We start from the raw sequence: 230,686 nt of genomic DNA, 5'->3' as shown, positions 1-230,686 counted from the left end.
AAGGTCGCCATGACCGACATGCCGCAGATGGTCGCACTGTACAACGGCATGGGTGGCGGCGCGGCCGCCGCGATTGCCGCTACGGAGCTGTTTTCCGGTAACGCGCAGGTCCACGGCGTGGTGGTGTCGGTGCTCGCGGTACTCGGGGGCCTGATCGGTGCGGTGGCGCTGTCCGGCTCGCTGGTTGCCTGGGCCAAGCTCGATGGCCGCATGAACGGCGTGATCCGCCTGCCGGCGCAACAGCTGATCAACGCGGTGCTCTTCCTCGGCTCGCTGGCCCTGGGTGCGTACATCGTCGTGACTGGCATCAATGGCGTCATTTCCTTCCCGCTGATCGCCCTGTTCTTCATCCTGGCGCTGGCACTGGGTGTACTCTTGACCACACCGATCGGCGGCGCCGACATGCCGGTGGTGATCTCCCTGTACAACGCCTTTACCGGTCTGGCGGTCGCCTTTGAGGGCTTCGTGCTGCAGAACCCAGCGATGATCATTGCCGGTACCGTGGTCGGCTCGGCGGGTACTCTGCTGACGCTGATGATGGCCAAGGCGATGAACCGTCCGGTCAGCAACGTGATCTTCAGCCAGTTTGGCGGTAGCGATGATGACGGTGGCGAGATCGAAGGTACCATGAAGGCGGCGGACGCCTCCGATGCGGCAATCGCCATGTACTACGCCAGCAAGGTGATCATCGTTCCGGGCTACGGCCTGGCAGTGGCCCAGGCACAGCACAAGCTGTACGAGTTCGTGAAACTGCTGCAGAAGCAGGGCGTGGACGTGGCCTTCGCCATTCACCCGGTTGCCGGTCGTATGCCCGGCCACATGAACGTACTGCTGGCTGAAGCGGGCGTGCCCTACGACATCATCCATGACCTGGAAGATATCAACGAGGACTTCCCTCAGGCCGACGTGGCCATCGTGCTGGGTGCCAACGACGTGGTCAACCCGGCCGCCCGTCATCGCAAATCCAGCCCGATCTACGGCATGCCGATCCTCAACGTCGACATGGCCCGCCAGGCCTACGTGGTCAAGCGTGGCCAGGGCAAGGGTTACTCCGGCGTGGAGAACGAACTGTTCTTCGCCGAGAATACCTCCATGGTCTACGGCGATGCACAGAAAGTAATGGTACAGATGATCGAAGCGGTGAAATCGCTGGGCTGATTCTGTCCTGCGCGGTAACCGGAAGGGGCTTCGTTAACGCGAAGCCCCTTTTTTTTATTCCGCGCGCATCTGCTGCAGAAACGCCCCACACTGGTTGGCCTGTTCGCCGCTGGGGGCGATCAGTGCCAGCAGGGCGGCCGGCGGTGCTAGTGCACCCAGCGCCAGCGCGCCAACGCCACGCAGCGCCAAGGGCCCGGCGTGCACCCCCGGGCTCGGCTCGCTAAAGGTGCCCTGCACGTAGAGCGGAGAGCGCAGGGAGATGATGCGCATGCCCTTGGAGCTGGGGGCGATGTCCAGATCCAGTTCTTCGCTGGCGAAGTTCACCGTACCGTCAATCTCGATCAACGCGTTCTCGGTATCCAGGACAAACAGCGGGGTGCTCATCAGGCCGTCGTCGAGCGCAAGGTCGGCTACTGCGCAATTGATCTGCACGTCCTCATCACCGAATAGCTTACCCATCACATAGTTACCCACGTTGAGCCCGGCAATTTCCATCAGGCCGCGGCTCACCGTACCGTCATTGATCACCATCCGTACCGTCCCGTCGGCGCTGCCCAATAGGGCTGCCACCGAGTTGCCGCTCCCGCGCAGCTCGGCATCGCCATTGAGTTCGCCCAGGCTGGTCTGCATGGGTGCGAAGCTGGGCGCGAGCTCCTTGAGTCTGAAGCCCCGTGCCTTCAGATTTGCCCGGCCTTGCAAGGGAGTATTGGTCCCGTTGAGCTCGATTTCAGCATTGAGTGTGCCACCGGCTATACCAAACTTGAGCGGTGACAGGTGCAAGTGCCCGTCATCCAGCACGACGTGGGCGTCCAGATCCGTGATGGGCAGCTTCTCGCTGTGCACGATGCGCTGGCCGCGCACGCGCACATCGGCGTCCATCGCCCGCCAGCGCTCGGTGCGGAACTCCTCGACCGGCAGCACCTTGTCCGCGGGCTGCCGAGTGTCGCTACCCCGGGCTTCTTTCTCCGCATTGGAGTCGGCCCCGATCAACGGCGCCAGGTCGGTGAACAGCAGCTGCCTGGAGACCACTTCGCCGGACAGTTTGGGCCGCGGCTCCCCGGCCATGTAGGTTAGGTCGCCGTGTATATCGCTGTCGCCGATGCGCCCGTTGAAATCCTGGTAGCGGTAAGTGGCGCCTTCCTCGTTCTGCAGTTGCGCGGTCAGCCGGCCGTCGGTGGAATACGGCGGGCTGTCCGGCAGGGTGACGCCGGTCAGCGGGTACAGGTTGCCCAGGCTGGTGCCAGACAGGCGCAGCTGCAGGTCCAGTGCGCCCAGATTGAGTGGATCGGTCAAGGTGCCCGCCAGGCGAATTCGGGTGGAGCCAGCGCGGACGTCAGCCTCCAGGGGAAACGGCAATGTCGCATCCTGCAGCGCCAATAACCCGCCGATCTTGCCCTGGCCCTCGACCGCCTGCTGCTGGTAGCGGCCCTGGGCGCGCCAAGCGAAGGCATAGTTCTGGGGCGCGGCGGTGGCTGGCTGCTCCGTGTCGCCGACGATGTCGCTGAAGGCAATGGGCTCGCCCAGCGGCTCGACCTCCAGCTCCAGTTGGAGCTTGCTCACCGCATCGTCGATGCTGATCTGCCCCTGATCGAAGCCAATGGTGCCGATATCCAGCACCCAGGGCTCGGATTGCTCCGCTGGGTCTTCTTCCTCGGCGCCCAGGTCAAAGGCCCAGTTATTGCGCCCGTCTTCCAGGCGCTGGATATTAACGACCGGCCCCTGCACATCGATACGGGGAATGGTGACGGTTTTCGCCAGCAGCGGCAGCAGGCCCAGCCGCAGCTCGGCGCGCTGGAGGCTGACAAAGGTGTCGCCTTCGGCCCAGTCCGGATTACCCAACAGCAGCTGCTCGGCCGCAATATGCGGCCAGGGCACCCAGGCGCGCCAACCATTTGACTCGGGCTCCCGGCGCCAGGCCACCGACAGATCGCCCTCGATGGCAAAGGGGCGGTCCAGCGCGGCCGACACCTGTTCGTTGATGGTCGGCTTGAGCACGTTCCAGTTGAACAGCCACAGAAACAGCGCCAGCGCCACCACCAGCAGCACCAGCACGCCCACTAACCAGAGGAAAAAACGTCTAACGCGCGCCATACCCCATTTGCTCCCTAACCTGCACTTGATAGCGTCAGGGTTCAGACTAGCAAACTCGGGAGCGATGCGACGTAGACTTTGGCTGCTACAGATATAACAGCGGGGGACGGGGAAGGGATAAGGGAGAGGCGCGCGGATGCGTGCTGGGGGAAGCCTGCCGGTGCAGCGTACGCCGCACCGGCGAGGTTCATCAGCTAGCTGCGTAGTAGCCGAAGATGGATTTCACTTCCAGGAAGTCCTCAAAGCCGTAGTGACCCCACTCACGACCATTGCCGGACTCCTTGTAGCCGCCGAAGGGCGCGTCGTTGTCCAGCGGGGCGCCGTTCAGGTGCACCATGCCGGTACGGATCTGGCGAGCGACATTGCGGGCGCGATCCAGATCGGCCGAGGACACGTAGCCGGACAGGCCGTAACGGGTGTCGTTGGCGATGCGGATGGCGTCGGCCTCATCCTCGTAGCCGATGATCGACAAGACTGGCCCGAAGATTTCCTCGCGGGCGATGGTCATGTCGGTGGTCACGTGGCTGAAGATGGTCGGCTGAACATAGTAGCCCTTGTCCAGACCCTCTGGACGGCCCGGGCCGCCCACCACCAGATTGGCACCTTCTTCGATACCCTTGGTGATCAGCTCCTGGATCTTGTTCCACTGGGCTTTGGATACGACCGGGCCAATGGTGGTGTCCGGCGCATCCGGCGCGCCGGCCTTGACCTTGGCGGCGACCGCCTTGGCAATCTCCACGACCTCGTCCATGCGGCTGTTGGGGACCAGCAGGCGGGTCGGAGCATTACAGGACTGGCCGCTGTTGTTCATGCAGGACATCACGCCGTGGGCGACCATTTTCTCGAGGTTGACGTCGTCGAGCAGGATATTGGCCGACTTGCCGCCCAGCTCCAATGCCACACGCTTGATGGTCTCGGCACCGTTCTTCATCACCTGGCGGCCAGCGCCGGTGGAGCCGGTGAAGGACATCATATCGATATCCGGGTGTGCGGACATGGCCGAGCCCACGGTCGGGCCATCGCCGTTGACCAGGTTGAATACCCCGGCCGGCACGCCGGCTTCATCCAGCACTTCGGCCAGCAGCAGGGCGGACAGCGGCGCGACTTCGGAGGGCTTCAGGACCATGGTGCAGCCGGTAGCCAGCGCCGGGGCAATCTTGCAGGCCAGCTGGTTGATCGGCCAGTTCCAGGGGGTAATCAGACCGCATACGCCGATCGGCTCCTTGACCACCAGGGTGTTGCCGATGCGCTCTTCGAATTCGAATTCCTTCAACGCCTTCAGCGCGGCGGCGAAATGACCGGTGCCGGAGGGGGCCTGGGCGTATTTGGACAGCTTGGCCGGTGCGCCCATCTCCAGGGTGATCGCCTCGGCGAAGTCGGCGCTGCGGCGCTGGTAGATCTCCAGGATGCGTTCCAGCAGGGCGATGCGGTCTTCGCGGCTGGTCCGGGAGTAGGTCTCGAAGGCGGCGCGGGCCGCAGCCACAGCGGCGTTGACGTCTTCTTCATTACCCAGGGCGATGGTCGCAACCACCTCCTCGGTGGCGGGATTGATCACGTCAACCGTGCGATCACCCTTGGGCTCTACCCACTGGCCGTTGATATAGAATTGTTTTTCGTGGCTCATTGATCAGGACTCCTGATGGGACATAATCGTTAAAGTGGCAAAACAATACACGTAATTGGCATTTGTATCAGCTGTTTGCGTTTAATTTTCCCCAGCAGAACATGTGCCGGCTTTCACTTCAAGGGTTCGGGCAATAACTCTATACTACGTCCCGGGAAATCGCTGCAGTCTCAGTGCTGGCTGAGGGAGACGGCGTTAACAAGCGGTTTCTATTGCCCCTATAGCCAGGCCCAATACTTGACTAAAACAGTGGGATATTGCATAGTTCGGGTCATGAAAAAACCTGACACGGGTGTCATATGCGTCTGACCACCAAGGGCCGCTACGCGGTCACAGCGATGCTGGATCTGGCTCTCCATGAGGACCAGGGACCGATCACGCTGGCGGATATCTCCCTGCGCCAGGGTGTCTCCGTCTCCTACCTTGAGCAGCTGTTTGCCAAGCTGCGGCGCAGCAAGCTGGTAGAGAGTGTAAGGGGGCCCGGAGGTGGGTACCGTTTGGCCGGCGGCGCGGCGGCGATCAACGTCGCGCAGATCGTGGAAGCGGTGAACGACTCCATGGACGCGACGCGGTGCCTGGGTAAGGGCGATTGTCAGCACGGCGACGTGTGCCTGACGCATTATTTATGGACGGATCTGAGCGAGCGTCTGCGCCAGTTTCTCGGTGATATTACGCTTGCTGACCTGGTTTCCCGTGAGGACATTCAGCGTGTGCGTACCCGGCAGGACAGGGGCGCCGCCATCAACCAGGACGCTTTGAACCTGGAACGCATCATCTGACGGCCAACCGCCGTACGAACTAGAGAGTAATACCCGCAGAGGTATTGCAGCCTGACACACAGTGCAACCCCCGCCATGGCGGTGGCTGCAGGATCGAGGTGATACCGTGACTCAAGAAGTCGAGAACCTTATCAAGTCGGATTACGCCGCCGGCTTCCACACCGATATCGAATCTGACACCTTGCCGCCAGGCCTTGATGAAGACGTCATCCGCTTCATCTCGGCGCGCAAGGAAGAGCCCGAGTGGATGCTCGAGTGGCGGTTGAAGGCCTATCGTGCCTGGGTAGAGATGGAAGAGCCGACCTGGGCCCACGTGCATTATCCGGAAATCGATTTCCAGAGCATTTCCTACTTTTCCGCGCCCAAGAGCATGGCTGACCGGCCGAAGAGCTTGGCCGAGGTTGATCCCGAACTGCTGGCGACCTACGAGAAACTCGGCATCCCGCTGCACGAGCAGGAAGCCCTGGCCGGCGTGGCGATGGATGTGGTCTTCGACTCGGTCTCGGTAGTGACCACCTTCCGCGAGAAGCTGCAGGAAGCGGGTGTCATCTTCTGCCCGATCAGCGAAGCCATCCGCCGCTACCCCGATCTGGTCAAACAGTATCTGGGCACCGTTGTCCCGCAGAAGGACAACTACTATGCCGCGCTGAACTCGGCGGTGTTCTCCGATGGCTCCTTTGTCTACATCCCCAAGGGCGTACGCTGTCCGATGGAGCTGTCGACCTACTTCCGCATCAACGAACTGAATACCGGGCAGTTCGAGCGGACCCTGATCATCGCCGACGAAGGCTCCCATGTCAGCTACCTGGAAGGTTGCACCGCGCCCATGCGCGATGAAAATCAGCTGCATGCCGCCGTGGTCGAACTGGTCGCCCTTGATGGCGCGCAGATCAAGTACTCCACGGTTCAGAACTGGTACCCCGGCGATGCGGAAGGCAAGGGCGGTATCTACAACTTCGTGACCAAGCGCGGCGTTGCCCACACCAACGCGAAGATCTCCTGGACCCAGGTGGAGACCGGCTCGGCGGTGACCTGGAAATACCCCAGCTGCATCCTCAAGGGTGATAACAGCGTCGGCGAGTTCTACTCCGTTGCGCTGACCAACAATTTCCAGCAGGCCGATACCGGCACCAAGATGATCCATCTTGGCAAGAACACCCGCTCGACCATTGTTGCCAAAGGGATTTCCGCCGGCCGCAGCAACAGCTCCTACCGCGGACTGGTGCGCATCAACCCCGGTGCCGAGGGTGCCCGCAACTTCACCCAGTGCGACTCGCTGTTGATCGGCGACCGCTGCGGTGCGCACACCTTCCCGTACATCGAGAGCAAGAACCCCAGCGCGGTCATCGAACACGAAGCGACCACCTCCAAGGTCAGCGACGATCAGATGTTCCTCTGCCAACAGCGCGGGCTGGATGCCGAGAAGGCCGTCTCCATGATCGTCAACGGCTTCTGCCGCGACGTGTTCAAGGAGCTGCCGATGGAATTTGCGGTGGAAGCGGGCAAGTTGCTGGAAGTCAGTCTGGAAGGTTCGGTGGGTTGATCCACGGCGAGCCGGCAAGAAGAATCCATATAGATTATCAGGCGTAAAATATGTTATCGATCAAAGGGTTGCACGCGAAAGTTGAAGAAAAGGATATCCTCAAGGGTCTGGATATCGAGATCAATCCGGGTGAGGTCCATGCCATCATGGGGCCCAACGGCTCGGGCAAGAGTACCCTCGGCAACGTACTGTCCGGCCGTCCCGGCTACGAGGCCACCGGCGGCAGCGTACTCTTCAAGGGCCAGGACCTGCTGGAACTGGATACCGAAGAGCGCGCCCGCGAAGGCATCTTCCTGGCATTCCAGTACCCGGTGGAAATCCCCGGCGTCAGCAACATGGAGTTTCTCAAGGTCTCCGTGGATGCCATGCGCAAGCACAAGGGTCTGCCGGAGCTGTCCGCGGTCGAGTTCATGAAACTCGCCCGGGAAACCAGCAAGCGTGTTGACCTGGATGCCAACTTTCTCAAGCGCGGCGTGAACGAAGGTTTCTCCGGCGGCGAGAAGAAGCGTAACGAGATCATGCAGATGATGCTGCTTGAGCCCGACCTGTGCATCCTCGATGAAACCGACTCCGGTCTGGACATCGACGCCCTGCAGGTGGTTGCCGATGGCGTGAACTCCATGCGCGACGGCAAGCGCAGCTTCATCGTCGTCACCCACTACCAGCGTCTGCTGGACTACATCGTGCCTGACTACGTGCATGTGCTGGCCGGCGGCCGCATCGTCAAATCCGGCACCAAGGATCTGGCGCTGGAACTGGAAGCCAAAGGCTACGGCTGGCTGGAAAATGGAGAAGGCTGACTATGTCCGACTTTCAACAACAGGCCCTGACGCTGGCCGCAGAGCAGCATAGCCCTGAGTGGCTGACTGAACTGCGCGCGCGGGGTACTGACGTCTGGTCGACCGCCAAATGGCCGACACGCAAGACCGAGGCATGGAAATATACCTCGCTGAACCCGCTGCAGACTGATACCCCGGCCCAGTGGGCCCGCGTCGACGACTGCGCCTGGCAGCAGGCGATCGATCCGATTGCCCTGGACGCCACCCGCCTGGTCTTCATCAACGGGCATTTTTCCCGCGAGCATTCCAGTGAACTGCCCGCCGGGGTAGTGCGTTTCAGCGAGGCGGACGCTAGCCAGCAGGCGCTGATCCGCCAGCACCTGGGTACGGTTGCCAATACCTCCGAGCACCTGTTCGTCGCCCTGAGCGACGCCTGGGCCGCTGACGGCATCCTGCTGCACGTGCCCCGTGGCGCGCGGCTGGAAAGGCCGGTGTATATACTCAACGTTGCCACTCCGGAAGCGCAGCCGGCGGTCAGCAGCCAGCGGGTACTGGTGGTGCTGGAGGACAACAGCGAGGCCGAGCTGATTGAACATTACGTGTCCGGCAGCGAAAAGCAGAACCTGTTCGTCAACAGCCACACCGAAGTGATCGTGGGCAACAACGCGCAGGTCCAGCACTACCGCATCAACCTCGAGCAGGAAGACCTGTTGCACGTGGGTGGGGTGCACATCGACCTGCATCGGGACGCGCGCTTCCTCGGCTTCACCCTGGCCCAGGGCAGCCGGCTCAAGCGTATCGACTACCACGTGAACCACCGTGGCGAAGGCGCGCACCTGGGGCTCAACGGGGTCTATCTGCCGCGTAACAAGCAGCTGATCGACTACCACACCAACGTGGAGCACCGGGTACCCAACTGCACCACCGACGAGGTGTTCCGCGGCATCATCGGCGATTCGGCCAAGGCTGTGTTCAATGGGCGCATCCACATTCACCAGGATGCCCAGAAGACCCTGGCCGAGCTCAGCAACAAGAATCTGCTGACATCGCCCACTGCCGAGATCAACACCAAGCCGGAACTGGAGATCTACGCCGACGACGTGCGCTGCGCCCACGGCGCGACCATTGCCCAGCTGGATGACACCTCGGTGTTCTATCTGCAGAGCCGTGGCGTGACCCGTGCCGATGCGATCCGCATGCTCAGCTTCGGCTTCATCAACGAGCTGATCGACCAGGTGCCGGAGCAGGCCATCCAGGACTACCTGCGTCCACGCCTGACCGCGCTGTTTGGCGAGAGCCAGCAGGGCGACGAGCTGGGGCAGATGCGTTATGAGTGATCTGGCCACCGAGCGCCGCACCGCTTTCAACGCCGAGCAGGTCCGCCAGGACTTTCCGATCCTGCAGCAGGAAGTGCACGGCAAGCCCTTGGTCTACCTGGATAACGCAGCCACCACCCAGAAGCCCGAGGCGGTGATCCAGGCGATCGTGGATTACTATCGCAAGGACAACAGCAACGTCCACCGCGGCGCCCACGCCCTGGCCGAGCGGGCCACCGACAAGTTCGAGCAGGCGCGGGTCAAGGTGGCGGGGCTGATCAATGCCGCCGAACCGCGGGAGATCATCTGGACCCGGGGCACCTCCGAGAGCATCAACCTGGTTGCGGCCAGCTGGGGGCGCAGCCAGCTGCGCGAAGGCGATCGCATCCTGGTCTCGGCCATGGAGCACCACTCCAATATCGTGCCGTGGCAGATGATTGCCGGGCAGATGGGTGCCAGCGTCGAGCCTATCCCGGTGACCAATGACGGCACGCTAGACCTGGCTGCCTTGCAAAGCATGCTCGATGAGCGGGTACGCATGGTGGCCTGTGGGCACGTATCCAACGCCCTGGGCAGCGTCAATCCGGTGGAGGAAATAGTACGCCTGGCCCATTCGGTGGGCGCCCTCTGCCTGCTCGACGGGGCCCAGGCCATGAGTCATCTCCAGGTCGACGTCCAGGCGCTGGATTGCGACTTCTATGTATTCTCGGCGCACAAGATGTTCGGTCCGACCGGCGTCGGTGTGCTCTATGGCAAGGCTGCCATCCTGGAAGCCATGCCGCCCTACCAGGGCGGCGGCGAGATGATCGAGACGGTCAGTTTCGCCGGCACCACCTACAACCAGCTGCCCTACAAGTTCGAAGCCGGCACGCCGGACATCGCCGGGGTGATTGCCCTCGGGGCGGCGGTGGACTACCTGCAAAGCCTGGATCGGGATGGCGCCGAGCGCCACGAGCAGGATCTGCTGGAGTACGCGGAGGCCAAGGCCCGCGCTATGCCCGGCATCACCCTGGTGGGTACCGCCGCCAAACGTACCGGCGTGCTGAGCTTTCTCATGGACGGCACCCATCCCCACGATGTGGGCATGCTGCTGGACCAGCAGGGCGTCGCCGTGCGTACCGGCAACCATTGCGCGCAGCCGATCATGGATCAGCTGGGCATCCCGGGTACGGTGCGCGCCAGTTTCTGTTTCTACAACACCCGGGCCGATATCGATCGTCTGTTCGAAGCATTGGCCAAGGCGAAACAGTTCCTTGTCGAGGAGTAGAGTATGAGTGTCGAATCATTTGATCCAACCAGCCGGGTGGTCTCCGTTACCCCGGCTGCGCTCGAACACTTCCGGCGCCAGTTGAGCAACCAGCCGGGCAAGGCCGTGCGGGTCAGCGTCAAGAAAAGCGGCTGCACCGGTTTCATGTATGTCATTGACATGGTGGAGCAGGGCGCTGCCGAGGATCTGCATTACCAGCTGGATGACCAGGTCGAGCTGCTGGTGGATCGTGAGAGTCTGGCGATCCTCTCCGGCACTGAAATCGACATGGTGAAAGAGGGTATCAACCGTCAGATCCGCTTCATTAACCCCAACGTCAAAGACCAGTGTGGTTGTGGCGAAAGCTTCAGTGTGAGTTGACATGGAAAGACGTATGGTTGTCGCCCGGGCGGATTGCCCGGCGCGACGGGTTCCCGATGGCACGCCACTGACGATCCCGAAAGACACCTTTGTAACCATTACCCAGGCGCTCGGCGGCAACTACACCGTCACCTACAACGGCCAGATGGTCCGCGTGGATGGTACCGATGCAGAAAGCCTGGGGCTTGAGCCTGAGCTGCTGAGCTTTCCTGCGGCGAGCGATGACCAGATCCGTGAAGAGGATGTCTGGACGGCGCTGGGAACCGTATATGATCCGGAAATTCCGGTGGACCTGGTCAACCTCGGCCTCATCTATTCGGTGGTCATCGACCAGCAGCGCAAGAAGGTGGATATCAGCATGACCCTCACGGCCCCCGGTTGCGGCATGGGTCCGGTGCTGGTCGGTGATGTCGAGTATCGCGTGCGGCTGGTGCCCAACGTGGAGAGTGTGCATGTTGACCTGGTATTCGACCCACCGTGGAGCCGCGACATGATGAGTGAAGAAGCGCAACTCGCAACCGGTATGTTTTTCTAAAGGCGACCTCAAGGACCTTGCATGAGCCAGTTCGGCACAGAAATCAGCAGCGACGACGTCATCGAAACCCTGTCATTCTTTGACAGCTGGGAAGATCGTTACAAGTACATCATCGACCTGGGTCGTGAGCTACCGCCCCTGGATGACAGTGAGCGCACCGACGACAACATTGTGCGCGGTTGCCAGAGCCAGGTCTGGCTGACCAGCCGGGCAGCCGATGGCAAGCTGTATTTCGATGCCGACAGCGACGCCTTTATCGTCAAGGGCTTGCTGGCCGTGGTACTGGCGGCCTACAACGGCAAGACGCCGGAGGCCATTCTGGCGTTCGATATCGAGGACTATTTCACCCGTCTCAACCTTCTCAAGCATTTGAGCGTGACCCGGGGCAACGGCCTGCGCGCCATGGTCAAGCGCATCAGGGACACCGCCGAAGCCCAGTAAGGCCTGACGTGGTCCTTCTGGGGTGAGAGGAAAACTGCCCGCGGGAAAGGCCGGGGGCAGTGCAGGGCAGGAACCCGGAGGTTTGCTGCCGCCGCCGCTGTCAGCGGCGGGCAATGATCCATACGGCGTGGATGATGCCAGGTAGATACCCAAACAGTGTCAGCAGGATATTCAGCCAGAAAGCCCCGGCAAACCCGACCTGGAGAAAGACGCCCAGCGGCGGCAGCAGAATGGCGATGATAATTCTGATGATGTCCATGTATGCACTCCTGTTTTAAAAAGAACCGCTGATCATGCCAAGCGGGTGGTCAGGTTCTGTGACTGCCACCGAAGCCGTAAGGTTCCGGCGCACGACCTCAGTATAGATCCCGTCGATAGCGTTGCTGCTCCTCAAGAGCCCGCCATTGCTCTGCGCTCAACACTTCCTGCAGTACCCGGTGTGTTTCCCTGCCGACGCCGGCAAGCCGGCCACAGACGTGGATACTGGCGCCCTGATCAACCCATAGCCGCAGCTCATCCGCTTTTTCCCGCAAGCGGTGCTGGGCGTACGCCGATTGATCACCGGCCCGGGAAAAACACCTGTCCAGCACCAGCTGCTCCCGGGCGACCCAGGCATCCAGTTCATCGGCCAGCCAGACATCATGCACCTGGCAGCGCTCGCCGAAGATCAGCCAGGTGTCCTGCCGGGCCAGATGCTGACGCCGCCGGAGCAGGCTGCGCAACCCGGCCAGCCCGGTCCCCGCACCGATAAGGATGCTTGGAGCGGCGCTGTCCGGTAAATGAAAGCCGGGATTGGACTGCAACTGAATATTCACCACACTGCCAGGCTCGGCATGCCGGCACAGCCAGCCCGAACCCTGTCCCAGCCTGCCATCCGCATCGGTTACCTGACGCACGATCAGTTCCAGCACCCCGTCTTCCGGCAGACTGGCGATGGAATAGGTGCGTTGGATAGCGCCGATCTGCACGCGGGCAAGATCGCCGGCCTGCCACTCCGGCAATGCCCCGGCCGGCGCCAGGCGGATCAGCCAGGCCGCGTTCCCGGGGCTGCCGGGGTTGAGCTGGAACCGGTCGAGCAGGGTCCACTGGGTCATCGCAGCGCCGGACGGGGTGCTCTCCAGCGGCAAACCCGTCCAGGCGGCGACCCGCCGATGCCAATGCTCCAGGGCGCCGGGCTCCATCCGGTCTACGGTGCCCGACTCCAGCGCAGCTGTGGCACCGGCTTGGTCAAGCCAGCGCTCAACCCGCCGACCGAATCCACAGAAATCGGCATAATTTCGATCCCCCAGCGCCAGCAAGGCATAGTGCAGATGGCTCAGGTCAGGCCGCTGGCTCCCGGCCCGCTGCAGGAAACCAGCGCCGTTGTCCGGGGCTTCGCCTTCGCCGTAGGTACTGACCACGAACAATGCCCGGGAGTGATTGGCGAGCATCGCCGGTGTGACGCCATTGAGCGGCATCAGCATGGACGGGAGCTGTCGTTCGCGGCAAGCCGCATCAAGGCGTTCGGCGATTGCCCGGGCCGCGCCCGACTGGCTGGCATAGCCGATTAACCATTCAGAACCAATGGCCGAGCGACTCGCCGGGCGAAGCGCCTTGCGGCCTAGGCAATACCAGCACAGCAGCAGCCAGGCAGCGACTGCCAGCGCGGCCCATACCAGGCGCAACGGCAGTAACTCCATCAGGGCGCCAGGACTTCAAGGGTGGCGCTGTAAGTAGCGCGCCGCTGGGTCACCGGGGCGGTCACGCCAGCCTGTTGCACCAGCTTGGCCTCCAGCCACCAGAAGCCGGCGCTGGGCCAGGTGATGGCCACCTTGCCATTTTCATCGGTAGTCTGGCGAATATCGTTGAGGTCATCCCGATGGCGGATACCCCCTGGAATGACATTGACCTCGACGCCGGCGGCCGGCTTGCCATCCAGCAGGAAGACAAACTCCGCGGTTTCAGTGGCAAACAGATCGTTAGGGTGGGTAATGGGCTGCAGTTCCAGGCCGCGGCCGGTAGGCTCAAAGACTGTAGTGGTCGGCTCACCGGAGGTCACGAAAACCTCCATCCGCGACTCCATCTGGCTGACTTCCAGGTCCTGGGCCTCAGCCGGCACGGCTTCGGTCAGGTCGGCCAGGTCGCCCATCCAGCGCTGCTCCTCGCCATCGTGCTGGTAGCGGGCGAAATGGCGCGGCCCGCCGGCAATGGCCAGCTTGTAGGTGCCTTTCTGGGCAATCTCCACGTCGAACACGCTGCGGTATTTGCCAACATGGCCGTTCTGCGCGGGCACTTCCTTGCCGTCGGGCGCGGTAATGACCAGGCGGGTGGGCGCCCGGGGCCGGGCGTTGCGGTCGCCGCGCTGCGGCGCCTGGCCGATGCCCTCGAGTACCAACGGATGATGCTCGAAATAGAACAGATCATTGGAGACCGCGGCATCGACGCTGATCCATGCGTTATCGCCGGACAGTACCGTGGTCGACGGCAACATCCAGGCCCGGTGGGCTTGGGCCGAGAGGGGCAGGGTGATGGCGATGGCCAGGGTAGTCCAGCGGGTGAAGTTCGTCAGCATGGCGTGTTTCTATCCTTAATGAGGTGATGTTCGGGTCAGGGCAGCAGGCTGAGGCTAACCTTGCCCAGTTCGCTCTTGCCGCCGCCCTGGTGCTCGGTCGGTTCGGTCACCGGCCAGCTGAAGGGCAGGCGCACCAGTTCGCGGCCGCCCACTTCCCGGGCGGCCTCGACAAGCAGCTGGTAGTCGCCCGGCTCAAGGCTGGCCAACGCCGGGTGATCGGCAGGAATATCGATGCGGTGTGATCCCACTGGGCGGGTGGCGCCGGACAGTCCGTCCACCGGCAAGGTCAGCGAGCGGCCGCTGCGGCGCCACCATTGGCGCATGTCCTTGAGCCATTTTTCACCTTCCCGGTCCGCCAGCTTGAGGTCGTACCAAACCGCCAGGTCAGCCACATGGCCGTCGGCGTTTTCGATCCAGATGGCCACGTAGGGGCGATGATATTCGGCTACCGATAGCCGCGGCACCTCGACTGAAACGGTCAGCTCGGTCGCCGTGGCAGGCGCCGTCAGGGCCATGACCAACGGCAGCAGATACCCTTTACGCATGGACTTTTCTCCTTATTGGATTCAATGGATGAACAGCAGGGCAATGAGCACGGGAATCAGCAGGCCCAGGCCGGTCACCGGCCAGGTGCTGGGGCGATTGCGCGCCTGGCGTTGCAGCAGCAACAGGCCGGTGAGGCTGAAGATCACGCAGACTCCCGCAAAAATGTCGATAAACCAGCTCCAGGCCGCGCCGCTGTGCCGACCCTTGTGCAGGTCGTTGGCATAGGCGATCCAGCCGCGGTCGGTAGCTTCGAAGAACACTTCCCCGGTCTGCAGGTCGAGGGTCATCCAGGCGTCACTGCCCGGTTTGGGCATCCCCAGGTAGACCTCGTCGGCCGACCACTCCGCCGCCTTCTGGTCGAGCCGCAACTCCAGGCTGCGTTCCAGCCAGTCATGCAGGGGCGAGGGCAACCGCTGTTGCTGGGCAGCTTCCGGCAGCAACAGCGTCAACTCTGGCGGCATCTGCAGCTCCAGTGTACGAACCTGCGGCTGCGCCTCGATCCCCGCCGCGTGATTGAGGGTGATGCCGGTCACCGCGAACAACAGCATTCCCGCCAGGCACAGGGCGGAACTGATCCAGTGCCATTGCCGCAGTGTGCCGATAACCCGATGTTTCATTGCCTGATGCCCTAATGCAGGGCCCACGTGTGGTGGGCCAGGTTGGTCAGAAGCGGTAGTTGGCCGACAGCCACAGGCTGCGCGCCTTTTCCGTCACGTTATAGTCATTCGCGCACGACCAGGTGTCGTGATTGCCCAGGTCATCGTAGGTCGGCTCGCAGCTGCGGCCGGCCATATCCTTGTTCAGCAGGTTGTTGATGCGGCCGTGCAGGGTCAGGTCCTGGCTCGCTTGAAAGCGCATCCCCAGGTGATAGATGGCATAGGACTTGTAATACAGCTTGCGGGTGACCGGGCTTGGGCCGGTGCTGGTAGCCGTGCCGCGGTAGCGCTCGTCGCGCGCCTCGGCGATCAGCGCCACGTTCAGACGGGGCAGGGCATCCCAGCTGAGGCTGCCGTTGAGCATGTGCTCGGGCGTATTGACCAGCGGCAGGCCACGTTGCGCGCCGCTTTTCTGCTCGCTGTCGGTATAGGTGTAGTTACCGCTGAGCACGAGCGTGGGCAGGATTTCCCACCGCGCGGCCAGCTCGAGGCCCTTGGTCTGGGCCTTGTCGACGTTGGTGCTCTGGCTGAAGGTGTCGTAGCCCAGCTCCGCCCAACCGGGGCCGACGTCCACGCAGCCCGAACTGAGATAGCGCACGCCATCGGCGTTGTAGCAGTTGGGGATATCGTCCGCCCGGGTAATCTTGTCCTTGAACTCGTTGAAGAACAGCGTGGCGTTGGCATTGAAGTTGGTCAGGTTGTCGTAATAGGCGGCGATCTCGTAATTGGTGCTGGTTTCCGGCTGCAGGTCCGGCGAGCCGGCCATGGGGCTGACGCCTTGCCCACCGAAGCCGACGATACCGGGGAACAGCTGGTTTGGCTTCGGCGTCTTGTAGCCCGTGCTGACGCCGCCCTTCACCGTCCACTGGTCAGTGGTGCGCCAGGTGAGGTAGGCCCGCGGGCTGACCTCGGCGCCGAAGATATTGTGATCGTCGTAACGCGCCCCGTAGGTGAAGGTCAACTGGTCGGTGAGATCCCAGTTGTCCTCGGCAAACAACGCCCATTGCTTGTGATCCTGGGTAGTACCGGACTGGTAATTCGCGCCATCCATCCCGAACACGCCGTCCTCCATCTCCGCCAGGAAGTATTGGCCGCCCAGGGTGAAATGGTGATCGCCGACCGTGCTGCTCAGCTTGGTATCGAAAATGGTGTTGCGGATTTCCAGCTCACGACGGTTGCGCGGCAGGAAGGTGCGCTCGAGCTCCGCGCGCAGTTCGTCGGTCAACTCCGGCGTGCCGACGCCCTGATCCGCCGCGGCCTGGTCCCAGATGTCCTGCAGGGCGCTGCGCTCCTGCACGGTCAGCGGCAGGGACCGCCCCAGGTTGCTGCTGGTACTGCGGGTCAGGCTGGTATCGCTGGTACCGAAGCTCCAGCGCCCGGTATGGGCCAGCACAAACTGCTCCCGCTCGACGCGCTGATGTTCGGCGTAACCAACACGCGGCTGGATGATGCCCGCCCGCGCGCGCCACAGGCTGTCCACCGAGTCGAGGGTGCCGGTCTGGCCTTCGGTGTTGTCGTAGCGCTGTTTGGCGATATCGTATTCGAACTGGAAGTCGTGGTCCTCCAGCGGCGTCAGGTTGAGCGTGAAGCCGGCGTTCCAGTTCTTCGCCGCAACAATCTTCTTGTCACCGAAGCTGCCGCCGTCCTCGAACACGCTGCCGTCGCCGTTGATGAAGGTGCCTACGCTGTAACCCGGGTCGCTTTGCTCACGGTCGTAGAGACTGGCGCGCAGCCCCAGGCCGAGCAGGCCGTCAATCAACGGCCCACTGGCGAACAGGTCGGTCTTGCGGTCATCGCCGAACTGGGAGTCCTCCTGGATGGTAATCCCGTGGCTGATCGAGCCGCCCCAGTTGTCCTGCACCTTGCGGGTGATGATATTGATGACGCCGCCCATGGCGTCGGCGCCATAGAGGGTGGACATCGGCCCGCGGATTACCTCGATCCGCTCGATGGCATCCATTGAAGGCATGTACATGAACTGGCTGTTGCCGAAGTTGTTCGGCCCGATATCGCCGATATCGCTCTGGCGGCGTCCGTCGATCAGCACCAGGGTGTAGTCCTTGGGCAGGCCGCGCATGGTGATGCTGATGTTGCCGTTCTTGTCGAGATCGGCACCTACATCCACGCCCTCAATGTCGCGCAGGGCGTCGGCGAGGCCCGCGTAGGGCTTGCTCTGGAGTTGCTCGCGGCTGATCACGCTGATGCTCGCCGGCGCATCGGTTATCTTCTGTTCGAAACCCGTAGCCGATACCACGGTGACATCCGGCAAATGGATCGAGTCCTGGTTGGCCAGCGCCAGGCCGGCCGCCAACATGGCTGCGCCACCGGTAAGGTGGGCGGGAAGGGAGGTTCTGATCGACATCCGTTAGTGCTCCTTAACATGCCCAATCCGGGCTTCCGATGTGATCATCATGCTAATCAGAATCGTTATCATTATTGATTGTGGGCGAGAGTATAAGGAGCCAGACGCGAAAGGGCTACTGGAATTTGCGGATAAACAGGAATATGTCGCGTTTGCAGCGGCGAAGCGAGAGTGTGCGTAGCGGGGGGAAGCCAGAAATAAAAACGCCCGCAGAAGCGGGCGTCGGCAGAGCGTGGATGTTAGAAGTCGATCGTGGCCGAGAGCCAGAGGCGGCGGCCTTCCTCCAGCGTGCCTTCAGCAGAACGCCCGATCTGCACGTAGTTGGAAGCCCAGCCGGTGACCGGCCCGTTCGCGGTGTTGTAGGTGTAACTGCTGCCGTCAGTGAAGTCCTTGTCGAACACGTTATAGATAGTGGCCGTGAGCGTGACATTTTCCGAAGCGCGGAATGCGCCGCCCAGATGAAAGACTTCATAGGCATCAAGATCTCCAACCTGATCCATGATCGCTCGGTTAGCAGCGCTCAGGTTCGCATAACGGTCGGTAAAGCGAGCGCGTTCGCCGCGATACTCGCCCTTGAACCAGAGCGAGAGGCGATCATTGGCGTCCCAGTTGAGCCGCGCAAAGGCCAGGTGCTTGGCCATGTTGGTCAGCGGAGCGCCTTCATTGGTGCCGCTTTTCTGTTCACTGTCGGTATAGGTGTAGTTACCGCTCAGGGTCCAGCGGGGCGCGAACTCCCAACTGGCAGCCACCTCGACACCCTGGGTTTTCGCTTCACCAATATTGGTCATCTGCGCGAACTCTTCCTGGGTGAAGCCGCTGCCATAGCTTACGCAACCTGGCTGATTCGGACTTTCTGAGGAGAAACAGTTCGGCAGCGCCGTGCCCGAATCGATCTTGTCCTTGAAGTCATTATGGAAGATGGTCACGTTGGCATTAAAGCCCGCCAGGTTATCGAAGTACGCTCCAATCTCGGTATTGGTGGTGATTTCGGGGTCCAGATCGGGACTACCGATGGTAATGGTGCTGCCCTGGCCGGTGACGCCATTGATGCCGTTATGAAGATCGTTGATATCCGGGGTACGGTAGCCCTTGCTCACGCCGCCCTTGAGCGTCCAGTTGTCCGTGGTGTTCCAGACCAGGTAAGCACGCGGACTGAAATGCCCACCATAGGCATCGTGGTCCTCATAACGGCCGCCCAGGGTGAGCGCAAGATCGTCACGCAGCCGCCATTCATCTTCGAGGAACAGCGACCAGGATTTCTGCTTGAACGTCTCCCCAGCAATACCATCGACAACTTCACCATCCCAGTACTGCGCACCGACAACGGCGATATGGGACTCGCCAACGGGGGCGGAGAGCTTGGTATCGAAGATCAGGTCGGTGGATTCCAGCTCGCGGTCATCGCCACCGACGATTGACTGATAGGGGGCAGGGTAGGGCTGGCCGAGCGTACCTGGAATGGTGCGTCCGATGGTCTCGGTCTTGTTATGGGTGATGGCGCTGTCCCACACGCCGATATCCAGCCGGGCAGTATGGCCTAGCGCAAATTGGTCGCGCTCGAAGCGCAGCTCGTCAGCGTAACCATTGATGACGGTAGGATCAGGCTCGCTGCAGGCCACTGTGGCGCTGCCGCCCTCATAACCATCCAGGGTGCCCAGCTGGCATTCGTCGTTCTCATAGACCTGGCGGCCACGTTCGAAATCCAGGTAGAAATCATGTTGTTCAGTGGGCGTCAGCGAGAGCCGAGCCCCCAGCACGTTGTTGCGGCCTTCCACCGGCGAGACACCCCGACGGCTGACGGTGCTGTCATTGTCGAACATCAGGTCCGACTCGTCCCGCAGATGGACGTTGCCCCGTACCGCCAGTCCCAGCAAGTCTTCTACCAGCGGGCCGCTCGCATAGATGCTGGCGTTGCTGGTGTCGCCATAGTCGCTGTCTTCCTGGAAGGTATGGCCCAGGGTGACGGAACCGCTCCATTCCTTCGCCACTTTCTTGGTTATGATATTGATCACGCCACCCATGGCGTCGGAGCCATAGAGCGTCGACATTGGCCCGCGGATCACTTCGATGCGTTCAATGGCGGACATCGGCGGCATGAAGCTGGTAGAGGTCTCGTTGAAGCCGTTGGGCGTCACGTTGCCCGCTGAGTTCTGACGGCGGCCGTCGACCAGGATCAGGGTGTATTCGCTGGGCATACCGCGGATGCTGATATTCAAGCCGCCGGTCTTGCCGGTGCCCTGGCGAATGTCGATGCCGTCAACGTTGTCCAGGGCCTGCGCCAGGTTACTGAACCGATTCTGCTGCAAATCCTCCTGACTGATGACACTGATGCTTGCCGGCGCTTCGGTTATCTTCTGCTCGAAGCCCGAGGCAGTGACGACGGTATCGGCGAGGCGAACCGCTTCGTCGTTCGCCAGGGCCACGCTGCTGGCCAGCAGGCTCAAGCTGCCGATAAGGGCGTAGTGGGCAAGGGCAGGTCGGTTCGGCAACATCGGGCACTCCTTTCAGAGGAACTGAAGACGGAATAGGTTGCGTCTATCAGAAGGATTGATAATGATTATCAGGCGCTGGCAATATTACATCTCAATCTGTAAATTTCAACCGGCAAATGTAAATCGTTACCAGGATCTGGACGGAGCGCGGAATGTTACCGCGTCGCCGCGTATCAGCGGGCTGATACGCGGCAGCTATGCAGGGAAGCAGGGACGGGAAGCGAAAGAGGGCGGATGTTATTTCAGTCGCCGCTCGATGCCCATATGCACGAGAATCTTGGCGGAGATCTCTTCAACCGAAAAATGGGTTGAATTGATGTGCGGGATATTCTCCCGGCGGAACAGGTTTTCCACCTCGCGAATCTCGAATTCGCACTGGGCGAAGCTCGCGTAACGACTGTTGGGACGCCGCTCGTTGCGAATGCTGGCCAGGCGATCGGCATCAATCGTCAGGCCAAACAGCTTCTGTTTATAGGGCTTGAGGGCCGCCGGTAGCTGCAAGCGCTCCATATCGTCATCCGTTAGCGGATAGTTTGCCGCACGAATGCCATACTGCAGGGCCATATAAAGGCAGGAAGGGGTCTTGCCGCAGCGGGAGACGCCGACCAGGATGATATCCGCTTCCTTGTAGTGATGGGTGCGGGCACCATCGTCGTTGTCCATGGCAAAGTGCACCGCATCGATGCGGTCGTGGTAGTTGCTGTTGTGCTGGATCGAATGGGACTTGCCTACCGAGTAGGAGGAACCGGCACCGAGCTCCTGTTCCAGGGGAGCAAGGAAGGTAGAAAAGATGTCAATGATGTAACCCTTGGACTGGGTCAGTTCCTTATGGATGTCGCGGTTGACCACCGTTTCGAAAATGATCGGTCGTTGACCATCTGCCTCGGCAGCGGCATCGATTTGTTGTACCATGTCCCGCGCTTTTTCCACGGTGTCCACATAGGGCCGCAGCAGCTTGCTGAATTGGATGTTCTCGAATTGGGAGAGCAGGCTTTGGCCAAGCGTCTCGGCAGTGATACCGGTACCATCGGAAATGAAAAAAGCAGTGCGTTTCATGCGCGAAGCCTTAGAATAACGAAATTTTGCGAGGGCGTCGGTCCTGAGCCCTCGATCAGCGTCAAAGTGGCATTGTGGCGTATTTGTGACTTGCAGACCAGACGGCAGAGCCGCACTGCGAACCTATTCATTGATTGACGGAGAGATCACCTTGCTAGAGTACGTCGTGTCCTTTGAGCAACTGGGTGTTGGAGATGTTGAGCGCGTTGGTGGCAAGAACGCATCGCTTGGCGAAATGATCAGCAATCTGGCCGGTGCCGGCGTTTCCGTACCGGGTGGTTTTGCCACCACTGCTGACGCCTATCGCGAGTTTCTCGAACAGAGTGGTCTCAACGACCGTATCAATGCCGCGCTGGATGCGCTGGATGTGGATGACGTGAATGCCCTGGCGCGCACCGGCGCCCAGATCCGCCAGTGGGTCATGGATGCCGAGTTCCCCGCCGCCCTTGATCAGGCCATCCGCACTGCCTTCGCCGAGCTGTCCGCCGGCAACGAGAACCTCGCCGTTGCGGTACGTTCCTCCGCTACTGCCGAAGACCTGCCCGACGCCTCCTTTGCCGGTCAGCAGGAAACCTTCCTGAATATCCGTGGCGTGGATAACGTCATCCGCGCTGCCAAGGAGGTATTCGCCTCCCTATTCAATGATCGCGCCATCGCCTACCGCGTACACCAGGGTTTCGACCACAAGCTGGTGGCCCTGTCCGCCGGTGTGCAGCGCATGGTTCGCTCGGAAACCGGCACCGCCGGTGTGATGTTCACCCTGGACACCGAGTCCGGCTTCCGCGATGTAGTCTTCATCACCGGCGCCTACGGCCTGGGTGAGACCGTGGTTCAGGGCGCCGTGAACCCGGACGAGTTCTATGTTCACAAGCCGACCCTGGAAGCGGGTCGTCCTTCGATCCTGCGCCGTAACCTGGGCAGCAAGGCCATCAAGATGATCTACGGCGAAGTGGCCAGCGCTGGCCGCTCGGTGCAGACCGTCGAGGTGGACAAGGCCGAGCGCGCCCGTTTCTGCCTAAGCGATGAAGAAGTCGTCAGCCTGGCCAAGCAGGCCATGACCATCGAAAAACACTACGGCCGCCCGATGGATATCGAGTGGGCCAAGGACGGTGACGACGGCAAGCTGTACATCGTCCAGGCGCGTCCCGAGACCGTGAAGAGCCGCAGCAACGTCAACGTGATGGAGCGTTACCTGCTGAAGGACAAGGGCACCGTACTGGTTGAAGGTCGCGCCATTGGCCAGCGTATCGGCGCCGGTCCGGTCAAGGTGATTCGTGATGTGTCCGAGATGGACAAGGTCCAGCCGGGCGACGTGCTGGTATCCGACATGACCGATCCCGATTGGGAGCCGGTAATGAAGCGCGCCAGCGCCATTGTCACCAACCGCGGCGGCCGTACCTGCCACGCGGCGATCATCGCCCGCGAGCTGGGTATTCCCGCGGTCGTCGGTTGCGGCAACGCCACCAGCGAACTGAGTGATGGCCAGGAAGTTACCGTTTCCTGCGCCGAAGGGGACACCGGCATGATCTACGCCGGCCGCCTGGATTTCGACATCCGTACCAATAGCGTCGATGCCATGCCGCCGCTGCCGTTCAAGATCATGATGAACGTCGGCAACCCCGACCGCGCCTTCGACTTCGCCAACCTGCCCAACGAGGGTGTTGGTCTGGCCCGTCTGGAATTCATCATCAACCGCATGATCGGTGTGCACCCCAAGGCGCTGCTGAATTTCGACGGCCTGCCCACCGAAGTCAAGGACAGCGTCGAGAAGCGCATCGCCGGCTACGCTGATCCGGTCAGCTTCTATGTCGACAAGCTGGTCGAGGGTGTGAGCACACTGGCGGCTGCCTTCTGGCCGAAGAAGGTCATCGTGCGCCTGTCGGACTTCAAGTCCAACGAATATGCCAACCTGATCGGTGGTCGCCTGTACGAGCCCGAGGAAGAAAACCCGATGCTGGGCTTCCGTGGCGCCTCCCGTTATATCAGTGAATCCTTCCGCGATTGCTTCGAGTTGGAATGCCGCGCAATGAAGCGTGTACGCGACGAGATGGGCCTGACCAACGTCGAGATCATGGTGCCCTTCGTGCGTACCGTGGGCGAAGCCAAGCAGGTAGTCGAGCTGTTGGCCGAAAACGGTCTCAAGCGCGGCGAAAACGGCCTGCGTCTGATCATGATGTGCGAGCTGCCGGCCAACGCCTTGCTGGCTGATGAGTTCCTCGAGCACTTCGATGGCTTCTCCATCGGCTCAAACGACCTGACCCAGCTGACCCTGGGCCTGGATCGCGACTCCGGTATCATCGCCCACCTGTTCGACGAGCGTAACGCCGCAGTCAAGAAGTTGCTGGCTAACGCCATCGCCGCCTGCCGCAAGGCCGACAAGTACATCGGTATCTGCGGCCAGGGTCCCTCGGATCATCCGGACCTGGCGCGCTGGTTGATGGAGCAGGGGATCGAAAGCGTATCGCTGAACCCCGACTCGGTAATGGACACCTGGTTCTTCCTCGCGGAAAACAATAGCTGATCAACCCCAGGAGCATGACCATGCACTATATAACTCCGGATCTATGCGACGCTTACCCCGAGGTCGCGGTTGTTGAGCCCATGTTCACCAACTTCGGTGGCCACGATTCGTTCGGTGGCGAAATCGTCACCGTCAAATGCTTCGAGGACAACTCGGTGGTCAAGGAGTTGGTCGAAGAGAGCGGTGCCGGCAAGGTCATGGTGGTGGACGGCGGCGGTTCGCTGCGCTGTGCCATGTTGGGTGACATGCTGGCCGACAAGGCCGCCCGGAACGGCTGGGAAGGCATCATCATCTACGGCTGCGTTCGGGATGTGGATGTCTTGATCCAGACGCCGCTGGGTGTCCAGGCGCTGGCCAGCCACCCGCGCAAGAGCAACAAGCGCGGCGTCGGCGAGCACAACGTGCCGGTTACCTTTGGCGGCGTAACCTTCCGCCCGGGTGAGTATGTGTATGCCGACAACAACGGCATCATCGTCTCGCCCACCGCACTGCAGATGCCCGAGTAAGATCCACGGGCGTTCAGTTGGATACATCGGCCGGGTGACATCACCCGGCCGATGTGCGTCTGTGTTCATGGGTTTGCACCCTATATATCCACTGATTCGGAGATAGCCATGGACGATCCATTTGAACGTCAGCTGCGCGAAATGATGCGGGGCGATACCGCCGAGCAGGCTTCCAGCGCGGACGACAGACGGCTTGAACGCGTCCTGCACCGCGCCCATATCCACAGCGGTCTGTTCGACTTGCTCAAGTTGTTTTCCTGCTGGGGATGGGTCATCGGCGAGGGTGGCGGCCGCGGCTTGCGCCAGGCCGCCGCCGCCCGCCGGGAACGGCGCGATCCTCCTCCCTCTGACCTGAACTCATAGTGAGCCTACCCATGGAACAAGAAACCTGGAGCCAGAGTTTTGTGGCTGCGATGACTGCTTTGTGGACCAAAGTAGCGTCTTTCATTCCTGACCTGATCACAGCGCTGATTATCGTGCTGCTGGGCCTTGTCATCGCCCGCCTCATCGATGCGGTGCTGACCAAGGGGCTGGCCAAGCTGGGCCTCGACCGGTTGATGACCGGGGCAGGGGTGACCAAGATGCTCAGCCGTATCGGCATCGCCTCGCCGGTCTCGGCGGTCATCGGCAAGATCATCTACTGGTTCATCATTCTGACCTTTGTGGTCTCCGCGGCGGAAACCCTCGGCCTGGCCCGGGTCTCCGCTACGCTGGATGCCTTCGCCCTGTATCTGCCAAAGGTCTTCGGCGCCGCGCTCATTCTGCTGGCCGGTCTGTTGTTGTCACACCTGGTGGCGGGGATGGTGCGGGGCACCGTCGAGAGTATTGGCGCCGATTACGCCGGCGGCATCAGCCGGCTGGTCCAAGGGCTGCTGGTGATCATCACGGTATCGCTGGCCATCGGTCAGCTGCAGATCGAGACCCAGCTGCTCAATACCGTGATTGCAATCGTGCTGGTTTCCTTCGGTGCAGCCGCCGCCCTGGCCATGGGCCTGGGCAGCCGGGAAACGGTCAGCCAGATCATCGCCGGTGTCTATCTGCGCGAGCTGTATCAGGTGGGCGACCGGATCAAGGTAGAGGACCGGGAAGGCGTCATCGAGGAAATAGGCACCGTCAAGACGACCCTGGTGGATGACGAAGGCCGCTTCATCTCCATTGCCAACCGCACGTTGCTGGATAAACCCGTGTCGCATTGATCGCGCCACGGCCCTTTAACTTGTCGATGAATCCGTTTTGACCGATAGCCCGGCATCACGTAACCGCAGCCAATTATCCGAAATGACGGATGAAGAACTGGTTGCGCGTGCTAATCGTGAACTTTTTCATACAACTGTTGCCTATGAGGAGCTGATGCAGAGGTATCAACGCACGCTCTTCAATGTGTGTGCGCGCTATCTCGGCAACGAAAGAGATGCTGATGATGTATGTCAGGAAGTAATGCTCAAGGTGCTGCATGGGCTCAAGCACTTTGAAGGCAAGGCCAAGTTCAAGACATGGCTATATAGCATTACTTACAATGAATGCATCACCCAGTATCGAAAAGAAAAGCGGAAGCGGCGGTTATACGACGCGCTCAGTCTGGATACTCAGGAAGAAGCCCAAGAACCTGAGAGCCCGGCTGTAGACAGCAAGGGCCTTGACCATTGGCTTGTGCATGTCAACCAGGTGGATCGGGAAATCCTGGTATTGCGCTTCGTGGCGGAACTCGAGTTTCAAGAGATATCCGACATCATGAATATGGGATTAAGTGCCACCAAGATGCGCTACAAGCGGGCACTGGAGAGGTTGCGCAAGCATATTAATAATCCTTTTTAGATGCCACTGCCTTGAAAATCTGGAGCTTCTGCTATACTGCTTGCGAGTTTTGCGCAAAACCTAACGTCCGAATGGATTTAACGGGGATTCAAAGATGAAATTGAAAAACACAGTAGGTATCGTTGTAAGTGCTGCCATCGCCGGCTCCGCGCTGCCGGTCATGGCCCAGAGTGCCGGTTCGGTTGAAGTCGAAGCCTTTGCCAAGCGCTATTTCACCGATAGCCGCCACAATCTGGACGACGGTACTCTGGTTGGTGGCAGCCTCGGCTACTTCGTCACCGACGATGTACTGTTGAACATCGGCTTGGGTACTTATAAGAGTCTGGAAGTCGACAACGGCCCGAACTCTGGCGAAGATATCGATGGCAAGCTGGCCCACGTTGAAGCCGTTTACCACTTCGGCGAAGGTGCGCTGCGTCCTTACGTTTCCGGTGGTTTCGCTCACCAGGAACTGGAACAGATCGGCACCAACCAGGATGACCGCACCACCATGGCTGTGGCTGGTTTCGGTGTGAAGAACTACCTGAACGAGAACTTCTTCGTGAAGGCTGGTGTTGACGCCCTGTACGGTCTGGACCATGGCAACACCGAATGGCAGGCTGGCGTAGGTGTTGGTCTGAACTTCGGCGGCCGCGCCGCTCCGGTTGTAGCCCAGGCTGAACCTGCTCCCGCTCCGGCACCGGCTCCTGAGCCCGAGCCAGAAATGCAGTCCGTTCGCGTTGAGCTGGACGTCAAGTTCGACTTCGACCGCGACACCATTCGCCCTGAGTTCCGTCAAGACATCCAGAGCCTGGCCGAGTTCATGAAGACCTACCCGTCGGTAACCACTACCGTTGAAGGTCACACTGACTCCGTAGGTAGCGATGCCTATAACCAGAACCTGTCCGAGCGTCGTGCAAACTCCGTTCGTGAAGCTCTGATCGCTGAAGGTGTTGAGTCCTCCCGCGTGAACGCTGTTGGCCACGGCGAAGCTCGTCCGATTGCTGACAACAGCACCGACGACGGCCGCGCCATGAACCGTCGCGTTGAAGCAGAAGTTGAAACCGAGGTTGAAGTTCGTTAATCGATCTTCACCTTAAAGATCCCGCGGCGTCGTAATTGCGGCAACTCGGAATCAGCCTGCCAGGGAAGGCAGGCACAAAAAAGCCGGTTTAGGACCGGCTTTTTTGTGCCCGCGTTTTACTGCGGCTCATTCTTGCGCCTGGTTCACTCCCGGAAAACGCAGCCGGAAGTCCTCTGGCATCGGTGCCACCTTGGCAGAGTGGAAGTGGTAGAAGACGAAGCCGGACTTGGCCAGGGCGACCAGGTCGCCATTGTCGGCCTTGGTAATGCGGAAGATGATATCGCCCCCGTACTTGTTCAGGTCCATCAGGCCCACTTCGAATACCAGTGTCTCGCGCGCGAAAGCTTCCTTGAGATAGGTAGTCGCCAAGTCGGTCACGATGATGCCGACGTCACTGACGCCAGCTTCCTCGATCCCGAACTGATAAAGAAAGCGCGCCCGCGCCTCCGAAATCATCGAGACCATGGAGTCGTTGGCCAGGTGCTTGCCTGAGTTGATATCAGTAATGCGGACGGTCAGCTGAGTGGTGAAGTAAAACTGATCTTCCGGAAACTCCAGATGTAAACGTGCCATTCTTTCCAACCTGTTGCTGCATGATATGCCGGTGAGGGAGTATCGCTGTCGCGGCCGGCAAGGGAGCGCGCATTGTACGCGAGTTGGCGGCCCTCGGCCTACCGATGGTCTGCTGGTGGGGGCCGCGCTGCGCTACTAAAGAAAAGGCCACCCGAAGGTGGCCTTTCGTCAAACACCCGGGCCGGGCCCGGAAGCAGTCCGATCAGAACTGGTTCATGGTGTTGTCTTTACCGCCAGCTTTCAGAGCTGCTTCACCAGCGAAGTACTCTTTATGGTTGTCACCGATGTCGGAACCAGCCATGTTCTGGTGCTTGACGCAGGCGATACCCTGGCGGATTTCCTGACGCTGAACACCTTTCACGTAGGCCAGCATGCCTTCCTTGTCGAAGTAACCTTTTGCCAGGTTGTCGGTGGACAGCGCAGCAGTGTGGTAGGTCGGCAGGGTGATCAGGTGGTGGAAGATACCCGCTTCACGGGAAGCGTCTGCCTGGAAGGTGCGGATCTTCTCATCAGCCAGCTTGGCCAGTTCGGTCTCGTCGTACTCGATGCTCATTAGGCTGGCACGATCGTAGGCGGAAACATCCTTGCCTTCGGCAACCATGGCATCAAAGACCTGCTGACGGAAGTTCAGGGTCCAGTTGAAGGACGGGCTGTTGTTGTACACCAGCTTGGCGTTCGGCACCACTTCGCGGATACGGTTGACCATCTCGGCGATCTGGCCAACGTGCGGCTTCTCGGTTTCGATCCACAGCAGGTCAGCGCCGTGCTGCAGGGAAGTGATGCAGTCCAGGACCACGCGATCAACACCGGTGTCCTTGCGGAACTGGAACAGGCCGGATGCCAGACGCTTGGGCTTGAGCAGCTTGCCGTTGGCCTTGATGACCACGTCGCCGTTCTGGATGTCGTCCGCGGACTCGATGTAATCGCCGTCCAGGAAGCTGTTGTACAGGTCGCCCAGGTCGCCCGGCTCGTTGGTCACGGCGATCTGCTTGGTCAGGCCGGCGCCCAGGGAGTCGGTACGGGCAACGATCACACCGTCGTCAACGCCGAGCTCAAGGAAGGCGTAGCGAACGGCATTGATCTTGGCCAGGAAGTCGGAGTGGGGGACAGTTACCTTGCCGTCCTGGTGACCGCACTGCTTCTCATCGGAAACCTGGTTCTCGATCTGGATGCAGCAGGCACCTGCTTCGATCATCTGCTTGGCCAGCAGGTAGGTTGCTTCAGCGTTACCGAAGCCGGCGTCGATGTCGGCGATGATCGGCACAACGTGGGTTTCGAAGTTGTCGATCTGGTTCTGGATTTCCTGGACCTTGGCGTTGTTGCCGGCGGCACGGGCGTCGTCCAGGGCAGTGAACAGCAGGTCCAGCTCGCGGGCGTCAGCCTGGCGCAGGAAGGTGTACAGCTCTTCGATCAGACCGGAAACAGCAGTCTTCTCGTGCATGGACTGGTCAGGCAGGGGGCCGAACTCGGAACGCAGGGCAGCAACCATCCAGCCGGACAGGTAGAGGTAGCGCTTGTTAGTGGTCTTCAGGTGCTTCTTGATGGAGATCAGCTTCTGCTGACCGATGAAGCCGTGCCAGCAGCCCAGCGACTGGGTGTAGGCGGAGGAGTCAGCGTCATACTCTGCCATGTCCTTGCGCATGATCGCAGCGGTGTACTTGGCGATATCCAGACCGGTTTTGAAACGGTTCTGTGCACGCATGCGTGCGACGGATTCCGGGTTGATGGCGTTCCAGCCGTTACCGGCGGTTTCTTTGAGCGCGGAAACTGCTTTGATATCGTTCTGATATGCTGACATGGTCAATCCTTCAAAGTGTGCAATGGTTCTGACGTTAGTCGACCCCGAACCCATCAGCCAGAGCTAGGCAGGGTTGCGGCACTCCGCAGTGCGTCGAAACAGTGACTGAATGAAGAATGACATGAAGAAAGAGGAGGGTACGTCACAGTGATGAGCTGGATGGCGGGCTTCGGTCAAGCGGATGCTTGAGAGCGCTCCGGCCACTCCGGGTCATGCAGGCTGCTACGTTTAAATCGCTTCCCCGTCCCTCAGGACAACTTCGTTCCAGTCGCAACCTCGTCGAACTGCCTTGTGGGCTGTTGAGACACAGATGCTTCCTTAGGTTCAGGAAGCCATCCGGAGACCCTGCAAGAGGGGCTCTGGCTAGCGGGAGCGGGGCAATAATGCGATGGGAGGAAACAGAAGTCAACGATGTTGTAGTGAAATTATCCAAACACTACAAAAACGATACAAAACTCAGGGCAGCCGTTCGACCATCAATCGCACGCTCTGCTGCTGGGCGCTACGGGTTGTGGTACGCCGCCCAATGCCGCGTTCCTGGCCGCTTCCAGCGTCATCCACACCACCGACAGTGACCCACTCGCCAAGCCGGGCGGTCACTACCGTATCGGTTCGTTGGACGTCGACGATACCGCGGCCAGCGGCGTTCATGCGGTCGTTATTGGCGCTCAGGGTAATGGTCGCAATATCACCATTGAGCCGTACCGTGGCGTAGAAACCCGAAGTGACATCATGATATTCGGTCTGGTTGATGACCTGCCCATAGACATCGGTGGTGGTGCTGGTCAGCGGCACACGCTGTCCAGTCTGGATCAGTACCGGATAGCCTTCGTTGGCGGTGATAACCCGGGTGCCGTCGGCCGCTCCCCGGGTTTCCCGGCGGATGATGCGCGCCTGATTGCTCCCCCGGGGCTGTCCCACGATGATGTCGCCGGATCCGGTCCCCAGGCGTCCATCCACGCGATAACCGGACTGGCTGCCCAGGGTGCTGCCGGAGTTGGCCACCGTGATGCGCAACTTGGCCGGTTGCCGGTCGATCTCATTCAGCAGCGCACGGATTTCCTGCAGCCGCTCCGGTTCGGCGCGAATGATCAGCTGGTTGCCGTAGGCCGACACGCGCTCATCGGCGCGCAGCATCGGCTGGATAGCGGGAATGACATCCTCGGCCATGTTGTAACCCAGGGGGATGACTTCGGTACGGGGCGCGGCGAGGAGTGAAGCAGTACCAAGCCCCAAGGCGAGACTGGTGAAAAAAACCAGCATGATGCGCAGATTCATGGTGCGTTCTCCTCGTTATCGAACCTGAGTCTAGCACTTGAATCGGCGCATCATAGGGGGCGGACACCCTAGGTCCGGGGCCTTGCGGCTGATTCCCCTAGGCTGTAGGAAGGTCCCAGCGCATGCTCTGATGGGGGATGCCGGCATCGAGGTAGACGTTCGAGCAGGGAACGAAGCCCAGCTGTCGGTAGAAGGCCAGGGCATGGGTCTGGGCCGACAGCTCCAGGCGCGTGAGCCCCTGCTGGCGGGCGTGCTCCATGACCGCCAGCATCAACTGACGACCGAGACCCTGGCCGCGCGCCTGCGGCAACAGGGCCACGCGGCCGATATGCCCGTCTGCCAGCAGCCGGGCCGTGCCTGCCGGGTGCTGATCCAGGGTTAGCAGGAAATGGGTTGCCTGCGCATCCTCGGCATCCCACTCCAACTCCGGCGGAACCTGTTGCTCGTCGATGAATACCTGTTGGCGGATAGTACGCAGGGCCTCGGTACCGACCCAATCCACTATCCGCACGTGCGTTTTATTCATCCTCATCCTCTTCCAGCAGCAGATCACCCTTGCCCAGCAACTGCTCCAGTAACAGCACGGCTTCGCCATCCGCGCGCCAGGAACCCAACTGATCCGCGTCCAGGTAGTCCTGGTTGCAGATCAACTGCACCAGGGGCAACAGCCGCGTAGGCAGCAGGCAGTGTTCGCCGCTGGCGAACAACATCAGGTACTCATTCGACTCCTGCCGCCAGGCAAGACGGGCGCTGGGATTGCGTACCAGACCGTAACCCTGGTCCAGCGCGTCATTCAACAGCGACTCGTCCAGCTCCTGGGCGGTGATCATCTCCGGGAAGCGCGGCTCGGTCATGTAGCGGCCGAACCAGGTGCCCAGGGCTTCCTTGTCCTGCACCAGTTCCAGAATCAACCGCTGCAGACGCTCGACGGTCTGGTCATCGATCTGCGCCGGATCCGCAGGCAGGCTCAAGCCCGCATCGCTGTAGCGCTGATGGTCGCCCAGGTACTGGCTGAGGAAGTCGCTGAAATGGGTCAAGATCTCGCCGTGGCTGGGTGCGCGAAAGCCGATCGAGTAGGTCATGCACGCGTCTTCGGCGATGCCATAGTGGGCCAGGCCCGGGGGCAGGTAGAGCATGTCACCCGGCGCCAGAACCCACTCATCCTGCTGTTCGAAGTCGCTCAGGATGCGCAGGTCGGGGTGCGGCAGCAACGGGCTGTCAGGGCCGCAGGGCTGGCCGACCTTCCAGCGACGATGGCCATGCCCCTGCAGCAGGAACACGTCGTAATTGTCGTAGTGCGGGCCGACACTGCCGCCCGGCGCCGCGTAACTGATCATCACATCGTCCAGACGCCAGCTCGGCAGGAAGCGGAATGCCTGCAGCAGCTCGGCTACCTCGGGGACAAACTGGTCCACCGCCTGCACCAGCAAGGTCCAGTCCCGCTCCGGCAGGGTGCGGTAATCGTCCTCGGTGAAGGGGCCATGGCGCAGCTCCCAGGGAGTGGCGCCCTGTTCCAGCACGATGCGCGACTCCACTTCCTCTTCGAGCGAGAGGCCAGCGAGCTCATCGGCGCTCAACGGGCTCTCGAACTCAGGGAAGGCCTGCTGGATCAACAGTGGCTTTTTCTGCCAGTAATCCCGGAGAAACTCTTCGGCGGACATGCCGCCAGGCAGGGTAGTGACGGAAAGGGACATGGGTGGCCTCGGGTTGCAGCAGGGAAAAGGGAATGACTGGAACGAAACAGTGCCCGGCTGGCCGGGCACTGTCGGTAGATCAGATGCGACGGGCCTGGGCCGCGGCATTACCAATGTAGCTGGCGGGCGTCAGTGCCTTGAGGTCGCGCTTGGCGGCATCGGGGATCTCCAACTGGTCTACGAACTCCTGCAACGCCTGGGGCGTGATGCCCTTGCCACGGGTCAGCTCCTTGAGCTTCTCGTAGGCCTCCGGCACGGCGTAGCGCCGCATGACGGTCTGCACGGGCTCGGCGAGCACTTCCCAGCAGTTATCCAGGTCTTCACTAATTCGTTGAATATTAAGCTCCAACTTGCTGATTCCCTTGAGAGTTGCCTCATAGGCAATCACGCTGTGAGCGAAGCCAACCCCCAGGTTTCGCAACACGGTGGAGTCGGTCAGGTCCCGCTGCCAGCGGGAGATCGGCAGCTTGCTGGCCAGGTGCTGGAGAATGGCGTTGGCGATACCCAGGTTGCCTTCGGAGTTTTCGAAGTCGATCGGGTTGACCTTGTGCGGCATGGTCGAGGAGCCAATCTCGCCAGCGATGGTCTTCTGCTTGAAGTAGCCCAGGGAGATATAACCCCAGATGTCCCGGTCGAAATCGATCAGGATGGTATTGAACCGGGCCACAGCGTCATACAGCTCGGCGATATAATCGTGCGGCTCGATCTGCGTAGTGTAGGGGTTGAAGGTCAGGCCGAGGGTCTCTTCGATGAACTGCCGGGCGTTGGCCTCCCAATCCAGCTGCGGGTAGGCCGACAGGTGGGCATTGTAGTTGCCTACCGCGCCGTTGATCTTGCCCAGCAAGGGAATATTCTCCACCTGGCTGATCTGCCGCTCGAGGCGGTAGACCACGTTGGCCAGTTCCTTGCCCAGGGTAGTCGGAGAGGCTGGCTGGCCGTGGGTGCGCGACAGCATGGGCACGTCGGCAAACATGACCGCCAGCGAGCGGATCTCATCAGCCAGGCGGCGCATCAGCGGCAGTACTACCTCGTCCCGACCACTGCGCAGCATCAAGGCGTGGGACAGGTTGTTGATGTCCTCGGAAGTGCAGGCAAAGTGGATGAATTCATTGACCTGTTGCAGCTCGGGCAGGGCCGCAACCTGCTCCTTGAGCAGATATTCCACCGCCTTGACGTCGTGATTGGTGGTCCGCTCGATTTCCTTGATGCGCTCGGCGTGGCTCAGTTGGAAGTCATCCACCAGCCGATCGAGCAGGGCGTTGGCCTGCTCGGAGAAAGGACCGATTTCCGGAATGCCGGGGTGCGCCGCCAGACATTGCAACCAACGGACCTCGACCTGCACACGGAAGCGGATCAGGCCATATTCACTGAAAATGCCGCGCAGGCTGGCGGTCTTGCTGCCGTAACGGCCATCAACGGGTGATACGGCGGTCAAGGAGGAAAGTTGCATAGGAAGTCTCGTCAAAGGCTGGCTGAAAGCCGCAAATGATACACCATCCTGAGACGCTTGGGGTCGACCTGGGGGAGGGCGGGTAACGCCGGTTCGCTACCCGTTGAGGATGGTGCGGGTCGCCTCCAGCAATTTGCGGCGCGACAGCAGCAACTGCCAGCGATGCCCACCGAGTTGGCGCCACAGGCGGGCTGAACGGATCCCCGCCAGCAACAGCGCGCGGATGCGGTTGGCAATATCAGGCTGCTGCAGATGGCGCATGTCACCGTGCACCTGGATACGCAGCCGCAGGGTGCTCAGGGTGTCCTGATAGGCACTTCCCAGGGAGGCCATGGTGTTGTCATGCAACAACCCGAAATGGCCCACCTGATGCTGCGCCTGGTCCAGGCGTTGGCCGAGCACGGCGAGCAGATCGTCACGCTTGTCCAATTGCCGTTCCAGGGTAACCAGGTTCATGGTGTAGCGCAGGGCATCGCGTTGCAGGGTCGCGGTGTCGCGTTCCAGCATGGCGTTGAGCGCTTCCAGACCGTGACGGATCTGATGGTGAGACCCGCCATAGATGCTCAAGGTGTCATCGGGCGAGCGTTCGAAGAGGCTCTGGATCAAGCAGCTTACCGGTCCTTCGCTGAACTGACCGGTCCGCGCCAGCTTGTCGACCTGCAGCGCGGCTTCGAATATCGCCCCCAGGGCCAGTACCTGCTCTTCGGCCAGCGTCATGGCGCATCCTCATAGGCCGGTACCGCCTGCTCGATAACACCACCGCCCAGGCACACGTCGTCCTGATACAGCACCACGGATTGCCCGGGGGTCACGGCGCGCTGCGGCTCGTCGAAACGGATCAGATAGCCCTCGGCGGTGCGCTCCAGCGTGCAGGCCTGGTCGGGCTGGCGATAGCGCACCTTGGCCGTCAGGCGCATGGGTTCGGCGAGCGTCAGGGGGTTGACCCAGTAGATATGGGAGCAGGCCAGCGCGCTGGAGAACAGCCAGGGATGGTTATTGCCCTGGCCGACCACCAGCACATTGCGTTCGAGATCCTTGTGCAGCACGTACCAGGGATCGTCGCTGGCCCCCTGCAGTCCGCCGATACCCAGCCCCTGCCGCTGGCCGATGGTGTGGTACATCAGGCCGTGGTGACGGCCGATGATCTGGCCCTCGGTGGTTTCGATATCCCCGGGCTGGGCGGGCAGGTACTGCTTGAGAAAGTCGGTGAAACGGCGCTCGCCGATGAAGCAGATCCCGGTAGAGTCCTTCTTGCGCGCAGTCGCCAGTTGGTACTTTTCGGCGATACGACGGACTTCCGGCTTTTCCAGTTCGCCCACCGGGAAAAGGGTGCGGGCAATCTGCTCGCCGCCCACGGCGTGCAGGAAGTAGCTCTGGTCCTTGTTCGCATCCAGGCCGCGCAGCAGTAGGGTCTGGCCGTCACGCTCGGCCCGCCGGGTGTAATGCCCGGTGGCGATCAGGTCGGCACCCAGGGCCAGGGCATATTCCAGGAACGCCTTGAACTTGATTTCACGGTTGCAGAGGATGTCGGGGTTGGGCGTGCGACCGGCCTTGTATTCCTCGAGGAAATGCTCGAACACATTGTCCCAGTATTCCGCTGCGAAGTTGGCAGTATGCAGCTTGATGCCCAGGCGATCGGACACCGCCTGGGCGTCGGCCAGATCTTCCTTGGCGGTGCAGTACTCCGTGCCGTCATCCTCGTCCCAGTTTTTCATGAACAACCCCTCGACCTGATAGCCCTGTTCCAGGAGCAGGGCGGCCGAGACGGAGGAGTCGACCCCGCCGGACATGCCGACGATGACGCGGGTCTGGCTGGGTGTTCTGGTGTGCGTGGTCATGTCAGCGAATCAGATCCAATGGATACCGTGGTTTATTCAGGTAGTCGATGATGCACTCCAACACCATGGGGCTGCGCAGCTGATCGCGCAGCGCCGTGATTTCCTCCAGCGTCAGCCAGTGGGCCCGGACGATACCCTCATCCAGTTGCACGTCAGGCTGGAGCGCCAGTGGCCGGGCGGTAAAGCAGGTGCGTTGGTAGGTTACGCCATTATCGCCGCGAAACAGATACATGCCGGTCAGGCCGGTGATCTCCACGGTCCAGGCGGTTTCTTCCAGGGTTTCGCGGTAAGCCGCCTCTATGAGACTTTCGTCTGCTTCCAAATGTCCCGCAGGCTGGTTGAATACAACGCGATTGTTGCTGACTTCCTCAACCATGAGAAAACGGCCGTTATCTTCAACGATGGTCGCGACCGTAACGTGGGGTAAAAAGCGCATGCATGACTCCCGATTCAGGGTGACAGGGTACCGTAAACCGCTCGATCGGTGAATGCCCGGGATGAAACAACGCCCCTGCAGGCTGCCAGGGGATGGCATTGGCGTTAAAAAAGGCTAGGATGCGAGGAGCGCAATCAGCGCCTGTAGTGAGGATGTAGCCTCACTACATATTTGGATTGGCCAAGCTCCGTCACACTGTATCCAGGGCTATTTGTGCGGTGAAAACAGGCCAACACAATGAAAGTGCGTGACTTTATGTAGGAAAACTACAACAATACGGCCCACCAAACCGTATTCTTCCGATTCGGACCAACCGTCCGGATCTTCACTGACAACGACACACAACGGAGTCACAAATGGGATACCAAAAGATCCAGGTGCCGGCGAGCGGCGACAAAATTACCGTTAACGCCGACTTCTCCCTGAACGTTCCTGACAACCCGATCATCCCTTACATTGAAGGTGACGGCATCGGCGTTGATATTTCCCCGGTCATGATGAAGGTAGTCGATGCAGCCGTGGAAAAAGCCTACGGTGGCAAGCGCCAGATCTCCTGGATGGAAGTTTTCGCCGGCGAGAAGGCCACCCAGGTCTATGACCAGGACACCTGGCTGCCCGAAGAGACCCTGCACGCAGTCAAGGACTACGTGGTTTCCATCAAGGGCCCCCTGACCACACCCGTAGGCGGCGGCATTCGCTCGCTGAACGTTGCCCTGCGTCAGCAGCTGGACCTGTACGTTTGCCAGCGCCCGGTTCGCTGGTTCACCGGTGTACCCAGCCCGGTCAAGAACCCCGGCGACGTGGACATGGTCATCTTCCGTGAGAACTCCGAAGACATCTATGCCGGTGTCGAGTGGAAGGCCGGTTCCCCGGAAGCCGAGAAAGTCATCAAGTTCCTCACCGAGGAAATGGGCGTCACCAAGATCCGCTTCACCGAAAACTGCGGTATCGGCGTCAAGCCGGTTTCCCAGGAAGGTACCAAGCGTCTGGTTCGCAAGGCCCTGCAGTACGCAGTGGACAATGATCGCAGCTCCGTGACTATCGTTCACAAGGGCAACATCATGAAGTTCACCGAAGGTGCCTTCAAGGAATGGGGCTACGAAGTGGCCCGTGACGAGTTCGGCGCCGAGCTGCTGGACGGCGGCCCCTGGATGCAGTTCAAGAACCCCAACACCGGCAAGAACATTGTCGTGAAGGACGCCATCGCCGACGCCATGCTGCAGCAGATCCTGCTGCGTCCGGCCGAGTATGACGTGATCGCGACCCTGAACCTGAACGGTGACTACCTGTCCGACGCGCTGGCCGCGGAAGTAGGCGGTATCGGTATCGCTCCGGGCGCCAACCTCTCCGATTCGGTTGCCATGTTCGAAGCGACCCACGGTACTGCGCCCAAGTACGCTGGCCAGGACAAGGTCAACCCCGGTTCCCTGATCCTGTCCGCAGAGATGATGCTGCGCCACATGGGCTGGGTAGAAGCGGCAGACCTGATCATCAAGGGTACCGAAGGCGCTATCGCCAACAAGACGGTTACCTATGACTTCGAGCGTCTGATGGACGGCGCAGTACTGCGCAAGTGCTCCGAGTTCGGTGATGATCTGATTGCTGCAATGTAATTTCGCAGCTATCGACACGCAGTAACAGACAAGCCGGCGAATGCCGGCTTGTCTGTATTGGAATGCCCGGTACAGCGAGGATCACGCGGGCAGGTATCAGTTAAACAAGTGTCGCCACCTCAACCGTTGCGGATTCCTCGGTCGACTTGCGGACCGGCTCTCCCACGGCCTGGATATTGACTGCATGCAGGCCCTTGGGGCCCTGGATGATGTCGAACTGTACAGGCTGGCCTGCCTTGAGCGTTCGGTACCCATCCATCTGGATAGCTGAGTAGTGGGCAAAAAGGTCTTCATTGCGTCCATTGGCTACGACGAAGCCGTAACCTTTGGCATTGTTGAACCATTTGACCTTACCAATCTCCATACTGCATTCCTCTGCTGTTCCCATACTGGGTGGTGAATCCCGCTATGACCTCACTGGCACGAAATGTCGAAAATGACGTATTGCGTATCAGCTTGTTACACTTATTAACATTGAATCGGGATTAGTCAAGATGAGGACTGGCAAGCTGTGTACCAGTGCACATTTTGGCTGTAGCCTGACAGTCACAGTGATTAGAAGATATTTGCCGAGATGGAAATTTTACTAACGTTCATGCAAGGGCCGGGTCAACCGGAGCACGAGGAAGATGATGGCCTGGCGGTGCAGACCGGAAAGCCCGAACTGCAACCTCCAGCCCGTTATCAGGTCATTATGCTCAACGATGATTACACGCCGATGGACTTCGTCGTCGAGGTGCTGGAGGTCTTCTTCATGCTGAATCGGGAAAAGGCTACACAGATCATGCTTAGGGTCCATACTGAGGGCAGAGCTGTCTGCGGAGTCTATTCTCGAGATGTAGCCGAGACCAAGGCAGCTCAGGTAAATGAATATGCCAGGGAATGCCAGCACCCATTGATGTGTCAGATAGAACGCGAAGCGTAATAAAGCGACCGAAGTCGCAGACGAGGGGGCAGTATGCTTAATCGAGATCTGGAGATCACCCTGAACCTGGCGTTCAAGGATGCCCGTAGCAAACGCCATGAATTCATGACTGTCGAGCATCTGCTGCTGGCCTTGCTCGACAACCAGGCCGCAGTAGCCGTGTTGCGCGCCTGCGGCGCGGACCTGGAGCGGTTGCGTCGGGAACTCACCGAGTTCATCGACTCCACCACGCCCTTGATCCCGGTCCAGGACAGCGAACGGGAAACCCAGCCCACGCTCGGCTTCCAGCGCGTCCTGCAACGGGCGGTGTTCCACGTACAGAGCTCAGGCAAGGGCGAGGTCAATGGTGCCAACGTGTTGGCGGCCATTTTCAGCGAGCAGGAAAGCCAGGCGGTTTTCTTCCTCAAGCAACAGCACATTGCCCGTATCGATATCGTCAATTTCATTTCCCACGGTATCTCCAAGGTGCCCGATGACAATGAGAGCCAGGCGGAGCAGGAGAATCTGGACGAGGAGGGCGGCGAGGCAGTGGCTGCCAACAACCCGCTGGAGTCCTATGCCAGCAATCTGAACGAGCAGGCCCGCCTGGGTCGTATCGATCCCTTGGTCGGTCGCGCGGCAGAGGTCGAGCGGGTCGCGCAGATCCTGGTACGGCGACGCAAGAACAACCCGCTGCTGGTCGGCGAGGCCGGTGTGGGCAAGACGGCCATTGCCGAAGGCCTGGCCAAGCGCATCGTCGATGGCGAGGTACCGGATATCCTGACCGAGGCGGTGGTGTACTCACTGGATCTCGGTGCGCTGCTGGCCGGGACCAAGTACCGCGGCGATTTCGAGAAGCGCTTCAAGGCGCTGCTCAAGGCGCTGAAGAAGCGCCCCCAGGCCATCCTGTTCATCGATGAGATCCACACCATCATCGGTGCGGGCGCTGCCTCCGGCGGCGTCATGGACGCGTCCAACCTCCTCAAGCCGCTGCTGTCCTCCGGGGAGATCCGGTGCATCGGCTCGACCACCTTCCAGGAGTTCCGCGGCATCTTCGAGAAGGACCGGGCCTTGGCTCGGCGCTTCCAGAAGGTGGATGTGGTTGAGCCTTCGGTCAGCGACACCATCCAGATCCTCAAGGGCCTGCGCAGTCGCTTCGAGGATCACCACGGGATCCGCTACACCGACGACTCGCTGAAAGCTGCGGCGGAACTGGCGGATCGTTATATCAACGACCGGCATATGCCCGACAAGGCCATCGACGTGATTGACGAGGCGGGCGCCTACCAGCGGTTGAAGCCGCAGGAGGAGCGGCCCGAGTGTATCGATGTGGCGGAGGTCGAAGCCATCGTTGCCAAGATCGCCCGCATTCCACCGAAGCATGTCTCCACCAGCGACAAGGAGCTGCTGAAGAACCTGGAGCGTGACCTGAAGCTGGTGGTGTTCGGCCAGGACCAGGCGATCGACGCCCTCAGCACCGCGATCAAGCTGTCTCGCGCCGGCCTGAAATCAGCCGACAAGCCGGTGGGCTCCTTCCTGTTCGCTGGCCCCACCGGGGTGGGCAAGACCGAGGTCACCCGCCAGTTGGCCAAGAGCCTGGGCGTGGAACTGCTGCGGTTCGATATGTCCGAATACATGGAGCGCCATACCGTGTCGCGGCTGATCGGGGCACCGCCCGGTTACGTGGGCTTTGACCAGGGCGGCCTGCTCACCGAGGCCATCAACAAGACGCCCCATTGCGTCCTGCTGCTGGACGAGATCGAGAAGGCGCATCCGGAAGTCTTCAACCTGCTGCTGCAGGTAATGGACCACGGTACCCTGACCGACAACAACGGTCGCAAGGCGGATTTCCGGAACGTGATCATCGTGTTGACCACCAACGCCGGGGCGGAATCCATGGCCCGGTCGTCGATCGGTTTCACCACCCAGGATCACACCACCGATGCGATGGAGGTGATCAAGAAGACCTTCACGCCGGAGTTCCGCAACCGTCTGGATGCCATCATCCAGTTTGGCCAGCTCAGTCACGACAGCGTCAAGTTCGTGGTCGACAAGTTCCTCACCGAGCTGCAGGCGCAGCTGGAGGACAAGCATGTGCTGCTGGACGTGGACGAGGATGCGCGCAACTGGCTGGTGGAGCATGGTTATGATCCGCTGATGGGGGCCCGTCCGATGGCCCGCCTGATCCAGGACCGGATCAAGCGGCCGCTGGCCGAGCAGATCCTGTTCGGGGATCTGGCCGAGCACGGCGGTACCGTCCATGTCACCTTGCGTGACGGTGAACTGGTACTGGATGTACCGGAAGAGGAAATGGCCTGACAGGGTAGGCGACGGTACCGATAGCGGCACCGTCGCCTGCACGCTTCAGAGCTTGAAACTGGCCCAGACCGGCGCGTGGTCCGAGGGCTTTTCCATGCCACGGATCTCGTAGTCGATGCCAGTGTCGACGCACTGGTCGATCAGGCCGCGACTGGCCATGACCAGGTCGATACGCAGGCCGCGCTTGGGGTCATCCTCGAATCCCCGGCTGCGGTAATCAAACCAGCTGAAACGATCATCCACATCGGGGTGCATATGCCGGAAGGTATCGATCAGCCCCCAATCCTTGAGCCGCTGCAGCCACTCCCGCTCTTCTGGCAGGAAACTGCATTTGCCGGTGCGCAGCCAGCGCTTGGCATTGGCCTCGCCAATTCCGATATCACAGTCCTCTGGCGAAATGTTCAGATCCCCCATCACCACTATCCGCTGATCGGTCGAAAACTCCTGTTCGAGATGACGCTGGAGATCGGCATAGAACCGGGTCTTGGCCGGAAACTTGATCGGGTGGGCGCGGCTTTCACCTTGGGGAAAATACCCATTGAAGACCACCAGCGGCGTGCCATCGGAGCAGGGAACTGCGGCGCTGATCATGCGGCATTGCGCCTCCTCGTTGTCGCTGGGAAAACCCTTGCGTACCCAGATCGGCTCTTCACGGGTGAGCAATGCCACGCCGTAGTGGCCTTTCTGTCCATGAAAATGCACGTGATAACCCAGCGCCTGGACCGACTCCAGGGGGAAGGCGGGATCGTCCACCTTGGTTTCCTGAAGGCCGATGACATCGGGTGCGTGCTTGTCGACCAGCGCTTGCAATTGGTGGGGACGGGCACGCAAGCCGTTGATATTGAACGATACAACTTTCATCAGAGTTCCTATCCTGAACAAACGGAATAAGCCGCAATGCATATCGGCCTGGATCGCTGGGCATGTTAGCATTCCCAGGCGGTACATGGCCGTAACAACCCTTCCGGCAGGTTGAGAAGCGCTGAACCACGATGCCATTTTGAAGCTGGAACTGAATATGGTCCGTTTTGTATTACTGCTGGCACTGCTGCTTCTCGGTTCCGCCGCCCGTGGGGAGCTGAAGGTGCAGGTCGAACCGCGCAACGATGCTGCGCGCAACAACATCGAAGCCTTCATCGGGCCGGTGACAGCCCCCAGCCGGGAGGCCATGTGGCGCCTGGCCCGATCGAGCAGGGAGCAGGCTATCAGCGCACTGCAGGCGCTGGGCTATTACCATCCCCAGGTGCGTCCCCGGGTGATTGGCGATGACACCGACCCGGTCCTGCTGCTGGAGGTGACTCTCGGTGAGCCGGTGCTGCTCGACGACGTTGTTCTTGAAGTGAGCGGGGCGGGACAGGGTACCGAGTATTTCAGCTTCCCCCCGAGCCGGCACATGATGCCGGGTGCCCAACTGCACCATGGTCATTACGAGGACACCAAGAGCCTGCTGCAGAACCAGGCGCTGCAATATGGTTACTTTTCCGCCGAGTTTCTCGAGAACCGCCTGTTGATTGACGTGGAGGAGAACCTGGCGGATGTCGTCCTGCGCTACGACACCGGGGAGCGATACCGCTTGGGCGAGGTGAGCTTTTCCGAAACGCCCTTTGACCTCGATCTGTTGCAGCGCATGGTGCCCTTTCGCAACGGGGTGCCCTACGAGGCGGACCTGCTCGCCGAATTCAACCGGGAGCTGCTTGCCAGCGGCTACTTCGAGGCCGTCCAGGTGACCGCGCCGGCTGACCTGGCGGTGGATGGTGAAATCCCCGTGCAGGCTGACCTGAAGGCGCGCAAACCTCACTCCCTGGGTTTTGGCGGCGGCTTCTCCACCGACGTGGGCCCCCGCGTCAAGGCGGACTGGACCCAGCATTGGCTCAATTCCCGCGGCCACAGTCGCGGTGCCGAGCTGGAACTGGCCGCGCCACGCCAGAAGATCACCTCCTGGTACCAGATCCCGCTGACGCCGCCGCAATCCAGCCACCTACGCTTCTTTTCCGGATGGCAGCGCGAGGATATCGACGACGTCGAAAGCCAGAGCATGGTGCTGGGTGGCCTGCTGCAGCGGCGCCTGAACAATGGCTGGAACCGCAGCATTGGCCTGCGCCTGGAGCAGGAGCGTTACTCCCTGGGGGACGACTCCGGACGCAGTACCCTGCTGATCCCCAGCCTGGGCTTTCAACGCACCGTCAGTGACAACAGCATGGACCCGAGCCGCGGCCATAGCCTGATGATGGACCTGCAAGGAGCCAAGGCCGGCGTGCTGTCGGATATCGACTTCGTGCGCCTGAACCTCGCCGCCAAGGGCCTCTATACCCTGTGGGACAATCACCGTTTCCTCGCGCGGGCCCAGCTTGGCGGCATCGCCAGCGACGGCTTCGCCAGTGTGCCGCCGTCGCTGCGGTTCTTTGCCGGGGGTGACCAGAGTGTCCGGGGCTACGATTACCGCACCCTGGCACCTACCGATGAAACCGGTGAGCGCATCGGTGGCCGGTATCTGCTGGCGACGAGTGCCGAATACCAGTACGAATTCAAGCCGAAATGGCGGGCCGCGGTCTTCGTCGATCACGGTAATGCCGTGGACACCTGGGACGATCCGATGAAGACCAGTACCGGTGTGGGTATCCGCTGGGTATCACCGGTCGGGCCCATCCGCCTGGACCTTGCCAGATCGGTCAGCGATCCGGATGAGGGCTTCCGTATTCACTTCTCCATGGGAGCCGAACTGTGACCGGGTTCCTGCTCAAGGCGCTGTTGCGCGGGTTGATCATTCTGCTGGTTGTACCGTTGTTGCTGGTGGTGATCCTGTTGGCGGCACTGTCCAGCGAAGGGGCGAACCGCTGGCTATTCAGTAAGCTGCCAGGCATGGAGCCGCGCCTGGAGCTGCAGTTTGAAAGCGGCCAGCTATGGCGCGGCTGGCGTTTCTCCCAGATGGTGTGGCGCGACAGCGACAGTGGCATGGAGCTGACCATTGACGATCTGGAGCTGTCCTGGTCGCTGGGCTGCCTGCGCGGCAAGCGCCTGTGTATCGACCTGCTGGCGGCGGAACGCATCGACGTGCGCACCACGCCTACCGATACGCCAGAGGAGCCCCGCCAGGATATTACCCTGCCGGATATCCACCTGCCGCTGGGCGTGCGCCTGCAGGAGGCGCGCATTGGCGAAATATGGCTCAACAGCGACGAAGCATTGCTTACCGATATCACCTTGCAGGCCCAGGCCAGTGGCGACCGGGTGCATATCACTCACTTCCGTGGCCAGGGCCCCGACCTGAGTTGGGATGTGGAAGGTGACCTGCGCATGAGCGGCGAGTGGCCGCTGCGGGTGACCGCCGACCTGACCCTGCCGCCCATGGACGCGCAGCCCTGGCAGGTCCAGGCCCGGCTCGACGGCAGTCTGACGCAATTGCAATTGGACGCCCGCAGCAGCGGCTATCTGCCAGGGCGTCTGACCGCCGCGGTGCAACCACTGCAGGCCGAGCTGCCCTTGACCGCCCAGTGGCAAGGGGAGGCATTCCTGGCCCTGCAGTCGCTGCCGCCTTCGCTGACCCTGAACGACCTGATACTGAACCTGGCCGGGGACCTGGAGCAGGGCATAAACCTGCGGGCCACCGGTCATCTGCCGGGCGAAGGGGGCAGGGTTGACCTGACGCTGGGCGGGCTGGTCATGACCACCGGCGTGTCCGGCTTGAACCTGCGGCTGGCAGTGGCCGAGCAGCCGGAACGGGCGCTCGCCCTTACCGGTGAGGCGGCCTGGGGGGAGCAGCTCAGCGCCGATGCCCAAGTCGCCATGGAGGCGTTCCCCTGGCAGTGGCTGTATCCCCAGGACATCGGCGACCTGGAAATACACCGCCTGAACCTGGAGGCCAGCCTGCGGGATACCGCTTTCACTGCCGGGTTGAAAGCCCGCCTGGGCGGCGTACGGGATCAGGAGGCCGACCTCGAACTGACGCTGGCCGGCACGCCGGAACGGATCAATATTGCGCCCCTGTCATTGACCACCGATCGTGGCAGCCTCAGTGGCGAAGCGGTACTCGAGCTGCTCGGCGGTATTGCCTGGGATGTGGAGTTGCTGCTCGACGAGCTGAATCCCCAGTTGTTCGTCGCCGAATTGCCCGGCTCGCTGAGTGGGCCGGTCACCAGTTCCGGCAGTATGGTTGATGAGCAACTGCAGTTGCAGGCCGACTGGGCACTGGCAGGCACGCTCCGCAGCCAGCCCCTGGAGCTTTCCGGCGCCCTCGCCAATACGGCCGACACCTGGCAGGTCAGCGATCTGCTGCTGCGCCAGGGTGACAACCGTATCAGCGGGGCAGGCCAATGGGGACAGACCGTCACCGGCCGCTTCGATATCAATCTGGTGCGGATGGCGACGCTATGGCCGGGGCTATCCGGTAGCCTGGTCGGCGATGCCAGGGCCAGCGGGTCGGCCAGCGCCCCGACAGTCAGCGTCGCGTTGCAGGGCGAGCGGGTGGGCTTTGCCGAATTTGGCCTGGCGGCGCTGACCGCAGAGGGGCGGGTGACCCTCAGCGACCAACTGCCCGGCACTCTGAACCTGACGGCCACGCGCATGCGCAACGGCGATACGCGACTGGGGGACCTCAGCCTGGTATTCGACGGCAACCGCGCCGCGCACCATCTGGCGTTGGATCTGCAGGGTGGCGTCGTCGAACTGGATACCCGGCTGACCGGCAGTCTGAACGAGGAGCGCTGGCGGGGCCAGTTGCGCGCAGGAACCCTTGCCGCCGAAGAAATGGTCTGGCAACTGAACGACGCCGCGGCCCTCAGTTATCGGCTGGCCAACGGTGAGTTGCGCTTGGGCGCCCACTGCTGGAGCCATTTGCAAAGCCAGCTGTGTTTCAACGGCGAGCAGCGGCTGATGCCCGACCGGCAGATCGACGTCCGCCTGGCGGACTTCCCGCTGGCGTCGTTGCAGGAGTGGCTGCCGGAAGACCTCATCTGGGATGCAACCCTCGATGCCGAAGCGCAGTTCCGCCAGGCGGTGGACGCAGAGCCGCGGGCCAATGTACTGGTCAGCAGCCGCAACGGGGAGCTGCGGGTGAGTAACCCGGACCAGCAATTGACCTTCCCGTATGAAACCCTCGAGTTCACCACCCAGCTCGACCCCGATCGCGCCCGCAGCCAGTTGCAGTTGATCAGCGAAGGACTCGGCAATTTGGAGGTGCTGGCGAACATTACCGATCCAGGGGGCGCCCAACAGCTGGATGGTCGCTTTGAGTTGCGCGATGTGCAGCTGGATATCCTGCGGCCATTCCTGCCCCAGGTCGATACCCTCAACGGTGACCTGGTGGGCTTGGGCACGCTGGCCGGCACCCTCACCGAGCCCCTGGTCCAGGGGGATATTCACCTCAGCGATGCGCAGATCAGCGGCCCGGAGCTGCCGGTCAGTTTCGAGCAATTGCAACTGCGGGTGGGTATCACCGGCCAGCAGGCGGAGCTCGACGGTCAATGGATCAGCGGTGAAGGGCAGGGCCGGATTGGCGGTACCGCGGCCTGGGCACCGGCGCTCGCGGTAGATATCAGCCTCACTGGCAGTGACCTGCCGGTGAGGGTCGACCCCTACGCCGATTTGCTGGCCAGCCCCGATCTGCACATTGGCCTGGCGGACAACAATCTGGCCATCACCGGTACCATCGCCATCCCTGAAGGGGATATCACCGTGCGGGAGCTGCCGCCGGCGGCCGTGCGGGTGTCGGCGGACGCGGAAATCATCGGTGCTACCGAAGAAATGGAGGAATCGCTGCCGCTGGGGATCACCATGGGCATCCAGCTGGCGATCGGCGATCAGTTGAATTTCAGCGGCTTCGGACTGACCGGGCGGCTCAGCGGCCAGCTGCATGTGCGGGAAAACATGACCGCAGCCGGCAACCTGAACATTCTTGATGGCCGCTTCCGCGGCTACGGTCAACGGTTGGAACTACGCCGCGCGCAGATCCTGTTCGCCGGCCCGGTGAGCAAGCCTTACCTGGATATCGAGGCGATCCGCCGAGTGGATGATGTCATCGCCGGACTGCGGCTGACCGGGCCGGCTGACGCGCCGATTTCGGAAGTGTTTTCCGAGCCGACCATGGCCCAGGAGCAGGCCCTGGCCTACCTGATTCTCGGCCGTCCGCTGGGCGCCGACACGGGCGACAGCAACCTGCTGGGCCAGGCGGCCCTGGCCTTGGGAATGGCCGGCAGCACGCCATTGGCCAAGAACATTGCCGGCTCGCTGGGCATCGACGACTTCCAGCTGGATACCGAAGGCAGCGGCCTGACCACCAGTGTGGTCGCCACCGGTTATCTCACCGAGCGCCTGAGTCTGCGCTATGGTGTAGGGGTATTTGAACAGGCAAACCGCTTGGCTGTGCGCTACGACCTGACCAAACGCCTGTATCTGGAAGCGGTGGGCGGCCTGGCCAGCTCCCTGGATTTTTTCTACCGCATCGATTTCTGATGCATCACCTGCGAGACTGAAGGAGTTTCAAATGTCGAATGTTACATTGCATGGCAACCCCGTTACCCTTGGCGGCCAATTCCCGTCCGCCGGCGACAATGCTCCGGCATTCAGCCTGGTCGGTCTGGACCTGAACGATGTGGACCTGTCTTCGTTCGCCGGCAAGCGCAAGATTCTGAACATCTTCCCCAGCGTTGACACCCCGACCTGTGCGACCTCCGTGCGCACCTTCAACAGCAAGGCCGGCAGCCTGCCCAACACCGTGGTGCTGTGCATTTCGGCGGACCTGCCGTTTGCCCAGAAACGCTTCTGCGCCGCCGAAGGCCTGGACAACGTGGTCAACCTGTCCACCCTGCGGGGCGGCGAGTTCATCCGCAACTACGGTGTAGCCATCGAAGACGGCCCCATGGCCGGTCTGGCTGCCCGCGCCGTGGTGGTGCTGGATGAAAACGACAAGGTGCTGTACAGCGAACTGGTATCGGAGATCGGCAACGAGCCGGACTACGAAAAGGCCCTCGCCGCACTGGCCTGAGCCGACTGGACGCCGCGCTGACCGGCCTGCCCACAAGGGGCGGCCGGTCAGCGCCGAGTCAGGATTCCAGCAGCGGCCTGGCCGCTGTTGGTTTGTCATGCACGCCGAAACGATCGACGATGGTCGCACTGGCCTCATTCAGCCCCAGCACAGTCCCTCGGCGCCCGCGCGGCGCAGTGACCCACGCGGACCTACCGGCCCTTGATGGGAATCGCCTTGATCGAACTGGCCCGTTGATCATCCAGTGAATCGTAATAACTGTCCTGGGTCGTGGACAGGCTCTCGTGACGCAGATCCGCCTGCAGGTCCTTCATGTCCCTGAAGGGCGCATCCAGGGTAGCCGATGTATGCCGCAGCCAATGCAGGCTGGCCGCCCGCAGCGCGTCGCAATCTTCCTGCAGGCCTTCCTCGATCATGCGCGCGCAGGCTGCGTCGAACACCATCTGGATCAACTCGCGTATCCGCCGGCCCGACAACCCCGCGCGGCCGTCCATGGAGGACAGCAGCGGCGTTTGTTCGCCAGGGTAGGGCAGGTCAGTCAACCCCAGGGTGGTGCGATAGCGAATGAGATACGGCAGGTAACTGTCGCGAACGCTCACCTTGGCAGCCTTGTTGCCTTTACCCACCACATGGAACCACCAGTTGTCACCGGCCTTCTTGAAGCTGCCCATGGTCGGTTGCCAGTTGTCACGCCCGGTCAGGTCCGAGACGCGCAGATACATGGAAAACAGCGTAACCAGGATGAACAGGGTGCGCTCATGAAACTCCGGTTCCTGTTCGGCCATCTGCTCTGCGGTTTCGATCACGAACTCCCATTGCAGCTGCGTCAACGACCGGCTGGTCACCTGTGACACCACGCTCTGCTTATAACGGGACTTCTGTTTGACCGCCCGGAACGGGTTGGCATCGGTGTAGTCTTCATCGATGCAGAACTGATAGAAGCTGCCGCAAACGGTGAACACCTGGGCGATAGTAGTCTGCGACATCTGGTAGGCCTGGACCTCCGGCATGGCCGAGTCGGTTTCGTCGGCCAGTTTGCGGGTTGCCTTGCTCACCGTGAAGTTAAACGGGCGCCAATCAGGGTTGATCACGAAGGTATCGGAATCGGCTTTCTTGCGACCGCCGATACGAACAAAGCGTGACTTGGTCACCGGACCAACCCAGTTCTCGGGTGGGTTGAGGCAGAACTCCAGGAAGGCTTCGGCATCCTGGCGGCGCAGGTGCAGGATCGGTTTCTTGCAGACCAGCAACGACCACAGCAGCAGACGCTCGACATGGGTGCGGTAACTGTTGAAGGTAGCCTGATTCGCCGCGTAGGATTTCAGGAACAACTTGACCACGGAATATCCCTCCATGGCCTCGGTGGGGTTGGCGAAGCGTTCGAAAGCTGCCAGCACAGCAGGCAATTCACCGTCCAGATTATGTCGGGTGAGGAATTGGAAATTCCTGTAAGTGTCGAACAAGGGAACCGGTTGGGACATCAAAGATAGATCCAGAGCCATGGGGATGATTGCAAAGGCGCAGAGATTAACACATATGCAATATCCGATAATGGCTAATATCGGAAATCGTGTAACCCTTAAATCCAGCTACCGCCTAGGTTCGCATAATCTATATTATGTTAAATCATGTACTGACCAATATGGACGCTCGGCAAACAGACCGCCCCTCAGCCCGGCCAGCTCCTGCTCGCCTTTATTGATAGAATGCCTACTTACCCCACTCAATCAGATCCATCCTGATCTGATTTTCTGGTGATTGAGGAGCAAGTCATGAGCAACAAGACGATCTATGTACAACCCGGCGGCGGTTTCGACAAGGTGATTGTCGGCACCAGTGAGCACGCTGCCCCAGCTGCGGGTGAAATCAGCGTTCGTCTTCGTGCCAACTCGTTGAACTACCACGACTACGTTGTGGTGAGCGGTATCTGGGGCCCGTCTGAACAGCGCATCCCCATGGCCGATGGCGCCGGTGAAGTTACCGCAGTTGGCCCTGGTGTAACGGAATTCAAGGTTGGCGACGCCGTGGTCAGCACCTTCTTCCCCGACTGGCTCGACGGCCGCGCGCACGTGGAAGGTTTCACTCGCGTGCCCGGGGATGGCATTGACGGCTATGCCCGCGAGGCGGTAACCGCCCCGGCAAGTGCCTTTACCCTTGCCCCTGCGGGTTGGACGCACGCCGAATCTGCCACCCTGACCACCGCGGGCCTGACGGCCTGGCGCTCGCTGGTGGATGATGCCCGGTTGAAAGCCGGTGACACTGTCCTGGTACAAGGCACTGGTGGCGTTTCCATTTTTGCTGTGCAGTTCGCCAAGATGCTGGGTGCCACGGTGATTGCCACCTCCTCCAGCGACGCCAAGTTGGAACGCCTGCGGGAGCTGGGAGCCGATCACCTGATCAATTACCGCACGGACATCAATTGGGGCGAAACCGCCCGGAAACTGGCCGGCGACGGTGGCGTTGACTGTATCCTCGATGTCGGCGGCCCGGCCACGCTGGAACAATCCATGGCCGCGGCCCGGGTGGGTGGTCATATTGCCGTTATTGGTATTCTCAGCGGCGTTGCAGGCGACCTGCCGATAGTCCCGGCGCTGGCCAAGCAGCTGCGTTTGCAGGGCGTACTGGTCGGCAGCCGCCAACAGCAACAGGATATGGTGCGGGCGATTAACGCCAACGGTATGCGGCCGGTGGTGGATCGCCATTTCGAGCTGGATGCGCTGGTCGAGGCTTTCCGCTACCAGGAAAGCAATCAGCACTTCGGCAAGATAGTGCTCGATATCTGACTTTCTGCGTGCTGCCGTGCCGTACCCTCGAGTACGGCACGGCTCCCCTGCCCCTGCGAATCGAGATATGAATAGATATGTCTACCCAACCACCCCGCTACGGTAGCCAGGACGCCTCTTACCAGGCGGCGGGCGGCATTGAAGGCATTCGCCGCCTGGTAGATGACTTCTACCGCATCATGGACACCTGGGAGCCTGCCCGCACCATTCGCGATATGCACGCCGAGGAGCTGACGCTGGCCCGGGACAAGCTTGCCTGCTTTCTCAGCGGCTGGCTTGGCGGTCCCAAGCTGTTCCAGGAGCGCTACGGGCAGATCAGCATTCCGATGTTCCACCGTACATGGCCCATCGGTGATGCCGAGCGCGACGCCTGGCTGGGCTGCATGGCCCAGGCCATCGAGCTGCAGCCCTATGCTCCGGCGTTCAAGGAGTATCTGCTGCGCCAGTTGCGCGTCCCGGCGGAACGTATCGTCGCGGTACAGCGCAAGGTTGAGGCCTGACTCCCGCCGCTTTAGCGGTTCTCAAAAACGCGCCTTCAGGCTGGCCGGCTGACGAGATGCAATCGTCGCGGTCGTTCGAGCCAGTCATGCACGGTCTGCTGCCACCGCTCAAGCGTCAACTGCTCCAGCGCGTCGCATTGTTCCTTGACCGTTGCGCCGGCCAGTTCGAGAGCACGCGCCCAGTCCAGCTCAAGCTGACCTGTTGGCGACTCGGACTGGGTTCGCAGATGCTTCGCCAGCCGTTGGGCCTGGAGTTGCAACTGTTCAAAGGGCAGTTGCTCCAGACGCGCCCGTTCGCTTTCCAGCCAGTCAGCCAGGGCCGCCTCGATCTGGTCATGATCATGGGTGGGCGATTGCACCAGCAGGAACAGCCCGGGCATGCCCGCCACCTCATGGTAGCGGGCCACGACCCAGTACCCGAGTTGCTGGCGGGTGCGCAATTGATCGAAGAAGGACGCGCTGATCTGTTGTTGTAGCAATTGCCAATAGGCGCGTTCGGATGGATCACTGGCACCGGCCTGGCAATAGAGGATCTGCGCCCGATCGGCGTGGAAGCAATCGACGTAGAGGGTTTCGGTGCCCTCCTTCAGAGGCCGTGCGGCTGGTGCCTGCCAGGCGAATGCTTGGCCCAGTTGTGGGAGATTTTTCTGCAGGTTGGCGATGATGGTGTCACGCTTCTGGTGCAGCCAGCTCTCTGGGTATAACCAGGCCATCTGGGCTTGCTCTGGATAAATGTCCTCAACGTTGCTTCCGGCCTGGGTGGGCAACGAGCTAAGCAGGTGTTCCAGTTCTTCAAGTAACCGGTAGGCCGGCAAGGCATGGCGCTGTTCGTGCCGTTGGCGCTGGTAACGATGATCGGCCAGGCGTTGTACGGCCAGCTCGGGCTGCTGCGTCAGGGCGGCGATTGCTGCGGCTACGCCGGCCCATAAAGATTGTGCCGGGCCGTGCAGCTCCAGGGATATCAAGCCCGCTTCGTCCCGCCATAGCCAGGTGATGCCGCTGGCGTGCGCCCAGTTTTCCAGCGGCTCGAGCTGGAGAGACCATAGCGCTTTCAGTTTGTCGCGCTGCTGGCGATCGGAGCCGCCCGGCCAGCACCAGCCGAAACGGGTGACTTCCCTGCCCTGCCCTGGAGCCGGTGCTGCCGGATCGGCAACGGGGATAGTGCGCAAGCCCGGCAATGGACCGCCAGCGCGCTCGCGAAGCGTAATCTCCGGCCCGGCAACATGCCATATCGGCCAATCTGCCGCGGCCAGCGTTTGGCTGCTGACCGCAGCTGGCTGGCAGTTCAATCGACTGGAGACGAAGCGGGTTTGGGTCCAGGGCGTTTGCTGTGACAGGCCGGTGCTGTCGCTCTGGCTTTGCACGAGGAGTAGATGTTCCGGCTGAAGCTGGTCCATCAGCCCCTGCCAGGCTTGCTCGCACAGCCCAGCCCACTGCCCGGTACTTTCCAGTATCAGTTCTGGCGGCTCGTAGAGTGTCCGTTCTGCCAGCGCGGTAAGCCAGCGCAGCGGCTCGCCCTGCGGGCCATTATTGAAGGCCTGATCGGCCAGTTGCTGGCGTGCAGCCTGCGGCCAGCCTTGGGTCGGAGTGGCCCGAAGCGCTGCCAGCCAGGAAAAGAAACCGTCGAGAAGCGCTGGATAGTCACTGGTGGCGATCAGTGGCTCAAGCTCGATCCGCAACAATGTTTGCCGCCCGGCGTAACGCTGGGCGCCTACCTTCAGCTCCGCCACCAGGCCCTGGGCCCGTAGCCAGCCTAGCCCTCCGGCTGGCGCCGGGCTGGCCAGCCACTCGCACAACCAGCGCAGCGCCTTTGCGCCTTCAGCCGTATCGACATCATCCAGTGGAAACAGCAGCAGCCATTGCCCATGTCGGCTGCGGTTTTGCCAGCGCAACAGGCGCGGCCGACTTTGCGGGGCAAAGAGCGGTTGGCTACTGCGCCCCGGCTTCTGCGCTGCTGCCGGCAGCTGTTCAGCCACCCCACCAGCCAGGGGCAGGAGCTGCTCCAGCGGCAGCGGCGCATGGATGACCAGGCAGCCATTGGCCGCCCGGTAGTGTTCGCCATGAAATTGCCGGAGCGCTTGCGCCAGGGCAGCGGGCTCCACCCCCAAACTGCTCAGGTTACCGGCACTGAAGCGGCTCAGGGGGTGAGCTGGATTCAAGGCTTGTCCCAGCACCGCCTGTTCATGCAGAGCGTCGTCAGCCAACCGCGTATGGAATTCCGCATCGATCACCTGCCGCTCCGCGGCAACTGTCTCCGGCAGGAACAAGGGCGCTGCCAGCATATCCGTCAGTTGGGCCAGGCAGACACCTAGTCCAGCCGGGTTGACGCTGAAGTGGTAGCGGGTACGCTCGGCGGCGGTGCTGGCATTGAAGCGCCCTGACCACTCGCTCACCAGCTGCGGAAACGAGCCGGCTTGCGGATAGCGCGCCGAGCCCATGAACAGCATGTGCTCCAGCAGATGGGCCAACCCGGGTAAGGTTTGCGGCTCATCATGACTACCCACGCCGAACTGGACCACGCAGCTGGCGGCCTCGGCCGCGGGGTCGCTGATCAGCAGGCAGAGCAATCCGGTTGGTGCTCTGCTTAGCCAATAGCGCCGGCCATCATCGGGGGTGCGTGGGAGTTGCACGATCTGCATGGGTTAGTTTTTGCCCTTTCGAAAGTGAGCGTGAATGAGTCGCTACAGATACCTACGGTAGAAATCCAATTCCTGTTCGAGCACCTGCTGCAAATTGCCGGGCCGGCGAAAACCATGGCGCTCCTCGTTGAAGGCTACGTATTCCACTGGCACGCCCTGCTCTTCCAGAGCCGCGACCATTTGCTCGGTCTGGGCGGGTAATACCACCGCATCTTGCAAACCCTGGAAGAAAATTACCGGTGTGGTGATGCCCGCGGCCTGCTCCAGGGGCGAGCGTTGGCGATAGCGTTCGGGCTGGGTGAGCGGATCACCAATCAGCCAGTCGATGTAATCGGCCTCGAACTTGTGGGTCACCGCGCGCAGCTGCAAGGGGTCACTTACGCCGTAGAGGCTCGCTGCCGCCCGGAAACGCCCGCTGGCGTGGACCAGACTGCTCAAGGTGGTAAAGCCGCCGGCGCTCTGGCCGCGGATGAACACCCGGTCAGGATCAATGAGATCCCGTTGGGTCAGATAATCGATCGCCGCCAGCACATCCTCGACATCGGTCTCGCCCCAATGGCCCTGCAGCCGCTGCCGGTAGGCCCGGCCAAACCCGACGCTGCCGCGATAATTCAGGTCCGCGACGGCAAAGCCGCGCTGGGTCCAGAACTGGATGCGGTTATCCAGCACCGGGTAGCAGGCGGACGTCGGCCCGCCATGGGTGAAGATCACCAACGGTGGCCGCTCATCCGGCGCCAGGCTTGCCTGGCCGTTCCGCGGCGGATAATAAAAGCCGTAGGCGATTTCCTCCTGCGCGCTCGGATACGCCAGGCGTACGGGGCGGGAAATATCTTCGGGCGGCAAGCTGTGCGGCGCCTGGGCCAGCACGCTGACCTCCCCGCCAGGGAGGGCAATATGCAGGACGGCGGCGCTGCAATCAGGCGAGCTGGCCAGGCAGAACAGCCCGGAACTGTTGTGGGCTAGCGCGCGGAACCGTGTGAAGTCCTCAGCCAAAGGCTGCTCATCGACAGTATCGACATGGCGCAGGACCAAGCGGCCATAACCGCCGTCACTCCAGTTCAGCACCAGCCCGCCGTTGGGCAGGGTGAGAAAATGACGGGGGTTGAGTTGCCAGGGCGCAGGCGCGTGATCAGCGTCCCGGGACGGCAGCAATTGCCACTGCTGGTCCATCGTCAGGCGCCAGGGCTGCCAGTAGCCGCTGCGATCAGTCAGGCACAGCAAAGCTCCCTGGCTATCGAACAGCGGCTGTTGTACTGACTCATCGGAGCCCATGCGCTCTACTTCGCCCGGCAGCCCCTGATCATCCAGCTCGGTCCAGCACAGCGAGCTGACGGTCCAGGGCAGTTCGGGGCGTTGCCATTCAATCCAGGCCAGGCGCTGGCCGTCCGGACTGAGGCACGGGCTGTTATAGAAATCCGCGCCTTCGGCAAGCAGTTGCCGATTGCCCGCAAGATCGATGGCAACCAGCCGATGGGTTGGCTGGGCGCCGCCATGCTGCTCCTCCACCGCGATGACGCGTTGGCGCAAGAGGTCAAACACCAGCCCGCCGTAGCGGCAATCCGCAGCGAAGCTCAGCTGGCTGCAGGCGAGATCATCCAGGGTCTGGCGATACAGCTGCTGGTCCGCCTCATTGACAAATACCAGGCTATCGCCCGCCAGGCACAGTGCACCGCCACCGTATTCATAAACCCGGCTACGCACACTGTAGCCCGGCGGGGTCAGCCGGTGCACAGCTCCGCCCGCCCACTGCATCGCGGCGCTGAGCCCCGCCGCTGGAAGAAACTCGACCCAGACCACGCGCTGATCATCACAGGTCAGGTCCGCGTAATCCGTGCCGGCAGCAACGGCATCGGCGGCGGAAAACTCACTATGCCAGTAGCCGGCCGGCTCAACTCCGGCAGATGATTCGGGAGGTACGCTCATTGCGAAAGGTCAGCTCTTCAATGGGTGGCTGGGGGAGTTCGGCTTCTGCCCGGGCATCCAGGATCTGCTGATGATGGGGCGACTTGCTGCAGACCGGATCGGCCTGGGTTGCGTCGCCGGTCAGCATATAGGCCTGGCAGCGGCAGCCGCCGAAATCCTGGTGCTTTTCCGGGCAGGAGCGGCAGGGTTCCTGCATCCAGTCATCGCCCCGGTACCGATTGAAACCGAAGGAGTCGTACCAGATATGCGAGACGCTATGCTCGGTCACCTTGGGAAAGGCAACCGGCAGCTGCCGGGCACTGTGGCAAGGCAGCGCGGTACCGTCGGGTGTGATGGTCAGGAAAATGTTGCCCCAGCCATTCATGCAGCCCTTGGGCCGTTCCTCATAGTAGTCCGGGGTTACCAGGATCAGTTTGCAGGGATGTTGCTCGGCCGCGAGCTTGGCCCGATAACGGTTGGTCACCGCCTCGGCATGCTCCAGCTGCGCGCGGGTCGGCAGCAGCCCGGCCCGGTTCAGGTGGGCCCAGCCGTAGTATTGGCAGGTGGCCAGTTCGACGAAATCCGCCTCTAACGCCAGGCACATTTCGATGATCCGCTCGATCTGGTCAATATTGTGCCGGTGGGTAACGAAGTTCAGCACCATGGGATAACCAGCCGCCTTGACCGCCCTGGCCATGGCCAACTTCTGGTCGAATGCCTTGCGCGAGCCGGCCAGCATGTTATTGACCTCGCTGTCCGAGGCCTGGAAACTGATCTGGATGTGGTCGAGCCCGGCATCCAGGAACTGATCAATGCGGGCCTGGTTCAGGCCCATGCCCGAGGTGATGAGATTGGTGTAATAGCCCATCTCCCGCGCCGCGCCGATCAGCTCGGCCAGGTCATCCCGCACCAGCGGCTCGCCCCCGGAGAACCCCAGCTGGGCCGCGCCTAGTGCCCGCGCTTGGCGGAACACGTCAATCCATTGGGCGGTGGTCAGCTCCTGTTTGTGTTCGGCAAATTCCAGTGGATTGGAGCAATAAGGGCATTGCAGCGGGCAACGGTATGTCAGTTCGGCCAACAGCCACAACGGCGGCCCCTGTCCGGGCCGGGTGTGGCTGTCAGCGGAAACGGATCCAGTGGTTTTCATGGGCTTCCCCGATAAAGGCCAGCACGTCTTCATCCAGTTCGGGTGCAGACGGAAAGCAGGCTTGCAGTTCGGCAATGATCTCGTTGACCGAGCGTTTGCCGTCGACCCGTTTCAATACTTCGGCAGCACTGTCATTGAGTTTGACCATGCCTTCAGGGTACAGCAGCACATGGCAATCCTGCACCGGCTCCCATTGCATCCGATAGCCGGGCCGGAACATCGGCACGGCAGTGGCCAGCGGCGCGCTCATAGAGTGATCCCCCGGTGCCAGACCGGTTGGTCGGTCACCGTATGGTAGGGCGCGCGCCCCAGCTCGTAGGCCATGGACATGGCATCGAGCATGCTCCAGAGGATATCGAGCTTGAATTGCAGGATCTCGAGCATGCGCTGCTGGGCTTCAAAGGTCCGGTAGTGATCCAGGGTAATCCGCAGGCCGTGCTCCACGTCCCGACGCGCCTCGCCCAGGCGGGTGCGGAAGTAGCGGTAACCCTGCGGCTCGATCCAGGGGTAATGCTCAGGCCAGCTGTCCAGCCGCGACTGGTGAATCTGTGGAGCAAACAGCTCGGTCAGCGACGAACTGGCGGCCTCGCGCCAGTTGGCCCGGCGGGCGAAGTTGACATAGGCATCCACCGCAAAGCGCACGCCCGGCAGTACGTGGCGCTGGTCGAGCAATTCCTCCCGGCTCAGGCCCACGGCCTCGCCCAGTTGCAACCAGGCCTCGACACCGCCGTCGCCGTCGGCGGTGCCGTCATGGTCGATAATCCGCTGTACCCATTCGCGCCGCGCAGCAGCATCGTCGCAGTTGGCCAGGATGGCGGCATCCTTGAGCGGGATATTCACCTGGTAATAGAAGCGGTTGGCGACCCAGCCCCGGATCTGCTCCGGCGTGGCTCGCCCCTCATGCATGGCGATATGGAACGGGTGATGAATATGGTAATAGCGGCCCTTGTCACGGAGGGCCTGCTCAAATGCCGCACGGCTCATCGGCTCAGCTGACACGCTGCTCTCCTTTAGAGACTGATCACCAAGCCATCATGGGCGACCTCGATGCCGTGGCGCGCCAACTCGGCGCGTTCGGCCGAATCTTCGTCCAGGATCGGGTTGGTGTTATTGATATGGGTCAGCACGCGCCGGCTCTGCGGGTAGGCGCTGAGTACCTCGATCATGCCGCCCTCCCCACTCTGGGGTAGATGCCCCATCTCGCTGCCGAGCTTGGTCCCTACGCCGGCGTGGATCATCTCGTCCTCGCGCCAGAGCGTACCGTCCACCAGCAGGCAGTCAGCGGCGGCCATTGCCTCATGCACCGGGCCGCTGAGCTGGCCCAGGCCGGGGGCGTAAAACAGCACCCCGCCGGTCTGGGTGTCGCGCACCAGCAGGCCGATGTTGTCGCCCGGGTGGGGGTTGTTGCGGTGGGGCGAATAGGGCGGCGCCGCGCTGCGCAGGGGGATGGGGGTAAAATGCAGCGCCGGACAGGCCGGGACGGTAAAGCCTTCGTCCAGATTTATGCGGTTCCACTGCAGCCCGCCGTTCCAGTGATCGAGAATATTGAACAGCGGAAACCCCGTAGTCAGATCCTGATGCACCATCTCGGTACACCAGACCTGGTGAGGACAGCCTTCGCGCAGCGTCAGTAGCCCCGTGGTGTGATCAATCTGGCTGTCCATCAGGATGATACCGCCAATGGCGGTGTCGCGGGACTGACGGCCAGGCTGCAGCACCGGCGTCTGTTCCAGCTGTGTGCGAATGTCCGGTGAGGCGTTGCATAACACCCAATTGCCGCCGCCGTCGGACAGGGCAATCGACGATTGGGTACGGGACCGGGCATTGATCTGCCCCTTGCGCAAACCGTCACAGTTGCGACAGTTGCAGTTCCACTGTGGGAAACCACCGCCCGCAGCGGAACCTAGAATATGAATCAGCATGGCTTACCTTAGGTACGGCTGCTTGACCAGCCAGTGCTACAAGCTGGCCAAGCAGCACGCTTGCGCTTAGCGGTTGGCGAAATACATGGTGACTTCGAAGCCAATGCGCAGATCGGTATAGCTGGGTTTGGTCCACATAGTTGAATCCTCCAGTTGGTTACAGATCAAACTTGCCGACACCGCCGGCAACCTCAGTTAAGCATCTAGACCATAGCATCTACAGTCTGATATGTGAGTATTCCTTTCAGCTACCCTTCTACCGAGCGGCCGATTACCGTTCTCAGCGTATGGGTCTCGCCGGGCGCGAGTATCCTGCCGTCGGGCCCCGCGTTGGCCGCTTCCACGCAGACCATGGTGCGATAGCCATCAGCGGGAAACTGGCTCAAACGGGCGCTCTTGTCCTGCCAGGGATTCCACACCACCACCGACATGCTCCCGTCGCGGCGGATGGACAGCAAATCGTTACCGGTGTGCAATTGCAGCTCCGCGCCATGGTTGAAGTAGATGCGGTCCACCTCTTGGGCAAATCGCAGGGCCGATGATTGGATGACCGTGGCGCCATCGCTAAGCTTGTCGATATAGGCGCAGCCCCGCAGACCGGTAATTTCCGCCTCGTCGATATCAGCAACCGGCAGATAGCTGTGCAGCGCCTGGCTCAATCGCTGCGGCTGCCGACCGGTGTTGGTGGTGGTCAGCGCTATATCCAGCGCTTTTCCCAGGCGGAACTCGATTTCCACCGCCCACGCTTCGTCCGGGAACTGCCGGGCGATATCCTCCGGGGACAGCCGCAGCACCAGGCGGACCGAGGCATGGTCCGCCTGGGCCTCGTGGAGCTGCCAGTTACCCGTGCGGGCGATACCATGGGCCGGCCCGCTGCGTTCGTCGGCGAACCAGGGCCAGCAGACCGGGACGCCGCCGCGCAGGGCGGTGTCGGGCAGGCATGGATCGATCGGACTCATCCATAGCAAAGGCTGCTGGCCGGCAGGGGTGCAGTCGATGATATGGGCTCCCTGCAGGGCAATACAGGCCTGCACCGCTGAGTGCTCGATATGGATAAATTGACGACCATGGTTATTGCTGTCGATACGGACCCCTGCGGGTAAGGTTTGTTGCGGCACTCACTCTGCTCCCATGCACAGGTATTTGAGTTCGGTATATTCATCCAGCCCGTGGCGTGAGCCTTCACGTCCGAGCCCGGATTCCTTGACCCCGCCGAAGGGCGCCATCGGGTTGGAGATCAGGCCTTCGTTGATCCCGATAATACCCGCGTCGAGGGCGTCGGCTACCCGCCATACGCGGTGGATATCGCGGCTGTAGAAATACGCCGCCAGTCCAAAGGGCGTCGCGTTGGCCAGTTCGATGGCCTCCTCCTCGGTTTCGAAGCGCAGTACCGCCGCCAGCGGACCGAAGGTTTCTTCGTGGCACAGGGTCATGTCCGTTTTGACCTCGGTCAGCAGCACCGGCTGGACGTAATTACCCCGGTCGGTATCGGGCGCCGGGCCGCAGACCCGCTTGGCTCCCTTGGCCATGGCATCTTCAAAATGCTCGACCACCTTCTCCACCGCATCGCCATTGATCAGCGGCGAGAGTGTTACGCCGGGCTCGAAGCCATCCCCCACCCGCAGCTTGCCCATGGCCTCGGCCAGCGCGGCGACGAATTTGTCATGGATACCCGACTGCACCAGGAAGCGGTTGGCACACACGCAGGTCTGGCCGGTGTTGCGAAACTTACAGACCATGGCGCCCTCCACGGCCCGGCTGATGTCCGCATCGTCGAAGACAATAAAGGGGGCGTTGCCGCCGAGTTCCAGGGAAATCTTCTGGATGTGCTCGGCGCACTGGGCCATCAGCCGGCGCCCGACATCCGTCGAGCCGGTAAAACTCAACTTGCGGACCTTGGGGTTGCGGGTCAGGGCTTCACTGATCTCCCCCGCCTTGCCGGTGATCACGTTGAATACGCCCCGGGGAATACCCGCTTCCTCCGCCAGTACGGCCAGGGCCAGCGCGGAGAAGGGCGTGGCGCTGGCCGGCTTGACGACCATGGTGCAACCGGCCGCCAAGGCCGCACCCGCCTTGCGGGTAATCATGGCTGCGGGAAAGTTCCAGGGCGTGATCGCCGCGCAGACCCCGACCGGCTGCCGGGTAACCACGATATGCTGGCCGATACGCGCCCCCGGGATGGTCTCGCCATACATCCGCCGCGCCTCTTCGGCGAACCAGCGGATAAAGGAAGCCGCATAATCGATCTCGCCCCGGGATTCGGCGAGGGGTTTACCCTGCTCGAGGGTCATCAGCGTGGCCAGATCCTCCTTGTGCTCCAGCATCAGGTCGTGCCAGGCCAGCAACAAGTCGGCCCGCTCCTGGGCCGTGCGGGTGCGCCACTGGCGCAGCGCTGCAGCAGCCGCGTCGACGGCGGCATCCACCTCTGCCGCAGACATCACCGGTACCTGACCGACCACATCACCATTGGCGGGGTTATCCACCTGGAGCGTCTGCTCGCTGTCGCCGTCGAGCCAGCGGCCATCAACGTAGCATTGCTGGCGGAATAACCGGGGGGATTTCAATCGGGAAAGGGTCATGGGGCCTCCTGCGCAGGGTGAAGGGCCGGCCAGCCTGCGGGACGCGCACGAGACGGGCTCCGGACAGGCCGGCGCTGTTGATCAGAGGGTAGACAGCGCGCGGCGCAGGCGCAAACCGCAGCGCAATGGAAGCCGGCGGCGGGAATGCCACCGGCCCGGAACCGGGCAATCAGCTGCCTTCGATACGGAAGCCGACCTTTACGGTGACCTGGAAGTGGGCAACCTGTCCATCAGTGATATGACCGCGGGTTTCCATGACTTCGAACCACTCGACGTTCTTCACGCTTTTGCTGCATTCCGCGATCGCGTTATTGATCGCATCCTCAATGCTGGTCGTGGATGAACCGACAATCTCGAGCTTCTTGTAAATGTGATTATCTGACATACCTACCTCCTCGTTTGTCTGTCTTGAGTTTGGCAGAGGTTTTGCGGGTTGGTTCAAATGTCGCTACGCGGCGGGCGCTGGGCCTGGCGTTCACCATCGGACTTTACCGGGCACCCCGGTGCGCGGCAGCGCTCGCCGCGATTGCGCTCCAGTTCCTGTAATGCAGTCCATGCACGGCACAGTGACCGGGGCGTTCCGGCCATCAACGTTACTTTGCTCATTGGGTCAGCCTCCAGGATCGGATCGATGAGGAAAGTATTGTCAGGCCCATGGAATCTGTCAATGAGAATAATTCGCATTATTTTTAAAGATTTTGACGGTCGCGCATTGCAATACAAAGATACAAGTCTATAATCGCAACGCAAATCATTCTCACAATAACAGGGCGCATCCCATGTCACACCGTCTTCGCCGTACCTCGCTGGCCTTGGCCATCTCCTCAGTGCTTTTCCTGGCGGGTTGTGATTCCGGTGAAGCCCCTACGCCACCCAAGCCAACCGCAGCCGCCGCTGAGGCCGAGCCGAGCCAGGAGCCTGCCTCCGCCGCGCCCGCCGTCAGCGACCAGGCCGTGGCCACCCATTACGCAGACCTCGCCCACGCCGTCTATCAGGATGCCCTGATCAGTGCCGAAGCGCTGGATAAAGCCGTGGATGCGCTATTGGCCGACCCGGTTGAAGCCAACCTTCAGGCCGCGCGACAAGCCTGGCTGCAGGCCCGGGTGCCCTATCAACAATCCGAGGTGTTCCGCTTCGGCAACGCCGTGGTAGATGACTGGGAAGGCCAGCTCAATGCCTGGCCCCTGGACGAAGGCCTGATCGATTATGTTGCCGCCGATGACTACCAGCATGAACTCGGCAACGAGGGCGCCACCGCCAACCTCATCGCCAGCCAGAGCCTGACAATCGGCGGCGAGACCCTGGATGTCAGCGAGCTGACACCCCAGCTGCTGGCCGACCTGAACGAAGTGGGTGGTTCCGAGGCCAACGTCGCGACGGGTTATCATGCCATCGAGTTCCTGTTGTGGGGCCAGGACCTGAGCGGCTTCGAGGCTGGCGCAGGCAACCGGCCGGTGACAGACTTTGCCCGGGGTGAAGACTGCACCAATAATCACTGCGACCGTCGCGCCGCCTTCCTGGATGCCGTCACCGACCTGCTGGTGAGCGACCTGCAATGGATGGTCAAGCAGTGGTCTGCGGATGAAGCAGGTAACTACCGCGCTGAGCTGCTGGCATTGCCCAGCCGCGATGTATTCCAGAAGATGCTGTTCGGCATGGGATCGCTCTCCCTCGGGGAACTGGCGGGCGAGCGCATGAAGGTCGCCCTGGAAGCCAATTCCTATGAAGACGAGCACGACTGCTTCAGCGACAACACGCACAACTCCCATTACTACAACGGCAAGGGCATCCAGAACGTCTATCTCGGCAGCTACCAGCGCCTAGACGGCTCTACCCTGGAGGGTCCTTCGCTCTCGGCGCTGGTCGCCGAGAAAAATGCCGAGCTGGATCAGACCCTGCGCACCGATCTTGACGACACCATGCAGGCACTGACGCGGATGAAGGAAGCCGCCGAGGGCGAGTCGGCAATGACCTTTGACATGATGATTGCGCCTGGCAATGAAACGGGTGCCGAGATCATCAACAATGCCATCGCCGCCCTCGCCCAGCAGACCGGTTCCATCGAGCAGGTCGCTGCCGCGGTAGGCGTCGAGTCCCTGCAACCCGATGATGCCGGCCATTCCTTCTGATCGGATGATGGGACCCGAGCCTCTGGCAAGCGCTGCAGAGGCTTGGGCATGATTATTTCATCCACCCACACAGACTCGATGACATGAAGCTGCTGCTCGCCGCTCCGGCCCTGGCACTGATGTTCTTCACGGCGGCCTGCCCAGGCGCGGATTACCCGCTGCAGGACACTGTCAATTCAGGTGGCACCGGCACCGTTGCCCAGAGCGACCATAACGCCTATTCCCTGCCGCTGGGCAACCTGCCCATCGCCCGCCGGCTGGATTTCAGCGTGGGCAACAGCTTCTTCCGCAACCCCTGGGTCATTGCCCCCTCCAGCACCGATGCCCGTGATGGGCTCGGCCCGCTATTCAATACCAATTCCTGCCAGGGCTGCCACATCAAGGACGGTCGCGGCCACCCACCCGCGCCTGGGGAAACTGCCGTGTCGCTGTTTTTACGCCTGTCGGTCCCGGCACAGCCCGATACCGACCCAGAGCTGCTGCAGCGGCATGGGTTTGTGCCGGCCCCGGTGTACGGCAGCCAGCTGCAGACCGCGGCGATCCCCGGGATGCAGCCGGAAGCCCGGCTGGCCATCGATTGGCAGCTGCTCCAGGAGCGCCTTGATGATGGCAGCGAGGTGGAGCTGCGCCGGCCGGTGTACCGCACCGACAAACCGGGTTACGGCCCGTTACCCGACGACTTGCTGATATCGCCCCGCGTTGCCCCGCCCATGATCGGTTTGGGCCTTTTAGAAGCCATTCCCGAAAAGACCCTCTTGGCCGCCGAAGACCCGCATGACCTGGATGGTGATGGCATCTCCGGACGGGCCAACCAGGTCTGGGACCGGGTAGGTCAGCGTACCGCGCTCGGACGCTTTGGTCTGAAGGCGGCAGAGGTCAGCGTATTGCAGCAAAGCATGGCGGCCTTTGCTGGCGATATGGGCCTGAGCTCGACGCTGGTGCCGGACACGGACTGCACCAGTGAGCAGCAATGTGATCAGCTTCCCGACGGCGGCACGCCGGAGGTCAGCGACAAGATTGCCGCCTTCGTCAATTTCTATGCCATGAGCCTGGCCGTACCGGCACGCCGTAATCTGGATGACCCTGCTGTCCAGCAGGGAGCCGAACTCTTCAATGAGATCGGCTGCGCCGCCTGCCACACTCCGCGGCATACCACAGGGTCGGTAGCGGACCGGCCCGAACTGGGTGCCCAGGTCATCTGGCCCTATACCGACCTGCTATTGCACGATATGGGCGACGGCCTCGCCGATGGGCGCAGCGAATTTCTCGCCGATGGCAATGAATGGCGGACGCCGCCGTTGTGGGGGCTGGGGCTCGCCCAGCAGATCAACCCGCGGGCCGGTTTCCTCCATGACGGCCGCGCCCGCACCCTCGAAGAAGCCATTCTCTGGCACGGCGGCGAAGCCCAGCGGACCGTCGAGCGCTATCGCGGCTTGCCCGCCGCGCTGCGCCAGTCCCTGACTGCCTTTCTGAACTCCCTGTAACGGACCGCCCATGTCGCTATTTTCCCGCCTGTCCCCGCGTTATCTGAAATGGGGCGTTGCTGCCCTCCTCGCCGCGTCCTTCTGCACTGCCTCTTGGGCAGCGCCAGCACCTCGCGAAGTCTGGCATGACGCACTGGCTGAGGGTTACGCCGAGCTGACAACCGCCACCCGCGCGCTGAACCAGGCGACCACGAACTATTGCGCAACGCCCTCTGCAGAGCAGCGTGCCACCCTTGAATCGAGCTGGCGCCAGGCTTTTGACCGTTGGCAGGCGGTGCGTTTTGTCGACTTCGGGCCAATCGAACGGGACAATCTGGCCTGGCAATTCCAGTTCTGGCCGGATGCCAAGAATACAGTGGCGCGCAAGGTCAACGCCTGGCTTGGCAGCGCCCAGCCGGTCGGCCTTGAGCAGATCCAGGCCGATAGCGTCGCGGTCCAGGGCTTTCCCGCGCTGGAGTACCTGCTGTTCGATCCGCAGGCGGCCAAGGCCCAACCGCTGCCGGAGGCCCCCGCCTGTGCGCTGGCCAGCGCCATCAGCCAGTTGCTGGAGCACAACGCTGTCCAGCTGCAGGAACAGTGGCAGGCCTTCCGACCCCATTATCTGGGAACTGAGCAGTTCCAGAACACGACTGTGCTGGCCGCCATGCACGGGCTGGAGATCCTGCGCAACAAACGCCTGGTCGCGCCCATGGGGCTGGAGGGCAAGCCCCGGCGCAATCCCTATATTGCCGATGCCTGGCGCAGCGAGCACTCGCTGGCCGGCATCAAGGCCAGCCTGCTCGGCCTGCAGCAATACTTCCTGCCCGGTCTGCGCCAGGTGATGACCAGCCCGGCAGGGACTGAGTTGGCCGATCGCCTCGATCAGCAACTGACAGCGACCATCGCGCGGCTGGAGCGCCAGCCGGCGGACTTGCAGCAACTGCTGGCCGATGATGCGGGTTATCGTGCCCTGCAGCTGATCTTTATCGAAGTCGACAAACTGAACCAGCTGTTGTCAGGCAATATCGCCAGTGAATTGGGTATTGTCCGGGGCTTCAACTCCAGCGACGGGGACTGACATGCAGCGGCGCCAGTTTATCCAGATCAGTCTGGCCGGGATGGCAGCGGCCTGGGCATTCCCGGCCTTCGCCAATGGCGCGCGCCGCGCGGCGAGCCTGCGCTTTCTCAGTTCGGTGGATGACGGCCTCGGCGGGCATTTTATCGCCGCCGCCGATAATACCGGGGCACAGTTGTTCCGCATCCCGGTGCCGGAGCGCTGCCACAGCGGTTGCCTGCATCCCCATACCGAACAAGCAGTCATTCTCTCCCGCCGTCCCGGGCGTAACCTCTATGTAATTAACATGTTAGAAGGGAATCTTGAGACGGTAGTTGAAGCCGGAAACGGCTTTCATTTCTATGGCCACGGGGTGTTCAGCAAGGCCGGCGACCGGTTCTATGCCACCGCCAACCACTATCCTGGCGGCGAAGGGGTGATCCGCGTCTATGCGGTGAACGAAGGCTACCGGCATCTGGAGGATCTTGCCGTGGGTGGCATGGACCCCCACGAGCTACGGCTGCACCCCGATGGCGAGCAACTGGTAGTGGCTCTGGGCGGCATCAAGACCCACCCGGACTATGGCCGCATCAAACTGAATCTGGAATCCATGCGGCCCGCGCTGGTAGTGCTGGATCGCCGGAGCGGGACAATAGCGCAGCGCTGCGAGCCATCCCATCCTCAGCTCAGCTGTCATCACCTGGATATCAGCCCCGAGGGCATTGTCATCGCCGGTTACCAGTTCGAAGGGGATAAATGGCAGACGCCGCCGCTGATCGCCCGGCTTGACACCCGCAATGGCAATTTCAGCGAGATTGACGCCGGCGCGCAACAGTCTGACCTGGGCAACTACACGGCTAGCGTGGCGGTTCACCCCCAGTCCCCTGTCGCCGCGGTTACCGCGCCCCGGGGTAACACCGTCATGCTGCTGGATTACCGCGCCGGTACTGTCATTGGGCTGGTGCCCGTGCCCGACCCCGGCGGCGTCCTGGCTGAGCCGGATGGCAGCTTTCTGGTGTCATCCGGGCATGGTGGGTTATATCGGGTTCGAGGTGTCACCCAGGCGCCCGAGCTGATCGCCCGGCATCCATTGCGCTGGGACAATCATCTCACCCGCACCTGATGGGCAACCGCTCACCGGCTGGATACCATCCGCTCGATGCATCGCCGGGAGTCCTCGGGCAAACGGGTGAATTGCAAGCCAGTCCAGTATTGGCCGCCGGCAATGCTTTCCCGGTTCCAGCGGCTCTCGGCATCCAGCATGAACTCGCTGATGCCGTTGAGGTTCATGGGCAGATTCACCTGCAGTGCCCAGGCCCGATTCAGCTCGATCGGCCGCTCACTCAGCAACATCAACCCTTCGGTATGCAAGTCAACGACACGGCCGAGCAGTTCTCCACTATCCAGATCATATACTTCGAGGCTGCTGCTCACGTGATGGCGCTCCAGTTTCCGTCTTTCTGTCATGGGATGCTCGCTGATATATGACCACAAGTATCGGCCACCCAGGCAGTAGCCAAAAGCCATACTCCCTGTATTTAGGATAACTTTGAAGCGTTTTGTGATGCGTTTGACATATCCGCCCCGCGGCTTGCCCCTGTTCCGCAGCCGTGCCCATAATGCCCCAGCGCTAAGAAGCCCAGCCAGTGGCCGAAAGGCCCGTCAATTCGAGGATCAATCGTGCGAATCATTCCATTGAGCATAGCCTTCAGCGCCATCCTGGCGGGTAGCCCGGCGATGTCCCATGACTTTACTGCCGGCGACATCCACATCATTCATCCATGGTCGCGGGCATTGCCACCGGTGGCGCCCACTGGAGCGGCCTATCTGGGGCTGGAAAACAGGGGGGGCCAGGCCGACCGCCTGATCGCGGCTACCTCGCCGATTGCCGGGCGCGTCGAACTGCATGAGCACGTGCATCAGGATGGGTTGATGAAGATGCAGCAGATCGACAGCGTCGAGATTGCGCCGGGAACCCAGGTGGAGTTCAAGCCGGGCGGCCATCATCTCATGCTGTTCGAACTACAGCAGACGCTGGTCGAGGGCGGCAGTTACCCGATGACGCTGACCTTCGAGCAGGCCGGTGAGGTGGAGATTGAAGTCAAGGTCACCGGCGAGCCGCCCGCCGCCAGCCCGGACGCCCACAGTCATCACTGAGCGCCAGGCTGAGACCGCGGGTCAGTCGGTACGGGTCGGGGTCCGCATGGTGACGAACTCTTCCGCCGCAGTCGGGTGGATACCCAGGGTGGCGTCGAACACCGCCTTGGTCGCGCCAGCCTTGAGCGCTACCGCCAGGCCCTGGATGAGTTCGCCGGCATCGGGGCCGACCATGTGCACGCCCAGCACCCGATCGTCGTTCTGGTCGACCAGCAGCTTCATGAAGCTCTGTTCCGGATTGCCCGCCAGGGTATTGCGCATCGGCCGGAAGCGGCTTTCGTAGATATCCAGTTTGTGTCCTGCGGCCCGGGCCTGCTCTTCGGTCAGACCCAGGGTGGCGATATTCGGAATGCAGAACACCGCCGTGGCGATATCGGCGTAGTCCACCGGACGATATTCCTCCGGGCGGTACAGCCGGCGCGCCAGCGCCATGCCCTCGGCCAGGGCGACCGGAGTGAGCTGAATGGTATCGGTCACATCGCCGATGGCGAAGATTGCCGGATCGGCGGTCTGGTACTCCTCGTCCACCTCGATGAAGCCCTTGCTGTCCAGGGTAACCTGGGTGTTGTCCAGGCCCAGCCCATCCAGCTTCGGTCGCCGGCCGGTGGCATAGAGCACCAGATCCACTTCCAGGTGCTCGCCATCCTTGAACTCGACAAGCAGGCTGCCATCGACCTGCTTGTCGATCCGCGTGACATCCGCGTTGAAGCGCAGATCCAGCCCCTTGTTCTGCATGGTGACGACCATATGGTCACGCAGGCTCTGGTCGAAACCGCGCAGGAACTGATCACCCCGGTAGGCCAGGCTGGTAGCGCAGCCAAGACCATGGAAGATGCTGGCGAACTCGATCGCGATATAGCCCCCACCCACCACAAGGCAGCGCTTGGGCAACTGCTCGAGGTAGAACACCTCATTGGAACTGATGACGTGTTCCCGGCCCGGGAATTCGGGAATGAACGGCCAGCCGCCGGTGGCAAGGAGGATGCGTTCGGCAGTAAAGGTCTTCTCCCCCACCGCAACCGTATGGGAATCCACCAGCGTGGCCCGACCGTGGACCAGGGTCACCCCGGCGGCCGTCAGCAGGTTGTGGTAGATGCCGTTAAGGCGGGTAATCTCCGCATTCTTGTTCTCCAGCAGACGCTGCCAGGTAAAGCTCGGCTCGGGGAGATCCCAGCCGTATCCACGGGCATCTGCAAAGTCCTCAGCGAAATGCGCAGCATAGGCGAACAGTTTTTTCGGCACGCAGCCTACGTTCACGCAGGTACCACCAAGGTACAGCTCCTCGGCTACCGCTACACGGGCGCCGAAACTCGCTGCCATGCGACTGGCTCGCACGCCACCCGACCCGGCACCGATGACAAATAGGTCAAAATCATAATCCGACATGCTTGCTGTCCTGCAATTGATACGAGCGTGACAGCATACCCGATTGACCTGCCTCGGGTGTGAAACGCCCGGATAGACGTTTTCAATTTCCAGCGGGCCGCTGCCCCGGCTGCCCCGGGCAGCGGCGAGCGCTCAGCCTTGGGCCAGCAGCTCTTCGTACTCGCCGTTGTATTGCGTGGCCAGCTCACTTTTCTGCTGCGCCGTCAGCAGCTTGCCGGCCATCTGGAAGAATCGCTGCTCCTCTTCCTCAAGGTGGTGCAATACCTTGTCGCCGAGGGCGCGTGCAGTGGTGAGCCAGGCGGAGCTGGACATTTCGATGCCATCGAGCTTTTCCACCAGCTCATCCATCTCATGGTGCTCGGCGATGGCGTGGCGGCTGAGATCAACGCCATTGTCATGGGCCATCAATGGGATATAGAAGTGGCGCTCTTCAGCCGTTTCATGGGCATAGAGCTCTTCCTTCAGTTGCTTGTAGGCGTCGGCCCGTTCCTGGGTGTCGCCACTGGTGCGCAGCACCGCGTCCACATAACTACGCTGTTTATCGTGGCTGATCCGTAATGCTTCGAAAATGGTCATACGCCGCTCCGTTTATCCCTGGGTAGCCCTTTGGACTGAGCACGTTCGGCGAAGTTCAGCCGCACCTGCGGATAACGGTATGCCATCGCGGTTGCCCCTTTCATAACCTATCGAGCAGGCATACAATGGCGCCAGCCTGACGCGAACAACCCCTTTGAGGGTCCGCGCAAAAACCAATAATCGAGCCGTTTCTCCAAGGAGTCCCGGCATGCCAGATGCTGTCTCGAGCCTCCCCCACAACTGGGCATTGGCTGCATTTCTGCTGGGCGTCCTCGCCCTGTGCGCCTTCATGCTGTTGCTGTCCAGCGTGCTCGGCAGCCGAGCCTGGGGACGCAGCAAGAACGAACCCTTCGAGTCCGGCATCGTTTCCACAGGCGATACCCGCCTGCGTTTCTCCGCAAAATTCTATCTGGTCGCGATGCTTTTCGTGATCTTCGATGTTGAAGCCCTCTTCCTGTTTGCATGGGCCGTCTCGGTGCGCGAAAGCGGCTGGGCCGGTTTCTTCGGAGCCTCTGTCTTTATTTCAATTCTACTTGCGGGTCTTGTCTATGAAGCGTCTATCGGTGCCCTTGATTGGTCACCGGCAGGCCGTCGCAGGAGGCAAGCGAAGCTAAAATGAGGCTTTTTACATGCAATATGAACTTGTTCGGATCGATCCGGATGCCGTCAATGACGAGTATCCCATCGGTACCAGGGAGACCGTTGACGACACGCTGCTGAAAGACCAGGTTCACCGCAACATCTTCATGGGGAAACTCGAAGACGTACTCAGCGGCGCGGTGAACTGGGGCCGCAAAAACTCTCTCTGGCCTTACAACTTCGGTCTCTCCTGCTGCTACGTGGAGATGACCACCGCCTTCACCGCACCGCACGATATCGCGCGCTTCGGTGCGGAGGTCATTCGTGCCTCGCCGCGGCAGGCGGATTTCATGGTTATTGCGGGCACTCCCTTCATCAAGATGGCACCGGTCATCCAGCGTCTGTACGAGCAGATGCTCGAGCCCAAGTGGGTCATATCCATGGGTGCCTGCGCCAACTCCGGCGGTATGTATGACATCTACTCCGTGGTTCAGGGCGTGGACAAGTTCCTGCCTGTGGACGTCTACATCCCCGGCTGCCCGCCCCGCCCCGAAGCCTTTCTCCAGGGCCTGATGTTGCTGCAGGACTCCATCGGCAAGGAGCGCCGACCGCTATCCTGGGTGGTAGGTGATCAGGGTGTCTATCGAGCAGATATGCCTTCGCAACGCGAAGAGAAGCGTGACCAGCGAATCCAGGTCACCAATCTGCGTAGTCCGGACGACGTATAAACCGCGCCCCGAGCCGGACATCACGCCGTATCTCCACCGTTGACCGATAGCGATCCATATGATGACTGCAGACCAGGCGCTGTACATACCTCCGTACCAGGCTGACGACCAGCGCGTCGTCAGCGAGCTGACCGCACAATTCGGGGCAGCTGCATTTACTATCCAGCCCACCCGCACCGGGATGCCGGTGATCTGGGTGGCCCGCGAACAATTGATCGCGGTGCTGACCTTCCTGCGCCAGCTGCCGCAGCCCTACGTCATGCTGTATGACCTGCATGGCATGGACGAGCGCCTGCGCACCCACCGCCAGGGCTTGCCGGCGGCTGATTTCAGCGTGTTCTACCACCTCATGTCACTGGAGCGTAACAGCGACGTGATGATCAAGGTCGCACTCAAGGAAAACGACCTCCACGTCCCGACCATCGCCTCCATCTGGCCGAATGCCGACTGGTACGAACGGGAAGTCTGGGACATGTACGGCATCCATTTCGCAGGCCATCCGCGCCTGACCCGCCTGCTGATGCCCCACACCTGGGAAGGCCACCCCCTGCGCAAGGACTATCCGGCCCGCGCCACCGAGTTCGACCCCTATATGCTCACCGCTGCCCGGCAGGACGCGGAACAGGAAGCCATGCGCTTCAATCCGGAAGACTGGGGCATGAAGCGCGGCGGGGAACATGAGGACTTCATGTTCCTCAACCTCGGCCCCAACCACCCCTCCGCCCACGGCGCCTTCCGGATCATCCTGCAGCTCGATGGGGAAGAGATCATCGACTGCGTGCCTGATATTGGCTATCACCACCGCGGCGCCGAGAAGATGGCCGAGCGCCAGAGCTGGCACAGTTTCATTCCCTACACCGACCGCATCGATTATCTGGGCGGGGTAATGAACAACCTGCCCTACGTGCTCGCTGTAGAGAAGCTGGCCGGGATCAGGGTGCCACAGCGGGTCGACGTGATCCGCATCATGATGGCCGAATTCTTCCGCATTCAGAACCACCTGCTGTACCTGGGTACCTATATCCAGGACGTGGGCGCCATGACCCCGGTGTTCTTCACCTTCACCGACCGCCAGCGTGCCTACAAGGTGATCGAAGCTATTACCGGCTTCCGCATGCACCCGGCCTGGTACCGGATCGGCGGTGTGGCCCACGACCTGCCCCGCGGCTGGGATCGGTTGGTGCGTGAATTCCTCGACTGGATGCCCAAGCGCTTGAACGAATATGAAAAGGCCGCATTGAAGAACAGCATCCTGATCGGCCGCACCAAGGGCGTTGCCGACTACAACACCAAGGAAGCGCTGGAATGGGGCGTGACCGGTGCCGGTCTGCGCGCCACCGGTTGCGACTTCGATATCCGCAAGGCGCGCCCCTACTCCGGTTACGAGAACTTCGAGTTCGAGGTGCCATTGGCCGTCAACGGCGACGCCTACGACCGCTGCATGGTCAAGATGGGCGAGATGCGCGAGAGCCTGAAGATCATCGAGCAGTGTTTGAACAACATGCCCGCAGGCCCGTACAAGGCCGATCACCCATTGACCACGCCGCCACCGAAGGAGCGCACGCTCGAGCATATCGAGACGCTGATCACGCACTTTCTGCAGGTGTCCTGGGGCCCGGTGATGCCGGCTAACGAATCGTTCCAGATGATCGAGGCGACCAAGGGCATCAACAGCTATTACCTGACCAGTGACGGCAGCACCATGAGCTACCGCACGCGCATCCGCACGCCCAGCTTCCCGCACCTGCAGCAGATACCCGCGGTAATTCGCGGCAGCATGGTGTCGGACCTGATTGCCTATCTGGGCAGCATCGACTTCGTTATGGCTGACGTGGACCGCTGATATGACTACGTTGATTCAGACTGATCGTTTCGTTCTCGATGATGCCGAGCGTGCAGCCATCGAACAGGAAATGCACCACTATGAGGACCCGCGCGCGGCCTCCATCGAAGCGCTGAAGATCGTCCAGCAGGCCCGCGGCTGGGTGCCCGACGGCGCCGCTGACGCTATCGGCGAAATCCTCGGCATCCCCGCCAGCGATGTGGAAGGCGTCGCCACCTTCTACAGCCAGATCTTCCGCCAGCCGGTGGGCAGGCACATCATCCGCGTGTGCGACAGCATGACCTGCTATATCGCCGGTCATGAAAATGTGCTGGATGCGATCCAAAGCCAGGTGGGCATCGGCCCCGGCCAGACCACCGCGGACAACCGTTTCACCCTGCTGCCGGTGTGTTGTCTGGGCAACTGTGACAAGGCCCCGGCGCTGATGATCGATGATGACACCTTCGGTGATGTAACCGCCGATGGTGTGGCTGCACTGCTGGAGCGCTATCCATGAAGACCCTGTCATCCTTCGGCCCGGCCAACCGCGCCGCCCGCAGTGAGGAAACCCACCCGCTGACCTGGCGCCTGCGTGACGACGGCCAACCGGTCTGGCTGGACGAGTATCAGCAGAAAAACGGCTATAGCGCAGCGCGCAAGGCCCTGACCGACATGGCCGCGGCTGATATTGTTAGCACGGTCAAGGATTCCGGCCTCAAGGGCCGCGGCGGCGCGGGCTTCCCCACCGGGGTGAAATGGAGCCTGATGCCTGCGGATGAGTCGCAGAACATCCGCTACCTGCTGTGCAACGCCGACGAGATGGAGCCCAACACCTGGAAGGATCGGCTGCTGATGGAGCAACTGCCCCACCTGCTGATCGAAGGTATGCTGATTTCGGCACGCGCGCTCAAGGCCTACCGTGGCTATATCTTCCTGCGCGGCGAGTACGTCGATGCCGCCCGCAATCTGAAACGCGCGGTGGAAGAAGCCAAAGCCGCGGGGCTGCTGGGCAAGAACATTCTCGGCTCGGGTTTCGACTTCGAGCTGTTCGTGCATACCGGCGCCGGTCGTTATATCTGCGGGGAAGAAACCGCCCTGATCAACTCCCTTGAAGGCCGCCGGGCCAACCCCCGCGCCAAGCCGCCCTTCCCCGCCTCGGTGGGCGTCTGGGGCAAGCCGACCTGCGTGAACAACGTGGAGACCCTGTGCAACGTGCCGGCCATCGTCGGTAACGGCGTGGAGTGGTACACCGCCCTGGCGCGCCCCGAGAGCGGCGACCACGGTACCAAGTTGATGGGCTTTTCCGGCAAGGTAAAAAAGCCCGGAATCTGGGAGGTGCCCTTCGGTATCACCGCCCGCGAACTGTTCGAGGATTACGCCGGCGGCATGCGCGACGGCTTTAGCCTCAAGTGCTGGCAGCCCGGCGGGGCCGGTACTGGTTTTCTGCTGCCCGAGCATCTGGAGGCGCCCATGTACTCCGGCGGCGTCGCCAAATACGGCACCCGCATGGGTACCGGACTGGCACTGGCGGTAGATAACACCGTGAGCATGGTATCGCTGCTGCGCAACATGGAAGAGTTCTTCGCCCGGGAATCCTGTGGCTGGTGTACGCCCTGCCGGGACGGCCTGCCCTGGAGCGTGAAGACCCTGCGCGCGCTGGAGCGCGGCCAGGGGCGCCCGGAGGATCTGCAAATCCTCGCCCGGCTGGTCGATTTTCTCGGACCAGGCAAGACCTTCTGCGCCCACGCACCGGGAGCCGTCGAGCCGCTGGGCAGCGCCATCAAGTACTTCCGTAGTGAGTTCGAGGCGGGGATAAACCCCGCAGCCGGCAGCGGCATGGCGCCCGTCGAGTTTGTTCAGGCATGAGGATATGAGCGGTCCGATGGGGATGTTGGCTTGACCATTTCCCCCATCGGGCCGGCAAGGGAGCCGCTACGACCGGCCCCACAGGAATTCCATTATCAGCACCCGTAAAACGGGTAAGAAGAAAATAGAGCCATGGCCACTATCCATGTAGACGGTAAAGACTACGAAGTCGATGGCGCGGACAACCTGTTGCAGGCCTGTCTGTCCCTCGGCCTCGATGTTCCCTACTTCTGCTGGCACCCTGCGCTGGGGAGCGTAGGCGCCTGCCGCCAGTGTGCGGTCAAGCAGTACAGCGACGAGAATGACACTCGTGGGCGGCTGGTCATGTCCTGCATGACGCCGGCCACCGATAACAGCTGGATCTCGATTGATGATGAGGAAGCCAGGGCCTTCCGCGCCAGCGTCATCGAGTGGTTGATGATCAACCACCCCCATGACTGCCCGGTATGTGAGGAAGGTGGCCACTGCCATCTGCAGGACATGACCGTGATGACCGGCCACAACCAGCGCCGATACCGCTTCAGCAAGCGCACCCACGTGAACCAGGAGCTGGGCCCGTTCATCTCCCACGAGATGAACCGCTGCATCGCCTGTTATCGCTGCGTGCGCTATTACAAGGACTATGCCGGTGGTACCGACCTGGGCGTGTTCGGCGCCAACGACCAGGTGTACTTCGGCCGGGTCGAGGATGGCACGCTGGAAAGCGAATTTTCCGGCAACCTCACCGAGGTCTGCCCCACCGGGGTGTTTACCGACAAGACCCACTCCGAGCGCTACAACCGCAAATGGGACATGCAGTTTGCCCCGAGCATCTGCCATGGCTGCGCCTCCGGCTGCAACATCAGCCCCGGCGAGCGTTACGGCGAAATCCGCCGCATCGAGAATCGCTTCAACGGCGAGGTAAACCATTACTTCCTCTGCGACCGGGGTCGTTTTGGCTATGGCTACGTGAACCGTAAGGATCGCCCCCGCCGACCCATCGTGCAGCGCTCGAAACTCAGCATGGGTATCGATGCGGCGTTGGATCAGGCTGCCGGCCTGCTCAACCGCCAGCGCATTCTGGGCATCGGTTCACCCCGCGCTAGTCTGGAAAGCAACTTTGCCCTGCGCGAACTGGTCGGTGCCGACGACTTCTATTCCGGCATCGCCCGGCATGAACTGGACAATATCCAGGCGATCCGCCAGATCCTCCAGTACGGCCCCCTGCCGGTACCGACCATCCGCGACATGGAAAGCCATGACGCGGTATTCGTACTGGGGGAAGATCTCACCCAGACCGCCGCCCGCATCGCGCTGGCATTACGCCAGGCGGCCAAAGGCAAGGCCACCGAGATTGCCGAGGCAGCAGGTATTCAGAGCTGGCATCAGGCCGCTGTGGACAATATTGCACAGGGCGCGCTGCACCCGGTATTCATCGCCAGCGTCGAGCGCACCCGGTTGGACGATATTGCCGCCGAGGCGGTACAGGCCGCGCCGGATGATCTGGCTCGGCTGGGTTTTGCCGTGGCCCATGCCATCGACCCCAGCGCGCCGGCGGTCAGTGGCCTGGAAGCTGACGCGCTGGAACTGGCCCAACGTATAGCCGATGCCCTGCTGGCGGCGAAACGTCCGTTGCTGGTCTCCGGCGCCTCGCTGGGCAGCCGCGCCATCATTGACGCTGCGGGTAATATCGCCCAGGCGCTGAAGAACCGCGGCAAGGATGGCTCCATCAGCATGGTGGTGCCAGAAGCCAACAGCATGGGCATGACGATCATGCTGGCCGATGAGCAGGCAGACAAGTCCGTCGAGGCGGCGCTGGAAGCGCTGACCGAGGGCAGATACGACGCGCTGGTGGTACTGGAGAATGACCTTTATCGCCGCGCCGACCCATCGCTGGTGGATGCGGCTCTAGCCGCCGCCAGGGTGGTGCTGGTAGTGGATCATCAGCAAACGCCGACCAGCGACAGGGCCCATATCCTGCTCCCGGCTGCCAGTTTTGCCGAGGGCGATGGCACCCTGGTCAGTCAGGAGGGCCGTGCCCAGCGCTTCTTCCAGGTGTTCGAGCCGAGCTACTACAACCCGGACGTGCTGATCCGCGAGGGCTGGCGCTGGTTGCATGCCCTGCGCAGTACCCTAATGGGCAAGCCGGTTGCCTGGACCAACCTGGATCAGGTCACCGAAGCCTGCGCTGCCCTGCATCCTCGTCTGACCGCCATTACCGAGGCCGCGCCGGATGCCAGCTTCCGCATCAAAGGCCAGAAACTGGCCCGCGCGCCACACCGCTATAGCGGGCGTACCGCGATGCGTGCCAATCTCAGCGTGCACGAGCCGCGCCAGCCGCAGGATCCGGACAGCCCCTTCGCCTTCTCCATGGAAGGTTACGCCGGCAGCAGTGAAGATCGCCAGCAGATTGCCTTCGCCTGGTCACCTGGCTGGAACTCACCGCAGGCCTGGAACAAGTTCCAGGACGAGGTTGGTGGTCATCTGCGCAGTGGCGACCCGGGCGTGCGCCTGCTCGACGGTGCACGCACGGATCTGAGTTGGGCGCAGGCGCCGAAAGCCTTTGCCCCGGCCGCAGGCACCTGGCAGGTGGTGCCGCTGTATCACCTGTTCGGTAGCGAAGAAAACAGCAGCCGCGCCGAGCCGATCCAGCAGCGCATGCCGCATCCATACGTTGCCCTGGCGGAAGCCGAAGCTGAACGTCTGGGCGTGGTTGACGGTGCCATGCTGACCCTGACGCTGGCCGGGCAGACGCTGCAACTGCCGGTACGCATCAGTACCGATCTGGCACTGGGAGTGGTGGGCCTGCCCGCCGGGTTGCCCGGCATTCCGCCGTTGAGCGCTGCGAGTGTGGCGACCGGGTTGAAGGGGGTGGCCCAATGAGCTGGCTCACGCCCGAGGTGCTGGCCATTCTGATCAGCGTGATCAAGGCTATCGTCATCCTGCTGGCGGTAGTGATTGCCGGCGCGCTATTGAGCTTTGTCGAGCGGCGCCTGTTGGCGCTGTGGCAGGATCGCTACGGCCCCAACCGGGTCGGCCCTTTCGGCATGTTCCAGATCGTCGCGGACATGCTGAAGATGTTCTTCAAGGAGGACTGGACCCCGCCGTTCGCCGACCGGCTAATCTTTACCCTGGCGCCGGTTATCGCGATGAGTTCGCTGCTGATGGCCTTTATCGTGGTGCCGATTACCCCGACCTGGGGCGTGGCGGATCTGAACATCGGCCTGCTGTTCTTCTTCGCCATGGCCGGTCTGACCGTGTATGCGGTGCTGTTTGCCGGCTGGGCCAGCAACAACAAGTTCGCCCTGCTCGGCGGGCTGCGCGCTGCGGCGCAGACGTTGTCCTACGAGGTGTTCCTCGGTCTGTCGCTGATGGGCGTGGTGGCCCAGACCGGCTCGTTCAACATGCGCGACATCGTCGCCTACCAGGCCGATAACCTGTGGTTCATCATCCCGCAGATCTTCGGCTTCCTGACCTTCTTCATTGCTGGCGTCGCGGTGACCCACCGTCACCCCTTCGACCAGCCAGAAGCTGAGCAGGAACTGGCCGACGGTTACCACGTGGAATACGCCGGCATGAAGTGGGGCATGTTTTTCGTCGGCGAATACATCGGCATCGTGCTGGTGTCGGCGCTGCTGGCGACGCTGTTCTTCGGTGGCTGGCACGGCCCCTTCGACCTGCTGCCGCAGCTGCCCTTCCTGTGGTTCGCGCTGAAGACGGCTTTTTTCATCATGATCTTCATCCTGCTGCGTGCTTCGCTGCCCAGGCCGCGCTATGACCAGATGATGGCGTTCGGCTGGAAGGTCTGCCTGCCATTGACCCTGATCAACCTGCTGGTAACCGGCGCGCTTGTGCTGGCCGCAGCCTGAGGAGATAGCCATGATCAAATCCATAATTCATGTCATACATGGCACCTACACCCAGCTGCGCAGCCTGGTGATGGTATTCAGTCACGCGTTCCGCAAGCGCGACACCCTGCAATATCCGGAGGAGCCAGTCTATCTGCCGCCGCGCTACCGTGGCCGTATCGTCCTGACCCGTGACCCGGACGGTGAGGAGCGCTGCGTTGCCTGTAACCTGTGCGCCGCTGCCTGCCCGGTGGGTTGTATCTCTCTGCAGAAGGCCGAGACCGAGGATGGACGCTGGTACCCGGAGTTCTTCCGCATCAACTTCTCGCGCTGCATCTTCTGCGGCATGTGCGAGGAAGCCTGCCCGACCACCGCGATTCAGCTGACGCCGGACTTCGAGCTGGCCGAGTACAAGCGCCAGGATCTGGTGTACGAGAAGGAAGACCTGATGATTGCCGGCACCGGCAAGAACCCAGAGTACAACTTCTACCGGGTTGCCGGCCTGTCGATCGCCGGCAAGCCCAAAGGCGCCGCGCAGAACGAGGCCGAGCCGATCAACATCAAGGGCCTGTTGCCATGATCCCTGTGAGGAATATCTGATGGAATTTGCCTTTTATTTCTCCGCCGGGGTGGCAGTAGCCGCCACCCTGATGGTGATTACCAACACCCGCGCGGTGCATGCACTGCTGTATCTGGTGACGTCCTTGCTGGCGGTGTCCATGTGTTTCTTCTCGCTGGGCGCGCCCTTTGCCGGCGTGCTGGAGATCATCGTCTACGCCGGCGCCATCATGGTGCTGTTTGTGTTCGTGGTGATGATGCTCAACCTGGGCAGTGGCAGTGAAAACCAGGAACGCCAGTGGCTCAGCCCTCGGGGCTGGATCGGTCCTGGCATTCTCTCGGGGCTGTTGCTCGCGCAACTGCTGTATGTACTGTTCAGTGAGCCATCGTCGGGGACGGTCAGTGGCGCAACGGTAGATGCCAAGGCCGTCGGCTTTGCGCTGTTCGGCCCCTACATACTCGCCGTCGAACTCGCTGCGATGATGCTGCTCGGAGCAATGGTTACCGCCTTCCATATTGGCCGCCACGAAGCCAAGGAGATCGCATGAACGGTATACCCATGGAGCACGGCCTGGCGCTGGCCGCCGTACTGTTCAGTCTCGGCCTGGCCGGGGTGATGATCCGTCGCAATATCCTGTATGTGCTGATGAGCCTGGAGATCATGATGAACGCCGCCGCGCTGGCCTTTGTTGTGGCGGGTGCCCGCTGGGAGCAGCCCGACGGCCAGGTCATGTTCATCATGGTGATTACGCTGGCTGCCGCCGAGGCCAGTATTGGCCTGGCGATTCTGCTGCAGCTGTATCGCCGCTTCAGAACCCTGGATATCGACGCTGCCAGTGAGATGCGCGGATGAACACGCTATTTCTAACCCTGTTATTCCCGCTGATCGGCTTTCTGCTGCTGGCCTTTTCCCGCGGGCGCTGGTCGGAGACCACCGCGGCGCTGATCGGCGTCGGTTCAGTCGGCTTGTCCGCACTGGTCAGCGCCTGGATCATCTTCCAGTTCAGCACCGGTGCACTGGAAGGTGGTGCCTATAGCCAGGTGTTGTGGCAATGGATGGCGGTGGGCAACTTCACCCCGAGCCTGACGCTGTATCTGGACGGCCTGTCGCTGACCATGCTCGGTGTGGTCACTGGCGTGGGCTTTCTGATCCACCTGTTCGCCAGCTGGTACATGCGCGGCGAAGCCGGTTACTCCCGGTTCTTCGCCTATACCAACCTGTTCATCGCCAGCATGCTGTGTCTGATCCTCGCCGATGATCTGCTGTTTCTCTACCTGGGTTGGGAAGGCGTCGGCGTATGCAGTTATCTGCTGATCGGTTTCTATTACCACGAACGCAAGAACGGTAATGCCGCGCTCAAGGCCTTTATCGTCACCCGGGTGGGCGACGTGTTGATGGCTTTCGGTCTGTTCATCCTGTTCGTACAGTTGGGCACGCTGAACATTCAGCAGTTGCTGGTGCAGGCGCCGCTGTTGTTTGCCGAGGGGGGCTTCTGGATCACCCTGGCCACCCTGTCGCTGCTCGGCGGTGCGGTAGGCAAATCCGCCCAGCTACCGTTGCAGACCTGGTTGGCTGATGCCATGGCCGGCCCCACTCCGGTGTCGGCGCTGATTCACGCCGCCACCATGGTCACCGCCGGCGTCTACCTGATCGCCCGTACCCATGGTCTGTTCCTGCTGACTCCGGACGTGTTGCAGCTGGTAGGCATTGTCGGTGGCGCCACGCTGCTGTTGGCCGGCTTCGCCGCGCTGGTGCAGACCGATATCAAGCGCATCCTCGCCTACTCGACCATGAGCCAGCTCGGCTACATGTTCCTGGCACTGGGTGTGGGCGCCTGGGAAGCGGCGATATTCCATCTGATGACCCATGCCTTCTTCAAGGCGTTGCTGTTCCTGGCGTCCGGCTCGGTGATTCACGCCTGCCACCATGAGCAGAACATCTTCAGGATGGGCGGGTTGTGGCGAAAACTGCCGGTGACCTACGCCAGCTTTATCGTCGGTGGCGCCGCGCTGGCCGCCCTGCCGCTGCTGACGGCCGGCTTCTATTCCAAGGACGAGATCCTCTGGGAGGCCTTCGCCAGCGGCAACAATGCGCTGCTGTATGCCGGTCTGCTGGGTGCCTTCCTCACGTCCATCTACACCTTCCGCCTGGTCTTCGTGGTCTTTCACGGCAAGGCGCAGACTGAAGCCCATGCCGGCAAGGGGCTGGCGCACAACCTGCCGCTGATCGTGTTGATCATCCTGTCGACCTTCATTGGCGCCTGGATCACTCCACCTCTGGCGGGCGTTCTGCCGCAGAGCGTTGGCCATGGCGGCGGTGAGGGGCGTATCGGTCTGGAAGTGCTGTCCGGTGTCATCGCCGTGGCCGGAATCCTGCTGGCCGCCTGGCTGTACCTGGGCCGTCGCCGCGTCGTGGAGGTCATTGGTAACAGCGCGCCGGGGCGGGTATTGACCGCGCTCTGGTTCGCAGCCTGGGGCTTCGACTGGCTGTATGACAAGGTGTTCGTGCAGCCCTATCTATGGCTGACCCGCCTGCTGCGCCGCGACCCACTGGACCGTACCATCGGCATCGTGCCGGTGCTGGCCCGGGGTGCCCATGGGCTGTTGAGCCGCAGTGAAAATGGCCAGATCCGCTGGTATGCCGCCTCCATTGCCGGTGGCGCCGTACTGGTACTCGGCATTCTGTTGCTGACGGTGGCCTGATAATGAATTTACCCAAGGAAATGATCCCGTCATGATTCTGCCCTGGCTGGTCCTGATTCCCTTTATCGGCGGACTGTTGTGCTGGCAAGCCGAACACTTCAGCCGATCCCTGCCCCGCTGGCTGGCACTGCTGACCATGGGGCTGGTGCTGGTTCTGAGCCTCTGGCTCTGGATCAGCAAAGACTATTCGCTGGCCGCCGTCACCGACGGCGTACCGGTCTGGACGCTGGAGTTCAAGCACGTCTGGATTGAGCGCTTCGGCATCAACCTGCACCTGGCGCTGGATGGCCTGTCGCTGTTGATGCTGATCCTCACCGGTATCCTGGGGGTACTCTCGGTACTCTGCTCGTGGAACGAGATCCAGCACCGTATCGGTTTCTTCCACCTCAACCTGATGTGGATCCTTGGTGGCGTGGCCGGTGTGTTTCTGGCCATGGACCTGTTCCTGTTCTTCTTCTTCTGGGAAATGATGCTGGTGCCGATGTATTTTCTCATCGCGCTCTGGGGTCATAGTGGAGAAGGCAAGAAAACCCGGATCAACGCCGCCACCAAGTTCTTCATCTTTACCCAGGCCAGCGGCTTGATCATGCTGGTGGCCATTCTGGGGCTGGTGCTGTTCAAGTTCAGCCAGACCGGCGTGCTGACCTTTGCCTACGACCAATTGCTCGGCATCGACATGCCAGCGAGTGTGGAATACATCCTGATGCTGGGCTTCTTCATCGCCTTTGCGGTGAAGTTTCCGATTGTGCCGCTGCACTCCTGGCTGCCGGACGCCCACGCCCAGGCGCCGACTGCAGGCTCGGTGGATCTGGCCGGTATTCTGTTGAAGACCGCCGCCTATGGCATGTTGCGCTTTGCCCTGCCGCTATTCCCCAACGCCTCGCTGGAATTTGCTCCCATTGCCATGACCCTCGGCCTGATCGGCATCTTCTACGGCGCCATCCTGTCCTTCGCCCAGACCGACATCAAGCGACTGGTGGCCTACTCCAGCATCTCGCACATGGGCTTTGTGCTGATCGGCATCTATGCCAGCACCCAGCTCGCCCTGCAGGGCGCGGTGGTGCAGATGCTCGCCCACGGGCTGTCGGCGGCGGCGCTGTTTATCCTCTGCGGCCAGCTGTATGAACGCATTCATACCCGGGACATGCGCGAGATGGGTGGATTGTGGGCGCGCATCCCTTATCTACCGGCCTTGAGCCTGTTCTTTGCCATCGCCTCGCTGGGCATGCCGGGAACTGGTAACTTTGTTGGCGAATTTCTGATCCTGTTCGGCAGCTTCGCCAGTAACCCCTGGGTGGTAGTGATGGCTACCTTCGGTCTGGTACTGGCCTCGGCCTACTCGCTGATCATGATTCACCGTGCCTACTTCGGCACCTCGCGCTCCGGCGAGGCCCTGCGCGGGCTGGATAGCCGTGAATTGCTCATGGTGCTGTCGCTGGTTGTGCTACTGGTGGCGCTCGGGCTGTATCCGCAACCGGTGCTGGACACCTCCGCGGCCAGCATGAGCGGTGTGCAGCACTGGCTCAGCGATGCGCTATCCAACCTTGTTCCGGCCCGGTAGCAGTCAGATGGAAAACGACATTATGCAATTTACCCCGTCCCACTTCGTCGCGCTGCTGCCGTTATTGGTAGTCTGCGTGACGGCCATTGTGGTCATGCTGACCATATCCTGGCGGCGCAAGCACGACCTCACCTTTATCCTCACCGCGCTGGGCTTGAACCTGGCGCTGCTGTCGCTGATTCCGGCGCTGCACGTCGCCCCGCTGCAGGTCACCGGGTTGATGCAGGTGGATCGCTTTGCCCTGCTGTACATGGGCCTGATTCTCGTGTCCACCCTGGCCTGCGCCACCCTGGTTCACGCCTATCTGGGCAAGAGCAACACCGGCGATGGCTTTCCCGGTAACCGCGAGGAAATGTATCTGTTGATGCTGCTGGCCGCCGCCGGTGGACTGGTGATGGTGGGCGCGTCGCATCTGGCCTCCCTGTTCATCGGCCTGGAGCTGCTCTCGGTACCGGTGTACGGCATGGTTGCCTACGCCTTCTTCAACAAGCGCTCGCTGGAAGCCGGGATCAAGTACATGGTGCTCTCCGCCGCCGGCTCGGCGTTTCTGCTGTTCGGCATGGCGCTGGCCTATGCCGAATCCGGCAGCCTGGCGTTTGCTGCGCTGGGCGGCGTAGCGGTTACGCCGCTGCTGCAGATCGGTTTTGGCATGATGCTGATCGGGCTGACCTTCAAGTTGTCGCTGGTGCCCTTTCATCTGTGGACGCCGGACGTGTATGAAGGCGCTCCGGCCCCGGTCTCGGCCTTCCTTGCTACTGCAGCCAAGGTCGCGGTGTTCGCCGTGCTGCTGCGCCTGTATCAGGTGTCGCCCGCCACCAGCGGGGGCTGGCTCAACGACCTGCTGGCGGCGATCGCCATTGCATCGATCCTGTTCGGTAACCTGCTGGCGCTGATGCAGAACAACCTCAAGCGGCTGCTGGGTTATTCATCGATCGCCCACTTCGGTTATCTGGTCATCGCGCTGATTGCCAGCAGCGGTCTGGCGGTAGAGGCCATCGGGGTCTACCTGGTGACCTACGTACTGACCACTCTGGGCGCCTTCGGGGTGGTTACGCTGATGTCCACGCCGTTCAAGGGGCGCGATGCCGATGCGCTGTATCAGTACCGCGGCCTGTTCTGGCGTCGGCCCTACCTGACGGCGGTGCTGACCGTCATGATGCTGTCCCTGGCCGGTATTCCGCTGACGGCGGGCTTCATCGGCAAGTTCTATATCATCGCTGCGGGAGTGGAATCGCAGTTGTGGTGGTTGCTGGGCGCCCTGGTCATCGGTAGCGCCATCGGCCTGTATTATTACCTGCGGGTGATGGTCACCCTGTACCTGGTGGAACCGGGTATTCGCCGGCACGATGCCCCCCTCAATTGGGGCCAGCATGCCGGCGGCATCATGCTGCTGTTGATCGCGCTGCTGGTGTTCGTACTCGGCGTATATCCGCAGCCGCTGCTGGGGCTGATTGAACTGGCCACCCTGGCTGCGATCTGATGGGCTGACAGTAGAAGGTCCCGGCTCGCCGGGATTTTCACTGCCGAATCGCTTTTATCGGAAAACCAGTCGATACTGGATCCATCTTCGACCTGAAAGGAAATCCCTATGAAATATTTCCCGCTGATCATTGCCGCCGGTGTCCTTAGCCTTGCCGGTACCGCCCATGCCAGCAGCTTCATCGGTACTACCGATGCTGTCGCCGGCTCCCTGATCAACACCGTCGATGCGACCAGTGATGCCATTTCCGGCAACAACAAGGTCGTTCTGGCCGCCCGCGGGGACGCCGCCAGTTTTGTCGGCAGCAAGGGCCAGCTCCGCGGGGCTCGCCTCGAAGCCGCGCTGCGCCACATCCGGCAAACTAACCCTGACCTCCAGGCGACCGACATGCAACTGGCCGAGGCGATTCTCGCCCGGTGAAACCCTGTTACATCCGTAGCGCCGTGACGGCTGCGATAGCTGAAGCGGCCACTTACCTTGTTTAGCTTTCGGACTTTTTTCAGCTACCTGCTGCTGGCTGGCCTGTTGGCGAGCAGCCCCCTACTCCAAGCCGGCCTGCGGCTGGAGCTGGATCAGCGCCAGCTCAGCCCTGCCCAGCGCCAAGCCAGCCACGCGCTACTCGCAGAAGCAGCGGCAACGCTGCCATCCTCTCTGATCGAGCAAATGAGCCATACCGTAACGGTGCGCTGGAGCACGCGGCTACCCGACAGCGTGTTCGGCCGTGCGACGCCGGGTGGCACGCTTGAGTTGAACCAGCGATGGTTGGACGATCTGGTCGCTGGGAGCGAGGGGGATTTCCCGGAGGGCCGCCAGCACCGCACGCTGCGCCGCGAATTGCTGGCCACATTAGTGCATGAAGTAGCGCACCTGTATGACCGCGGACGTTACTGGAGCAATGAGCAGCGCACCTTGCTGCGCCAGTGCCGCAGCCGTTTCCGCACCCAGGGCAAGGCCGGTCTGCCCGGCGAATGCCTTGGGCAGACCGAGCGACGTTTTACCCTGAGCGACGCACCGCGCTTCCTCGACCTGGCCGGTTGGCCGCAACAGGTGGGCCGTCGCGGTGCCCGCGAGGCAATGAACCGCCAGACCTACCGCAGCCCAGATGATTACGAGCGCTTCAGCCCGGCAGAATATCTGGCGGTGAACCTCGAATATTTCCTGTTGGACCCGCAATACCATTGTCGGCGCCCGGCCTTGCATGCCTACTTCGCGGCGCATTTTGGCTGGGCGCCAGACGTTGATACAGCGTGTCCCACTACCATTCCCTACCTTCGTGCCGGCCTGGATACCCGGCAACCCGCGTTAGGCTGGCTCGATCCGGAACGTATCTATGCGGTGCATTACCTGCTAGCCGAGCCCAATGAACAATGGGTCAGCCGCTGGGGCCACAGCATGTTGCGCCTGGTCATCTGCGCCCCGGGCCGCCCGCTCGGCCCGGACTGCCTGCTGGATCTGGATTACCATCTGGTGCTGTCCTTCCGCGCCTTTGTCGATGACCTGCAACTCTCCAGCTGGGATGGGCTGATCGGCAACTACCCCTCCCGGCTGTTCATACTGCCCCTCCAGCAGGTGATCGACGAATATACCCAGATCGAGCTGCGCGGCCTCAGCTCGGTCCCCCTGCGCCTGGATGAACAAGCTCGATACCAGCTGGCACAGCAAGCGGCTGCACTGCACTGGAGCTACGACGGCACCTACTACTTCATCAGCAATAACTGCGCCGTTGAAACCCTCAAACTGCTGCGCACAGGGAGTGCCGAGCGAGCAATGCAAGACCTCGATAGCCTGACCCCCAGGGGACTGCTTCGGTTGCTTGCCAGCCGCGGGCTAGCCGATATGGAACCGCTGCAGGATCGCCAGGCAGCACTGCGGCAGGGTTATTACTTCGACTCATACGAGGAGCGTTATCGCCACATGTTCAGCGTGCTCCGCACCCAGCTGCAGATTCCCGCTGAGCAGATGGAGGACTGGTTCAACACCGATGCGCAGATCCGGCGCGACTGGTTTGCCGAAGCGGACACCCGCACTACCGCTGCCCTGTTGGTATTGGAGGAAGCCATCCGGCGCCGGCAAGCCTTGGAAATACAACAGGACCTGAAGCTTCGCCTGTTATCCCCCTCGGCCCCGCCCGAATTGGCTGCGGCTGCTCACGACATGGAAGGCATACTGGCGGGAAGCAGCTTTCTGAGCCGGCCCGGGGAGCTGCTCCGCGAAGGGTATGGGCTACCGCAGCCAGAAGAAGCCAGGCGATTCACGGACCTCGCCGACGCGCGCCATCAAGCATTGCGAACGAACGCTGATCAGCTGGAGCAACGCCTGTTAGCGATGATAGATCCCCACCAGCGCCAGCAGCTCGATGCTACCAGTGACAATCTTCAGCTGTTAGGGGAACAGCTGCGGCAGTTACATGGGGAATCAGGAGGCGTCCAGTTGCCTTGACTGGATCGGCGGCCTCCCGGCCGCCGATAGCGTTCAGATCAGAACGGGTCGCTACGATCGGGAATATCCGGCTCATCCGCGCCCGGTATGGTTCCCGGCGGCTGCGATTTGGGGGTAGGCACCATATCGAGCGCCTCCTCCGGTGCCTGTTGGGGCACGTCATCCGGCCCTGGCGGCTCGGTAGGAGCGCGTTCCGGGGGCGTACCGGGATTCGGCCCTTGTCCGGCCCGCGGTTGCAGCCGGTCTTGCAGATCATCAGTCATATCTCAACCTCCTGAAACCTGAATGGCTCCCTTCTTTGGAGATGAAGCTGGAAGCTTGGTTCAGACTCTTCCAGCGCACCCAACAGAAAAGCCTTGTGACGCTGATATGTTCTGTGTAACATTCTGAATCTCTTGAAGTTATGCAACTTCAAGTGCCTGCCAGCCCGGATGGCGAAACTGGTAGACGCAAGGGACTTAAAATCCCTCGATGGTAACATCGTGCCGGTTCGATTCCGGCTCCGGGCACCAACAACCACGCGGGTTAAAGAGTTTTACAGCTGCTCGCGCCTGGTACGCAAAGTTCATCTTGCTCCGCAATTCTCCTTAAGTCACAGTTTGAGCTCCGTCTCGAGCGCGTAATCCTACGCCCATCCGGGCAACGCCCTTCCTACAATTCACTTTCCACAGCCCATACCTCGTTGCACATCAGCCTTTGGTGAGTTCTACCGTTACCCCGCGAAACGGAGTTCTTGTCACGAATTGCGCCATCCCGATTTTTGATTGATACCTCTCACCGCCCTGATTTCGCAATTTGCGCGCCCACTGATAAAGCCATCACAGCGATATATCTCCAGACATGCTATTCTATAAAACAACTCTACAGACAAGATGCACTAGGGTGCATTGAGGCCGCATGACATTAGCAGACGCTCATAAAATAGAGACGGACAGATCCAGGGCGACCGTGGGCCTGCGCACCGCCATGAAAATCATGGAGCGCTGGGGCGCCACGCGCGAGCAGATGGCCAAGATCCTGCGGGTGTCCGGCAGCACTTTAGCCCGGGCCAAGGCAGGCAACGAGACCATCGGCCTGGACAACGACCAACTGGACCGCATCAGCTACGTGCTCAACATCCACGCTGCGCTGCGCCTGGTCTTTGACAATCCGGACAACGTCTATGGCTTCGTCAAGCTGAGCAACCACAACGCTTTCTTCAACGGCCGTAAACCGCTGGACGTCATGGCCGATGGCAGCTTCGTATCCCTTTACGAAACCTTCCGCAGGATTGACGGATTGCGGGGAGCGATGTGGTGAGTTGGGGAGACCTGCCGCAGGTTGAACCCGCCCTGGTCCGCAGCTACCGGCTGGTCAATTCGAAGTATCCGCCCATTGCCCTGTTCGATGATGTAGCGGATCCCGATGAATTCGAGGCGCTGCACGAGCTGCAGGCTCGAACCAACCCACGGCTGATGAATGAGGTCGGCCGACTGGAGTTCATCGCCAGCAGTGAAATCCCCTTCGGCATCCAGGGCTGCTCCTATGCCGTCGCGCCTTTCACCCACATCAACCCCGCTGGATCGCGATTCAGTGACGGCAGTTTCGGCATTCTCTATCTGGCAGACACCATCACCACCGCCCTGGCGGAAGTGCAGCATCATCAGCAGCTGTACTGGAGCGGTGTGGAAGGCCTCGCCTTCGATCGTATCCTGTTGCGCGGGCTCAGCTGCAAATTCGATCAGACGGGCTTGCTGGATATGACCGGGCTACCCCTGGACCATCCGGTGTACGATCCCCATGACTACACCGCCGCCCGCGTTGCCGGCGCCCAACTGAAACAGGCCAGCACCCCGGGCTTCAAATACCACTCGGTGCGCCATCCCGATAGCCATTGCTGGGCACTCCTGACACCCCGACCGGTGCGCTCGATCGTGCAATCGACCCATTTTGAAATGATCTGGGATGGGAGGAACATATCCAGCGTCAACAAGATCGCCTCGGTTTAAAGCGCATCGCTCTAGAGACCAAGGAGAACTCTACCAAGTAGGCAAGTTGCGGAACTGATCCCAATAGTTGCGGAAACGATTGGCTGTTGACCAGAAAGCAAAAAGCCCCGCAGACCAGTGTCTACGGGGCTTCTATACTGGAGGCCGAGGTCGGAATCGAACCGGCGTTCACGGATTTGCAATCCGCTGCATGACCACTCTGCCACCCGGCCTCGAAGGGTGTTGTTGGCTGCTGTCGCAACACAACTGAAATTGGAGCGGGAAACGAGACTCGAACTCGCGACCCCGACCTTGGCAAGGTCGTGCTCTACCAACTGAGCTATTCCCGCTTTGGAACGGCGCCCATTCTATCGTTCTGCGGCGCCGTGTCAAGTCATTGATTCAAAAAAGTTTATCAGTCTATTTTTTCGCCAGCATCAGGCCGCAGATGAGGCCAGGCGGCGCGCAGGTAAACCACCATCGACCACAACGTCAGGACGGCGGATACCATCAACAAGACGTAACCGAGGATAACCCAGATGCTCATCGGTAGTGCCGGATTGGCCAACAAGACTACCAGGGCGACCATCTGCGCCGTGGTCTTGTATTTACCCAGATTGGAGACGGCCACGTGGGATCGGGCGCCAATTTCGGCCATCCATTCGCGCAGCGCGGAAATGACAATTTCTCGGCCAATAATAACCACCGCCGGTGCGGTTACCCAGAAGTTGCCGTGGCTCTGCACCAGCAGTACCAGCGCGACGGCAACCATGAGCTTGTCCGCCACTGGATCGAGGAAGGCACCAAAGGGGGTGCTCTGCTCCCACTTGCGGGCCAGATAACCATCCAGCCAATCGGTGATACTCGCGAGGGTGAACACCACCGCCGCAGCCAGGTAGCTCCAGTGGAACGGCAAGTAATACAGCAGGATGAATACGGGTATCAGGAAAACCCGCATCAAGGTAAGAATATTCGGAATGTTCATGACGTCTCTGCGAACGGATTGTGACAGCATTCTAGTCGCTATGCAGGGCAGTATATATCTGTTCTGCCAGTTTTTTGCTGATACCGGGCGCCTTGGCAATTTCCACGGCGCTGGCGCGGACCAGCTCCTGAAGACCACCAAAGTGCTTGAGTAGCTCTCGGCGCCGTTTTGGTCCTACCCCGGCAATTCCTTCCAGAGTGGATGTATTGCGGGTCTTGCCGCGCCGCTGGCGGTGGCCGGTGATGGCAAAGCGGTGCGCCTCGTCGCGGATATGCTGGATGAGATGCAGCGCGGGGGAATGGCCTGGCAGCACCAGCTCGTTGTGTGGATCGTTGAGGTACAGGGTTTCCATGCCCGCCTTGCGGGTAACGCCCTTGGCTACACCTAGCAAGGTCAGGTCATGGATGGCGAGTTCCTGGAGCACCTCGATGGCCATGTTCATCTGCCCCTTGCCGCCATCAACCAGCAGGATGTCGGGCATTTTCCCTTCACCGTCACGCAATTTGGCAAAACGCCGCATCAGCGCCTGCTGCATGGCGGCGTAATCGTCCCCGGCCGTGACGCCCTCGATGTTATAGCGGCGGTAATCGCTTTTCAGCGGGCCTTCGGGACCGAATACCACGCAGGAGGCGACCGTCGATTCGCCGCCGGTGTGGCTGATGTCATAACACTCCAGGCGCGTGGGCAGCTCATCCAGGCCCAGCGCCTCCTGCAGCGCCTCGAAGCGCGCCTGGACGTTCTGGCGGTTGCCGAGCATGGAGGTAAGCGCCTGCTCGGCATTGGTCACCGCCATGCTCTGCCAGCGGCTACGGGTGCCCCGCACCCGGTGGCTGAACGTGACCGCGCGGCCGCGCGCCTGGGCCAGCGCGTCGGCGATAACTGGCAGGTCTTCGTGGACGGCATTGACGATGATTTCCTTAGGCAACTCCCGTTCACCCGTACCCAGGTAATACTGCGGAAGAAAGGCCGCCAGCACTTCGCCGGGGCTCTGCTCGATCGGCACCCGCGGAAAGTGGTTGCGGCTGCCCAGCACCCTGCCCTGCCTGACCATGATGACATGGACGCAGGCGCCGCCTGGCACTACCGCGGCCGCAATAACATCCACGTTGCCAGACTCGGTATCGATATTCTGCTGGTCCTGGACACGCCGCAGCTGGCCTATCTGGTCCCGCAGCTCCGCCGCCCGCTCGAAGTCGAGATTCTGGGCGGCCTGTTCCATTGCCTGGGTCAGCTCGTCCGTCAGGGCGCTACTGCGCCCTTCGAGAAACATAACGGAATGGCGGACATCTTCACCGTATTCTTCTTCGCTTACAAAGCCGACACAGGGCGCCTTGCAGCGCTTGATCTGGTATTGCAGGCAGGGCCGGGTGCGGTTGCGAAAATAGCTCTCCTCGCACTGCCGGACCTTGAAGGTTTTCTGCAGCAGGCTGAGGCTTTCGCGGATAGCGCCGGCACTGGGATAGGGACCAAAATAGCGCCCCTTGGCCTTCTTCGTGCCGCGGTGCAAACCCAGCCGCGGGTAGGCATCCAGGCTGGAGAGATATACGTAGGGATAGGACTTGTCGTCACGCAGCAGGATATTGTACGGCGGCCGTGACACCTTGATCAGGCTCTGCTCGAGCAGCAGCGCTTCCGTTTCGTTGGCGGTGACGGTTGTGTCGATATGCTGAATGCGCGACACCAGCGCCGCGGTCTTCGGACTCAGGCCTGTCTGCCGGAAATAGCTCGCCAGCCGTTTCTTCAGGTTCTTCGCCTTGCCCACGTACAGCAACAGGCCATCGGCATCGAACATCCGGTAAACCCCGGGCTTGCCAGTTACCGCAGACAGGAAGGCTACGGCATCGAATTCCTCCGGCTTCATGCCTGGTTGAACGACGCGTCGATCATGCCATGGCGCACGGCCAGCAAGGTGAGCTCCACATCGCTGGTGATGCCGAGTTTCTCGAAGATGCGATAGCGATAGGTGTTGACGGTCTTGGGACTGAGGTGGAGCTTGTCGGAGATGCTCTGCACCTTCTCGCAGCCGACAATCATCAGGGCGATCTGCATCTCCCGTTCCGACAGGGAATCGAAGGGACCGACGTTGCCTGGCTCGTACATCCGCGCCAGCAACAGCTGGGCGATGTCGGGGCTGATATGACGCTGGCCAGCCGCAACCTTGCGGATGGCATTGACCATTTCTTCCAGGGCGGCGCCCTTGGTAACGTATCCCGAGGCACCAGCCTGCATCAGGCGGGTCGGAAACGGTTCTTCATCGCAGGCGGTGACGGCGATGACCTTGATGCTGCGATCATGCTGCAGTAGCTTGCGGGTCGCCTCCAACCCCCCGATGCCGGGCATCCGGACATCCATCAATACTACGTCAGGTTTCAGCGCGCGCGCCTGGGTAATGGCCGACTCGCCGCTATCCGCCTCGCCTACTATGGACAGACCCGGCACGTCACTCAGCATCCGGGTGATACCCATGCGCACCAGGTCATGATCATCCACCACCAATACCTTGATCACCGTTTACCCCTTTCATAAGCACAGCAAGCGCTGCCGGACGTACAGCAACATCTCGCAATCGCGCCACGATAGCAAATCGGTAGTTATTGTGAAACGGCAAAACGACCACCGCTCCGCCGACATCCAACCGACGCTGCGCCACCTGGCCTACGGTGTGGATAGGGCCTGCATGGGGAAACAGCACTAGACTTACGTCGGATGGGCTGCGGGCAGCAGCCGAGGTGAGATACCCCTTTGGCAGAGAGGCGCATGGATATGAACAGCAAAGACTCCCTTGACCAGTTCGGCAGGACCGCCGTGAAACAGAACATTCATGGCACCATGACCTTCCTGCTCGGATATCCGCCGTTTGACCAGATGGAGACCCACCACCTGGCGTGGATGGTCGAGCACTGCCAGTTACATTTCTATGCCGAAGGGGATTCGATCATCTGCCCCGGCGACGGGCCAGTACAGTATTTCCACATCGTCAAACAGGGGCGCGTACGCGGTGAGCGCCACATCGCTGGACAAGCTAATCCCGTTACCACCTTCGAGATCAGCATTGGCGAATGCTTTCCGCTGGCCGCACTGCTCGGCGAACGGGCCACCCGCACCGAACACATAGCCGGCCAGGACACCTTCTGTCTGCTGCTACCCCGGGATGATTTCAGCGAGCTGGTGCAGATGTCTGCGGTATTTCGCGACTTCGCCCTGCGCGGCGTCAGCAGCCTGCTCCAGCAGGTCAACCAGCAGGTGCAGCGCCAGGCAGCCGAGGCGGCAGGCGCCCAGTATTCATTCGATACGCCCTTGGCGAACATTGCCATCCGCGCGCCCGTGAGCTGCGCTCCCGATACGACGATCGGCGCCGCGGTGAAGACCATGCATGAATCCAGCGTCGGCAGCATCGTCATCACCGATGCCCAGGCCGCGCTTCTGGGGATCTTTACCTTGCGTGATCTGCGGCGCATCGTAGCGGAAGGCCAAACCGATATGCAGCAGCCCATCGCCACGGTCATGACCGCCTCGCCCTGCCACCTGCCCCCCAACGCCAGTGCCTTCGATGCCGCCATCACCATGACCCGGGAGCATATCGCCCACCTCTGTGTGGTGGACGGAGGACGTCTGGTCGGCATGGTGTCCGAACGGGATCTGTTTGCCCTGCAGCGTGTGGATCTGGTCCATTTGGCCCGAGCTATCAGCCAGGCTTCCGATATCGAGGTCCTGGTGGCACTGCGCCGGGACATCCACCGCCTGGTTGATAGCATGATCGCCCACGGCGCCTCCGCCGCCCAGGTCACCCATATCATTACCCTGCTGAACGATCACAGTGTCTGCCGCGTCATTGAACTGTGCCTGCGGGATTCCAGCGATCCAGGCATCCCCTTTACCTGGCTGTGTTTCGGCAGTGAGGCCCGGCGGGAGCAGACGCTGCTGACCGATCAGGATAACGGCATCCTGTTCGAGGCAGAGAATGCGCAGCAGGCGGAGGATCATCGCCAGCGACTGCTGCCGCTGGCCCAGCGCATCAACCAGGCCTTGGCCCGGTGCGGGTTTACCTTGTGCAAGGGCAATATCATGGCGGGCAATCCCGAGCTGTGCCTGTCTCGGCAGGAATGGCTTACCCGGTTTCATCGCTGCATCCAGTCAGCCACACCGGAAAATCTCCTGGCATCCTCGATCTTCTTTGATTTTCGTGTCGTGTGGGGGCCTGCGGAGGGCGCCCAGGCGTTATTCGAAGCGGTGTTGCAGAAGGTGGCGGACAACCGCACCTTCCAGCATCTGCTGGCACGCAACGCCCTCGCCCACCGTCCGCCGATCGGCCTGTTTCGTGATTTTGTGGTATCTCGCAGCGGGCAGGAGAAGGATACGCTGGATCTTAAAATCCAGGGGCTCACCCCCTTTGTCGATGGTGCCCGGGTACTGGCGCTGGCCAACGGCATCAGCGAAACCGGTACCCTGCGCCGGCTGCAGCGGCTCAAGCAGCAGAAGGTGATTGACGCCCTGGACGCCGACGCCTATGCCGAAGCCTATGAATTCATTCAGCTCAGCCGCCTGCAGCAGCACCAACACCAGGAACGGGAGCAGAAGCCGTACAGTAACCGCCTGGACCCCACCATGCTCAACCATCTGGACCGCCGCATTCTTCGCGAGGCCTTTCGCCAGGCCCAGCGCCTGCAATCCAGCCTCGCCTTGAGGTATCAGCTATGAAGCTGCCTCGGCTCTTTGGGCGCGCCCGCGCAAGAGCCATAACGCCGGATAAGGCGACCCGTCGGGATGCCCTGCCGGCGCCACAACCGATCGACAGCACCCCTTTGAAAAAGGCGCGGCTGGTCGTGCTGGATCTGGAAACCAGTGGCCTGGACCTGCAACGCGACGAAATCCTCTCTGTCGGCGCCGTAGCCATCGAGGAGGGCATCCTGCGTATGGCGGATCAATATGAATGCACCCTCGCGCGCCCCGGCCACCGCGCCAGCCAGGCCACCTTGCTGCATGAAATCTCCCCGAGTGAAGTTCAGGCTGGCCGCCCCCCTGACGAAGCACTGCTGGAGTTGATGGAGTTCGCCGGCGCCTGCGTATTTCTCGCTTTCCACGCCGGCTTCGACCAGCGCATGCTCAGCCGGGCGCTGCAACAGGATTTGGATTACCGGCTACGGCACCGCTTCCTGGATGTCGCCGAACTTGCTCCCATGCTGTTTCCCGACGCTGCGCCACGCTGTTCGACGCTGGATGATTGGCAGCAGTATTTTCACCTCGCCAACAGCCAACGCCACAATGCTGCTGCCGATGCCCAGGCAACAGCCGAGATCCTGCTGATTCTATTGGCACGGGCCGCCCGCCAGGGAACATCCACGCTGGCCGAGCTCAATAACAGGTTGGCTCTCTGGCGACAGCTTAATCAGGTACGTTCCAGCGGATTTTGAGTGCAGCCGGAAGCTCCAGAACCTGCCGGACAGTAGCTGACTGAGCGGTCCTGCGACACATTTCCCGCCGATTACGTTTTTTAACGCAATTTTGGGGAACTTGATCACAAAAACCGTAGCGGAGCACTTTTTTTCCTGCTAGTTTCCGCGGCTCAATAATTCTTCAGGAGTACCCAATGATCAAACACGCCTGGTTCAAAACCACGCTCGCTGTCGCCGTAGCCACTGCCTCCTGCCAACTGATGGCAAACGGCTTGGCCATTAACGAGCAAAGCGTCAGCAGCATGGGCACCGGCTTCGCTGGTCGCTCGTCCTCTGCGCTGGATGCCAGCACCGTGTTTGGCAACCCGGCGGGCATGTCGCGCCTGGAACGCGCTGAGATCAGTGGTGGTTTTGCTGCGATCAAGGCAAGCACGGATGTCAACGCTGCCAATCCTGACCCTGCTACCGGCACCAATCTGGTCCGAGGCACCAATGAAGGCGACATCGCACCTGAAGCCGCTGTCCCCTTTGCCTACTATGTTCGCCCCCTTAACGACAAATGGCACTTTGGACTGGGCTTCTATGTTCCCTTCGGCGTGATCAGCGATTACGAAAAGTCCTCACAGGGCCGTGACCTGGGTCTTTACAGCAAAGTGCAGGTGACGACCCTGCAGCCGACGCTCAGCTATCGAATCAACGATCGCATCGCGGTCGGTTTCGGTCCGACCATCAACAAGATCGAAGGCAAGTTGACCAGCCAGCCGTTGGCCGTAACCGGCTCCGATGCAACGGTCAATATCAAAGGTGACGACATCGGCTACGGTTTCAATGCAGGTGTATTGATTGACGTAACTGATCGGCTCGCCTGGGGCTTGACCTACCACTCCAAAGTGGAATATGAGCTGGAAGGACGCACTCGCTTTGCAGGCTTCCCTCAGCCGCTGCGGGGTAACTACGACGCCACCCTGGATTTCACTTCTCCGGAGTCGGTAGATAGCTCCATCACCTATAAAGCGAACGATAAGTGGACGCTGTACGCCGGGGCGACCTGGACGCGCTGGAGCCAGTTGGAGGAAATTGAAGCGGTCAACGAAGGCCTGCATCCCGCGCTCGGTGGGGCATATGACAGTGTTGGCGAAGAGTTGAACTGGGAAGACTCCTGGGCTTATGCCTTCGGCGTCGCTTACCAGCTCAACCCGGCCTGGGTACTCCGTGGCGGCTTCACCATGGATGAGTCCCCCACCAGCAATGCTGACCGCACCGTACGGATCCCGGTAAGCAATCGCAAGATTGTCTCCCTCGGTGCCGGCTGGAATATCAATCAGGACTGGACCATGGACTTTGCATACTCATACCTTCGTGAGAGCAAAGGGCGCGTGGATCAAACCAACCACTCCACCGGTACTCAGTACTCAGCCGAATACCGCAACAGCGCCCATGGCGCCGGTGTGCAGCTGACTCACCGCTTCTGATCGCTGGTCGCTGAGCCAAACAAAAGGCCCCGGTTGATATCAACCGGGGCCTTTTCATTTCGACTCAGATCAGTGAGCGATAGCCGCTCCCGCACCACGGGGTACACGTATATCCTCGATCAGGTGCTGGATATGCTCCGGCGGCGCCTTGGTCACCGATGCCACTGCAACCGACACCACGAAGTTGAAGATCATCCCCAAGGTACCAATGCCTTCCGGTGAAATACCGAACCACCAGTGTTCGGCGTTATCCAGTTCGGGACTGATGAACTTGAAGAACACGATATAGCTGAAGGTAAAGGCGAGACCGACAGCCATGCCGGCAATAGCACCCTCCTTGTTCATCTTCTTCGAGAAGATGCCCATGACGATAACCGGGAAGAAGGACGCCGCCGCCAGACCGAAGGCGAACGCCACTACCTGGGCCACAAAGGCCGGCGGGTAGATGCCGAATAGCCCAGCGACGATCACCGCCACCCCAGCCGCAATCCGCGCCGCCAATAGCTCACCCTTCTCGCTAATGTCCTTCTTGAAATTGCTCTTGAGCAAATCATGGGATATGGACGTGGAGATCACCAGCAGCAGACCGGCCGCCGTCGACAGCGCCGCGGCCAGACCGCCCGCGGCAATGAGGGCGACTACCCAACCCGGCAGGTTGGCAATCTCGGGGTTGGCGAGCACCATGATGTCACGGTCCACGTACAGCTCGGTTTCCGCTGCGCTGGGCGCATTGCTGACCAGGCGCTCACCGTTCACGCCGCGTTCACCCGTGAAGCTGGGAGCGCCGGCAAATGGTGCACCATTGCCATACTGGATCAGGCCGTCACCGTTCTTGTCCTGCCAGGCAATCAACCCTGCGTTTTCCCAAGTCTTGACCCAGGTGGGCGCCTGCTCGTAACTCACGTTCGGAATACTGGTGAGTAGATTGGTACGGGCGAACGCGGCGACAGCCGGTGCGGTGGTGTAAAGGATCGCGATAAACAGCAATGCATACCCTGCAGATTTCCGGGCATCCCTTACCGTCGGAGTGGTGAAGAACCGGACGATCACATGGGGCAGGCCTGCGGTACCTACCATCAGCGCCATGGTAATGGCGAAGACGTCGATGGTGGACTTGGTGCCATCGGTATAGGTCGAGAACCCCAGTTCTTCACCCAGGCCATTGAGCCGGTCGAGCACAGACACGTCGGTCCCGGAGACAGTGCTGCCGAAACCCAGTTGGGGAATGGGGTTACCAGTGATCAGCATCGAGATATAGATGGCCGGGACCATATAAGCGAAGATCATCACGCAGTACTGCGCCACCTGGGTATAGGTAATACCCTTCATGCCACCCAATACCGAATAGAAGAACACGATCGCCATGCCGATCATGACACCCATATTGATATCGATCTCCAGATACCGGGAGAAGACGATACCAACACCGCGCATCTGGCCCGCAACATAGGTGAAGGAAATGAAGATCACGCAGATCACCGCGACGACGCGTGCCGTCTGCGAGTAATACCGGGTGCCGACGAACTCCGGAACCGTGTAGCGTCCGAATTTGCGCAAGTAGGGCGCGAGGCACATGGCCAACAATACATAGCCGCCCGTCCAGCCCATCAGGTAGACACTACCGTCGTAACCGGTGAACGAGATGATACCCGCCATGGAGATGAAGGAAGCAGCCGACATCCAATCGGCCCCGGTCGCCATGCCGTTGGCAATCGGGTGCACACCTTTACTTGCTACATAATACTCGCTGGTGCTACCCGCTCGGGTCCAGATGGCGATACCGATATACAACGCGAAGGTGGCGCCTACCACCAGATAGATCAGTGTTTGGGTTTCCATATGCAAGGCTCCGGATTGTTATTCTTCGTGGAGGTCATACTTGCGATCGAGTTTGTTCATCTTCAGCACGTAGATCAGGATCAGCAGCAGAAAGCCGTAAATCGAACCTTGCTGGGCAAACCAGAAACCTAGTGGAAAACCAAAAAACTGGATTTGATTGAGCGCATCGACAAACAGAATGCCTGCGCAGAAGGATACGACGAACCAGATGACCAACAGCGTGATCATCAGTCGCAGATTCTCCTTCCAGTAGGCTCGCGCAGCGTCTTCTTTGGATAAAGACATGGGTGTCTCCTATTGTTGTTTTTATATTGCAGATTAAAACTAGCACCAGGTTGGGCAGAACGTGACTACGACTTTGGTATAAAAAAGCGAAAAGGTAGATGTGCCCTCTGCTCAGGGCGCGCTCGGGCCTGCAAGGACGGTGCGATTGCGCCCCTCTTTCTTCGCTCGATACAAGGCTTCATCCGCCATGGCGAACACCTTATCCACGTCCCCTTGCAGCGGTGCCAATCCAATACTGGCGGTAACGGTAATTTCCCTGTCCTCGAACTCGATAATGCTGCGTTCCACGGCCACGCGCAGACGCTCCGCAATGGCGGCTGCGCTGTCCAGGTTAGCCTCTGGCAATAGCACAGCGAACTCTTCACCACCCAGGCGGCCAGCCACATCATGCTGTCGCAGCATGTTACGCAGCAGCGCAGCCAGGTGTACCAGCACCTTGTCCCCCGCAGCATGACCGTAGGTATCGTTGATATTCTTGAAGTGATCCAGATCCAGCATAAGGAGCGCACCGTTGCCTGATGCATGGCCGACCCGCCGCAGCTCCCGCTCTATCCCTTCCAACAACGCTCGCCGGTTCGCCAAGCCGGTCAGCGGGTCGGTGGCAGCCAGCCGCTCTAGATTGCGCTCATGTTCACGCCGCTCGGTGACATCGGCCGCAATCCACAGCCGGCCTACGTCGGTGTCCTTGATACGAATCGGGATCTGGTTGATCTGCAACACGCGCCCATCCAACAGGACGAGTTCCCAGAGACGACTGCCATCTTGCTGCCGCCCCCCCAGGGGAGCTTCTGATTGGAGGTCGAGCAACTGGTAGAAGTATTCACGGTCGGTACCGGTGAGCGAGTCTGGTGCCATACCCAGGTTGAACAGATCGCAGAGCTCCTGGTTGACTACCAGGATCTCGCCCTCGGCATTTTCCAGCAGCACACCGCCGGGGAAGTGCCGAATGACTTCAATGAGCCTGACCCGGGCAGCGGATAGCGCCACCTCCATCTGCCGACGCTCGGTAATATCAATGAGGGTCCAGATGATGTCTCCGTCCGGGCGTTCAGCATCCAGCAAAGTGCCATGGATGCTGAACCAGCGAGGCGCGCCATTGGCATCGAGAAAGGGATGCTCAGCCTCCACCGCGCCGCCACGCTGACGCAGCAGTTGCATCTGCTCAAGCAGATTATCGCCACTATCCGGACTGCCCTGCAGTTGACTGAAGGGAATGCTCTTGAGGGGACGGCCGTTGGCAAACAATTCCCGCGCTCGGCGGTTGGCCAAACGCACATGCTGATCGGCCCCTACCAGCAGAATGGCTGCCGCATTGTTGTCCAGCAGCGCATTGCGCAACTGGGCCTCGGCCACCCGTTGGCTGATATCGCTCTGCGTGCCCAGCACCCGCTTGCCCTTCTCATCCTCTACCGCTTTGCCCCGTATCTCGACCCACAACCAATCATCGGTAGCGGTAAGCAAACGCAATTCAAGGCGGAACATATCGCCTCGGGCAATTTCGCCGAGGATATTGTCCAGATGTACCTGATCATTGGGGTGCACCCGCTCATACCAGTGCGCAAAGGTCGCAGGCTGGGGAAATTCTTCATACCCCAGCATCGCCATGCAGCGCGCATCGAAGTACAGGGCGTCCTCTCCCAGATGCCATTCCCATAGCCCATCGTGCACCGCGTCTATCGTCAGGCGCAGTCGCTCGGTGCTGTCGCGCAGAGCTTCGTCAATCGCCTGCTGCTGGCTGATGTCATGCACGTAGCCGTGCCACAAAATACTGCCATCCGGCTGCTGCTGCGGGTTGGCATAACCTGCTACCCAGCGGGTGTCACCGCCGGGGGAAACAAATCTGAAACGTATATCCCAGGGCGTCAGCGTTTCCGCCGATGCGTTGATACGGTCGATAACGTCGGGCAGATCCTGCGGATGAATGAGACCGAAAATAGCTTGCAGGTCACCCATCACCTGTTCCGGGCTCAGCCCTAGCACTGTTCCTATGCCCTGGCTGAGGTAGGGCATGGAAAACGTGCCGTCAGGCTGCCGCTGAAATTGGTATACCGAACCTGGCACCTGGGCCAGCAGGCGAGTCAGCCGCTCCTCGTTCCAGGCCAGGTTGCGCTGTTCGATACGAAGGCGTTTGATGAGCATGCCAATCAAGCCTGCCGCCAAGAGAAGCGCCAAGGTACTGACCGCAGTCCAGAATCGGCTTCTAGCCAACCGGTCGGTGACCGGCGAGAGCGTCGTCTGGCGATCCAGGCCAACACTGACGGCCAGCGGATAATCTTGCACCCAGCGCCAGGCATAATCACGGCTTACACCATCCCAGGCAGGATCAAGGCGATATATTCCGCCATCAACGCGGGCGGCCAGGCCGGCTTGCAGCGCTCCCGATACCTGTGTGCCTAGAACTTCATGTTGCCGGATCGAGCGAGCCAGGTAGTAACCGCGATTACTCAACAATAACGCAACATCGCCGCCCGTATGGGGGAAGACTTTCTGGAAGTACGCGGAGATAAAGGCTGGCGATACCGATACTACCAGCACACCGGCAAAGTCGCCCATCTTGCGCAGCGGCTGGGCGAGCTGGATGGACCATTTACCCGAGATGCGCCCCTGCAGCGGATCACTGATATATAACCCGGACGCTGGCGCTCGGCCTTCTGCGTGCACGCGGAAATGCTCCCGGTTGGCAATGGAAACCGGGGCCGGTACGCTTCCTACAGTGGGGGAGATATTGCTGTAAACGATCTGTCCGGCAGCATCGGCCACCGCTACCTGGACAATGATGTCCTCTTCGAAGGTGGTAACGGCACTATCAACCGCACGACTAAAGTCGGCGGGATTTTCCAGATATCGGGTGGCCAGGCTTTTGCCGAGATAATCCAGGCCCGACATCACTATCTGAATCTGCGTGGCCAACGCTTCGGAAGTCTGCTCGGCGCGCAGCGTCAGCTGGCTCTCGGCGTAGGCCAGCTGGGATCGCTGGTTATCCAGTAACACCCACCAATATGCCCCAAGCACAAGCACCAGGGCCGAATACGCCACCCAAAGGACAGTCGACGGCTGTGCTGCGTTTTGCGAGGCATTACTTCCAACGATCATGCCGATCTACACTTCCATGCCAGAAATAGCCCGCAGTATAGGAGCTGAGCACCGGCTTGGCACGTGGCCGTGTGAAAGTTGGCATCAAGAGCCCTCCGGAGCGAAACGCTCCGGAGATCCCGCTTGTTACTGGGTGGTGCCGGTACCGGTGCCTGTTGCAGGCGCGGTATTGTTCATATTTCCTCCATTCGCCGGCTGCCCCAGATTGTTTTGCGGCTCGGCCGATGGCGGCATGGCATTCTCTTCATGGACGCGGTCATCTTCATCAGGCCCACAACCGGCCAACAGCAGGGCAAAGGCGGGAACCAGCAGGTACGTCAGTCGCATAAAAGACTCCTTTTCGTGGTTGCAGTATTGCCTTGGGTTTGACCGGGGCTGGTGCAGTAAGTGCGGATTTGTTTTGCGGAATGCGTGGAATCCAGTGAGGAATTTGCAGAGAGTAAAAACGACAAAGCCCCGAAAACGGGGCCCTGAATATAATAACTGGCGGAGGGACAGGGATTCGAACCCTGGAAGGGCGTTAACCCTTGCCGGTTTTCAAGACCGGTGCATTCAACCGCTCTGCCATCCCTCCACGGCGGGCAATACTACCCGAAACTGCTCACCAGTCAATGGGAAAAGACGCATCAGGTAACGTTTTTGCGATGCCGCAGTGTTGCCAGACCAAGGTGAACGGGTATGATCAATGCAGAAGGATATCCGTATTGTAACTATTGGAGTCAATGAACCATGCAAATGCAACAGCGCAACACAATGCAACATACAGGGGTGAGTGAGGTCGAGGTCAGCAAGCTGTTCCGTAACACCTACTCGCTGCTCGCGATGACCCTGGCATTCAGTGCTCTGGTCGCTTTCATTTCCATGAGTCTCAACCTGCCGCACCCCGGGCTGATCATCACCCTGGTTGGCTTCTACGGTCTGCTGTTCCTGACCGCCAAGCTGCGCAACTCCGGCTGGGGGCTGATCAGCACCTTCGCCTTCACCGGGTTCCTCGGCTACACCCTGGGCCCAATCCTGAATGCCTACCTGTCACTACCTAACGGCGGCCAGCTGGTCACGATGGCGCTGGGGATGACGGCGCTGGTGTTCTTCGGCCTATCGGCCTACGCGATCCTGAGCCGCAAGGACTTCAGCTTCCTTTCCGGCTTTATCATGGCGGGCTTCATCGTGCTGCTGTGTGCGGTAGTGGCCAGCTTCTTCATCCAGATCAGCGGGCTGCAATTGGCTATTTCCGCCGGCTTCGTGCTGTTTTCATCGGCGGTCATCCTGTTTCAGACCAGCGCTATCATCCATGGTGGCGAAGATAACTACATCATGGCTACCATCACGCTGTTCGTGTCGATCTACAACCTGTTCCTGAGCCTGCTGCAATTGTTGGGTATTTTCAGCAACGACTGATTTGGCCGTTTTAGGTATACTCCGGGGGCTCGTCAACAGGCGGGCCCTCTTTGTTTTCACTGGGTCGGAATCATGAACTTTGCCATTGCCCTGTTAGCCGGTCCGCAAGACCCGGCGGCTCGGAGCGCGCTCGAGTTCGCGCGGGCCGTTGTGTCTTCCGGTCATCAGATCAGCCACCTGTTCTTCTACCGCGAGGCGGTTCACCTTGCCTCGCAATTGGGGGTCCAGCCGCAGGATGAACTCGACATCGCCGCGGAGTGGCGCCAGTTCATCGGTGATCATCAGCTGGATGCTGTGGTCTGCATTGCCGCAGCCCTCCGCCGTGGCGTGCTTGACGAGGCGGAAGCACACCGTTGGGAGCGACCTGTAGCCAATACCGGAGCGCCCTGGGCCCTGTCCGGGCTGGGCCAATGGATAGACGCGCTTCAGAGCGCTGACCGCGCCGTCACCTTTGGAACCTGACGTGAAGAGTCTGTTGATCATCAGCCGCCATGCCCCCACCCGCGCAGCAGCACGGGAAGCACTTGATGTTGCCCTGGCCGCCGCCGCCTTCGGCGTACCCTGCGGTCTTCTTTTCATGGACGATGGTGTGCTCCAGCTGATACGCGGCCAGGACAGTAGCCAAATCAAACTAAAATCCCTGGCTGCCAACCTTCAGGCGCTTCCCCTGTTTGGTGTTGAAGATGTGTTGGTCTGCCAGCATTCACTCGGTGAACGCGGCTTGCAGACCAATCAGTGCCTGCCGGAAGCCCGTCCAGTGAGTACCGCTGAAATCGCCACGCTCGTCGATCATTACGATCAGATCCTTTCGCTCTGACCTGCCAAGGGACGTTACCATGCTGCACATCCTGCGCCACTCGCCCCATGCGGAAACCCGATTTGCCAGCTGCCTGCGCGCGATCAGCGCCGATCAGAGCCTGCTGCTGATTGAAGATGCGGCCTACGCTTTGCTCCCCGGTACATCCAGCCGTAACGCCCTGGAATACCTCCCGGGCAACGTGCAGCTCTATACGCTCGAGTCCGACCTGCTAGCCCGCGGCATTGCCCTGGATGACGTATCTGCGCGTATCCAGCTCATTGACTACTCCATGATGGTGGCCCTGTGCACAGAGCACAGCAAGGTGGTGAGCTGGTGAGCACCCTGAACGTTGGCGGCAGAGAGATCCCCGTGGACAAGGACGGCTTCCTGGTTGATCTTGCGGACTGGTCCGGTGAGGTCGCCAAAGCCTTGGCCGCAGAGGAAGGGCTGGAGCTGACCGAGGCGCATTTCGACGTCATCCATGCCCTGCGCCGCTTTCATGCGCAATATCAGCTATCGCCGCCGATGCGGCCGCTGGTCAAGTACATCGGCCAGGAGTTGGGAAAGGACAAGGGCAGCAGTATCTACTTGCTGTCGCTGTTCCCCGGCAGTCCTGCCCGGCTGGCCAGCAAGCTGGCCGGCCTGCCCAAACCGGATAACTGTCTTTGATCGATCTGGCCCATCTGCACAGTATCCTGGGTTGGGCTCTGGCGGGTTTCTATTGGTTATTGACTGCCTCGGTCACCCTACGCATTATCGCTCGCCGCCGGCCGGTTAGCGTCACACTTGCCTGGCTGCTGATCATCTACATCTTGCCGCTTCTTGGTGCGGCATTGTATTTGCTGATCGGCGAGCTGAACCTGGGGCGAGCCCGGGCCGCACGATCCAATGCCATGGTCGAACCCTATCTGACCAATCTCACCACTCAATTTCAGGACAGTGAAGCCCCCCTTCCCGGCGGGCAACTGAGCCTGGCGATCAACCAACTGATGAACACCCAGGTCGGCATAGGCGCGCTGAGCTACGAACATCTCGAGATTCTCGATACACCCGCGTCCATATTTGAACGGGTGATGCAAGACATTCGTAATGCTCGCCAGTCCATAATGCTGGAGACCTATATATGGCACCCGGGCGGACTCGTGGATGAAGTAGCCCGGGAGCTGATCGCAGCCAGCCTGCGTGGGGTGGAGGTCCGGTTATTGATCGACCATGCTGGGAGCCGGGATTTCTTCCGCTCGGTCTGGCGTACCACCATGGTGCAGGCCGGGATCAAGGTCGTCCCCGCCCTCCCCGTACGCTTGATCCGCGCACTGGTGCAACGGATCGATCTGCGTCTGCATCGCAAGCTCATCGTGATCGACGACCTCATCGCCTATACCGGGTCAATGAATATGGCTGACCCAGCCTACTTCAAACAGGAAGCGCAAGTCGGTCAATGGATCGACATGATGCTACGTCTGGAAGGGGAAGCGGCCGCAGGGCTAACCAAGGTATTCGCCTGGGACTGGGAAGTTGAAACCGGAGAACGTTGCTTTCCTTCGCTGGCCGAACGCCCCGGCTTGCCCAGCAATTGGCTATCGATAATCCCATCGGGTCCCGGCCTGGGGAACCTGATCAATCAGACGGTATTGGCCAGTATCTACCGGGCAAACAAAAGCATTGTTATCAGCACACCCTATTTCGTTCCTTCGGAAGCTGTCCTGGATGCGCTCTGCCAAGCCGCAAACCGAGGGGTCGAGGTCAAGTTGCTGCTGCCCCGCAAGAATGATTCACTGATGGTCGGTTGGGCCAGCCGCTCCTATTTCGACACCCTTCTTGAATCCGGTGTGCAGATCCTGCTGTTTGATGGCGGCCTGTTACACACCAAGGCGATGTTGATGGACGAGCAGTTGGCCCTGGTTGGCAGCGTTAACCTGGATATCCGCAGCTTCCAGCTCAATTTCGAGCTGACTGTTGCCTTGTTTACGCCGGATAACTGCGCAGCCATCGGCGCCCTGCTTCGCCGTTATGAAAGGGACAGTGAACGCTTACAGGCGGAGCGCTGGGGACAGCGCGGTAGACCCTCCAGAATTCTGGAAAGGTTGATGTTCTTTATGAGTCCCTTGCTCTAGCCCTGTTACGCTACGAAATCTCGTCAGCGCTCTTACCGATATACCGGCACCTGTCCTGCTGATTACAGCAACTGGATACCCAAGGCGAACAATCCGAGGAATATCCAGAATGCAGAAAATAGCTTGGGTGTGCGTTTGGAAAACATCAACGCCTTGCTCTGTCCCTGGTACGTAGACTCCCAGCTCGAAAACAAGGGCGCATCATCATAGACCGGCCCGGTCTCCGGCCGGCAATTAAGCAGGTCCGTCTGCTTCTGGTGCCAGTGATTGATAATATCGCAGGCGGCCTGAATACCCGGCCAGGCACTGAGTGAACTCAATACACCGAACAGAGCCAGCATGGGCGGTACAACCAGCGTGAATATCGGCCCCCAGTCCGGGTTGGTATTGGCCATGGACGATGCGTACGCAATAACCAGGAACGACTGAGCGGTAAGATAAGCGTTGGTGCGCGCGGATAAATTGTTCGCCTCGTTATGAATTTCCTGGCGATAGAAATCCAGCCGGTCCTTCGGCGAAACGAACATCTTGAGGTCCATGCCCTCCCTTGCAGGTTGCGGATCCTGGGGAGTGATTATCATCCAGCTGCCTCCAAAACAGTGTCTCAGGGGGTTGGAGGCAGCCAGGCATCGCAAGTTCATCCGTTTTCCCACGCAAAGAGAAAGGCCCCGACCTGTTTCCAGATCGGGGCGTTTCGGTATAGCGCTTGACGATGGCTCGGCCGGCGCCCCGGTACTTTGACGCACGCCATCCGGGCGTGCGCCCTGCGGGCAGCCTGCGGCTGTCCAACCTGGCTCCCGGCCAGGTTGTCACATGGAGGTGGTAGTGACAGTAGTGATGGGCAGGGCAGAAATAAAAAAACCCCGCCAGATGGCGGGGTTTCTTTATTTGGCGCTTGACGATGACCTACTCTCACATGGGGAAACCCCACACTACCATCGGCGATGCATCGTTTCACTGCTGAGTTCGGAATGGGATCAGGTGGTTCCAATGCTCTATGGTCGTCAAGCAATTCGTTGCTATGCGGCTGTTAGTCCACACGGCGTAAAGGATGGGAAAAGTGATAGTGTTGGGACAAGGGGTAACTGTAATCTCGTGCAGTTCCAGACTGTCGTTCAATGCGTCAAGCCATAGGCCCAAATTGTTTGGGTGTTATATGGTCAAGCCACACGGGCAATTAGTACTGGTTAGCTCAACGCCTCACAGCGCTTACACACCCAGCCTATCAACGTCGTAGTCTTCGACGGCCCTTCAGGGGGATCAAGTCCCCGGTGAGATCTCATCTTGAGGCAAGTTTCCCGCTTAGATGCTTTCAGCGGTTATCTTTTCCGAACGTAGCTACCCGGCAATGCCACTGGCGTGACAACCGGAACACCAGAGGTTCGTCCACTCCGGTCCTCTCGTACTAGGAGCAGCCCCTCTCAAATCTCAAACGTCCACGGCAGATAGGGACCGAACTGTCTCACGACGTTCTAAACCCAGCTCGCGTACCACTTTAAATGGCGAACAGCCATACCCTTGGGACCGGCTTCAGCCCCAGGATGTGATGAGCCGACATCGAGGTGCCAAACACCGCCGTCGATATGAACTCTTGGGCGGTATCAGCCTGTTATCCCCGGAGTACCTTTTATCCGTTGAGCGATGGCCCTTCCATACAGAACCACCGGATCACTAAGACCTACTTTCGTACCTGCTCGACGTGTTGGTCTCGCAGTCAAGCGCGCTTTTGCCTTTATACTCTACGCACGATTTCCGACCGTGCTGAGCGCACCTTCGTACTCCTCCGTTACTCTTTAGGAGGAGACCGCCCCAGTCAAACTACCCACCATACACTGTCCTCGATCCGGATAACGGACCAGAGTTAGAACCTCAAAGTTGCCAGGGTGGTATTTCAAGGTTGGCTCCACGCGAACTGGCGTCCACGCTTCACAGCCTCCCACCTATCCTACACAAGCAAATTCAAAGTCCAGTGCAAAGCTATAGTAAAGGTTCACGGGGTCTTTCCGTCTAGCCGCGGATACACTGCATCTTCACAGCGATTTCAATTTCACTGAGTCTCGGGTGGAGACAGCGCCGCCATCATTACGCCATTCGTGCAGGTCGGAACTTACCCGACAAGGAATTTCGCTACCTTAGGACCGTTATAGTTACGGCCGCCGTTTACCGGGGCTTCGATCAAGAGCTTCGCCGAAGCTAACCCCATCAATTAACCTTCCGGCACCGGGCAGGCGTCACACCCTATACGTCCACTTTCGTGTTTGCAGAGTGCTATGTTTTTAATAAACAGTTGCAGCGGCCTGGTATCTTCGACCGGCATGAGCTTACGGAGCAAGTCCTTCACCCTCACCGGCGCACCTTCTCCCGAAGTTACGGTGCCATTTTGCCTAGTTCCTTCACCCGAGTTCTCTCAAGCGCCTTGGTATTCTCTACCTGACCACCTGTGTCGGTTTGGGGTACGATTTCTAGTTACCTGAAGCTTAGAGGCTTTTCCTGGAAGCATGGCATCAACCACTTCATGTTCTAAAAGAACACTCGTCATCAGTTCTCGGCCTTGATTTCCCGGATTTACCTAAGAAATCAGCCTACCACCTTAAACACGGACAACCAACGCCGTGCTGGCCTAGCCTTCTCCGTCCCCCCATCGCAGTAACCAGAAGTACGGGAATATTAACCCGTTTCCCATCGACTACACCTTTCGGTCTCGCCTTAGGGGTCGACTCACCCTGCGTCGATTAACGTTGCGCAGGAACCCTTGGTCTTCCGGCGTGGGAGTTTTTCACTCCCATTGTCGTTACTCATGTCAGCATTCGCACTTCTGATACCTCCAGCCAACTTCTCAATTGACCTTCACAGGCTTACAGAACGCTCCTCTACCGCACATCTTACGATGCACCCGTAGCTTCGGTGTATGGTTTGAGCCCCGTTACATCTTCCGCGCAGGCCGACTCGACTAGTGAGCTATTACGCTTTCTTTAAAGGATGGCTGCTTCTAAGCCAACCTCCTAGCTGTCTAAGCCTTCCCACATCGTTTCCCACTTAACCATAACTTTGGGACCTTAGCTGACGGTCTGGGTTGTTTCCCTTTTCACGACGGACGTTAGCACCCGCCGTGTGTCTCCCGTGCTCGCACTCACTGGTATTCGGAGTTTGCATGGGGTTGGTAAGTCGGGATGACCCCCTAGCCCAAACAGTGCTCTACCCCCAGTGGTGATACACGAGGCGCTACCTAAATAGCTTTCGAGGAGAACCAGCTATCTCCGAGCTTGATTAGCCTTTCACTCCTATCCACAAGTCATCCGCTAACTTTTCAACGGTAGTCGGTTCGGTCCTCCAGTGCCTGTTACGGCACCTTCAACCTGCCCATGGATAGATCGCCCGGTTTCGGGTCTATACCCAGCGACTAAACGCCCTATTAAGACTCGGTTTCCCTACGCCTCCCCTAGACGGTTAAGCTCGCCACTGAATATAAGTCGCTGACCCATTATACAAAAGGTACGCAGTCACCGAACAAGTCGGCTCCCACTGCTTGTACGCATACGGTTTCAGGATCTATTTCACTCCCCTCACAGGGGTTCTTTTCGCCTTTCCCTCACGGTACTGGTTCACTATCGGTCAGTCAGGAGTATTTAGCCTTGGAGGATGGTCCCCCCATGTTCAGTCAACGTTTCACGTGCGCCGACCTACTCGATTTCACGGCAAAGAGTCTTTCGTGTACGGGGCTATCACCCACTATGGCCGCCATTTCCACAGCGTTCCACTAAACTCAATGCCGCTTAAGGGCTGCTCCCCGTTCGCTCGCCACTACTTGGGGAATCTCGGTTGATTTCTTTTCCTCCGGGTACTTAGATGTTTCAGTTCCCCGGGTTCGCCTCACACACCTATGTATTCAGTGTGTGATACCCAGCTTATGCTGGGTGGGTTTCCCCATTCAGAGATCTCCGGATCAAAGGTCGTTTGCCACCTCCCCGAAGCTTTTCGCAGGCTACCACGTCTTTCATCGCCTCTGACTGCCAAGGCATCCACCGTATGCGCTTATTCACTTGACCATATAACCCCAAACAATCTGCTTGCGCTGATTGCTGGCAGCCATAGGTCTTGACATGATTTCACGACAATCCGGAACTTGCACTTGAGATTACAAGTTACCTTAGCCATAACGTGTGCAGTGAAACACCCGTTATGTCTTGTCTTACTTCTATCACTTTTCCACATTGTTAAAGAGCGACTGATCAAAGATCAGACATCAATCATCCCGCCTGGCGGAATCATTCATGTATGAACTCTTATCGAGTACTGGCGATGGTGCCCCTGGGCCGTCCTGGTGGAGCCAAGCGGGATCGAACCGCTGACCTCCTGCGTGCAAGGCAGGCGCTCTCCCAGCTGAGCTATGGCCCCGTTCAGACCTGACACCTCGACAATTGGTGGGTCTGGGCAGATTCGAACTGCCGACCTCACCCTTATCAGGGGTGCGCTCTAACCAACTGAGCTACAGACCCAATTATCTCGGCCTGCTACCTGTTGCTTAGTGCTACAGACCTAATCGCCTTTCTTTCGGAATCAAGTAATTCGTGTGAGTGCTTGAAGAATGTCGAGATCTGTCGATTAAGGAGGTGATCCAGCCGCAGGTTCCCCTACGGCTACCTTGTTACGACTTCACCCCAGTCATGAATCACACCGTGGTAACCGTCCTCCCGAAGGTTAGACTAGCTACTTCTGGTGCAACCCACTCCCATGGTGTGACGGGCGGTGTGTACAAGGCCCGGGAACGTATTCACCGTGGCATTCTGATCCACGATTACTAGCGATTCCGACTTCATGGAGTCGAGTTGCAGACTCCAATCCGGACTACGAGAGACTTTATGGGATTAGCTCCACCTCGCGGCTTGGCAACCCTTTGTATCCCCCATTGTAGCACGTGTGTAGCCCTGGCCGTAAGGGCCATGATGACTTGACGTCATCCCCACCTTCCTCCGGTTTGTCACCGGCAGTCTCCTTAGAGTGCCCACCATAACGTGCTGGTAACTAAGGACAAGGGTTGCGCTCGTTACGGGACTTAACCCAACATCTCACGACACGAGCTGACGACAGCCATGCAGCACCTGTGTCAGAGTTCCCGAAGGCACCAATCCATCTCTGGAAAGTTCTCTGCATGTCAAGGCCAGGTAAGGTTCTTCGCGTTGCTTCGAATTAAACCACATGCTCCACCGCTTGTGCGGGCCCCCGTCAATTCATTTGAGTTTTAATCTTGCGACCGTACTCCCCAGGCGGTCAACTTAGTGCGTTAGCTGCGCCACTAAGAACTCAAGGTTCCCAACGGCTAGTTGACATCGTTTACGGCGTGGACTACCAGGGTATCTAATCCTGTTTGCTCCCCACGCTTTCGCACCTCAGTGTCAGTATCAGTCCAGGTAGTCGCCTTCGCCACTGGTGTTCCTTCCTATATCTACGCATTTCACCGCTACACAGGAAATTCCACTACCCTCTACCGTACTCTAGCTCAGCAGTTATGAAAGCAGTTCCCAGGTTGAGCCCGGGGATTTCACACCCATCTTACTGAACCACCTACGCGCGCTTTACGCCCAGTAATTCCGATTAACGCTTGCACCCTCTGTATTACCGCGGCTGCTGGCACAGAGTTAGCCGGTGCTTATTCTGTTGGTAACGTCAAAACATCAAGGTATTAGCTTGACGCCCTTCCTCCCAACTTAAAGTGCTTTACAATCCGAAGACCTTCTTCACACACGCGGCATGGCTGGATCAGGGTTTCCCCCATTGTCCAATATTCCCCACTGCTGCCTCCCGTAGGAGTCTGGACCGTGTCTCAGTTCCAGTGTGACTGATCATCCTCTCAGACCAGTTACGGATCGTCGCCTTGGTGAGCCATTACCTCACCAACAAGCTAATCCGACCTGGGCTCATCTGATAGCGCAAGGTCCGAAGATCCCCTGCTTTCTCCCGTAGGACGTATGCGGTATTAGCGCCCGTTTCCGGACGTTATCCCCCACTACCAGGCAGATTCCCAGGTGTTACTCACCCGTCCGCCGCTGAATCCAGGAGCAAGCTCCCTTCATCCGCTCGACTTGCATGTGTTAGGCCTGCCGCCAGCGTTCAATCTGAGCCATGATCAAACTCTTCAGTTAAATACTGATCGGGTTTTGAGAAAACCCTAAACTTGGCTCAGCCGTACAAATAAACTCGATGAATTCACAGAGTAACTTGCTTTGGCTGATAATCTTGCGATCATCGCGCACCCAGCAAGCACCCACACGAATTACTTGATTCCAATTTGTTAAAGAGCGATTCGGTCCGCGTTTCCGCTTAACCAAGGCCGCGCATTATACGCCAACCTTCTGATCCGTCAAGCTTTTTTGTGAGGCTTTTCAGCGCTGCACCGCTTGGCAAACCTGCCTGGAACGCTGCTGCTGTTCCGGGCTAGGGAGGCGCATTCTACAGGAGTCAAACCCCTTGTCAACGCCTTCCTGAAAATCCTTTCTCACCGTGAAGAAGCGATCTTGCCAGCCTCTTCAGTGAGCGGCGCATTCTACGCCGTTTCGCTTGTCTGTCAACCCCCAAGTTATCGCTAACTTATTGATTGGACGGGGCTTTTTGAAAAGCACCGCGACGTGCGAGGGGCGCATTATAGGCCCCTCACATTTGCCGTCAAGCCCCTGTTACCGAATTATTTCACATAATAAAAACCCTGCGACGAGGCAGGGTTTTTATCGCAGCTATCAGAAGCAATCGTCGACCGACTTCAGCGGATAGTGCGCGGGGTAAGGCAGGCGTGCAACACCACTATCGATTGCCGCCTGGGCAACGGCAGCCGGAACCTTCTCGATCAGACGTACGTCCATGGGCTTGGGAATAATGTACTCACGACCAAATTCCATTTCCAGTCCGCCATAGGCTTCGGCGATGTAGGCCGGCACCGACTCCTTGGCCAGCTCACGGATAGCATGCACGGCAGCCATCTTCATCTCGTCATTGATACGCGAAGCGCGAACATCCAGCGCACCACGGAAGATGAAGGGGAAGCAGAGTACGTTGTTGACCTGGTTCGGGTAGTCGGAACGACCGGTAGCCATGATCACATCCGGACGGGCCGCGCGTGCCAGCTCGGGGCTGATCTCCGGATCCGGGTTGGAGCAGGCGAAAACGACAGGGTTCTCGGCCATCAATTTCAGCTCGGCCGGCTGCAGCAGGTTCGGACCGGACAACCCGACGAAGACATCGGCGCCCTTCATGGCGTCGGCAAGGGTGCGCTTGTCGGTCTCGGAAGCGAAAACGGCCTTGTGCTCGTTCAGATCATCGCGCCCGGCGTGGATGACACCCTTGCGGTCGAGCATATAGATGTTCTCGATAGCCGCGCCCAAGCTCACCAGCAGCTTCATGCAGGCAGTGGCTGCTGCACCTGCACCCAGGCAAACGATCTTGGCGTCTTCGAGCTTCTTGTCGGCCAGCTCCAGGGCGTTGATCATCGCCGCAGCGGTAACGATGGCGGTGCCATGCTGGTCGTCATGGAATACCGGAATGTCACACTGTTCGATCAGCGCACGCTCAATGTCGAAGCACTCCGGCGCCTTGATATCTTCCAGGTTGATGCCACCAAAGGTGCAGGAGATGCGCTTGACGGTATCAATGAATGCCTGAGGACTTTCGGACTCGACTTCGATATCGAAAACGTCGATACCGGCGAAACGCTTGAACAGCACGCCCTTGCCTTCCATGACCGGCTTGGAAGCCTGCGGACCCAGGTTGCCCAGACCGAGAATGGCTGTACCATCGGAGATGACCGCCACCAGGTTGCCCTTGCCGGTGTATTTGTAGGCGTTGTCCAGATCCTTAGCGATTTCGCGCACGGGCTCAGCAACACCCGGGCTGTAGGCCAGCGCCAGGTCGCGCGCAGTGGCCGTAGGCTTGGTCAGCTCAACGCTCAATTTACCCGGGCGGGGGCTGGCATGATATTCGAGCGCATCAGTTCTCAGATCAGACATGATTACAATTCCGGTTAGGTAGCTTTATTGTGTTCGAGCGATCGAGAATACAGAAAAGACCAAACGGTCACAAGATGATTGCATTAACGGCGCGAACGACGGGGAAACATGCGCTTTTTGCCGCCAACCCCATCGATTATTCCGCAGTTTGCACTACTGCCATCCGCGGCTCCTGTAGCGGCAACATGAAGCGCTGACGACCGGCGCGTCGCGTCTTGCGGTCCACCACCCAGCCGCGCACTTCCAACTCCTTGCCCACCCAGTCATCGAGTCGCTCGAACCGGGGGCGATCGCCTGCCAGTATGCGCAGCACCAAGGTACCCTCCAACTCGAGCCATAGATGATCGCGGGTACGCTCGATCGACCGCACCTGTCCGCGAACCAGATGAAAACCGCCGGCGCGCACCTTGTCCGCCATAACCACCGGATCCTGGCGCCACAGTCCCACCCCGCCGCTGCGAGCGACAGCCTCCTGCTGCAGGTGACAATCCAGCAGAGACAGATTGGGAGGCACGCCAATGGCCAGCCCCATACCTTCTCGCAAGAGCTGCGCCTCGACATTGACCCCCCGAGCATCGAACAGATGTCCAAGGGTGCGACCATAGTGATCGCGATCCTGCTCGCCGACCACAAGCCGCAGGCCCGGCCTGGCCACCCGCCGCTCGAGCGCAGCGCGGGCCTGCTGCGCATAAGGTTCGGAAGGCCGGCCCTTGCGGCCGATTTCCGGAGTATTGATACCGATCAGCCGCACCCGCCGACCATCGCTCAATTCCAGCGTATCGCCATCGATGACATAGCGACTGACTACCGGCTCGCCTGTCCCCGGCACCCGGCCGCAGGTATCGGCCAGCGCCGGCGCGACCAACAGCCAGGCAACAAAAAAGGCGCCCCAACGGAGCGCCTTTTTCGAATCAGACATTGCCACTTGCGGGGCCTGTCGATCTTACTTCTTGGTGGTGACAGCACCGAAACGCTGATTGAAGCGCTCGATACGGCCGCCGGTATCCAGAACCTTCTGCTTGCCGGTGTAGAACGGGTGGCATGCAGAACAGACGTCCAGATAGATGCTCTTGCCCAGAGTGGAGCGGGTCTTGATGACATTGCCGCAACCACAGGTGGCTTCGATTTCTTCGTACGCAGGATGCAAATCAGCTTTCATGGTGATTCCTCGGTTTTGTGTGCCGCCACCGGACCAACCTGATCAGGCACCGCACTGAATGACGCTACCCGGCATCGAACAATCGAATGGACCGGAAAACAGGCCGGCGATGATAACAGAATTCCGCTGCCGCGCAAGCATTACGCATGCTGTAGCGGCAGGCGCTGAATATCCCGGCCGGCAGTGCTACCATCCACTGCTTGCCAGAACGGGATGTCACAGTGTCAGGACCGATTCTCCAGATTGCCCTCCCTTCGCCCCTGCGTCGCCTGTTCGATTACCGGGCCCCCGCGGGCATGTCGACCACCGAGTTGCAACCAGGGCTCCGCGTCCGCGTGCCCTTCGGCAATCGCCAGATGGTCGGACTGATCGCCGGCCTCAGCGCAGAATCGAGCGTCCCGGCGAACAAGCTCAAGCGCGTCAGCGAAGTACTCGACCAGGCACCGCTGTTGCCGGACAGCCTGTGGAAGCTCTGCACCTGGACCGCCAGTTATTATCAGCACGGCCTCGGCGACACCTTGAGCTGCGCTTTGCCGGTATTGCTGCGCCGCGGCGAGCCGGCACTGGCCCGCCAGGATATACTCTGGCAACTGCTGCCCGGAGCTTACCCCGAGCATCCTGCGGTCAGTCGCGCGCCCAAACAGAAGGAAGCGGTACAGACCCTGGCCCGCCACCCCCACGGCCTGTCACATGCACTTATCAGTCACTGGGGTTTGACCCGTGACGCCCTCGAGGCGCTGGAGCGCAAGGGCCTGGCCCAGCGTATCCAGCAATCGCCCCACCACACCAGCGAGCCCCAGCCACTATTAAAGGAAACACCGCTAGCGCCCAACGGCGAGCAGCAGGCTGCGCTGGATGCGATCCTCGGCGCCGAGGGCTTTCACGCCTGGCTGCTGGAAGGGGTGACCGGCAGCGGCAAGACCGAGATCTACCTGCAGGCGATCCACCACTGCCTGCAACAGCAGCGCCAGGCCCTGGTGCTGATTCCGGAGATCGGCCTGACGCCGCAGACGCTGGAGCGATTCCGTCGACGCTTCAACGTACCCGTGGTGATCCTGCATTCTGGCCTCAATGACCGCGAGCGGCTGGACGCCTGGATCGCCGCCCGCGAAGGCGAGGCCGGGATTGTCATCGGCACCCGCTCGGCCATCTTCACGCCGCTGGCCCGCCCCGGCCTGATCGTTGTCGATGAAGAACACGACCTGTCCTATAAACAGCAGGAAGGGCTGCGCTACAACGCCCGGGATCTGGCGGTCTATCGTGCCCACCTGGAACAGGTCGGCTTGATTCTCGGCTCCGCCACTCCTTCCTTCGAGAGCCTCTACAACGTGCAACGCGGTCGTTATCAGCGCCTGCGCCTGACCCAGCGCGCCGGCAATGCCAGTCCGCCCACCCTCCAGTGCCTGGATATCCGCAGCCGGCCGCTGGAGGGCGGCATGTCACGCCCGTTGATCCAGTTGATGGGCGATCATCTGCGGCGGGGCAACCAGGTATTGGTGTTCATCAACCGGCGCGGCTTTGCCCCGACCCTGATGTGCCACGACTGCGGCTGGATGGCAGAATGCCGGCGCTGCGATGCGCGCATGACCCTGCATCAGGCGCCGGCGCAGCTGCAATGCCACCACTGCGGCAGCCAGCGACCGGTCGAACGCTGCTGCCCGAAGTGCCAGAGCCAGGACCTGCGCCCCATCGGCGCCGGCACTGAACGCACCGAAGAGCACCTGATCCAGTGCTTCCCAGATTTCCCGATCCTGCGCATCGACCGTGACACCATGGCCCGCAAGCAGGCCATGCAGAGCATGCTGGCGCGCATCCAGAGTGGCGCGCCCTGCGTACTGGTCGGCACCCAGATGCTTGCCAAGGGGCACCACTTCCCCGATGTGACCCTGGTGGCCATCCTGGATGCCGATGGAGGCCTGTTCTCCGCTGATTTCCGCGGACCGGAGCGCATGGCCCAGTTGATCATCCAGGTGGCCGGGCGTGCCGGCCGCGCCGACAAGCCCGGCCAGGTACTGATCCAGACCCATATGGCCGAACACCAGCTGCTGCTGGATCTGACCGAGCATGACTACGGCCGCTTTGCGCAGCGGGAGCTCGCGGGGCGCGCCGCCGCCCAGCTGCCGCCGTACACCTTCATGGCCCTGCTGCGTGCCGAAGCCAACTCCTCGGCCCAGACCAACCAGTTCCTCGATGAAGCCTGCGAGCTGGCCGAACAGCTGGCCATCGACCTCGGTATCGCGGGGGTGGATCTGCTCGGTCCGGTGCCCTCGCCCATGGAGCGCCGCGCCGGCCGGTTCCGCGCGCAGCTACTGGTCCAGGCCGGCCAGCGCTCGGCCCTGCATCAGTTACTGCATCACTGGCTGCTGGCATTGGAGCAGCATCCCCTGGCCCGCCGGGTGCGCTGGTCGATCGATGTCGACCCTCTGGACATGTTCTGAGCAAGCCATTGTCGCAGGTCCGGACAGAGGGATTTGGCAAGCAGCCCGTTAAGTCGGATAATGCCGGGTTTTCCACAGGCCGTTGCCGGATACTCCATTACCTATGAAAAACCTGATCAGCCAGTTGCTCGCCAGCGCCGTCAGCACATTGCAGAACCAAGGCGTCCTGCCCAGCGATATCACCCCCGCGATTCAGGTGGAAACCGCCCGGGACAAGAGCCATGGGGACTTTGCCAGCAACCTGGCGATGATGCTGGCCAAGCCCGCCCGCATGAAGCCGCGGGATCTGGCCGAGCAGCTGGTCGCCGCGCTGCCGCATAGTGACGCCGTGGCCCAGGTCAGCATTGCCGGGCCCGGCTTCATCAACTTTTTCCAGGCCCGCGACTGGCTCGCCGCGCAACTGCAGAAGGCCCTGGACGATGCCCAGCTGAACGTACCCCAGGCGGCACCTGCCCAGCGGGTGGTGGTGGATTACTCCTCCCCTAACCTGGCCAAGGAAATGCACGTCGGTCACCTGCGCTCGACCATCATCGGTGACGCCGTGGTGCGGGTGCTGGAGTTTCTCGGCCATGAGGTCATTCGCCAGAATCATGTGGGCGACTGGGGTACCCAGTTCGGCATGCTGCTGGCCTACCTGGAAGAGAACAGCGTTGACGCCGAAGCCGAGCTGGGCGATCTGGAAGGCTTCTACCGCCAGGCCAAGCAACGCTTCGACGAGAGCGAGGAATTTGCCAACCGCGCCCGTGAGCGGGTAGTTCAATTGCAGGCGGGCGACCCTGCCTGCCTGGAGCTGTGGCACCGTTTCAACGCCATCTCCCTGGGTCACTGCCAGGCCGTGTACGATCGCCTGGGCGTGAGCCTGACGCCCGCCGATGTACGCGGCGAGAGCGCATACAACGATCAGCTCGCCGATGTGGTGGCCAGCCTGCAGCAAGCTGGCCTGCTGACCGAGAGCGACGGCGCGCGCTGCGTGTTTCTCGATGAATTCAAGACCAGCGACGACAAGCCCCTGCCAGTGATCGTGCAGAAGGCCGGCGGCGGTTACCTGTACGCCACCACCGACCTGGCCGCGATGCGTTACCGTCAGCAGGAGCTCCAGGCCGACCGCGTGCTGTACTTTGTCGACCAGCGCCAGGCACTGCACTTCCAACAGGTGTTCGCCGTAGCCCGCAAGGCCGGATTCGTCGCCGACAGCATGCAACTGGAACATATGGGTTTCGGCACCATGAACGGCGCCGATGGCAAGCCGTTCAAGACCCGCGATGGCGGTACGGTGAAGCTGGTCGACCTGCTGGAAGAAGCCGAGCAGCGCGCCTATCAGCTGGTCGCCCAGAAGAACCCCGAGCTCGATCCTGCCGAGTTGCAACAGATTGCCCGCGCGGTGGGCATCGGTGCGGTCAAGTATGCTGACCTGTCGAAGCATCGCAGCAGTGACTACAACTTCAATTTCGAGCAGATGCTGAGCTTCGAGGGCAATACCGCCCCCTACCTGATGTACGCCTATACCCGCGTTGCCAGCGTATTTCGCAAGATCGACCGCGATATGTCGCAGCTCGATGACCTGGCGCCACTGGTACTGGCGGCAGAGCCGGAGATCGACCTGGCCGCCCACCTGGCCCAGTTCGGCAGCTTGCTGGAATATGTCGCCCGGGAAGGCACACCCCATTCCCTGTGCCATTACCTGTACGAACTGGCCGGTCGCTTCTCCAGCTTCTACGAGAACTGTCCGATTCTGGCCGCTGACGAGCCGGCCCAGCGCGACAGCCGACTGCGCCTGGCGGCCCTGACTGGACGCACCCTGCGCCAAGGCCTTAATCTGCTCGGCATCAATACCCTGGAGCGCATGTAAGTCGCATGGCCAAAGCACGCAGAACCCCCCGTCGCGGCGCCAGCCGCGCCCGTAGCAAACCCGGTCGCCGGATACCCGCCTGGCTGATCGCCGTCTGTGGCGCGATGGTGGGGTTGTTTGCCGCCTTCCTGTTTCAGCTGGAACCGGGCCGGGACACCGTCAAGCGTGATAACGGCAGCTCCCGCCCCGCGGCGCCGGCAGCGCCCGCCGCCCCGCAGAAGCAGAGCCCCAGCTACGACTTCTATACCCTGCTGCCCGAGTCGGAAGTACTGGTGCCCAGGGCCAGTGAACCGCCACCGCCACCACCGCCTCCGCCGAAGCCCGTTCCGGAGGCGCAACCCAAGCCCGAATCCAAGCCCACCGCGACCACCCAGTATTTCCTGCAGGCGGGTTCCTTCCGCCAGCGCAGCGAAGCGGATCGGGTACGTGCGCAGATCATTCTGATGGGCCTGGATGTGCGTCTGGAGGATGCCAAGCTTGCCAACGGCGAAACCTGGCACCGCGTGCAGGTCGGCCCCTTCGCCGATCCGGGCCGGCTGGCCCAGGCCGAGCAGACCTTGAGCGGCAACGGCTTCAGCAATCTGCTACGCCAGCAGCGCACCGTCACCCGCTGAACCCCATACCGGCAGCAGCCCCGCTGCCGGTCCCTCCCGGTCACCCCTGGCCCAATCCATGTCTTGAATTCACCCTGCCCAGCCCCCAGATAACGGCAAAGGCAGCGCGCGCGGCGTGCTGCGCCAATTTGAACAGCCAACAGGAGCTGCGCGTGACTACAATCGTTTCAGTACGCCGCCACGGCAAAGTGGTAATCGGTGGTGATGGCCAGGTATCGCTGGGTAACACCGTGATGAAAGGCAACGCCCGCAAGGTCCGCCGCCTGTACAACGACCAGGTGATTGCCGGGTTCGCCGGCGGCACGGCCGATGCCTTCACCCTGTTCGAGCACTTTGAAGGCCACCTGGAAAAGCACCAGGGTCAATTGGTCCGCGCGGCGGTGGAAATGGCCAAGGAATGGCGGACCGACCGCACCCTGCGCCGGCTCGAGGCTCTGCTGGCAGTGGCCAACAAGGATGCCTCGCTGATCATTACCGGTAACGGTGACGTGCTCGAACCCGAGGAAGGCATCATCGCCATCGGCTCCGGCGGCCCCTATGCCCAGTCCGCCGCCCGCGCCCTGCTGCGTCATTCCGATCTGTCCGCGCGCGAGATCGTCGAGTCCAGCCTGAACATTGCCGGCGAAATCTGTATCTACACCAACCAGAATCACACTATCGAGGAGCTGGACGCCAATACCTGAGGCGTCCAGGAAGCTACCCCATGTCCATGACACCCCGCGAAATTGTCCACGAGCTGGACCGTCACATCATCGGCCAGCAGGAAGCCAAGCGCGCCGTCGCCATTGCCCTGCGCAACCGCTGGCGGCGCCAGCAGCTGCCCGAAGCGCTGCGCCATGAAGTCACGCCCAAGAACATCCTGATGATCGGCCCCACCGGGGTCGGCAAGACCGAGATCGCCCGCCGCCTGGCGCGCCTGGCGCAGGCTCCCTTCATCAAGGTGGAAGCGACCAAGTTCACCGAGGTCGGCTATGTCGGCCGCGACGTGGAGTCCATCATCCGCGACCTGGTGGACGCCGCCCTGAAGATGCTGCGCCAGCAGGAAATCACCAAGGTCGGCCACCGCGCTGAAGACGCCGCCGAAGAGCGGATCCTCGACGCCCTGCTGCCCCCCGCCCGCCAGGGCACCAGCGACGAGCCGGTGCGCGAGGACAGCAGCACCCGCCAGCTGTTTCGCAAGCGCCTGCGCGAGGGCCAGCTGGATGACAAGGAAATCGATATCGACGTGGCCGACACGCCCGTGGGCGTGGAGATCATGGCGCCGCCCGGCATGGAGGAGATGACCAGCCAGTTGCAGAACATGTTCTCCAGCTTCGGTAAGAACAAGCGCAAGACCCGCAAACTCAAGGTCAGCGAAGCCTTCAAGCTGATCCGCGACGAGGAAGCGGCCCGACTGGTCAATGACGAAGACCTGAAAAGCCGCGCCATCGAGGCGGTTGAGCAGAACGGTATCGTCTTCCTCGATGAGATCGACAAGGTCAGCAAGCGCGCCAATAGCGGCGGCGGCGCCGACGTGTCCCGCGAGGGCGTACAGCGTGACCTGCTGCCCCTGATCGAGGGCTGCACGGTCAACACCAAGTTTGGCATGGTTCGCACCGATCACATCCTGTTCATCGCCTCGGGTGCTTTCCATCTGTCCAAGCCGTCGGACCTGATTCCCGAGCTGCAGGGGCGCCTGCCGATTCGCGTCGAGCTCCAGTCGCTGTCCCCGGCGGATTTCGAGCGCATTCTCACCGAGCCGGATGCCTCGCTCACCGAGCAGTACCGTGCGCTGCTGCAGACCGAAGGCCTGGAGATCGAGTTTGCCGCCGATGCCGTGGCCCGCCTGGCGGAGATCGCCTGGCAGGTCAACGAGAAGACCGAAAACATCGGTGCCCGCCGCCTGCACACGGTGCTGGAGCGACTGCTGGAAGAAGTTTCCTTCAGCGCCGGGGACCTGGCGTCCAAGCAGAACGGCGAGAAGCTGGTGATTGATGCGGCCTACGTTAACGAGCACCTGGGTGAGCTGGCGGTCAATGAAGACCTGTCACGCTATATTCTCTGACCTCAACTGCCGGTGAGCCTGCCATGACCAGTCCGATACCCAGCAAGATCAAGCTGCACAAGGCGTCCCGCACGCTGGACCTGCATTACCCAGACGGGCGCCACTTCAGCCTGCCCGCCGAGTTCCTGCGGGTGCACTCGCCCTCGGCGGAAGTGCAGGGGCACGGTCGTCCGATCCTGCAGACCGGCAAGCAGAATGTCGCCCTGGTGGCGGTGGAGACGGCCGGCAATTACGCGTTGAAACTGGTCTTCGATGATGGCCACGACAGCGGCCTGTACAGCTGGGATTATCTGCTGGAACTGGGCGAGCGGCAGGACGCGCTCTGGCAAGCCTATTTGGATCAACTGCAGGCAGCCGGTGCCAGCCGGGATCCGGATGTCTCGGTGGTGAAAGTGATGCTCTGAGCACGTCGGCCACCTCGCCGGCAACTAAAAAGCCAGACGCCTGATAGTAAGGGCGCCTGGCTTTTTTGCATCAGGCCGTCACTGTTCCGACGGATTGCCCGGCGCAGCGTCGGTGGCCGGAGCGGGCCCCGAGGTACCCCGCGTCGCGGCTTTCGGGGCCGTGGCGCGGCGCCGGGTGGTGGTCTTGACCGGTGCGGTGCCTGCCTCGGGGGCGCGCTTGGCTCGCCCCTTGGCAGCCGGCTCGGCGGCAGCCTGGCTGGCCGCCTGGGCGACCGGCTCGGCAATGACCGCTGAACTGGCGGTGGTGGCCGTCGCCGGTGCTGGCTGACGGGTACGGGCCGGTTTCGCTGCGGCGGCCGGCTTGGCGCTGAGCTGCTCGACCGTGCGGCGCAGTTCCGCTACCTGGTCGGCCAGGGCCTGCAGCTCCTCCTGGCGTGCCAGGCCCAGCCGCTCGACGGCACCGGCCACGCGCTTGTCGAACATTTCTTCCAGGCCACCGAACTTGTCGGTCAGCTTGCTGCGCGCCTTGTCTACCTTGGCCCGGGCACCTTCCAGCGGGTCTTTCTTCTTGCCCTTGCCCTCGGCAGTGCCGGCTTCGGCCTTGGCCGATTGCTCAGCCTGCTCGCCATCCTTGATGAGCGACTCGAACAGCTTGGCGCCTTCCTTGCCCATGCGGGTGTAGGCCCCCAGTCCGGCCAGCCAGATCTGTCGGGAATAGCCTTCCAGCCCCTCTACCCATTGGGTGTCCCTGCCTTCGCGCTTCTTCTTTTCCGCCATGAATAGACTCCTGTGAGCCGCTATCGATAAGGATATTCAGCTTAGCAGAAGCCGTTGCCGCCGCTACGCTGATCAGGCCAGGTACTTGTTCAGGGCCTTCTCGATTTCACCCTTCACCATGCCGGCCATGGGCGTCAGCATCATGCCGAGCTTGACCGCCACCCGTACGTCAGCCTCGCCCACCAGGATGCTGCCATCCACGCCACTGCGTTGGAAGGTCAGCTCATCATCTTGCCAGGTGCACTTGGCATCCAGCTTGGCTGCCAGCTTGTCGGCCATTTTCTGGGCCCGTTCCTTCGCTACTTCCTTGCCCAGTGAATGCTCGCGGGTGATTTCTACGGTTGCCATCTCTGTTCCTTCCAGTATGGTTGAAAAAAGACGCATAGCATGCCGCAACGTGCGCGGGCATGCGACATTAAATGCCCCTCGCGGCCCGCAATTACGGGTAGAATGGCCCATCAATTTGCCAAGGCAGATGCTTCCATGACAGACAAGTCCAGTTCAGACCGCACTACCCACTTCGGCTACCAGACCGTCCGTGAATCGGAAAAGGCCGCCAAGGTAGCTGAGGTCTTCCATTCCGTTGCCGCCAAGTATGACCTGATGAACGACCTCATGTCAGGTGGCATCCACCGGATCTGGAAACGCTTCACCATCGAGTTGTCCGGCGTGCGGCCCGGTAACCGGGTGCTGGACATCGCCGGCGGCACGGGCGACCTGACTCGCAAGTTTTCCAGCCTGGTGGGCCCGACCGGGGAAGTGGTGCTGGCGGATATCAACGCCTCCATGCTGCGTGTCGGTCGCGACCGCCTGCTGGACAAGGGCGTGGCGGGCAATGTGCGCTTCGTCCAGGCCGACGCGGAAAAGTTGCCCTTCCCGGACAACCATTTCGACTGCATCACCATCGCCTTCGGCCTGCGAAACGTCACCCACAAGGAAGACGCCATTGCCTCCATGCTGCGGGTGCTCAAGCCAGGCGGCCGCCTGCTGGTGCTGGAGTTCTCCAAGCCGGAAAACGAGCTGCTGTCCAAGGCCTACGATCAGTACTCCTTCACCATGCTGCCGCTGATCGGTCGCATGGTCACCGGCGACCCGGAGAGCTACCGCTACCTGGCCGAGTCGATCCGCATGCACCCTGACCAGGAAACCCTCAAGGGCATGATGGAAACCGCCGGCTTTGCCCGGGTCACTTACCACAACATGACCGGGGGCATCGTCGCCCTGCATCGGGGTATCAAGCCCTGATGCTCAGCCGCACGCTGCTGGCCGGCGTGGAGCGCAGTCTGGCGCTGGCCATCAACCAGGACCCCCTGACCGCCCAGCGGCTGGCCGCCCTGGATGGCCGTGCCATTCTGCTGGACATCCGCCAGCCCAGCATGCAGCTGTACCTGCTGCCGGGCCAGGGCGGCGTGCGCCTGACGCAGGATTACCCGGGCGAGCCCGACTGCACCCTCAGCGCCCCGGCCAGTTTGCTGGCGCGGCTGGCCTTGAGCAGCAATCGCCAGCAACTACTGTTGTCGCCCGAGGTGGAGCTGACCGGCGATACCCAGGTGCTGGTGCGCTTGCAGAGTATCTTCAGCGACCTGCAGATCGATGGCGAAGCGGCCCTGGCGCGCTGGCTGGGGCCGGTGGCCGCCCATGGCCTGGGCGAACTTGCCCGCGGCGGCCGGAATTGGTTCGGCAGCGCTCGGCAGAGCCTGGAGCGGGCGGTCGGCGATTATCTTACCGAGGAGGGTCGCCAGTTGGTCGGGCGCGCCGAAGCCGATGCCTCGGCTGCAATGATCCATGAACTGCGCCTGCAGCTGGACCGGCTGGATGCGCGCCTACACCGCCTTGAGCAGCCTGATACGGGACCCGACGACGCATGAACCTGACCGCCTTTCTGCGCCTGTTTCGCATTCTGCTGGTGTTTACCCGCTACCGCCTGGATCAACTGATCCAGCCCCTGCCGCTGCCCTGGTATGGGCGCCTGATGCTGCTCGGGCCCTGGCGCTTGTATCCGGCCCCCAAGGATCTGACCCGGGGCATGCGCCTGCGGCTGGCCCTGGAGAGTCTCGGCCCGGTGTTCATCAAGTTCGGCCAGATCCTATCGACCCGCCGCGACCTGCTGCCGGACGACATCGCCATCGAACTGGCCTTCCTCCAGGACAACGTGCCGCCCTTCCCCTCCGACCAGGCACGCCAGCGCATCGAGGAACAGCTGGGTTTGCCGATCGAGGCCGTGTTTGCCCAATTCTCCGACATACCGCTGGCATCAGCCTCAGTCGCCCAGGTGCACAGCGCCCTGCTGCATGACGGCAGCGACGTGGTGGTCAAGGTAGTGCGACCGGGCATCGAGGAGGTCATCCGCCAGGACATCCAGTGGCTGTACCTGGCAGCGCGGACGCTGGCGCGGGTCTCCCGCGAAGGCCGGCGGCTGCGCCCGGTCGAGGTGGTGCGCGACTACGAGCAGACCATCTTCGACGAGTTGGACCTGTACCGCGAAGCGGCCAACGCCTCCCTGCTGCGGCGCAACTTCCTCGGCTCCCCGGTGCTCTACGTGCCCACCATCTACTGGGACTGGTGTCGCCACAAGGTGCTGGTAATGGAACGCATCAGCGGCATTCCGGTGACCGATATAGAGTCGCTGCGCGCCCAGGGCACGGACATGAAGAAGCTGGCCGAACGCGGGGTCGAGGTCTTCTTCTCCCAGGTGTTCCGCGACAGCTTCTTCCATGCCGACATGCACCCCGGCAATATCTTCGTCTCCCGCGACAACCCGCAGGAGCCGCAGTACATCGCCATCGACTTCGGCATCGTCGGCAGCCTGACGCCGGAGGACCAGACCTACCTGGCGCGCAACCTGATGGCCTTCTTCAAGCGTGACTACCGGCGCGTGGCCCAGCTGCACATCGACTCCGGCTGGGTGCCGCCCGAGACCCGGGTCAACGAATTCGAGGCCGCCATCCGCAGCGTCTGCGAGCCGATCTTCGAGCGGCCATTGAAGGACATCTCCTTTGGCCAGCTGCTGCTGCGCCTGTTCCAGACTGCCCGACGCTTCAACATGGAAGTGCAGCCACAACTGGTGCTGCTGCAGAAGACCCTGCTCAATATCGAAGGCCTGGGGCGCCAGCTGTATCCGGAGCTGGACCTCTGGCGCACCGGCAAGCCCTACCTGGAACGCTGGATGCGCGAGCGCGCCGGCCCGCGTCACCAGTTGCAGAACCTGCGCCAGCACCTGGAGCGCATTCCGCCGCTGCTGGAAACCACCCACCGCGCGCTGGACACCATCGCCCAGCAGGATCACCATAGCTCGAATTGGCGCAGCCGTAGCGATGCCTTTGCCCTGCGCCTGATCGGCGTGGCCCTGGTCGCCGTGGGCGCCAACAGCCTGGGTACGGACACCAGCCTCTGGGCCCAGACCCAGCCGATGTACTGGCTGTTGCTGGCCGCCGGTGCCTGGCTGGTACTGCGGCGCGCGGGCCCCGATCCGAAACGACAGACAGGCCGCCCCCGATGACCGACCCCCACACCGACACCAACTGGCTCGATTGCATCAAATGGGATGCCGATGGGCTGATTCCCGCCATCGCCCAGGATGCTGCCAGCGGCCGCGTGCTGATGGTCGCCTGGATGAACCGCGAGTCCCTGCAGCTCACCGCCAGCGAAGGTCGCGCGGTGTACTGGTCGCGTTCGCGCCGCAAGTTGTGGCGCAAGGGTGAGGAATCCGGCCACACGCAGGTTCTCCACGAGCTGCGGCTGGACTGTGACAATGACGTTATCGTCATGCAGGTCGAGCAACGCGGCGGGATTGCCTGCCATACCGGCCGGGAGAGCTGTTTCTACAAAGTCTTCCGCGATGGCCAATGGCACGATAGTGATCCTGTCATCAAGAACCCGGACCATATCTACGAGCACAAGCATGAATGACACATTGACGCGCCTGGCCGAAGTCCTGGAGCAACGCAAACAGGCGGCCGCAGACAGCTCCTACGTGGCCAGTCTGCATGCCAAGGGCCTGAACAAGATCCTGGAAAAGGTCGGTGAGGAATGCACCGAAACCCTGCTGGCCGCCAAGGATTGTCAGCTCAGCGGCGACCACGCCGAACTGATTTATGAAACTGCGGATCTGTGGTTTCATAGCCTGGTCATGCTCAGTCACCTGGGCCTGGGACCGGATGATATTTTGCAGGAACTGGAACGGCGCTTTGACTTATCCGGCCTGGCCGAAAAAGCAGCGCGGACACACGAGTAGGGCATTGCCCTGGAGGTTGAAATGGGTTTTGGCGGAATCAGTATCTGGCAACTGGCGATCATTCTCCTGATCGTCATCCTGTTGTTCGGCACCAAGCGGCTGAAAGGCATCGGGTCGGACGTGGGCGAGGCAATCAAGGGCTTTCGCAAGTCGATGAATGACGATGACAAGCCGGCGGTGGAAGACAAGCAGGGCGAAACGCTGGACGTCAAGGCGGAAAAGAAAACGGAATCCACCCCCCACAAGGACTGACGGTCCATGTTCGATATCGGTTTTCTGGAAATGACCGTGGTGGCTGTGGTTGCGCTGCTGGTGCTGGGGCCTGAGCGACTGCCTGGCGCCGTGCGGATGGCCGGGCTCTATATCGGGCGCATCAAGCGCAGCCTGGCCGATGTGCGTAGCCAGGTCGAGCGCGAAATGGGGGCCGACGAAATTCGCCAGGCCTTGCACAATGAAAAGATCATGGCTGACCTGGCGAAGAAGAAGCCGGGGGAATCCAACGTCAAACGCGCCACCGGCACCACCACCGAGGCGACCCCGGTCGCAGCGGAAGCCAAGCCGGCGACCGCGGTTGGCGATCCCCCATCCCCGGCTGCCGACGCGGCTGCCCGTCCTACTGACGATGACCCGACTGCACCCAAATGAGTAAAAAGCCCCCTGTCCAGACCAGCCTCAGCGAGATGCCACTGGTCGCCCACCTGACCGAGTTACGCTCGCGCCTGCTGCGCATCGTGTTGATCTGGATGCTGATCTTCGCTGGCCTGTTCTATTTCGCCAACGATCTCTACACCTTCATCTCCGAGCCGCTGCGCGCCTATCTGCCAGAAGGCACCAGCATGATCGCCACGGATGTGGCCTCGCCCTTCCTGACGCCGTTCAAGCTGGCGCTGATCAGTGCGCTGTTCCTGGCCATGCCCTTTGTCCTGCACCAGATCTGGGGTTTTATCGCGCCGGGTCTGTACAAGCACGAGAAGCGCATCGCCCTGCCGCTGCTGGCCTCGAGCATCATCCTGTTCTATGGCGGCATGGCCTTCGCCTACTTCGTGGTGTTCCCGCTGATCTTCGGCTTCTTTACCAGCACCGCGCCCGATGGCGTGGCGGTGATGACCGATATCAACAGCTATCTCGACTTTGTCATGACGCTGTTCCTGGCGTTCGGACTGGCCTTCGAGATCCCGGTGGCCACGGTGCTGCTGGTACTGGCGGGTGTGGTAACTGTGACCAAGCTGCGGGAAATCCGCCCCTACGTCATCATCGGCTGCTTCGTCATCGGCATGGTACTGACCCCGCCGGATGTCATTTCCCAGACGCTGCTTGCCGGGCCCATGTGGCTGCTCTATGAGGTAGGCATACTGTTCGGTAGCGTACTCAGACCCATATCGCGCGACACCGAAGCCGAAGACGACAGCCCCACCGCATGAACCTGCTGTTGCTTGAGGAGCAGGATTTCACCGGCCCGCAGCAGGTCAAGCTGAGCGGCCGCCGGTTACAGCACATGCTTGAGATCCAGCAGGTCGCACCCGGTGATTGCTTGCGGGTGGGCCTGCTCGGCGGCTTGATGGGCCAGGGCGAAGTGGTTGCCTTGAACGACCACCAGGCCGAGCTGCAGGTGATGCTGACCCAGCCCCCGCCGCCGAAACTCCCGCTGACCCTGCTGCTGGCCATGCCAAGGCCCAAGATGTTTCGCCGCATCCTGCAGCACTGTGCCACCCTAGGGGTCGCCGAGATCATCCTGCTGAACAGTTACCGGGTGGAAAAGAGCTTCTGGCAGACGCCTTTTCTGCAGCCGCCCGCTATTCGTGAAAACCTGTTGCTGGGCCTGGAACAGGCCCGCGACACCGTTCTGCCCCGGGTGCGCATCGAGAAACGCTTCAAGCCCTTCGTGGAAGATGAGCTGCCCGGACTGGTAGCAGGCACCACCGCGCTGGTGGCCCACCCCGGTGATTATCCTGCCTGTCCGCGGGCCATGCATGGCGCGGTCACCTTGGCAATCGGTCCGGAAGGTGGCTGGATACCCTATGAAGTGGACAAGCTCAGTGCCGTGGGCTTCCAGCCCGTGCAACTCGGCGAGCGTATTCTGCGGGTGGAAACCGCGGTGACGGCGCTGATCGGCCGGCTGTTCTGAATCATCGGGTGGTCCGGTGGTGCAGCGGCACCGGCGGAGCCGCCTCGTCTGCCGCGTCGCGCCAGCCTTCCCCCACCTCGACCCGTACATCCCTGGCGCCGACCGGCTCGCCACATTCGGAACATACCGTCACCGGCCGCATTGCCTGGCCGCAGCCCTTATGGATGTGCTGGATGGGTGCACCCCGCTGATCAACCATGTGCCGGTCGCCCCAGCTGACCAGGGCGATGATCGCCGGGTGCAACTCCAACCCCCGTTCGGTCAGGCGATACTCCTCCCGCAACGGTCGCTGCTGATAAGGCACCTTGGTCAACACGCCGTGCTCGACCAGTTTCTTCAAGCGGTCGGCAAGCACGTGGCGGGTAATGCCCAGACGCCTTTCGAATTCATCAAACCGGCGCACACCGAGGAAACAGTCGCGTAGCACCAGCAACGTCCAGCGATCACCGACCACCGCCAGCGTGCGGGCCAGCGAACAAGGTTGCTGATCCAATTCTTCCCAGCGCATATCACCTCCCGAGGGCATTAATGGGCACAGGATAGCTTGACAAGTTCTAAAAAGAAACTGACTATCGAGTGGCAGTTCCAAAACAGAACCAACAAGAAAGAGGAGCACTCATGTCCAGACCACCTGTTGCCATTGTCATCGGTGCGGGAGACGCCACCGGTGGGGCGATCGCGCGGCGCTTCGCCCGCGAAGGGTTCACCCTGTGCGTGACTCGCCGCCAGGCCGACAAGCTGACGCCACTGGTAAACGATATCGAGTCCGCCGGTGGCATCGCCCATCCGTTTGGCTGCGACGCCCGCAGTGAGGAGCAGATGGTCGCCCTGTTCAGCGATGTTGAGCGGGACATCGGCCCCATTGAAGTCGTGGTGTTCAATATTGGCGCCAACGTGCGCTTCTCCATTACCGAAACCACCGAGCGGGTCTACCGCAAGGTCTGGGAGATGGCCGCGCTGTCCGGCTTTCTCACCGGGCGCGAAGCCGCCAAGGCCATGCTGCCACGGGGGCGCGGCACCATCATTTTCACCGGGGCCACCGCGTCACTGCGGGGCGGCAACGGCTTTTGCGCCTTCGCCGGCGCCAAGTTCGCGCTGCGTGCCCTGGCCCAGAGCATGGCCAGGGAGCTGGGCCCACAGGGCATCCACGTGGCGCATCCGATCATCGACGGCGCCATCGACACCGCCTTTATCCGCGACAATTTCCCCGAGCGCTATGCGCTGAAGGACCAGGCGGGGATTCTCGATCCCGAGCATATTGCCGAGCAATATTGGCTGCTGCATTGCCAGCCGAAGGATTGCTGGACCCACGAACTGGACCTGCGCCCCTGGCTGGAAACCTTCTGACTCTCTCCCCTCAGGACAACTGATCATGACCAAGCAAATCGAATTCTTCTTTGATGTCGGCAGCCCCGCGAGCTATCTGGCCTGGACCCAACTGCCCGGCCTGGCGCAGCGCCACGGCGCCGAACTGGTATACCAGCCGATGCTGCTGGGCGGCGTATTCAAGGCCACCGGCAACAGCTCACCGGCGACGGTGCCAGCCAAGGGGCGTTACACCCGGGAGGACTTCCAGCGCTTCGCCCGCCGCTATGGCGTGCCGCTCAACCACAGCCCTTTCTTCCCGATCAATACCATGCAACTGATGCGTGGCGCCGCAGCGTACCTGGGTACCGAGCAGTTTGTGCCCTATGTGGATGCGGTGTTCCAGGCCATCTGGGTGCAGGAACAGGACATGGGTAACCCGGAGGTCGTGGCCGAGGTGCTGGGGCGCAGCGGCTTCGATATGGCCGAGCTACAGGAGAAGATCAACGACCCGGCAGTAAAAGACAGGTTGCGCCAGATCACCGAGCGGGCCATCGAACGGGGCGTCTTCGGCGCCCCGACCATGTTTGTCGGCGAGCAGATGTTCTTCGGGCAGGACCGCCTGGACTTTGTCGCCGAGGCGTTGGGCTAACGTATCGGCGGCGCTTGGGTGCGGGTGTATCCGAATGGAGATCAGGTCTCTAGCAACAGGGTCACCGGACCGTCATTGACCAGATGCACCTGCATATCCGCGCCGAAGCGGCCGGTCGCCACCTTCGGCCAGGCCGTATGCGCCTGCGCCAGCAGGTATTCGAACAGCTGGGCGGCCTGCTGGGGCGGCGCGGCGGTGGAGAAGCCCGGGCGCAGCCCTTTGCGCGTATCCGCCGCCAGGGTGAACTGGGAGACCAGCAACAAGCCGCCCTGCACGTCCTGCACCGAGCAATTCATGCGCCCCTCGGCGTCGCTGAACACCCGGTAGTTGAGCAGCTTGTGCAGCAGGCGGTCAGCGCTGGCCCGGTCGTCCTGCGGTTCAATCCCCACCAGCACCAGCAGCCCCTGGTCGATGGCTCCGACCACCTCGCCTGCCACTTCTACCCGGGCCTGGCTGACCCTCTGCAACAAGCCCTTCACGCTATTCTGCCTCCGGCGCCAGTTTCAGTAATTGCCGGGCCATGCTCTGGGTCGCCCGTACCAGCGCATCGGCGATGCCCGGTTCGGAGGCCGCATGGCCCGCATCACGGATGATCTGCAGCTCGCTGCCGGGCCAACGCTGGTGCAGCGCATGGGCGTTGTCCAGCGGGCAGATCATGTCGTAGCGGCCGTGCACGATGATGCCGGGGATATGTTCGATCTTCGGCATATTGCGCAGTAACTGATCGGGCTCCAGAAACGCCTGGTTGATGAAGTAGTGACACTCGATCCTGGCCATCGCCAGGGCGCGCCGCCCTTCGGTAAAACGGTCCACCACCTGGGGGCTGGGCCGCAAGGTAGCGCAACACCCCTCCCAGCCGGACCAGGCCCTGGCGGCATGCATGCGGCAGATCTCGTCATCGCCGGTCAGGCGGCGGTAATAGGCCGCCACCATGTCGTGGCGCTCGGCCTCGGGAATCAGCGCCTGGTAGTCCGCCCAGTAGTCGGGGAAAATGCGGCTGGCGCCTTCCTGGTAGAACCAGTGAATGTCCTCGTCGCGACACAGGAATATGCCCCGCAGGATCATGCCCAGCACCCGCTCGGGGTGGGCCTGGGCGTAGGCCAGCGCCAGGGTCGAACCCCAGGAACCACCGAACAGCACCCATTGCTCAATGCCCAGGTGCTCACGCAGCGCCTCGAGATCCGCGATCAGCGCTGCGGTCGTGTTGTTCTCCAGGCTGGCGTGGGGCGTCGAGCGTCCGGCGCCGCGCTGGTCGAAGGTGATGATGCGGTAGATTGATGGATCGAAGAAGCGGCGGCTCAGACTGTCACAGCCCCCACCCGGCCCGCCATGGATAAACACCACCGGCAGGCCGTCCTGCTGCCCGCTTTCATCCACGTACAGCACATGGGGCGATTCGACGGCCAGGTCGTGGCGGGCGAATGGCTTTATCTCCGGATACAGCAATTGCATGGTGGAAACTCCCGTTGGCAGCCCAGGGGCTGCCGGTATGGATGAAAGGACAGGGCAATCAGCCGCCGAAGGGCCGCACGCCAATCAGCGGACCATGCAACCACAGGGCAAAGATGACCCAGCCGACAACCCCCACCACGATAGCGATCAGGTCCCGGCTGAACCCGCTGGCTGGATAGCGCACGCCAGCCAACCGATCACGCCGGCGCGAGACCACATAGAGCGCCACCGCCCAGGCCAGGAAGCTGCCGAACAGCAGCAGGTCGGCCAGAGTGCCATTGGCGATGAGGTGGGCAATGGCCCAGAACTTGACGCCCAGCAGCATGGGATGACCAACCCGCGCCTTGATGCGGGTGGCCGGCACGTAGGTGGCAGCCAGCAGGATGAATGCCGGAATGGTCAGCAGCGCTGCCAGATGGCGGGTCCACATCGGCGATACCCACAACCAGGTGGGCGTCAGCCGCGCCTGCCCGTAACCCCAGATGATCAGGACCAGGCCCAGCACCGCAATGATCGAAAAGATACCCTTCCAGGCCAGCAGCCCGCGCCGGTCAATCTGCGTGGCCCGCCAATCGGCGGCAAACAGGCGCATGGAATGTATTCCGAGAAACAGTACCAAACCCAGTATCAGCACCAGCATTATCCTTCTCCTTGATTATTGTCAGTTTTCCAGACGCGCCTTGAGCGAACCGTCCAGCGAGCGCAGCACCAGGGCGCCGGTCTCATCGAAGTCGAAACTGTGCAGGGTCTGCAGGTTGTGCAGCACCCGCTGTTCCTGTTCCATCAGCGCCGGCGCGCAGATCTTGCGGGTGGTCGCCGGCGCCTCGATGGTCAGGCCTTCACCGGTCAGCCGGTATTCTCCCATGAAGTTGTTACAGGAGGCACGACCATTCACCCGGCCGTCGGGCCCGAAGTTCAGGCTCACCCGCGAGCGGTCGATGATCCCGGCCGCGTTGATATCCTCCACCACCCATTCGCCGCTCTGCAGCAGCCGCGCCGGGTCACCGCCGCAGCCGGTCAGCGTTGCGCCGCCGACCGTAACAGCAACCTGCTGCGGGTATGGCATACCGCTCATGCTGTCCCGGCACAGGCCATCGGTAGCCTGCAGCCGGATGGCCGGTCCTGTGGTGGTGACCACCTCGCCGGGCGCCGCGCCCGAAACATAGGGCTGGGCAGGCAGCTTGCCGCCATCGAGCCGGTTCAAGGTCAGTTGCCCACCCTCCATGGTCACCGACCAGAACGGCTCGTTACCCGCGGCGCGGTAGGGTTCGCTGATGCCGTTTGCCGGCAGGCACAACGGGTAGCTCTCACCGCGCAGGACCAGTCGGCCCTGCTCGCCCTTGAACCACAGGCTGGTTTCCGGTTCACCCTCGGCTACATAACGCGCGCCAGAGGCGCTGATCGCCTGCTTAAGAACAAGCTGCTCGCCAGCCACCGCCAACTGCAGCTGCTCACCTTGGAGGGTAGCCATGATCGGCAGCCGCCCGCAGTGGAGGGCAGCGGTAACGGGCGTGCCCGCAGAATCCGCGTCGGGCTTTACGGTAATGCCGATGCAGCCGGCCAGGGTAACCAGCGCGGCGGCGAGCGCCGGCGCCAACATGAAACGATGCATAGTCAGGTTTCTTGATAGATCCATTCAGAAAGACGAGCCCGGCTGCGTCAGAAAGCGCAGCTCCTCCTCGGTGGAAACGCGGCCCAGCACTTTATTGCGATGCGGATAACGGCCGAAACGCCGCAGGATATCCCGATGGCGCAGTTCGAAGTCCAGGTTGCTCTCCATGCCAGGCGTACTGAACAGCGCCACCGCCTGCTCATGGATGGCCAGGGACTCGCTGTGCATGAAAGGCATGTACAGGAAGCTGCGTTGCGCCACCGGCAGGGCCTGGTCGGCGCTTGCCGCGATGGCCTCTTGGGCCAGCACCAGGGCCATGCCGTCGTGGGCGAAGGATTCGGGGCGGTCGCGATAGATATTGCGCGAGAACTGATCGAGCAGGATGATCTCGGCCAGGCGTCCGCCGGGCGTCTGCCGCCATGGCCAGAGCTCGCCCCGGGTCGCCTGGCGGTGCACCTCGCCGAAGCGCTGCCCGATCAACTGATCCAGGGACTTGTCCTTCTTCCACCACATCGCCGGTTTGAGTTCATCAAACCAGAACTCGAGAATCTGCTCGTGCATGGCCACTCCGCTGGGCTGACAACTGGCCTCAGTGTAATCAATCCAGCGCCCGGGCGCCGGTTATAACCAGTTGATAGCCGGCGATACCAATGCCGGACGCTTACTGTATAATCGCCCGCTCGCAGGAGAGAGAGGCCCTTGGCCTCCGCCGAAGGCGCAAACTCCCATAATCGCTCAGGCACCCATTACTGCGAACCCAAGGGGCTCCGATCTGCCGCACGGCAACCGGTAGCCCACACCGCCAGCTGGAGAGAGGTTGCCAGGCAACCCACCGAAGGGGCAAGCAGTCCACCGACTGCGTAAACTCTCAGGTAAAAGGACAGGGGGAGAGGCGCCACAGCTTGCAGGAGTTCGTGTGCTTCTCTACATTTATCTGATCGCCATCACCGCCGAAGCCATGTCCGGCGCCCTTGCCGCGGGCCGGCGCAACATGGACATGTTCGGTGTCGCCTTCATCGCCTTCATCACGGCCCTGGGTGGCGGAACGGTACGGGACATGCTGCTGGGTAACTATCCAGTAACCTGGACCCAGCACCCGATGTATATCTACCTGACCATCTCCGCCGGCCTGCTGACCATGCTGGTTGCCCGCTTCATGCATCGGCTGCACAGCCTGTTCCTGATTCTCGATGCGATGGGGTTGATTGCCTTTACCGTGATCGGCTGCAACGTCGCCCTGCGCCTCGACTACCCGACGCCGGTCGTGATCATGGCGGGTATCACCACCGGGATCTTCGGCGGCATCCTGCGCGACCTGCTGTGCAACCGCACCCCCATGGTGCTGCGCAAGGAGTTGTATGCCAGCGTATCGCTGGTGGTGGCGATCCTCTACCTGACCCTGCGCCACTGGGGTATCAACCACGACGTCAACCTGCTGGCCTCCTTCAGCTTCGGGCTGGCTGTGCGCCTGGCGGCGATTCGCTGGTCCTTGGCCTTGCCGGTGTTCTCCTACGCCCCGGGGCGCTGGAAGGACTGAGCCAGGGCACTGCTGCGGCGCCGCAAGGCGCCTGCCGCTTCGGTTAGCGCGGCAAACAACCTCACTCGTTCACGGGCTTAATGGTCTACAGTAGGCAGGAAGCCAAGCGGCAGAGCGCTTCGCCAGATGTCTGACAGGAGAACGTCCGTGAATGATTCCAGCAACAACAAGCCTACCGGCTCGACCATGAGCACCGGCGCCCCCGCGCCGAGTGATCGCAACTCCCTGACCATTGGCGCCAATGGCCCGATCGTGCTGCATGATGTGCACTTTCTTGAGCAGATGGCGCATTTCAACCGCGAGAAGGTCCCGGAGCGCCAGCCCCACGCCAAGGGCGCCGGCGCCTTCGGTGTGTTCGAGACCACCGAGGATGTATCCGCCTACACCAAGGCTGCCCTCTTCCAGCCCGGCGCCCAGACCGAAATGCTGGCGCGCTTCTCCACCGTGGCCGGTGAAATGGGCAGCCCTGATACCTGGCGCGACGTGCGCGGCTTCTCCCTGAAGTTCTACACCAGCGAAGGCAACTACGACCTGGTCGGCAACAATACGCCGATCTTCTTCGTGCGCGACCCGATGAAGTTTCCGCACTTCATCCGCAGCCAGAAGCGCCTGCCCGACTCCGGCCTGCGGGACAACCACATGCAGTGGGATTTCTGGACCAACAACCCGGAATCCGCCCACCAGGTCACCTACCTGATGGGTGACCGTGGCCTGCCGCGTACCTGGCGCCACATGAATGGCTACGGCTCCCACACCTTCATGTGGGTCAACGCCGCCGGCGAGCGCTTCTGGGTCAAGTACCACTTCCATACCGAGCAGGGCATGGAGTTCTTCAACAACGCCCAGGCCGCCGAGATGGCCGGTATCGATGCGGACTTCCACCGGCGCGACCTGTTCGAAGCCATTGCCCGGGGCGACTACCCGAGCTGGGTAATGTCGGTCCAGGTCATGCCCTATGCCGACGCCGCCACCTACCGCTTCAACCCCTTCGACCTGACCAAGATCTGGTCGCACAAGGACTACCCGCTGATCAAGGTGGGCAAGATGACACTGCTCCGCAACCCGGAGAACTTCTTCGCCCAAATCGAGCAGGCAGCCTTCTCCCCGGGCAACACGGTACCGGGCATCGGCCTGTCGCCGGACAAGATGCTGCTGGGCCGCGCCTTTGCCTACAACGATGCGCAGCGCAATCGCATCGGCACCAACTTCCACCAGTTGCCGGTGAACCAGCCCAAGGTGCCGGTCAACACCTACATGTTCGATGGCCAGATGGCCTTTGAGCATAGCGGCAACGCGCCGGTCTACGCGCCCAACAGCGCTGACCGTAGCTGGGCCGACAATACCGGCACGATGGAGGATGGCTGGGCGGCTGACGGCGATATGGTGCGCAGCGCCTATACCTTGCACGCCGAGGATGACGACTTCGGCCAGGCCGGTACCCTGGTACGCGAGGTGTTCACCGAGGAGCAGCGCGTCAGGCTGATCGACCAGGTAGCCGGCAGCCTGCTCGGTGGCGTGCGCAGCCCCGTGCTGGAGCGCGCCTTCGAGTACTGGCGCAATATCGATGCGGACGTGGGACGGCGCATCGAGGAGAAGGTCCGGGCCAACGGCGCGGCCGAGCCGGTACCGGGCATGGGCGAGTCCTGAGCCAACCAACAGGGGCCTGCGCAATGCAGGCCCCTGCGTTCAACCCAGGAACCAGGGCAGCAGCAGCGCTGTTGCCAACCCCAGCAGACTCATCCCCAGGGCCGCAAAGGCGGCACACTCCCCCCCCTCACGCAACGCATGGGCGGTGCCGATGGCATGGGCATTCATGCCCAGGGTCAGCCCCCGCGCGGCGGGTGAATCAACCCGTGCCAGCCGCAGCAGCGGTGGCGCCATTACCGTCCCGATTACCCCGGTGAGCATGACCAGGGCCGCTGTCATCGCCGCATCGCCGCCGGCCTGCTCGGATAGCAGCATGGCAATCGGCATGGTGACCGACTTGGGCGCCAGCGACATCAGGGTGACAAAGGGTGCGCCCAGCAGCCAGCCGAGCAGCAGAGTCAGGACCACGATCAGCACCCCGCCCACCAGCAGGGTAATGAGAATCGGCCATAACAGCATGCGGATACGCTGGCGTTGTTGATACAGCGGCACCGCCAGGGCCACCGTCGCCGGGCCCAGCAGCAGGGCGATCGGCTCCGCGGCTTCGCGATAGACCAGGTAATCGATATCCAGCAGCAGCAGCATGGCGATCACCAGCATCAGCGTCACAATGACCGGCTGCAGCAACAGCGAACCGGTGCGGCGCTGTATCACCAGCGACACCTGGTAGGCCGCGATCGTCAGCATGGGTGCGAACACCGAGATACTTACCAGCAGCGCGATCATTGGCGGCTCTCCTGGCGGCGAATCAACCACTGCAACAGCCAGCCACAGAAAGGCACCGCCACCAGCAGCGAGCCGACCAGCGCCAGCGCAATCGGCAACCAGTCCGCCAACAGCCGGTCATGGCTGAGCATGATGCCTGAGGCCGGCACTACCAGCAGCAGCGGCAGGTAGCCCAGCAGCGCGGATGCGGTTCGCTGCAGCGGCTCGGGCACCTCGCCCAGCACCACCAGACCCAGCACCAGCAGCACCATGCCAATGATCGGCCCCGGCAGCGCCGGCACCAGAAAATGACTGATTACCGCGCCGGCTACCTGCAGCGCCATCAACCACAACAGGGCTCCGAGATTCATGCCTGCCTCCCGCGACGGGGGGCGTGCTTCCAGCTTGGTTCACGCTTCTGACGGTAATACATGTCCTTGATGCCTCGCGACAAAATTGATCCGACCGCGAACTATGCTATATCGCCGCAGGAAAGAACAGGCTCAGGCCGCCATACGGTGCCGCCTCCGCCGCCTTGCGACCAGATTCAGCAACGGCTTGGTTGTTTTCTTCCCCATGCAGCCGGTCCGATTCCGCGCGCTTATCGTCGCCCTATATTGAAGAGCACTGGGACACCGCTATACTGTATACCCATACAGCATAGGTGAACCATGGCATCTGTCCTCGAAAAACTCTCCATCCTTGCCGACGCGGCCAAATACGACGCGTCCTGCTCATCGAGCGGCAGCAAGCGGGCGAACAAGAACAAGGGCATCGGCAACTCCGACGGCAACGGCATCTGTCACAGCTATACCGAAGATGGGCGCTGCGTCTCGTTGCTGAAGATCCTGTTTTCCAACGTCTGCATGTACGACTGCGCCTACTGCGTGACCCGGCGCAGTAACGACGTGCAGCGCGCCAGCTTCACCGTGCAGGAAGTCGTCGCGCTGACGCTGAATTTCTACCGGCGCAACTTCATCGAAGGGCTGTTTCTCAGCTCGGGCATCTTCAAGAGCGCCGATGCGACCATGGAAAAGCTGGTGGGCGTCGCCAAGGCGCTGCGCACCGAGCACAACTTCAACGGCTATATCCATATCAAGGCCATCCCCGGGGCCAGCGCCGAGTTGCTCCATGAGGCCGGGCTCTATGCCGACCGCCTGAGTGTGAATATCGAGCTGCCCTCCGAGCGGAGCCTGCAGAAAGTCGCGCCGGAAAAGAACTACCGCGACATCATCACGCCCATGAATTACCTCACCGACGAACACACCCGCCTGGCCGATGAACGCAAGACGATTCGCAGCGCCCCGAAGTTCATGCCCGCCGGCCAGAGCACCCAGCTGATCGTTGGCGCCTCGCCGGAAAGCGACTGGCAGATCCTCAACCTGGCCGACGGGCTCTACAAGGAGCAGAAGCTCAAGCGCGTCTATTACTCGGGTTATGTTCCCATCGCCACGGATGACCGCGTACCCAACCTCAGCGCTCCCCCATTGCTGCGGGAAAACCGCGTCTACCAGGCGGACTGGCTGCTGCGCTTCTACAAATTTTCCCTGGATGAGATCGTCACCCCCGAGACGCCCAACCTGGATCTGGAGGTGGACCCGAAGCTGGGCTACGCCCTGCGCAACCCGCAGTCCTTCCCCGTCGATATCAACAGGGCCGACTACGAAATGATCCTGCGCGTGCCCGGCATTGGGGTGAAGTCGGCGAAAAAGATCGTCACCGCCCGGCGTTTCCAGCGCATCACCTGGGACAACCTGAGGACCTTTGGCGTCGCCGCCAAGCGGGCACGGTTTTTCATCATCTGTCCCGGACTGGTCGCACCGCAGGACTGGGACACCGCTCGCCTGCGCGAACAGCTGATTGCACCGGCAAGCCGGACCCTGCAATCGCCGCAACTGGGGCTCTTCGGTTAACCATGGCCATTTACGTTACCGATGGCAGCTTCGAAGGGCTGCTGTGCGCGGTTTTTGCCTCCTACCGTACCCCTGCCCCTACGGCTATCGTGGATGCCGCCACCTATCAGACCAACCTGTTCGACGAACTCATCACTGTGCCCACCGACGACGCCATCGCCCTGCGCGTGCTCACGGGGCTGGATGCGGCCAGTGACGGCCAGGCAGGCCGCCTGTGCCTGATGATCTTCCTGTCCGAGTTCATTGATGCCAACCTGCTGGTCTATCGCCTGATCCGCAAGCTCATGCGCGTGAGAAATCCGGAATTTCTGGCCAACTACGCCGACGCGGACGTGTTACGCGCGGCCCAGATCCGCAAGATGATGGGCCGCGAGATTCATCGCATGCACGCCTTTATCCGCTTTCAGAAAGCCCGCGATGGCGCGTACTACGCCCTGATCGATCCGGACTTCGATGTGCTGCCGCTGCTGGATGACCACTTCGTCCGCCGCTTCGCCGATATGCAGTGGCGCATCTTCGATGTGCGCCGCCAGTACGGTATCGCCTACGACGGCCAGTCGGTACACCTGATTGACTCCCTCGACGGCATTATCGACCCCACCCGCCTGCAACTGGATGACGCCGCGCTGGACGAGCAGGAACAGGCCTTCCAGGGACTATGGAAGGTGTACTTCGACTCGGTGAACATCAAGGCGCGCCATAACGAAAAGCACCACCTGCGACAATTACCCAAGCGCTATTGGAAGTACCTGTCGGAAAAGCAGCCGGTCAAACCGGCAAATCTGGTGGATATCAACCTGCGTAGGCCATGACGATACCCGAGACTGCAGCTTGGCCGGTTTGCATTGTTTTGCGCAGGCGACCAGAATTGGCTGCAAGGAGCGGATATGAACCTAGAAGCCATTCTTGAAGCCACACGCGAGGCGATTCCCAGCCTGTCGGCGCTCTACCTGTTCGGCAGCCAGGCCAGCGGCGACGCCGGGCCTGAGAGTGATCTCGACCTGGCTATCCTCGCTGATTCGCCACCGGATGAGGTGGGGCTATGGCAACTGTCAGGGCAACTGGCAGACCTGGCGGGCTGCCCTGTCGATCTGCTCGACTTGAGAGCGGCATCGACCGTGATGCAATATCGCATCATCACCACGGGCAGACGGGTCTGGGCCCGAGATAGCGATGCCTCCCTCTATGAGAGCTTCATTCTCAGTGACAAGACTGCACTGGACGAGGCGCGTGCGGGCCTGCTGGACGATATTCGCCGTACAGGAACCATTTATGGATGATGTGCTGATCAACAAGGCCGCGACCATTGAACGCTGCGTGGCGCGCGCCCGCGAAGAGTACGACAAGGGAGCTGATAGCTTTACCACCGATCACACGCGCCAGGATGCAGCCATCCTGAACATCCAGCGCGCCTGCGAAGCCGCCCTGGATATGGGCCAGTATCTGATCCGGCGTGAGCGTCTTGGGGTGCCGCAGAGTTCCCGCGACGTGTTTGCCCTGTTGGCCAGTGGCGGCTGGCTTGACCCTGCCCTGGTCAAACCTTTGCAGAACATGGTCGGTTTCCGCAATATCGCTGTGCATAACTATCAGACGCTACAACTGCCCATCGTCGTGGCTGTAATCACTCAGCACTTGGATGATTTCACCGAATACAGTCGGCAGCTGCTCCTACGCAACGCGGGTAAGGTCTGATCTCTCTCGGCCTCAGGCCAGCTCCGCCGACCTGACAATATGCACGCCCGCCCGCGCCTCAATGGCCGCTTCCAGTAATGCCCGGGCGATATTGTCAGCGGGATTGACCCGCCAGCCTCTGGGCAGCAGCGGGCCGAGCGTATTCAAAACACATTCCGCGGCGCGCTCACCCGCCCGGAACTCCTGGCGCGGGCCACTGATCAGGCCGGGGCGCACAAAGGTCAGCGAGGCAAAGCCGCAACCAGCCAGCTCCCGCTCCAGCTCCCCCTTGACCCTGTTGTAGAAAAAACGCGAAGCCGCATCGGCACCCGTTGCCGAATTGAGCACATAGGTCGGCGTACCCTGCTGGCGAGCGAGCCTGGCGATGGCCAGCGGATAATCATGGTCCACCCGCCGGAACGCTTCCCGGGAGCCCGCCTGCTTCATGGTGGTACCCAGGGCGCAGATCACCGCATCGGCTTGCCACCAGGGCGCGTCGGCGGGTAACTGGTCGAAATCCACCACAGGTGCGGTCAGCTTCGGGTGACTCATCAAGGAGCGACGGGAAGGTGCCACTACTTCGCTGATCCGTTCATCCGCCAGCGCCCGTTGCAGCACATGGCTGCCGACCAGGCCGCTCGCGCCCAGCAATAACAGCTTCATTCGGAGCACTCCTGTTGAGCTTCACCGGCAGCTGAGGCCTGGAGCCCGGTCTCGAACTGAGGAAGATCATCATTGATCGACCACCAGTTCGCCTTCGAGCCCACATAGATATGTGCCCCCGGCCTGGTAGCCAGCGGCTCGTTGAGCAACCCGGCACGAATACGCAGCACACCAGGCAGCGTGTCCTTGGTGCTGTACAGCGGCGAACCGCAATGACAGCAGAATACCCGGTGCTTGCCCGGGGATGATTCGAAGGACTTCAGCAGCTCGACACCGCCGAGCAAGGTGAAGGCGCTCTCGCTCACCGGGATGTTCGACGCAAAGGGCGTGCCCTGGGCCCGGCGGCACTGGGAGCAATGGCAGATCTGAATAGGCTCCAGCTCACCCTCGATCTGGAAGCGAACGCCGCCGCATTGGCAATGGCCTGTGTACATGAAGTCCCCCCAATTATCTTGACCCAGCATGCCACCGGCGCCTTAGCCATGCCACTCTCGATAGCGTCCATCTTTGCCGCAATGAGGCAAAGTGATATTGTGCATCGCTCTATCAACAACAAAAAATACTGCCATGCACAAGCTCGCTTCTCGATCTTTGTACTCTCTCTGGCTGGCGCTCGCCTCCCTGCTGCTCACTACCGCCCTGCAGGCGGAAGTCGCCCCATCAACCATCCCCGCCGAGCGCTTCCAGATGCTCGAACAGGCCCTGCAGGCCGAAGTCGACCAAGGGCGCCTCGCCGGTATCGCCGTACTGGTGGAGCAGGACGGCAAGTTGCTGCACCGCAGCGAGCACGGGTATCAGAATATCGCCGGTGACGTACCGCTGGCCGACGACACCCTGTACAAGATCTTCTCCCTGACCAAGCCGGTCACCAGCGTCGCCATGCTGATGCTGCAGGAACAGGGCAAGCTGTCATTGGACGACCCGCTGGCCAAATACCTGCCGGAGTTTGCCGAGCTCAAGGTCGCCGTAACCGACGGCCCGGACGGCATTCCACAAACCGCCGCGCCCACTCACCAACCCACCCTGCGCGAGCTGATGAACCAGACCGCCGGCTTCAGCTACGGCGTATTCAGTCAATCCCAGGTCGACACCCTGTACCTGAAAGCCGACCTGTTCAACCGGGAACAGACGCTGGCAGACATGGTCGGCAAACTGGCCAAACTGCCCCTGCTCAACCAGCCCGGCACCGTCTGGAACTACAGCCTGTCGGTAGATATCCAGGCGCGGGTGGTCGAAGTCGTCAGCGGCCAGCCCTATGACCAGTTTCTCGCCGAGAACATCTTCAAACCGCTCGGCATGAAGGACACCGGCTACCACGTCAGCAGCGAGCAGGCGCCGCGGCTGGCAGTCTCCTACAAGCCCGGCGATAACGGGTTGGAGCCGCAGGACAACACCCAGCACCTGACCAAACCCAAGCTGATCCAGGGCGGCAGCGGCCTGATCTCCAGCATGGACGACTACCTGCGCTTCGCCCGCATGCTGCTCAATGGCGGCGAGCTGGACGGCGTGCGACTCCTCTCCGCCGAATCGATAAAAGAAATGGCCCGCGACCAGCTACCGCCAGAAGTCGACGGCCCCAACTGGGCACCGGGCAACCGCTTCGGACTGAACGTGGCTGTTGTTGAAGACAGCGCCAAAGCCGGACATCTGCCGGTCGGCACCTACTGGTGGTGGGGCATTCAGGGCCCCTGGATGTGGGTCGACCCGAGCAACAACCGGATCGTGCTGGGGATGATGCAGAACACCGACTACCGCCATTCGCGGGTGGTGCACGGGACGGTCAGCCGTATCCTTTTCGGCGAGCGTTAACAGCAACCGACCAGAGGGGTAGAACAGGCGCAGCTGTCAGCCTGCTTCCCCTCGTGGCCTCTCAGGTGAGATCGGTTCCCAGGTTAATCGCCCTTTTTATGTTTATGCGGCTTGAGTGACGACTCATTACCCGGGGTGCCTTTATTATCACGCTGGCGTTTATCGGGCTTGCCCGTCGATTCAGCAATTCTTTTCGGACCTGTTTTGATTCCCATGGTCTTCCCCTTCGTTGTACTCAGGATGTCGGCTGGCATTCGAGCGCCTTTGAACAACTGAAATGCCAGTGCCTCCCTACCTTGTTTAGCAGCGCTCCTTCAACGAAGCAAATGTAGGGCGCAATCCGCCCGAACTTCTGTCGGCATGTATTTTCTACTGAGAACGTTGACCAGGGAGCCGCCCATGCCAGATTTGCCGACCCTCGATTGCCTGATCATCGGCGGGGGACCTGCAGGCCTCACTGCCGCCATCTACCTCGCGCGATTTCGCCGGCGCTGCCTGGTGCTGGATGCCGGCGCCAGCCGTGCTTCGTACATTCCGAAGAGTCATAACTACCCCGGCTTTCCGCCGGGTATCTCCGGTCCCGATCTGCTGGCCCGTCTGCGCGAGCAGGCCGTGGGCTACGGTGCGGTCCTGGAGCAGGGCCGTGTAGATGGTCTGGACAGCCATGGCGACGACTTTCTGGCCACCGTTGGCGACCGACAGCTGCTGGCGCGCCGGGTGATCCTCGCCACAGGCATTGATGATGCTCTGCCGGATATGCCCGATGTGGGTGAGGCTATTACGGCGGGTATCGTCAGGCTCTGTGCAATTTGCGATGGTTACGAGGTCGACGGGGACAACATCGCCGTGTATGGCGAGGCGAACAATGCCATCGGGCATGCGGCTTTTTTGCGTACCTTCACCTCCCAGGTGACGGTACTGACCCAGGGAAGCGAGGGAGTGCGACCGGAATCGGCGGCCCGGGCCGAGCAGCTCGGTATCGAAGTGGTGACTGCAGACATTAGAGCGATGCGGGTGACCGCAGAAGACAAGGTGGAGGTTGTGGTTGGATCGGGACGCAGGGTCTTCGATCTCGTTTACCCCGTCATGGGCAGTACCTGCCGGGCCTCATTGGCCTGCACCCTGGGGGCGGTCTGTAACGAAGCGGGGTCGCTGGTGGTCGACAGCCATCAGCAGACATCGGTGAAAGGGCTTTATGCGGCGGGTGACGTAGTGGACGGCTTGCGGCAGATCTGCGTCGCTACCGGCCAGGCCGCGATCGCAGCGACTGCGGTGCATAACAGCCTGGAACCCAACCCCTGGTGATGCTGCTCCGGCCTGTTTTAGCTAATGAACTGAGCCATGGCCTTGGCGTCAGGGCCCTCTCCTGCTTCCAGCCCCGCCTTGACGCCCATCCGGTTTCGCTCCGGCTGGTTCTGGCTCGCCTTCAATTTACCTGTCAGAGTTTCGATTCGTATTTCAACACCAACGATAGCGTGCAATAAACGCTCAGTGAAATCAGCCGGCGCATCGTCCACGGACCAGGGGACAGTCATCCCGGCCTCGTGCTGGTCCGTTAACTGGTGGAGGTGGCGCTTCAGCCAGCACGGGTCTTCGATAACCCGAACAGTGCCCTGCGCATGGACAGCCAGATAATTCCACGTCGGCACCACCCGGCCCGTCTCTGCCTTGGTGGGGTACCAGGAAGGCGAAACGTAGGCATTCGGCCCCTGAAACACAGCAAGCGCCCGAGCCCCGTCCCGCAGACGTTGCCACACCGGGTTACTTCGAGCCAGATGGCATTGCAGATACCCGAGAGAGCCTTCCTCAGGGTTCAGATGGAAGGGTAAATGGTTGGCTTCGATACCCTCATCATCAGCAACGACCAGCAACCCCAGACTGTAGTCCCGAATGTATTGCTGGAGCTTGTGGTGATCGTCTTCCTTGAAATGGTTTGGGGTATACACTTTTTGTTCCTTGGGTGGGTTTGAGCGTAAGTAGCGCCCGGCTCAGATGGCCCAATCACATCAGTTGGAGGGCGTCTCGGCGAGTAAAGAGAACGTACTTGAAGCCTGTCAGGCTTCATTAAAAACTACCAAACACCGCCAACCAGGATAGCTTTCGCTCAAACCTGGCAAATGCTGAATGACTAAAAACAAAGCTCGGGATCGCCAAAACGCTGCCAATGGTAAATCCAATAGCCGCGCCAATAGCCGAATCGAACAAAAGCATAACAGCGCCGAAACAGAGAAAAAGAGCGCCAATCAGAGCAAAGCCTTTCCGAGCACCGGCTTGATCTGGATGGCGATTTAGCATTTTAAAACTTAACGTCGCGCTTTGCGGCTGGTTTGGAGCGCAGCGGAGAACCAGTCCGACAACAGCGCTTTGTTAGCTCATTCTGCCATGATTTTTTCCCATCTATACTGACAGTAACTGCATTTTCCTTCATTGTATTGATCTTCTAGCCCCAATGGCTCTTCGCACATTTCACAATTGGTGTATTCCATTTCATAATCGCATGCTACACAACAACCTTCTTCATGAATGAAAGTACTTTTCCCACATTCATGACATTCATCATAAGGAGAGTCGCCACCATCCATTGTATTTCTAATTGCTTCTCCAGCCAAAGAATCATCGATACATTGTTCAAGCACATCATCAAAACAGAAATCATGCCCACATGATTTGCAATGTAAATTGATAGTTGGGTAGACATCATCAGAATACGGTGCTTGTATCAGTGAAGAATGGCATTGACTGCAACGAAGATTCTTTAGCGCAACCTCAACTGAATGATATTTCCAGTCGATTGCATCAATAGTTGCCTTACAAGCTTTCTCTTCTGCCGAGTAAACATCACTCACTTCAAGCAACGTTGCCCAGCAATCGTTACCGAGACTTTCTTGAGGATCTTGATCTAAGTGCTCTGATAAAAAATCCCGAATCAATAGAAACGACTTAGCTACGATTTCACGAACAGCATCAGGAGATTCAGATGTATAGTAGTGCTCTAAATCGTTTCTTAGCTTGTTAATTTCATCGAATCTATTCCAGTCAACTGCAACGTTTAAGCTGCTGAATCTTTCTTTTATGGACTGAACATCAACCGTCTTGCGGCCTTTGCCTTCAAAAACTATTTCGCCTTTTCCATTTTGCACAGGCCTAATGTTTTGCTTAATTAGCAGTTCTTTGTTGTCGCTCGGAGATAGCTGACAGAGTTTTTCTTTGTAGAGCAATAAAATGCCAGCCGCAATGTTTCTTACAGCAGAAACACTGCGCCTATCGTCATCACTTTGAAAATCTTCAACACCAATTTGAATTGAGTCGATCGCATTTTGGATAATGCTCATTGCCTCTCCTGAGAGCTAACGTTTGGTTAAGGGGCGGGCTTTAGCCCGTCCCAGTGAGCGAAGCGAGCGGTTTGAACCACTTGTTAGATGCGGTTTATGGACTAGTAGTCAGCGTAGTGAATATGTTTTCAATTTCCCAGTCCGCTATGCCCTCTAAGCCGTTAGCTAAGTAATCTGATGGTACCGGAGCCTCTGGATCTGCCATCAAGGCCACTCGGCTCAAGATGGCATCTTTCGCCAAAGCCGGCAAACTATCCCACCAAGAAATACGAAAAGCGTGGTTTTCACAACAGGAGAATGAAAACCTGAGCAGTGCATCTTGTGGGCTTTTTCCGAGATTTACTGCACTCCCCAAAGACCTTGCGAGTGCTACACATGAACTATTACTGCTTGCGTGCCAGCACAAAGTAAATGACCACCCTTGAGCTAAGGGAGCAGTAAAAAATGTGATAAAATCTAATGGCAATTTAAAATCGCCAAGATCTTGTAGGCTTCCCCCGAGAAAATCGAAGTCTGGATATAGCACTCCAGACAGTTGTAGATGCCAAGGTGAATTAGACGTTAGCGTTAGAAACTCGAATTCACTATAGTTCTTGGAAAGCAACGCTGCATCGAAGTATCTTTTGTGATACTGAAGGCGTTGGAAGCCAAGTGAGTGCCCTATAAAAGAGGATTCAAGAAATTTTTTTTGTTCCGCATACAGAGATGATTTATTTATAAAATTCTTTAATGTGGTCGCGGCGTTTTCTTTTATAAAGTATTCTCGACACATACTTCGATAAGCATAAAGCGCTACTTGTTCTGGATTGGGTTCCAAAGGATAGTTATCAATGGGATTGAAAAGCTTGTTGTCGTGATGCTTACAGAAGCCGGAAAATGTAGATGCTTTTTTCCATCCAATCTTTTTTGGAAAAAGTTGGCAATTGTTATCTCGCAGGCCCGACATATTAGCAGTTATGCGGTATACATGGCCGGCTTCTGTTATCTCGCCCAATTGATTGCTTTTTTGAATTGAGTGGGCACTGATTATTTCGTTACAGCGCTCTCCGCGTTCGAAATGAAGGCATCGTCCGCGCGACTCATTGCGCTTCATTTCATTGAGGAAGTCTGATACTAATTTCATCAGGCACCTAACGCTTGCAGCATGCGCGCCCATGGAATGGAGCCGAAGGCGCAATGTAGTGGGCGTCGCTGTGCCTGCACTGGTTATGTTTGATACTGCTAAGAAGGCTGCAGCACTGCCCGTAGCTCATCTTTCAGCTCCTGACGAAGCAATTTTGTTTCAAGGTTCCATTCACGAAGCATTGAATAATGAAATGCTTCGAAATCAAAAGTTATACTTCCATTTTCGATAGATTTTCCATCAAAGTGTGCTGTAGCTTGCTCGTGTGCCTGCCCCATCTCTGCGTGCTTTCGCATGTAGAAGTCATTTATTTTTTGCAGAGTCGCGGTTACTTTTTTCTCAAGAATCGAGTCCATATACAACCCAACATCTTCCAGCTTGGCATACCCATTCGATACTGAATCAAATGCTCTGCTAAAGGCTTGAAAGTTCTCTGAAAAAAGATGGAAATATCTTGATGCGTTTTGTTCCTCCGGCGTCCCTGAGAAACGGCTGATTGTGGGCTTTTTACGAAACTGATGCCGTGGGAGTGATGTGTTTACGACTGCGGAGTAGCAGCGCTCAAGCGCTGACACCTTCTTTTGCTGGTAACTGACCGAATGTTCCTTTTTCGATTCTGCAAAGACCGAAAGTTCTGCTTCAAGCTGAAGCTTCTTGCCATCGAGGTGGTGTTGGAATTCCCGTTGTGATTTCTCCAACTGGTTCTTAATAAACAGCTTAAACAGAACTGCGACAGCTCCTGCTCCAACAAAGCCTCCGCCGATTAAGGATATCAAAAAGTCTCTCAAAGCATACTCCGTAAAACATAACGCCGTTGTTCAGCGGCAGCCTTGGCAGAGCGAAGCGGCGACAAGGCTGTCCGGTGGAGGGCCTAAGGCCCGGAACGAACTGCAACAGTTGGTTAGATCACGCCGTTGACCTTGCCCAAATCTGAAATTCGCTTTCGGAGAAATGCCCTTCACTTTGGCAAACTCCTCGGTCACATAGAAAAGCCGACAGCATCAATCCATCCATTCCGACAACGCCGCTCCGCTCAAGCAATTGCCACCCATCAAGGCTTATCTCCCCGGTAGTGAAGAAGAGCCTGAACACCGGATCACAGGCAAGAATCTCTAAATCTGGGTACGGACTCCCTTTAATTGAACTGAAAGCGCTGTGTCTTGCAAGCTCCACAGAACCAACAAGCTCCCTGATATCAGGTGTTGCAACCTTGATTGCGCGATAATGTTTCGCTTGGCCAATTAGCCATACATTCAATTGACTTTGAAGTGTAGGTGCAACGTCATCCGGGAAGATATGATTTTTCAACTTGAGTTTGCCAAAGAAATCAATCCCTTCATCACCGCTCAGTTTAGTCGTGTAAGAAGCTTCCGCACCGATTTGTTGAATCACTCTTGTACAAAACCCCTCGAATTCTTGGGGCGAGAGGCATCGCATAGCGCTTAGTAGTCGGAAGATATGTTTCCTTCGGCTCTTGTGCAGTATTCCCTCATGGGTTTCGGCCCCTTCTACAAAGGCGGCTCCTTGGATCAGGTAGTCTGAGGAAGAGTTGATCGCAAGAACCGAGGGACGGCCGAACCGGTCCGGCTTACCTAGCGCGTCTTTTATTAACATGAGCGCATTAGCTTCCCAGCTTTCAGCACGCTCTTCCGCTGCCGATTGCTGGGACTCCCACCCCTCACTCAGGATGACCTGACATAGCAAGTCACGAAGGGGCCGAGGTCTTGCTTCAATGTCAAGCGAGCGAACAAGAAGTGCAACTGCCTTTCGCGGCCCGGGGCGTCCCTTCGGTATATCGCCGAAATACAATGTTATCGATCCCTCAGCTCTTGGATGTCATTGAGGCGCTCATCGATTAGGTTTTTGAGGCTTTCCAACTCTGCTATGTCGCCATCCGAAATTTCTTTGATGATTCGAATACTCATGTCCTCTAGCGCTCGCTTGGCCGCAGAGACATTTCTTATCCAGTGCCTAGCCATTTCAGGCTGCTTGGCAATGGCAATTGCCTCGTCAATCGAGGACTCATGATGATTAATCAAACTATCGAAGGCATCCGGGTTGGGAAGTATGACGCGAAGCTCACGAACCTGGCCATAACTATTGATCTTTGGGGGTACATCTGAGACCTCTCCATCACCTTCCTCTATCCGACTGGGGCTTATAAGGCTATAAAACTTGTGCAACTCGTCCTCGTTGACGAATTGACCTTGCTGCTCGTCCCAACCAAGCCAGTCCTTTACTGAGCTAAGGGAGACGGCTTCGTGGAATACCGGGTAAAGGCTTGGCTTAAAGTGCTCTCCATACTCTTCATCTTGTTGAAACTGGTGAAGCGCTTTGAATGCCCGGTATCGACGATTCACTTCATGGGTTGACATGCCGAGCCTTTCCGCGACCTCGTTTGCTCCAAGCTCAAGATCATCTCTCATTGTTACCACAAGTTTGGCGCGTTGATAGCCGCCCCACTGCTTAATTCCCGAGACATGACGAATTCCCATTAAAGATGCATGTACGACTTGAGCATCTTGGTCGGCATTTACAACAACACAGGGTAATTCGCTGATGGAGGCTAACACTTCATCACTAACGGGGGCGCCAGCCGCATGATCTTCCTTGATCCATTTAGCCGCAGCCGTTCTTCGGTTTCCCTCAATTACAAGGAATTTATCTGGATCAGACGAGTACTTCCGAACAACTATGCGCTCACTTGGAATGTACGTGTTTGAGCCGATAGAACTCTTAAGCGCCTTCAACCCTTCCGATTGTTTCAGGCGTGCATAAGCTTTAGCCTGCACTTGAGACTCACCAAATCTCGCCTCATCTGCATAGACAAAGTCATCTGACTCCTGATAACGAAAGTTATTGGGATCGAGAAGAAGGTCGTCTAAAGCGATATGTCGCTCTTCGTAACTCATATTCAATGCACCATATTTCAAAATTATAAAGGATTGATTTTAGCATTATTCAAACTTGCTACTTGCGAACCGAGATCTAACGCCTTGCACACGCGAAACTGGGTTGGCGTGGCTTTGTGTTAATTTTTGAGCGCAGCGAGTAACACAAAGACGCGCCGGCCCAGTTTTCGCCGTGGTGCAACTTGTTAGGCATTTTTACCTACCTGACCATATTTCCGGTTAATATGTAAATAAATAACTTGCCAGAATTGGTAAGCTCATATGTTTCAAATGATCCATCATCTTTAAAATTTAATAGCCCGAGCCTAAGAAGTGAATCTCTATGAATAACTTTCTCAGTGTTGAGAAGAGTTTTTTCAAATAGCTCTTGGCTGGGAAGTTTGCGATTGTCTGCGTCGGATATGAAAACATGCCGATCTTCCTGCCTGTGTCTGAGTCGAAAGCTACGAGTCGGGTCAGCATAGCCGAGCAAGTAATCCACTTCTGCGTCAGACAAGCTAGCAAGCTTTGCTACGGAGCTAATTCTTAACTCCCACTCCTCGAGATAAGGAGGATCACGCAAAGGAACACAAATTGCGGCTAACCATGACCGCCGTTTAGCGCTATACGCTTTTGCGGATTCCAATAAAGAATTTTCTGCTAGATATCCAAACTGTTGATCTGACGTAAAAGACTTTGTCTCTAGCTTTTTAATACGCGATTCTAGTTTTTCAACAAAATCGATTACCCGATCTAGCCTTTGCTCTGGAATCTTGTCTATGCCTAATTCAGCAATAAAGCTTCCTCCTGGTATGAGCCCGGCAAATGCTTTGTATAGCTTTACTCTTTTATCGGTATTTGACTCGCCAAGCTCTTTCACCGTGATATTCCCTATGCCTAACAGTGATTAGACCGCATGCGGCACTAACACATAACAATGACTGCGGGTATAACACGGCCCCGCGAAGTCGTGCCAGATAAAATCTCTCAAACAAACAACGGCTTAGTGAGGCGCAACTTCACGGTTCGTATTCGCTTGGCCGCGTCTTTCCGTATTTCATTACTACCCCCGCATACGTGACAAGCACGCTACCGCCCCACTTTTCTGGCCAAGCAATGCCGGACTCTTCATGCTGTCGGAGGGAATGCAGGCTGTCCGTGCCGGGTGGGCGGGAGGTGGCTGCATTCCTTTGCCTTGGTTTTGAACATAGCGCAGATCATGGCGTCGGGCTACTGTCAGACGGTGGCGGCTTTCCAGCGGGCATGAAAAAGCCCCCGAGGCGTTAACCGTCGGGGGCTTTTTACAGCTGGCTAGCGGATCAGCCTTTGGCTGCGCGCTTGCGCTGGTTTTCGTCGAGGATCTTCTTGCGCAGACGGATCGACTTGGGTGTTACTTCAACCAGTTCGTCGTCTTCGATGAATTCCAGTGCCTGTTCCAGGGTGAACTTGATCGGCGGTACCAGGGCGATGACTTCATCCTTGCCGGAGGCGCGCATGTTGTCGAGTTTCTTGCCTTTGGTGGGGTTGATCACCAGGTCGTTGTCACGGCTGTGGATACCAGCCAGCTGGCCTTCGTAGATTTCCTGGCCGGGCTCGAGGAACAGCTTGCCGCGGCTCTGCAGGGTTTCCAGCGAGTAGGTCAGTGCCTTGCCGGTAGCCATGGAGACCAGTACGCCGTTCTGGCGGCCGCCCACGTCACCACCTTTGATCGGCCCGTAGTGGCTGAAGGTGGAGGTCAGGATGCCGGTACCGGAGGTCATGGTCAGGAAGCTGTTACGGAAGCCGATCAGGCCGCGGGCCGGAATGGTGTATTCCAGGCGGATACGACCCTTGCCATCCGGTGCCATGTTGGTCAGATCGCCCTTGCGCAGGCCCATCTGTTCCATCAGCGCACCCTGGTGCTGCTCTTCGATGTCGACGATGACATTCTCGTAGGGCTCCTGCTTCTCGCCGTCGACTTCCTTGATGACCACTTCCGGGCGGCCTACGGCCAGCTCGAAGCCTTCACGGCGCATGGTTTCAATGAGTACCGACAGGTGCAGTTCGCCACGGCCGGAGACCTTGAACTTGTCCGCGGAGTCGCCTTCTTCAACGCGCAGGGCGACGTTGTGCAGCAGTTCCTTTTCCAGACGCTCCTTGATGTTGCGGCTGGTGACGAACTTGCCTTCCTTGCCGGCAAACGGCGAGTCGTTGACCTGGAAGGTCATGGACACGGTCGGCTCGTCAACGGTCAGCGGCGGCAGGGCTTCGACGTTGTTCATGTCGCACAGGGTGTCGGAGATGTACAGCTCGTCCATGCCGCTGACGCAGACGATGTCGCCGGCTTGGGCTTCTTCGACTTCAACGCGCTGCAGGCCGGAGTGCCCCATGATCTTGAGGATACGCCCCTGACGCTTCTTGCCGTCAGCACCGATGGCGATAACCGGGGTGTTGGTCTTGACCTTGCCGCGGGTGATGCGGCCGATGCCGATGACGCCCAGGAAGCTGTTGTAGTCCAGCTGGGAGATCTGCATCTGGAACGGGCCGTCTACGTCTACCGAGGGTGCCGGGACGTGATCGACGATGGCCTGGAACAGCGGGTCCATGTTGTCTTCGAGGTTCTCGTGGTCGAGACCGGACAGGCCGTTCAGGGCGCTGGCGTAAACGATAGGGAAGTCCAGCTGCTTGTCGGTGGCGCCGAGGTTGTCGAACAGATCGAAGATCTGGTCTACCACCCAATCAGGACGCGCGCCGGGGCGGTCGATCTTGTTCACGACCACAATGGGGTTCAGGCCGGCCTGGAAGGCCTTCTGGGTCACGAAGCGGGTCTGCGGCATGGGGCCGTCGATGGAGTCGACTACCAGCAGCACGCAGTCAACCATGCTCATCACGCGCTCGACTTCACCACCAAAGTCGGCGTGGCCGGGGGTGTCGACGATGTTGATGTTGTAGTCTTTCCATTTCAGGGCAGTGTTCTTCGCCAGGATGGTGATACCACGTTCCTTTTCCTGGTCGTTGCTGTCCATGACGCGCTCGTTTTCGAGCTCCTTGCGATCCAAGGTACCGGACAGACGCAGCAGCTTGTCTACAAGCGTCGTCTTGCCGTGGTCAACGTGGGCAATAATGGCGATATTACGAAGATTCTCGATCACGGGGGTATCCTGGATTGCGAGGCGACAGGCGAGCCTGTCTGAAAAAAAGAGTCACGCATTATACAGACACTGAGGTGACAGTGTCTGTTTTTTGTACGAAGTTGTCGGACCGCCGGTAGATTTAGGCCCGCGGCAAGCGTAACACCCGCACGTTGTCATGCCCGCGGTCCAGCAAATACTGGGCATGCAGCTGGCTCATCACGCCTTTCTCGCAGTACAGCAGATAGGCCCGGCCCGGGTCCAGTTCGGCAAAGCGGCTGTTCAATTGATAGAAGGGCACGGCTTGCACCTCGACGCCTTCCAGCACCAGCGGGTTGGCCTCCTGCTCGTCGGGGTGGCGGACATCCAGCACCACCTGACCGGCCAGCGCCTGGTGCACCACCTCCACCTCGGAGCCATCCATATCCAGCTCCAGGTCGCGGCAGTCGGTGGAAATGGCCTGTTCGATGGCCTCTTCCAGCACGGCGAAATCGAAGCTGGCCTCGGCGGCGGTGACCTTCTTCATATTGGTGTGGATATCCGGGCTGACCGAAATCACGCCGCAGTATTCCGGCATGCTGGCGGAGAACGCCTCGGTACCGATGCGCCGCGCGGTGCGGATGATCTCGGTCTTGCTGGTAGTGATCAATGGGCGCAGCACCAGCATGTCGCAGGCCTGGTCGATGGCGGCCAGGTTCGGCAGGGTCTGGCTGGAGACCTGGGCGATGGCCTCGCCGGTGACCAACGCCTGGAAGCCGCGGCGCTGGGCGATACGGCTGGCGGCGCGCAGCATCATGCGCTTGAGCACCACGCCCATCTGGCTGTTGTCGACGTTCTGCAGGATTTCCGCGACCACGCCTTCAAAAGGCACACTGATGAAGCGCAGGCGGTGGCTGGCGGCGTATTTCTCCCACAGATAGTGCGCCACCTGGCGCACGCCCAATTCGTGGGCACGCCCGCCCAGGTTGAAGAATACAAAGTGGGGCAGAATGCCGCGCTGCAGCATCTGGTAGCTGGCCACGGTGGAATCGAAGCCGCCGGACATCAGGCTCAATACCGGCTCCATGGTGCCCAGCGGGAAACCGCCCAGGCCTTCATGGCGGGCCTGGATCAGGAACACGCGCTGCTGACGGATCTCCAGCTGGATCTCCACGTCCGGCGCCTTCAGGGAGACGCCCGCCGCCCCGCTCGCCTCCATCAACCGGGAGCCCAGCAGCCGGTTGACGTCGGTGGAGGAGAAAGGATGCTTGCCGATCCGCTTGCAGCGCACCGCGAAGGTCTTGCCGCGCAACTGCTCGGCAAAGCGCGCCACGCACAGGTCGGCCAGCTCTTCCAGGCTACCCAGCTCATGCTCGCGCACTTCATGGATGTGGTTGATGCCGGGGGTGTGCTGCAGCCGCTCGATCACCTGCGCCTGCACCGCCGGATCGTCGCCGGTGATGATTTCCAGGCTGTCCCAGTTGCCGGTGATGCGCAATTCCGGATCGATGGGCTTGAGTAGCGCCTTGAGGTTCTTGCGCAGCTGCTGAACGAAGCGTTTGCGCACCTGGGGCGACTTGATGGTGATCTCGGCGAAGAACTTGATAATCAGTTTCATAGGAACAATTCGGGGTCGGCGCAGCGAAAAGGGGCGCATTATACCGATGCCGCCCCGTGTTCGCCCGGTTTACCGACCGACGCGCCAATATGGTGCACCGCGGCTGTTCCCCGCACCGATCAAGTGCGCAATAATGCGGGGCAACTTCTGCACTGGTCGCCTGATCATGCTGCAGCCGGGGTTTGCGCAGCCTGGGGATGATGGCACAGCTTTTGCTCGCATTATCTGGACAAACGAACCGGGCGGAAAAATTGTCGAGTTCCGCATCACTACGTATGAAAGCCAGGCAGACACCTGGGATGAGATTTCCAACTGGAGAACAGCATGTCGAAAGCGATCCAACTGATCAACGAATTTGATGTGAAGTGGGTTGACCTGCGCTTCACCGACACCAAGGGCAAGCAGCAGCACGTGACCATGCCCGCCCGTGATGCGAACGAAGACTTCTTTGAAGAAGGCAAGATGTTCGATGGCTCCTCGATCGCCGGCTGGAAGGGCATCGAAGCATCCGACATGATCCTGATGCCCGACGACAGCACCGCGGTACTGGACCCCTTCACCGAAGAGCCGACCCTGATCATCGTCTGCGACATCATCGAGCCGGCCACCATGCAGCGCTATGACCGCGACCCGCGCAGCATCGCCCGCCTGGCCGAGGAATACCTGAAGTCCACCGGCATCGGCGACACCGCCTTCTTTGGTCCGGAGCCGGAATTCTTCATCTTCGACGAAGTGAAGTTCAAGTCCGACATCTCCGGCTCCATGTTCAAGATCTATTCCGAGCAGGCTTCCTGGAACACCGATGCCTCCTTCGAGACCGGTAACAAGGGCCACCGTCCGGGCGTCAAGGGCGGCTACTTCCCGGTCGCGCCGGTCGATCACGACCATGAAATCCGCACCGCCATGTGTAACGCGCTGGAAGAGATGGGCCAGATCGTGGAAGTGCACCACCACGAAGTGGCGACCGCCGGCCAGAACGAGATCGGCGTGCAGTTCAACACCCTGGTGGCCAAGGCCGACGAAGTGCAGAACCTGAAATACGTCGTCCACAACGTCGCCGATGCCTACGGCAAGACCGCCACCTTCATGCCCAAGCCGCTGTACGGCGACAACGGCTCCGGTATGCACGTGCACATGTCGATCAGCAAGGACGGCAAGAACACCTTTGCTGGCGAAGGCTATGCCGGTCTGTCCGAAACAGCCCTGTACTTCATCGGCGGTATCATCAAGCACGGCAAGGCGCTGAACGCCTTCACCAACCCGTCCACCAACTCCTACAAGCGTCTGGTCCCGGGTTTTGAAGCGCCGGTCATGCTCGCCTACTCGGCGCGCAACCGCAGTGCCTCCATCCGTATCCCGCACGTATCCAGCCCCAAGGCGCGCCGCATCGAAGCCCGCTTCCCGGATCCGGCTGCCAACCCCTACCTGGCCTTCGCTGCCCTGCTGATGGCCGGCCTGGATGGCATCCAGAACAAGATCCACCCCGGCGATGCCGCGGACAAGAACCTGTATGACCTGCCGCCGGAAGAAGCCAGTCAGATTCCGCAAGTCTGCGGCAGCCTGAAGGAAGCCCTGGAAGCGCTGGACGCCGACCGTGAATTCCTGACCAAGGGCAGCGTGTTCACTGACGAGTTCATCGATACCTTCCTCGAGCTGAAGTCGGCCGAAGAACTCAAGGTACGCACCTTCGTTCACCCGCTGGAATATGATCTGTACTACAGTGTCTGATCACTGCGGCCCTCTGCCCCAGGTGGCGGGCCGCACCGGTTGACCCTCAGAACCCCGGCCCGCCGGGGTTCGTTGTTTCTGGTCCGCCCCGCGGCTCGCTTGAACGCCGCGGTTTCGCTCTGGTAGGACCAGTATGGACGATTCCCGATGGCCAGCATGACCGTTTGGTCAGCCCCATGAATCCCTGGGGATCAGGGTTTGCAACCGTCAACCATGCAAAAATACTGGTCCTACCACTGAGATAACATCTAGACCTGTATCGCTGGTAATAGCAGTATCCTCCCGATCGAGTTAATGTCGCACTTGTAGTGCGCGTATCTCATAAAAAAAACAAGGGAAATCCAGATGAGCCAAACACTTTTGTCTCTGCTTGCATTCTTTCCTCTGGTTCTGGCGGGGGTCCTGCTGGTCGGGTTCCGCTGGCCGGCGAAGTTTGCAATGCCAGTCGTCTTTGTCGTCACCGTTGTCATCGCCCTGTTCGCCTGGGACATGACGGCAGTACGTGTCGCCGCTTCCACTCTGCAAGGCCTGGTGCTGACCGTATCCATTCTGTGGATCATCTTCGGCGCTATTCTCCTGCTCAACACCCTCAAGCATTCGGGCGGCATCCTGGCGATCCGCAAGGGCTTCTCGGGCATCAGTCCGGACCGGCGCGTACAGGCGATCATCGTCACCTGGCTGTTCGGTTGCTTCATTGAAGGCGCTTCGGGTTTCGGCACCCCGGCTGCGGTCGCCGCACCGCTGATGGTGGCGCTGGGCTTCCCGGCCGTCGCCGCGGTGGTGGTGGGCATGATCGTGCAGTCCTCGCCGGTGTCCTTCGGCGCGGTGGGCACGCCGATGATCGTGGGTGTGGGTTCGGGCCTGGACCAGGCGGCCATCGGTACCAGCCTGGCTACCGTAGGCGGTGACTGGCCGAGCTTCTTCCAGCAGATCGTGTCCCAGGTCGCCATCATGCACGCCCTGCTTGGCCTGCTGATGCCGCTGATCATGGTGATGATCCTGACCCGCTTCTTCGGCAAGAACCGCTCCTGGATGGAAGGCCTGGCTGTCGCCCCCTTCGCCCTGTTTGCCGCAGTATCCTTCTCTGTTCCCTACGCGCTGGCCGGGGTATTTCTCGGGCCGGAGTTCCCCTCCATCATCGGCGGCCTGGTCGGCCTGGCCATCGTGGTACCTGCCGCCAAGGCCGGCTTCCTGATGCCCAAGAAAACCTGGGACTTCGCTGATCCCAAGGAATGGCCTGCGGAGTGGATGGGCGCCGTCGAGATGAAACTGGATGACGTGGCTGGTAAGCGCCCCATCGCCATCTGGATGGCCTGGCTGCCCTATGTGCTGCTGGCCATCGTACTGGTGCTGTCGCGCACCAACGACACCCTGAAGGGCATGCTCAACAGCCTGAGCTTCAAGTTCACCGATATCCTCGGCGAAACCGGCCTGTCGGCCAGCCTCGAGCCGCTGTATCTGCCCGGCGGTATCCTGATCTTCGTCGTGCTGGTCACCGCCCTGCTGCACCGCATGAGCTTTACCGAGTTCAAACGGTCGCTGGGCGAGTCCACCAATACCCTGCTCGGCGCAGGCTTCGTCCTGGTATTCACCTTCCCCATGGTGCGCATCCTGATCAACTCGGGCGTGAACCTGGCTGACCTGCCATCCATGCCGGTGGCCATGGCCAACGCCGTTGCCAACGCCGTGGGCGATGTCTACCCGCTGTTCGCGCCGATGGTCGGTGCACTGGGCGCCTTCATTGCTGGCTCCAACACCGCGTCGAACCTGATGCTGTCGCAGTTCCAGTTCAACACGGCAGAGCTGCTGGGTATGTCCGGGGCCATGATTGTCGCAGGTCAGTCGGTGGGCGCGGCGGCCGGCAACATGATCGCCATCCACAACGTGGTGGCAGCCTCGGCCACCGTTGGCTTGCTGGGCCGCGAGGGTATTACCCTGCGCAAAACCCTGCTGCCGACCATCTACTACGTGACAGCGGCTGGCCTGCTGACCATGCTGGCGATCTATGTAATAGGTGTCAGCGATCCGCTCAGCGCAGCGGGCATCACTACCACCGGGAACTGATCCGGAAGGCAGTACGAAAAAATGGGCGGTGCACCGAGTGCACCGCCCATTTTTTATTCAGCTCTGCTTGGCTACTGCCAACCCTCCAGCCGCATGGTCGCCCGCTCCAGCCGCTGGCCCTCGTTCTCGATATCCCGCAGGTTGTCCCGAATGCTGTGGATATGGTCCACCGCGGCCCGTTTTGCCTGGGTCGGCAGCCGTTCCATCACTGCGTGGTAGAGCCGGGCATGCTGGCGATCCAGCTGCCGCTTGTGTGGCGGGCGGTGATAGAGGTTCTGCACCGAGGCGAATACGGAGCTGAGCAACAACTTGGTCAATGACTGCAGCGTATGCGCCAGCACCGGGTTGTGCGAGGCATCGCAGATCGCCAGGTGAAAGGCATGGTCCAGGTGCGCCAGGGTTTCCGGGTCGCGGACCGGGCCGGTGGTATGGGCGGCAACCATCTCATCGTACCGCCGCTGGATCAACACGAAGTCCGCTTCCGTGCCGCGCAGTGCGGCCAGCCGCGCCGACTCGCCTTCAAGCAGGGCGCGCACCTCCAACAGATCGAACAGGGTTCGCGGGTGGTTGTTGAACAGGTGCATCATCGGGGTATCGTCCCGATTACCCATCAGGCTGGCGACGTAGGAGCCGCGGCCCTGGGCCGTCTTGATCAGCCCCCTGCCGCGCAGGACTTTCAATCCCTCGCGCAGGGCGCTGCGCGAGATACCCAGCTTCTCGCATTGCTGCCGCTCTGATGGCAGCATCTGGCCCATTTTCAGAACCCCGTCCGCAATCAGTTTCTCAATGCGATCTGCGACCACATCGCCCACCTGGCGACGCTCCGAAGCACTTTCGACCATGACCTCACCCTTGCTGGTTTTACTGGTCATACCAGAGTAAGGATAGCCAAGCTGCAAATCCATCACATTTTTGTGAATGCCTGTATCCAATGGCCACAAGCGCTAAAAATACTGCCGCGAGACTTAAAAAACTGGTCCGACCAGCTGATTTTAGGCTGGACGTTCGCCAGTCAAACCAGCACTATCCGAGCCCATAAGCTGGTCCAAAGACCCTCGATAACAAACAGGTGATATCCGTGAACCTTCTTTATGATGAAAAGCTCGACGGTCCGCTGCCCACGGTGGACAAGGCGGGGCTGATAGACGAGCTGCGCCAGACCCTCCCCGAGCTGGAGGTGCTGCATGCCCGTGAAGACCTGCAACCCTACGAATGCGATGGGCTGTCGGCCTATCGCGTGCTGCCGTTGCTGGTGGTCATTCCCGAGACTGTTGAGCAGATCGAGACCTTCATGAAGATCTGCCATCGCCGCAAGGTGCCGGTTGTCGCCCGCGGCGCCGGTACCGGGCTGTCCGGCGGCGCGCTGCCGCTGGAAGGCGGCGTGCTGCTGGTTCTGGCCCGGCTGAAGACCATCCTTGAGGTCAACCCCGAAGGCCGCTTCGCCCGGGTTCAACCCGGCGTGCGCAACCTGGCGATTTCCGAAGCCGCTGCGCCTTACCAGCTGTACTACGCGCCCGACCCTTCCTCGCAGATCGCCTGTTCGATCGGCGGTAACGTGGCCGAGAACGCCGGCGGCGTGCACTGCCTGAAATACGGCCTGACCGTGCACAACCTGCTGAAGCTGGAAATCGTTACCGTCGAAGGCGAGCGCATGACCCTGGGCTCCGATGCCCTGGACAGCCCCGGCTTCGACCTGATGGCGCTGTTTACCGGCTCCGAAGGCATGCTCGGCATCGTTGTCGAAGTCACGGTCAAGCTGCTGCCCCGCCCCCAGGTGGCCCGGGTGCTGATGGCCAGCTTCGATGACGTGGGCAAGGCTGGCAAGGCGGTCGGTGACATCATCTCCGCCGGCATCATCCCCGGCGGCCTGGAAATGATGGACAACCTGGCGATCCGCGCAGCCGAGGACTTCATCCACGCCGGCTACCCGATCGAGGCCGAAGCCATTCTGTTGTGCGAGCTGGACGGGGTCGAAGCGGACGTTGCCGATGAGTGCGAACGGGTCCGGGCGGTGCTGGAAAACAGCGGCGCGACTGCCATCAGCCAGGCCAAGGACGACGCCGAGCGCGCCCTGTTCTGGGCCGGGCGCAAGAATGCCTTCCCGGCGGTGGGGCGTATTTCGCCTGACTACTACTGCATGGACGGGACCATTCCACGCCGCGAGCTGCCCCGGGTACTGCAGGGCATTGCCGATCTGTCCGCCGAGTACGGCCTGCGGGTCGCCAACGTCTTCCACGCTGGCGACGGCAATATGCACCCGCTGATCCTGTTCGATGCCAACCAGGAAGGTGAGCTGGAGCGCGCCGAGGCGGTGGGCGGCAAGATTCTCGAGCTGTGCGTTGCGGTCGGCGGTTCCATCACCGGTGAACACGGCGTGGGCCGCGAGAAGATCAATCAGATGTGCTCGCAATTCAACGACGACGAACTGCTGACCTTCCATGCCGTGAAGGCCGCGTTCGATCCCGATGGGCTGCTCAACCCGGGCAAGAACATCCCCACGTTGAACCGCTGCGCTGAATTCGGCGCCATGCATATCCATAACGGCGAGCTGCCCTTCCCTGAACTGGAGCGCTTCTGATGTCGGCACAACACGAACACGCCCATCGCCCTGGCGAGCGCCCTGCGTCAGCCAGCGAACAGCAACTGCTGCAGCAGGTCCTCGATGCCCTGCAGAGCAACACGCCCCTGGCCATCCAGGGTGCCAACAGCAAGGCCTTTCTCGGCCGTCCGGTAGCCGGCGAGGTGCTGGATACTCGTCAGCACAGCGGTATCGTCAACTACGATCCCACCGAGCTGGTGGTGACCGTGCGCAGCGGCACGCCGCTGGTCGAGCTGTTCGCCGCCCTGGATGAACAGGGCCAGACGCTGACCTGCGAACCGCCCACCTTCGGCGGCCAGGCGACCGTGGGCGGTATGGTCGCCGCCGGGCTGTCCGGCCCGCGCCGTCCGTGGTCCGGTGCGGTGCGCGACCTGGTACTCGGCACCCGGGTCATTACCGGCCAGGGCAAGCTGCTGCGCTTTGGCGGCGAAGTCATGAAGAACGTTGCGGGTTATGACCTGTCCCGCCTGATGGCAGCCAGCTTCGGCCAGCTCGGGGTAATTACCGAAGTCTCGATGAAGGTACTGCCCAAGCCGGTGAGCAGCCACCACCTGCGCCTGGAGCTGCCGGTGGACAAGGCCCTGCTCAAGCTCGCCGAATGGGGCCAGCAGCCGATTCCGATCACTGCGGCCAGCTATCTGGACGGGCATCTGCACCTGCGCCTGGAAGGCGGCATCGGCTCGGTTCGCTCCGCGGCCGACCGCATCGGCGGCGAGGAGCTGGATGCCGGCTTCTGGGCCCAGCTCAACGAACAGCAACTGGCGTTCTTCCAGGACCCGCGCCCGCTGTGGCGTCTGTCCCTGCCGCCGCTGACCCCGGCGCTGGAGCTGCCCGGCGACACACTGCTGGACTGGGCCGGTGCCCAGCGCTGGCTGAAAAGCGCGGCCGCGGCCGAGGAGATCCAGGCGCTGGCCAGCCGCCACGGCGGGCACGCAACCTGCTATACCGCAGGCGTGACCGAGAACCCGTTCCAGCCCCTGGCCCCGCTGCTGCAGCGCTACCACCGGCAACTGAAAAAACAACTCGATCCGCAGGGCTTGTTCAACCCCGGCCGGCTGTATTCCGGGCTCTGAGATCCACGAGGTACGACCATGCAAACCAATCTCACTGAACAGGCGCGCAAGCTCCCCCGCGCCGCAGAAGCCGAAAGCATTCTGCGCTCCTGTGTCCATTGCGGGTTCTGTAACGCCACCTGCCCGACCTATCAGCTGCTCGGCGACGAGCGCGACGGTCCGCGCGGGCGCATCTATCTGATCAAGGCATTTCTCGAAGGCGAAGCCACTACCCGGGAAACCCAGCTGCACCTGGACCAGTGCCTGAGCTGCCGCAACTGCGAAACCACCTGCCCCTCCGGGGTGAAGTACCACAACCTGCTGGATATCGGCCGCGAAGCCATGGCCGGGGAAATCGAGCGCCCGCTGCAGCAGCGCATGCTGCGCTCGGCGCTGCGTACTGTGGTCCCCAACCCGGTGATCTTCAATCCGCTGCTCAAGGCTGGCCAGGCGGTGCGTACCTTCATGCCGGAAGCGATCAAGGACAAGATCCCGGCCAAGCCCGCCACAGCCAAGCCGCGCCCCGCGCCGCGCCATGCCCGCCACGTGCTGATCCTGGAAGGCTGTGCCCAGCAGGGCCTGTCGCCCAACACCAACGCGGCGACCGCGCGGGTACTGGATCGCCTGGGCATCTCGATCAAGCCGATCCGCGAAGCGGGCTGCTGCGGCGCGGTGGATTATCACCTGGATGCCCAGCAGACTGGCCTGGACCGTGCCCGTCGCAATATCGACGCCTGGTGGCCGGCCATCGAGGCCGGTGCCGAAGCCATAGTGCAGACCGCCAGCGGCTGCGGCGCCTTCGTCAAGGAATACGCCCACCTGCTGCGCGATGACCCGGCCTATGCGACCAAGGCGCAAAAGGTCAGCGCCCTGGCGCTGGACCTGGTCGAGGTGCTGGAGAAGGAAGACCTGGAGCCGCTGCAGGCCAAGTCCTCGCAGAAGCTGGCCTTCCACTGCCCCTGCACCCTGCAGCACGCCCAGAAGCTGGGCGGCCGGGTGGAGCCGATCCTGCGCAAGCTCGGCTTCAGCCTGACGCCGGTCGCCGATGCGCACCTGTGCTGCGGCTCGGCCGGCAGCTACTCGATCACCCAGCCCGTGCTGGCCCGGCAACTGCGGGATAACAAGCTCAACGCGCTGGAAGCCGGCAAACCGGATACCATCGTCACTGCCAATATTGGCTGCCAGTCCCATCTGGGCTCAGCCAACCGAACACCCGTGCGCCATTGGATCGAAGTTGTCGAAGACGCACTCAATTGATTACCAGGAGATAACAAGATGCTGAGCAAACCCGTACTGACTCTCGAAGAAGCCAACCGCATGATCGATGCCGCCTTTGCTGAGGCGGACGCCAACAGCTGGAAGGTCACCGTGGCCGTGGTGGACGATGGCGGGCACATCCTGGCCATGCGCCGCATGGACGGCTGCGCGCCGATCGCCTCCTACATCGCGCCGCAGAAGGCCCGCAGCGCGGCCCTGGGCCGTCGCGACACCAGCGAGTTCGAAGCCATGATCAACGGCGGCCGCACTGCCTTCCTGTCCGCTCCGGAAGTCTCCGGCCTGCTCGAAGGCGGCGTACCGCTGAAGGTCGAGGGTCAGGTTGTTGCCGCGATTGGCGTCTCCGGCGTCAAACCGGATCAGGATGCCCAGGTCGCCAAGGCCGGCATCGCCGCACTGTAACCCGAGGAGGATGTTTCCAATGACTCAACGCACCGACATCCAGGGCCTGCAGATCGATACGGCCCTGCACCAGTTCATCGAGCAGCAGGCGCTGCCGGGCACCGGCGTGGACGCCGCTGCCTTCTGGGCTGGCTTCAGCGAACTGGTCCATGACCTGGCGCCGAAGAACCGCGCCCTGCTGGCCGAACGTGACCGCCTACAGGCCGAGCTGGACCAGTGGCACCGCGCCAACCCCGGCCCGATCCGGGACATGGCTGCCTACCGCGAATTCCTCACCTCCATTGGCTACCTCAAGCCGGTGCCGGCGGACTTCCGCATCACCACCGCCAACACGGATATCGAAATCACCCAGCAGGCCGGCCCGCAGCTGGTGGTACCGGTCATGAACGGCCGCTACGCGCTGAACGCCGCCAACGCCCGCTGGGGCAGCCTGTACGATGCGCTGTACGGCACCGATGCCATCTCCGACGACGATGGTGCCGAGCGTGGCCCGGGCTACAACCCCGTACGTGGCGACAAGGTCATTGCCTTTGCCCGCAATTTCCTCAACCAGTGCATCCCGCTGGCCGCAGGCGACCACACCCAGGTCGAGCGCTACAGCGTGCAGGACGGCCAGCTGCTGGTGACCCTGCTTTCCGGCCAGACCACCGGCCTGCAGAACCCCGAGCTGTTCGTCGGTTACCAGGGCACCCCGGCCAACCCCGACGAGCTGCTGTTCGTCCATAACGGCCTGCACTTCGAGATCCAGATCGACCGCAACCACCCGATCGGCAAGACCGACGCGGCCGGCGTGAAGGACGTGCTCATGGAAGCCGCCGTTTCCACCATCATGGACTGCGAAGACTCGATCGCCGCCGTCGATGCCGAAGACAAGGTGCTGGCCTACGGCAACTGGCTGGGCCTGATGCGCGGCGACCTGATCGAGAACATGGAAAAGGGCGGCAAGCCCATGGTCCGCAAGCTCAATCCGGATCGCCAGTACGTCACGCCGGACGGCAAGGAGCTGACCCTGCACGGTCGCTCGCTGCTGTTCATCCGTAATGTCGGCCATCTGATGACCAACCCGGCCATCCTGCTGAAAGACGGCAGCGAGATCCCCGAAGGCATCATGGACGCCGTCTGCACCAGTCTGATCGCCATGCACGACCTGCAGCGCAAGGGCAACTCGCGCACCGGCAGCATCTACATCGTCAAACCCAAGATGCATGGCCCGGACGAAGTCGCCTTCGCCAACGAGCTGTTCGGTCGCGTCGAGCAGCTGCTCGGCCTGCCGGAAAACACCATCAAAATGGGCATCATGGACGAAGAGCGCCGCACTTCGGTCAACCTGAAAGCCTGCATCCAGGCTGCCAGCGCCCGGGTCGCCTTCATCAACACCGGCTTCCTCGACCGCACCGGCGACGAGATGCACACGGTGATGCAGGGCGGGCCGGTACTGCGCAAGGGCGACATGAAGCCCACCGCGTGGATCCAGGCCTACGAGCGCAATAACGTGCTGGTCGGCCTGACCTGCGGCCTGCGCGGCAAGGCGCAGATCGGCAAGGGCATGTGGGCCATGCCGGACCTGATGGCGGCCATGCTGGAGCAGAAAATCGGCCATCCCAAGGCCGGTGCCAACACCGCCTGGGTACCTTCGCCGACCGCCGCCGTGCTGCACGCCCTGCACTACCACCAGGTGAATGTGCAGGCCGTCCAGGAAGAGCTGGAGAAGATCTCCCTGGCGGACGAGCAGGACGCTCTGCTCACCGGTCTGCTCACCGCGCCCCTGGCTGAACAGGCCAACTGGAGCGACGCGGAGAAGCAGGAGGAGCTGGACAACAACGCCCAGGGTATCCTCGGCTACGTGGTCCGCTGGGTGAACCAGGGGGTGGGCTGCTCCAAGGTGCCGGATATCAACAATATCGGCCTCATGGAAGACCGCGCGACCCTGCGCATCTCCAGCCAGCACATGGCCAACTGGCTGCACCACGGCGTGGTCAGCAAGGAGCAGGTCATCGAGACCTTCGAGCGCATGGCCAAGGTGGTGGACCAGCAGAACGCCGGCGACCCGGAGTACAGCCCGATGGCCACCGATTTTGCCAACTCGCCGGCCTACCAGGCGGCGCTGGACCTGGTATTCAAGGGTCTGGAGCAGCCCAGCGGCTATACCGAGCCGTTGCTGCACCACTGGCGGCAGGTGGCCAAGGCGCGCTGATCGGCGCCTGGCTCCCGCTGTGAGAACGCCCCCGTTATCGGGGGCGTTTTTGTTTGTCTCCCTCTCCGCGCACACCCTCACCCGACCGCCGGTTGCGGGCGTTACCCCAACGGCTGCTCATCCCGGCACTTGCCCCCTTGCCAGCCCGCTGATTGAGTGCAACGCTTAGGCAAAATCAATGGAGTGACTAGCATGTTCCGCTTACCCCTGCCCGGCGCCCTGTGCGCCCTGCTCGTGCTCGCCGGCCCGGCGGCCGCCCAGATCTATTCGTGGACCGACGCGGAAGGAAACCGCATGTTCTCCGACCAACCCCGCCCGGGCGCCAGCACCGTCGAGCTGGGGCCGACCAATGTGATCGAGCCACCGCCCATCGCCGCGCCAGCGCCCTCCTCCAGCACCGCGGACGAGCAGCAACAGCAGGGCAGCTTCTACCGGGAGCTGAGCATTACCAGCCCGGCCCACGACAGCAATATCCGCAGTAACGAGGGCGACCTGACCCTGGTCGTGCAGACCGACCCGCCGCTGGGCGGTAGCCATTTGCTGCGCGTGTCGCTGGACGGCGTGCTCAGTGACAGTGCGGTGCCGGGCAACGGCGCCGCCATGCACCAGCTGACCATCGGCAACGTGGATCGGGGCAGCCACGAAGTAGCCGTGGTGGTGGTCAATGCCCGGGGCGAAGAGTTGCAGCGCAGCGCGCCCATCACCGTGCACCTGCAACGCACCTCCCTCAACCAGCCAGGCCGGGGTGGCGCCAACCAGGCGCCCCGGGCACCGGCCGCGCCCCGGGCACCCAATGTGCCAAAACCGGGCGCGGGCGGCTGAGCCAATCCGCTGCGCACCATAATGGTGCGCGCGCACTTTTTTCGTGCCATAGTGAGGTGCCAATCGGCGCCCACCCTGGCACCGCCACAGTCCTGCTACTCCGCCGCCGTCCGGCGGGTACCGGGCCGCTGCCGCCCGGCACGCACCCCGGCTGAGCACAGCCCGGGACCCACGCGCTGATCTGGTTCGCTTCTTGCAACAGCTGGCGGAACAGCTGCCCACAGCGTCGTGGATATATGCCCTATGCTACCTGATCCCTTTTTGCGCCAGATCCTGGACAACCTCACCACAGCGGTGCTGCTGCTGGATGACCGGTTGCACGCCAGTTACATGAACCCCGCCGCCGAGATGCTGCTCGAAGTCAGCGGCCAGCGGGTGATCGGCCAACGGCTCGACAGCCTGTTCAGCGACTCGGTGGAATCCTTGCAATCGCTGCGCAACACCGTCGTCAACGGGCATCCGTTCACCAAGCGCGAAGCGCAACTGAACCTGAGCAATGGGCAGACCCTGGTCGCCGACTACTCGGTAACCCCGATCACTGCCATGGAACGCAACTGGGTGCTGCTGGAGCTGCTGCCGCGCGACCGCCTGCTGCGCATCACCCGGGAGGAAGCCCAACTGTCCAAACAGGAAGTGACCCGGGTGCTGGTCCGCGGCCTGGCCCACGAGATCAAGAACCCGCTGGGCGGCATCCGCGGTGCGGCGCAGCTACTCGCCCGCGAGCTGCCCAACGCCGACCTGCAGGATTACACCGACGTGATCATCCAGGAGGCCGACCGCCTGCGCAATCTGGTGGACCGCATGCTGGGCCCCTACCGGCCGCCGCAGCTGACCAGCATCAACATCCACGAAATTACCGAGCGGGTCTGCAGCCTGATCGAAGCGGAAACCCAGGGCGACCTGCAGATCCTGCGCGACTACGACCCCAGCATTCCCGACCTCATGGGCGACCGGGAGCAACTGATCCAGGCGGTGCTGAATATTGTCCGCAATGCCATGCAGGCGCTGCTGGCCGCGCCCATTACCCGCCACGGGCAGATCACCCTGCGCACCCGCACGCTGCGCCAGTTCACCATCGGCCAGCGTCGCCATCGCCTGGTGTGCCGGCTGGAGATCTTCGACAACGGCCCCGGCATCGCCCCCGGCATCCTCGACAGCATCTTCTACCCCATGGTCAGCGGGCGCGCCGATGGCACCGGCCTGGGCCTGTCGATCACCCAGAACATCATCACCCGGCACCATGGCCTGATCGAATGCGAAAGCGTGCCGGGTTGTACCGTCTTTACCCTGTTTCTGCCGCTGGATTTCACTCCGGGAGAGGAAGAATGACTCGAACTGATAACGTCTGGATTGTTGATGACGACCGCTCCATCCGCTGGGTACTGGAAAAGGCGTTGCAGCAGGACGGCATGCAGCCATTGTGCTTCGACAGTGCCGACAGCGCCCTGGCCCGCCTGCAGCGTCAGCAACGCCCCGACGTGCTGATCAGTGATATCCGCATGCCGGGCACCAGCGGCCTGGAACTGCTATCGAGTATCCGCGAGCGCTACCCCAAGCTGCCGGTCATCATCATGACCGCCCATTCCGACCTGGACAGCGCCGTGGCCTCCTACCAGGGCGGCGCCTTCGAGTATCTGCCCAAGCCCTTCGATGTGGACGAGGCGGTATCCCTGGTGCGCCGGGCGCTGGCCCACAGCAGCGAGCAGGATGACCACGAAGCGGACCGTCATATCGGCCACACACCCGAGATCATCGGCGAGGCGCCGGCGATGCAGGAGGTGTTCCGTGCTATCGGCCGGCTGTCCCACTCCAATATCACGGTGCTGATCAATGGCGAATCCGGCACCGGCAAGGAGCTGGTGGCCCATGCCCTGCACCGCCACAGCCCGCGGGCGCGCAACCCCTTCATTGCCCTGAACATGGCGGCCATTCCCCATGATCTGATGGAGTCGGAACTGTTCGGCCACGAGAAGGGCGCCTTCACTGGCGCCGCCATGCAGCGCCGCGGCCGCTTCGAGCAGGCTGACGGCGGCACCCTGTTTCTCGACGAGATCGGCGACATGCCCGCCGAGACCCAGACCCGGCTGCTGCGCGTGCTGGCGGACAGCGAATTCTACCGGGTCGGCGGCCATACCCCGGTCAAGGTGGATGTACGCATCATCGCCGCCACCCACCAGGACCTGGAGGCGCTGGTGCAGGCCGGCAAATTCCGTGAGGACCTGTTCCACCGCTTGAATGTGATCCGTATCCATATTCCGCGGCTTACCGAACGCCGGGAAGATATTCCCGCGCTGGCCCAGCATTTCCTGACCCGGGCCGCCCAGGAGCTGGCGGTCGAGCCCAAGGTGCTCAAGCCGCAGACCCGCGACTACCTGCGCAACCTGCCCTGGCCGGGCAACGTCCGCCAACTGGAGAACACCTGCCGCTGGATCACCGTCATGGCATCCAGCCGCGAGGTACTGGTGGAAGACCTGCCGCCGGAGCTGCTCAACCAGCACCAGGACAGTGCAGGGGATGGCCATTGGGAGCAGAGTTTGCGCACCTGGGCCGACCAGGAACTGGCCCGGGGGGTGACCCAGCTGCTGGACCATGCGGTGCCGGTATTCGAGCGGATCATGATCGAGACCGCCCTCAAGCACACCGCGGGCAGACGCCGGGATGCCGCGCAGTTGCTGGGCTGGGGGCGCAACACCCTGACCCGCAAGATCAAGGATCTGGGCCTCGAATTGGGCGCCGACGACGATGATGAAACCGAATGATCACCGCTGTGCAATGAAACTGGCACACTAACTGCTTAGTATGTCAGTGGGTGTATTGGGGTGACTCTGGTTAGGCAGGCTAGAGTCGCCTTTTTTTTGCCTGTCTGGCCCAGAGGGTTTGCGGTTACACTGGCGCGGTTTTTTCCGGAACGCACCCCCATGTTTCATATCGCCCTGCTCGAACCCGAAATACCGCCCAACACCGGCAATATCATCCGCCTGTGCGCCAATACCGGCTGCCAGCTGCATCTGATCGAACCCCTGGGCTTCGAGCTGGATGACAAGCGCCTGCGCCGCGCCGGCCTGGACTACCACGAATACGCGCCGGTGCAGACCCACAGTGATCTGGCCAGTTGCCTGGCCAAGGTACAACCCAACCGGGTGTTCGCCCTCAGCACCAAGGGCCGGCACTGTTACAGCGAGATCAGCTACCAGCCGGGGGACCTGTTCCTGTTCGGCCCGGAAAGCCGCGGCCTGCCTGCCGACGTCCGCGAGGCCCTGCCCCCGGAGCAGGTGCTGCGCATCCCCATGTACCCCAACAACCGCAGCTTGAATCTATCCAACAGCGCCGCCGTGCTGGTCTATGAAGCCTGGCGCCAGCACGGTTTTGCCGGGAGCTGAGCTGGAAGCTGGAAGCTGGAAGCTGGAAGCTGGAAGCTGGAAGCTGGAAGCTGGAAGCTGGAAGCTGGAAGCTGGAAGCTGGAAGCTGGAAGCTGGAAGCTGGAAGCTGGAAGCTGGAAGCTGGAAGTAATCAGGGTGGGGGTCGGGGATTTTTTGAGTCAAGCGTTTACTGACAGGAGAACAAGCAGGGCCGGGGATCACCCCGGCCTGCTTCTAGCTTCAAGCTTCTAGCTAGCGACTGGCTGCCGCCCGCGGCAGCCTCAGCGTGTCTTGATGACGATCTTGCCCACGGCCTGGCGGGTGGTCAGGGTGGTCAGCGCTGCTTCGTATTGGTCGAGCTCGAAGGTCTGGGAGACCAGCGGCTTGATCTTGCCTTCGCTGTGCCAGCGGAACAGCTGCTGGAAGTTCGCCAGATTGGCCTGCGGCTCGCGGGTGACGAAGGCGCCCCAGAACACGCCGACCACGGCAGCGCCCTTGAGCAGTGCCAGGTTGGCTGGCAGCTCGGGAATCCGGCCGCTGGCAAAGCCGACCACCAGCAGACGCCCGCGCCAGTTGATGCAGCGCATGGACTGGTCGAACAGGTCGCCACCGACCGGATCGTAGATCACATCGGCGCCGTGACCGTCGGTCAGCTCCTTGACCCGCTCCTTGAGCTCGACTTCGCTGTAGTTGATCAGCTCATCGGCACCCGCCTGGCGGGCGACTTCCAGCTTTTCGTCACTGGAGGCCGCGGCAATCACCCGTGCGCCCATTGCCTTGCCGATCTCTACCGCAGCCAGGCCTACGCCACCGGAGGCACCCAGTACCAGCAGGGTCTCGCCCGGCTGCAGGTTGCCGCGCTGGGTCAATGCGTGCATGGAGGTGCCGTAGGTCATGCTGAAACCGGCGGCGGTGACAAAGTCCATGTCATCGGGCATCGGCAGCACATGGGTGCCGGCGGCGGTGACCTTCTCGGCAAAGCTGCCGTAGCCGGTCAGCCCCATGACCCGGTCGCCCGGCTTCAGGTGGGTGATCTGGCTGCCGACGCTGGATACCACACCGGCAGCCTCACCGCCCGGCGAGAACGGGAACGGCGGTTTGACCTGGTACTTGCCCTCGATGATCAGGGTGTCGGGGAAGTTGACGCCGGCAGCGTGGACGTCGATAACAACCTGGTTATCCTTGGCTACCGGATCGGCAGCCTCTTCCAGCGACAGCGTGCTGGCAGGTCCGTAGGCTTTGCACAGAACGGCTTTCATGGTGGCTCCTTGGTTTGAATTTTTCCACAGTCTAGCTGGGTCCACTGCCTGGGGGTCAATCACCATACCGGTGATTGATCGCCCTGCATAAGACAACTGCCAGCTGCGGAAAGTCCGCCGGCCACCGCGCCGGGGCTACTGGCTGAGGTATTGCGCCACGTAGCTGTCGAAATCGATGCTATCGGCCTGCTCCATGGCCACCTGGTCCGCTACCGACTGGGCCGCCATGGCGGCGAATGCTTCGGCCTTGGCAGCCTCCAGCGGCCGCGCCAGGAAATGCTCGCGGTGCGCCTCGGACTGGGCCAGGGCAAAACGGAAGAAGCTGTTGCCGTGGGCGGCAATGGCGTCCAGCACCCGGGCCGAGGGGGTCAGCGCCGGATCCCGCAGCTTGGCCCGCTGCAGCGCCAGGCTGTCACTGTGGGCGGTGGTCTGGCCGGCCTGATCCAGCAGGCTGGCGCAGGCGGCGATATTGTCCAGCAGGTGCTCGCCCCATTCGTTCAGGCCGCTGGGCTGGCCCTTGCGGGTCAGCTGCAGGCCCGGCTCGCGGCCGCGCTTGACCACCAGCGCGAAGTTGTCGTTGCTGGCGCGGCATTCTTCGTCCGACATGGCCGGACTCTCGGCCAGGGCGCAGAACAGCAGGAAACTGTCGAGGAAATGCGCCGTGCTCGGCTCGATACCCAGCGGGGCGAACGGATCGATATCCATGCAGCGCACTTCCACATACTCCACCCCCCGGGACGCCAGCGCATGCACCGGCTTCTCGCCGCTGCGCGTTACCCGCTTGGGCCGGATCGAGCTGTAGAACTCGTTCTCGATCTGCAGCAGGTTGGTATTCAGTTGCTGCCACTGGCCGTCGGCATCGTGGGTGCCGATCGCCGCATAGGGCGCGTAGGGCAGGCTGATGGCCTTCTTCATGCTGGCGATGTAGCTGTCCAGGCTGTTGTAGCAGACACTCAGGCCCGCCTGGGCGTCGTTGTTGTAGCCCAGGTCGCTCATCCGCAGGCTGGTCGCGTAGGGCAGGTACAGAGTCTTGTCGCCCAACGGCTGTAGCTGGTGATCGCGCCCCTGCAGAAAGCTCGCACACAGCGCCGGCGAGGCGCCGAACAGGTACATCAGCACCCAGGCGTAACGGCGGAAGTTGCGGATCAACGCCGCGTAGCGCTCGGACTGGAAGTCCTGGGTACTGCGGGCATCCCCGTCCTGCTGGCGTAGGGCTTCCCACAGCTCGGGCGCCAGCGAGAAGTTGTAGTGGATGCCGGCGATGCACTGCATCGGCTTGCCGTAGCGCACCGCCAGGCCGCGCCGGTAGACGTGCTTGAGCATGCCCACGTTGGAGGTGCCGTACCAGGCGATGGGGATATCCTCATCGCGGGCCGGCAATATGCAGGGCATGGACTCGGTCCACAGGCGCTCCTCGCCCAGCTCGCCATAGGTGAAGCGGTGGATGTCATCCAGCTGCTGGAACAATCCGTCGATATCCCGATTGACCGGGGTGATCAGCTCGATCAGCGCCTCGGAATAGTCGGTGGTGATGGTCGGGTGGGTCAGCGCGGAGCCCAGCCCGGCGGGGTGCGGCCGTTGCGAGAGGGTGCCGCTGGCGTCGATGCGCAGGCTCTCCTTCTCGATGCCATGCATGCAGGCGGTGAGACTGTTCTGCAGGGCTGGTTGGGCCAGCAGCTCGAGACGTTGCTTCAACAATGGTGACAAGCGTGCCACTCCTCAAACGGTGAATACGGTCGGCTTCGGATCTCCGTCGCCACTACGCCGGGCCACTTCAGATGCGCGCGAAGGTACCCAGGCACTTGGCAGCCAGCGCGCCGTCCTGCCACACCTCGCCATCGACCACCATGGTACGGGTACCGGCATGCATGACCTTGGCCCGGCATTCCAGCACGCCGCCAGTGACCGCACGGGTGTAATTGATCTTGCATTCAATGGTAGCGGTTGACTCATGGGCGTCCAGCCGCGCATAGACCGCCGCGCCCATGGCCGAGTCCAGCAGGCTGAAGATGACTCCGCCATGGACCCGCTGGGTGGTATTGAAATGCTGCGGGCTCACGTCCAGACGCATGACGCAGCCTTCTTCATCCAGGCTGACCAGTTGCAGGCCCAGCATCTCGGTAAAGGGGCTCATACGATTGTCGTGAATGGCGTCCAGCTTCGGATTTCGGCTCATGGTTATCGCTTCTTCAGGTTCTTCGCATTGGCGAACAGGTTGGCAAACGTACCACCTGATTGCGGCCCGGAGCCAGCACCTTGCTTGTCTGCCCGCGGTTGCCGGGGCCGGTTGCGCTCACTGGCCGGTGCGCTACTGCGCGCGCCGGTGGCCGCACCGGGCTGGTCGCCCATGCGCATGGTGAGGCTGATGCGCTGGCGTGGAATATCCACCTCCAGCACCTTGACCTTGACGATATCACCGGCCTTGACCACATCCCGCGGGTCCTTGACGAAGCTGTCGGCGAGCATGGAGATATGCACCAGGCCGTCTTGATGCACGCCAATATCGACGAAGGCGCCGAAGTTGGCTACGTTGCTGACCACCCCTTCGAGCACCATGCCGGGCACTAGGTCGCTGAGTTTCTCCACGCCGTCCTGGAAGGCTGCCGCCTTGAATTCCGGGCGCGGGTCACGACCCGGCTTGTCCAGCTCGGCGAGGATGTCGGTGATGGTCGGGATCCCGAAGTGCTGGTCTGTGTAGCGCGCCGGATCCAGCTTGCGCAGGAACGCCGAATCACCGATCAGGCTGCGGATGTCGCGGCCGGTCTGCTCGGCAATACGCTGCACCAGCGGGTAGGCTTCCGGATGGACCGCCGAGGCATCCAGCGGATTGCTCCCGTTCATCACCCGCAGAAAGCCCGCCGCCTGTTCGAAGGTCTTGTCCCCCAGCCGGCTGACTTTCAGCAGCTCGCGACGGCTGGCGAAGGCGCCGTGCTGGTCGCGGTAGTCGACGATGTTACGGGCGATGGTGGGGTTGAGGCCGGACACCCGCGTCAGCAGCGGTACGGAGGCGGTGTTGAGATCAACCCCGACGGCGTTCACACAGTCCTCGACTACTGCATCCAGGCTGCGCGCCAGCTTCACCTGGGACACGTCATGCTGGTACTGGCCGACGCCGATGGCCTTGGGCTCGATCTTGACCAATTCGGCCAGCGGATCCTGCAACCGTCGGCCGATGGAGACCGCACCGCGGTAGGTCACGTCCAGATCGGGAAATTCCTTGGCTGCCAGCTCCGAGGCCGAGTACACCGAGGCGCCCGCTTCGGAGACGGTGATCTTCTGCATGTTCAGTTCGGGACACTGCTTGAGCAGGTCGCCGGCCAGCTTGTCGCTTTCCCGCGAGGCGGTACCGTTGCCGATCGCGATCAGGTTCACCTGATGCTTGCGGCAGAGCGTTGCCAGCACCGCCAGCGATTGGTCCCACTGGTTGCGCGGCGCATGGGGAAAGATAGTGGCGGTATCAACCAGCTTGCCGGTGGCATCGATCACCGCCAGCTTGACCCCGGTGCGCAGGCCCGGGTCCATCGCCAGGGTGACCCGCGGCCCGGCGGGGGCCGACAGCAGCAGGTCCTTGAGGTTGCTGGCAAAAACCCGGATGGCCTCATCTTCGGCCGCCTCGCGCAGCTCGCCGAGCAGTTCGGTCTCCAGGTGCCCCGACAGCTTCACCCGCCAGGTCCAGCGCACCACTTCCTGCAGCCAGCGGTCCGCCGGCCGGCCCTGGTCGCTGATCTGTACCGCGTCGGCGATCATGCCCTCACAGGGATGGCTGGCGGTGGCCGGGGCCTCGGGATCGCCCAGCGTCAGGGCAATGCTCAGCACGCCCTCGTTGCGCCCGCGCAGAATCGCCAGGGCCCGGTGCGAGGGCACATTGCGCAGCGGTTCGTCGTATTCGAAGTAGTCGCGGAACTTGGCCCCCTCCTGCTCCTTGCCCGGCACCAGGCGCGAGACTACCCGACCATCCTGGCGCAGCACCTGGCGCAGCTGTTCAAGCAGGCGCGCGTCTTCGCTGAAGCGCTCCATCAGGATGTACTTGGCGCCATCCAGCGCGGCCTTGGTATCGGCGACGCCCTTGTCGGCATTCACAAAGTCGGCGGCCAGTTGCTCAGGGTTCAGGCCGGGGTCGGCGTAGAGCTGCTCGGCCAGCGGGCCGAGGCCGGCTTCCAGGGCAATCTGGCCCTTGGTGCGGCGCTTGGGCTTGTAGGGCAGGTAGAGATCTTCGAGGCCGGTCTTGGTCTCCGCCTGGCGGATATCACGCTCCAGCTCGGGCGTCAGTTTGCCCTGCTCGGCAATGCTCGCCAGAATGCTGTGACGGCGGTCTTCCAGCTCACGCAGATAGCGCAGCCGTTCCTCGAGGTAGCGCAACTGGGTATCATCCAGGCTACCGGTCACTTCCTTCCGGTAACGGGAGATAAAGGGCACGCTGGCACCCTCGTCGAGCAGGCTGACGGTGGCGGCCACCTGTTCGGGGCGCACCGCCAGTTCGGTAGCGATACGCGAGGCAATACTGTCCATGGCTAGGATTCCACATCGTTCATTTCAGACGCGGCAGTATAACCGAGTCGCCGCCACGGAATGCAGCCCGGTCCCCTGGCGTTTGCCATCGGTTAGTCGACAGCCCCGGGAAACCTCTTGTAACAATGGCCAGCTCCCGCTGTGATTGGCATCAGCGACAATGGCTTTCTTCGAAAAAGGTGATGGTCCTATGAGCAATGAAGGCGAAAAAATACTGATCGTGGATGACGACGCGCGTCTGCGTCGGCTGCTTGAGCGCTTTCTCAGCGAGCAGGGCTATCGCGCCCGGGCGGTGGAGAACACCGCGCAAATGGACCGCCTGCTGGATCGCGAGCTGTTTTCGCTGATCGTGCTGGACCTGATGCTGCCCGGCGAAGATGGCCTCAAGGCCTGCGCTCGCCTGCGCGAACGGGGCACCACCACGCCCATCATCATGCTCACCGCCAAGGGCGATGAGACCAGCCGGATCCAGGGTCTGGAGCTGGGCGCGGACGACTACCTGCCCAAGCCCTTCAACCCCCGCGAACTGGTGGCCCGGATCAAGGCCGTACTGCGCCGCCAGGCGCCGCAGATTCCCGGCGCGCCGTCCACCGACGACAACGAAGTCACCTTCGGTGATTTCGTCCTCAGCCTGGCCACCCGTGAACTCAAGCGCGGCGACGAGGTGCATATGCTGACCTCCGGGGAATTTTCCGTACTCAAGGCGCTGGTACACCACCCGCGGGTGCCGCTGACCCGCGACAAGCTGATGCAACTGGCCCGCGGCCGGGAGTGGGACGCCCTGGAGCGCTCCATTGATGTGCAGATTTCCCGCCTGCGCCGGTTACTGGAGCCTGATCCTTCCAAGCCCCGCTATATCCAGACCGTCTGGGGTGTCGGCTACGTGTTCGTGCCGGACGGCCAGCAGCAGTGAAGGGCGGCCCGGGCTGGCACCCGCTGCTGCCCCGCAGCTTCTTTGCCCGCACCCTGCTGCTGGTGTTGCTGGTCACGCTGTTCTCCAAGATCCTCACCCTGGTCTACCTGATGAGCAACGAGGATCTGCTGGTAGACCGGCAGTACAGCCATGGCACCGCCTTGCTGGTGCAGGCCTACTGGGCCAGCGGGCCCGAAGCCCGGGCCGACCTGAAAGACATATCCGGCATGGAGCTGGTCCACGACAGCCAGGTGCCGCCAGGGGAAATCCATTGGCCCTATTCCGGCGTGTTCACCAACCAGTTGCGTGATGAACTGGGTGACCGGACCGAGATTCGCGTGCAGACCGTGGACCAGCCGGCCATCTGGGTGCATCAGCCGAACTACGGTGACCAGTGGCTGAAGGTGCCGCTGTACGCGCACCCGCTGCGGGGGCATCGCATCTGGCTGGTGGTCAGTTGGCTGGGCCTTATCGGCATGCTCTCCACCGGCGCCGCCTGGATCTTCGTGCGCCAGCTCAACCGACCCTTGAAGGTGCTCGAACGTGCTGCCCAGCGCATCGGCCAAGGCCACAGTGTGCGGCTGCTAGATACCAGCGGGCCGGCGGAGATTGCCGAGGTGTACCGCGCCTTCAACCAGATGGCCCAGGACGTCGAGCAGGCCAACAATGACCGCGCGCTATTGCTCGCCGGGGTGTCCCACGACCTGCGCACGCCCCTGACCCGCATGCGCCTGTCTACCGAGCTGATGTCCGGCGTCGAGCCCGAGCTTACCGAGGGGATGATCCGGGATATCGAGGACATGGACGCCATCCTCGACCAGTTCATGGCCTATATCCGCGACGGCAGCGCCGAGCCCCTGGAGCCCTGCGACCTCAATGAGCTCATCCGCGAGGTGGTCACCCCGGTTAATACCAGCGAACAGCTGGTGCGGCTATGCCTAGAGCCGGTGCCGGAGCTGGCCCTGCGGCGACTGTCGATCAAGCGGCTGCTGACCAACCTGGTGGAAAACGCATTGAACCACGGGGGCACCGGTGTGGAGATCTGCACGCACCTGGAACGGAGCGCCATTCAACCCTGCGTGGTGGTGAGCGTGCTGGACCGCGGCCCGGGCATCGACCAGAGCGAAGGGGAAGACCTGTTCACCCCCTTCATCCGCGGCGACCGGGCCCGCTCCACCAAGGGCACCGGCCTCGGGCTGGCGATCGTCAAGCGCATTGCCGACAGCCACGGCATCAGCGTGCAGCTGCTCAATCGGGCTGGCGGCGGCACCGAAGCCCGGTTGGTGGTTCCCGTTAACGCCTGATCCTGGACCGCCGAGACGGTCAGGCCGGCAGCGCGCCGCTGTCCACCAGCGCCTGTTCCATGGCCGCCAGGTCGGGAATCAACAGCGTATCCGCTTCGCCGGCCAGGTGTACCACCTGGCTGCCGTAGGCACCCGCCGCCCCCGCGGTCTCGATCTCGCCGCGCAGCACTTTCTTCGAGCGGGGGATACCGCGGACCCGGATGGCAATGAAGCGCAAGCCGGCGTGCCCGCCGACCGCGTTCAGAATCAGCGTGCGCGGCAGGGTCGGTTCCTCACCCGGCTGGCCGAGCAGCACCTCGGGGTCGAGCAAGGGCACCCGCTGGTCGCGCCACTGAGTCCAGCCGAGCAGCCAGGCCGGTCCGCCCACTGCCGGCTGGCTCAGGCGATATCCCACCAGCTCGGCCACCGCCACGTTGGGCAGCAGCCAGGGCTGCCCGGCCAGCGGAACAATCAGGCCATTCAGGCTTTCCAGTGCATCTGACATCGTTTCTATCCTCTCGCTGTACGCCGCGCCTCAGGCGTCCGGCGCACGTTCCTGTTCAAGCCACTGGTGCAGGGCCAGCGCCAATTCGGTCGGTGATCCCTCGCGGCTGCTGAAGCCGGCGCTGCGTACCGCCTGGGGCATGGTGGCGCAGGCGGCAGTGGCGCTGCTCTGGGTCCAGACCTCCATGCCCTGCTGGCGCAGCCGGCCGCAGGCGGCGACCCCGTCCTCCCCCATGCCGCTGAAGATGATGGCGCCGCAGTGTGGTGCAAAGGCGCCGGCCAGTTGATCCAGCAGCGCCTCGAGTGACGGCTGGTAGGCCCCCGGCCAGGGCCCGTCCTGCAGCTGCGCCTGGCCTTCGGGACCGAAGCCCAGCATGCGGTTGATCGGCGCTACCAACACTTCCCCATGCTGCAGTTGGCTGCCTTCGATACAGTTGCGGATCCGCCAGGCGTTCTGGCGCCCGAGAATCTGCGGCAGCTGGTGCTCGAACCCCGCGTCGATATGCTGGGCATAGACAAAGGCCACCGGCGCCTCCGCCGGCAACGTATCGAGAAACTGCTTGACCGCCGCAGGCCCGCCCAGGGACGCTCCCAGCAACCAGACGCTGCGCTGCTGACGCAGCACCGGCGTGGCCAGCGCTGGCTGGAGCAACGGCACCTGCGGCGGCTCATCCAGTAGTTCGCCGAGTTTGCTCCGCAGCCGGCGCTGCCAGCGCACATGATCCTCGTGCTGGGCCGGGGGTATTTCACCGGAGCCCAGCAGCACCGGCACCGGACTGCAATCGAGCAACCAGTCACTCAGGGCACATTCGTCCGGTACATCCAGTAACCAGAGGTCCGCCGCCACCGCCCTCAGTTCGCTGAGCTGCAGCCGGTCCGGCGCCGCAGCGAAGACCAGCCGATAGCCCAGCCCGGTGAGGGTGCGGACGAGAACCCGGCGCCCGCCCTCATCGCTCACCAGGAGCGCGATCGCAGGCGCCTGGGCCTCAATCACATTGATGGACCAGGCTGTCGATGACCTCCAGCAGCTGGGTTTCCTGATAAGGCTTGCCGAGATACTCGTTCACCCCCAGGCTGCGTGCCCGCTCGCGGTGCTTCTCGCCGGTACGGGAGGTGATCATGACAATCGGCAGATCCTTCAGCCGCTGGTCGTGGCGTACCAGGGTCGCCACTTCAAAGCCGTCCATGCGGGGCATCTCGATATCCAGCAACATGATGTCGGGCTGGAAATCCTTCAGCCGGGCAATGGCATCGACCCCGTCCTTCGCCGTCACTACCTCCATGCCGTGGCGCTCCAGCAGGCGGGTGGTCACCTTGCGCACCGTGATGGAGTCATCCACCACCATCACCTGGGTCGACCGGTTGGCCTGGGGCGCGTTGGCCGCGGCCCGCTCGGCGGCGAGCAGTTGTTGCGACAACAGCGCCTGCTGGACGCGGATCACCGCCAGCAGATCCAGGATCACTACCACCCGGCCATCCCCGAGGATGGTGGCGCCGGAGATACCCGGCACCACGGCGAATTGCTTGCCGAGGCTTTTCACCACGATCTCCCGCGAGCCCGCCAGGGCGTCGACCTGCACCGCCATGCTGTGCTCGGCGCCCCGCACCAGGATCACCGGTAGCGGCAGGCTGTGCCCACTGAGCCGCGGCTGCTGGCCGGTGGCCAGCAGGTCGCCCAGGTAGCGCAGGTCATAGGTCTTGCCGGCATATTCAAAGGGCGGTGCATCCGGCGCGTAGTAGGCTTCCAGCTCATAGCCGGATACTCGCACGATCCCCTCGATGGTATTCAGCGGAATGGCGTACAGGTCATCGCCGGAATACACCATCAGCGCCCGGTTCACCGACACGGTGAAAGGCAGCCGGATGTTGAAGCTGGTGCCCTGCCCCGCTTCGGTGGCCAGCGTCATGCTGCCGCCCAGCTGCTTGATCTCGGCGTTGACCACATCCATGCCGACGCCGCGGCCGGAAATCTGCGTCACCTGCTGGGCGGTACTGAAGCCGGCCTGCAGGATGAACTGCAGTACTTCCTGGTCGGTGAGCGCCGCATCGGCGTCCATCAACCCCCGTTCGATTGCCTTGGCCCGGACCGCCTGCAGATCGACTCCGCGACCGTCGTCACTGAGGCGGATGACAATCTCGCTGCCTTCGCGGTGCACATCCAGGGTGACGCTGCCCTCTTCCGGCTTGCCCTGGGCGGCGCGAACCTCGGGCAGCTCGATGCCGTGGTCGACGGCGTTGCGCAACATGTGTTCCAGCGGCCCCATCATGCGTTCGAGCACGCTGCGATCCATCTCGCCCTCGGCGCTGCCGACCGCCAGGCTGACCTGCTTGCCCAGCTCGCCGGAGACCTGCCGTACCACCCGGCGCAGGCGCGGCAGCAGCCGCTCGAAGGGCACCATGCGGGTACGCATGAGACCTTCCTGCAACTCGGTATTGACCCGCGCCTGCTGCAGCAGCAGGGTTTCGGCGTCCCGGCTGCGAGTGGCCAGGGTTTCCTTGAGGTCGAGCATGTCCGAGGCCGACTCGAACAGCGAGCGCGACAGCTGCTGCAGCTGGGAGTAACGGTCCATCTCCAGCGGATCGAAGTCTTCGTAGCCCTGTTCGATCTCTTCCTGGTGGCGCGAGAGGATCTGCGCCTGGGTTTCCATGTCGAGCCGGCGCAGCTGATCGCGCACCCGCTCGATGGTGGCTTCCATATCGGTCAGGGTCTGGCTGATATCACTGACCTGCTGCTCGACCCGGCCGCGGAAGATGGAGGTCTCCCCGGCCAGGTTGACCAGTTCCTCCAGCAGCCCGGCGGGGACCTTGATGGTTTCCTGCACGGCGCCCCGGTTGGCCGCCTGGCCGGGGCCGCTGCCCGCGTCCATTGCCTGCTGCAACAGGGCGCGGATCTCCGCCAAGCTCCGCTCCGGCGCCACCGGCACGGGGGTTGGAGTGACCGTGACAGGCGATGCTGGAACGAGCTGACTGTCGCCAACGGCGGGCTGATGCCCAGCGGCCAGTTGTGCTATCAACCCCTGCAGTCCGGCCAGATCACCGGCCAGCGTAGGCAGCGTCGCGGGATCGGTTTGCTGCAGCGCGGTTTCCAGGTGCCGCGCCTGTTCAGCCACGTCATGGCGTCCGGCCAGACGCGCGCTGCCCTTGAGGGTCTGGATACGGTGCAGCAGTTCGGCAGTGGCCTGCGGCTCTGTGCCGTGGCGCGCCAGAAGCGTGGCGCAGGGCTGCAGCAGCTCCAGGGCTTCGTCGATGAACATGCCGAACATCTCCCCGCCTGCGGCCGGCTCGGCGGCGGGCGGCGGTGCGATCTCGGCCTCCATGGTGGGTTCGGGCTCGGCCAGGCTGCTCCACTGGGGCGGCTGGTCGGGCTGGGCGCGGAAGTCGCGGATCGCCCGGATCAGTTCCATACCGTCGCTGATCGACCGCCCCGCCATCACGCCCTCGACCATATCGGTCAGGCTATCCTGGCAGGCCAGCAGCAGCTCAGGCAGCCCTTCAATCAGGCTGAAGCGCTGGGCCAGCAGGCCCTCGTAGAGGAATTCCAGTTCGTGGGCCAGATCACCGACCGGGCGGATTTCCGCCATGCGCGCCCCACCCTTGAGGGTATGCAGGTCGCGCAGCAGAGCATGCAGGGGGGCTTCATCGCTCGGCTCGCCCAGCCACAGTTGCAGGCTGGCGGCGGAGGTGTCGAGGATTTCCTGGGCTTCGTCCAGGAAGATATCCACCAACTCGGCGTCGGTACCGGCCTCGACGAGGTGCCAGCGGTCTTCGGCGGACGCCGCCGAACCGGTTTCGTTAGTGGGCAGGGCATCCGGCTGCAGGCTGTAGACCCGGAACAGGTCCGCCAGCGCCGCCAGTTCCTCGCTAGCGGGCTGGACATGCTGGTGCGCGGCGACCTGATCCATCATCCCGATCAGGCGTTCATGCCCCACGGCCAGGGTAGCGGCGACTTCGCCGGCATACGGCAGGCGCTGGCTGGCCAATGCTTCATGCACATCCTCCAGCCCCTGGCACAGCGATTCAATCAGCGGCAGTTCGACTTCCTGCGCCACCTCGGCCAGCGACCGCAGGGCGCGGGCCAGTGCGGGGTGATCGATGGCAGCCGGCCACCGGGCGAGTTCGTCCCCGGCGTCCAGCAGCAGATCGACCCCCTCGGTGAGGAAGATCGACAGCAGGCTGGCCTCGGACTCCAGGTCGGCGCGACTGGTGTCGCGCCGCTCCAGACCGTCGCGGTAGATGGCATCCAGCCGCTGGAGGAAGGCCTCGGTCCCGGGGACCGGCACGGCCGAGGCGGCGTCGGCCCGCTCCAGCCAGGCTTCCAGCATGCTGACCGCATCACGCAGCAATTCGATGACGGCATGATCGGCGGGAATCAGGTTGCCCTTGAAATCCTTGGCCAGTTTTTCCAGCGGCGTCGCCAGCACGGCGATGGGCTGGATACCGGCCATGTGGGCGCTGCCCTTGAGGGTATGCAGCGCCCGCTGCAGGCCATCGCTGAGCGGGCACGGCAGTTCGTGCTCGCTCCGGTCGAGAAAGCCGTTGATCTGCTCGATATGGGTCTGGGTTTCGGCGCGGAAGATCTTCAACAGCAACGGATCGAGATCCGGCTGACTGGTCTCTTCCACCAACTGCCGCGCCGCGACAAGCGGTTCGGCTTCCAGCGGGCCATCTTGGTCCAAAGGCGTTTCCGGCGCCGCGGGGACCGCAGCGATGGGCGCATCCTCTGCGGCTGCGCCAGCGTGCTCCAGATTGTCCTCGCCAAGGACAGCTTCTTCGAGCACCGGGGATGCTTCAACCGACTCGTCGCTGGATTGGACAGCGTCGTCGGCCAGCTCCTGGGCCGGGCCGAGCACTTCCACCTGCGGCAGCTCCGCCATCGGTTCTACCGTAGACTCCACTGCATCAAGGGGCAGCGGCTCGAGCTCGATATCATATTCGGGCTCTGGCTCTGACTCTGGCTCTGGCTCTGGCTCTGGCTCTGGCTCTGCAGGAGTGTCGATGAACGCAGGCTCCGCGTCCGGCGCGGCTACGGCTGCCGGCGCCGCGATCAGCAGGTCAGGCAGGCTTTCGCCACGGGACAGGGCGTCGGCCTGGCTCGCCAGCTGCGCTACCTCGGGCAGCTGACGCTGGTCGCCCGCGGCAAAATCCGCCAGCAGGGTCGGGATCAGGGCGCGCACGGCGTTGGCCACCGTGAACACCGCCGGGCTCGCCTCGACATGGCCATCGATGACCCGGTTGAGCATGTTCTCCACCGACCATGCCAGCTCCGCCAGCACACCGGCCCGGACCATCCGGCCACTGCCCTTGAGCGTATGGAAACCGCGGCGTACCTCGGTGCGCGCGGCCTTGTCGTCGATATCAGCCTGCCACCGGGGCAGGTAGTCATCGAAGACCTCGAGCACTTCACCGACTTCCTCGATAAAGATCTCCAGCAGCTCGGGATCGAGCTCGTCTTCATCTTCCTCGCCTTGATCCAGCTGCGCAGGTGCGACGGGCGCCGCCGTGGCATCTACAGCTTCGGCGGCGCTCGGGTTGGCCAGGGCGCCGGCCAGTTGCTCGGGCCCATAACCCAGCAAGCGAAGCCGCTCTTCGGCGACAGCCAGGATGCTGTCCCCCCGGTCGGCATCGTCCTCGGCCACCCGCTCCAGATAGTAATCGATGCTGGTAATCACATCGGCGAGGGCGTCCAGCGCTTCCCAGTCCGGGACCTTGCGCTGGGCAATCAGCTGCTGGCTCAGGTACTGGCGGCACGCCGCGACCGCAGCGGCGGCCCGCTCCAGGGGCAGCATGGTCAGGCCGCCGCGCACGCTGTTGAGCAATTCAGCGGCAGGCTCCAGCTGGGCATGATCCCACTGCCCGGCGATAAAGGCGTTGACCGCGTCGCGGGTCAGTTCCAGGGCATTGCGGGCTTCCAGCACCACCTGCTGCTGCACCTGGAGCAGGTCCTGGGCACCGACCAACTGCCGACTCTGGCGGGGCTCCGCTTCGGCCTCGGCCGGCGCACGGTCGATGGCGAAGATGCCGTGCATGCTGGCTTCTACGTAGAGCACCCCGCCGGCAATTTCCATCAACTGCGCATCGCTCGGGGCGCTATCGCCCCGGCTCAATGCCTCAACCCGCTCGACCTGCTCCTGCAGGACCCGGCGCGGCTGGCCGAGGCCCAGCACCGCCAGGGTATCGGCAATGCGCTTCATGGCCGGCAACAGCTCGGCCAAGGCCTGGGGCCGCCGCTCGCTGCTGCGTACGAACAGGTCCAGGCGTTCCTTGACCTGCAACAACTCTTCATCCAGGGCCTGGGTAACGGACTCCATGGTGCCGCGGTCCGGCCCGACCATGCGGCTGTCACTGCCTGGCGCCTGGCGGTCTTCCTGCCAGAGTGTCTGCAGCTGGTATTGCTGCTTCAAGCCGGCCAGTCGCGGACTGTCACCGCTGCTCTTGGCGATATAGAACAACAGGTTGCGCAGCAACTCGGGGGCCGGGGCCCGCTCGGCAATGCTGGCGTCCTCTTCCTGCAGCTGGCGCAACTCGCGATCGGCCTGGCGCAGCAGCTGCCGCACCGCCGCGCCATTGTCGATGGTCCCCAGCTCCAACCCTTCGGCGATGCCGGCGAAGATGCTCCAGAGCTCAGCAAAGGGGGTGCCCTGGAACAACTGCTCGAGACGGCCGAAGACCCGGCCCAGCTGATGGGCGCTAGCCGGTACGTTCTGCTCGCGGATGATGGCGGCATGGGCGATCTGCATGGCCTGGCGCAGCTTGCGTAGCTGTGGCGCCACCTGGTCGCTGGCGTAGTCCGCCTGCGGGTCACCCCCCGGGGCCCGGCCCGCGCTGAGGTCGGGGCTGAACAGGGCATTCTCCGACAGCAGCTTCTCGCCGCGGGCGGTGCGCATGTCATTGAGCAGCGGTAGCAAGAGCAGCGGCAGGTCGCGCCGTCCGGTCTGTACCCGGTCCAGGTAGACCGGCATCTGCAGGATCGCCTGCATGAGCACTTCCAGCGCTTCGCTTTCCCGGCTGCAGGTGCCGTGCATCAGGGCCTGGGCGAGTTTCTCCATTTCCTCGGCCAGCAGCGCTGCGCCGTAGAATTCCACCATCTGCAAGGTGCCATGGACCTGATGAATATAGGTCAGGCAAAAACGCAGGCGCGTCGTATCCTCGGGGCTTTCCACAAAGGCTTCCAGGGCTTGCCGCGCTTGATTCAGCGTTTCGGAAATTTCGCCTTTGACCCAGTCGAGGGCGACATAATCATGCCGATCACCCATAGTCACTCCAGACATTCCATGCTGTCTCGCCGCCGGTAAGCCTGCACCCGCTCATCGGGTACCCGCTCCAGCAACGGATTGTTCCAGTCCATTATTTCACCCGGCCCGATGACCAGCATGCCGCCTGGTGCCAACCGCTTTGCCAGCTGGTTGAGCAGGTCGCGACGGCGCCAGCGCCGGAAATAGATGAGCAGGTTCTGGCAGAAGATGATATCCAGGTCCCGAATCGGGGCCTGGGCCAGTTCCAGGATGTTCAACCGGGTGAAACATACTCGATCGCGCAGTGCTGCCTTCACGCGATATTGTCCATCCTGCAGCGGTTCCAGCCAGCGCTGGCACTCGGCCTCGGTGAGCCCGCCCAGGCGGCGCGCCGGAAAGCACCCCGCGCGAGCCTGGTCCAGCGCGTGCTGGCTGATATCGGTGGCCCAGACGCCGTAGTCGCGGCGCACCTGGCCGCCGCTTGCCGCAGCCTGCTCGATGATCATGGCCAGCGAATAGGCTTCCTCACCGCTGGCACAGCCCAGGCTCCAGCACTGCAGGGGCCGTTGCTCTCCCGCGGCGTGGCGCTGTTCGAGAAATCGCGCGACGCAATCGAAGGAAGCGCGATGGCGCATGAAGCTGGTCTCGCGCACGGTCAGCCATTCGACCAGCATCGACCACTCCAGCGTCCCGCTGACACCCTGGGTAATGTGCTCGTAATAGGCCTGGTAGTCGCGAATGCCCAGCTCCCGCATGCGGGCGCCCAGACTGGTCTGCAGATAGGCCCGGCGCTGTTCGCTGACGCACACGCCGGTGCGCGTCTCCAGCAATGCCTGCCACTGACGGAATTGCGCTCCGTCCATGTCTGGCAGCTGTTCCAATGACCAGTGGGGCATTCTCTGCACTCCGCGACTCCCGCTGTGCCGTCATGCGCGGCGGCCGACGGCCGCCGCCTGCATTCAGACCTGCTCTGGCAGGGTGAAACCATCCACCGACTGCCGCATGCTTTCGGCCAGCTTGGCCAGCTCGCCAATGCTGCGGGCGGTGGCGGTGGTACCCGCCGAGGTCTGCGAGGTGATCTCCTGGATGACGTTCATCGTGTTGGAGATGTGACCCGCCGACGAGGCCTGCTGACGTGCCGCGTTGGAAATGTTCTGGATCAGGGCCGCCAGCGAGGTCGATACCTTCTCGATCTCCTCCAGGGCCACACCGGCATCCTGGGTCAGGCGCGCGCCGCTGACCACTTCGGCGGTGGTCTGCTCCATCGAGATAACCGCCTCGTTGGTGTCGGTCTGAATGGTTTTCACCAGTGCCTCGATCTGCTTGGTCGCGCCGGAGGAGCGCTCCGCCAGACGCTGGACCTCGTCGGCTACCACCGCGAAGCCCCGGCCCGCATCACCGGCCATCGACGCCTGGATCGCCGCGTTCAATGCCAGGATGTTGGTCTGGTCGGCAATGTCGTTGATCAGGCTGACGATGTCGCCAATCTCCTGGGAGGACTCACCCAGCCGCTTGATCCGCTTGGAGGTGTCCTGGATCTGCTCGCGGATGGTATCCATGCCGGAAATGGTGCTCTGCACCACCTCGTTGCCCTTGTTGGCGATGGCTACCGAACGTTCCGCTACCGCGGCCGATTCGGCGGCGTTGGCCGATACCTGGTCGATGGACACCGCCATCTCGTTGACCGCCGCGGACGCGCCGGCAATCTCCTGGGCCTGGTGTTCGGATGCCTCGGCCAGGTGCATGGCCGTGCTCTGGGTTTCCTGGGCAGCCATGGCCACCTGGGACGCCGTGTGGTTGATGGTCTCTACCAGGGCGCGGAGCTGGTCGATGGAGAAGTTGATCGAGTCGGCGATGGCCCCGGTAAAGTCCTCGGTTACCGTCGCCTCGGCGGTCAGGTCACCATCGGCCAGATCGGCGATCTCGTCGAGCAGGCGCAGAATCGCCGCCTGGTTACGCTCGTTGGCGGCGGCTGTTTCAGCCAGGCGCTGGCGCGTTTCACGGGTCATCTGCAGGCCGATCAGCAGGATGCTGCCCAGCGCGATGATACCCAGCAGGTAGCCGAGCAGGGTGTTGACCCAGCGCGAGTCGCTGCGCTGCTCGAACCCCGCGGACAGATCGGAGACGTTGTCCAGCAGCACCTGGGAGTCGGTGAAGATGTCGTTCGCCGCCAGGCGTACCTGGTACAGCTCCGGGGAGGTCATCAGGATCTGGTCCACCGAGTCCGACACGAAGCTGAACAGGTCGGCAATTTCAGTGAGACGGCTGACCGCGTCGGGGTCGGTCACCTGGGTGATGCCCATGACCTCGTTGCCCTCCAGCATGCCTTCGAGCACCCGACCGAACAGGCTGGCATCCCGGCCGAAACTGTCTGCCGCCAGTACCGCGTCGGCATCACCGGTAAGTACCCGGTTCACCGAGCCGAGAATACGTTCGGCCAGCAGCGATTGGCGCTGGGCAACGGATACCTGGGCGGGAGACGCGCCACTTTCGATCAGCACGTCCACCACATCTTCGTACTCGATCTGCAACTGCGGCACGGTATCGGACAGCGTGGCGGCTACTTCATGCAGCGCCAGTACCGTGTTCTGGCTATTGAGAATGGCGTCGGCGTTCTTGCGCACCTTGTCCCAGTCCGCCTGGGCTCGGGACAGCGGTTCCTGCAGGGCCGCTGGTGTGGGTGGCAGACCCGTTTCCTCGCGTCCTTCGGTCAGGTAACCCCAGCGCTGCTCGAAGCCGTTACGGGTCTCCAGCAGCAGGCCGAAAGCTTCGGGCGTACCGGTAGCCGCTTCGGTCGCCGACTTGGAGATCTGCTGGGACAGTACCCGCAGCTCTCCGGAGTGACCGATATATTCCGTATCGTAAGAACTCTGGATGTTCAGATATACGAAGTTGATGAACAGCAGGATCAACGACAGGATCAGCGCGGCGAACAGGCCACTGATCGTCCGATTGCTGCGCAAGGTCGACAGTATGTTGGTATCAAGCTTTTTCATTATCTGGCCCCTACCTGGCCTACCGCGTGCTTCTTGGAGTCCTGAATTGCATACCGGGCATACCGGCACACCCCTTCCCGATCAGATCGCCACATCAAGGAACGCCTGGTCGCGCGCCAATGCCCGGAAGTTGAATATCAGCGATACCTGCTCCCTGGTATAGGCGCCCACCACGAATGGCCTGAGCTCCATGGGGAGGTCGGGCACCGAGGTGGAAAAGCTGCTTACTGGAAAATGCTGCATGCCGAACAGCTCGTCGACCAGCAGGCCGACGAACAGGTCATCCTGATCGAGCACCAGCACCCGGCGCTGTTTCCGCGGCGCGCTGCTCGGCGCGCCGAGAAAGTGGCTCAGGTCGATGATCGGCAGCAACCTGCCGCGCACATTGGCCACGCCCCGCACCCAGGACTTGACCCGGGGCAGCGCGGTGTAACGCGGTTCGTGAAGGATTTCGCTGATCTCCCCCATGGCCGCGACCATCGGCTGGCCCGCCAGGCGGAAGCCGATGCCGCTCCAGGTCTCGGCCACCACCTGCTGCGCAGGCAGACCGGCAGCCTGCCGACGACAATGGGCAGCCAGCTGCAGGAGAAGATCGAATGGATGAGTTGTGTCTGACATACCGTCCCTGTTGTCATGTGCCGGTTACGCTGGCGGCGTCAGGTGTCGAGCACCGACTTCAGCGTCCGGATCAGGGTGGCTTCCTCCACCGGTTTGGTCAGGTAATCCTTGGCGCCCTGGCGCTTGCCCCAGACCCGGTCGGTTTCCTGGTCCTTGGTGGTCACGATGATCACCGGAATGGCGGTGGTCTCAGGGTCCTTGGTCAACTGACGGGTGGCCTGAAAACCATTGAGCCCGGGCATGACGATGTCCATCAATACCGCGTCGGGCTTCTCCTGGCGGGCCAACGCCACACCATCGGCACCGTTTTCCGCCTTGAGTACTTCAAAGCCGTGCTTTTCCAACATGCCGGTGAGCTTGTACAACTCGGTCGGCGAATCGTCCACTACTAGAATGCGAGCCATGTATCCCCCTGGATAATCAAATTGGGCCGGCGGGCGCTCACGCGGAGCCGGCCACCTTGGTTGCCGACTGCGGAACGTGGGCCCGGATGGCGCCCAGCAATTCTTCCTTGCTGAATGGCTTGGTCAGATATTGATCGGAGCCGACGATGCGACCCTTGGCCTTGTCGAACAGCCCGTCCTTGCTGGATAGCATGATCACCGGGGTGGAGCGGAACGCAGAGTTGTTCTTGATCAACGCGCAGGTCTGATAGCCATCAAGACGGGGCATCATGATGTCGACAAAGATGATATCGGGGTGATTGTCAGCGATCTTGGCCAGGGCATCAAAGCCGTCAACAGCAGTGATGACGTTGCATCCGACCTTTTTCAGCAGCGTTTCCGCCGTGCGCCGAATGGTCTTGCTGTCATCAATAACCATGACTTTCAGGCTCTCGAAATTTTCGTCCATAAACTCAGCCCTTGTTATAAACGGCGGTCCAACTGCAAGGTGTTCTGGTTCCGGCAGCGACCGGCCAATTCCATTTGCGGCTACTTTTAACACAGATTTCCAGGGCAATCCATAAAGCCTTCTCGAAGATGAGACATACGGTGGCTTTCATCGCCGCCGGAGCAGAGGGTACACTGCGCTTACTTCCCGTCATGACAGTGAATCCCGACCATGAGCATCAATGTTGGCGTCGTCATGGATCCGATCAGTGCGATCCATTACAAGAAAGACAGCTCCCTTGCCATGCTGCTGGCAGCCAAGCAGCGCGGCTGGCAACTGCACTATCTGGAGCCCCAGGACCTGTACCTGCAGGATGGCCAGGCGATGGGCTGCATCCGCCCGCTGCAGGTCTTCGCCGACCCCCAGCGCTGGTACCAGCTGGGCGAGATGCGCCAGGCGCCGCTCGCCGAGCTCGACGTCATCCTGATGCGCAAGGACCCGCCGTTCGACAACGAATTCCTCTACGCCACCCATATTCTCGAGGCCGCGGAGCGCGCCGGCGTGCTGGTGGTGAACCGCCCCGCCAGCCTGCGCGACTGCAATGAGAAGCTGTTTGCCACCCAGTTCCCGCAGTGCTGTCCGCCCAATACCGTGTCGCGGCGGGCCGATGTACTGCGCGCCTTTATTGCCGAACACGGTGATGTGATCCTCAAGCCGCTGGACGGTATGGGCGGGGCGATGATCTTCCGCGTCCGCGAGGACGACCCGAACATCAGCGTTATCATCGAGGCACTGACCCAGCACGGCACGCAGCAGATCATGGCGCAGCGCTACCTGCCGGAGATCAAGGACGGCGACAAGCGCATCCTGATGCTCGACGGCGAACCGGTACCCTATTGCCTGGCCCGCATCCCCCAGGCCGGCGAAACCCGCGGCAACCTGGCCGCCGGTGGTCGCGGCGAAGCCCGTCCGCTGAGCGAGCGCGACCGCTGGATCGCCAGCGAAGTGGGCCCGGAATTGCGGCGGCGCGGACTGCTGTTTGTCGGGCTGGATGTGATCGGCGACTACCTCACGGAAATCAACGTCACCAGCCCGACCTGCATCCGCGAGATCGACGCGGCCTACGATACGGATATCGGCGGCAAGCTGATGGATGTCATTGGCCGGAAACTCGAAGCGCGGCGCGGTGCGTAGACTTTTTTCCCCGACCGGGGCAGACTGCGCAGCAGTTCGCCCCCTCGCCTGGCTATGGATAGCATGAAGAAAGCAGCGACGCCGCCCAGCTCCACCCGTCCAGCGGTTGCACCCACCGCTCCGGCCATCGCGCCCAGGGACCGCCTCGGCTTCACCCTGTTCCTGGCCGCCGTGCTGCATGCGCTGATCATCCTCGGCATCACCTTCGACCTGCCCAGCCCGAGCGAATTGTCGCGTACCCTGGAAATCACCCTGGCCAGCCAGCCAAGCGAGACCACCCCGGAAGACGCCGACTATCTGGCCCAGTTCGACCAGCAGGGCAGCGGCACCCTGGATGACAAGGCCGCACCCAGCACGCCGGAGGAAACCGTCTTCCAGGACAGCGAGATCAATACCGTGTCGCCGGTTGAACCGGCGGCCCCGCCGCCTGCCCCCCACACCCCGGAAAAGGTCGTCACCAGCACCGCGCCCAGCCCGGAAAAGGCGGTATCTGCGCCGCCTCCGCCCGAGCCGGTGCAAGCCCCCCAACCCAGCCAGCGCTTCGATATGTCCACGCTGTCCCAGGAGATCGCCAGCCTCGAAGCCCAGCTGGCCGAGGAGCGCCAGCAGTATGCCAAGCGGCCACGGGTCCACCGGCTGAATGCGGCATCGACCATGCGCGACAAGGGCGCCTATTACAAGGATGCCTGGCGCCGCAAGGTCGAGCGCGTCGGCAACCAGAACTACCCCGCCGCGGCGCGCAGCCAGGGCATCTACGGCAACCTGCGGCTGCTGGTGGCGATCAACCGCGACGGCTCGTTGCGCGACGTGCAGATCCTCGAATCCTCCGGCCATGCGGTGCTGGACAATGCCGCCCTGCGCATCGTCCGCCTCGCCGCACCCTACGCTCCCTTCACCGGCGAGCTGATGGACGTGGATGTGCTGGAAATCATCCGTACCTGGCGGTTCGAACCGGGCGATCGGATTTCCAGCTTCTGAGCGGCGGGCAGGCATGACGCCTCTGGCGCCTCATGCTCTTGCCCTAAACCGCCGCGCGCCCAATACTATGGCGCATGACACAGACCTTACCGACCTACCTCAAGCATCACTTCCTGATCGCCATGCCGCACATGGAAGATCCGCGTTTCGTTCATAGCCTGATCTACCTGTGCGAGCACAACGAAGACGGCGCCATGGGCCTGGTCATCAACCAGCCCAGCGGCCTCAACCTCAGCGATGTGCTGGAACAGACCGCCCCCGACCTGAGCGTGCCCCGGGAGATCGGCGAGCGCGTGGTGTTCAATGGCGGCCCGGTGCAATCCGAGCGTGGTTTCGTGCTGCACCGCGGGCCACAGCGCTGGGAGTCGAGCCTGGATCTCGGCCCGCTGCGTCTGACCACCTCACGGGACATATTGCTAGACCTGAGCAGTGGTGCCGGGCCCGACGACATCTTTGTCGCCCTGGGCTATACCGGCTGGGAGGCCGGGCAGCTGGACCAGGAGCTGGCCGACAACGTCTGGCTGAGCGTCCCTGCCGATTACCGCATCCTCTTCGAACTGGCGCCCGACCTGCGCCTGGACGAGGCGGCGCGCCAGCTGGGCGTGGATCTCAACCTGCTGACCAGCCAGGCAGGACACGCCTGATGGCGGCACCCATACAACGTGTGCTCGGCTTCGATTTCGGCACCCGTCAGATCGGCGTGGCGGTGGGGCAGACCCTCACCGGCAACGCCCGTCCGCTGAAGGAACTGCGAGCCCGTGATGGCATTCCCGACTGGGACCAGATCGGCGCGCTGCTCAAGGAGTGGCAACCCCATGCGCTAATCGTCGGCCTGCCGCTGAACATGGATGGCAGCCCGAGCGAGATGAGTGCCCGCGCAGAGAAATTTGCCCGCCGCCTGCAGGGCCGCTTCCAGATCGCGGTGCACTGCGTGGACGAGCGCCTTTCCACCTTCGAAGCCAAGCAAACCCTGCGTGAAACCGGACGCGGCACCCCGGCCAGCTACCGGGACAACCCGGTCGACAGCCTGGCCGCGGCCCTGCTGCTGGAAACCTGGCTGGTCAGCCATACGGAACAATAAAGGAGCGACATGAGCGAATTGCCTGAAGTGGGCCCCCTGCTGCAACGCATGGGCCAGGAACTGATCAGCTGGCTGGATCGCAACCAACGACTCGACCCGGCCTTTGTTGGCATCCACACCGGCGGCGTCTGGGTCGCCGAGCAGCTGCGCGATCAGTGGCTGCCGCAGGCGCCCCTGGGAACCGTGGATATCGCCTTCTACCGGGACGACTTCGCCCAGATCGGCCTGCAGTCCGGCGTGCGCCCTTCGGAGCTGCCGTTCAGCGTGGATGATCGTCACCTGATCCTGGTGGACGATGTGCTGATGACCGGCCGCACCATCCGTGCCGCGCTCAATGAACTGTTCGACTACGGCCGGCCCGCCTCGGTGACCCTGGTGACGCTGGTGGATATCGAAGCCCGCGAGCTGCCGATCCGCGCCGACATCCTCGGTACCAGTCTGGCCCTGCCGCCGGGCCAGCGGGTAAAATTGGCCGGCCCTGCGCCACTGCACCTGACCCTGACTTCCGTCGCCACGCCATGAGTGTCCAATGAGCCTGAAACCCAGCCAACTGCAACTCAATCACCAGGGCCAGCTGCGCCATTTCCTCGGCATCGACGGGCTATCCCGGGAGCTGCTGACCGAAATCCTCGACACCGCCGACTCCTTTCTCGAGGTCGGCGAGCGTGCCATCAAGAAGGTACCGCTGCTGCGCGGCAAGACGGTCTGTAACGTCTTCTTCGAGAACTCCACACGGACCCGCAGCACCTTCGAGCTGGCCGCCAAGCGGCTGTCCGCGGATGTGCTGAACCTGGACGTGCAGACCTCGTCCACCAGCAAGGGCGAGACCCTCTACGACACCCTGCGCAACCTCGAAGCCATGGCCGCGGACATGTTCGTGGTGCGCCACGGTGACTCCGGCGCCGCCCACTTCATTGCCCGCAACGTCTGTCCCGAGGTCGCCATCATCAACGCCGGCGACGGCAACCATGCCCACCCGACCCAGGCGATGCTCGACATGCTGACCATTCGCCGGCACCGGGCCGGCTTCGAGCAGCTGTCGGTGGCGATTGTCGGCGACATCCTGCATTCGCGCGTGGCGCGCTCGAACATGGAAGCTCTGCGCATCCTCGGCTGCCCCGACATCCGCATCATCGCCCCGCGCACCCTGCTGCCCGCGGGTATCGAGCAGTATGGCGTGCGGGTGTTCAATGACCTGCGCGTCGGCCTGCGCGACGTGGACGTGGTAATCATGCTGCGCCTGCAGAAGGAGCGCATGCAAAGTGGCCTGCTGCCCAGCGAAGGGGAGTTCTATCGCCAGTATGGCCTGACCCGCGACAGCCTGGCGCTGGCCAAGCCCGACGCCCTGGTCATGCACCCCGGCCCGATCAACCGCGGCGTGGAGATCGAGTCGGCGGTGGCCGACGGCCCGCAATCGGTGATTCTCAACCAGGTGACCTACGGCATCGCCGTGCGCATGGCAGTGATGTCCATGGCCATGGCCGGACAGACCACCCAGCGCCAAGCCAGTCAGGGAGGGCAATGAATATGCGTATCACCATTGAAGGCGCCCGGGTCATTGACCCCGCCAGCCAGTTCGACGCCATCACCGACCTGCACATCGATGCCGGCCAGATCAGTGCCCTCGGTCAGGCGCCGGAGGGCTTCGTCGCGGCCCAGATCATCGATGCCCGCGGCCTCATCGCCTGCCCCGGCCTGGTGGATCTGAACGTCAGCCTGCGCGAGCCCGGCTTCGGCCGCAAGGGCAGCATCGCCAGCGAAACCCGCGCCGCCGCCGTCGGCGGCGTCACCAGCCTGTGCTGTCCGCCCAACAGCCGGCCGGTGCTGGATACCCCGGCGGTAGCCGAACTGATTCTGGACCGCTCCGAACGCGCCGGCCAGACCCGGGTATTCCCCCTGGGCGCGCTGACTCGCGGCCTGGATGGTGAGCACCTGAGCGAGCTGGTGGCCCTGCGCGATGCCGGCTGCGTGGCCTTCACCCAGGGCCTGGCGCCCATGAAGAGCAACCGCATCCTGCGCCGGGCGCTGGAATATGCCGCCGGCTTCGACCTGCCGGTGATCTTCACGCCCATGGACCCGGCCCTGGCCGAGGGCGGCGTCGCCCATGAAGGGCCGACCGCCGCCCGCCTGGGCCTGGTCGGGATTCCCGAAAGCGCCGAGACCGTAGCCCTGGCGCGGGACCTGCTGCTGATCGAGCAGACCGGCGTACGCGCGCATTTCAGCGGCCTGAGCAGCGCCCGCGCGGTGGACATGCTGGCTGACGCCCAGGCCCGTGGCCTGCCGGTCACCGCCGACGTTGCCATGTACCAGCTGCTGCTGTGTGACGAGGACCTGGACGGTTATTCCAGCCTGCTGCACGTGATGCCGCCGCTGCGCAGCAGCAGCGACCGCCGCGCCCTGCGCCAGGCGGTACAGGCGGGAGTGATCCAGGCGATTGCGTCCCACCACCAGCCCCACGAGTTGGAAGCCAAGCGGGTGCCCTTCGCCGCGGCGGAGCCGGGTATCAGTAGTGTGGAGATTCTGCTGCCGCTGGCCCTGACCATGGTGGCCGATGGGTTGCTGGAATTACCGGCGCTGTTGGCACGCCTGACCTGCGGTCCGGCGGATATCTTCGGTTTGCCCGTCGGGCGGATTACCGAAGGTGCTGGTGCCGACATCACCCTGTTCAACCCGGCGGTGACCAGCGAGATCGGCCAGCACTGGCTGTCCAAGGGCGCCAACTGTCCGTTCATTGGCCAGAGCGCACCGGGTGCGGTCACCCACACCCTGTGCCAGGGCCGCCTGGTCTATCAGGCCTAGGCAGCCCCTCCCGTCGGGGACGGCCGGCGGTCAGCGCCGCCGGTCGTCTGCGTCTTCCAGGGCCAGGCCGTCCACCGCACGGCCCATCAGATGCTTGCCATCGGTCTCCGACCCCAGCTTGATCAGCAGGCGCAGGTCGTTGGCCGAATCGGCATGGGCCAGCGCATCCTCGTAGGTGATCTCGCCCTGGCTATAGAGCTTGTACAGCGCCTGGTCGAAAGTCTGCATGCCCACTTCATTGGACCGCGCCATCAACGGCTTGAGCTCGTGCACCTCACCCTTGCGGATCATGTCGGCGGCCAGCGGCGTATTGAGCAGCACCTCGATGGCGGCGCGGCGGCCCTTGCCGTCCGGGGTCGGGATCAGTTGCTGGGCGACGATGGCCTTGAGGTTGAGCGACAGGTCCATCCATACCTGCTGGTGCATTTCGGTGGGGAAGAAATGGATGATCCGGTCCAGCGCCTGGTTGGCGTTGTTGGCGTGCAGGGTCGCCAAGCACAGGTGCCCGGTCTCGGCAAAGGCCACTGCATGGTCCATGGTTTCCCGGGTGCGTACCTCACCGATCAGAATGACATCCGGCGCCTGGCGCAGGGTGTTCTTCAGCGCCACTTCGAAGCTGTCGGTATCGATGCCGACCTCGCGCTGGGTGACGATGCAGTTCTGATGCTGGTGGATGAACTCGATCGGGTCCTCGATGGAGATGATGTGGCCGCTGGAATGCTTGTTGCGGTAGCCGATCATCGAGGCCAGGGAGGTGGATTTGCCGGTGCCGGTGGCGCCGACGAAGATCACCAGGCCGCGCTTGGTCATCGCCAGTTGCTTGAGGATCTCCGGCAGGCGCAGCTCCTCCATGGTCGGGATGTTCACTTCGATGCGGCGCAGCACCATGCCCACCAGGTTGCGCTGGTAGAAGGCACTGACGCGGAAGCGGCCAATGCCCCGGGCACTGATGGCGAAGTTGCATTCCTTCTTCTCGGCGAACTCCCGGCGCTGGGCCTCGGACATCACGCCCAGCACGGTTTCCCGGGTCTGCTCCGGGGACAGCGGCGTCTTGGTCACGGGCAGGATCTTGCCATGCACCTTCATGCTCGGCGCCACACCAGCGGTGATGAACAGGTCGGAAGCGCCCTTCTCAACCATCAGTCGCAGCAGTTTTTCGAACTCCATAATGCCCTCGTCTCGGGGCGCATCCCGCGCCCGTCAGTGTGATCTGTCAGAGGCTTTCGCCGACCTTGGCCTTCTCGCGCGCCGCATCCCGGGTCACCAGGCCGCGGGATACCAGATTCTTCAGGCACATATCCAGGGTCTGCATGCCGATATTGCCGCCGGTCTGGATCGCCGAATACATCTGCGCCACCTTGTCCTCACGGATAAGGTTACGGATGGCCGGGGTGCCGATCATGATTTCGTGGGCCGCCACCCGGCCACCGCCGATCTTCTTCAGCAGGGTCTGGGAGACCACCGCCTGCAGCGATTCGGACAGCATCGAGCGGACCATGGCCTTCTCCTCACCGGGGAAGACGTCGACCACCCGGTCGATGGTCTTGGCGGCGGAGGTGGTGTGCAGGGTGCCGAATACCAGGTGGCCGGTTTCCGCGGCAGTCAGGGCCAGGCGGATGGTTTCCAGGTCGCGCATCTCACCGACCAGGATGATGTCCGGGTCTTCCCGCAGCGCCGAGCGCAGGGCTTCGGAAAAGCCGTGGGTATCGCGGTGCACTTCACGCTGGTTGACCAGGCACTTCTTGGATTCGTGGACGAATTCGATGGGGTCTTCGATGGTGAGAATGTGCTGATACTTGTTGCAGTTCAGGTAGTCGAGCATGGCCGCCAGGGTGGTCGATTTGCCCGAGCCGGTCGGCCCGGTGACCAGCACCAGCCCGCGGGGCACATCGGCGATCTTCTTGAACACATCGCCCATGCCCAGCTCGTCCATGGTCAGCACCTTGGAGGGGATGGTGCGGAAGACGGCGCCGGCGCCGCGGTTCTGGTTGAAGGCGTTGACCCGGAAGCGGGCCACGCCGGGCACCTCGAAGGAGAAGTCGGTTTCGAGGAACTCCTCGAAGTCCTTGCGCTGTCTATCGTTCATGATGTCGTAGATCAGGGCATGAACCTGCTTGTGTTCCAGTGCCGGGATGTTGATCCGGCGTACATCGCCATCCACTCGAATCATGGGCGGCAGTCCGGCCGACAGGTGCAAGTCCGACGCGCCCTGTTTGGCGCTGAAGGCTAACAGCTCGGTTATATCCATAGGGTTCCCCATTGCAACCTGCAAGCATGTAGAATGGCGGGCAGGTCAATTCCATTGGCAAGGTAAATAACGTCCGTAATGTCCACGATAGCAGAGAATATTGCAAACGTTCGTGAACGCATTTCGCGAGCAGCGCACACGGTTGGGCGCGACCCGCAGGGCATTACCCTGATGGCCGTGAGCAAGACCCGACCGGCCAGCGCCATCCGCGATGCCTGGGCCGCCGGCCTGGCCCATATCGGTGAAAACTACCTGCAGGAAGCCCTGGATAAGATCGACCAGCTGCAGGACCTGCCGCTGGTCTGGCATTTCATCGGCCCGATCCAGTCCAACAAGACCCGCGCCATCGCCGAGCACTTCGACTGGGTGCACAGCGTCGACCGGCTGAAGGTCGCCCAACGCCTGTCCCAGCACCGCCCGCCCGCGCTGGCGCCGCTGAACATCTGCCTGCAGGTCAATATCAGCAATGAGGACAGCAAGTCGGGTGTCACCCTTGCCGAGCTGCCCGCGCTGGCCACCGCCGTGGCGGATTTGCCGAACCTGCGCCTGCGCGGGCTGATGGCGATTCCCGCCCCGGCCGCCGACAGCGCCGCTCGGCGCCAACCGCTGCAGGCACTGCGCGAGGCCATGCTGGCCCTGGACCTGCCGCTGGATACCCTGTCGATGGGCATGAGCGATGACCTCACCGAGGCGGTGCAGGAAGGCGCCACCATCGTGCGGATCGGCAGCGCCCTGTTTGGCGCCCGCGACTATTCCACCTCCCCTTCCTAAGGATGATCACATGACCGCCCCGACCATCGGATTCATCGGCGCCGGCAACATGGCCACCAGCCTGATTGGCGGCATGTTGCAGCAGAGCTTCACGCCCCAGCAGATCATCGCCAGCGACCGCAGCAGCGAACAGCTGGAGAAACTGGCCAGCCAGTTCGGTATCCGCACAGCCACCGACAACGCACTGCTGGCCCGCGACTGTGACGTGCTGGTACTGGCGGTCAAGCCGCAGGTACTGCAGGCGGTCTGCCGTGCGCTACCCAGCCAGCGCCGGCCCGGCCAATTGGTGATTTCCATTGCCGCGGGCATCGCCTGCAGCAGCCTGGCCGACTGGCTGGGCACCGACACCGCGCTGGTGCGCTGCATGCCCAACACGCCGGCGCTGCGCGGCCAGGGCGTCAGCGGCCTGTTCGCTGCCGCCGGCGTGTCCGCTGAGCAGAAGCAACTGGCCGAACAGATCATGAATGCGGTGGGTATCAGCCTGTGGCTGGAACAGGAAGCCCAGATCGATGCCGTCACCGCGGTCTCCGGCAGCGGTCCGGCCTACTTCTTCTACCTGATGGAAGCCATGACCGATGCCGGCGAACAGCTGGGCCTGCCCCGGGATATCGCCGAACGCCTGACCCTGTTCACCGCCCTCGGCGCCGCCGACATGGCGGTGCACAGCGACGTGGATACCGCCGAACTGCGCCGCCGCGTCTGCTCGCCCAACGGCACCACCGAGCAGGCCATCGACAGCTTCACCCGGGATGACCTGCCCGGCATGGTGGCCCGCGCCATGCAGGCGGCTGCCGCGCGTTCCGCCGAACTATCCAAAGAACTCGCCTGAGGAACCTCCATGACCGGATTGAATATGGCCGCCATCTATATAGTGCAGACACTGGGCAGCCTCTACCTGTTGATCGTCCTGCTGCGTTTCATCCTGCAGCTGGTGCGGGCCGACTTCTACAACCCGCTGTCACAGTTCATCGTGCGTGCGACCCAGCCCCTGCTGCGCCCGCTGCGCCGGGTCATCCCGGGCTTTGCCGGGGTAGACTTCGCCTCGCTGGTGCTGGCGCTGATCGTCCAGGCGGTGGTCATGGCGATCATCATCAAGTTGATGGGCTATGCCCTGCCCGCCATATTGCAGCTGCTGGTGTGGGCGCTGGTGGGGGTGACCGCCCTGTTCCTGAAGATCTTCTTCTTTGCCCTGATCATCAGCGTGATCCTGTCCTGGGTGGCCCCGCACAGCCACAACCCCGCCGCGGTACTGGTGTACCAGCTGTGTGAGCCGGTGCTGGCGCCGATTCGCCGCATCCTGCCCTCGATGGGCGGGCTGGACCTGTCACCGATTTTCGCCTTCATTGCCTTGAATCTGCTGGATATGCTGGTAGTAACCAACCTGGCCATGGCCACGGGCATGCCGCGGGGCCTTACCCTGGCCCTCTGAACCCGGCAGCAAGCGTGACGCAGCGTACAGCCTGCGTCGCGCTCGCCGCCGAGGCCTGAAGTTCGCACCAGCTCCATTCATACAGGAAAGTAGAAACGCCCATGTCCAGATTCCCCGCTGATTCCGTCGGCCTGGTCTCGCCGCAGCGCCACGTATTTACCGAGCCCCTGCCCCTGGCGTGCGGGCGCAGCCTGCCGGAATATGAACTGGTCTATGAAACCTACGGGCAGCTGAACGCCAGCGCCAGCAACGCGGTGCTGATTTGCCATGCGCTGTCCGGTCACCACCATGCCGCCGGCTATCACAGCGAAGATGACCGCAAGCCCGGCTGGTGGGATGCCTGCATCGGCCCCGGCAAGGCCATCGACACCAACCGCTTCTTTGTGGTCAGCCTGAACAATCTCGGCGGCTGCCACGGCTCCACCGGGCCCTCCAGCATCGACCCGGAGACCGGCAAGACCTACGGTGGCAGCTTCCCGATGATCGTGGTCGAGGACTGGGTCAACAGTCAGGCCCGGCTCGCCGACCTCCTGGGTATCCAGTGCTGGGCCGCGGTCGTGGGGGGCAGCTTGGGCGGCATGCAGGCGCTGCAGTGGGCGATCCACTATCCCGACCGGGTACGTCACTGCGTGGCGATCGCCACCGCATCCAAGCTGTCGGCACAGAATATCGCCTTCAACGAGGTGGCCCGCCAGGCGATCGTCACCGACCCGGATTTCCATGCCGGCGACTACGCCGCCTTTGGCGTCATCCCCAAGCGCGGCCTGGGGCTGGCGCGCATGGTCGGCCATATCACCTACCTGTCCGATGACGCCATGGGCCAGAAATTCGGCCGGGAACTGCGCAGCGAACGGCTCAACTACGACATCAGTACCGTGGAATTCCAGGTCGAGAGCTACCTGCGCTACCAGGGCCAGGAATTTTCCGAGCGCTTCGACGCCAATACCTACCTGTTGATGACCAAGGCGCTGGACTACTATGATCCGGCCCGCGCCCATGGCGACGATCTGGCCAAGGCGCTGGAGCCGGTCACCGCGCGCAGCCTGGTGATCTCCTTCAGTACCGATTGGCGGTTCTCGCCAGCCCGCTCGCGGGAGCTGGCCAATGCGCTGCTGGCCGCCCGCAAGGACGTCAGCTATGTGGAGGTCGAGGCCGCCCAGGGCCATGATGCCTTCCTGCTGCCCATCCCCCGCTATATCCAGGCCCTGAGCAGTTACATGAATCGCATCGAGGTGGACGCATGAGCCTGCGCGCAGACTTGCAGATCATCCAGCAATGGATCCAGCCCGGCAGCCGGGTGCTCGACCTGGGCTGTGGCCAGGGCGAACTGCTGCACTACCTGCAGAACCATCGGCAGGTACACGGCTACGGCCTGGAGATTGATCCGGACAATATCAATACCTGCATCGCCCGGGGCGTCAACGTCATCGACAAGAACCTCGACCATGGCCTGGACAACTTCGAAGACCAGAGTTTCGATACCGTGGTCATGACCCAGGCGCTGCAGGCGGTGCACTATCCTGATCGCATCCTCGAAGACATGCTGCGCATCGGCCGCGAGGCCATCCTCACCTTCCCCAACTTCGGCCACTGGCGCTGCCGGCTGTACCTGGGGACCAAGGGTCGCATGCCGGTATCCGAGTTCATGCCGTACACTTGGTACAACACGCCCAACATCCACTTCTGCACCTTCAAGGATTTCGAGAACCTGTGCCATGAGCGCTCGGTCCGGATCCTCGATCGGCTGGTAGTGGACCAGACTCACCGCAGCAGCAGGTTGAGCGCCATGTGGCCAAACCTGCTGGGCGAAGTCGCCATCTACCGCGTGACCCGCTGACAAGGAGCTGCCATGAAATCCATCCTGCTTGCCGGCCTGCTGATGCTCGCCTCCGCCACCGCCTTCGCCCAGTCGGGCCCGGCGCAAAGTCCACAGCGCTTCGGCGACCTGCTGGTCTACCACAACACCTTCAACAGTTCCTACCTGCAGCCGGAGATCGCCGCCGCGGCGGGACTGCAGCGCGGCCCGCGCCAGGGCGTGGTGAATATCGCCGTGCAGCGCAACAGCGCCGAGGGTGCGCAGGCCGTCGATGCGCGGGTCGAGGGCACGGTGAAGAACCTGCTGCAGCAGACCACACCGCTCAAGTTCATCCGCATCCAGGAGCAGGACGCCATCTATTTTGTGGCCAACTACAGCGCCGGCCAGCGTGGGCTGCTGCAGTTCGAGGTGCGGGTGCAGGCCGATGAGGGCGCGCCGGTGCATACCCTGCGCTTCCAGCAGGAGTTCCATCCCGATGAGTGACCGCACAATGCCATTCGCGCGCCTGGTGCTGGCCAGCAACAATGCCGGCAAGCTCAAGGAGCTGCAGGCCATGCTCGGCAGCCATATCGAGGTATTGCCGCAGCGTGACTTCATCAGCGAAGAGGCCGAGGAAACCGGCCTGAGTTTTATCGAGAATGCCATTCTCAAGGCCCGCCACGCGGCGCGCGCCTCGGGCCTGCCAGCGCTGGCCGATGATTCGGGGCTGGCGGTGGACGCCCTGGGTGGCGCCCCCGGCATCTACTCGGCCCGGTATGCCGACGGCCAGGGTGATGCCGCCAATAATGCCAAGCTGCTGGCCGCCTTGCAGGATGTGCCGGACGAGCAGCGCGGCGCGCGCTTCATCTGCGCCCTGGCGCTGGTGCGCCATGCCGACGATCCGGTCCCGATCATCTGCGAGGGCGCCTGGGAAGGGCGCATCCTGCATGCCGCGCAGGGCGAGCATGGCTTCGGTTACGACCCGCTGTTCCTGGTACCGGAGCTGGGCGTCTCCAGCGCCGAGCTGCCCGCCGAGCAGAAGAACCAGCTGAGCCACCGCGCCCGGGCCATGGCAGTGCTGCGCCAGCGGTTGGGGTTGGTGTGAAACAGCTACAAGCATCATTGCCGCCGCTGGCGGCCTATGTGCATATCCCCTGGTGCGTGCGCAAATGCCCGTACTGCGACTTCAATTCGCACACCTTCGACAGCGGCCTGCCGGAAGCCGAGTACATCGATGCGCTGATCGCCGATCTGGAACAGGATCTGCCGGATACCGCCGGGCGCGAACTGGTGTCGATCTTCTTCGGCGGTGGCACACCGAGCCTGTTCTCCGCGGCCAGCCTTGGTCGCCTGCTGGAAGCCATGCAGCAGCGGCTGCGCTTTGCCAGTGACATCGAGATCACCCTGGAGGCCAACCCGGGGACCTTCGAGCAAGCCAAGTTCCATGATTACCGCGCCGCCGGCATCAATCGCCTGTCGATCGGCATCCAGAGCTTCAACCCCACCCACCTGAAGGCGCTCGGGCGTATCCACGACGATCGCGAGGCCTTGGCCGCAGTGGACATGGCGCGCCGGGCGGGCTTCGACAACCTCAACCTGGACCTGATGCATGGCCTGCCGCAGCAGACCCTGGAGCAGGCGCTGGCCGATATCAATCAGGCCATTGCCCTGGGGCCGGAGCACCTGTCCTGGTATCAACTGACGCTGGAACCCAACACCGTGTTCTATTCGCGCCCGCCGACCCTGCCGGAGGACGAGGTGCTGTGGGACATCCAGGAAGCCGGCCAGGCGCGCCTGGCCGAGACCGGTTATGCCCAGTACGAGATCTCGGCCTACGCCCGCGATAACCGCCGCGCCCGGCATAATCTCAACTACTGGCAGTACGGCGATTTCATCGGCATCGGCGCCGGCGCCCATGGCAAGCTGACCCATGCCGATGGTCGCATCGAGCGCTACTGGAAGACCCGCCAGCCCAAGGATTACCTGAACCCCGACAAGGCCTACCGCGCCGGCAACAAGATCCTCGGCGCTGCGGAGATTCCTTTCGACTTCCTGATGAACGCCCTGCGCCTGGTCGATGGCGTGCCCAGTGCCTGGTATCAGCAACGGACCGGCCAGCCCCTTACTGCCATCGCGCCCCTGCTCGACCGGGCCGTGGAGCGCGGCCTGCTCGAGCCCTGGCAGCAGCAGTTGCGGCCCACCGAGCAGGGCCGACTGTTTCTCAATGATCTTCTGGAGATGTTTCTCTAGCGTTTGCCGGCACTTGGGGGATTCTCCGGCGCCCGCCGACCGCGGCGAGGCGCCGCTCCTGCAGGTTCAGTCTCAGCGGCTGTCGGCTTCGCGCTGCGGCGATGGGTAAGCATTCACAACACCCAATCTGTCCCGCTTGCGCTTGCTGCCGAGCGTGCGCACCCCTAGAGTAAATGGTCAGTCTGATTCGTCCGTGACCACGAGGTGCCCATGTCATCCTTCAGCTTCGCCACCACCGCCCGTATCCTCTGCGAAACCGGCGCCGCCAGTCGCCTGGCGCAACTGTGCCGGGAGCGGGATGCGCAACGGGTGTTGATCGTCACCGACCCCGGCATTACCCGACTGGGGCTGCTGGGGGATGTATTGCCGGGCTTCGCCGAGACCGGCATGAGCGTCGAGGTGTTCGACCAGGTGCTGGCCGATCCGCCGGAAACCGTGGTTTTCGCCGCTGCCCACCAGGCCCAGGCAATGAATGCACAACTGATCATCGGCTTCGGCGGGGGCAGTTCCATGGATGTGGCCAAGCTGGTCGCCCTGCTGGCCCATCCCCACTGCCACCAGAGCCTCCCCGACATCTATGGGGTGGACAAGGCCCGCGGCCCGCGGCTGCCGCTGATCCAGGTGCCCACCACCGCCGGTACCGGCTCGGAGGTGACCCAGATCGCCATTATCACCACGGGGGAAACCACCAAGACCGGCGTAGTCTCGCCCTTGCTGCTGCCCGACCTGGCCGTGCTGGATGCCGAACTGACCCTGGGCCTGCCGCCCGCGGTCACCGCGGCTACCGGGATCGACGCCATGGTCCATGCCATCGAAGCCTATACCAGCAAACTGAAGAAGAACCCGCTATCCGATATGCTTGCCCGCGAAGCGCTGCGGCTGCTCGCCGGCAACCTGGATGAAGCGGTACACAACGGTGGCAATCGCCAGGCGCGCCAAGCCATGCTGCTCGGCTCGCTGCTGGCCGGCCAGGCGTTCGCCAACGCGCCGGTCGCTGCCGTGCATGCCCTGGCCTACCCGCTGGGCGGACACTTCCACATTCCCCACGGGCTGTCCAACGCCTTGGTGCTGCCCAGCGTGATCGCTTTCAACGCCCCCGCGGCGCAAGCGCTGTACGCGGAACTGGCGCCGCTGCTGGTACCGGATTGCCAGCCCGGCGATGCGGCCAGCCTGACGGACCAACTGATTACCGCGCTGTCCCAGCTGAGCCCGCGCTGCAACCTGCCCAGCCGCCTGCGTGACGCCGGCGTACCGGAAGACAGCCTGGAGATGCTGGCCAGGGATGCCATGCAGCAACAGCGGCTGCTGGTGAATAACCCGCGGGAGATCACCGAGGCGGATGCACTGGCGATCTATCGGCAGGCGTATTGAGTAGATCCATCAGCCGGGGTTTCTGGGAGGTTCGAGCACCAGCTCGTACCTTAGCGTGCCTGGATACTCCGCGCATCGCTCGATGCTCCCAGGGGAACATACCCGTGCGTGGCGCCGACCTACCGGCCGGAATGGAATTCGGCCGGGCCGCGACCGGCCGGGCCGCGATCGGCCCTTCATTGAATCTGAGAACCGCAACATGACCACCCGACCCCAACGCAGCGACTATCCCTACCTCCACCCGATCACCACCCGCTGGCACGACAATGATCTCTATGGCCATATCAACAATGTCACCTACTACGCCTTCTTCGACAGCGCAGTGAACAGCTGGTTGATCAACGAGGGCGGGCTGGATATCCACCAGGGGGAGCAGGTGGCGTTTGTGGTCAGTTCCGGCTGCGACTACTTTGCGCCGGTGGCCTTTCCCGAGCTGATCGAAGTCGGCGTGCGGGTGGCGAAGCTGGGTAACAGCTCGGTGCATTACGAGCTGGCGGTGTTCAAGGCAGGGGTTGCCGATGCCTGCGCGGCGGGGCGCTTCGTGCACGTGTTTGTCGAGCGCGCCAGCAACCGCGCCTGCCCCATCCCACCGGAGCAGCGTGCGGCGCTGGAGCGTTTGCTGGTCGAGCGCTGATTACTCGAAGGGCCGCTCGTCCCACCAGGGATAGAAGTCCGGTTGATCCTGGCTGGGGCTGAGCTTGAACTCGGGGGCGCGTTTCTCCAGGAAGGAACGCACGCCCTCCTTCGCATCCTCGGACTCGCCCATGAAGGCGATCGCCCGCGAGTCGACCTTGTGCGCTTCCATCGGATGGTCGGCACCGAGCATGCGCCACATCAGTTGCCGATTGAGCAGCGCCGACATGGGCGACGTATTGTCGGCAATCTCGCGGGCCAGGGCGTAGGCCGCCGGCAGCAGCTCGTCGGGCTCGTGGATGCTGCGGACCAAGCCACCCTTGAGCGCTTCCTCCGCACCGAACACGCGTCCGGTATAGACCCATTCGGCGGCCTGCATCGGGCCGACCAGACGGGGCAGGAACCAGCTTGAGCAGGCTTCCATGGTGATACCCCGGCGGGCGAAGACGAAGCCGAACTTGGCGTTGGTGGAAGCCAGGCGGATGTCCATCGGCAGGGTCATGGTGACCCCGACGCCGACCGCCGCGCCATTGAAGGCGCCGATCACCGGCTTGGTGCATTCATAGATGCGCAGCGAGACAGTCCCGCCGCCGTCACGCAGGTCCGCCCCTTCCGGCTGGTCGGTGCGGGTGTGGCGGTTGAAGGTGTCGCCACCCTTTTCCAGGTCCGCACCGGCGCAGAAGGCCCGGCCGGCACCGGTGACAATGATCACCCGCACGGCATCATCGGCATCGGCGGCATCAAAGGCGGCGATCAGTTCACGACGCATCGGACCATTGAAGGCGTTCATCCGCTCGGGACGGTTGAGGGTCAGGGTCAGGACGCCGTCCTGCACCTGATAATCGAGGGTTTCGAATTGCATGAGGGGCTCCACAGACGTTGTTCTGAATGCAAGCCAGTGTAGGTAGCGTGGCCGGCGGCGGCCATTACTCTTGGTAACTGCTATGTAGGGTCATAGGCGCGGCGGATACCCGCCGGTTGTCGAGTCTGCTGGGAACGTCGAGCATCACGGGTCGTTATTGGCCCGCGCAGCAGCGACAGTGTCCTGGGCAGCACGGTGGACGAGCTGGTGCTCGTCCTTCCCAGGGGACGTAGCGCGGGCGCGCTACGTATTCAGTCGACCCGCTCGAACTTCAGGTCCCAGACCCCGTGCCCGAGCCGCTCGCCGCGCCTCTCGAACTTGGTGATCGGGCGTTCTTCCGGACGAGGAACAAAGGAGCCATCGGCGGCCTGGTTGCGGTAACCGGGCGCTGCGCTCATCACTTCAAGCATATGCTCGGCGTAATGCTCCCAGTCGGTGGCCATGTGCAGCACACCGCCGATCTTCAGCTTGCGCCGCACCAGCTCGGCAAAGGCCGGCTGCACGATACGCCGCTTGTTGTGCTTCTTCTTGTGCCAGGGGTCGGGAAAGAACAGCAGCAAACGATCCAGGCTGGCGTCGGGGATGGCCTGGTTCAGCACTTCGATGGCGTCGCAGTCATACACCCGCACATTATCCAGCCCGGCATTGAGCAGCCCATTGAGCAACGCTCCCACACCCGGGCGGTGCACCTCGATGCCGATAAAATCCTGCTCCGGCGCGGCCTGGGCCATCTCCAGCAGGGAGTGCCCCATGCCGAAGCCGATTTCCAGGGTCCGCGGCGCCTGGCGACCGAATACCTGATCCAGGTCCAGCAGGCCATCGGCCAGGGTCAGCCCGAACCGCGGCCAGCCCTTTTCGACGCCACGCTGCTGACCCTCGGTCATGCGCCCGGCACGCATGACGAAACTGCGGATGGTGCGGCGCGGCTGCGCCTCGTCCGCTCCGCCCCGCTCGTCCGCTTCCCGGCTATCGTTGATCTCATTCATTGCCGACAAAGGTTCCTTCCAGCGGTGAGGAGGCAGCAGCGTAGAGGCGGCGCGGCATGCGTCCGGCCAGGTAGGCGCCGCGACCTGCGATGACCGCGTGCTTCATGGCCTCGGCCATCAGCACCGGCTTCTGCGCCCCGGCGATGGCGGTGTTCATCAGCACCCCGGCACAGCCCAGCTCCATGGCGATGGTGGCATCCGAGGCAGTACCGACACCGGCATCCACCAACACCGGCACGGTGGCCTCTTCGAGGATGATGCGCAGGTTGTAGGGGTTGCAGATGCCCAGGCCCGACCCGATCAGGCCAGCCAGCGGCATGACCGCCACGCAGCCGATCTCCGCCAGTTGCCGGGCGATGATCGGGTCGTCACTGGTGTAGACCATGACATCGAAGCCATCCTTGACCAGCACTTCGGCGGCCTTGATGGTTTCCACCACGTTGGGGAACAGGGTCTTCTGGTCGGCCAGCACTTCCAGCTTGACCAGGTTGCGGCCATCCAGCAGCTCGCGGGCCAGGCGACAGGTGCGCACAGCGTCCTCGGCGGTGAAGCAGCCGGCGGTGTTCGGCAGGATGGTGTAACGATCCGGCGGAATCACGTCGAGCAGGTTGGGCTCACCGGGATTCTGGCCGATATTGGTGCGGCGAATGGCTACCGTGACAATCTCCGCACCGGACGCCTCGATGGCCTCCCGCGTTTCGTCCATGTCCTTGTATTTGCCGGTACCGACCAGAAGACGGGAACGGTAACGAACGCCGGCAATTTCCAGCGCGTCTTGCTGCATATCTGTCATGGGTATCTCCGCTGCGGCTAGCCGCCGCCAATGGCATGGACGATTTCAACCCGGTCACCGTCGTTCAGACGTGTGTCGGCATACTGACTGCGCGGCACGATCTCCAGATTCAGCTCGACGGCCAGTCGCTTGCCGGTCAATCCCAGGTGCTCGACCAGGTCGGCCAGGCTGATGGAGGAATCGAGAGGATGGGCTTTGCCATTCAGTTGGATCTGCATGGAACAACTCGATGAATTCAGGAATCAGGCCGGGAATGATAGCGTGAAACAGGCAGCCCTGCCTAATGCCGGGCAGTGGCCAGGGTCAACCCACCGACCGCCACACACCGATGCCGAAACACACCCAGGCCGCCAGAAAGCACACCCCGCCGATGGGCGTGACGATGCCCAGCCGCAGGCCGCCAAGGGTCATCAGATACAAGCTGCCGGAAAACAGCAGTATACCGACCACAAACAACACCCCGGAGGCCTTGAACAGCGCACTTTCAGGCCAGCGCAACAGCAGCAGGGCCACCCCGATCAGCGCTGCGGTGTGCCACAGTTGATACTGCACTCCGGTCTGAAACACGCCCAGCATCTTTTCCGGCAACCGGCTGCGCAGCGCATGGGCAGCAAAGGCGCCCAGCGCCACACCGGTGAAACCGCTGAGCGATGCCAGCAACAACAGGATCTTGACCATCAATGAAGACTCCCTCGCGATGGGTTTATACTGCGGCACATTCTACCTCACCGCTTTCAATAGGCAGACGAGCACACCATTGAAGACGATTTTGCGCAAGACCGCCAAATGGCTGCTGATCCTCCTGTTGCTCAGCCTACTGCCGGTGATCCTGTTCCGTTGGGTACCGGTGCCCGGCTCGATGCTGATGGTCGAACGCTGGTTCGAGGCGCGAGGCAATCAGCAGTTCGCACTGCAACAGCGCTGGACGCCCTACCGGGACCTGCCCGACAACCTCAAGATGGCGGTCATCGCCGCGGAAGACCAGCGCTTTGCCGAGCACCATGGCTTCGATATCCAGGCCATCCGCGCGGCGCTGAAGCACAACCAGCGCGGCGGCAACCTGCGCGGCGCCAGCACCCTCAGCCAGCAGGTGAGCAAGAACCTGTTCCTCTGGTCCGGCCGCAGTTGGCCGCGCAAGGGATTGGAAGCCTGGTTCACCCTGGCCATCGAGACACTCTGGCCCAAGCAGCGGATTCTCGAGGTGTACCTGAATATCGTCGAATGGGATGACGGCGTGTTTGGCGCCGCCGCTGCGGCCGAGCACCACTTCGGTGTAGCGCCGGGCAGGCTGTCCGACCAGCAGGCGGCGCAATTGGCCGCTGTCCTGCCCAACCCGCGGCGCTGGAGCGCCGCCCGCCCACCGGCCCATGCCCTGCAGCGCAGCAACTGGATCCGCCGCCAGGCCCGGCAACTGGGCGGCAGCCATTACCTGCGGCAACTGGAAGCCGGGCGCGATTGGCCGCAGTGGTTGAGCGCGGGCTACTGGAGTCAGCGGCTGGGTAATTGACGGCCGGGTCGGGATGCCGAATCGACCAGCCCCACCGGGTAGCGCCAGGGTACTACTGTCCGCCGGCCAGCCAACGCTGCAGCTCCCCCGGCAGCAGACCGGTCCAGCGGCGCAGGGAGCGGCGGAAGTTGGCACGGTCGGTGAAGTTGAGGTAGTCGGCCACCTCTTCGCTGGAATAACCCCGGCTCTGATACAGCTCCAGCGCTACGCTGGAGCGGGCCAGATCCAGCTGCTCCTGAAAACCGGTACCGTGCTTGTGCAGCTTGCGCTTGAGGGTGGCCGGGCTCATGGCAAAGGCCTCAGCAGTGTTCTCCAGTCGCAGCGGGTGGCGAATCCGTTCACGCAGATGGTCATGCAGGTGGTCGAGCAGGCTGAGTGGCGCCGGCAGGGCCGCGAGCATGGCCAATCCTTCCCGCTCCGCGACCTGGCCGGCGGTGGCTGAGGCGTTGGGCCAGGGCCGGTAGAGGAACTCCCGGGGCAGCGACATCTGATCCAGCGGGCTGGCAAAGCGCAATTGCTCGCCCAGATGAACCCAGTACTGCTCGCTGTAGCGCGGCTGTGCGTGGCGCAGATGGAACACCCAGGGCAGGCGCTCGGCGGATAGCCAGCGGGTCATGCCGGCGACCGCGGCCATGGCGGCTTCGATCAGGAATACCCGCTGCGCACCGGCACCGAAGCTGTCGCCCCAGTCCAGCCAGAGGTGCTCTTCATCCACCCGCAGCCGCAGGCGCAGCAGCGGTAGCAATAACGGTTGCAGCTGCACCAACCGATGCAGCGCCTCTTCAAGATTGGCGGCATGGGCCAGCGCGTGACTGGCTGCGCCATAGTGTCCGGGTAGCCATTGATGGCCGAGCAGGAAGCTGGTGTCGTCCGCCGGCATCTGCTGCTGTACATTGCCGATCAGCCGCAAGAACTGGCGGGGGGCGATCCGCTGATTGCCGGCAAGGATGTCCTCATGAAAGAGCCCGGTTCCCTGCAGTAGCCGGTGGGCATTGACGCCCCGGCCCAGCGCCAGGTCGATCAGGCTGGCGGGCTGGTAATGCGCCGCCATGAAGCGCGTGTCGCACTCCAGCCAGCCGCTGCGCCGGGGGCTATCCATACCGCACCGTCAGGCTGTGCTTGGCCCGGGCCATGGCAATATTCAGCCGCTCCAGCAGCGGCTCCGCCTCTTCATTCCGGGCCATCAGCGCCACCGTACTGGCGGACAACTCGATACGTTCGCCCTGGCCACTGCTCTTGTAGGCCAGGCTGTCCACCGCCTCGGCCAGCTCGGCCGCCAGCAACCTTGCCTGCCGTTCGCCCGTATGCGGCAGGATCACTACAAAGCGATCCCCCGCCAGCCGGCACAGCAGATCGTGCTGGCGCAGATTGAGCAGCAGCAGTTGGGTCAGCACCTGCAGCACCCGATCCCCTTCTGCCTGGCCGTATTCTCGATTGACCCGGTTGAACGCATTCATGTCCAGCATGATCAGCGACAGCGGCTGGTGTTGCGCCCTGGCCTCGGCCAGCATGGATTGCAATTGGGCGCGCAGATAACGGGCGTCGCCCAACGGCGTCAACTTGTCGAACTGGCGATGCTCACGGTACAGCCGCTCGCGATTACGCATCTGCTCGTTGATCGCCAGCTGTTCCCGATGCCAGTGAAAAATGCCCAGGGTCAACAGGGTGAATCCGACGGGCATGGGCCCCGACTCCAGCCAGCCATCCCAGCGCACCGCATCGGGCATAGCGACGAACTCGTCGACCATGTCCATGAACAGGCTGAAGAACAGGCAGGCCAACCCCAGAAACAGCAGGCTGGTTACCCGGCCGGCGGGGCGACTCTTGAGCAGCAGACCGATCCAGATCAGCAGCAGCACCGCCGAACCGCCTTCCCCGGCAATATCCAGCCAGTTCCAGGCGGCTACCGGCTTGCCTTCACCGGCGAGCAAGTGCAGCAGCAGCCCCGCGTTGGCGGCAATTAGCAGGCCGGCGAGCTTGAAACGATGCAGGGCGAAGGTGGATGGCATGGGCGTGTCTCCTTGCTTGCCCATCAGCTAAACAGCGGTTGATGACAATCCGATTGCAGCGCCGGGGTCATATCAGCTCAAGCCATATGCCACCACAGAGCTGGATTACCGTATCGAGCCCGTATTCGCGCGCTGAGCGCCCTGCAGGAGGTCTCCGCCACAGTCAAATCAGCTCAAACCCCACCCTTACTCGCCATGATCGCCGCCATTAGCGCCCATTCACCCCAGAACCGTCACGGAACTGACATCTGCCCTCCCTAAGGTTCCTCCCAGCACGGCCCGGCAGAGGCCGCATCCATCCAGGGAGATCACCATGTCTGTGCAAGATGTCAGCATCCGGAGCAGCAGCCTGCGCCTCAGCGCACTGGCGCTGGCCATTACCGCCAGCACCTCGCTGGCCGCCCAAACCCAACAGCCGGAAGTGGTCGAGGTTATCGGCCAGGCGGCACAGCTGGAGCAGGCGTTGGATGATCAGCGCCGGGCCAACACCATCAAGAGCGTGGTGCATGCCGACGCCATCGGCCAATTGCCGGATGACAATGCCGCCGAGGCACTGCAGCGCATTCCCGGCCTGTCGGTCGAGCGCGACCAGGGTGAGGGCCGCTTCGTGCGGGTGCGCGGTCTCGGCTCTGATCTCAACAGCGTGACCATCAACGGCACCTTGGTGCCCGCGCCGGAGGATGACCGCCGCGCGGTAGCCATGGACGTGTTGCCCAGCGAACTGGTGCAGTCGCTGTCCGTGGTCAAGACCCTGACCCCGGACATGGATGCCAACTCCCTCGGCGGCACCATCGAGGTGGAAAGCCTGTCTGCCTTCGACCATGACGGTCTGTTCTACAGTCTCAGCGCCGAGGGCAGCCACGACGAGAACACCAGCCAGAACAGCCCCAAGTTGTCCGGCGCCTTCAGCAACCGCTTCAGCATCGGCGAGGGGGTGGACAACTTCGGTATCGCCACCGCCTTCAGCTGGCAGGAGCGGGAGTTCGGTTCGGATAACGTCGAGACCGGCGGCGCCTGGGACTTCGATGATGAGGCCCGGCTGGAGGAACTCGAGCAACGTCGCTACGACATCACCCGGGAGCGTACCGGGTTCGGTCTCAACCTGGATTATCGCCCTGACGACCACAGCGAAGTCTGGTTGCGTACCCTGTACAGCCGCTTCAAGGACGATGAAGTCCGCCAGGGGCTGGTTACCGAGTTTGCCGATCCGCAGCTGGCCGGGGAGTTCGGCGACGCGGAAGTCACCCGTGAACTCAAGGCCCGTGAGGAGACCCAGGAGGTCAAGAGCTTCGTATTCGGTGGCAAGCGCCAACTCGGTGACTGGGGCGTCAGCGCCCAGGCCGGTTACAGCAAGGCCGGGGAGGACAGCCCGGGCGGTATCGGTAACGCCGCCTTCGAGGGCAACGACGACTTTGCCGGCATCGGCTACGGCGGCGGTCGCAAACCGCGACTGCGCGGCGGGCCGGACCTGCATGATCCCAACAACTTCACCCTCACCGAAGTGGAATGGGAAAAGCAGAAGACCACCGACACTGAGAAGAACATCAAACTCGACCTGACCCGGGACTTCTACCTGAGCGGCATGCCGTCGCAGCTGGCGTTTGGCGGCAAGCTGAGCCGCCGGGAAAAGGACAGCGACCTGGATATCTGGGTCTATGAGGATTTTGACGAGCTGGGTTTTACTGATGAGCAGCTGAGCCTGTCGCGCTTCGACCGTGGCACCACCGATTACGGTCTCGGCCGCATGGGCCCAAGGATCTCCGACCGGGCGGTGAAGGACCTGATCAGCGGACTGGATCGCGCCGACTTCTACGATGAGGAGGAGTCGCGGATCAACGACTTCAACATCGAGGAAGACATCAACGCCGCCTACCTGATGAACACCCTGGATATCGATGACCTGCGCATCATCGCCGGCCTGCGCTACGAGGGCACCCGCCTGAAGGCCCGTGGCACCGGTTTGACCGATGGCGAATTCAGCGCCAGCAATACCAGCAACAAGTACGACCATTGGCTGCCCGGCCTGCACGCCATCTACCAGCTCAACGACCAGACCCAGCTTCGCGCTGCCTGGACCAATACGGTGGTGCGCCCCACCTTCGGTCAGTTGTTCCCCGGTTTCCTGCTGGACGGTGATGAGGCGGAGTTCGGCAATCCCGACCTGAAGCCGCTGGAGTCTGCCAACTTCGACCTCGGCATCGAGCACTACATGGGCCGCGCCGGCGCGGTATCGGCTTTCCTGTTCTACAAGGACATCGACAACTTCATCTATAGCGCCGATGTCGCCGGCACCGGGGACTATATCGGCTTCAGTGAGGCAATCACCTCGGTCAATGGCGGCAGCGCCGAGGTCTATGGCCTGGAGCTGGCCTATTCGCAGAAATTCAGCTGGCTGCCGGCCCCCTGGAACGGCCTGCTGGTGAATGCCAACACCACGTTCACCCATTCGGATGCGGACATCGAGCAGTTCGACCAGGACCTGGGTGCCATGCGCAGCCGCAGCATCCGCCTGCCCGGCCAGTCCGACGTGACCGGCAACCTGACAGTCGGCTGGGAAAACGACCAGGTGAGCCTGCGCCTGTCGACCAACTACAAATCCAACTACCTGACCGAAGTCGGTGATGTGCTGGATTCGCGCTACGACTACAAGGTGGATGACCAGCTGTTTGTCGACTTCAGCGCCAGCTACTTCCTGCGCGACAACCTGCAGCTGTTCTTCGAGGCGCAGAACCTCACCGATGAGTCCTACTACGTCTACACCGGCAAGCGCCGTTACAACAGCCAGTACGAGGAATACGGCCCCAGCTACAAGATCGGCCTGACCCTGACCCACTTCTGATCGGCCGGCGCGGCCGGCCCGCCGCGCCTTCCCGCTCTCTGCCCAAGGACTACCCATGCAACCCCGATTTTGCCTGACACCCCTGGCCGCACTGCTGTTATCCGGCCTGCTCGGCGCCTGTTCCGGCGAGGCTACCCCGCCGCGCAGCGCGGCAGTAGCCGCCGAACAGCCAGACGCCAATCACGCCCGCAGTGTACAGGGCGCCCCTCTGCAGAACTGGTCGCCCACTGCTGCCCAGAGCGCCGAATCCTGGCTGCTGCTGGACAACGGCCAGCGCCTGGCCGCTGACGCCGATGGCCTCTGGCTGCTGGATGACAGTGGCCAGAGACTGAGCCAGCACCCCGGCAACTTCAGCACCCTGGATGCCCGGGTACTGGATGAGCAACTCCTGATCGCCACCACCGACACCGCCCTGCAGCAACCGATCCTGCTGCAAGCCGACAGCGACAACCTGACCGTACGCCGGAAACTGGTGCTGCCGAGCAGCGACTACCGCATCGAGAATCTGTGCCTGTACCGTGATGATGCCAGCAACCTGCACCTGTTCATCATCGGTGAGGAAGGCCAGGGCGATCAGTGGCTGGTCGGTTCTGCTCGTCAGTTGCTGGATCAACCCGCCCATGTACGCAGCCTGGGTCTTCCGCCGGAAGCCGAGCATTGCGCGGTGGATGAGCAGCAGCATCTGCTGTACGTCAACGAAGAAAGCATCGGCATCTGGGCCTACGGCGCCCATCCCGAAGCGGAGCTGGGCCGCCAGCCGGTGGACATGCTCAAACCCTTCGGCACGCTGCAGGAACAGGTCGCCGGTCTGGCTGCGGTACCGGGCGGCCTGCTGGCGCTGGATGCCGACGCCCGCCAACTGCACAGCTACCGTGTGACAGCGGATGGTTGGAACCCGCTTGCACCCTTGGCGTTGGAAGGCACCGTCGAGCCGGAGCGGCTGGCGGCGCGTACCGCCAACGGCCAGATCGAACTGCTGATATTGGATGGTGACGACGGTCGGCTGTACCAGAGCCGCATCGACTGGCCCGAGACGAAGCTGACCCACAGCGCGCCTCTGCCGGTGCTATCACCGCTGGTGCAGACCGAACCGGTACCCAGTGTCGGTGATGCCGCCGACGATCCGGCCATCTGGCTGCACCCCACCAACCCTGCCCAGTCCCGCGTGCTGGGCACCGACAAGCGTAATGGCCTGGCTGTTTACGACCTGCAGGGCAAGCAATTGCAGTACCTGAACGTCGGCCGGCTGAACAACGTGGACGTGCGCAGCGGCTTTCAGCTGGGCGAACAGCAGCTCGACCTGGCCGTGGCCAGCAATCGGGATCACAACAGCCTGCAGTTGTTTGGCATCGACCCGGTCGCCGGTGGCCTGCGCGATCTGGGCCAGATCGCCACACCGCTGGAGGAAATCTACGGCTTGTGCATGGGCCAGGCCGCAGATGGCCGCATCTATGCCATCGCCAACGACAAGAACGGCCGCTTCCTGCAATACCGGCTGGATGGCCGCAGCGGCGAAGCACGCGGCGAGCTGGTGCGCGAATTCTCCGTCACCAGCCAGCCGGAGGGCTGCGTCGTGGATAACCAGCGCCAGCGCTTGTTCATTGGCGAAGAAGGCGAAGCGGTATGGGCGCTGGAGGCCGGCGAGGATGCCTCCACCGAGATGACCCGGGTGATCGGCGTCGGCGGCCCGATCGAGGCCGATATCGAAGGCCTGGCCCTGTACCAACACCCCGACCACCCCTATCTGGTGATTTCCAGCCAGGGCAACGACAGCTACGTGGTCACCGACGCCGAGCCGCCCTTCGCCCTGCGCGGCAGCTTCCGCATTGGTCTGAATGCGGAGCTGGGCATCGACGGGGTGTCCGAGACCGACGGGCTGGAGGTGACCTCCGCCAACCTCGGCGACCCCTGGAGCGCAGGGATGCTGATGGTGCAGGACGGCCGCAAACGCATGCCGGAAGGCAACCAGAACTACAAATACGTGCCCTGGCAGAGCATTGCCGACGCACTGCAACTGGATTGAGGAACAGACCCATGCCAACCACCCCCAACATGTCGCCCTGGTCACTGATTGCCGAAGCCAGCCTGCTGGTACAGCTGGTAATGCTGACGCTGGTGCTCGCCTCGCTGATCTCCTGGTTCCTGATCATCCAGCGCAGCAGCCTGATGGCCGCCGCCCGCCGCTCACTGATGCGCTTTGAACAGCGCTTCCGGGCCAAGGACACCGACCTCGGGCAGCTGTACCAGGCCCAGCAAGCCGACTGTCCGGGCATAGCCGGCATCTTCCATGCCGGCTACCATGAATTCGCCCACACCCAGCGGCAGGAAAGCGAGCCGGAGGCGGTGATGGAGGGCGTGCAGATGGCCATGCGCGTGGCCATTGCCCAGGAACAGGAGCGTCTGCAGAAGCACCTGCCCTTCCTCGCCACGGTCGGCTCGGTGAGCCCCTATATCGGCCTGTTCGGCACGGTATGGGGCATCATGAATTCCTTTATCGGCCTGTCGCAGACCGAGCAGGCGACGCTGGCGGCGGTCGCGCCGGGTATTGCCGAGGCCCTGATTGCCACGGCCATCGGCCTGTTCGCGGCAATTCCCGCGGTGATTGCCTACAACCGCTTCGCCGCCCGCAGCGAAGGGCTGATCAACCGCTACTACAGCTTCGCCGAGGAGTTTTCGACCATTTTGCACCGGCGCCTGCATAACCGGGCGGGGAACTGAGCCATGCGCCCCGCCCGTAGAACGCTCCGGCCCAACGCGGAAATGAACGTGGTGCCCTATATCGACGTGATGCTGGTATTGCTGGTGATCTTCATGGTAACCGCACCGATGCTCACCCAGGGTGTGCAGATCGAACTGCCCAAGGTGGCCAGCGAGGCGCTGGCCAATGAAGATCCGCTCAATATTGTCACCCTGTCGATCGACGAAGGTGGCCAGTACCATTGGAACGAGGGCGACACCGTCGACACCGAGGACTATGCGCACAGCAGCAGCTCGCTGGCAGACATGCGCCAGCGTATCAGCGCGCTGGTCACCGCCCGACCCGAGACCCAGGTCTTCATTCGTGCCGACCGCTCGGCCGATTACGGCGCTGTGATCGAAGGCATGGCCGCTCTGCAACAGGGCGGCATCACCCGATTGAGCCTGATTACCGAGGCCCCCTGAGGCATGCACACGTCGACCCCATCCAACCCTCCACGCCCGGCCCACCGCGCCCAGAGCTGGCTGCTGCCCGCGGCGGCCACAGTGCTGCTGCACGGCGGGGCCTTCTGGATGCTCTACAGCAGTTGGTCACCCGAGCCGCCAGCCAGCGCACCGCCGTCGGTGATGGTCATGCAGCTGGTCACCCTGCCGCACCCAGCCCCGGAGCCTCCCGCCCCGCCGATTATCAAGCCCGAACCGCTACCCGAGCCGGTGGTGGAGGCAGCACCGCCAGCGCCGCCTGAGCCGCAGGTGGATCAGGCTGAGATCGCGCGCAAGCGGCTGGCTGAACAACAGCAACGCGAGCGCGAGGAACAGCAGCGCCTGGCCGAACAGCGGCAACGGCAAGAGCGGGAACAGGAGCACGAAAGGCAACGGCAGCAAGCCCGGGCGCAGCAGGAACAGCAGCAACGTGAGGCCGAACAACGTGCCCAGGCGGAACAGCAGCGCTTGGCGGCCGAAGCTGCACGCCGCGCCGCCGAAGCGGCCGCGATCGCCCAGTACCAGCCAATCAGCAAGAAGCCGCCGGCCTATCCCCGTCGGGCGCTGGATCGCGGGTTGGAGGGTGACTGCACGGTGACCTACACGGTTACCGAAGAAGGTCGTGTCAGGGATCCCGAGGTAGTCGAAGGGGCCTGCGACGACCCGCTGTTTGTCCGCCCCTCACTGGCCGCAGCCAAATCCTTCCGCTACCAACCGCGGACGGTCAACGGGGAGCGGGTCGCCGTAGCCGATGTACGCAATACCTTTCGCTATCGCATTCAATGACGAGCAAAGCATGAGACAGAAATTCCAGCACTATCACGCCGACCTGCAGGCGGTGGACGATCGCCGGCTCAACCCGAGCGAGGCCGCCGACCTGGACAGCATCATCAATCGCAGCCGCCGGCAGGTGCTCAAGGGCGGGCTGGCACTGGCGGCCTTCGGTCTGTTCGGTACCAGTCTGGCGGGGTGCCAGCGCCCGGCTCCCGGCACGCTACCAGCGGCCAGTCCGTTGCTGGGCTTCAGCGGCGTGGCGGCGCAGACCGGCGCGGATTTTGACCGCGTCCTGGTCGCCGCCGGCTACCGCGCCGAGCCCTTCCTCCGCTGGGGCGATGCGGTACTGGACCATGCCCCGCCCTGGCAGGAGGACGCTTCCCAGGACTGGCAGGCGCAACTGCTGCAGGCGGGCGATAACCACGACGGCATGCATTTTTTTCCCTTCGACGACGCACCCAATAGCCATGGACTGCTGGTGATCAACCACGAGTACATCAACCCCACCCTGCATTCCAATGGCTTCAGCTACACCGACCTGGCCGATGGGCGGCGCCAGCGCCCGCTGGCGCAGGTGCGCAAGGAACAGGCCGCCCATGGTGTCAGCGTGCTGGAAATCCGCCGGGAGGCCGACGGCCAGTGGCGGCGGGTAGCAGGCTCGCGCTACCACCGGCGCATCACCGCCATGACGCCCATGCTTCTCAGCGGCCCGCTGGCCGGTGATCCGCGTATGCGCACCGCCAGCGACCCAAGCGGTACCCGGGTGCTCGGCACGTTGAATAACTGCTCCATGGGCGTCACTCCCTGGGGCACCTACCTGACCTGCGAAGAGAACTTCCACAACTACTTCGTCAACCGCGACGCCGCCGACCACGCCAGCCGCCCGACCCACCAGCGTTACGGCATCGGCCAGGGTCAGCGCAGCGCCTATTACGCCTGGGAGTCCGTCGATCCCCGCTTCGACGCCACTCCGGATGAACAGCAGCCGCACCAGGGTCATGTCAACGAGCCGCACCGCTTCGGCTGGGTGGTCGAGATTGATCCGTTCAACCCGGACAGTACGCCGATCAAACGCACCGCCATGGGGCGGCTGGGCCGGGAATGCTCGGTGGTCACGCTGGACGACGACGGACGCATGGCGGTCTATTCCGGTGACGACGCCCGGGGCGAGTATGTGTGGAAGTTCGTCCCCGACGGTCGCCATGATCCGGCCAACCCCGCCGCCAGTCGCGATCTGCTGGACAGCGGCACCCTGTACGCCGCGCGCTTCGACGAGGACGGCAGCGGCCAATGGCTACCCTTGATCTGGGGCGAGCAGGGGCTGACACCGGCCAACGGCTTTGCCGATCAGCAGGCGGTACTGCTCAATGCCCGGGGCGCCGCCGACCAGCTTGGCGCGACGCCGATGGATCGCCCGGAATGGGTGGCGGTACATCCCCTGACCCGGGAGGTGTATGTCACCCTGACCAATAACCGGGAGCGTGGCGAGCGCCTGCCGCTGGATGCCGCCAACCCGCGACCGGACAACCAGCACGGGCAGATCCTGCGCTGGCGTGAAGCGGGCGGCGATCCGACCGCCACCACCTTCGAGTGGGATCTGTTCCTGCTCGCCGGTGACCAGCCGGGGGCGACCGGTGCCGACGGCCAGCCGCTGCCGGCTAACCTGATCGGCACTATCCAGGGCGACATCTTCTCCTCCCCCGACGGGCTGGCCTTCGATGGTGACGGCCGCCTGTGGATTCAGACTGACTCCGATGACGAAGCCACCCACACGGTCAACACCGGTTGCAACCAGTTGCTCTGCGCCGACCCGCAGAGTCGCGAGGTGCGGCGCTTTCTGGTCGGTCCACGGGGTGCGGAAATTACCGGCATCACCTGGACGCCGGACTATCGCACCCTGTGGATCAACGTCCAGCACCCCGGTATCAGCTACCCCGCCAGCGATGGCCGCAGTCGCCCACGCTCCACCACGGTCGTTATCACCCATGAGGATGGCCGGGTGATAGGCAGTTAAAGCCAGCCCCTCCCGAAATACTCTCGCAAAAGGAACCCCTATGAAACTCCGCACCCTGTTATCCACCTGCCTGCTGCTCGGCAGCGTATTGGCCGCACCGCTGGCCAGCGCCGCCGAGCCGGTGCTGCGCTTTGCCATTCTCGGGGATGCCGAGCCCAAGCCCAAGGCGGAATTCCCCGGCCTGGCCGCCGCCGTCGGCCACGTCAACCACCTGACCGACACCCTGGACCTGGATTTTGTCATCGGCGTCGGTGATATCGCCCACAAGGGCACCGAACTGCAATACGAGGCCGTCACCCCCGTGCTGCAACGCCTGACCCTGCCCTTCTACCCGATCATGGGCAATGAGGAACACGGCTCCAGCGTCGAGCGTTACCTGGAATATGCCCAGCGCTGGAACCAGGGCAAGGCCGAGATCGCCGGTCCCCGCTATGTCATGGAGTTCGAGCAGGTGGCACTGGTGATGGCTTCGCCGGACGAGGGCCGGGATTTTCATGACGAGGGCGTGGCCTGGGTGAAGCAGCAGATTCAGCAGCTGCATCCCAAACCGGTGTTGCTGGTGGTGCATGGCGCCCCAGCGGGCACCTTCCCCGAACGCGCCGACAAGGGCATCCATCACCCCGGCTTCGCCGAGGTCAGCGCCCAAGCCAACCTGATCGCCATGATCTCCGGCGACCTGCACATGGATCTGGAGCGCACCGAGCATTCCAAACAGATCGACGGCGTGCACCACCTGCATATCCCTGCGCTGGAACGCACCAAGATTCCGGACGAAAACCACCACGTGCCGATGTTCCGCGTACTGACGGTGATGGATGATGATCAGGTGCTGGTGGATACCTACCAGGTCGGACTGGATGGCCCGCTGGAGCGGCATGACTATCGCTTCAGCCTGAAGCGTCCGGCCCAGTAATAACCCGGCCTGCGGATGGCCCGTCAGCAGTGGCGGGCTGCCTGAAACGAACATGCCCACCTGCCAGGTATTCATTGTGTCGAGCCGGTGCGATTCATATCGGTCAGCCCGAATTGCCATAATGCGACATTCTTGATTCGAAGCTCCTTCCATACTTGCCGCATTGAACGTGCCCGATGCATGCAAACTGGAGACTCAGATGCTTTCGACCAAGCCCACCCACACGGATGCTGTGGAACACTTCGACGTCGTTATCGTTGGTGCCGGTATTTCCGGGATCGGCTGCGCCAGCATGCTGCGCGAGCAGCACCCCAACTTGAGTTTCGTAATCCTGGAAGCTCTGGAATCCTATGGCGGCACGTGGCTGATTCACAAATACCCAGGCACCCGTTCGGACAGCGATCTGTTCACGTTCGGTTACCATTTCAAATGCTGGACGGGCAAGCCGATCGCCTCACGCGAGCAAATTCTGCAGTATCTGGGATCAGCCATAGAAGATGCTGACCTGGCACCTCATATCCGTTACCGGCAGCGCGTAGAGTCGGCCGATTGGTCGGGCGAGGACAATTGCTGGACGTTGCAGGTCAGTACGGGCGAGGACCGGAAAATGCTGCCCATTCGCGCAGGCTTTCTCTGGATGTGCCAGGGTTACTACCAGCACGCTCAGGGATATATCCCCGAATGGCCGGGTCTGCAGCAATTCCAGGGCGAAGTCATCCATCCGCAACACTGGCCTGAAAACACGGACCTGACCGGCAAAGACGTCGTAGTGATCGGATCCGGTGCAACCGCCGCCACGCTGGTTCCTGCTCTGGCTGACCAATGCCGCCAGGTCACTATGCTGCAACGCACACCAACCTATTTCGCCGCCGGCCGCAATGCCGATGCGCTGGTTGATGAACTGCGCAAGCTCGATATAGACGCCGCTTGGATCCACGAAATCATGCGCAGGAAGGCTGTCCGCGACCGGGCGATACTGCTGGAGCACGCGCGCAATGACCCTGAGCGAATCAAACAGCAGCTTATCGACGGCGTCAGAGCCTGCCTGCCGGATGATTTCAATACCGAGCGGCATTTCACCCCACCCTACAAACCGCTGCAGCAACGAGTGGCCTTCGTGCCTGAGGCAGATCTGTTCAAGGCCATCAGCGCCGGTAAGGCCAAGGTAATCACCGACCACATTGAGACGTTTGACGAGAACGGCATTCAGCTGCAATCAGGTCAACGGATCGACTGCGATGTAGTGATTGCGGCCACCGGATTCGAGATGTCAGTGATGGGGGAAATTCCCTTCACCGTCGACGGCGCCCCGGTGAGATTTGCCGACACTGTCGGTTATAGAGGGATCATGTTCACGGGGGTGCCAAACATGGCCTGGGTCTACGGCTATGGCTTTTACAGCTGGACTCTTCGGGTCGAGTTGATCGGCAATTTCATCTGCCAGGTGCTCGGACATATGCAGCGCACCGGTGCTAAAAGCGTAATGCCAGCCCTGCGCCCGGAGGATGCTGGAATGACCCTGATGCCCTGGGTTGACACAGAAGCGCTCAATCCCGGTTACCTCCTGCGTAGCCTGCATCGCCTGCCCAGGCGCGGCGACAAACCAGAGTGGCAGCACAGCCAGGATTATGAATACGAAAAACGAGTCCTGCCGACTGTGGATCTTACCGATCCGATTTTTAGCTACACCTACTGAGGCTGCCTTGATGGCAAGCCTGTACATTGGGAGCGAAGCAGCATGAAAAACTTCAAAGACGGCGTTGCGGTGATCACCGGTGGCGGTTCCGGACTGGGTCAGGCCCTGGCACATGTCGCGGTCAGCCGCGGTATGAAAGTGGTACTGGCGGATGTACAGGCGGAAGCTTTGGAGCAGACCTTGGAACAACTCCGAGCGCTGAACGCCGAGGCGATTGGCGTGGTTCTGGATGTCGCCGATGCGGCGGCCGTTGAGATGTTGGCCGAGCGTGCAGAAGCGCATTTCGGTCCGGTCAATTTAATGTTCAACAACGCTGGCGTGGCCAGCGGCGGGCTTATCTGGGAAAGTACCGACAAGGATTGGGACTGGCTCCTTGGGGTAAACGTGAAAGGCGTAGCCAATGGCATCCGCGCCTTCACCCCACGAATGCTAACCGCTGCCGCAGCCAATCCAGCCTACCAGGGTTGCATCGTTAACACCGCTTCTCTGGCAGGCCTGCTGACCGGTCCCGCCATGGGCATCTACAGCGTGTCCAAACATGCCGTAGTGGCGCTGTCCGAATGCCTGTATCACGATCTGGGTCTGGTCACTGAGCAGGTACGAACTGCTGTGCTCTGCCCCTCCTATGTCACCACGAACATCGGCCAGTGCCACCGCGTCCGGCCGGCAGAGCTGACAAATAGCAATGAACCGACTCGCTCCCAGATGGCAACTGCGGCATTATCCCAGAACAACCTCAATAATGGTTCGCTGACGGCCGCTGAGGTGGCGGAAATAACCTTCAGAAGTATCGAACAGGATAATTTCTACATATTTCCAACCAATGAGGTACACGACCTGCTCAGGGACCGCTTCAAACACATTGTCGAAGAAGAGAACCCCGATCTGCCCTATGCTCAATCCGAGTTCTTGAATGCACGTAGAGAGCTCCTGAAGGAGGCGATTTCTCGTTGAGGCCAGTTCCCATTCCCATCTCAGCAGCTCACTCGTTCGGCTCTTTGAGCCCTGAACTTGATGCGCTGCTGAAGACACATGCGAAGAAACAGCACCTGGTAAAGAAACAACGACTCTTTCACCGGGGCTCGCCGCCAACTGCCTTGTTCTGCGTAGAGTCAGGTGGAATCCGACTATGCGTTACCGGAGCGAACGGGCGTGAATCGCTGCTTAACATAGCAACGCCAGGCCATTGGTTTGGCGAAGCATCCGTTTTTACCGGAGAGAACCGCATCCACGATGCCTTTGCGGTTCTTGAAACTGAGCTTCTGGTAGTACCAGCCCAGACGTTTCATACGATCGTCGACCATCGTCCGGAATTTCTGTTGGAATTTCTGAGACTGATGGGCTTGCGTTACAAAGCCACACTTGAACGTATGGATGAAAACGCCATTCAGCCGTTGCCGGCAAGACTCGCCAGCACAATGCTGGAGCTTTTTCGTGCAGAGATTACGCAACTGACGCTTGGCGAGAACATTACGCTGCACGTGTCTCAGGAGGATCTTGGACAGATGCTCGGAGTCTCCCGGCAAAGCGTGAATAAAGTGTTGAAAGTGTGGGAGGAGCAAGGGTTCATTGAGGTCAGCTATCGTAGCCTGGTCGTGCTGGAGCCAGCAGCCCTTGAAGCTTCTATTTGTTCCCCCTGATGCGGCCCGAAGCGCTTCACAGTGAATCGCCTCAGCGAGGGCGGCTGGCTCGTGCTGGGGGTGGCCGAGGTCGCCCCTCCTATCCGGTAGGTGCCTGTTTGCAGCTCCCTACTCTTCGCGCCACCGCACCCTGCTGGTTCTCACTCACCACCACCAACCGGTCATCCCGGCAATGCAGGATGATCGATTCGGGCTCATAGTCGCCTTCGTGAAGCACTACGAGCTCCAGCAGGTCGCCCCACAGCCGGGCGGCTTCCAGCTCGGCGAGCTGGTCATCTACCCAGACTTCTCCGGACAGCTGCTGATAACGTTGCTCAAGCTCAACCTGGTAATGCCTGCCTTCCGCCGTCTGCCAGTGCCAGACGCCCGCGACCCTGGCCGGTATCACCCACAGGAAGATGCTGTCGTACTTGGCGGGAATCCGCTGGTCCGGCTGCCAGTCGCCCATGTCGAAGGTGTGGGAGACGATACGGGTTCCGGGCCGCAGCTCGGTCAGCAGCCTGGGCCGCAGCGCCAGGTTGATATGGGGCAGCAGGAACATGGTCACCACGCTGGCCGGGGAAATATCCACTTCCAGCAGGTCATCCTCGAGAAAGCACACCCGGTCCGCTACGCCCACCTCTTCGGCGTAGGCCTGCGCCAATGCCACGCGGCCCGAGTCGATTTCCACGCCCACCGCTTGGGCGCCAAAGTCCCGGGCCGCGGCCACCACGATGCGGCCGTCACCGGAGCCCAGGTCGTACAGCACATCGCTGGCATCCACCCCGCCCAATTCCAGCATGGCGCGAATGACGCCCTCGCCGGTCGGCACGAAGGGCACGTCGAGGTGCATGCCAAGCTCGTCAAATTCGATTGATAGATCACTGAACAAGGACAGACTCCAATAACCATGGCGTCCCATGGTACCCCATGACGGCACCGGCTGCTTTCTTGTTGATAATCATTAGCATTTATATATAATTCTCATCCGCCTTTAGCCATGCCCGGCGGCATAATCACAAGAGTGCGCCGCCGAGGTTTCCTGTGTCCTGGATGGAGTTCCCTGTGCCTCGCCGTCATTCAGCTGTCTTCGCTGTGCCCCCGCTCGCCTTGTCACTCTGTCTGGTATTGCCAGCCACCGCGGCCGATGATGCCGCCTC

At 61.7% G+C, this 230,686-nt stretch carries 214 protein-coding genes, 6 tRNA genes, 3 rRNA genes, 2 pseudogenes and 2 riboswitches (2 of these 227 cut by a window edge); of the genes and pseudogenes, 123 read left to right on the top strand and 102 right to left on the bottom strand.

Going from position 1 to position 230,686, the window contains the following annotated elements:
• Positions 1-1,158, top strand: partial view of an NAD(P)(+) transhydrogenase (Re/Si-specific) subunit beta gene (locus tag VG99_RS09875; protein ID WP_044499655.1) — the 3' portion only. The gene continues 258 nt to the left of window position 1, outside the view; the window shows 1,158 of its 1,416 coding nt (coding positions 259-1,416); its start codon lies beyond the left edge, outside the window; it ends in the stop codon at positions 1,156-1,158.
• A gap of 54 nt (positions 1,159-1,212) precedes the next feature.
• Here the strand turns inward: VG99_RS09875 and VG99_RS09870 are convergent, their stop codons facing one another.
• Entirely contained in the window at positions 1,213-3,249 is a 2,037-nt protein-coding gene (locus VG99_RS09870; RefSeq protein ID WP_044499654.1) for an AsmA family protein, read from the bottom strand.
• Positions 3,250-3,439: 190 nt separating this feature from the next.
• Positions 3,440-4,873, bottom strand: a complete 1,434-nt coding sequence (locus VG99_RS09865; RefSeq protein ID WP_044499653.1) for an aldehyde dehydrogenase family protein — start codon at positions 4,871-4,873, stop codon at positions 3,440-3,442.
• 299 nt (positions 4,874-5,172) lie between these two features.
• On the opposite strand from VG99_RS09865, the gene iscR reads away from it, so the two are divergent.
• The 8 genes from iscR to VG99_RS09825 all read left to right on the top strand — a co-directional run bounded on the left by iscR (position 5,173) and on the right by VG99_RS09825 (position 11,893).
• Positions 5,173-5,652, top strand: coding sequence for a Fe-S cluster assembly transcriptional regulator IscR (iscR, locus tag VG99_RS09860; protein WP_044499652.1), 480 nt, complete (start codon positions 5,173-5,175; stop codon positions 5,650-5,652).
• A 106-nt stretch (positions 5,653-5,758) separates the two neighbouring features.
• Positions 5,759-7,195, top strand: a complete 1,437-nt coding sequence (gene sufB, locus VG99_RS09855) for a Fe-S cluster assembly protein SufB (protein WP_044499651.1) — start codon at positions 5,759-5,761, stop codon at positions 7,193-7,195.
• A gap of 50 nt (positions 7,196-7,245) precedes the next feature.
• A complete protein-coding gene (gene sufC, locus VG99_RS09850) occupies positions 7,246-7,995 on the top strand; it encodes a Fe-S cluster assembly ATPase SufC (RefSeq protein ID WP_044499650.1) in 750 nt (249 codons plus the stop codon).
• Between the two features lie 2 nt (positions 7,996-7,997).
• Positions 7,998-9,311 (top strand): Fe-S cluster assembly protein SufD, encoded by a 1,314-nt coding sequence (gene sufD / locus VG99_RS09845; RefSeq protein WP_044499649.1) that lies wholly within the window; start codon positions 7,998-8,000, stop codon positions 9,309-9,311.
• Entirely contained in the window at positions 9,304-10,557 is a 1,254-nt protein-coding gene (locus VG99_RS09840; protein WP_044499648.1) for an aminotransferase class V-fold PLP-dependent enzyme, read from the top strand. The genes sufD and VG99_RS09840 overlap by 8 nt, the downstream gene beginning before the upstream one ends.
• A gap of 3 nt (positions 10,558-10,560) precedes the next feature.
• Complete coding sequence (locus tag VG99_RS09835; protein ID WP_044499647.1) at positions 10,561-10,917, top strand: HesB/IscA family protein; 357 nt, start codon at positions 10,561-10,563, stop codon at positions 10,915-10,917.
• A 1-nt stretch (position 10,918) separates the two neighbouring features.
• Positions 10,919-11,452, top strand: coding sequence for a putative Fe-S cluster assembly protein SufT (gene sufT / locus VG99_RS09830; protein WP_204216710.1), 534 nt, complete (start codon positions 10,919-10,921; stop codon positions 11,450-11,452).
• Positions 11,453-11,473: 21 nt separating this feature from the next.
• Complete coding sequence (locus VG99_RS09825; RefSeq protein ID WP_044499644.1) at positions 11,474-11,893, top strand: SufE family protein; 420 nt, start codon at positions 11,474-11,476, stop codon at positions 11,891-11,893.
• 100 nt (positions 11,894-11,993) lie between these two features.
• Here VG99_RS09825 and VG99_RS15770 read toward each other — a convergent pair whose 3' ends face one another.
• From VG99_RS15770 to ppsR, 8 genes are all read right to left on the bottom strand, one after another.
• Positions 11,994-12,152 carry a YqaE/Pmp3 family membrane protein gene (locus tag VG99_RS15770; protein ID WP_044499643.1) on the bottom strand — a complete coding sequence of 53 codons (159 nt, stop codon included), beginning with the start codon at positions 12,150-12,152 and terminating at the stop codon, positions 11,994-11,996.
• 97 nt (positions 12,153-12,249) lie between these two features.
• Positions 12,250-13,572, bottom strand: a complete 1,323-nt coding sequence (locus VG99_RS09815) for a sulfite reductase subunit alpha (RefSeq protein ID WP_052508769.1) — start codon at positions 13,570-13,572, stop codon at positions 12,250-12,252.
• The gene (locus tag VG99_RS09810; RefSeq protein ID WP_044499642.1) at positions 13,572-14,444 is read right to left on the bottom strand and encodes a DUF4198 domain-containing protein; all 873 of its coding nucleotides are present in this window, start codon (positions 14,442-14,444) and stop codon (positions 13,572-13,574) included. The genes VG99_RS09815 and VG99_RS09810 overlap by 1 nt, the downstream gene beginning before the upstream one ends.
• Positions 14,445-14,479: 35 nt before the next feature.
• The gene (locus VG99_RS09805) at positions 14,480-14,989 is read right to left on the bottom strand and encodes a DUF2271 domain-containing protein (RefSeq protein WP_044499641.1); all 510 of its coding nucleotides are present in this window, start codon (positions 14,987-14,989) and stop codon (positions 14,480-14,482) included.
• A gap of 21 nt (positions 14,990-15,010) precedes the next feature.
• Complete coding sequence (locus tag VG99_RS09800; RefSeq protein ID WP_044499640.1) at positions 15,011-15,607, bottom strand: PepSY-associated TM helix domain-containing protein; 597 nt, start codon at positions 15,605-15,607, stop codon at positions 15,011-15,013.
• Positions 15,608-15,653: 46 nt separating this feature from the next.
• Complete coding sequence (locus VG99_RS09795; protein ID WP_044499639.1) at positions 15,654-18,008, bottom strand: TonB-dependent receptor domain-containing protein; 2,355 nt, start codon at positions 18,006-18,008, stop codon at positions 15,654-15,656.
• Between the two features lie 239 nt (positions 18,009-18,247).
• The gene (locus VG99_RS09790; RefSeq protein WP_044499637.1) at positions 18,248-20,500 is read right to left on the bottom strand and encodes a TonB-dependent receptor domain-containing protein; all 2,253 of its coding nucleotides are present in this window, start codon (positions 20,498-20,500) and stop codon (positions 18,248-18,250) included.
• A gap of 237 nt (positions 20,501-20,737) precedes the next feature.
• Complete coding sequence (gene ppsR / locus VG99_RS09785; RefSeq protein WP_044499635.1) at positions 20,738-21,556, bottom strand: posphoenolpyruvate synthetase regulatory kinase/phosphorylase PpsR; 819 nt, start codon at positions 21,554-21,556, stop codon at positions 20,738-20,740.
• A gap of 151 nt (positions 21,557-21,707) precedes the next feature.
• On the opposite strand from ppsR, the gene ppsA reads away from it, so the two are divergent.
• The 6 genes from ppsA to VG99_RS09755 all read left to right on the top strand — a co-directional run bounded on the left by ppsA (position 21,708) and on the right by VG99_RS09755 (position 27,461).
• Positions 21,708-24,077 carry a phosphoenolpyruvate synthase gene (gene ppsA, locus VG99_RS09780; protein WP_044499634.1) on the top strand — a complete coding sequence of 790 codons (2,370 nt, stop codon included), beginning with the start codon at positions 21,708-21,710 and terminating at the stop codon, positions 24,075-24,077.
• A 20-nt stretch (positions 24,078-24,097) separates the two neighbouring features.
• Positions 24,098-24,583 (top strand): ribonuclease E activity regulator RraA, encoded by a 486-nt coding sequence (gene rraA, locus VG99_RS09775; RefSeq protein WP_044499633.1) that lies wholly within the window; start codon positions 24,098-24,100, stop codon positions 24,581-24,583.
• A gap of 108 nt (positions 24,584-24,691) precedes the next feature.
• Positions 24,692-24,946, top strand: a complete 255-nt coding sequence (locus VG99_RS09770) for a hypothetical protein (protein ID WP_044499632.1) — start codon at positions 24,692-24,694, stop codon at positions 24,944-24,946.
• A gap of 11 nt (positions 24,947-24,957) precedes the next feature.
• Entirely contained in the window at positions 24,958-25,779 is an 822-nt protein-coding gene (locus tag VG99_RS09765; RefSeq protein WP_044499630.1) for a mechanosensitive ion channel family protein, read from the top strand.
• Between the two features lie 37 nt (positions 25,780-25,816).
• Positions 25,817-26,398 carry an RNA polymerase sigma factor SigX gene (gene sigX, locus VG99_RS09760; protein ID WP_275425472.1) on the top strand — a complete coding sequence of 194 codons (582 nt, stop codon included), beginning with the start codon at positions 25,817-25,819 and terminating at the stop codon, positions 26,396-26,398.
• Positions 26,399-26,492: 94 nt separating this feature from the next.
• Complete coding sequence (locus VG99_RS09755) at positions 26,493-27,461, top strand: OmpA family protein (protein ID WP_044499628.1); 969 nt, start codon at positions 26,493-26,495, stop codon at positions 27,459-27,461.
• A gap of 126 nt (positions 27,462-27,587) precedes the next feature.
• Here VG99_RS09755 and VG99_RS09750 read toward each other — a convergent pair whose 3' ends face one another.
• The 9 genes from VG99_RS09750 to VG99_RS09710 form a co-directional block, all read right to left on the bottom strand.
• On the bottom strand, positions 27,588-28,034 hold the full coding sequence (locus tag VG99_RS09750) for a thioesterase family protein (RefSeq protein WP_044499627.1): 447 nt from the start codon (positions 28,032-28,034) through the stop codon (positions 27,588-27,590).
• Positions 28,035-28,236: 202 nt separating this feature from the next.
• The gene (locus VG99_RS09745; RefSeq protein ID WP_044499626.1) at positions 28,237-29,832 is read right to left on the bottom strand and encodes an isocitrate lyase; all 1,596 of its coding nucleotides are present in this window, start codon (positions 29,830-29,832) and stop codon (positions 28,237-28,239) included.
• Positions 29,833-30,288: 456 nt separating this feature from the next.
• Positions 30,289-31,110 carry a secretin N-terminal domain-containing protein gene (locus VG99_RS09740; RefSeq protein WP_052508768.1) on the bottom strand — a complete coding sequence of 274 codons (822 nt, stop codon included), beginning with the start codon at positions 31,108-31,110 and terminating at the stop codon, positions 30,289-30,291.
• Positions 31,111-31,207: 97 nt separating this feature from the next.
• Complete coding sequence (locus VG99_RS09735) at positions 31,208-31,636, bottom strand: GNAT family N-acetyltransferase (protein ID WP_044499623.1); 429 nt, start codon at positions 31,634-31,636, stop codon at positions 31,208-31,210.
• Positions 31,629-32,804: a ribosomal protein uL16 3-hydroxylase gene (locus VG99_RS09730; protein ID WP_044499622.1), complete on the bottom strand. Its 1,176-nt coding sequence runs from the start codon at positions 32,802-32,804 to the stop codon at positions 31,629-31,631. The genes VG99_RS09735 and VG99_RS09730 overlap by 8 nt, the downstream gene beginning before the upstream one ends.
• A gap of 79 nt (positions 32,805-32,883) precedes the next feature.
• Positions 32,884-34,254, bottom strand: coding sequence for an adenylosuccinate lyase (gene purB, locus VG99_RS09725; RefSeq protein ID WP_044499620.1), 1,371 nt, complete (start codon positions 34,252-34,254; stop codon positions 32,884-32,886).
• Positions 34,255-34,350: 96 nt separating this feature from the next.
• Complete coding sequence (hflD, locus tag VG99_RS09720; protein ID WP_044499618.1) at positions 34,351-34,971, bottom strand: high frequency lysogenization protein HflD; 621 nt, start codon at positions 34,969-34,971, stop codon at positions 34,351-34,353.
• Positions 34,968-36,092, bottom strand: coding sequence for a tRNA 2-thiouridine(34) synthase MnmA (gene mnmA / locus VG99_RS09715; RefSeq protein ID WP_044499617.1), 1,125 nt, complete (start codon positions 36,090-36,092; stop codon positions 34,968-34,970). Before mnmA ends, hflD begins: the two co-directional genes overlap by 4 nt.
• 1 nt (position 36,093) lies before the next feature.
• The gene (locus VG99_RS09710) at positions 36,094-36,528 is read right to left on the bottom strand and encodes an NUDIX hydrolase (RefSeq protein WP_044499615.1); all 435 of its coding nucleotides are present in this window, start codon (positions 36,526-36,528) and stop codon (positions 36,094-36,096) included.
• A 356-nt stretch (positions 36,529-36,884) separates the two neighbouring features.
• Here VG99_RS09710 and icd point away from each other — a divergent pair, with 356 nt between their 5' ends.
• Positions 36,885-38,141 (top strand): NADP-dependent isocitrate dehydrogenase, encoded by a 1,257-nt coding sequence (icd, locus tag VG99_RS09705; protein ID WP_044499614.1) that lies wholly within the window; start codon positions 36,885-36,887, stop codon positions 38,139-38,141.
• A 100-nt stretch (positions 38,142-38,241) separates the two neighbouring features.
• Here icd and cspD read toward each other — a convergent pair whose 3' ends face one another.
• Positions 38,242-38,505, bottom strand: a complete 264-nt coding sequence (gene cspD / locus VG99_RS09700) for a cold shock domain-containing protein CspD (RefSeq protein WP_044499612.1) — start codon at positions 38,503-38,505, stop codon at positions 38,242-38,244.
• 198 nt (positions 38,506-38,703) lie between these two features.
• On the opposite strand from cspD, the gene clpS reads away from it, so the two are divergent.
• Positions 38,704-39,066: an ATP-dependent Clp protease adapter ClpS gene (gene clpS / locus VG99_RS09695; protein WP_044499611.1), complete on the top strand. Its 363-nt coding sequence runs from the start codon at positions 38,704-38,706 to the stop codon at positions 39,064-39,066.
• Positions 39,067-39,099: 33 nt separating this feature from the next.
• A complete protein-coding gene (gene clpA / locus VG99_RS09690) occupies positions 39,100-41,364 on the top strand; it encodes an ATP-dependent Clp protease ATP-binding subunit ClpA (RefSeq protein ID WP_044499609.1) in 2,265 nt (754 codons plus the stop codon).
• A 45-nt stretch (positions 41,365-41,409) separates the two neighbouring features.
• Here the strand turns inward: clpA and xthA are convergent, their stop codons facing one another.
• Positions 41,410-42,225, bottom strand: coding sequence for an exodeoxyribonuclease III (xthA, locus tag VG99_RS09685; protein WP_044499608.1), 816 nt, complete (start codon positions 42,223-42,225; stop codon positions 41,410-41,412).
• Between the two features lie 157 nt (positions 42,226-42,382).
• Here xthA and VG99_RS09680 point away from each other — a divergent pair, with 157 nt between their 5' ends.
• From VG99_RS09680 to tpx, 3 genes are read left to right on the top strand one after another with little or no spacing between them, the layout of a single operon-like run.
• Positions 42,383-44,089 carry an autotransporter assembly complex protein TamA gene (locus tag VG99_RS09680; protein ID WP_044499607.1) on the top strand — a complete coding sequence of 569 codons (1,707 nt, stop codon included), beginning with the start codon at positions 42,383-42,385 and terminating at the stop codon, positions 44,087-44,089.
• Positions 44,086-47,811 (top strand): translocation/assembly module TamB domain-containing protein, encoded by a 3,726-nt coding sequence (locus VG99_RS09675; protein ID WP_044499606.1) that lies wholly within the window; start codon positions 44,086-44,088, stop codon positions 47,809-47,811. The genes VG99_RS09680 and VG99_RS09675 overlap by 4 nt, the downstream gene beginning before the upstream one ends.
• A gap of 31 nt (positions 47,812-47,842) precedes the next feature.
• Positions 47,843-48,343: a thiol peroxidase gene (gene tpx, locus VG99_RS09670; protein ID WP_044499605.1), complete on the top strand. Its 501-nt coding sequence runs from the start codon at positions 47,843-47,845 to the stop codon at positions 48,341-48,343.
• A gap of 58 nt (positions 48,344-48,401) precedes the next feature.
• On the opposite strand, the pseudogene VG99_RS16475 reads toward tpx, so the two are convergent.
• Positions 48,402-48,506 (bottom strand): annotated as a pseudogene (locus tag VG99_RS16475) (hypothetical protein); the annotation flags it as partial.
• A 28-nt stretch (positions 48,507-48,534) separates the two neighbouring features.
• Complete coding sequence (locus tag VG99_RS09665) at positions 48,535-49,827, bottom strand: tyrosine-type recombinase/integrase (protein WP_158023909.1); 1,293 nt, start codon at positions 49,825-49,827, stop codon at positions 48,535-48,537.
• Positions 49,828-50,115: 288 nt separating this feature from the next.
• On the opposite strand from VG99_RS09665, the gene VG99_RS09660 reads away from it, so the two are divergent.
• Positions 50,116-51,126: a zinc-dependent alcohol dehydrogenase family protein gene (locus VG99_RS09660; protein WP_044499604.1), complete on the top strand. Its 1,011-nt coding sequence runs from the start codon at positions 50,116-50,118 to the stop codon at positions 51,124-51,126.
• Positions 51,127-51,203: 77 nt separating this feature from the next.
• On the top strand, positions 51,204-51,626 hold the full coding sequence (locus VG99_RS09655; protein ID WP_044499602.1) for a group II truncated hemoglobin: 423 nt from the start codon (positions 51,204-51,206) through the stop codon (positions 51,624-51,626).
• Positions 51,627-51,661: 35 nt separating this feature from the next.
• On the opposite strand, the gene VG99_RS09650 is transcribed toward VG99_RS09655, so the two are convergent.
• The 11 genes from VG99_RS09650 to VG99_RS16110 all read right to left on the bottom strand — a co-directional run bounded on the left by VG99_RS09650 (position 51,662) and on the right by VG99_RS16110 (position 62,421).
• On the bottom strand, positions 51,662-54,265 hold the full coding sequence (locus VG99_RS09650) for an insulinase family protein (RefSeq protein WP_082050024.1): 2,604 nt from the start codon (positions 54,263-54,265) through the stop codon (positions 51,662-51,664).
• 42 nt (positions 54,266-54,307) lie between these two features.
• Positions 54,308-56,188: a S9 family peptidase gene (locus VG99_RS09645; protein WP_044499599.1), complete on the bottom strand. Its 1,881-nt coding sequence runs from the start codon at positions 56,186-56,188 to the stop codon at positions 54,308-54,310.
• The gene (gene pqqE / locus VG99_RS09640; protein WP_044499598.1) at positions 56,154-57,314 is read right to left on the bottom strand and encodes a pyrroloquinoline quinone biosynthesis protein PqqE; all 1,161 of its coding nucleotides are present in this window, start codon (positions 57,312-57,314) and stop codon (positions 56,154-56,156) included. Before pqqE ends, VG99_RS09645 begins: the two co-directional genes overlap by 35 nt.
• Positions 57,286-57,564, bottom strand: a complete 279-nt coding sequence (gene pqqD, locus VG99_RS09635) for a pyrroloquinoline quinone biosynthesis peptide chaperone PqqD (protein WP_044499597.1) — start codon at positions 57,562-57,564, stop codon at positions 57,286-57,288. Before pqqD ends, pqqE begins: the two co-directional genes overlap by 29 nt.
• A complete protein-coding gene (gene pqqC / locus VG99_RS09630) occupies positions 57,561-58,298 on the bottom strand; it encodes a pyrroloquinoline-quinone synthase PqqC (RefSeq protein WP_044499595.1) in 738 nt (245 codons plus the stop codon). Before pqqC ends, pqqD begins: the two co-directional genes overlap by 4 nt.
• A 26-nt stretch (positions 58,299-58,324) precedes the next feature.
• Positions 58,325-59,236 carry a pyrroloquinoline quinone biosynthesis protein PqqB gene (gene pqqB, locus VG99_RS09625; RefSeq protein WP_044499594.1) on the bottom strand — a complete coding sequence of 304 codons (912 nt, stop codon included), beginning with the start codon at positions 59,234-59,236 and terminating at the stop codon, positions 58,325-58,327.
• A 66-nt stretch (positions 59,237-59,302) separates the two neighbouring features.
• Positions 59,303-59,374, bottom strand: a complete 72-nt coding sequence (pqqA, locus tag VG99_RS15760) for a pyrroloquinoline quinone precursor peptide PqqA (RefSeq protein ID WP_063607997.1) — start codon at positions 59,372-59,374, stop codon at positions 59,303-59,305.
• A gap of 110 nt (positions 59,375-59,484) precedes the next feature.
• Positions 59,485-60,354, bottom strand: coding sequence for a D-hexose-6-phosphate mutarotase (locus VG99_RS09620; protein ID WP_052508767.1), 870 nt, complete (start codon positions 60,352-60,354; stop codon positions 59,485-59,487).
• A complete protein-coding gene (locus VG99_RS09615; protein ID WP_044499592.1) occupies positions 60,355-61,815 on the bottom strand; it encodes an NAD-dependent succinate-semialdehyde dehydrogenase in 1,461 nt (486 codons plus the stop codon).
• Positions 61,816-61,984: 169 nt separating this feature from the next.
• Positions 61,985-62,200 (bottom strand): dodecin, encoded by a 216-nt coding sequence (locus VG99_RS09610; protein ID WP_044499591.1) that lies wholly within the window; start codon positions 62,198-62,200, stop codon positions 61,985-61,987.
• A 53-nt stretch (positions 62,201-62,253) separates the two neighbouring features.
• Complete coding sequence (locus tag VG99_RS16110) at positions 62,254-62,421, bottom strand: hypothetical protein (RefSeq protein WP_158023908.1); 168 nt, start codon at positions 62,419-62,421, stop codon at positions 62,254-62,256.
• A 173-nt stretch (positions 62,422-62,594) separates the two neighbouring features.
• On the opposite strand from VG99_RS16110, the gene VG99_RS09605 reads away from it, so the two are divergent.
• The 4 genes from VG99_RS09605 (at position 62,595) to VG99_RS09590 (ending at position 67,584) form a co-directional block, all read left to right on the top strand.
• Positions 62,595-63,944: an imelysin family protein gene (locus tag VG99_RS09605; RefSeq protein WP_044499590.1), complete on the top strand. Its 1,350-nt coding sequence runs from the start codon at positions 62,595-62,597 to the stop codon at positions 63,942-63,944.
• Between the two features lie 83 nt (positions 63,945-64,027).
• Positions 64,028-65,428: a di-heme oxidoreductase family protein gene (locus VG99_RS09600; RefSeq protein WP_052508766.1), complete on the top strand. Its 1,401-nt coding sequence runs from the start codon at positions 64,028-64,030 to the stop codon at positions 65,426-65,428.
• A 10-nt stretch (positions 65,429-65,438) separates the two neighbouring features.
• Positions 65,439-66,485: an imelysin family protein gene (locus tag VG99_RS09595; protein ID WP_052508765.1), complete on the top strand. Its 1,047-nt coding sequence runs from the start codon at positions 65,439-65,441 to the stop codon at positions 66,483-66,485.
• A 1-nt stretch (position 66,486) separates the two neighbouring features.
• Complete coding sequence (locus tag VG99_RS09590) at positions 66,487-67,584, top strand: DUF1513 domain-containing protein (protein ID WP_044499589.1); 1,098 nt, start codon at positions 66,487-66,489, stop codon at positions 67,582-67,584.
• An 11-nt stretch (positions 67,585-67,595) separates the two neighbouring features.
• On the opposite strand, the gene VG99_RS09585 is transcribed toward VG99_RS09590, so the two are convergent.
• Positions 67,596-67,928, bottom strand: a complete 333-nt coding sequence (locus VG99_RS09585) for a PilZ domain-containing protein (RefSeq protein ID WP_158023907.1) — start codon at positions 67,926-67,928, stop codon at positions 67,596-67,598.
• Between the two features lie 213 nt (positions 67,929-68,141).
• Here VG99_RS09585 and VG99_RS09580 point away from each other — a divergent pair, with 213 nt between their 5' ends.
• Complete coding sequence (locus tag VG99_RS09580; protein WP_420848278.1) at positions 68,142-68,618, top strand: copper chaperone PCu(A)C; 477 nt, start codon at positions 68,142-68,144, stop codon at positions 68,616-68,618.
• Between the two features lie 21 nt (positions 68,619-68,639).
• Here the strand turns inward: VG99_RS09580 and gorA are convergent, their stop codons facing one another.
• A complete protein-coding gene (gene gorA / locus VG99_RS09575) occupies positions 68,640-70,004 on the bottom strand; it encodes a glutathione-disulfide reductase (RefSeq protein WP_044499583.1) in 1,365 nt (454 codons plus the stop codon).
• Positions 70,005-70,136: 132 nt separating this feature from the next.
• Positions 70,137-70,580, bottom strand: a complete 444-nt coding sequence (locus tag VG99_RS09570; protein ID WP_044499582.1) for a hemerythrin domain-containing protein — start codon at positions 70,578-70,580, stop codon at positions 70,137-70,139.
• Positions 70,581-70,788: 208 nt separating this feature from the next.
• On the opposite strand from VG99_RS09570, the gene VG99_RS09565 reads away from it, so the two are divergent.
• From VG99_RS09565 to VG99_RS09495, 15 genes and pseudogenes are all read left to right on the top strand, one after another.
• Complete coding sequence (locus VG99_RS09565) at positions 70,789-71,199, top strand: NADH-quinone oxidoreductase subunit A (RefSeq protein ID WP_044499581.1); 411 nt, start codon at positions 70,789-70,791, stop codon at positions 71,197-71,199.
• 10 nt (positions 71,200-71,209) lie between these two features.
• Positions 71,210-71,887, top strand: coding sequence for an NADH-quinone oxidoreductase subunit B (locus VG99_RS09560; RefSeq protein WP_044499580.1), 678 nt, complete (start codon positions 71,210-71,212; stop codon positions 71,885-71,887).
• A 61-nt stretch (positions 71,888-71,948) separates the two neighbouring features.
• Complete coding sequence (gene nuoC / locus VG99_RS09555; protein WP_044501563.1) at positions 71,949-73,730, top strand: NADH-quinone oxidoreductase subunit C/D; 1,782 nt, start codon at positions 71,949-71,951, stop codon at positions 73,728-73,730.
• A gap of 1 nt (position 73,731) precedes the next feature.
• The gene (gene nuoE, locus VG99_RS09550; protein ID WP_044499579.1) at positions 73,732-74,226 is read left to right on the top strand and encodes an NADH-quinone oxidoreductase subunit NuoE; all 495 of its coding nucleotides are present in this window, start codon (positions 73,732-73,734) and stop codon (positions 74,224-74,226) included.
• Positions 74,223-75,609, top strand: a pseudogene (gene nuoF / locus VG99_RS09545) (NADH-quinone oxidoreductase subunit NuoF). The gene nuoE and the pseudogene nuoF overlap by 4 nt, the downstream one beginning before the upstream one ends.
• A gap of 98 nt (positions 75,610-75,707) precedes the next feature.
• Positions 75,708-78,437, top strand: a complete 2,730-nt coding sequence (nuoG, locus tag VG99_RS09540) for an NADH-quinone oxidoreductase subunit NuoG (protein WP_044499575.1) — start codon at positions 75,708-75,710, stop codon at positions 78,435-78,437.
• Complete coding sequence (nuoH, locus tag VG99_RS09535; RefSeq protein WP_044499574.1) at positions 78,434-79,423, top strand: NADH-quinone oxidoreductase subunit NuoH; 990 nt, start codon at positions 78,434-78,436, stop codon at positions 79,421-79,423. The genes nuoG and nuoH overlap by 4 nt, the downstream gene beginning before the upstream one ends.
• 10 nt (positions 79,424-79,433) lie before the next feature.
• A complete protein-coding gene (gene nuoI / locus VG99_RS09530) occupies positions 79,434-79,982 on the top strand; it encodes an NADH-quinone oxidoreductase subunit NuoI (RefSeq protein ID WP_044499572.1) in 549 nt (182 codons plus the stop codon).
• Positions 79,983-80,001: 19 nt separating this feature from the next.
• A complete protein-coding gene (nuoJ, locus tag VG99_RS09525) occupies positions 80,002-80,508 on the top strand; it encodes an NADH-quinone oxidoreductase subunit J (RefSeq protein WP_044499571.1) in 507 nt (168 codons plus the stop codon).
• Positions 80,505-80,813 (top strand): NADH-quinone oxidoreductase subunit NuoK, encoded by a 309-nt coding sequence (gene nuoK / locus VG99_RS09520; RefSeq protein WP_044499567.1) that lies wholly within the window; start codon positions 80,505-80,507, stop codon positions 80,811-80,813. The genes nuoJ and nuoK overlap by 4 nt, the downstream gene beginning before the upstream one ends.
• Positions 80,810-82,663 carry an NADH-quinone oxidoreductase subunit L gene (gene nuoL, locus VG99_RS09515; RefSeq protein ID WP_044499566.1) on the top strand — a complete coding sequence of 618 codons (1,854 nt, stop codon included), beginning with the start codon at positions 80,810-80,812 and terminating at the stop codon, positions 82,661-82,663. Before nuoK ends, nuoL begins: the two co-directional genes overlap by 4 nt.
• 31 nt (positions 82,664-82,694) lie before the next feature.
• A complete protein-coding gene (nuoM, locus tag VG99_RS09510; protein ID WP_044499565.1) occupies positions 82,695-84,224 on the top strand; it encodes an NADH-quinone oxidoreductase subunit M in 1,530 nt (509 codons plus the stop codon).
• A gap of 22 nt (positions 84,225-84,246) precedes the next feature.
• A complete protein-coding gene (gene nuoN, locus VG99_RS09505; protein ID WP_044501562.1) occupies positions 84,247-85,704 on the top strand; it encodes an NADH-quinone oxidoreductase subunit NuoN in 1,458 nt (485 codons plus the stop codon).
• A 108-nt stretch (positions 85,705-85,812) separates the two neighbouring features.
• Entirely contained in the window at positions 85,813-86,124 is a 312-nt protein-coding gene (locus tag VG99_RS09500) for a DUF2388 domain-containing protein (protein ID WP_044499563.1), read from the top strand.
• A gap of 87 nt (positions 86,125-86,211) precedes the next feature.
• On the top strand, positions 86,212-88,143 hold the full coding sequence (locus tag VG99_RS09495; RefSeq protein ID WP_476748380.1) for a DUF7844 domain-containing protein: 1,932 nt from the start codon (positions 86,212-86,214) through the stop codon (positions 88,141-88,143).
• Positions 88,144-88,181: 38 nt separating this feature from the next.
• On the opposite strand, the gene VG99_RS09490 is transcribed toward VG99_RS09495, so the two are convergent.
• Complete coding sequence (locus VG99_RS09490; RefSeq protein WP_044499561.1) at positions 88,182-88,406, bottom strand: hypothetical protein; 225 nt, start codon at positions 88,404-88,406, stop codon at positions 88,182-88,184.
• Between the two features lie 162 nt (positions 88,407-88,568).
• On the opposite strand from VG99_RS09490, the gene VG99_RS09485 reads away from it, so the two are divergent.
• The 3 genes from VG99_RS09485 (at position 88,569) to VG99_RS09475 (ending at position 90,131) form a co-directional block, all read left to right on the top strand.
• Positions 88,569-88,655: transfer RNA gene (locus tag VG99_RS09485), tRNA-Leu, on the top strand.
• Between the two features lie 385 nt (positions 88,656-89,040).
• On the top strand, positions 89,041-89,442 hold the full coding sequence (locus VG99_RS09480; protein ID WP_044499560.1) for an antitoxin Xre-like helix-turn-helix domain-containing protein: 402 nt from the start codon (positions 89,041-89,043) through the stop codon (positions 89,440-89,442).
• Positions 89,436-90,131: an RES family NAD+ phosphorylase gene (locus tag VG99_RS09475; protein WP_044499558.1), complete on the top strand. Its 696-nt coding sequence runs from the start codon at positions 89,436-89,438 to the stop codon at positions 90,129-90,131. Before VG99_RS09480 ends, VG99_RS09475 begins: the two co-directional genes overlap by 7 nt.
• Before the next feature lie 138 nt (positions 90,132-90,269).
• On the opposite strand, the gene VG99_RS09470 is transcribed toward VG99_RS09475, so the two are convergent.
• The 5 genes from VG99_RS09470 to uvrY form a co-directional block, all read right to left on the bottom strand.
• Positions 90,270-90,343 (bottom strand) — tRNA-Cys (locus VG99_RS09470).
• 41 nt (positions 90,344-90,384) lie between these two features.
• Positions 90,385-90,460 (bottom strand) — tRNA-Gly (locus tag VG99_RS09465).
• A 65-nt stretch (positions 90,461-90,525) separates the two neighbouring features.
• Positions 90,526-91,095 carry a CDP-diacylglycerol--glycerol-3-phosphate 3-phosphatidyltransferase gene (gene pgsA, locus VG99_RS09460; protein WP_044499557.1) on the bottom strand — a complete coding sequence of 190 codons (570 nt, stop codon included), beginning with the start codon at positions 91,093-91,095 and terminating at the stop codon, positions 90,526-90,528.
• A 31-nt stretch (positions 91,096-91,126) separates the two neighbouring features.
• Positions 91,127-92,956 carry an excinuclease ABC subunit UvrC gene (gene uvrC / locus VG99_RS09455; RefSeq protein ID WP_044499556.1) on the bottom strand — a complete coding sequence of 610 codons (1,830 nt, stop codon included), beginning with the start codon at positions 92,954-92,956 and terminating at the stop codon, positions 91,127-91,129.
• Positions 92,953-93,603, bottom strand: coding sequence for a UvrY/SirA/GacA family response regulator transcription factor (uvrY, locus tag VG99_RS09450; protein WP_044499555.1), 651 nt, complete (start codon positions 93,601-93,603; stop codon positions 92,953-92,955). Before uvrY ends, uvrC begins: the two co-directional genes overlap by 4 nt.
• A gap of 255 nt (positions 93,604-93,858) precedes the next feature.
• Here uvrY and VG99_RS09445 point away from each other — a divergent pair, with 255 nt between their 5' ends.
• The 3 genes from VG99_RS09445 to VG99_RS09435 all read left to right on the top strand — a co-directional run bounded on the left by VG99_RS09445 (position 93,859) and on the right by VG99_RS09435 (position 97,960).
• A complete protein-coding gene (locus tag VG99_RS09445; protein WP_044499553.1) occupies positions 93,859-95,793 on the top strand; it encodes a putative nucleotidyltransferase substrate binding domain-containing protein in 1,935 nt (644 codons plus the stop codon).
• On the top strand, positions 95,790-96,506 hold the full coding sequence (locus tag VG99_RS09440; RefSeq protein ID WP_052508763.1) for a 3'-5' exonuclease: 717 nt from the start codon (positions 95,790-95,792) through the stop codon (positions 96,504-96,506). Before VG99_RS09445 ends, VG99_RS09440 begins: the two co-directional genes overlap by 4 nt.
• 179 nt (positions 96,507-96,685) lie before the next feature.
• Positions 96,686-97,960: an OmpP1/FadL family transporter gene (locus VG99_RS09435; protein WP_420848295.1), complete on the top strand. Its 1,275-nt coding sequence runs from the start codon at positions 96,686-96,688 to the stop codon at positions 97,958-97,960.
• Between the two features lie 69 nt (positions 97,961-98,029).
• Here VG99_RS09435 and VG99_RS09430 read toward each other — a convergent pair whose 3' ends face one another.
• The 5 genes from VG99_RS09430 to VG99_RS09410 form a co-directional block, all read right to left on the bottom strand.
• On the bottom strand, positions 98,030-99,799 hold the full coding sequence (locus VG99_RS09430; protein WP_044499551.1) for a sodium:solute symporter family protein: 1,770 nt from the start codon (positions 99,797-99,799) through the stop codon (positions 98,030-98,032).
• An 18-nt stretch (positions 99,800-99,817) separates the two neighbouring features.
• Complete coding sequence (locus tag VG99_RS09425; protein ID WP_044499549.1) at positions 99,818-100,084, bottom strand: DUF4212 domain-containing protein; 267 nt, start codon at positions 100,082-100,084, stop codon at positions 99,818-99,820.
• A 111-nt stretch (positions 100,085-100,195) separates the two neighbouring features.
• Positions 100,196-103,075, bottom strand: a complete 2,880-nt coding sequence (locus VG99_RS09420) for a diguanylate cyclase (protein WP_044499548.1) — start codon at positions 103,073-103,075, stop codon at positions 100,196-100,198.
• Positions 103,076-103,303: 228 nt separating this feature from the next.
• Entirely contained in the window at positions 103,304-103,504 is a 201-nt protein-coding gene (locus VG99_RS09415; protein WP_052508762.1) for a hypothetical protein, read from the bottom strand.
• Positions 103,505-103,661: 157 nt separating this feature from the next.
• A tRNA-Ser gene (locus tag VG99_RS09410) sits at positions 103,662-103,751 on the bottom strand.
• 161 nt (positions 103,752-103,912) lie between these two features.
• On the opposite strand from VG99_RS09410, the gene VG99_RS09405 reads away from it, so the two are divergent.
• From VG99_RS09405 to cls, 6 genes are all read left to right on the top strand, one after another.
• Positions 103,913-104,575, top strand: coding sequence for a Bax inhibitor-1/YccA family protein (locus VG99_RS09405; RefSeq protein WP_044499547.1), 663 nt, complete (start codon positions 103,913-103,915; stop codon positions 104,573-104,575).
• A gap of 72 nt (positions 104,576-104,647) precedes the next feature.
• Positions 104,648-105,037 (top strand): sulfurtransferase complex subunit TusD, encoded by a 390-nt coding sequence (gene tusD / locus VG99_RS09400; RefSeq protein WP_044499546.1) that lies wholly within the window; start codon positions 104,648-104,650, stop codon positions 105,035-105,037.
• Between the two features lies 1 nt (position 105,038).
• Positions 105,039-105,392, top strand: a complete 354-nt coding sequence (tusC, locus tag VG99_RS09395) for a sulfurtransferase complex subunit TusC (RefSeq protein WP_044499545.1) — start codon at positions 105,039-105,041, stop codon at positions 105,390-105,392.
• A 19-nt stretch (positions 105,393-105,411) separates the two neighbouring features.
• On the top strand, positions 105,412-105,711 hold the full coding sequence (gene tusB / locus VG99_RS09390) for a sulfurtransferase complex subunit TusB (RefSeq protein ID WP_044499544.1): 300 nt from the start codon (positions 105,412-105,414) through the stop codon (positions 105,709-105,711).
• On the top strand, positions 105,708-106,043 hold the full coding sequence (locus tag VG99_RS09385) for a TusE/DsrC/DsvC family sulfur relay protein (protein ID WP_044499543.1): 336 nt from the start codon (positions 105,708-105,710) through the stop codon (positions 106,041-106,043). Before tusB ends, VG99_RS09385 begins: the two co-directional genes overlap by 4 nt.
• Positions 106,040-107,488: a cardiolipin synthase gene (gene cls, locus VG99_RS09380; RefSeq protein WP_204216708.1), complete on the top strand. Its 1,449-nt coding sequence runs from the start codon at positions 106,040-106,042 to the stop codon at positions 107,486-107,488. Before VG99_RS09385 ends, cls begins: the two co-directional genes overlap by 4 nt.
• 62 nt (positions 107,489-107,550) lie before the next feature.
• Here the strand turns inward: cls and VG99_RS09375 are convergent, their stop codons facing one another.
• From VG99_RS09375 to rpmE, 9 genes are all read right to left on the bottom strand, one after another.
• Positions 107,551-108,027 carry a hypothetical protein gene (locus VG99_RS09375; RefSeq protein WP_044499542.1) on the bottom strand — a complete coding sequence of 159 codons (477 nt, stop codon included), beginning with the start codon at positions 108,025-108,027 and terminating at the stop codon, positions 107,551-107,553.
• A gap of 354 nt (positions 108,028-108,381) precedes the next feature.
• A 5S ribosomal RNA gene (gene rrf / locus VG99_RS09370) occupies positions 108,382-108,497 on the bottom strand.
• 147 nt (positions 108,498-108,644) lie between these two features.
• Positions 108,645-111,534: ribosomal RNA gene (locus VG99_RS09365) — 23S ribosomal RNA — on the bottom strand.
• A gap of 273 nt (positions 111,535-111,807) precedes the next feature.
• Positions 111,808-111,883: transfer RNA gene (locus VG99_RS09360), tRNA-Ala, on the bottom strand.
• Positions 111,884-111,907: 24 nt separating this feature from the next.
• Positions 111,908-111,984 (bottom strand) — tRNA-Ile (locus VG99_RS09355).
• A gap of 107 nt (positions 111,985-112,091) precedes the next feature.
• Positions 112,092-113,628 (bottom strand): 16S ribosomal RNA (locus VG99_RS09350).
• The 16S, 23S and 5S rRNA genes sit together here with 2 tRNA genes alongside, the layout of an rRNA operon.
• A 591-nt stretch (positions 113,629-114,219) precedes the next feature.
• On the bottom strand, positions 114,220-115,482 hold the full coding sequence (locus VG99_RS09345; protein ID WP_044499541.1) for a malic enzyme-like NAD(P)-binding protein: 1,263 nt from the start codon (positions 115,480-115,482) through the stop codon (positions 114,220-114,222).
• Between the two features lie 136 nt (positions 115,483-115,618).
• Complete coding sequence (locus tag VG99_RS09340) at positions 115,619-116,401, bottom strand: thermonuclease family protein (protein WP_044499540.1); 783 nt, start codon at positions 116,399-116,401, stop codon at positions 115,619-115,621.
• A gap of 24 nt (positions 116,402-116,425) precedes the next feature.
• Positions 116,426-116,641, bottom strand: coding sequence for a 50S ribosomal protein L31 (rpmE, locus tag VG99_RS09335; protein WP_044499536.1), 216 nt, complete (start codon positions 116,639-116,641; stop codon positions 116,426-116,428).
• 221 nt (positions 116,642-116,862) lie between these two features.
• On the opposite strand from rpmE, the gene VG99_RS09330 reads away from it, so the two are divergent.
• From VG99_RS09330 to VG99_RS09305, 6 genes are all read left to right on the top strand, one after another.
• On the top strand, positions 116,863-119,079 hold the full coding sequence (locus VG99_RS09330; protein WP_044499535.1) for a primosomal protein N': 2,217 nt from the start codon (positions 116,863-116,865) through the stop codon (positions 119,077-119,079).
• 103 nt (positions 119,080-119,182) lie between these two features.
• Complete coding sequence (gene argS, locus VG99_RS09325; RefSeq protein WP_044499534.1) at positions 119,183-120,928, top strand: arginine--tRNA ligase; 1,746 nt, start codon at positions 119,183-119,185, stop codon at positions 120,926-120,928.
• A 5-nt stretch (positions 120,929-120,933) separates the two neighbouring features.
• Positions 120,934-121,542: an SPOR domain-containing protein gene (locus tag VG99_RS09320; protein ID WP_044499532.1), complete on the top strand. Its 609-nt coding sequence runs from the start codon at positions 120,934-120,936 to the stop codon at positions 121,540-121,542.
• Between the two features lie 152 nt (positions 121,543-121,694).
• Positions 121,695-122,225, top strand: a complete 531-nt coding sequence (gene hslV / locus VG99_RS09315; protein WP_044499531.1) for an ATP-dependent protease subunit HslV — start codon at positions 121,695-121,697, stop codon at positions 122,223-122,225.
• Positions 122,226-122,245: 20 nt separating this feature from the next.
• A complete protein-coding gene (hslU, locus tag VG99_RS09310; protein ID WP_044499530.1) occupies positions 122,246-123,586 on the top strand; it encodes an ATP-dependent protease ATPase subunit HslU in 1,341 nt (446 codons plus the stop codon).
• 23 nt (positions 123,587-123,609) lie between these two features.
• Positions 123,610-123,990, top strand: a complete 381-nt coding sequence (locus tag VG99_RS09305; protein ID WP_044499525.1) for a gamma-butyrobetaine hydroxylase family protein — start codon at positions 123,610-123,612, stop codon at positions 123,988-123,990.
• Between the two features lie 78 nt (positions 123,991-124,068).
• On the opposite strand, the gene VG99_RS09300 is transcribed toward VG99_RS09305, so the two are convergent.
• Positions 124,069-124,767 carry a phasin family protein gene (locus VG99_RS09300; RefSeq protein ID WP_052508761.1) on the bottom strand — a complete coding sequence of 233 codons (699 nt, stop codon included), beginning with the start codon at positions 124,765-124,767 and terminating at the stop codon, positions 124,069-124,071.
• Between the two features lie 72 nt (positions 124,768-124,839).
• Complete coding sequence (locus tag VG99_RS09295; RefSeq protein WP_044499523.1) at positions 124,840-125,115, bottom strand: polyhydroxyalkanoic acid system family protein; 276 nt, start codon at positions 125,113-125,115, stop codon at positions 124,840-124,842.
• 135 nt (positions 125,116-125,250) lie between these two features.
• Between VG99_RS09295 and ubiE the strand changes: the two genes are divergently transcribed.
• The 9 genes from ubiE to VG99_RS09250 are packed head-to-tail and all read left to right on the top strand — an operon-like array spanning position 125,251 to position 131,126.
• Complete coding sequence (ubiE, locus tag VG99_RS09290) at positions 125,251-126,012, top strand: bifunctional demethylmenaquinone methyltransferase/2-methoxy-6-polyprenyl-1,4-benzoquinol methylase UbiE (RefSeq protein WP_044499522.1); 762 nt, start codon at positions 125,251-125,253, stop codon at positions 126,010-126,012.
• Positions 126,012-126,635, top strand: a complete 624-nt coding sequence (locus tag VG99_RS09285; protein ID WP_044499520.1) for a ubiquinone biosynthesis accessory factor UbiJ — start codon at positions 126,012-126,014, stop codon at positions 126,633-126,635. Before ubiE ends, VG99_RS09285 begins: the two co-directional genes overlap by 1 nt.
• The gene (ubiB, locus tag VG99_RS09280) at positions 126,632-128,266 is read left to right on the top strand and encodes a ubiquinone biosynthesis regulatory protein kinase UbiB (RefSeq protein ID WP_044499519.1); all 1,635 of its coding nucleotides are present in this window, start codon (positions 126,632-126,634) and stop codon (positions 128,264-128,266) included. Before VG99_RS09285 ends, ubiB begins: the two co-directional genes overlap by 4 nt.
• Positions 128,263-128,676 carry a phosphoribosyl-AMP cyclohydrolase gene (hisI, locus tag VG99_RS09275; RefSeq protein WP_044499517.1) on the top strand — a complete coding sequence of 138 codons (414 nt, stop codon included), beginning with the start codon at positions 128,263-128,265 and terminating at the stop codon, positions 128,674-128,676. The genes ubiB and hisI overlap by 4 nt, the downstream gene beginning before the upstream one ends.
• Positions 128,669-129,001 carry a phosphoribosyl-ATP diphosphatase gene (locus VG99_RS09270; RefSeq protein ID WP_044499516.1) on the top strand — a complete coding sequence of 111 codons (333 nt, stop codon included), beginning with the start codon at positions 128,669-128,671 and terminating at the stop codon, positions 128,999-129,001. Before hisI ends, VG99_RS09270 begins: the two co-directional genes overlap by 8 nt.
• Positions 129,002-129,022: 21 nt before the next feature.
• The gene (gene tatA, locus VG99_RS09265) at positions 129,023-129,253 is read left to right on the top strand and encodes a twin-arginine translocase TatA/TatE family subunit (protein ID WP_044499514.1); all 231 of its coding nucleotides are present in this window, start codon (positions 129,023-129,025) and stop codon (positions 129,251-129,253) included.
• 6 nt (positions 129,254-129,259) lie between these two features.
• Entirely contained in the window at positions 129,260-129,646 is a 387-nt protein-coding gene (gene tatB / locus VG99_RS09260) for a Sec-independent protein translocase protein TatB (RefSeq protein ID WP_044499513.1), read from the top strand.
• Positions 129,643-130,422 carry a twin-arginine translocase subunit TatC gene (tatC, locus tag VG99_RS09255; RefSeq protein WP_044499512.1) on the top strand — a complete coding sequence of 260 codons (780 nt, stop codon included), beginning with the start codon at positions 129,643-129,645 and terminating at the stop codon, positions 130,420-130,422. The genes tatB and tatC overlap by 4 nt, the downstream gene beginning before the upstream one ends.
• Entirely contained in the window at positions 130,419-131,126 is a 708-nt protein-coding gene (locus VG99_RS09250) for a 16S rRNA (uracil(1498)-N(3))-methyltransferase (RefSeq protein ID WP_044499510.1), read from the top strand. Before tatC ends, VG99_RS09250 begins: the two co-directional genes overlap by 4 nt.
• Position 131,127: 1 nt before the next feature.
• Here VG99_RS09250 and VG99_RS09245 read toward each other — a convergent pair whose 3' ends face one another.
• Positions 131,128-131,634, bottom strand: a complete 507-nt coding sequence (locus VG99_RS09245; RefSeq protein WP_044499509.1) for a winged helix-turn-helix transcriptional regulator — start codon at positions 131,632-131,634, stop codon at positions 131,128-131,130.
• 110 nt (positions 131,635-131,744) lie between these two features.
• On the opposite strand from VG99_RS09245, the gene VG99_RS09240 reads away from it, so the two are divergent.
• Positions 131,745-132,473 (top strand): SDR family oxidoreductase, encoded by a 729-nt coding sequence (locus tag VG99_RS09240; protein WP_044499507.1) that lies wholly within the window; start codon positions 131,745-131,747, stop codon positions 132,471-132,473.
• Between the two features lie 25 nt (positions 132,474-132,498).
• Positions 132,499-133,083 (top strand): 2-hydroxychromene-2-carboxylate isomerase, encoded by a 585-nt coding sequence (locus VG99_RS09235; protein ID WP_044499506.1) that lies wholly within the window; start codon positions 132,499-132,501, stop codon positions 133,081-133,083.
• Between the two features lie 41 nt (positions 133,084-133,124).
• On the opposite strand, the gene dtd is transcribed toward VG99_RS09235, so the two are convergent.
• From dtd to VG99_RS09210, 5 genes are read right to left on the bottom strand one after another with little or no spacing between them, the layout of a single operon-like run.
• Positions 133,125-133,562: a D-aminoacyl-tRNA deacylase gene (dtd, locus tag VG99_RS09230; RefSeq protein ID WP_044499504.1), complete on the bottom strand. Its 438-nt coding sequence runs from the start codon at positions 133,560-133,562 to the stop codon at positions 133,125-133,127.
• 1 nt (position 133,563) lies between these two features.
• Positions 133,564-134,535, bottom strand: coding sequence for a prolyl aminopeptidase (pip, locus tag VG99_RS09225; protein ID WP_044499503.1), 972 nt, complete (start codon positions 134,533-134,535; stop codon positions 133,564-133,566).
• Positions 134,536-134,593: 58 nt separating this feature from the next.
• Entirely contained in the window at positions 134,594-135,175 is a 582-nt protein-coding gene (locus VG99_RS09220) for an NnrU family protein (protein WP_044499501.1), read from the bottom strand.
• A gap of 21 nt (positions 135,176-135,196) precedes the next feature.
• The gene (locus tag VG99_RS09215) at positions 135,197-136,147 is read right to left on the bottom strand and encodes an META domain-containing protein (RefSeq protein ID WP_052508760.1); all 951 of its coding nucleotides are present in this window, start codon (positions 136,145-136,147) and stop codon (positions 135,197-135,199) included.
• 24 nt (positions 136,148-136,171) lie between these two features.
• A complete protein-coding gene (locus VG99_RS09210) occupies positions 136,172-136,708 on the bottom strand; it encodes a DUF924 family protein (RefSeq protein WP_044499499.1) in 537 nt (178 codons plus the stop codon).
• Positions 136,709-136,820: 112 nt separating this feature from the next.
• Positions 136,821-136,909, top strand: a riboswitch (glycine riboswitch).
• Positions 136,910-136,943: 34 nt separating this feature from the next.
• Positions 136,944-137,041: riboswitch (glycine riboswitch) on the top strand.
• A 22-nt stretch (positions 137,042-137,063) separates the two neighbouring features.
• Between VG99_RS09210 and VG99_RS09205 the strand changes: the two genes are divergently transcribed.
• Positions 137,064-137,684, top strand: a complete 621-nt coding sequence (locus VG99_RS09205) for a trimeric intracellular cation channel family protein (RefSeq protein ID WP_044499498.1) — start codon at positions 137,064-137,066, stop codon at positions 137,682-137,684.
• Positions 137,685-137,870: 186 nt separating this feature from the next.
• Positions 137,871-139,331 carry a catalase gene (locus VG99_RS09200; protein ID WP_420848294.1) on the top strand — a complete coding sequence of 487 codons (1,461 nt, stop codon included), beginning with the start codon at positions 137,871-137,873 and terminating at the stop codon, positions 139,329-139,331.
• 39 nt (positions 139,332-139,370) lie between these two features.
• Here the strand turns inward: VG99_RS09200 and VG99_RS09195 are convergent, their stop codons facing one another.
• Positions 139,371-140,057: an LrgB family protein gene (locus tag VG99_RS09195; protein ID WP_044499494.1), complete on the bottom strand. Its 687-nt coding sequence runs from the start codon at positions 140,055-140,057 to the stop codon at positions 139,371-139,373.
• A complete protein-coding gene (locus VG99_RS09190) occupies positions 140,054-140,407 on the bottom strand; it encodes a CidA/LrgA family protein (RefSeq protein ID WP_044499493.1) in 354 nt (117 codons plus the stop codon). Before VG99_RS09190 ends, VG99_RS09195 begins: the two co-directional genes overlap by 4 nt.
• Positions 140,408-140,707: 300 nt before the next feature.
• Here VG99_RS09190 and VG99_RS09185 point away from each other — a divergent pair, with 300 nt between their 5' ends.
• The 4 genes from VG99_RS09185 (at position 140,708) to hepT (ending at position 143,641) form a co-directional block, all read left to right on the top strand.
• The gene (locus VG99_RS09185) at positions 140,708-141,949 is read left to right on the top strand and encodes a putative DNA modification/repair radical SAM protein (RefSeq protein ID WP_044499491.1); all 1,242 of its coding nucleotides are present in this window, start codon (positions 140,708-140,710) and stop codon (positions 141,947-141,949) included.
• Between the two features lie 2 nt (positions 141,950-141,951).
• Entirely contained in the window at positions 141,952-142,761 is an 810-nt protein-coding gene (locus VG99_RS09180; RefSeq protein WP_044499489.1) for a TIGR03915 family putative DNA repair protein, read from the top strand.
• Between the two features lie 75 nt (positions 142,762-142,836).
• On the top strand, positions 142,837-143,229 hold the full coding sequence (gene mntA, locus VG99_RS09175) for a type VII toxin-antitoxin system MntA family adenylyltransferase antitoxin (protein ID WP_044499488.1): 393 nt from the start codon (positions 142,837-142,839) through the stop codon (positions 143,227-143,229).
• Positions 143,222-143,641 carry a type VII toxin-antitoxin system HepT family RNase toxin gene (gene hepT / locus VG99_RS09170; protein WP_044499487.1) on the top strand — a complete coding sequence of 140 codons (420 nt, stop codon included), beginning with the start codon at positions 143,222-143,224 and terminating at the stop codon, positions 143,639-143,641. Before mntA ends, hepT begins: the two co-directional genes overlap by 8 nt.
• A 12-nt stretch (positions 143,642-143,653) precedes the next feature.
• On the opposite strand, the gene VG99_RS09165 is transcribed toward hepT, so the two are convergent.
• Both VG99_RS09165 and VG99_RS09160 read right to left on the bottom strand, forming a co-directional pair.
• On the bottom strand, positions 143,654-144,283 hold the full coding sequence (locus VG99_RS09165) for an NAD-dependent epimerase/dehydratase family protein (RefSeq protein ID WP_044499486.1): 630 nt from the start codon (positions 144,281-144,283) through the stop codon (positions 143,654-143,656).
• Positions 144,280-144,717 (bottom strand): GFA family protein, encoded by a 438-nt coding sequence (locus tag VG99_RS09160; protein ID WP_082050095.1) that lies wholly within the window; start codon positions 144,715-144,717, stop codon positions 144,280-144,282. Before VG99_RS09160 ends, VG99_RS09165 begins: the two co-directional genes overlap by 4 nt.
• 133 nt (positions 144,718-144,850) lie before the next feature.
• On the opposite strand from VG99_RS09160, the gene VG99_RS09155 reads away from it, so the two are divergent.
• Positions 144,851-146,092, top strand: coding sequence for a serine hydrolase domain-containing protein (locus VG99_RS09155; protein WP_082050021.1), 1,242 nt, complete (start codon positions 144,851-144,853; stop codon positions 146,090-146,092).
• 83 nt (positions 146,093-146,175) lie between these two features.
• Here the strand turns inward: VG99_RS09155 and VG99_RS16210 are convergent, their stop codons facing one another.
• Positions 146,176-146,346 (bottom strand): hypothetical protein, encoded by a 171-nt coding sequence (locus VG99_RS16210; protein WP_158023906.1) that lies wholly within the window; start codon positions 146,344-146,346, stop codon positions 146,176-146,178.
• A 145-nt stretch (positions 146,347-146,491) separates the two neighbouring features.
• Between VG99_RS16210 and VG99_RS09150 the strand changes: the two genes are divergently transcribed.
• On the top strand, positions 146,492-147,397 hold the full coding sequence (locus tag VG99_RS09150; protein ID WP_044499484.1) for an NAD(P)/FAD-dependent oxidoreductase: 906 nt from the start codon (positions 146,492-146,494) through the stop codon (positions 147,395-147,397).
• A gap of 17 nt (positions 147,398-147,414) precedes the next feature.
• On the opposite strand, the gene VG99_RS09145 is transcribed toward VG99_RS09150, so the two are convergent.
• Positions 147,415-148,038, bottom strand: a complete 624-nt coding sequence (locus VG99_RS09145; RefSeq protein ID WP_044499482.1) for an FMN-binding negative transcriptional regulator — start codon at positions 148,036-148,038, stop codon at positions 147,415-147,417.
• Between the two features lie 178 nt (positions 148,039-148,216).
• Here VG99_RS09145 and VG99_RS16100 point away from each other — a divergent pair, with 178 nt between their 5' ends.
• A complete protein-coding gene (locus tag VG99_RS16100) occupies positions 148,217-148,384 on the top strand; it encodes a hypothetical protein (RefSeq protein ID WP_158023905.1) in 168 nt (55 codons plus the stop codon).
• A gap of 80 nt (positions 148,385-148,464) precedes the next feature.
• Here VG99_RS16100 and VG99_RS16095 read toward each other — a convergent pair whose 3' ends face one another.
• The 8 genes from VG99_RS16095 to thiI form a co-directional block, all read right to left on the bottom strand.
• Entirely contained in the window at positions 148,465-149,424 is a 960-nt protein-coding gene (locus VG99_RS16095; RefSeq protein ID WP_076939742.1) for a hypothetical protein, read from the bottom strand.
• A 94-nt stretch (positions 149,425-149,518) separates the two neighbouring features.
• Positions 149,519-150,547 carry a hypothetical protein gene (locus VG99_RS16090; protein WP_158023904.1) on the bottom strand — a complete coding sequence of 343 codons (1,029 nt, stop codon included), beginning with the start codon at positions 150,545-150,547 and terminating at the stop codon, positions 149,519-149,521.
• Positions 150,548-150,645: 98 nt separating this feature from the next.
• Positions 150,646-151,335 carry a hypothetical protein gene (locus tag VG99_RS09135; RefSeq protein ID WP_044499478.1) on the bottom strand — a complete coding sequence of 230 codons (690 nt, stop codon included), beginning with the start codon at positions 151,333-151,335 and terminating at the stop codon, positions 150,646-150,648.
• Positions 151,336-151,453: 118 nt separating this feature from the next.
• Positions 151,454-151,984 carry a restriction endonuclease gene (locus tag VG99_RS16085; protein WP_275425482.1) on the bottom strand — a complete coding sequence of 177 codons (531 nt, stop codon included), beginning with the start codon at positions 151,982-151,984 and terminating at the stop codon, positions 151,454-151,456.
• 374 nt (positions 151,985-152,358) lie between these two features.
• Positions 152,359-153,459, bottom strand: coding sequence for a sigma-70 family RNA polymerase sigma factor family protein (locus tag VG99_RS09125; protein ID WP_044499476.1), 1,101 nt, complete (start codon positions 153,457-153,459; stop codon positions 152,359-152,361).
• A 199-nt stretch (positions 153,460-153,658) separates the two neighbouring features.
• The gene (locus tag VG99_RS16080) at positions 153,659-154,318 is read right to left on the bottom strand and encodes a hypothetical protein (protein ID WP_158023902.1); all 660 of its coding nucleotides are present in this window, start codon (positions 154,316-154,318) and stop codon (positions 153,659-153,661) included.
• A gap of 439 nt (positions 154,319-154,757) precedes the next feature.
• Complete coding sequence (gene typA, locus VG99_RS09120) at positions 154,758-156,569, bottom strand: translational GTPase TypA (protein ID WP_044499475.1); 1,812 nt, start codon at positions 156,567-156,569, stop codon at positions 154,758-154,760.
• Between the two features lie 121 nt (positions 156,570-156,690).
• Positions 156,691-158,145 (bottom strand): tRNA uracil 4-sulfurtransferase ThiI, encoded by a 1,455-nt coding sequence (gene thiI, locus VG99_RS09115; protein WP_044499474.1) that lies wholly within the window; start codon positions 158,143-158,145, stop codon positions 156,691-156,693.
• A 324-nt stretch (positions 158,146-158,469) separates the two neighbouring features.
• Here thiI and glnA point away from each other — a divergent pair, with 324 nt between their 5' ends.
• Positions 158,470-159,873, top strand: a complete 1,404-nt coding sequence (glnA, locus tag VG99_RS09110) for a glutamate--ammonia ligase (RefSeq protein WP_044499473.1) — start codon at positions 158,470-158,472, stop codon at positions 159,871-159,873.
• Between the two features lie 345 nt (positions 159,874-160,218).
• Entirely contained in the window at positions 160,219-161,937 is a 1,719-nt protein-coding gene (locus tag VG99_RS09105) for an L-lactate permease (protein WP_044499472.1), read from the top strand.
• A 71-nt stretch (positions 161,938-162,008) separates the two neighbouring features.
• Here the strand turns inward: VG99_RS09105 and glcC are convergent, their stop codons facing one another.
• On the bottom strand, positions 162,009-162,809 hold the full coding sequence (gene glcC, locus VG99_RS09100) for a transcriptional regulator GlcC (protein WP_204216705.1): 801 nt from the start codon (positions 162,807-162,809) through the stop codon (positions 162,009-162,011).
• A gap of 206 nt (positions 162,810-163,015) precedes the next feature.
• On the opposite strand from glcC, the gene glcD reads away from it, so the two are divergent.
• The 9 genes from glcD (at position 163,016) to trmL (ending at position 173,661) form a co-directional block, all read left to right on the top strand.
• The gene (glcD, locus tag VG99_RS09095) at positions 163,016-164,515 is read left to right on the top strand and encodes a glycolate oxidase subunit GlcD (protein ID WP_044499471.1); all 1,500 of its coding nucleotides are present in this window, start codon (positions 163,016-163,018) and stop codon (positions 164,513-164,515) included.
• Positions 164,515-165,609: a glycolate oxidase subunit GlcE gene (gene glcE / locus VG99_RS09090; protein ID WP_044499470.1), complete on the top strand. Its 1,095-nt coding sequence runs from the start codon at positions 164,515-164,517 to the stop codon at positions 165,607-165,609. The genes glcD and glcE overlap by 1 nt, the downstream gene beginning before the upstream one ends.
• 18 nt (positions 165,610-165,627) lie before the next feature.
• Entirely contained in the window at positions 165,628-166,845 is a 1,218-nt protein-coding gene (gene glcF / locus VG99_RS09085; protein WP_044499469.1) for a glycolate oxidase subunit GlcF, read from the top strand.
• An 18-nt stretch (positions 166,846-166,863) separates the two neighbouring features.
• Positions 166,864-167,265 carry a GlcG/HbpS family heme-binding protein gene (locus VG99_RS09080; RefSeq protein ID WP_044499468.1) on the top strand — a complete coding sequence of 134 codons (402 nt, stop codon included), beginning with the start codon at positions 166,864-166,866 and terminating at the stop codon, positions 167,263-167,265.
• Positions 167,266-167,284: 19 nt separating this feature from the next.
• Positions 167,285-169,459 carry a malate synthase G gene (locus tag VG99_RS09075; protein ID WP_044499467.1) on the top strand — a complete coding sequence of 725 codons (2,175 nt, stop codon included), beginning with the start codon at positions 167,285-167,287 and terminating at the stop codon, positions 169,457-169,459.
• Positions 169,460-169,651: 192 nt separating this feature from the next.
• Positions 169,652-170,281 carry a DUF4124 domain-containing protein gene (locus VG99_RS09070; RefSeq protein WP_052508758.1) on the top strand — a complete coding sequence of 210 codons (630 nt, stop codon included), beginning with the start codon at positions 169,652-169,654 and terminating at the stop codon, positions 170,279-170,281.
• A gap of 243 nt (positions 170,282-170,524) precedes the next feature.
• Positions 170,525-171,610: a nitrogen regulation protein NR(II) gene (glnL, locus tag VG99_RS09065; protein WP_044499466.1), complete on the top strand. Its 1,086-nt coding sequence runs from the start codon at positions 170,525-170,527 to the stop codon at positions 171,608-171,610.
• Positions 171,607-173,040, top strand: coding sequence for a nitrogen regulation protein NR(I) (gene ntrC, locus VG99_RS09060; RefSeq protein WP_044499465.1), 1,434 nt, complete (start codon positions 171,607-171,609; stop codon positions 173,038-173,040). The genes glnL and ntrC overlap by 4 nt, the downstream gene beginning before the upstream one ends.
• Positions 173,041-173,199: 159 nt before the next feature.
• Positions 173,200-173,661 carry a tRNA (uridine(34)/cytosine(34)/5-carboxymethylaminomethyluridine(34)-2'-O)-methyltransferase TrmL gene (gene trmL / locus VG99_RS09055; protein WP_044499464.1) on the top strand — a complete coding sequence of 154 codons (462 nt, stop codon included), beginning with the start codon at positions 173,200-173,202 and terminating at the stop codon, positions 173,659-173,661.
• Between the two features lie 260 nt (positions 173,662-173,921).
• On the opposite strand, the gene VG99_RS09050 is transcribed toward trmL, so the two are convergent.
• The 4 genes from VG99_RS09050 to VG99_RS09035 form a co-directional block, all read right to left on the bottom strand.
• A complete protein-coding gene (locus VG99_RS09050) occupies positions 173,922-174,899 on the bottom strand; it encodes an NADPH:quinone oxidoreductase family protein (RefSeq protein ID WP_044499463.1) in 978 nt (325 codons plus the stop codon).
• Positions 174,900-175,034: 135 nt separating this feature from the next.
• Positions 175,035-176,606 (bottom strand): glutamate--cysteine ligase, encoded by a 1,572-nt coding sequence (gshA, locus tag VG99_RS09045; RefSeq protein ID WP_044499462.1) that lies wholly within the window; start codon positions 176,604-176,606, stop codon positions 175,035-175,037.
• A 67-nt stretch (positions 176,607-176,673) separates the two neighbouring features.
• Complete coding sequence (locus VG99_RS09040) at positions 176,674-177,075, bottom strand: PaaI family thioesterase (RefSeq protein WP_052508757.1); 402 nt, start codon at positions 177,073-177,075, stop codon at positions 176,674-176,676.
• A gap of 2 nt (positions 177,076-177,077) precedes the next feature.
• Positions 177,078-179,408, bottom strand: a complete 2,331-nt coding sequence (locus tag VG99_RS09035) for a Tex family protein (RefSeq protein ID WP_044499461.1) — start codon at positions 179,406-179,408, stop codon at positions 177,078-177,080.
• 190 nt (positions 179,409-179,598) lie between these two features.
• On the opposite strand from VG99_RS09035, the gene ompR reads away from it, so the two are divergent.
• Both ompR and VG99_RS09025 read left to right on the top strand, forming a co-directional pair.
• Positions 179,599-180,321: an osmolarity response regulator transcription factor OmpR gene (gene ompR / locus VG99_RS09030; protein WP_044499460.1), complete on the top strand. Its 723-nt coding sequence runs from the start codon at positions 179,599-179,601 to the stop codon at positions 180,319-180,321.
• Positions 180,318-181,625: an ATP-binding protein gene (locus VG99_RS09025; protein WP_239419867.1), complete on the top strand. Its 1,308-nt coding sequence runs from the start codon at positions 180,318-180,320 to the stop codon at positions 181,623-181,625. The genes ompR and VG99_RS09025 overlap by 4 nt, the downstream gene beginning before the upstream one ends.
• A 19-nt stretch (positions 181,626-181,644) precedes the next feature.
• Here the strand turns inward: VG99_RS09025 and VG99_RS09020 are convergent, their stop codons facing one another.
• From VG99_RS09020 to pilG, 8 genes are all read right to left on the bottom strand, one after another.
• Positions 181,645-182,109, bottom strand: coding sequence for a chemotaxis protein CheW (locus tag VG99_RS09020; protein ID WP_044499459.1), 465 nt, complete (start codon positions 182,107-182,109; stop codon positions 181,645-181,647).
• A 30-nt stretch (positions 182,110-182,139) separates the two neighbouring features.
• Positions 182,140-183,102 (bottom strand): chemotaxis protein CheB, encoded by a 963-nt coding sequence (locus tag VG99_RS09015; protein WP_052508756.1) that lies wholly within the window; start codon positions 183,100-183,102, stop codon positions 182,140-182,142.
• Positions 183,095-189,361, bottom strand: a complete 6,267-nt coding sequence (locus VG99_RS09010; protein ID WP_044499456.1) for an Hpt domain-containing protein — start codon at positions 189,359-189,361, stop codon at positions 183,095-183,097. The genes VG99_RS09015 and VG99_RS09010 overlap by 8 nt, the downstream gene beginning before the upstream one ends.
• Before the next feature lie 2 nt (positions 189,362-189,363).
• Positions 189,364-190,245 carry a CheR family methyltransferase gene (locus VG99_RS09005; protein ID WP_420848277.1) on the bottom strand — a complete coding sequence of 294 codons (882 nt, stop codon included), beginning with the start codon at positions 190,243-190,245 and terminating at the stop codon, positions 189,364-189,366.
• A gap of 54 nt (positions 190,246-190,299) precedes the next feature.
• Positions 190,300-192,336: a methyl-accepting chemotaxis protein gene (locus VG99_RS09000; RefSeq protein WP_044499454.1), complete on the bottom strand. Its 2,037-nt coding sequence runs from the start codon at positions 192,334-192,336 to the stop codon at positions 190,300-190,302.
• 81 nt (positions 192,337-192,417) lie between these two features.
• Positions 192,418-192,954 carry a chemotaxis protein CheW gene (locus VG99_RS08995; protein WP_044499453.1) on the bottom strand — a complete coding sequence of 179 codons (537 nt, stop codon included), beginning with the start codon at positions 192,952-192,954 and terminating at the stop codon, positions 192,418-192,420.
• Positions 192,955-192,992: 38 nt separating this feature from the next.
• Positions 192,993-193,358 carry a twitching motility response regulator PilH gene (gene pilH / locus VG99_RS08990; protein ID WP_044499452.1) on the bottom strand — a complete coding sequence of 122 codons (366 nt, stop codon included), beginning with the start codon at positions 193,356-193,358 and terminating at the stop codon, positions 192,993-192,995.
• A 37-nt stretch (positions 193,359-193,395) separates the two neighbouring features.
• Positions 193,396-193,806: a twitching motility response regulator PilG gene (pilG, locus tag VG99_RS08985; RefSeq protein ID WP_044499451.1), complete on the bottom strand. Its 411-nt coding sequence runs from the start codon at positions 193,804-193,806 to the stop codon at positions 193,396-193,398.
• A 210-nt stretch (positions 193,807-194,016) separates the two neighbouring features.
• Between pilG and gshB the strand changes: the two genes are divergently transcribed.
• The 7 genes from gshB (at position 194,017) to VG99_RS08950 (ending at position 199,837) form a co-directional block, all read left to right on the top strand.
• Entirely contained in the window at positions 194,017-194,979 is a 963-nt protein-coding gene (gene gshB / locus VG99_RS08980) for a glutathione synthase (RefSeq protein WP_044499450.1), read from the top strand.
• A 63-nt stretch (positions 194,980-195,042) separates the two neighbouring features.
• Complete coding sequence (locus VG99_RS08975) at positions 195,043-195,957, top strand: energy transducer TonB (RefSeq protein ID WP_239419865.1); 915 nt, start codon at positions 195,043-195,045, stop codon at positions 195,955-195,957.
• Between the two features lie 74 nt (positions 195,958-196,031).
• A complete protein-coding gene (locus VG99_RS08970) occupies positions 196,032-196,601 on the top strand; it encodes a YqgE/AlgH family protein (RefSeq protein WP_044499448.1) in 570 nt (189 codons plus the stop codon).
• Positions 196,601-197,038: a Holliday junction resolvase RuvX gene (gene ruvX, locus VG99_RS08965; RefSeq protein WP_044499447.1), complete on the top strand. Its 438-nt coding sequence runs from the start codon at positions 196,601-196,603 to the stop codon at positions 197,036-197,038. The genes VG99_RS08970 and ruvX overlap by 1 nt, the downstream gene beginning before the upstream one ends.
• A gap of 9 nt (positions 197,039-197,047) precedes the next feature.
• A complete protein-coding gene (pyrR, locus tag VG99_RS08960) occupies positions 197,048-197,560 on the top strand; it encodes a bifunctional pyr operon transcriptional regulator/uracil phosphoribosyltransferase PyrR (protein ID WP_044499446.1) in 513 nt (170 codons plus the stop codon).
• Positions 197,561-197,567: 7 nt separating this feature from the next.
• Positions 197,568-198,563, top strand: a complete 996-nt coding sequence (locus VG99_RS08955) for an aspartate carbamoyltransferase catalytic subunit (RefSeq protein WP_044499445.1) — start codon at positions 197,568-197,570, stop codon at positions 198,561-198,563.
• Between the two features lie 2 nt (positions 198,564-198,565).
• Entirely contained in the window at positions 198,566-199,837 is a 1,272-nt protein-coding gene (locus VG99_RS08950) for a dihydroorotase (RefSeq protein WP_044501549.1), read from the top strand.
• A 30-nt stretch (positions 199,838-199,867) separates the two neighbouring features.
• Here VG99_RS08950 and VG99_RS08945 read toward each other — a convergent pair whose 3' ends face one another.
• Both VG99_RS08945 and VG99_RS08940 read right to left on the bottom strand, forming a co-directional pair.
• Positions 199,868-201,004: a PilT/PilU family type 4a pilus ATPase gene (locus VG99_RS08945; protein ID WP_044499444.1), complete on the bottom strand. Its 1,137-nt coding sequence runs from the start codon at positions 201,002-201,004 to the stop codon at positions 199,868-199,870.
• Positions 201,005-201,050: 46 nt separating this feature from the next.
• Positions 201,051-202,085, bottom strand: a complete 1,035-nt coding sequence (locus VG99_RS08940; protein ID WP_044499443.1) for a type IV pilus twitching motility protein PilT — start codon at positions 202,083-202,085, stop codon at positions 201,051-201,053.
• A gap of 78 nt (positions 202,086-202,163) precedes the next feature.
• On the opposite strand from VG99_RS08940, the gene VG99_RS08935 reads away from it, so the two are divergent.
• From VG99_RS08935 to VG99_RS08890, 10 genes are all read left to right on the top strand, one after another.
• A complete protein-coding gene (locus VG99_RS08935) occupies positions 202,164-202,856 on the top strand; it encodes a YggS family pyridoxal phosphate-dependent enzyme (protein WP_044499442.1) in 693 nt (230 codons plus the stop codon).
• A gap of 10 nt (positions 202,857-202,866) precedes the next feature.
• Complete coding sequence (gene proC, locus VG99_RS08930) at positions 202,867-203,685, top strand: pyrroline-5-carboxylate reductase (protein WP_044499441.1); 819 nt, start codon at positions 202,867-202,869, stop codon at positions 203,683-203,685.
• Positions 203,686-203,694: 9 nt separating this feature from the next.
• Complete coding sequence (locus VG99_RS08925) at positions 203,695-204,285, top strand: YggT family protein (protein ID WP_044499440.1); 591 nt, start codon at positions 203,695-203,697, stop codon at positions 204,283-204,285.
• Between the two features lie 101 nt (positions 204,286-204,386).
• Complete coding sequence (metX, locus tag VG99_RS08920; RefSeq protein ID WP_044499439.1) at positions 204,387-205,529, top strand: homoserine O-succinyltransferase MetX; 1,143 nt, start codon at positions 204,387-204,389, stop codon at positions 205,527-205,529.
• Between the two features lie 2 nt (positions 205,530-205,531).
• Positions 205,532-206,122, top strand: a complete 591-nt coding sequence (gene metW, locus VG99_RS08915) for a methionine biosynthesis protein MetW (protein WP_044501548.1) — start codon at positions 205,532-205,534, stop codon at positions 206,120-206,122.
• A gap of 12 nt (positions 206,123-206,134) precedes the next feature.
• Complete coding sequence (locus VG99_RS08910; RefSeq protein WP_239419862.1) at positions 206,135-206,584, top strand: DUF4426 domain-containing protein; 450 nt, start codon at positions 206,135-206,137, stop codon at positions 206,582-206,584.
• A 7-nt stretch (positions 206,585-206,591) separates the two neighbouring features.
• The gene (gene rdgB / locus VG99_RS08905; protein WP_158023959.1) at positions 206,592-207,185 is read left to right on the top strand and encodes an RdgB/HAM1 family non-canonical purine NTP pyrophosphatase; all 594 of its coding nucleotides are present in this window, start codon (positions 206,592-206,594) and stop codon (positions 207,183-207,185) included.
• A complete protein-coding gene (hemW, locus tag VG99_RS08900; protein ID WP_044499437.1) occupies positions 207,182-208,330 on the top strand; it encodes a radical SAM family heme chaperone HemW in 1,149 nt (382 codons plus the stop codon). Before rdgB ends, hemW begins: the two co-directional genes overlap by 4 nt.
• 210 nt (positions 208,331-208,540) lie before the next feature.
• The gene (locus VG99_RS08895) at positions 208,541-209,701 is read left to right on the top strand and encodes an iron-containing alcohol dehydrogenase (protein ID WP_044499436.1); all 1,161 of its coding nucleotides are present in this window, start codon (positions 208,541-208,543) and stop codon (positions 209,699-209,701) included.
• A 199-nt stretch (positions 209,702-209,900) separates the two neighbouring features.
• Positions 209,901-210,335, top strand: coding sequence for an acyl-CoA thioesterase (locus VG99_RS08890; protein WP_044499435.1), 435 nt, complete (start codon positions 209,901-209,903; stop codon positions 210,333-210,335).
• Here the strand turns inward: VG99_RS08890 and VG99_RS08885 are convergent, their stop codons facing one another.
• From VG99_RS08885 to VG99_RS08865, 5 genes are all read right to left on the bottom strand, one after another.
• Positions 210,336-211,196, bottom strand: coding sequence for a crotonase/enoyl-CoA hydratase family protein (locus VG99_RS08885; RefSeq protein ID WP_044499434.1), 861 nt, complete (start codon positions 211,194-211,196; stop codon positions 210,336-210,338).
• Between the two features lie 251 nt (positions 211,197-211,447).
• Positions 211,448-212,095, bottom strand: coding sequence for a tRNA (guanosine(46)-N7)-methyltransferase TrmB (gene trmB, locus VG99_RS08880; protein ID WP_239419972.1), 648 nt, complete (start codon positions 212,093-212,095; stop codon positions 211,448-211,450).
• Positions 212,096-212,174: 79 nt separating this feature from the next.
• Complete coding sequence (locus VG99_RS08875) at positions 212,175-212,975, bottom strand: thiazole synthase (RefSeq protein ID WP_044499432.1); 801 nt, start codon at positions 212,973-212,975, stop codon at positions 212,175-212,177.
• A 17-nt stretch (positions 212,976-212,992) separates the two neighbouring features.
• Positions 212,993-213,193: a sulfur carrier protein ThiS gene (gene thiS / locus VG99_RS08870; RefSeq protein ID WP_044499431.1), complete on the bottom strand. Its 201-nt coding sequence runs from the start codon at positions 213,191-213,193 to the stop codon at positions 212,993-212,995.
• Positions 213,194-213,278: 85 nt separating this feature from the next.
• Positions 213,279-213,653, bottom strand: a complete 375-nt coding sequence (locus VG99_RS08865; RefSeq protein WP_044499430.1) for a DUF423 domain-containing protein — start codon at positions 213,651-213,653, stop codon at positions 213,279-213,281.
• Positions 213,654-213,672: 19 nt separating this feature from the next.
• On the opposite strand from VG99_RS08865, the gene mtgA reads away from it, so the two are divergent.
• Entirely contained in the window at positions 213,673-214,482 is an 810-nt protein-coding gene (mtgA, locus tag VG99_RS08860; RefSeq protein WP_044501546.1) for a monofunctional biosynthetic peptidoglycan transglycosylase, read from the top strand.
• Positions 214,483-214,534: 52 nt separating this feature from the next.
• Here the strand turns inward: mtgA and VG99_RS08855 are convergent, their stop codons facing one another.
• Together VG99_RS08855 and VG99_RS08850 are read right to left on the bottom strand one after the other, a co-directional pair.
• A complete protein-coding gene (locus tag VG99_RS08855; RefSeq protein WP_044499429.1) occupies positions 214,535-215,581 on the bottom strand; it encodes an AraC family transcriptional regulator in 1,047 nt (348 codons plus the stop codon).
• Entirely contained in the window at positions 215,574-216,491 is a 918-nt protein-coding gene (locus tag VG99_RS08850; RefSeq protein WP_044499428.1) for a GGDEF domain-containing protein, read from the bottom strand. Before VG99_RS08850 ends, VG99_RS08855 begins: the two co-directional genes overlap by 8 nt.
• A gap of 313 nt (positions 216,492-216,804) precedes the next feature.
• Between VG99_RS08850 and VG99_RS08845 the strand changes: the two genes are divergently transcribed.
• The 10 genes from VG99_RS08845 to VG99_RS08800 all read left to right on the top strand — a co-directional run bounded on the left by VG99_RS08845 (position 216,805) and on the right by VG99_RS08800 (position 229,547).
• The gene (locus VG99_RS08845; protein ID WP_044499427.1) at positions 216,805-219,330 is read left to right on the top strand and encodes a TonB-dependent receptor; all 2,526 of its coding nucleotides are present in this window, start codon (positions 216,805-216,807) and stop codon (positions 219,328-219,330) included.
• Between the two features lie 55 nt (positions 219,331-219,385).
• Positions 219,386-221,353, top strand: coding sequence for a phytase (locus VG99_RS08840; RefSeq protein WP_044499426.1), 1,968 nt, complete (start codon positions 219,386-219,388; stop codon positions 221,351-221,353).
• An 11-nt stretch (positions 221,354-221,364) separates the two neighbouring features.
• A complete protein-coding gene (tolQ, locus tag VG99_RS08835; protein ID WP_044499425.1) occupies positions 221,365-222,048 on the top strand; it encodes a protein TolQ in 684 nt (227 codons plus the stop codon).
• A 3-nt stretch (positions 222,049-222,051) separates the two neighbouring features.
• Positions 222,052-222,492, top strand: a complete 441-nt coding sequence (tolR, locus tag VG99_RS08830; RefSeq protein ID WP_044499424.1) for a protein TolR — start codon at positions 222,052-222,054, stop codon at positions 222,490-222,492.
• 3 nt (positions 222,493-222,495) lie between these two features.
• Positions 222,496-223,296 (top strand): energy transducer TonB, encoded by an 801-nt coding sequence (locus VG99_RS08825; RefSeq protein WP_044499423.1) that lies wholly within the window; start codon positions 222,496-222,498, stop codon positions 223,294-223,296.
• Between the two features lie 10 nt (positions 223,297-223,306).
• Positions 223,307-225,298 (top strand): PhoX family protein, encoded by a 1,992-nt coding sequence (locus tag VG99_RS08820; protein ID WP_044499422.1) that lies wholly within the window; start codon positions 223,307-223,309, stop codon positions 225,296-225,298.
• Between the two features lie 40 nt (positions 225,299-225,338).
• A complete protein-coding gene (locus VG99_RS08815) occupies positions 225,339-226,211 on the top strand; it encodes a metallophosphoesterase family protein (protein WP_044499421.1) in 873 nt (290 codons plus the stop codon).
• 199 nt (positions 226,212-226,410) lie between these two features.
• Positions 226,411-227,907 carry a flavin-containing monooxygenase gene (locus VG99_RS08810; RefSeq protein ID WP_044499420.1) on the top strand — a complete coding sequence of 499 codons (1,497 nt, stop codon included), beginning with the start codon at positions 226,411-226,413 and terminating at the stop codon, positions 227,905-227,907.
• Between the two features lie 42 nt (positions 227,908-227,949).
• The gene (locus VG99_RS08805) at positions 227,950-228,861 is read left to right on the top strand and encodes an SDR family oxidoreductase (protein ID WP_044499418.1); all 912 of its coding nucleotides are present in this window, start codon (positions 227,950-227,952) and stop codon (positions 228,859-228,861) included.
• A gap of 44 nt (positions 228,862-228,905) precedes the next feature.
• A complete protein-coding gene (locus VG99_RS08800) occupies positions 228,906-229,547 on the top strand; it encodes a Crp/Fnr family transcriptional regulator (RefSeq protein ID WP_158023901.1) in 642 nt (213 codons plus the stop codon).
• Between the two features lie 79 nt (positions 229,548-229,626).
• Here the strand turns inward: VG99_RS08800 and VG99_RS08795 are convergent, their stop codons facing one another.
• The gene (locus tag VG99_RS08795; protein WP_158023900.1) at positions 229,627-230,379 is read right to left on the bottom strand and encodes a class I SAM-dependent methyltransferase; all 753 of its coding nucleotides are present in this window, start codon (positions 230,377-230,379) and stop codon (positions 229,627-229,629) included.
• A gap of 212 nt (positions 230,380-230,591) precedes the next feature.
• On the opposite strand from VG99_RS08795, the gene VG99_RS08790 reads away from it, so the two are divergent.
• Positions 230,592-230,686, top strand: the 5' end (the start) of a protein-coding gene (locus VG99_RS08790) for a TonB-dependent receptor plug domain-containing protein (protein ID WP_158023899.1). Its footprint extends 2,416 nt past the window's final position; only the first 95 of its 2,511 coding nucleotides appear in the window; its start codon is at positions 230,592-230,594; its stop codon lies beyond the right edge, outside the window.

This window comes from Pseudomonas saudimassiliensis, from assembly GCF_000939975.1.
Lineage (GTDB): Bacteria > Pseudomonadota > Gammaproteobacteria > Pseudomonadales > Pseudomonadaceae > Halopseudomonas > Halopseudomonas saudimassiliensis.
The sequence above is the reverse complement of the archived record's forward strand: the minus strand, read 5'-3'. Positions and strand labels throughout refer to the sequence as shown.

Coding starts and splice junctions, on each gene's coding strand:
- ppsR (WP_044499635.1), bottom strand. CDS start 21,556: ATGAAACGCACTGCTTTTTTCATTTCCGATGGTACCGGTATCACTGCC.
- pqqD (WP_044499597.1), bottom strand. CDS start 57,564: ATGAGCGCGCCGCTGGCCACTGCCGTGCCGATGTTCCGGCCCGGCTAT.
- pqqE (WP_044499598.1), bottom strand. CDS start 57,314: ATGAAAACCACTGGATCCGTTTCCGCTGACAGCCACACCCGGCCCGGA.
- VG99_RS09020 (WP_044499459.1), bottom strand. CDS start 182,109: ATGTCAGATGCACTGGAAAGCCTGAATGGCCTGATTGTTCCGCTGGCC.
- VG99_RS09500 (WP_044499563.1), top strand. CDS start 85,813: ATGAAATATTTCCCGCTGATCATTGCCGCCGGTGTCCTTAGCCTTGCC.
- purB (WP_044499620.1), bottom strand. CDS start 34,254: ATGCAACTTTCCTCCTTGACCGCCGTATCACCCGTTGATGGCCGTTAC.
- VG99_RS09795 (WP_044499639.1), bottom strand. CDS start 18,008: ATGTCGATCAGAACCTCCCTTCCCGCCCACCTTACCGGTGGCGCAGCC.
- hslU (WP_044499530.1), top strand. CDS start 122,246: ATGTCCATGACACCCCGCGAAATTGTCCACGAGCTGGACCGTCACATC.
- glnL (WP_044499466.1), top strand. CDS start 170,525: ATGCTACCTGATCCCTTTTTGCGCCAGATCCTGGACAACCTCACCACA.
- hflD (WP_044499618.1), bottom strand. CDS start 34,971: ATGACGCTGGCCGAAGAGCAGGTACTGGCCCTGGGGGCGATATTCGAA.
- VG99_RS15770 (WP_044499643.1), bottom strand. CDS start 12,152: ATGGACATCATCAGAATTATCATCGCCATTCTGCTGCCGCCGCTGGGC.
- VG99_RS09480 (WP_044499560.1), top strand. CDS start 89,041: ATGACATTAGCAGACGCTCATAAAATAGAGACGGACAGATCCAGGGCG.
- VG99_RS09070 (WP_052508758.1), top strand. CDS start 169,652: ATGTTCCGCTTACCCCTGCCCGGCGCCCTGTGCGCCCTGCTCGTGCTC.
- nuoK (WP_044499567.1), top strand. CDS start 80,505: ATGAACGGTATACCCATGGAGCACGGCCTGGCGCTGGCCGCCGTACTG.
- VG99_RS09770 (WP_044499632.1), top strand. CDS start 24,692: ATGGACGATCCATTTGAACGTCAGCTGCGCGAAATGATGCGGGGCGAT.
- pip (WP_044499503.1), bottom strand. CDS start 134,535: ATGCAATTGCTGTATCCGGAGATAAAGCCATTCGCCCGCCACGACCTG.
- sufC (WP_044499650.1), top strand. CDS start 7,246: ATGTTATCGATCAAAGGGTTGCACGCGAAAGTTGAAGAAAAGGATATC.
- VG99_RS09295 (WP_044499523.1), bottom strand. CDS start 125,115: ATGGCAACCGTAGAAATCACCCGCGAGCATTCACTGGGCAAGGAAGTA.
- VG99_RS08840 (WP_044499426.1), top strand. CDS start 219,386: ATGCAACCCCGATTTTGCCTGACACCCCTGGCCGCACTGCTGTTATCC.
- VG99_RS08845 (WP_044499427.1), top strand. CDS start 216,805: ATGTCTGTGCAAGATGTCAGCATCCGGAGCAGCAGCCTGCGCCTCAGC.
- uvrC (WP_044499556.1), bottom strand. CDS start 92,956: ATGAAGCCGGAGGAATTCGATGCCGTAGCCTTCCTGTCTGCGGTAACT.
- rdgB (WP_158023959.1), top strand. CDS start 206,592: ATGCCATTCGCGCGCCTGGTGCTGGCCAGCAACAATGCCGGCAAGCTC.
- VG99_RS09825 (WP_044499644.1), top strand. CDS start 11,474: ATGAGCCAGTTCGGCACAGAAATCAGCAGCGACGACGTCATCGAAACC.
- xthA (WP_044499608.1), bottom strand. CDS start 42,225: ATGAAAGTTGTATCGTTCAATATCAACGGCTTGCGTGCCCGTCCCCAC.
- nuoM (WP_044499565.1), top strand. CDS start 82,695: ATGATTCTGCCCTGGCTGGTCCTGATTCCCTTTATCGGCGGACTGTTG.
- hisI (WP_044499517.1), top strand. CDS start 128,263: ATGACCGACCCCCACACCGACACCAACTGGCTCGATTGCATCAAATGG.
- VG99_RS09805 (WP_044499641.1), bottom strand. CDS start 14,989: ATGCGTAAAGGGTATCTGCTGCCGTTGGTCATGGCCCTGACGGCGCCT.
- pqqC (WP_044499595.1), bottom strand. CDS start 58,298: ATGAGCCGTGCGGCATTTGAGCAGGCCCTCCGTGACAAGGGCCGCTAT.
- VG99_RS09010 (WP_044499456.1), bottom strand. CDS start 189,361: ATGGGTGATCGGCATGATTATGTCGCCCTCGACTGGGTCAAAGGCGAA.
- VG99_RS08995 (WP_044499453.1), bottom strand. CDS start 192,954: ATGTCAGACACAACTCATCCATTCGATCTTCTCCTGCAGCTGGCTGCC.
- VG99_RS09040 (WP_052508757.1), bottom strand. CDS start 177,075: ATGAGCCGAAATCCGAAGCTGGACGCCATTCACGACAATCGTATGAGC.
- pilH (WP_044499452.1), bottom strand. CDS start 193,358: ATGGCTCGCATTCTAGTAGTGGACGATTCGCCGACCGAGTTGTACAAG.
- trmL (WP_044499464.1), top strand. CDS start 173,200: ATGTTTCATATCGCCCTGCTCGAACCCGAAATACCGCCCAACACCGGC.
- VG99_RS09490 (WP_044499561.1), bottom strand. CDS start 88,406: ATGACTGATGATCTGCAAGACCGGCTGCAACCGCGGGCCGGACAAGGG.
- VG99_RS08865 (WP_044499430.1), bottom strand. CDS start 213,653: ATGGTCAAGATCCTGTTGTTGCTGGCATCGCTCAGCGGTTTCACCGGT.
- VG99_RS08895 (WP_044499436.1), top strand. CDS start 208,541: ATGTCATCCTTCAGCTTCGCCACCACCGCCCGTATCCTCTGCGAAACC.
- VG99_RS09150 (WP_044499484.1), top strand. CDS start 146,492: ATGCCAGATTTGCCGACCCTCGATTGCCTGATCATCGGCGGGGGACCT.
- nuoE (WP_044499579.1), top strand. CDS start 73,732: ATGACTACGTTGATTCAGACTGATCGTTTCGTTCTCGATGATGCCGAG.
- VG99_RS09185 (WP_044499491.1), top strand. CDS start 140,708: ATGGCATCTGTCCTCGAAAAACTCTCCATCCTTGCCGACGCGGCCAAA.
- VG99_RS08940 (WP_044499443.1), bottom strand. CDS start 202,085: ATGGATATAACCGAGCTGTTAGCCTTCAGCGCCAAACAGGGCGCGTCG.
- VG99_RS16095 (WP_076939742.1), bottom strand. CDS start 149,424: ATGAGCATTATCCAAAATGCGATCGACTCAATTCAAATTGGTGTTGAA.
- VG99_RS09155 (WP_082050021.1), top strand. CDS start 144,851: ATGCACAAGCTCGCTTCTCGATCTTTGTACTCTCTCTGGCTGGCGCTC.
- nuoJ (WP_044499571.1), top strand. CDS start 80,002: ATGGAATTTGCCTTTTATTTCTCCGCCGGGGTGGCAGTAGCCGCCACC.
- VG99_RS09345 (WP_044499541.1), bottom strand. CDS start 115,482: ATGTCTGATCTGAGAACTGATGCGCTCGAATATCATGCCAGCCCCCGC.
- hepT (WP_044499487.1), top strand. CDS start 143,222: ATGGATGATGTGCTGATCAACAAGGCCGCGACCATTGAACGCTGCGTG.
- VG99_RS09610 (WP_044499591.1), bottom strand. CDS start 62,200: ATGTCAGATAATCACATTTACAAGAAGCTCGAGATTGTCGGTTCATCC.
- VG99_RS08810 (WP_044499420.1), top strand. CDS start 226,411: ATGCTTTCGACCAAGCCCACCCACACGGATGCTGTGGAACACTTCGAC.
- VG99_RS16090 (WP_158023904.1), bottom strand. CDS start 150,547: ATGAAATTAGTATCAGACTTCCTCAATGAAATGAAGCGCAATGAGTCG.
- glnA (WP_044499473.1), top strand. CDS start 158,470: ATGTCGAAAGCGATCCAACTGATCAACGAATTTGATGTGAAGTGGGTT.
- VG99_RS09870 (WP_044499654.1), bottom strand. CDS start 3,249: ATGGCGCGCGTTAGACGTTTTTTCCTCTGGTTAGTGGGCGTGCTGGTG.
- VG99_RS09160 (WP_082050095.1), bottom strand. CDS start 144,717: ATGTACACAGGCCATTGCCAATGCGGCGGCGTTCGCTTCCAGATCGAG.
- VG99_RS09590 (WP_044499589.1), top strand. CDS start 66,487: ATGCAGCGGCGCCAGTTTATCCAGATCAGTCTGGCCGGGATGGCAGCG.
- VG99_RS09050 (WP_044499463.1), bottom strand. CDS start 174,899: ATGAAAGCCGTTCTGTGCAAAGCCTACGGACCTGCCAGCACGCTGTCG.
- glcC (WP_204216705.1), bottom strand. CDS start 162,809: ATGACCAGTAAAACCAGCAAGGGTGAGGTCATGGTCGAAAGTGCTTCG.
- VG99_RS09815 (WP_052508769.1), bottom strand. CDS start 13,572: ATGGAGTTACTGCCGTTGCGCCTGGTATGGGCCGCGCTGGCAGTCGCT.
- pgsA (WP_044499557.1), bottom strand. CDS start 91,095: ATGAACATTCCGAATATTCTTACCTTGATGCGGGTTTTCCTGATACCC.
- VG99_RS09445 (WP_044499553.1), top strand. CDS start 93,859: ATGAACAGCAAAGACTCCCTTGACCAGTTCGGCAGGACCGCCGTGAAA.
- VG99_RS09615 (WP_044499592.1), bottom strand. CDS start 61,815: ATGACCCTTTCCCGATTGAAATCCCCCCGGTTATTCCGCCAGCAATGC.
- VG99_RS09790 (WP_044499637.1), bottom strand. CDS start 20,500: ATGTTGCCGAACCGACCTGCCCTTGCCCACTACGCCCTTATCGGCAGC.
- VG99_RS09560 (WP_044499580.1), top strand. CDS start 71,210: ATGCAATATGAACTTGTTCGGATCGATCCGGATGCCGTCAATGACGAG.
- VG99_RS09740 (WP_052508768.1), bottom strand. CDS start 31,110: ATGAATCTGCGCATCATGCTGGTTTTTTTCACCAGTCTCGCCTTGGGG.
- VG99_RS09320 (WP_044499532.1), top strand. CDS start 120,934: ATGGCCAAAGCACGCAGAACCCCCCGTCGCGGCGCCAGCCGCGCCCGT.
- VG99_RS09240 (WP_044499507.1), top strand. CDS start 131,745: ATGTCCAGACCACCTGTTGCCATTGTCATCGGTGCGGGAGACGCCACC.
- VG99_RS08795 (WP_158023900.1), bottom strand. CDS start 230,379: ATGCACCTCGACGTGCCCTTCGTGCCGACCGGCGAGGGCGTCATTCGC.
- VG99_RS09215 (WP_052508760.1), bottom strand. CDS start 136,147: ATGCATCGTTTCATGTTGGCGCCGGCGCTCGCCGCCGCGCTGGTTACC.
- metX (WP_044499439.1), top strand. CDS start 204,387: ATGTCCAGATTCCCCGCTGATTCCGTCGGCCTGGTCTCGCCGCAGCGC.
- tolQ (WP_044499425.1), top strand. CDS start 221,365: ATGCCAACCACCCCCAACATGTCGCCCTGGTCACTGATTGCCGAAGCC.
- sufT (WP_204216710.1), top strand. CDS start 10,919: ATGGAAAGACGTATGGTTGTCGCCCGGGCGGATTGCCCGGCGCGACGG.
- VG99_RS09730 (WP_044499622.1), bottom strand. CDS start 32,804: ATGTCCCTTTCCGTCACTACCCTGCCTGGCGGCATGTCCGCCGAAGAG.
- VG99_RS08805 (WP_044499418.1), top strand. CDS start 227,950: ATGAAAAACTTCAAAGACGGCGTTGCGGTGATCACCGGTGGCGGTTCC.
- VG99_RS09305 (WP_044499525.1), top strand. CDS start 123,610: ATGACCAGTCCGATACCCAGCAAGATCAAGCTGCACAAGGCGTCCCGC.
- VG99_RS09270 (WP_044499516.1), top strand. CDS start 128,669: ATGAATGACACATTGACGCGCCTGGCCGAAGTCCTGGAGCAACGCAAA.
- mnmA (WP_044499617.1), bottom strand. CDS start 36,092: ATGACCACGCACACCAGAACACCCAGCCAGACCCGCGTCATCGTCGGC.
- VG99_RS09570 (WP_044499582.1), bottom strand. CDS start 70,580: ATGACCATTTTCGAAGCATTACGGATCAGCCACGATAAACAGCGTAGT.
- VG99_RS09080 (WP_044499468.1), top strand. CDS start 166,864: ATGCTGAGCAAACCCGTACTGACTCTCGAAGAAGCCAACCGCATGATC.
- VG99_RS08850 (WP_044499428.1), bottom strand. CDS start 216,491: ATGCCATCCACCTTCGCCCTGCATCGTTTCAAGCTCGCCGGCCTGCTA.
- VG99_RS08885 (WP_044499434.1), bottom strand. CDS start 211,196: ATGCAATTCGAAACCCTCGATTATCAGGTGCAGGACGGCGTCCTGACC.
- VG99_RS09235 (WP_044499506.1), top strand. CDS start 132,499: ATGACCAAGCAAATCGAATTCTTCTTTGATGTCGGCAGCCCCGCGAGC.
- VG99_RS08935 (WP_044499442.1), top strand. CDS start 202,164: ATGTCCACGATAGCAGAGAATATTGCAAACGTTCGTGAACGCATTTCG.
- mntA (WP_044499488.1), top strand. CDS start 142,837: ATGAACCTAGAAGCCATTCTTGAAGCCACACGCGAGGCGATTCCCAGC.
- VG99_RS08855 (WP_044499429.1), bottom strand. CDS start 215,581: ATGGATAGCCCCCGGCGCAGCGGCTGGCTGGAGTGCGACACGCGCTTC.
- VG99_RS08820 (WP_044499422.1), top strand. CDS start 223,307: ATGAGACAGAAATTCCAGCACTATCACGCCGACCTGCAGGCGGTGGAC.
- ruvX (WP_044499447.1), top strand. CDS start 196,601: ATGGCGGCACCCATACAACGTGTGCTCGGCTTCGATTTCGGCACCCGT.
- nuoH (WP_044499574.1), top strand. CDS start 78,434: ATGAGCTGGCTCACGCCCGAGGTGCTGGCCATTCTGATCAGCGTGATC.
- VG99_RS08910 (WP_239419862.1), top strand. CDS start 206,135: ATGAAATCCATCCTGCTTGCCGGCCTGCTGATGCTCGCCTCCGCCACC.
- VG99_RS09440 (WP_052508763.1), top strand. CDS start 95,790: ATGAAGCTGCCTCGGCTCTTTGGGCGCGCCCGCGCAAGAGCCATAACG.
- VG99_RS09585 (WP_158023907.1), bottom strand. CDS start 67,928: ATGACAGAAAGACGGAAACTGGAGCGCCATCACGTGAGCAGCAGCCTC.
- icd (WP_044499614.1), top strand. CDS start 36,885: ATGGGATACCAAAAGATCCAGGTGCCGGCGAGCGGCGACAAAATTACC.
- VG99_RS09680 (WP_044499607.1), top strand. CDS start 42,383: ATGGTCCGTTTTGTATTACTGCTGGCACTGCTGCTTCTCGGTTCCGCC.
- VG99_RS09745 (WP_044499626.1), bottom strand. CDS start 29,832: ATGTCAGCATATCAGAACGATATCAAAGCAGTTTCCGCGCTCAAAGAA.
- VG99_RS09865 (WP_044499653.1), bottom strand. CDS start 4,873: ATGAGCCACGAAAAACAATTCTATATCAACGGCCAGTGGGTAGAGCCC.
- VG99_RS09645 (WP_044499599.1), bottom strand. CDS start 56,188: ATGAGCGTACCTCCCGAATCATCTGCCGGAGTTGAGCCGGCCGGCTAC.
- tolR (WP_044499424.1), top strand. CDS start 222,052: ATGCGCCCCGCCCGTAGAACGCTCCGGCCCAACGCGGAAATGAACGTG.
- ntrC (WP_044499465.1), top strand. CDS start 171,607: ATGACTCGAACTGATAACGTCTGGATTGTTGATGACGACCGCTCCATC.
- VG99_RS09210 (WP_044499499.1), bottom strand. CDS start 136,708: ATGCACGAGCAGATTCTCGAGTTCTGGTTTGATGAACTCAAACCGGCG.
- VG99_RS09200 (WP_420848294.1), top strand. CDS start 137,871: ATGAGCACCGGCGCCCCCGCGCCGAGTGATCGCAACTCCCTGACCATT.
- VG99_RS09220 (WP_044499501.1), bottom strand. CDS start 135,175: ATGCTGGTGCTGATACTGGGTTTGGTACTGTTTCTCGGAATACATTCC.
- VG99_RS09735 (WP_044499623.1), bottom strand. CDS start 31,636: ATGAATAAAACGCACGTGCGGATAGTGGATTGGGTCGGTACCGAGGCC.
- gorA (WP_044499583.1), bottom strand. CDS start 70,004: ATGTCGGATTATGATTTTGACCTATTTGTCATCGGTGCCGGGTCGGGT.
- rpmE (WP_044499536.1), bottom strand. CDS start 116,641: ATGAAAGCTGATTTGCATCCTGCGTACGAAGAAATCGAAGCCACCTGT.
- VG99_RS16085 (WP_275425482.1), bottom strand. CDS start 151,984: ATGCGATGCCTCTCGCCCCAAGAATTCGAGGGGTTTTGTACAAGAGTG.
- VG99_RS08825 (WP_044499423.1), top strand. CDS start 222,496: ATGCACACGTCGACCCCATCCAACCCTCCACGCCCGGCCCACCGCGCC.
- VG99_RS09250 (WP_044499510.1), top strand. CDS start 130,419: ATGAACCTGCTGTTGCTTGAGGAGCAGGATTTCACCGGCCCGCAGCAG.
- VG99_RS09710 (WP_044499615.1), bottom strand. CDS start 36,528: ATGCGCTTTTTACCCCACGTTACGGTCGCGACCATCGTTGAAGATAAC.
- nuoI (WP_044499572.1), top strand. CDS start 79,434: ATGATCAAATCCATAATTCATGTCATACATGGCACCTACACCCAGCTG.
- proC (WP_044499441.1), top strand. CDS start 202,867: ATGACCGCCCCGACCATCGGATTCATCGGCGCCGGCAACATGGCCACC.
- VG99_RS09245 (WP_044499509.1), bottom strand. CDS start 131,634: ATGCGCTGGGAAGAATTGGATCAGCAACCTTGTTCGCTGGCCCGCACG.
- nuoG (WP_044499575.1), top strand. CDS start 75,708: ATGGCCACTATCCATGTAGACGGTAAAGACTACGAAGTCGATGGCGCG.
- tusD (WP_044499546.1), top strand. CDS start 104,648: ATGAACTTTGCCATTGCCCTGTTAGCCGGTCCGCAAGACCCGGCGGCT.
- clpA (WP_044499609.1), top strand. CDS start 39,100: ATGCTTAATCGAGATCTGGAGATCACCCTGAACCTGGCGTTCAAGGAT.
- rraA (WP_044499633.1), top strand. CDS start 24,098: ATGCACTATATAACTCCGGATCTATGCGACGCTTACCCCGAGGTCGCG.
- cspD (WP_044499612.1), bottom strand. CDS start 38,505: ATGGAGATTGGTAAGGTCAAATGGTTCAACAATGCCAAAGGTTACGGC.
- VG99_RS09800 (WP_044499640.1), bottom strand. CDS start 15,607: ATGAAACATCGGGTTATCGGCACACTGCGGCAATGGCACTGGATCAGT.
- VG99_RS16210 (WP_158023906.1), bottom strand. CDS start 146,346: ATGCCAGCCGACATCCTGAGTACAACGAAGGGGAAGACCATGGGAATC.
- VG99_RS09600 (WP_052508766.1), top strand. CDS start 64,028: ATGAAGCTGCTGCTCGCCGCTCCGGCCCTGGCACTGATGTTCTTCACG.
- pilG (WP_044499451.1), bottom strand. CDS start 193,806: ATGGACGAAAATTTCGAGAGCCTGAAAGTCATGGTTATTGATGACAGC.
- VG99_RS08890 (WP_044499435.1), top strand. CDS start 209,901: ATGACCACCCGACCCCAACGCAGCGACTATCCCTACCTCCACCCGATC.
- pyrR (WP_044499446.1), top strand. CDS start 197,048: ATGAGCGAATTGCCTGAAGTGGGCCCCCTGCTGCAACGCATGGGCCAG.
- VG99_RS08970 (WP_044499448.1), top strand. CDS start 196,032: ATGACACAGACCTTACCGACCTACCTCAAGCATCACTTCCTGATCGCC.
- VG99_RS08815 (WP_044499421.1), top strand. CDS start 225,339: ATGAAACTCCGCACCCTGTTATCCACCTGCCTGCTGCTCGGCAGCGTA.
- VG99_RS09000 (WP_044499454.1), bottom strand. CDS start 192,336: ATGAAAAAGCTTGATACCAACATACTGTCGACCTTGCGCAGCAATCGG.
- ompR (WP_044499460.1), top strand. CDS start 179,599: ATGAGCAATGAAGGCGAAAAAATACTGATCGTGGATGACGACGCGCGT.
- VG99_RS09165 (WP_044499486.1), bottom strand. CDS start 144,283: ATGAAGCTGTTATTGCTGGGCGCGAGCGGCCTGGTCGGCAGCCATGTG.
- VG99_RS09075 (WP_044499467.1), top strand. CDS start 167,285: ATGACTCAACGCACCGACATCCAGGGCCTGCAGATCGATACGGCCCTG.
- VG99_RS09180 (WP_044499489.1), top strand. CDS start 141,952: ATGGCCATTTACGTTACCGATGGCAGCTTCGAAGGGCTGCTGTGCGCG.
- VG99_RS16110 (WP_158023908.1), bottom strand. CDS start 62,421: ATGAGCAAAGTAACGTTGATGGCCGGAACGCCCCGGTCACTGTGCCGT.
- VG99_RS09430 (WP_044499551.1), bottom strand. CDS start 99,799: ATGGAAACCCAAACACTGATCTATCTGGTGGTAGGCGCCACCTTCGCG.
- sufD (WP_044499649.1), top strand. CDS start 7,998: ATGTCCGACTTTCAACAACAGGCCCTGACGCTGGCCGCAGAGCAGCAT.
- nuoN (WP_044501562.1), top strand. CDS start 84,247: ATGCAATTTACCCCGTCCCACTTCGTCGCGCTGCTGCCGTTATTGGTA.
- trmB (WP_239419972.1), bottom strand. CDS start 212,095: ATGCGTGCCGGGCGCATGACCGAGGGTCAGCAGCGTGGCGTCGAAAAG.
- VG99_RS09340 (WP_044499540.1), bottom strand. CDS start 116,401: ATGTCTGATTCGAAAAAGGCGCTCCGTTGGGGCGCCTTTTTTGTTGCC.
- VG99_RS09195 (WP_044499494.1), bottom strand. CDS start 140,057: ATGATCGCGCTGCTGGTAAGTATCTCGGTGTTCGCACCCATGCTGACG.
- nuoL (WP_044499566.1), top strand. CDS start 80,810: ATGAACACGCTATTTCTAACCCTGTTATTCCCGCTGATCGGCTTTCTG.
- VG99_RS09840 (WP_044499648.1), top strand. CDS start 9,304: ATGAGTGATCTGGCCACCGAGCGCCGCACCGCTTTCAACGCCGAGCAG.
- VG99_RS09655 (WP_044499602.1), top strand. CDS start 51,204: ATGTCTACCCAACCACCCCGCTACGGTAGCCAGGACGCCTCTTACCAG.
- tatA (WP_044499514.1), top strand. CDS start 129,023: ATGGGTTTTGGCGGAATCAGTATCTGGCAACTGGCGATCATTCTCCTG.
- tpx (WP_044499605.1), top strand. CDS start 47,843: ATGTCGAATGTTACATTGCATGGCAACCCCGTTACCCTTGGCGGCCAA.
- VG99_RS09285 (WP_044499520.1), top strand. CDS start 126,012: ATGCTCAGCCGCACGCTGCTGGCCGGCGTGGAGCGCAGTCTGGCGCTG.
- VG99_RS09765 (WP_044499630.1), top strand. CDS start 24,958: ATGGAACAAGAAACCTGGAGCCAGAGTTTTGTGGCTGCGATGACTGCT.
- VG99_RS09415 (WP_052508762.1), bottom strand. CDS start 103,504: ATGCGACTGACGTACCTGCTGGTTCCCGCCTTTGCCCTGCTGTTGGCC.
- VG99_RS09190 (WP_044499493.1), bottom strand. CDS start 140,407: ATGAATCTCGGAGCCCTGTTGTGGTTGATGGCGCTGCAGGTAGCCGGC.
- VG99_RS09750 (WP_044499627.1), bottom strand. CDS start 28,034: ATGGCACGTTTACATCTGGAGTTTCCGGAAGATCAGTTTTACTTCACC.
- VG99_RS09405 (WP_044499547.1), top strand. CDS start 103,913: ATGCAACAGCGCAACACAATGCAACATACAGGGGTGAGTGAGGTCGAG.
- glcE (WP_044499470.1), top strand. CDS start 164,515: ATGTCGGCACAACACGAACACGCCCATCGCCCTGGCGAGCGCCCTGCG.
- thiS (WP_044499431.1), bottom strand. CDS start 213,193: ATGCAGATCCAACTGAATGGCAAAGCCCATCCTCTCGATTCCTCCATC.
- VG99_RS09375 (WP_044499542.1), bottom strand. CDS start 108,027: ATGGACCTCAAGATGTTCGTTTCGCCGAAGGACCGGCTGGATTTCTAT.
- tatB (WP_044499513.1), top strand. CDS start 129,260: ATGTTCGATATCGGTTTTCTGGAAATGACCGTGGTGGCTGTGGTTGCG.
- VG99_RS08945 (WP_044499444.1), bottom strand. CDS start 201,004: ATGGAGTTCGAAAAACTGCTGCGACTGATGGTTGAGAAGGGCGCTTCC.
- ubiE (WP_044499522.1), top strand. CDS start 125,251: ATGACAGACAAGTCCAGTTCAGACCGCACTACCCACTTCGGCTACCAG.
- VG99_RS09425 (WP_044499549.1), bottom strand. CDS start 100,084: ATGTCTTTATCCAAAGAAGACGCTGCGCGAGCCTACTGGAAGGAGAAT.
- VG99_RS09835 (WP_044499647.1), top strand. CDS start 10,561: ATGAGTGTCGAATCATTTGATCCAACCAGCCGGGTGGTCTCCGTTACC.
- VG99_RS09035 (WP_044499461.1), bottom strand. CDS start 179,408: ATGGACAGTATTGCCTCGCGTATCGCTACCGAACTGGCGGTGCGCCCC.
- VG99_RS08950 (WP_044501549.1), top strand. CDS start 198,566: ATGCGTATCACCATTGAAGGCGCCCGGGTCATTGACCCCGCCAGCCAG.
- iscR (WP_044499652.1), top strand. CDS start 5,173: ATGCGTCTGACCACCAAGGGCCGCTACGCGGTCACAGCGATGCTGGAT.
- VG99_RS09660 (WP_044499604.1), top strand. CDS start 50,116: ATGAGCAACAAGACGATCTATGTACAACCCGGCGGCGGTTTCGACAAG.
- gshB (WP_044499450.1), top strand. CDS start 194,017: ATGAGCATCAATGTTGGCGTCGTCATGGATCCGATCAGTGCGATCCAT.
- ubiB (WP_044499519.1), top strand. CDS start 126,632: ATGAACCTGACCGCCTTTCTGCGCCTGTTTCGCATTCTGCTGGTGTTT.
- VG99_RS08975 (WP_239419865.1), top strand. CDS start 195,043: ATGAAGAAAGCAGCGACGCCGCCCAGCTCCACCCGTCCAGCGGTTGCA.
- VG99_RS09595 (WP_052508765.1), top strand. CDS start 65,439: ATGTCGCTATTTTCCCGCCTGTCCCCGCGTTATCTGAAATGGGGCGTT.
- nuoC (WP_044501563.1), top strand. CDS start 71,949: ATGACTGCAGACCAGGCGCTGTACATACCTCCGTACCAGGCTGACGAC.
- VG99_RS09300 (WP_052508761.1), bottom strand. CDS start 124,767: ATGGCGGAAAAGAAGAAGCGCGAAGGCAGGGACACCCAATGGGTAGAG.
- tatC (WP_044499512.1), top strand. CDS start 129,643: ATGAGTAAAAAGCCCCCTGTCCAGACCAGCCTCAGCGAGATGCCACTG.
- tusB (WP_044499544.1), top strand. CDS start 105,412: ATGCTGCACATCCTGCGCCACTCGCCCCATGCGGAAACCCGATTTGCC.
- argS (WP_044499534.1), top strand. CDS start 119,183: ATGAAAAACCTGATCAGCCAGTTGCTCGCCAGCGCCGTCAGCACATTG.
- VG99_RS09105 (WP_044499472.1), top strand. CDS start 160,219: ATGAGCCAAACACTTTTGTCTCTGCTTGCATTCTTTCCTCTGGTTCTG.
- thiI (WP_044499474.1), bottom strand. CDS start 158,145: ATGAAACTGATTATCAAGTTCTTCGCCGAGATCACCATCAAGTCGCCC.
- VG99_RS09125 (WP_044499476.1), bottom strand. CDS start 153,459: ATGAGTTACGAAGAGCGACATATCGCTTTAGACGACCTTCTTCTCGAT.
- VG99_RS09650 (WP_082050024.1), bottom strand. CDS start 54,265: ATGCAGATCGTGCAACTCCCACGCACCCCCGATGATGGCCGGCGCTAT.
- mtgA (WP_044501546.1), top strand. CDS start 213,673: ATGGGTTTATACTGCGGCACATTCTACCTCACCGCTTTCAATAGGCAG.
- VG99_RS09755 (WP_044499628.1), top strand. CDS start 26,493: ATGAAATTGAAAAACACAGTAGGTATCGTTGTAAGTGCTGCCATCGCC.
- VG99_RS09810 (WP_044499642.1), bottom strand. CDS start 14,444: ATGCTGACGAACTTCACCCGCTGGACTACCCTGGCCATCGCCATCACC.
- VG99_RS08875 (WP_044499432.1), bottom strand. CDS start 212,975: ATGACAGATATGCAGCAAGACGCGCTGGAAATTGCCGGCGTTCGTTAC.
- VG99_RS16100 (WP_158023905.1), top strand. CDS start 148,217: ATGACTAAAAACAAAGCTCGGGATCGCCAAAACGCTGCCAATGGTAAA.
- VG99_RS09565 (WP_044499581.1), top strand. CDS start 70,789: ATGCCAGATGCTGTCTCGAGCCTCCCCCACAACTGGGCATTGGCTGCA.
- VG99_RS08925 (WP_044499440.1), top strand. CDS start 203,695: ATGACCGGATTGAATATGGCCGCCATCTATATAGTGCAGACACTGGGC.
- pqqB (WP_044499594.1), bottom strand. CDS start 59,236: ATGCTGATTCATATTCTAGGTTCCGCTGCGGGCGGTGGTTTCCCACAG.
- glcF (WP_044499469.1), top strand. CDS start 165,628: ATGCAAACCAATCTCACTGAACAGGCGCGCAAGCTCCCCCGCGCCGCA.
- VG99_RS08955 (WP_044499445.1), top strand. CDS start 197,568: ATGAGCCTGAAACCCAGCCAACTGCAACTCAATCACCAGGGCCAGCTG.
- VG99_RS09605 (WP_044499590.1), top strand. CDS start 62,595: ATGTCACACCGTCTTCGCCGTACCTCGCTGGCCTTGGCCATCTCCTCA.